Origin of the sequence: Wolbachia endosymbiont (group E) of Neria commutata, assembly GCF_964026735.1 — a bacterium.
Lineage (GTDB): Bacteria > Pseudomonadota > Alphaproteobacteria > Rickettsiales > Anaplasmataceae > Wolbachia.
This window is the reverse complement of sequence record NZ_OZ034692.1, coordinates 863,385-1,094,070: the sequence shown is the minus strand read 5'-3', so window position 1 is coordinate 1,094,070 and position 230,686 is coordinate 863,385. Positions and strand designations below refer to the sequence as shown.

At 34.6% G+C, this 230,686-nt stretch carries 211 protein-coding genes, 9 tRNA genes, 1 rRNA gene, 1 other RNA gene and 36 pseudogenes (2 of these 258 only partly in view); 140 read left to right on the top strand and 118 right to left on the bottom strand.

Features of this window, described 5'->3' with window-relative positions; all coding sequences use genetic code 11:
* A 16S ribosomal RNA gene (locus AAGD89_RS05810) occupies positions 1 to 558 on the bottom strand (it extends 946 nt beyond the left edge of the window).
* A gap of 188 nt (positions 559 to 746) precedes the next feature.
* On the opposite strand from AAGD89_RS05810, the gene AAGD89_RS05805 reads away from it, so the two are divergent.
* The 3 genes from AAGD89_RS05805 to ruvB are packed head-to-tail and all read left to right on the top strand — an operon-like array spanning position 747 to position 2,880.
* Positions 747 to 1,319, top strand: coding sequence for a hypothetical protein (locus AAGD89_RS05805; RefSeq protein ID WP_341808115.1), 573 nt, complete (start codon positions 747 to 749; stop codon positions 1,317 to 1,319).
* A complete protein-coding gene (ruvA, locus tag AAGD89_RS05800; protein ID WP_341808114.1) occupies positions 1,319 to 1,900 on the top strand; it encodes a Holliday junction branch migration protein RuvA in 582 nt (193 codons plus the stop codon). Before AAGD89_RS05805 ends, ruvA begins: the two co-directional genes overlap by 1 nt.
* Complete coding sequence (ruvB, locus tag AAGD89_RS05795; protein WP_341808113.1) at positions 1,897 to 2,880, top strand: Holliday junction branch migration DNA helicase RuvB; 984 nt, start codon at positions 1,897 to 1,899, stop codon at positions 2,878 to 2,880. Before ruvA ends, ruvB begins: the two co-directional genes overlap by 4 nt.
* Before the next feature lie 233 nt (positions 2,881 to 3,113).
* Here ruvB and AAGD89_RS05790 read toward each other — a convergent pair.
* Positions 3,114 to 3,224: pseudogene (locus AAGD89_RS05790) on the bottom strand (IS5/IS1182 family transposase); the annotation flags it as partial.
* A gap of 81 nt (positions 3,225 to 3,305) precedes the next feature.
* Here AAGD89_RS05790 and AAGD89_RS05785 point away from each other — a divergent pair.
* Positions 3,306 to 4,137, top strand: a pseudogene (locus tag AAGD89_RS05785) (transposase family protein).
* Between the two features lie 76 nt (positions 4,138 to 4,213).
* Positions 4,214 to 4,324 (top strand): annotated as a pseudogene (locus tag AAGD89_RS05780) (IS5/IS1182 family transposase); the annotation flags it as partial.
* Between the two features lie 17 nt (positions 4,325 to 4,341).
* Here AAGD89_RS05780 and AAGD89_RS05775 read toward each other — a convergent pair.
* Positions 4,342 to 4,494, bottom strand: coding sequence for a hypothetical protein (locus tag AAGD89_RS05775; protein WP_341808112.1), 153 nt, complete (start codon positions 4,492 to 4,494; stop codon positions 4,342 to 4,344).
* Positions 4,495 to 4,935: 441 nt separating this feature from the next.
* Between AAGD89_RS05775 and AAGD89_RS05770 the strand changes: the two are divergent.
* Together AAGD89_RS05770 and AAGD89_RS05765 are read left to right on the top strand one after the other, a co-directional pair.
* Positions 4,936 to 6,222, top strand: a pseudogene (locus tag AAGD89_RS05770) (IS4 family transposase).
* Positions 6,223 to 6,531: 309 nt separating this feature from the next.
* Positions 6,532 to 7,365: a transposase family protein gene (locus AAGD89_RS05765; RefSeq protein WP_341808111.1), complete on the top strand. Its 834-nt coding sequence runs from the start codon at positions 6,532 to 6,534 to the stop codon at positions 7,363 to 7,365.
* A gap of 214 nt (positions 7,366 to 7,579) precedes the next feature.
* On the opposite strand, the gene AAGD89_RS05760 is transcribed toward AAGD89_RS05765, so the two are convergent.
* Positions 7,580 to 7,744 (bottom strand): hypothetical protein, encoded by a 165-nt coding sequence (locus tag AAGD89_RS05760; protein ID WP_341808110.1) that lies wholly within the window; start codon positions 7,742 to 7,744, stop codon positions 7,580 to 7,582.
* A gap of 987 nt (positions 7,745 to 8,731) precedes the next feature.
* On the opposite strand from AAGD89_RS05760, the gene AAGD89_RS05755 reads away from it, so the two are divergent.
* The 4 genes from AAGD89_RS05755 to AAGD89_RS05740 all read left to right on the top strand — a co-directional run bounded on the left by AAGD89_RS05755 (position 8,732) and on the right by AAGD89_RS05740 (position 14,942).
* A complete protein-coding gene (locus AAGD89_RS05755) occupies positions 8,732 to 10,183 on the top strand; it encodes a cytoplasmic incompatibility factor CifA (protein WP_341808109.1) in 1,452 nt (483 codons plus the stop codon).
* Between the two features lie 61 nt (positions 10,184 to 10,244).
* The gene (locus tag AAGD89_RS05750; protein WP_341808108.1) at positions 10,245 to 10,646 is read left to right on the top strand and encodes a hypothetical protein; all 402 of its coding nucleotides are present in this window, start codon (positions 10,245 to 10,247) and stop codon (positions 10,644 to 10,646) included.
* Positions 10,647 to 10,684: 38 nt separating this feature from the next.
* Positions 10,685 to 13,684, top strand: a complete 3,000-nt coding sequence (locus tag AAGD89_RS05745) for a cytoplasmic incompatibility factor CifB (protein ID WP_341808107.1) — start codon at positions 10,685 to 10,687, stop codon at positions 13,682 to 13,684.
* A 19-nt stretch (positions 13,685 to 13,703) separates the two neighbouring features.
* A complete protein-coding gene (locus AAGD89_RS05740) occupies positions 13,704 to 14,942 on the top strand; it encodes a hypothetical protein (RefSeq protein WP_341808106.1) in 1,239 nt (412 codons plus the stop codon).
* On the opposite strand, the gene AAGD89_RS05735 is transcribed toward AAGD89_RS05740, so the two are convergent.
* Entirely contained in the window at positions 14,841 to 15,761 is a 921-nt protein-coding gene (locus AAGD89_RS05735; protein WP_341808105.1) for an Rpn family recombination-promoting nuclease/putative transposase, read from the bottom strand. The two genes, AAGD89_RS05740 and AAGD89_RS05735, sit on opposite strands and share 102 nt — an antisense overlap.
* A gap of 276 nt (positions 15,762 to 16,037) precedes the next feature.
* Positions 16,038 to 16,328, bottom strand: coding sequence for an XRE family transcriptional regulator (locus tag AAGD89_RS05730; protein WP_341808104.1), 291 nt, complete (start codon positions 16,326 to 16,328; stop codon positions 16,038 to 16,040).
* Between the two features lie 285 nt (positions 16,329 to 16,613).
* On the opposite strand from AAGD89_RS05730, the gene AAGD89_RS05725 reads away from it, so the two are divergent.
* Positions 16,614 to 16,844, top strand: coding sequence for a hypothetical protein (locus AAGD89_RS05725; protein ID WP_341808103.1), 231 nt, complete (start codon positions 16,614 to 16,616; stop codon positions 16,842 to 16,844).
* A 78-nt stretch (positions 16,845 to 16,922) separates the two neighbouring features.
* Here the strand turns inward: AAGD89_RS05725 and AAGD89_RS05720 are convergent, their stop codons facing one another.
* Positions 16,923 to 17,726: an ankyrin repeat domain-containing protein gene (locus tag AAGD89_RS05720; RefSeq protein ID WP_341808102.1), complete on the bottom strand. Its 804-nt coding sequence runs from the start codon at positions 17,724 to 17,726 to the stop codon at positions 16,923 to 16,925.
* 161 nt (positions 17,727 to 17,887) lie between these two features.
* Positions 17,888 to 18,199 carry an HNH endonuclease signature motif containing protein gene (locus AAGD89_RS05715; protein ID WP_341808030.1) on the bottom strand — a complete coding sequence of 104 codons (312 nt, stop codon included), beginning with the start codon at positions 18,197 to 18,199 and terminating at the stop codon, positions 17,888 to 17,890.
* Positions 18,200 to 18,424: 225 nt separating this feature from the next.
* On the opposite strand from AAGD89_RS05715, the gene AAGD89_RS05710 reads away from it, so the two are divergent.
* From AAGD89_RS05710 to AAGD89_RS05680, 7 genes and pseudogenes are all read left to right on the top strand, one after another.
* Positions 18,425 to 18,928, top strand: a complete 504-nt coding sequence (locus AAGD89_RS05710) for a P44/Msp2 family outer membrane protein (RefSeq protein WP_341808101.1) — start codon at positions 18,425 to 18,427, stop codon at positions 18,926 to 18,928.
* A 412-nt stretch (positions 18,929 to 19,340) separates the two neighbouring features.
* Positions 19,341 to 19,604, top strand: coding sequence for a P44/Msp2 family outer membrane protein (locus AAGD89_RS05705; RefSeq protein WP_341808100.1), 264 nt, complete (start codon positions 19,341 to 19,343; stop codon positions 19,602 to 19,604).
* A gap of 133 nt (positions 19,605 to 19,737) precedes the next feature.
* Positions 19,738 to 20,569: pseudogene (locus AAGD89_RS05700) on the top strand (transposase family protein).
* An 80-nt stretch (positions 20,570 to 20,649) separates the two neighbouring features.
* A pseudogene (locus AAGD89_RS05695) lies at positions 20,650 to 20,817 on the top strand (IS5/IS1182 family transposase); the annotation flags it as partial.
* Between the two features lie 224 nt (positions 20,818 to 21,041).
* Positions 21,042 to 21,132 (top strand) — tRNA-Ser (locus tag AAGD89_RS05690).
* Between the two features lie 125 nt (positions 21,133 to 21,257).
* Positions 21,258 to 21,548 (top strand): DUF6444 domain-containing protein, encoded by a 291-nt coding sequence (locus tag AAGD89_RS05685; RefSeq protein WP_341808099.1) that lies wholly within the window; start codon positions 21,258 to 21,260, stop codon positions 21,546 to 21,548.
* 18 nt (positions 21,549 to 21,566) lie between these two features.
* A pseudogene (locus AAGD89_RS05680) lies at positions 21,567 to 22,389 on the top strand (transposase family protein).
* 258 nt (positions 22,390 to 22,647) lie between these two features.
* On the opposite strand, the gene AAGD89_RS05675 reads toward AAGD89_RS05680, so the two are convergent.
* Positions 22,648 to 24,168, bottom strand: a complete 1,521-nt coding sequence (locus AAGD89_RS05675; protein ID WP_341808098.1) for a hypothetical protein — start codon at positions 24,166 to 24,168, stop codon at positions 22,648 to 22,650.
* Positions 24,169 to 24,280: 112 nt separating this feature from the next.
* Between AAGD89_RS05675 and ychF the strand changes: the two genes are divergently transcribed.
* The 4 genes and pseudogenes from ychF to AAGD89_RS07330 form a co-directional block, all read left to right on the top strand.
* Positions 24,281 to 25,375, top strand: coding sequence for a redox-regulated ATPase YchF (gene ychF / locus AAGD89_RS05670; RefSeq protein WP_341808097.1), 1,095 nt, complete (start codon positions 24,281 to 24,283; stop codon positions 25,373 to 25,375).
* A gap of 97 nt (positions 25,376 to 25,472) precedes the next feature.
* Positions 25,473 to 25,754, top strand: coding sequence for a hypothetical protein (locus AAGD89_RS05665; RefSeq protein WP_341808096.1), 282 nt, complete (start codon positions 25,473 to 25,475; stop codon positions 25,752 to 25,754).
* 50 nt (positions 25,755 to 25,804) lie between these two features.
* A pseudogene (locus AAGD89_RS05660) lies at positions 25,805 to 25,921 on the top strand (IS630 family transposase); the annotation flags it as partial.
* A gap of 129 nt (positions 25,922 to 26,050) precedes the next feature.
* A pseudogene (locus tag AAGD89_RS07330) lies at positions 26,051 to 26,281 on the top strand (hypothetical protein); the annotation flags it as partial.
* A gap of 180 nt (positions 26,282 to 26,461) precedes the next feature.
* On the opposite strand, the gene lipA reads toward AAGD89_RS07330, so the two are convergent.
* The 12 genes from lipA to rsmH all read right to left on the bottom strand — a co-directional run bounded on the left by lipA (position 26,462) and on the right by rsmH (position 34,538).
* Complete coding sequence (lipA, locus tag AAGD89_RS05645; RefSeq protein ID WP_341808094.1) at positions 26,462 to 27,325, bottom strand: lipoyl synthase; 864 nt, start codon at positions 27,323 to 27,325, stop codon at positions 26,462 to 26,464.
* 3 nt (positions 27,326 to 27,328) lie between these two features.
* The gene (gene rpmB / locus AAGD89_RS05640; protein WP_341808093.1) at positions 27,329 to 27,631 is read right to left on the bottom strand and encodes a 50S ribosomal protein L28; all 303 of its coding nucleotides are present in this window, start codon (positions 27,629 to 27,631) and stop codon (positions 27,329 to 27,331) included.
* Positions 27,632 to 27,744: 113 nt separating this feature from the next.
* On the bottom strand, positions 27,745 to 27,942 hold the full coding sequence (locus AAGD89_RS05635) for a hypothetical protein (RefSeq protein WP_410541847.1): 198 nt from the start codon (positions 27,940 to 27,942) through the stop codon (positions 27,745 to 27,747).
* A gap of 256 nt (positions 27,943 to 28,198) precedes the next feature.
* Positions 28,199 to 28,795: a TIGR02217 family protein gene (locus AAGD89_RS05630; protein WP_341808092.1), complete on the bottom strand. Its 597-nt coding sequence runs from the start codon at positions 28,793 to 28,795 to the stop codon at positions 28,199 to 28,201.
* Between the two features lie 174 nt (positions 28,796 to 28,969).
* The gene (locus tag AAGD89_RS05625; protein ID WP_341808091.1) at positions 28,970 to 29,260 is read right to left on the bottom strand and encodes a hypothetical protein; all 291 of its coding nucleotides are present in this window, start codon (positions 29,258 to 29,260) and stop codon (positions 28,970 to 28,972) included.
* Between the two features lie 61 nt (positions 29,261 to 29,321).
* The gene (locus tag AAGD89_RS05620) at positions 29,322 to 30,083 is read right to left on the bottom strand and encodes a DsbA family protein (protein WP_341808090.1); all 762 of its coding nucleotides are present in this window, start codon (positions 30,081 to 30,083) and stop codon (positions 29,322 to 29,324) included.
* Positions 30,084 to 30,131: 48 nt separating this feature from the next.
* Positions 30,132 to 31,895, bottom strand: coding sequence for an Hsp70 family protein (locus tag AAGD89_RS05615; protein WP_341808089.1), 1,764 nt, complete (start codon positions 31,893 to 31,895; stop codon positions 30,132 to 30,134).
* Positions 31,873 to 32,331, bottom strand: a complete 459-nt coding sequence (locus tag AAGD89_RS05610) for an iron-sulfur cluster co-chaperone HscB C-terminal domain-containing protein (RefSeq protein ID WP_341808936.1) — start codon at positions 32,329 to 32,331, stop codon at positions 31,873 to 31,875. The genes AAGD89_RS05615 and AAGD89_RS05610 overlap by 23 nt, the downstream gene beginning before the upstream one ends.
* Positions 32,324 to 32,773 (bottom strand): HesB/IscA family protein, encoded by a 450-nt coding sequence (locus tag AAGD89_RS05605; protein ID WP_410541846.1) that lies wholly within the window; start codon positions 32,771 to 32,773, stop codon positions 32,324 to 32,326. Before AAGD89_RS05605 ends, AAGD89_RS05610 begins: the two co-directional genes overlap by 8 nt.
* A 6-nt stretch (positions 32,774 to 32,779) precedes the next feature.
* Positions 32,780 to 33,220 carry a Fe-S cluster assembly scaffold IscU gene (gene iscU / locus AAGD89_RS05600; RefSeq protein WP_341808087.1) on the bottom strand — a complete coding sequence of 147 codons (441 nt, stop codon included), beginning with the start codon at positions 33,218 to 33,220 and terminating at the stop codon, positions 32,780 to 32,782.
* Between the two features lie 89 nt (positions 33,221 to 33,309).
* Positions 33,310 to 33,537 carry a hypothetical protein gene (locus AAGD89_RS05595; protein WP_341808086.1) on the bottom strand — a complete coding sequence of 76 codons (228 nt, stop codon included), beginning with the start codon at positions 33,535 to 33,537 and terminating at the stop codon, positions 33,310 to 33,312.
* Positions 33,538 to 33,596: 59 nt separating this feature from the next.
* Entirely contained in the window at positions 33,597 to 34,538 is a 942-nt protein-coding gene (gene rsmH, locus AAGD89_RS05590) for a 16S rRNA (cytosine(1402)-N(4))-methyltransferase RsmH (protein WP_341808085.1), read from the bottom strand.
* Positions 34,539 to 34,806: 268 nt separating this feature from the next.
* Here rsmH and AAGD89_RS05585 point away from each other — a divergent pair, with 268 nt between their 5' ends.
* Positions 34,807 to 36,090, top strand: a complete 1,284-nt coding sequence (locus tag AAGD89_RS05585; protein ID WP_341808084.1) for an MFS transporter — start codon at positions 34,807 to 34,809, stop codon at positions 36,088 to 36,090.
* Positions 36,091 to 36,144: 54 nt separating this feature from the next.
* Here the strand turns inward: AAGD89_RS05585 and trxB are convergent, their stop codons facing one another.
* From trxB to dapE, 3 genes are all read right to left on the bottom strand, one after another.
* A complete protein-coding gene (gene trxB, locus AAGD89_RS05580) occupies positions 36,145 to 37,092 on the bottom strand; it encodes a thioredoxin-disulfide reductase (protein ID WP_341808083.1) in 948 nt (315 codons plus the stop codon).
* On the bottom strand, positions 37,079 to 37,678 hold the full coding sequence (locus tag AAGD89_RS05575) for a peroxiredoxin (protein WP_341808082.1): 600 nt from the start codon (positions 37,676 to 37,678) through the stop codon (positions 37,079 to 37,081). Before AAGD89_RS05575 ends, trxB begins: the two co-directional genes overlap by 14 nt.
* Positions 37,679 to 37,796: 118 nt before the next feature.
* On the bottom strand, positions 37,797 to 39,002 hold the full coding sequence (dapE, locus tag AAGD89_RS05570) for a succinyl-diaminopimelate desuccinylase (RefSeq protein WP_341808081.1): 1,206 nt from the start codon (positions 39,000 to 39,002) through the stop codon (positions 37,797 to 37,799).
* A gap of 42 nt (positions 39,003 to 39,044) precedes the next feature.
* Between dapE and AAGD89_RS05565 the strand changes: the two genes are divergently transcribed.
* Positions 39,045 to 40,421, top strand: a complete 1,377-nt coding sequence (locus AAGD89_RS05565; protein ID WP_341808080.1) for an iron-containing alcohol dehydrogenase — start codon at positions 39,045 to 39,047, stop codon at positions 40,419 to 40,421.
* Positions 40,422 to 40,434: 13 nt separating this feature from the next.
* On the opposite strand, the gene AAGD89_RS05560 is transcribed toward AAGD89_RS05565, so the two are convergent.
* Together AAGD89_RS05560 and AAGD89_RS05555 are read right to left on the bottom strand one after the other, a co-directional pair.
* Positions 40,435 to 41,358 carry an RluA family pseudouridine synthase gene (locus tag AAGD89_RS05560; protein WP_341808079.1) on the bottom strand — a complete coding sequence of 308 codons (924 nt, stop codon included), beginning with the start codon at positions 41,356 to 41,358 and terminating at the stop codon, positions 40,435 to 40,437.
* Positions 41,359 to 41,516: 158 nt separating this feature from the next.
* Positions 41,517 to 42,043: pseudogene (locus tag AAGD89_RS05555) on the bottom strand (transposase family protein); the annotation flags it as partial.
* 233 nt (positions 42,044 to 42,276) lie between these two features.
* On the opposite strand from AAGD89_RS05555, the gene AAGD89_RS05550 reads away from it, so the two are divergent.
* On the top strand, positions 42,277 to 43,581 hold the full coding sequence (locus AAGD89_RS05550; protein ID WP_341808078.1) for an adenylosuccinate synthase: 1,305 nt from the start codon (positions 42,277 to 42,279) through the stop codon (positions 43,579 to 43,581).
* Positions 43,582 to 43,884: 303 nt separating this feature from the next.
* On the opposite strand, the gene hemH is transcribed toward AAGD89_RS05550, so the two are convergent.
* Both hemH and AAGD89_RS05540 read right to left on the bottom strand, forming a co-directional pair.
* On the bottom strand, positions 43,885 to 44,922 hold the full coding sequence (hemH, locus tag AAGD89_RS05545) for a ferrochelatase (protein ID WP_341808077.1): 1,038 nt from the start codon (positions 44,920 to 44,922) through the stop codon (positions 43,885 to 43,887).
* A complete protein-coding gene (locus AAGD89_RS05540) occupies positions 44,919 to 45,833 on the bottom strand; it encodes a hypothetical protein (protein ID WP_341808076.1) in 915 nt (304 codons plus the stop codon). Before AAGD89_RS05540 ends, hemH begins: the two co-directional genes overlap by 4 nt.
* A gap of 109 nt (positions 45,834 to 45,942) precedes the next feature.
* On the opposite strand from AAGD89_RS05540, the gene ndk reads away from it, so the two are divergent.
* Positions 45,943 to 46,359, top strand: coding sequence for a nucleoside-diphosphate kinase (gene ndk, locus AAGD89_RS05535; RefSeq protein WP_341808935.1), 417 nt, complete (start codon positions 45,943 to 45,945; stop codon positions 46,357 to 46,359).
* A gap of 368 nt (positions 46,360 to 46,727) precedes the next feature.
* A pseudogene (locus AAGD89_RS05530) lies at positions 46,728 to 48,014 on the top strand (IS4 family transposase).
* Between the two features lie 212 nt (positions 48,015 to 48,226).
* On the opposite strand, the gene AAGD89_RS05525 reads toward AAGD89_RS05530, so the two are convergent.
* The 4 genes from AAGD89_RS05525 to AAGD89_RS05510 form a co-directional block, all read right to left on the bottom strand.
* Complete coding sequence (locus AAGD89_RS05525) at positions 48,227 to 49,294, bottom strand: hypothetical protein (protein WP_341808075.1); 1,068 nt, start codon at positions 49,292 to 49,294, stop codon at positions 48,227 to 48,229.
* 138 nt (positions 49,295 to 49,432) lie between these two features.
* A complete protein-coding gene (nuoF, locus tag AAGD89_RS05520; RefSeq protein ID WP_341808934.1) occupies positions 49,433 to 50,695 on the bottom strand; it encodes an NADH-quinone oxidoreductase subunit NuoF in 1,263 nt (420 codons plus the stop codon).
* Positions 50,696 to 50,714: 19 nt separating this feature from the next.
* Positions 50,715 to 50,787 (bottom strand) — tRNA-Lys (locus AAGD89_RS05515).
* 160 nt (positions 50,788 to 50,947) lie between these two features.
* Positions 50,948 to 51,205: a succinate dehydrogenase assembly factor 2 gene (locus AAGD89_RS05510; RefSeq protein WP_341808074.1), complete on the bottom strand. Its 258-nt coding sequence runs from the start codon at positions 51,203 to 51,205 to the stop codon at positions 50,948 to 50,950.
* Between the two features lie 99 nt (positions 51,206 to 51,304).
* On the opposite strand from AAGD89_RS05510, the gene rseP reads away from it, so the two are divergent.
* The 4 genes from rseP to fabZ are packed head-to-tail and all read left to right on the top strand — an operon-like array spanning position 51,305 to position 55,812.
* Entirely contained in the window at positions 51,305 to 52,429 is a 1,125-nt protein-coding gene (gene rseP / locus AAGD89_RS05505; protein ID WP_341808073.1) for an RIP metalloprotease RseP, read from the top strand.
* A gap of 8 nt (positions 52,430 to 52,437) precedes the next feature.
* Positions 52,438 to 54,777 carry an outer membrane protein assembly factor BamA gene (bamA, locus tag AAGD89_RS05500; RefSeq protein WP_341808072.1) on the top strand — a complete coding sequence of 780 codons (2,340 nt, stop codon included), beginning with the start codon at positions 52,438 to 52,440 and terminating at the stop codon, positions 54,775 to 54,777.
* A complete protein-coding gene (locus AAGD89_RS05495; RefSeq protein ID WP_341808071.1) occupies positions 54,778 to 55,356 on the top strand; it encodes an OmpH family outer membrane protein in 579 nt (192 codons plus the stop codon).
* A 12-nt stretch (positions 55,357 to 55,368) separates the two neighbouring features.
* Positions 55,369 to 55,812 carry a 3-hydroxyacyl-ACP dehydratase FabZ gene (gene fabZ / locus AAGD89_RS05490; protein WP_341808070.1) on the top strand — a complete coding sequence of 148 codons (444 nt, stop codon included), beginning with the start codon at positions 55,369 to 55,371 and terminating at the stop codon, positions 55,810 to 55,812.
* A gap of 153 nt (positions 55,813 to 55,965) precedes the next feature.
* Here fabZ and AAGD89_RS05485 read toward each other — a convergent pair whose 3' ends face one another.
* The gene (locus AAGD89_RS05485; RefSeq protein WP_341808069.1) at positions 55,966 to 57,741 is read right to left on the bottom strand and encodes a hypothetical protein; all 1,776 of its coding nucleotides are present in this window, start codon (positions 57,739 to 57,741) and stop codon (positions 55,966 to 55,968) included.
* A gap of 244 nt (positions 57,742 to 57,985) precedes the next feature.
* The gene (locus tag AAGD89_RS05480) at positions 57,986 to 59,308 is read right to left on the bottom strand and encodes a malic enzyme-like NAD(P)-binding protein (RefSeq protein WP_341808068.1); all 1,323 of its coding nucleotides are present in this window, start codon (positions 59,306 to 59,308) and stop codon (positions 57,986 to 57,988) included.
* A 143-nt stretch (positions 59,309 to 59,451) separates the two neighbouring features.
* Here AAGD89_RS05480 and pgsA point away from each other — a divergent pair, with 143 nt between their 5' ends.
* Both pgsA and AAGD89_RS05470 read left to right on the top strand, forming a co-directional pair.
* Positions 59,452 to 59,994: a CDP-diacylglycerol--glycerol-3-phosphate 3-phosphatidyltransferase gene (pgsA, locus tag AAGD89_RS05475; RefSeq protein ID WP_341808067.1), complete on the top strand. Its 543-nt coding sequence runs from the start codon at positions 59,452 to 59,454 to the stop codon at positions 59,992 to 59,994.
* A gap of 104 nt (positions 59,995 to 60,098) precedes the next feature.
* Entirely contained in the window at positions 60,099 to 61,043 is a 945-nt protein-coding gene (locus tag AAGD89_RS05470; protein WP_341808066.1) for a hypothetical protein, read from the top strand.
* Positions 61,044 to 61,162: 119 nt separating this feature from the next.
* Here the strand turns inward: AAGD89_RS05470 and AAGD89_RS05465 are convergent, their stop codons facing one another.
* Complete coding sequence (locus tag AAGD89_RS05465; protein ID WP_341808065.1) at positions 61,163 to 62,881, bottom strand: cation:proton antiporter; 1,719 nt, start codon at positions 62,879 to 62,881, stop codon at positions 61,163 to 61,165.
* A 3-nt stretch (positions 62,882 to 62,884) separates the two neighbouring features.
* The gene (locus tag AAGD89_RS05460) at positions 62,885 to 63,457 is read right to left on the bottom strand and encodes a thioredoxin family protein (protein ID WP_341808064.1); all 573 of its coding nucleotides are present in this window, start codon (positions 63,455 to 63,457) and stop codon (positions 62,885 to 62,887) included.
* Between the two features lie 119 nt (positions 63,458 to 63,576).
* Between AAGD89_RS05460 and tmk the strand changes: the two genes are divergently transcribed.
* Positions 63,577 to 64,206, top strand: coding sequence for a dTMP kinase (gene tmk / locus AAGD89_RS05455; RefSeq protein WP_341808063.1), 630 nt, complete (start codon positions 63,577 to 63,579; stop codon positions 64,204 to 64,206).
* 243 nt (positions 64,207 to 64,449) lie between these two features.
* Here tmk and AAGD89_RS05450 read toward each other — a convergent pair whose 3' ends face one another.
* Together AAGD89_RS05450 and AAGD89_RS05445 are read right to left on the bottom strand one after the other, a co-directional pair.
* Positions 64,450 to 65,394 (bottom strand): hypothetical protein, encoded by a 945-nt coding sequence (locus tag AAGD89_RS05450; protein ID WP_341808062.1) that lies wholly within the window; start codon positions 65,392 to 65,394, stop codon positions 64,450 to 64,452.
* Between the two features lie 115 nt (positions 65,395 to 65,509).
* Positions 65,510 to 67,108, bottom strand: coding sequence for an iron ABC transporter permease (locus tag AAGD89_RS05445; protein ID WP_341808061.1), 1,599 nt, complete (start codon positions 67,106 to 67,108; stop codon positions 65,510 to 65,512).
* A 219-nt stretch (positions 67,109 to 67,327) separates the two neighbouring features.
* Between AAGD89_RS05445 and AAGD89_RS05440 the strand changes: the two genes are divergently transcribed.
* Positions 67,328 to 67,822, top strand: coding sequence for a hypothetical protein (locus AAGD89_RS05440; RefSeq protein WP_341808060.1), 495 nt, complete (start codon positions 67,328 to 67,330; stop codon positions 67,820 to 67,822).
* A 300-nt stretch (positions 67,823 to 68,122) separates the two neighbouring features.
* Here AAGD89_RS05440 and xth read toward each other — a convergent pair whose 3' ends face one another.
* The 9 genes and pseudogenes from xth to AAGD89_RS05395 form a co-directional block, all read right to left on the bottom strand.
* Positions 68,123 to 68,914, bottom strand: a complete 792-nt coding sequence (gene xth / locus AAGD89_RS05435; RefSeq protein ID WP_341808059.1) for an exodeoxyribonuclease III — start codon at positions 68,912 to 68,914, stop codon at positions 68,123 to 68,125.
* Positions 68,914 to 69,621, bottom strand: coding sequence for a uroporphyrinogen-III synthase (locus AAGD89_RS05430; protein ID WP_341808058.1), 708 nt, complete (start codon positions 69,619 to 69,621; stop codon positions 68,914 to 68,916). The genes xth and AAGD89_RS05430 overlap by 1 nt, the downstream gene beginning before the upstream one ends.
* A 402-nt stretch (positions 69,622 to 70,023) precedes the next feature.
* Positions 70,024 to 71,934, bottom strand: a pseudogene (locus AAGD89_RS05425) (type IV secretory system conjugative DNA transfer family protein); the annotation flags it as partial.
* A gap of 28 nt (positions 71,935 to 71,962) precedes the next feature.
* Positions 71,963 to 72,955: a P-type DNA transfer ATPase VirB11 gene (gene virB11 / locus AAGD89_RS05420; protein WP_341808056.1), complete on the bottom strand. Its 993-nt coding sequence runs from the start codon at positions 72,953 to 72,955 to the stop codon at positions 71,963 to 71,965.
* Position 72,956: 1 nt separating this feature from the next.
* The gene (locus tag AAGD89_RS05415; RefSeq protein WP_341808055.1) at positions 72,957 to 74,453 is read right to left on the bottom strand and encodes a TrbI/VirB10 family protein; all 1,497 of its coding nucleotides are present in this window, start codon (positions 74,451 to 74,453) and stop codon (positions 72,957 to 72,959) included.
* A 16-nt stretch (positions 74,454 to 74,469) separates the two neighbouring features.
* Complete coding sequence (gene virB9, locus AAGD89_RS05410; RefSeq protein ID WP_341808054.1) at positions 74,470 to 75,279, bottom strand: P-type conjugative transfer protein VirB9; 810 nt, start codon at positions 75,277 to 75,279, stop codon at positions 74,470 to 74,472.
* Complete coding sequence (locus AAGD89_RS05405) at positions 75,266 to 75,949, bottom strand: type IV secretion system protein (RefSeq protein ID WP_341808053.1); 684 nt, start codon at positions 75,947 to 75,949, stop codon at positions 75,266 to 75,268. The genes virB9 (AAGD89_RS05410) and AAGD89_RS05405 overlap by 14 nt, the downstream gene beginning before the upstream one ends.
* Positions 75,950 to 76,013: 64 nt before the next feature.
* Positions 76,014 to 77,102, bottom strand: a complete 1,089-nt coding sequence (locus tag AAGD89_RS05400; protein ID WP_341808052.1) for a GTP cyclohydrolase II — start codon at positions 77,100 to 77,102, stop codon at positions 76,014 to 76,016.
* 30 nt (positions 77,103 to 77,132) lie between these two features.
* Positions 77,133 to 77,220, bottom strand: a tRNA-Leu gene (locus AAGD89_RS05395).
* Positions 77,221 to 77,393: 173 nt separating this feature from the next.
* Between AAGD89_RS05395 and AAGD89_RS05390 the strand changes: the two genes are divergently transcribed.
* Complete coding sequence (locus tag AAGD89_RS05390; RefSeq protein WP_341808051.1) at positions 77,394 to 78,665, top strand: metallophosphoesterase family protein; 1,272 nt, start codon at positions 77,394 to 77,396, stop codon at positions 78,663 to 78,665.
* Here the strand turns inward: AAGD89_RS05390 and ccmA are convergent.
* Positions 78,662 to 79,279 (bottom strand): heme ABC exporter ATP-binding protein CcmA, encoded by a 618-nt coding sequence (gene ccmA, locus AAGD89_RS05385; protein ID WP_341808050.1) that lies wholly within the window; start codon positions 79,277 to 79,279, stop codon positions 78,662 to 78,664. The genes AAGD89_RS05390 and ccmA overlap by 4 nt on opposite strands.
* 3 nt (positions 79,280 to 79,282) lie before the next feature.
* Positions 79,283 to 79,720 (bottom strand): hypothetical protein, encoded by a 438-nt coding sequence (locus tag AAGD89_RS05380; RefSeq protein WP_341808049.1) that lies wholly within the window; start codon positions 79,718 to 79,720, stop codon positions 79,283 to 79,285.
* Between the two features lie 209 nt (positions 79,721 to 79,929).
* Here AAGD89_RS05380 and aspS point away from each other — a divergent pair, with 209 nt between their 5' ends.
* Positions 79,930 to 81,738, top strand: coding sequence for an aspartate--tRNA ligase (gene aspS / locus AAGD89_RS05375; RefSeq protein ID WP_341808048.1), 1,809 nt, complete (start codon positions 79,930 to 79,932; stop codon positions 81,736 to 81,738).
* Positions 81,739 to 81,768: 30 nt separating this feature from the next.
* Here the strand turns inward: aspS and AAGD89_RS05370 are convergent, their stop codons facing one another.
* The 4 genes from AAGD89_RS05370 to AAGD89_RS05355 form a co-directional block, all read right to left on the bottom strand.
* A complete protein-coding gene (locus AAGD89_RS05370; protein WP_341808047.1) occupies positions 81,769 to 81,972 on the bottom strand; it encodes a hypothetical protein in 204 nt (67 codons plus the stop codon).
* Positions 81,945 to 83,048: a hypothetical protein gene (locus tag AAGD89_RS05365; protein WP_341808046.1), complete on the bottom strand. Its 1,104-nt coding sequence runs from the start codon at positions 83,046 to 83,048 to the stop codon at positions 81,945 to 81,947. The genes AAGD89_RS05370 and AAGD89_RS05365 overlap by 28 nt, the downstream gene beginning before the upstream one ends.
* Before the next feature lie 81 nt (positions 83,049 to 83,129).
* Positions 83,130 to 84,266 (bottom strand): tRNA 2-thiouridine(34) synthase MnmA, encoded by a 1,137-nt coding sequence (gene mnmA / locus AAGD89_RS05360; RefSeq protein WP_341808045.1) that lies wholly within the window; start codon positions 84,264 to 84,266, stop codon positions 83,130 to 83,132.
* A gap of 135 nt (positions 84,267 to 84,401) precedes the next feature.
* Positions 84,402 to 84,776, bottom strand: coding sequence for a hypothetical protein (locus AAGD89_RS05355; RefSeq protein WP_341808044.1), 375 nt, complete (start codon positions 84,774 to 84,776; stop codon positions 84,402 to 84,404).
* A gap of 283 nt (positions 84,777 to 85,059) precedes the next feature.
* Between AAGD89_RS05355 and AAGD89_RS05350 the strand changes: the two are divergent.
* From AAGD89_RS05350 to AAGD89_RS05335, 4 genes and pseudogenes are all read left to right on the top strand, one after another.
* Positions 85,060 to 85,365 (top strand): annotated as a pseudogene (locus AAGD89_RS05350) (glyceraldehyde 3-phosphate dehydrogenase NAD-binding domain-containing protein); the annotation flags it as partial.
* A gap of 451 nt (positions 85,366 to 85,816) precedes the next feature.
* Complete coding sequence (gene typA, locus AAGD89_RS05345; protein ID WP_341808043.1) at positions 85,817 to 87,646, top strand: translational GTPase TypA; 1,830 nt, start codon at positions 85,817 to 85,819, stop codon at positions 87,644 to 87,646.
* Between the two features lie 122 nt (positions 87,647 to 87,768).
* Entirely contained in the window at positions 87,769 to 88,269 is a 501-nt protein-coding gene (locus AAGD89_RS05340) for a DNA-3-methyladenine glycosylase (RefSeq protein WP_341808042.1), read from the top strand.
* Between the two features lie 179 nt (positions 88,270 to 88,448).
* Positions 88,449 to 89,336 carry a hypothetical protein gene (locus AAGD89_RS05335; RefSeq protein ID WP_341808041.1) on the top strand — a complete coding sequence of 296 codons (888 nt, stop codon included), beginning with the start codon at positions 88,449 to 88,451 and terminating at the stop codon, positions 89,334 to 89,336.
* On the opposite strand, the gene AAGD89_RS07325 is transcribed toward AAGD89_RS05335, so the two are convergent.
* Genes AAGD89_RS07325 through AAGD89_RS05325 form a run of 3 tightly spaced genes read right to left on the bottom strand, consistent with a single transcriptional unit; the run spans position 89,311 to position 90,170 of the window.
* Positions 89,311 to 89,529, bottom strand: coding sequence for a transposase (locus AAGD89_RS07325; RefSeq protein ID WP_410541844.1), 219 nt, complete (start codon positions 89,527 to 89,529; stop codon positions 89,311 to 89,313). The two genes, AAGD89_RS05335 and AAGD89_RS07325, sit on opposite strands and share 26 nt — an antisense overlap.
* 48 nt (positions 89,530 to 89,577) lie before the next feature.
* The gene (locus AAGD89_RS05330; RefSeq protein ID WP_341807927.1) at positions 89,578 to 89,766 is read right to left on the bottom strand and encodes a hypothetical protein; all 189 of its coding nucleotides are present in this window, start codon (positions 89,764 to 89,766) and stop codon (positions 89,578 to 89,580) included.
* A 56-nt stretch (positions 89,767 to 89,822) separates the two neighbouring features.
* Positions 89,823 to 90,170, bottom strand: a complete 348-nt coding sequence (locus tag AAGD89_RS05325; protein WP_341807926.1) for an IS630 transposase-related protein — start codon at positions 90,168 to 90,170, stop codon at positions 89,823 to 89,825.
* Positions 90,171 to 90,246: 76 nt separating this feature from the next.
* On the opposite strand from AAGD89_RS05325, the gene AAGD89_RS05320 reads away from it, so the two are divergent.
* From AAGD89_RS05320 to AAGD89_RS05295, 6 genes and pseudogenes are all read left to right on the top strand, one after another.
* Positions 90,247 to 90,522 carry a hypothetical protein gene (locus AAGD89_RS05320; protein ID WP_341808040.1) on the top strand — a complete coding sequence of 92 codons (276 nt, stop codon included), beginning with the start codon at positions 90,247 to 90,249 and terminating at the stop codon, positions 90,520 to 90,522.
* Between the two features lie 238 nt (positions 90,523 to 90,760).
* Positions 90,761 to 90,836, top strand: a tRNA-Val gene (locus tag AAGD89_RS05315).
* A gap of 488 nt (positions 90,837 to 91,324) precedes the next feature.
* Positions 91,325 to 91,831, top strand: a pseudogene (locus tag AAGD89_RS05310) (RDD family protein).
* Positions 91,832 to 92,020: 189 nt separating this feature from the next.
* Positions 92,021 to 92,353 (top strand): hypothetical protein, encoded by a 333-nt coding sequence (locus tag AAGD89_RS05305; protein WP_341808039.1) that lies wholly within the window; start codon positions 92,021 to 92,023, stop codon positions 92,351 to 92,353.
* Positions 92,354 to 92,409: 56 nt separating this feature from the next.
* A pseudogene (locus AAGD89_RS05300) lies at positions 92,410 to 93,243 on the top strand (transposase family protein).
* Positions 93,244 to 93,390: 147 nt separating this feature from the next.
* Positions 93,391 to 94,146, top strand: coding sequence for a GNAT family N-acetyltransferase (locus AAGD89_RS05295; protein WP_341808038.1), 756 nt, complete (start codon positions 93,391 to 93,393; stop codon positions 94,144 to 94,146).
* A gap of 171 nt (positions 94,147 to 94,317) precedes the next feature.
* Here the strand turns inward: AAGD89_RS05295 and AAGD89_RS05290 are convergent, their stop codons facing one another.
* Both AAGD89_RS05290 and AAGD89_RS05285 read right to left on the bottom strand, forming a co-directional pair.
* Positions 94,318 to 94,692, bottom strand: coding sequence for a TrbC/VirB2 family protein (locus AAGD89_RS05290; RefSeq protein ID WP_341808037.1), 375 nt, complete (start codon positions 94,690 to 94,692; stop codon positions 94,318 to 94,320).
* Positions 94,693 to 94,864: 172 nt separating this feature from the next.
* Positions 94,865 to 95,401, bottom strand: a complete 537-nt coding sequence (locus AAGD89_RS05285) for a demethoxyubiquinone hydroxylase family protein (RefSeq protein WP_341808036.1) — start codon at positions 95,399 to 95,401, stop codon at positions 94,865 to 94,867.
* 218 nt (positions 95,402 to 95,619) lie between these two features.
* On the opposite strand from AAGD89_RS05285, the gene carB reads away from it, so the two are divergent.
* The 3 genes from carB to AAGD89_RS05270 all read left to right on the top strand — a co-directional run bounded on the left by carB (position 95,620) and on the right by AAGD89_RS05270 (position 100,351).
* Positions 95,620 to 98,829, top strand: a complete 3,210-nt coding sequence (gene carB, locus AAGD89_RS05280; RefSeq protein ID WP_341808035.1) for a carbamoyl-phosphate synthase large subunit — start codon at positions 95,620 to 95,622, stop codon at positions 98,827 to 98,829.
* Between the two features lie 53 nt (positions 98,830 to 98,882).
* Positions 98,883 to 99,758 carry a hypothetical protein gene (locus AAGD89_RS05275; RefSeq protein WP_341808034.1) on the top strand — a complete coding sequence of 292 codons (876 nt, stop codon included), beginning with the start codon at positions 98,883 to 98,885 and terminating at the stop codon, positions 99,756 to 99,758.
* Between the two features lie 74 nt (positions 99,759 to 99,832).
* Complete coding sequence (locus AAGD89_RS05270) at positions 99,833 to 100,351, top strand: hypothetical protein (RefSeq protein ID WP_341808033.1); 519 nt, start codon at positions 99,833 to 99,835, stop codon at positions 100,349 to 100,351.
* Positions 100,352 to 100,475: 124 nt separating this feature from the next.
* Here the strand turns inward: AAGD89_RS05270 and AAGD89_RS05265 are convergent, their stop codons facing one another.
* Positions 100,476 to 101,255, bottom strand: coding sequence for a hypothetical protein (locus tag AAGD89_RS05265; protein WP_341808032.1), 780 nt, complete (start codon positions 101,253 to 101,255; stop codon positions 100,476 to 100,478).
* Between the two features lie 434 nt (positions 101,256 to 101,689).
* Here AAGD89_RS05265 and AAGD89_RS05260 point away from each other — a divergent pair, with 434 nt between their 5' ends.
* The 4 genes and pseudogenes from AAGD89_RS05260 (at position 101,690) to AAGD89_RS05250 (ending at position 104,365) form a co-directional block, all read left to right on the top strand.
* Positions 101,690 to 102,928, top strand: coding sequence for a reverse transcriptase domain-containing protein (locus tag AAGD89_RS05260; protein ID WP_341808031.1), 1,239 nt, complete (start codon positions 101,690 to 101,692; stop codon positions 102,926 to 102,928).
* A gap of 19 nt (positions 102,929 to 102,947) precedes the next feature.
* Positions 102,948 to 103,780: pseudogene (locus AAGD89_RS05255) on the top strand (transposase).
* A gap of 6 nt (positions 103,781 to 103,786) precedes the next feature.
* Complete coding sequence (locus tag AAGD89_RS07320; protein ID WP_410541845.1) at positions 103,787 to 104,005, top strand: group II intron maturase-specific domain-containing protein; 219 nt, start codon at positions 103,787 to 103,789, stop codon at positions 104,003 to 104,005.
* 48 nt (positions 104,006 to 104,053) lie between these two features.
* Positions 104,054 to 104,365: an HNH endonuclease signature motif containing protein gene (locus tag AAGD89_RS05250; RefSeq protein WP_341808030.1), complete on the top strand. Its 312-nt coding sequence runs from the start codon at positions 104,054 to 104,056 to the stop codon at positions 104,363 to 104,365.
* 71 nt (positions 104,366 to 104,436) lie between these two features.
* Here AAGD89_RS05250 and AAGD89_RS05245 read toward each other — a convergent pair whose 3' ends face one another.
* The 3 genes from AAGD89_RS05245 to AAGD89_RS05235 all read right to left on the bottom strand — a co-directional run bounded on the left by AAGD89_RS05245 (position 104,437) and on the right by AAGD89_RS05235 (position 106,087).
* Positions 104,437 to 104,721, bottom strand: a complete 285-nt coding sequence (locus tag AAGD89_RS05245) for a hypothetical protein (RefSeq protein ID WP_341808029.1) — start codon at positions 104,719 to 104,721, stop codon at positions 104,437 to 104,439.
* Positions 104,722 to 104,802: 81 nt separating this feature from the next.
* Positions 104,803 to 105,159: an Asp-tRNA(Asn)/Glu-tRNA(Gln) amidotransferase subunit GatC gene (locus AAGD89_RS05240; protein ID WP_341808028.1), complete on the bottom strand. Its 357-nt coding sequence runs from the start codon at positions 105,157 to 105,159 to the stop codon at positions 104,803 to 104,805.
* Positions 105,149 to 106,087: a ribose-phosphate diphosphokinase gene (locus AAGD89_RS05235; RefSeq protein WP_341808027.1), complete on the bottom strand. Its 939-nt coding sequence runs from the start codon at positions 106,085 to 106,087 to the stop codon at positions 105,149 to 105,151. Before AAGD89_RS05235 ends, AAGD89_RS05240 begins: the two co-directional genes overlap by 11 nt.
* A 263-nt stretch (positions 106,088 to 106,350) precedes the next feature.
* Here AAGD89_RS05235 and AAGD89_RS05230 point away from each other — a divergent pair, with 263 nt between their 5' ends.
* Together AAGD89_RS05230 and AAGD89_RS05225 are read left to right on the top strand one after the other, a co-directional pair.
* Positions 106,351 to 107,364, top strand: coding sequence for an Mrp/NBP35 family ATP-binding protein (locus AAGD89_RS05230; protein WP_341808933.1), 1,014 nt, complete (start codon positions 106,351 to 106,353; stop codon positions 107,362 to 107,364).
* 63 nt (positions 107,365 to 107,427) lie between these two features.
* Positions 107,428 to 107,503, top strand: a tRNA-His gene (locus AAGD89_RS05225).
* A gap of 216 nt (positions 107,504 to 107,719) precedes the next feature.
* Here the strand turns inward: AAGD89_RS05225 and rpe are convergent.
* Both rpe and AAGD89_RS05215 read right to left on the bottom strand, forming a co-directional pair.
* Positions 107,720 to 108,409 carry a ribulose-phosphate 3-epimerase gene (gene rpe / locus AAGD89_RS05220; RefSeq protein ID WP_341808932.1) on the bottom strand — a complete coding sequence of 230 codons (690 nt, stop codon included), beginning with the start codon at positions 108,407 to 108,409 and terminating at the stop codon, positions 107,720 to 107,722.
* Positions 108,410 to 108,634: 225 nt separating this feature from the next.
* Positions 108,635 to 110,317 carry a UDP-N-acetylmuramoyl-tripeptide--D-alanyl-D-alanine ligase gene (locus AAGD89_RS05215; RefSeq protein WP_341808026.1) on the bottom strand — a complete coding sequence of 561 codons (1,683 nt, stop codon included), beginning with the start codon at positions 110,315 to 110,317 and terminating at the stop codon, positions 108,635 to 108,637.
* 134 nt (positions 110,318 to 110,451) lie between these two features.
* Between AAGD89_RS05215 and dut the strand changes: the two genes are divergently transcribed.
* Complete coding sequence (gene dut, locus AAGD89_RS05210; protein WP_341808025.1) at positions 110,452 to 110,913, top strand: dUTP diphosphatase; 462 nt, start codon at positions 110,452 to 110,454, stop codon at positions 110,911 to 110,913.
* 56 nt (positions 110,914 to 110,969) lie between these two features.
* Here dut and AAGD89_RS05205 read toward each other — a convergent pair whose 3' ends face one another.
* Together AAGD89_RS05205 and AAGD89_RS05200 are read right to left on the bottom strand one after the other, a co-directional pair.
* Positions 110,970 to 111,698, bottom strand: coding sequence for a triosephosphate isomerase (locus AAGD89_RS05205; protein WP_341808024.1), 729 nt, complete (start codon positions 111,696 to 111,698; stop codon positions 110,970 to 110,972).
* Between the two features lie 27 nt (positions 111,699 to 111,725).
* Positions 111,726 to 111,798: transfer RNA gene (locus tag AAGD89_RS05200), tRNA-Thr, on the bottom strand.
* Between the two features lie 77 nt (positions 111,799 to 111,875).
* Between AAGD89_RS05200 and rsmA the strand changes: the two genes are divergently transcribed.
* The 5 genes from rsmA to AAGD89_RS05180 all read left to right on the top strand — a co-directional run bounded on the left by rsmA (position 111,876) and on the right by AAGD89_RS05180 (position 114,227).
* The gene (rsmA, locus tag AAGD89_RS05195) at positions 111,876 to 112,697 is read left to right on the top strand and encodes a 16S rRNA (adenine(1518)-N(6)/adenine(1519)-N(6))-dimethyltransferase RsmA (RefSeq protein WP_341808023.1); all 822 of its coding nucleotides are present in this window, start codon (positions 111,876 to 111,878) and stop codon (positions 112,695 to 112,697) included.
* A 16-nt stretch (positions 112,698 to 112,713) separates the two neighbouring features.
* On the top strand, positions 112,714 to 113,061 hold the full coding sequence (locus AAGD89_RS05190) for an IS630 transposase-related protein (RefSeq protein ID WP_341807926.1): 348 nt from the start codon (positions 112,714 to 112,716) through the stop codon (positions 113,059 to 113,061).
* 56 nt (positions 113,062 to 113,117) lie between these two features.
* Positions 113,118 to 113,306: a hypothetical protein gene (locus tag AAGD89_RS05185; protein ID WP_341807927.1), complete on the top strand. Its 189-nt coding sequence runs from the start codon at positions 113,118 to 113,120 to the stop codon at positions 113,304 to 113,306.
* Between the two features lie 48 nt (positions 113,307 to 113,354).
* Positions 113,355 to 113,573 (top strand): transposase, encoded by a 219-nt coding sequence (locus AAGD89_RS07315; RefSeq protein ID WP_410541844.1) that lies wholly within the window; start codon positions 113,355 to 113,357, stop codon positions 113,571 to 113,573.
* Between the two features lie 180 nt (positions 113,574 to 113,753).
* The gene (locus AAGD89_RS05180) at positions 113,754 to 114,227 is read left to right on the top strand and encodes a hypothetical protein (protein ID WP_341808022.1); all 474 of its coding nucleotides are present in this window, start codon (positions 113,754 to 113,756) and stop codon (positions 114,225 to 114,227) included.
* Between the two features lie 79 nt (positions 114,228 to 114,306).
* Here the strand turns inward: AAGD89_RS05180 and tkt are convergent, their stop codons facing one another.
* Positions 114,307 to 116,259 (bottom strand): transketolase, encoded by a 1,953-nt coding sequence (gene tkt / locus AAGD89_RS05175; protein WP_341808021.1) that lies wholly within the window; start codon positions 116,257 to 116,259, stop codon positions 114,307 to 114,309.
* Between the two features lie 114 nt (positions 116,260 to 116,373).
* On the opposite strand from tkt, the gene rpsD reads away from it, so the two are divergent.
* The 3 genes from rpsD to iscX all read left to right on the top strand — a co-directional run bounded on the left by rpsD (position 116,374) and on the right by iscX (position 117,309).
* Positions 116,374 to 116,988 (top strand): 30S ribosomal protein S4, encoded by a 615-nt coding sequence (gene rpsD / locus AAGD89_RS05170; protein WP_341808020.1) that lies wholly within the window; start codon positions 116,374 to 116,376, stop codon positions 116,986 to 116,988.
* Between the two features lie 9 nt (positions 116,989 to 116,997).
* Positions 116,998 to 117,083 (top strand) — tRNA-Leu (locus AAGD89_RS05165).
* Between the two features lie 31 nt (positions 117,084 to 117,114).
* Positions 117,115 to 117,309, top strand: a complete 195-nt coding sequence (gene iscX / locus AAGD89_RS05160; protein ID WP_341808019.1) for a Fe-S cluster assembly protein IscX — start codon at positions 117,115 to 117,117, stop codon at positions 117,307 to 117,309.
* A gap of 32 nt (positions 117,310 to 117,341) precedes the next feature.
* Here the strand turns inward: iscX and AAGD89_RS05155 are convergent, their stop codons facing one another.
* Both AAGD89_RS05155 and AAGD89_RS05150 read right to left on the bottom strand, forming a co-directional pair.
* Complete coding sequence (locus AAGD89_RS05155; protein WP_341808018.1) at positions 117,342 to 117,821, bottom strand: hypothetical protein; 480 nt, start codon at positions 117,819 to 117,821, stop codon at positions 117,342 to 117,344.
* Between the two features lie 68 nt (positions 117,822 to 117,889).
* The gene (locus AAGD89_RS05150; RefSeq protein WP_341808017.1) at positions 117,890 to 118,099 is read right to left on the bottom strand and encodes a hypothetical protein; all 210 of its coding nucleotides are present in this window, start codon (positions 118,097 to 118,099) and stop codon (positions 117,890 to 117,892) included.
* Positions 118,100 to 118,329: 230 nt separating this feature from the next.
* On the opposite strand from AAGD89_RS05150, the gene AAGD89_RS05145 reads away from it, so the two are divergent.
* The 5 genes from AAGD89_RS05145 to AAGD89_RS05125 all read left to right on the top strand — a co-directional run bounded on the left by AAGD89_RS05145 (position 118,330) and on the right by AAGD89_RS05125 (position 125,274).
* On the top strand, positions 118,330 to 118,896 hold the full coding sequence (locus AAGD89_RS05145) for an IS110 family transposase (RefSeq protein ID WP_341808016.1): 567 nt from the start codon (positions 118,330 to 118,332) through the stop codon (positions 118,894 to 118,896).
* A gap of 534 nt (positions 118,897 to 119,430) precedes the next feature.
* A complete protein-coding gene (ltrA, locus tag AAGD89_RS05140; RefSeq protein WP_341807935.1) occupies positions 119,431 to 120,681 on the top strand; it encodes a group II intron reverse transcriptase/maturase in 1,251 nt (416 codons plus the stop codon).
* A 214-nt stretch (positions 120,682 to 120,895) separates the two neighbouring features.
* Entirely contained in the window at positions 120,896 to 121,921 is a 1,026-nt protein-coding gene (locus AAGD89_RS05135) for a hypothetical protein (protein WP_341808015.1), read from the top strand.
* Positions 121,908 to 122,261, top strand: coding sequence for a hypothetical protein (locus AAGD89_RS05130; RefSeq protein WP_341808014.1), 354 nt, complete (start codon positions 121,908 to 121,910; stop codon positions 122,259 to 122,261). Before AAGD89_RS05135 ends, AAGD89_RS05130 begins: the two co-directional genes overlap by 14 nt.
* Before the next feature lie 73 nt (positions 122,262 to 122,334).
* Complete coding sequence (locus tag AAGD89_RS05125; protein WP_341808013.1) at positions 122,335 to 125,274, top strand: FAD-dependent oxidoreductase; 2,940 nt, start codon at positions 122,335 to 122,337, stop codon at positions 125,272 to 125,274.
* Here AAGD89_RS05125 and fabD read toward each other — a convergent pair.
* Positions 125,258 to 126,187, bottom strand: coding sequence for an ACP S-malonyltransferase (gene fabD, locus AAGD89_RS05120; RefSeq protein WP_341808012.1), 930 nt, complete (start codon positions 126,185 to 126,187; stop codon positions 125,258 to 125,260). The genes AAGD89_RS05125 and fabD overlap by 17 nt on opposite strands.
* A gap of 121 nt (positions 126,188 to 126,308) precedes the next feature.
* Here fabD and rpmE point away from each other — a divergent pair, with 121 nt between their 5' ends.
* Together rpmE and AAGD89_RS05110 are read left to right on the top strand one after the other, a co-directional pair.
* Complete coding sequence (gene rpmE / locus AAGD89_RS05115) at positions 126,309 to 126,521, top strand: 50S ribosomal protein L31 (RefSeq protein WP_341808011.1); 213 nt, start codon at positions 126,309 to 126,311, stop codon at positions 126,519 to 126,521.
* A gap of 34 nt (positions 126,522 to 126,555) precedes the next feature.
* On the top strand, positions 126,556 to 127,347 hold the full coding sequence (locus tag AAGD89_RS05110; RefSeq protein WP_341808010.1) for an NAD kinase: 792 nt from the start codon (positions 126,556 to 126,558) through the stop codon (positions 127,345 to 127,347).
* A 32-nt stretch (positions 127,348 to 127,379) separates the two neighbouring features.
* On the opposite strand, the gene AAGD89_RS05105 is transcribed toward AAGD89_RS05110, so the two are convergent.
* Positions 127,380 to 128,183, bottom strand: coding sequence for a folate-binding protein (locus tag AAGD89_RS05105; protein WP_341808009.1), 804 nt, complete (start codon positions 128,181 to 128,183; stop codon positions 127,380 to 127,382).
* A 143-nt stretch (positions 128,184 to 128,326) separates the two neighbouring features.
* On the opposite strand from AAGD89_RS05105, the gene AAGD89_RS05100 reads away from it, so the two are divergent.
* The 6 genes from AAGD89_RS05100 to AAGD89_RS05075 all read left to right on the top strand — a co-directional run bounded on the left by AAGD89_RS05100 (position 128,327) and on the right by AAGD89_RS05075 (position 135,090).
* Positions 128,327 to 128,617: a co-chaperone GroES gene (locus AAGD89_RS05100; protein WP_341808008.1), complete on the top strand. Its 291-nt coding sequence runs from the start codon at positions 128,327 to 128,329 to the stop codon at positions 128,615 to 128,617.
* 98 nt (positions 128,618 to 128,715) lie between these two features.
* Positions 128,716 to 130,368, top strand: a complete 1,653-nt coding sequence (gene groL, locus AAGD89_RS05095; RefSeq protein ID WP_341808007.1) for a chaperonin GroEL — start codon at positions 128,716 to 128,718, stop codon at positions 130,366 to 130,368.
* 238 nt (positions 130,369 to 130,606) lie between these two features.
* Positions 130,607 to 131,491, top strand: a complete 885-nt coding sequence (gene era, locus AAGD89_RS05090) for a GTPase Era (RefSeq protein ID WP_341808006.1) — start codon at positions 130,607 to 130,609, stop codon at positions 131,489 to 131,491.
* Positions 131,484 to 132,296 (top strand): 3'-5' exonuclease, encoded by an 813-nt coding sequence (locus AAGD89_RS05085; protein ID WP_341808005.1) that lies wholly within the window; start codon positions 131,484 to 131,486, stop codon positions 132,294 to 132,296. The genes era and AAGD89_RS05085 overlap by 8 nt, the downstream gene beginning before the upstream one ends.
* A 141-nt stretch (positions 132,297 to 132,437) precedes the next feature.
* Positions 132,438 to 133,706 (top strand): DnaJ domain-containing protein, encoded by a 1,269-nt coding sequence (locus AAGD89_RS05080; RefSeq protein WP_341808004.1) that lies wholly within the window; start codon positions 132,438 to 132,440, stop codon positions 133,704 to 133,706.
* 103 nt (positions 133,707 to 133,809) lie between these two features.
* Positions 133,810 to 135,090, top strand: coding sequence for an APC family permease (locus tag AAGD89_RS05075; protein ID WP_341808003.1), 1,281 nt, complete (start codon positions 133,810 to 133,812; stop codon positions 135,088 to 135,090).
* A 214-nt stretch (positions 135,091 to 135,304) separates the two neighbouring features.
* Here AAGD89_RS05075 and AAGD89_RS05070 read toward each other — a convergent pair whose 3' ends face one another.
* Both AAGD89_RS05070 and AAGD89_RS05065 read right to left on the bottom strand, forming a co-directional pair.
* Entirely contained in the window at positions 135,305 to 135,628 is a 324-nt protein-coding gene (locus AAGD89_RS05070; RefSeq protein WP_341808002.1) for a DMT family transporter, read from the bottom strand.
* A gap of 14 nt (positions 135,629 to 135,642) precedes the next feature.
* Entirely contained in the window at positions 135,643 to 135,942 is a 300-nt protein-coding gene (locus tag AAGD89_RS05065; RefSeq protein WP_341808001.1) for a DMT family transporter, read from the bottom strand.
* A gap of 164 nt (positions 135,943 to 136,106) precedes the next feature.
* On the opposite strand from AAGD89_RS05065, the gene AAGD89_RS05060 reads away from it, so the two are divergent.
* From AAGD89_RS05060 to AAGD89_RS05040, 5 genes are all read left to right on the top strand, one after another.
* Positions 136,107 to 136,457 carry a hypothetical protein gene (locus AAGD89_RS05060; RefSeq protein ID WP_341808000.1) on the top strand — a complete coding sequence of 117 codons (351 nt, stop codon included), beginning with the start codon at positions 136,107 to 136,109 and terminating at the stop codon, positions 136,455 to 136,457.
* An 80-nt stretch (positions 136,458 to 136,537) separates the two neighbouring features.
* Positions 136,538 to 137,578: an FtsH protease activity modulator HflK gene (hflK, locus tag AAGD89_RS05055; RefSeq protein WP_341807999.1), complete on the top strand. Its 1,041-nt coding sequence runs from the start codon at positions 136,538 to 136,540 to the stop codon at positions 137,576 to 137,578.
* A 2-nt stretch (positions 137,579 to 137,580) separates the two neighbouring features.
* Positions 137,581 to 138,447, top strand: a complete 867-nt coding sequence (locus AAGD89_RS05050; protein ID WP_341807998.1) for a protease modulator HflC — start codon at positions 137,581 to 137,583, stop codon at positions 138,445 to 138,447.
* Position 138,448: 1 nt separating this feature from the next.
* A complete protein-coding gene (locus AAGD89_RS05045; RefSeq protein WP_341807997.1) occupies positions 138,449 to 139,942 on the top strand; it encodes a DegQ family serine endoprotease in 1,494 nt (497 codons plus the stop codon).
* Between the two features lie 420 nt (positions 139,943 to 140,362).
* Positions 140,363 to 142,762, top strand: a complete 2,400-nt coding sequence (locus tag AAGD89_RS05040) for an ankyrin repeat domain-containing protein (protein ID WP_341807996.1) — start codon at positions 140,363 to 140,365, stop codon at positions 142,760 to 142,762.
* Between the two features lie 145 nt (positions 142,763 to 142,907).
* Here AAGD89_RS05040 and AAGD89_RS05035 read toward each other — a convergent pair whose 3' ends face one another.
* Both AAGD89_RS05035 and AAGD89_RS05030 read right to left on the bottom strand, forming a co-directional pair.
* Positions 142,908 to 143,708 (bottom strand): hypothetical protein, encoded by an 801-nt coding sequence (locus AAGD89_RS05035; protein ID WP_341807995.1) that lies wholly within the window; start codon positions 143,706 to 143,708, stop codon positions 142,908 to 142,910.
* A 461-nt stretch (positions 143,709 to 144,169) separates the two neighbouring features.
* Complete coding sequence (locus AAGD89_RS05030; RefSeq protein ID WP_341807994.1) at positions 144,170 to 144,661, bottom strand: OmpA family protein; 492 nt, start codon at positions 144,659 to 144,661, stop codon at positions 144,170 to 144,172.
* A 277-nt stretch (positions 144,662 to 144,938) separates the two neighbouring features.
* Between AAGD89_RS05030 and AAGD89_RS05025 the strand changes: the two genes are divergently transcribed.
* From AAGD89_RS05025 to AAGD89_RS04995, 7 genes and pseudogenes are all read left to right on the top strand, one after another.
* On the top strand, positions 144,939 to 146,375 hold the full coding sequence (locus tag AAGD89_RS05025) for a carboxypeptidase (protein WP_341807993.1): 1,437 nt from the start codon (positions 144,939 to 144,941) through the stop codon (positions 146,373 to 146,375).
* Between the two features lie 12 nt (positions 146,376 to 146,387).
* Positions 146,388 to 147,464 carry a rod shape-determining protein gene (locus tag AAGD89_RS05020; protein ID WP_341807992.1) on the top strand — a complete coding sequence of 359 codons (1,077 nt, stop codon included), beginning with the start codon at positions 146,388 to 146,390 and terminating at the stop codon, positions 147,462 to 147,464.
* A 1,016-nt stretch (positions 147,465 to 148,480) separates the two neighbouring features.
* Positions 148,481 to 149,287: a hypothetical protein gene (locus AAGD89_RS05015; RefSeq protein ID WP_341807991.1), complete on the top strand. Its 807-nt coding sequence runs from the start codon at positions 148,481 to 148,483 to the stop codon at positions 149,285 to 149,287.
* 59 nt (positions 149,288 to 149,346) lie between these two features.
* A complete protein-coding gene (locus AAGD89_RS05010; RefSeq protein ID WP_341807990.1) occupies positions 149,347 to 149,703 on the top strand; it encodes a hypothetical protein in 357 nt (118 codons plus the stop codon).
* A 93-nt stretch (positions 149,704 to 149,796) separates the two neighbouring features.
* The gene (locus AAGD89_RS05005) at positions 149,797 to 150,465 is read left to right on the top strand and encodes a hypothetical protein (protein ID WP_341807989.1); all 669 of its coding nucleotides are present in this window, start codon (positions 149,797 to 149,799) and stop codon (positions 150,463 to 150,465) included.
* Complete coding sequence (locus tag AAGD89_RS05000; RefSeq protein WP_341807988.1) at positions 150,431 to 151,345, top strand: hypothetical protein; 915 nt, start codon at positions 150,431 to 150,433, stop codon at positions 151,343 to 151,345. Before AAGD89_RS05005 ends, AAGD89_RS05000 begins: the two co-directional genes overlap by 35 nt.
* Before the next feature lie 269 nt (positions 151,346 to 151,614).
* Positions 151,615 to 152,448, top strand: a pseudogene (locus tag AAGD89_RS04995) (transposase).
* A gap of 35 nt (positions 152,449 to 152,483) precedes the next feature.
* Here AAGD89_RS04995 and AAGD89_RS04990 read toward each other — a convergent pair.
* Positions 152,484 to 153,125 (bottom strand): ankyrin repeat domain-containing protein, encoded by a 642-nt coding sequence (locus AAGD89_RS04990; RefSeq protein ID WP_341807987.1) that lies wholly within the window; start codon positions 153,123 to 153,125, stop codon positions 152,484 to 152,486.
* 463 nt (positions 153,126 to 153,588) lie between these two features.
* On the opposite strand from AAGD89_RS04990, the gene AAGD89_RS04980 reads away from it, so the two are divergent.
* The 8 genes from AAGD89_RS04980 to AAGD89_RS04945 all read left to right on the top strand — a co-directional run bounded on the left by AAGD89_RS04980 (position 153,589) and on the right by AAGD89_RS04945 (position 158,206).
* On the top strand, positions 153,589 to 153,978 hold the full coding sequence (locus AAGD89_RS04980) for a hypothetical protein (protein WP_341807986.1): 390 nt from the start codon (positions 153,589 to 153,591) through the stop codon (positions 153,976 to 153,978).
* Positions 153,979 to 154,214: 236 nt separating this feature from the next.
* Positions 154,215 to 154,505, top strand: coding sequence for a hypothetical protein (locus AAGD89_RS04975; RefSeq protein WP_341807985.1), 291 nt, complete (start codon positions 154,215 to 154,217; stop codon positions 154,503 to 154,505).
* A 151-nt stretch (positions 154,506 to 154,656) separates the two neighbouring features.
* On the top strand, positions 154,657 to 155,667 hold the full coding sequence (locus AAGD89_RS04970; protein ID WP_341807984.1) for an NB-ARC domain-containing protein: 1,011 nt from the start codon (positions 154,657 to 154,659) through the stop codon (positions 155,665 to 155,667).
* A gap of 31 nt (positions 155,668 to 155,698) precedes the next feature.
* Positions 155,699 to 157,141, top strand: a complete 1,443-nt coding sequence (locus AAGD89_RS04965; RefSeq protein ID WP_341807983.1) for an ankyrin repeat domain-containing protein — start codon at positions 155,699 to 155,701, stop codon at positions 157,139 to 157,141.
* A 118-nt stretch (positions 157,142 to 157,259) separates the two neighbouring features.
* Positions 157,260 to 157,562 carry a 50S ribosomal protein L21 gene (gene rplU / locus AAGD89_RS04960; RefSeq protein WP_341807982.1) on the top strand — a complete coding sequence of 101 codons (303 nt, stop codon included), beginning with the start codon at positions 157,260 to 157,262 and terminating at the stop codon, positions 157,560 to 157,562.
* Between the two features lie 10 nt (positions 157,563 to 157,572).
* Positions 157,573 to 157,845 (top strand): 50S ribosomal protein L27, encoded by a 273-nt coding sequence (gene rpmA / locus AAGD89_RS04955; RefSeq protein ID WP_341807981.1) that lies wholly within the window; start codon positions 157,573 to 157,575, stop codon positions 157,843 to 157,845.
* Between the two features lie 9 nt (positions 157,846 to 157,854).
* Positions 157,855 to 157,928: transfer RNA gene (locus AAGD89_RS04950), tRNA-Ile, on the top strand.
* Positions 157,929 to 158,047: 119 nt separating this feature from the next.
* Complete coding sequence (locus AAGD89_RS04945) at positions 158,048 to 158,206, top strand: hypothetical protein (RefSeq protein ID WP_341808959.1); 159 nt, start codon at positions 158,048 to 158,050, stop codon at positions 158,204 to 158,206.
* Between the two features lie 79 nt (positions 158,207 to 158,285).
* On the opposite strand, the pseudogene AAGD89_RS04940 reads toward AAGD89_RS04945, so the two are convergent.
* From AAGD89_RS04940 to ssrA, 4 genes and pseudogenes are all read right to left on the bottom strand, one after another.
* Positions 158,286 to 158,637: pseudogene (locus AAGD89_RS04940) on the bottom strand (transposase family protein); the annotation flags it as partial.
* 83 nt (positions 158,638 to 158,720) lie between these two features.
* A complete protein-coding gene (locus AAGD89_RS04935) occupies positions 158,721 to 159,011 on the bottom strand; it encodes a DUF6444 domain-containing protein (protein WP_341807980.1) in 291 nt (96 codons plus the stop codon).
* A 149-nt stretch (positions 159,012 to 159,160) separates the two neighbouring features.
* Entirely contained in the window at positions 159,161 to 159,583 is a 423-nt protein-coding gene (locus AAGD89_RS04930) for a ClpXP protease specificity-enhancing factor SspB (RefSeq protein WP_341807979.1), read from the bottom strand.
* Positions 159,584 to 159,602: 19 nt separating this feature from the next.
* Positions 159,603 to 159,938: a transfer-messenger RNA gene (ssrA, locus tag AAGD89_RS04925) on the bottom strand.
* Between the two features lie 190 nt (positions 159,939 to 160,128).
* Here ssrA and AAGD89_RS04920 point away from each other — a divergent pair.
* From AAGD89_RS04920 to AAGD89_RS04880, 9 genes and pseudogenes are all read left to right on the top strand, one after another.
* Entirely contained in the window at positions 160,129 to 160,734 is a 606-nt protein-coding gene (locus tag AAGD89_RS04920) for a cell cycle transcriptional regulator TrcR (RefSeq protein ID WP_341808931.1), read from the top strand.
* A 264-nt stretch (positions 160,735 to 160,998) separates the two neighbouring features.
* Positions 160,999 to 161,403, top strand: coding sequence for a DNA-directed RNA polymerase subunit omega (gene rpoZ, locus AAGD89_RS04915; RefSeq protein ID WP_341807978.1), 405 nt, complete (start codon positions 160,999 to 161,001; stop codon positions 161,401 to 161,403).
* A gap of 44 nt (positions 161,404 to 161,447) precedes the next feature.
* Entirely contained in the window at positions 161,448 to 161,693 is a 246-nt protein-coding gene (locus tag AAGD89_RS04910) for a monovalent cation/H+ antiporter complex subunit F (RefSeq protein WP_341807977.1), read from the top strand.
* A 6-nt stretch (positions 161,694 to 161,699) separates the two neighbouring features.
* Positions 161,700 to 161,987: a monovalent cation/H(+) antiporter subunit G gene (gene mnhG, locus AAGD89_RS04905; RefSeq protein ID WP_341807976.1), complete on the top strand. Its 288-nt coding sequence runs from the start codon at positions 161,700 to 161,702 to the stop codon at positions 161,985 to 161,987.
* 1 nt (position 161,988) lies between these two features.
* On the top strand, positions 161,989 to 162,516 hold the full coding sequence (locus AAGD89_RS04900; protein WP_341807975.1) for a DUF4040 domain-containing protein: 528 nt from the start codon (positions 161,989 to 161,991) through the stop codon (positions 162,514 to 162,516).
* On the top strand, positions 162,509 to 162,925 hold the full coding sequence (locus AAGD89_RS04895) for a Na(+)/H(+) antiporter subunit B (RefSeq protein ID WP_341807974.1): 417 nt from the start codon (positions 162,509 to 162,511) through the stop codon (positions 162,923 to 162,925). The genes AAGD89_RS04900 and AAGD89_RS04895 overlap by 8 nt, the downstream gene beginning before the upstream one ends.
* Positions 162,925 to 163,266, top strand: coding sequence for a cation:proton antiporter subunit C (locus AAGD89_RS04890; protein ID WP_341807973.1), 342 nt, complete (start codon positions 162,925 to 162,927; stop codon positions 163,264 to 163,266). Before AAGD89_RS04895 ends, AAGD89_RS04890 begins: the two co-directional genes overlap by 1 nt.
* Before the next feature lie 114 nt (positions 163,267 to 163,380).
* Entirely contained in the window at positions 163,381 to 165,339 is a 1,959-nt protein-coding gene (gene rpoD, locus AAGD89_RS04885) for an RNA polymerase sigma factor RpoD (RefSeq protein WP_341807972.1), read from the top strand.
* 190 nt (positions 165,340 to 165,529) lie between these two features.
* Positions 165,530 to 165,885, top strand: a pseudogene (locus tag AAGD89_RS04880) (transposase family protein); the annotation flags it as partial.
* 260 nt (positions 165,886 to 166,145) lie between these two features.
* Here the strand turns inward: AAGD89_RS04880 and murJ are convergent.
* Positions 166,146 to 167,630, bottom strand: a complete 1,485-nt coding sequence (gene murJ, locus AAGD89_RS04875; protein ID WP_341807971.1) for a murein biosynthesis integral membrane protein MurJ — start codon at positions 167,628 to 167,630, stop codon at positions 166,146 to 166,148.
* Between the two features lie 61 nt (positions 167,631 to 167,691).
* The gene (locus AAGD89_RS04870) at positions 167,692 to 168,393 is read right to left on the bottom strand and encodes a 16S rRNA (uracil(1498)-N(3))-methyltransferase (protein WP_341807970.1); all 702 of its coding nucleotides are present in this window, start codon (positions 168,391 to 168,393) and stop codon (positions 167,692 to 167,694) included.
* A gap of 269 nt (positions 168,394 to 168,662) precedes the next feature.
* Here AAGD89_RS04870 and AAGD89_RS04865 point away from each other — a divergent pair.
* From AAGD89_RS04865 to AAGD89_RS04840, 6 genes and pseudogenes are all read left to right on the top strand, one after another.
* Positions 168,663 to 169,394: pseudogene (locus tag AAGD89_RS04865) on the top strand (IS5 family transposase).
* 239 nt (positions 169,395 to 169,633) lie between these two features.
* Positions 169,634 to 171,034 (top strand): NAD(P)H-dependent flavin oxidoreductase, encoded by a 1,401-nt coding sequence (locus tag AAGD89_RS04860; RefSeq protein WP_341807969.1) that lies wholly within the window; start codon positions 169,634 to 169,636, stop codon positions 171,032 to 171,034.
* 84 nt (positions 171,035 to 171,118) lie between these two features.
* Positions 171,119 to 171,526 (top strand): GNAT family N-acetyltransferase, encoded by a 408-nt coding sequence (locus AAGD89_RS04855; protein WP_341807968.1) that lies wholly within the window; start codon positions 171,119 to 171,121, stop codon positions 171,524 to 171,526.
* Between the two features lie 127 nt (positions 171,527 to 171,653).
* Complete coding sequence (locus AAGD89_RS04850; RefSeq protein WP_341807967.1) at positions 171,654 to 172,823, top strand: serine hydrolase domain-containing protein; 1,170 nt, start codon at positions 171,654 to 171,656, stop codon at positions 172,821 to 172,823.
* Positions 172,824 to 172,859: 36 nt separating this feature from the next.
* A complete protein-coding gene (locus tag AAGD89_RS04845) occupies positions 172,860 to 172,997 on the top strand; it encodes a hypothetical protein (protein ID WP_341807966.1) in 138 nt (45 codons plus the stop codon).
* A 168-nt stretch (positions 172,998 to 173,165) separates the two neighbouring features.
* A pseudogene (locus AAGD89_RS04840) lies at positions 173,166 to 173,729 on the top strand (transposase family protein); the annotation flags it as partial.
* On the opposite strand, the pseudogene AAGD89_RS04835 reads toward AAGD89_RS04840, so the two are convergent.
* Positions 173,722 to 173,902 (bottom strand): annotated as a pseudogene (locus tag AAGD89_RS04835) (IS481 family transposase); the annotation flags it as partial. The pseudogenes AAGD89_RS04840 and AAGD89_RS04835 overlap by 8 nt on opposite strands.
* Before the next feature lie 223 nt (positions 173,903 to 174,125).
* On the opposite strand from AAGD89_RS04835, the gene AAGD89_RS04830 reads away from it, so the two are divergent.
* A complete protein-coding gene (locus tag AAGD89_RS04830) occupies positions 174,126 to 174,419 on the top strand; it encodes an IS630 transposase-related protein (RefSeq protein WP_341808930.1) in 294 nt (97 codons plus the stop codon).
* Positions 174,404 to 174,832, top strand: a pseudogene (locus AAGD89_RS04825) (IS630 family transposase); the annotation flags it as partial. The gene AAGD89_RS04830 and the pseudogene AAGD89_RS04825, both read left to right, overlap by 16 nt.
* Positions 174,833 to 175,034: 202 nt before the next feature.
* Here AAGD89_RS04825 and lipB read toward each other — a convergent pair.
* Positions 175,035 to 175,652: a lipoyl(octanoyl) transferase LipB gene (lipB, locus tag AAGD89_RS04820; RefSeq protein WP_341808929.1), complete on the bottom strand. Its 618-nt coding sequence runs from the start codon at positions 175,650 to 175,652 to the stop codon at positions 175,035 to 175,037.
* 65 nt (positions 175,653 to 175,717) lie between these two features.
* Positions 175,718 to 176,503, bottom strand: coding sequence for a P-type conjugative transfer protein VirB9 (gene virB9 / locus AAGD89_RS04815; protein WP_341808928.1), 786 nt, complete (start codon positions 176,501 to 176,503; stop codon positions 175,718 to 175,720).
* Between the two features lie 64 nt (positions 176,504 to 176,567).
* Between virB9 (AAGD89_RS04815) and AAGD89_RS04810 the strand changes: the two genes are divergently transcribed.
* Positions 176,568 to 176,972, top strand: a complete 405-nt coding sequence (locus tag AAGD89_RS04810) for a diacylglycerol kinase (RefSeq protein ID WP_341807965.1) — start codon at positions 176,568 to 176,570, stop codon at positions 176,970 to 176,972.
* Between the two features lie 9 nt (positions 176,973 to 176,981).
* Here the strand turns inward: AAGD89_RS04810 and AAGD89_RS04805 are convergent, their stop codons facing one another.
* The 3 genes from AAGD89_RS04805 to AAGD89_RS04795 form a co-directional block, all read right to left on the bottom strand.
* Positions 176,982 to 177,905: an RluA family pseudouridine synthase gene (locus tag AAGD89_RS04805; protein ID WP_341808927.1), complete on the bottom strand. Its 924-nt coding sequence runs from the start codon at positions 177,903 to 177,905 to the stop codon at positions 176,982 to 176,984.
* A gap of 72 nt (positions 177,906 to 177,977) precedes the next feature.
* On the bottom strand, positions 177,978 to 179,762 hold the full coding sequence (locus AAGD89_RS04800) for a hypothetical protein (RefSeq protein ID WP_341807964.1): 1,785 nt from the start codon (positions 179,760 to 179,762) through the stop codon (positions 177,978 to 177,980).
* Positions 179,763 to 179,796: 34 nt separating this feature from the next.
* Positions 179,797 to 181,833 carry a ComEC/Rec2 family competence protein gene (locus tag AAGD89_RS04795; protein ID WP_341807963.1) on the bottom strand — a complete coding sequence of 679 codons (2,037 nt, stop codon included), beginning with the start codon at positions 181,831 to 181,833 and terminating at the stop codon, positions 179,797 to 179,799.
* A 91-nt stretch (positions 181,834 to 181,924) separates the two neighbouring features.
* Here AAGD89_RS04795 and AAGD89_RS04790 point away from each other — a divergent pair.
* Positions 181,925 to 182,001: transfer RNA gene (locus AAGD89_RS04790), tRNA-Met, on the top strand.
* Positions 182,002 to 182,065: 64 nt separating this feature from the next.
* Here the strand turns inward: AAGD89_RS04790 and AAGD89_RS04785 are convergent.
* Both AAGD89_RS04785 and AAGD89_RS04780 read right to left on the bottom strand, forming a co-directional pair.
* The gene (locus AAGD89_RS04785; protein WP_341807962.1) at positions 182,066 to 184,579 is read right to left on the bottom strand and encodes an ankyrin repeat domain-containing protein; all 2,514 of its coding nucleotides are present in this window, start codon (positions 184,577 to 184,579) and stop codon (positions 182,066 to 182,068) included.
* Between the two features lie 53 nt (positions 184,580 to 184,632).
* Positions 184,633 to 185,466: pseudogene (locus AAGD89_RS04780) on the bottom strand (transposase family protein).
* A gap of 77 nt (positions 185,467 to 185,543) precedes the next feature.
* Between AAGD89_RS04780 and AAGD89_RS04775 the strand changes: the two are divergent.
* The 6 genes and pseudogenes from AAGD89_RS04775 to AAGD89_RS04750 all read left to right on the top strand — a co-directional run.
* Positions 185,544 to 185,705, top strand: a pseudogene (locus AAGD89_RS04775) (IS5/IS1182 family transposase); the annotation flags it as partial.
* Between the two features lie 42 nt (positions 185,706 to 185,747).
* A complete protein-coding gene (locus AAGD89_RS04770; protein WP_341807961.1) occupies positions 185,748 to 186,047 on the top strand; it encodes a hypothetical protein in 300 nt (99 codons plus the stop codon).
* A gap of 522 nt (positions 186,048 to 186,569) precedes the next feature.
* Complete coding sequence (locus AAGD89_RS04765; RefSeq protein ID WP_341807960.1) at positions 186,570 to 187,106, top strand: hypothetical protein; 537 nt, start codon at positions 186,570 to 186,572, stop codon at positions 187,104 to 187,106.
* A 389-nt stretch (positions 187,107 to 187,495) separates the two neighbouring features.
* A complete protein-coding gene (locus tag AAGD89_RS04760; RefSeq protein WP_341807959.1) occupies positions 187,496 to 189,487 on the top strand; it encodes an ankyrin repeat domain-containing protein in 1,992 nt (663 codons plus the stop codon).
* A gap of 69 nt (positions 189,488 to 189,556) precedes the next feature.
* The gene (locus AAGD89_RS04755) at positions 189,557 to 191,098 is read left to right on the top strand and encodes a secretion system protein (protein ID WP_341807958.1); all 1,542 of its coding nucleotides are present in this window, start codon (positions 189,557 to 189,559) and stop codon (positions 191,096 to 191,098) included.
* 75 nt (positions 191,099 to 191,173) lie between these two features.
* Positions 191,174 to 192,007, top strand: a complete 834-nt coding sequence (locus AAGD89_RS04750) for a transposase family protein (RefSeq protein WP_341807957.1) — start codon at positions 191,174 to 191,176, stop codon at positions 192,005 to 192,007.
* 68 nt (positions 192,008 to 192,075) lie between these two features.
* Here the strand turns inward: AAGD89_RS04750 and AAGD89_RS04745 are convergent, their stop codons facing one another.
* A complete protein-coding gene (locus AAGD89_RS04745) occupies positions 192,076 to 193,104 on the bottom strand; it encodes a class I SAM-dependent methyltransferase (RefSeq protein WP_341807956.1) in 1,029 nt (342 codons plus the stop codon).
* An 80-nt stretch (positions 193,105 to 193,184) separates the two neighbouring features.
* Here AAGD89_RS04745 and AAGD89_RS04740 point away from each other — a divergent pair, with 80 nt between their 5' ends.
* From AAGD89_RS04740 to AAGD89_RS04730, 3 genes are all read left to right on the top strand, one after another.
* Entirely contained in the window at positions 193,185 to 193,577 is a 393-nt protein-coding gene (locus tag AAGD89_RS04740; RefSeq protein ID WP_341807955.1) for a hypothetical protein, read from the top strand.
* Complete coding sequence (locus AAGD89_RS04735) at positions 193,577 to 193,852, top strand: DUF2610 domain-containing protein (RefSeq protein WP_341807954.1); 276 nt, start codon at positions 193,577 to 193,579, stop codon at positions 193,850 to 193,852. The genes AAGD89_RS04740 and AAGD89_RS04735 overlap by 1 nt, the downstream gene beginning before the upstream one ends.
* Before the next feature lie 820 nt (positions 193,853 to 194,672).
* Complete coding sequence (locus AAGD89_RS04730) at positions 194,673 to 196,418, top strand: type I secretion system permease/ATPase (RefSeq protein WP_341807953.1); 1,746 nt, start codon at positions 194,673 to 194,675, stop codon at positions 196,416 to 196,418.
* A gap of 153 nt (positions 196,419 to 196,571) precedes the next feature.
* On the opposite strand, the gene AAGD89_RS04725 is transcribed toward AAGD89_RS04730, so the two are convergent.
* Positions 196,572 to 197,456: a hypothetical protein gene (locus tag AAGD89_RS04725; protein WP_341807952.1), complete on the bottom strand. Its 885-nt coding sequence runs from the start codon at positions 197,454 to 197,456 to the stop codon at positions 196,572 to 196,574.
* Between the two features lie 266 nt (positions 197,457 to 197,722).
* Here AAGD89_RS04725 and AAGD89_RS04720 point away from each other — a divergent pair, with 266 nt between their 5' ends.
* The gene (locus tag AAGD89_RS04720; protein ID WP_341807951.1) at positions 197,723 to 199,243 is read left to right on the top strand and encodes an HlyD family type I secretion periplasmic adaptor subunit; all 1,521 of its coding nucleotides are present in this window, start codon (positions 197,723 to 197,725) and stop codon (positions 199,241 to 199,243) included.
* Positions 199,244 to 199,276: 33 nt separating this feature from the next.
* Here the strand turns inward: AAGD89_RS04720 and AAGD89_RS04715 are convergent, their stop codons facing one another.
* From AAGD89_RS04715 to AAGD89_RS04705, 3 genes are all read right to left on the bottom strand, one after another.
* The gene (locus tag AAGD89_RS04715; RefSeq protein ID WP_341807950.1) at positions 199,277 to 199,864 is read right to left on the bottom strand and encodes an RlmE family RNA methyltransferase; all 588 of its coding nucleotides are present in this window, start codon (positions 199,862 to 199,864) and stop codon (positions 199,277 to 199,279) included.
* A gap of 72 nt (positions 199,865 to 199,936) precedes the next feature.
* Positions 199,937 to 200,506: a DUF2497 domain-containing protein gene (locus AAGD89_RS04710; RefSeq protein ID WP_341807949.1), complete on the bottom strand. Its 570-nt coding sequence runs from the start codon at positions 200,504 to 200,506 to the stop codon at positions 199,937 to 199,939.
* A gap of 19 nt (positions 200,507 to 200,525) precedes the next feature.
* Positions 200,526 to 201,764 (bottom strand): TolC family protein, encoded by a 1,239-nt coding sequence (locus tag AAGD89_RS04705; RefSeq protein ID WP_341807948.1) that lies wholly within the window; start codon positions 201,762 to 201,764, stop codon positions 200,526 to 200,528.
* 132 nt (positions 201,765 to 201,896) lie between these two features.
* On the opposite strand from AAGD89_RS04705, the gene rplM reads away from it, so the two are divergent.
* The 3 genes from rplM to AAGD89_RS04690 all read left to right on the top strand — a co-directional run bounded on the left by rplM (position 201,897) and on the right by AAGD89_RS04690 (position 203,280).
* On the top strand, positions 201,897 to 202,355 hold the full coding sequence (gene rplM, locus AAGD89_RS04700; RefSeq protein WP_341807947.1) for a 50S ribosomal protein L13: 459 nt from the start codon (positions 201,897 to 201,899) through the stop codon (positions 202,353 to 202,355).
* A 10-nt stretch (positions 202,356 to 202,365) separates the two neighbouring features.
* Complete coding sequence (gene rpsI / locus AAGD89_RS04695) at positions 202,366 to 202,821, top strand: 30S ribosomal protein S9 (protein ID WP_341807946.1); 456 nt, start codon at positions 202,366 to 202,368, stop codon at positions 202,819 to 202,821.
* Positions 202,822 to 202,968: 147 nt separating this feature from the next.
* Positions 202,969 to 203,280, top strand: a complete 312-nt coding sequence (locus tag AAGD89_RS04690; RefSeq protein WP_341807945.1) for an HU family DNA-binding protein — start codon at positions 202,969 to 202,971, stop codon at positions 203,278 to 203,280.
* On the opposite strand, the gene AAGD89_RS04685 is transcribed toward AAGD89_RS04690, so the two are convergent.
* The 3 genes and pseudogenes from AAGD89_RS04685 to AAGD89_RS04675 all read right to left on the bottom strand — a co-directional run bounded on the left by AAGD89_RS04685 (position 203,273) and on the right by AAGD89_RS04675 (position 205,694).
* Positions 203,273 to 203,980, bottom strand: coding sequence for a pyridoxine 5'-phosphate synthase (locus AAGD89_RS04685; protein WP_341807943.1), 708 nt, complete (start codon positions 203,978 to 203,980; stop codon positions 203,273 to 203,275). The two genes, AAGD89_RS04690 and AAGD89_RS04685, sit on opposite strands and share 8 nt — an antisense overlap.
* A 22-nt stretch (positions 203,981 to 204,002) precedes the next feature.
* Positions 204,003 to 204,761, bottom strand: coding sequence for a cell division protein FtsQ/DivIB (locus AAGD89_RS04680; RefSeq protein WP_341807942.1), 759 nt, complete (start codon positions 204,759 to 204,761; stop codon positions 204,003 to 204,005).
* Positions 204,742 to 205,694: pseudogene (locus AAGD89_RS04675) on the bottom strand (D-alanine--D-alanine ligase). Before AAGD89_RS04675 ends, AAGD89_RS04680 begins: the two are co-directional and overlap by 20 nt.
* Positions 205,695 to 205,950: 256 nt before the next feature.
* Here AAGD89_RS04675 and AAGD89_RS04670 point away from each other — a divergent pair.
* Complete coding sequence (locus AAGD89_RS04670) at positions 205,951 to 207,003, top strand: efflux RND transporter periplasmic adaptor subunit (protein WP_341807941.1); 1,053 nt, start codon at positions 205,951 to 205,953, stop codon at positions 207,001 to 207,003.
* A 210-nt stretch (positions 207,004 to 207,213) separates the two neighbouring features.
* Here AAGD89_RS04670 and AAGD89_RS04665 read toward each other — a convergent pair whose 3' ends face one another.
* The 5 genes and pseudogenes from AAGD89_RS04665 to AAGD89_RS04645 form a co-directional block, all read right to left on the bottom strand.
* Positions 207,214 to 207,876 carry a glycoside hydrolase family 25 protein gene (locus AAGD89_RS04665; RefSeq protein WP_341807940.1) on the bottom strand — a complete coding sequence of 221 codons (663 nt, stop codon included), beginning with the start codon at positions 207,874 to 207,876 and terminating at the stop codon, positions 207,214 to 207,216.
* A gap of 159 nt (positions 207,877 to 208,035) precedes the next feature.
* Positions 208,036 to 208,227: pseudogene (locus tag AAGD89_RS04660) on the bottom strand (transposase family protein); the annotation flags it as partial.
* Positions 208,228 to 208,304: 77 nt separating this feature from the next.
* Complete coding sequence (locus tag AAGD89_RS04655) at positions 208,305 to 212,603, bottom strand: tetratricopeptide repeat protein (RefSeq protein ID WP_341807938.1); 4,299 nt, start codon at positions 212,601 to 212,603, stop codon at positions 208,305 to 208,307.
* A 35-nt stretch (positions 212,604 to 212,638) separates the two neighbouring features.
* Positions 212,639 to 213,220, bottom strand: coding sequence for a tetratricopeptide repeat protein (locus AAGD89_RS04650; protein ID WP_341807937.1), 582 nt, complete (start codon positions 213,218 to 213,220; stop codon positions 212,639 to 212,641).
* A gap of 3 nt (positions 213,221 to 213,223) precedes the next feature.
* Entirely contained in the window at positions 213,224 to 213,379 is a 156-nt protein-coding gene (locus tag AAGD89_RS04645) for a hypothetical protein (protein ID WP_341807936.1), read from the bottom strand.
* 826 nt (positions 213,380 to 214,205) lie between these two features.
* On the opposite strand from AAGD89_RS04645, the pseudogene AAGD89_RS07310 reads away from it, so the two are divergent.
* Positions 214,206 to 214,388, top strand: a pseudogene (locus tag AAGD89_RS07310) (transposase); the annotation flags it as partial.
* Here AAGD89_RS07310 and AAGD89_RS04640 read toward each other — a convergent pair.
* A pseudogene (locus tag AAGD89_RS04640) lies at positions 214,388 to 214,609 on the bottom strand (ABC transporter ATP-binding protein); the annotation flags it as partial. The pseudogenes AAGD89_RS07310 and AAGD89_RS04640 sit on opposite strands and share 1 nt — an antisense overlap.
* A gap of 79 nt (positions 214,610 to 214,688) precedes the next feature.
* Between AAGD89_RS04640 and AAGD89_RS04635 the strand changes: the two are divergent.
* A pseudogene (locus AAGD89_RS04635) lies at positions 214,689 to 215,522 on the top strand (transposase).
* 72 nt (positions 215,523 to 215,594) lie between these two features.
* Here AAGD89_RS04635 and AAGD89_RS04630 read toward each other — a convergent pair.
* From AAGD89_RS04630 to AAGD89_RS04615, 4 genes and pseudogenes are all read right to left on the bottom strand, one after another.
* Positions 215,595 to 216,176 (bottom strand): annotated as a pseudogene (locus AAGD89_RS04630) (ABC transporter ATP-binding protein); the annotation flags it as partial.
* A gap of 205 nt (positions 216,177 to 216,381) precedes the next feature.
* Complete coding sequence (ltrA, locus tag AAGD89_RS04625; protein ID WP_341807935.1) at positions 216,382 to 217,632, bottom strand: group II intron reverse transcriptase/maturase; 1,251 nt, start codon at positions 217,630 to 217,632, stop codon at positions 216,382 to 216,384.
* Positions 217,633 to 218,132: 500 nt separating this feature from the next.
* Positions 218,133 to 218,483, bottom strand: a complete 351-nt coding sequence (locus AAGD89_RS04620) for a hypothetical protein (RefSeq protein ID WP_341807933.1) — start codon at positions 218,481 to 218,483, stop codon at positions 218,133 to 218,135.
* A gap of 236 nt (positions 218,484 to 218,719) precedes the next feature.
* Positions 218,720 to 219,370 carry a heme exporter protein CcmB gene (locus AAGD89_RS04615; RefSeq protein ID WP_341807932.1) on the bottom strand — a complete coding sequence of 217 codons (651 nt, stop codon included), beginning with the start codon at positions 219,368 to 219,370 and terminating at the stop codon, positions 218,720 to 218,722.
* 103 nt (positions 219,371 to 219,473) lie between these two features.
* Between AAGD89_RS04615 and AAGD89_RS04610 the strand changes: the two genes are divergently transcribed.
* Positions 219,474 to 219,866, top strand: coding sequence for a TraR/DksA family transcriptional regulator (locus AAGD89_RS04610; RefSeq protein ID WP_341807931.1), 393 nt, complete (start codon positions 219,474 to 219,476; stop codon positions 219,864 to 219,866).
* 257 nt (positions 219,867 to 220,123) lie between these two features.
* Here the strand turns inward: AAGD89_RS04610 and AAGD89_RS07305 are convergent.
* The 3 pseudogenes from AAGD89_RS07305 to AAGD89_RS07300 all read right to left on the bottom strand — a co-directional run.
* Positions 220,124 to 220,241, bottom strand: a pseudogene (locus tag AAGD89_RS07305) (IS630 family transposase); the annotation flags it as partial.
* Positions 220,236 to 220,364, bottom strand: a pseudogene (locus AAGD89_RS04605) (IS5/IS1182 family transposase); the annotation flags it as partial. The pseudogenes AAGD89_RS07305 and AAGD89_RS04605, both read right to left, overlap by 6 nt.
* Positions 220,343 to 220,832 (bottom strand): annotated as a pseudogene (locus AAGD89_RS07300) (IS630 transposase-related protein); the annotation flags it as partial. The pseudogenes AAGD89_RS07300 and AAGD89_RS04605, both read right to left, overlap by 22 nt.
* A 146-nt stretch (positions 220,833 to 220,978) precedes the next feature.
* On the opposite strand from AAGD89_RS07300, the gene AAGD89_RS04595 reads away from it, so the two are divergent.
* Both AAGD89_RS04595 and AAGD89_RS04590 read left to right on the top strand, forming a co-directional pair.
* Positions 220,979 to 221,392, top strand: a complete 414-nt coding sequence (locus tag AAGD89_RS04595) for an ankyrin repeat domain-containing protein (RefSeq protein WP_341807929.1) — start codon at positions 220,979 to 220,981, stop codon at positions 221,390 to 221,392.
* On the top strand, positions 221,347 to 222,375 hold the full coding sequence (locus tag AAGD89_RS04590) for an ankyrin repeat domain-containing protein (protein ID WP_341808926.1): 1,029 nt from the start codon (positions 221,347 to 221,349) through the stop codon (positions 222,373 to 222,375). Before AAGD89_RS04595 ends, AAGD89_RS04590 begins: the two co-directional genes overlap by 46 nt.
* Positions 222,376 to 222,387: 12 nt before the next feature.
* Here the strand turns inward: AAGD89_RS04590 and gyrB are convergent, their stop codons facing one another.
* The 4 genes from gyrB to AAGD89_RS04575 form a co-directional block, all read right to left on the bottom strand.
* Positions 222,388 to 224,769 (bottom strand): DNA topoisomerase (ATP-hydrolyzing) subunit B, encoded by a 2,382-nt coding sequence (gyrB, locus tag AAGD89_RS04585; protein WP_341807928.1) that lies wholly within the window; start codon positions 224,767 to 224,769, stop codon positions 222,388 to 222,390.
* Between the two features lie 178 nt (positions 224,770 to 224,947).
* Entirely contained in the window at positions 224,948 to 225,166 is a 219-nt protein-coding gene (locus tag AAGD89_RS07295) for a transposase (protein ID WP_410541844.1), read from the bottom strand.
* A gap of 48 nt (positions 225,167 to 225,214) precedes the next feature.
* Positions 225,215 to 225,403, bottom strand: coding sequence for a hypothetical protein (locus AAGD89_RS04580; RefSeq protein ID WP_341807927.1), 189 nt, complete (start codon positions 225,401 to 225,403; stop codon positions 225,215 to 225,217).
* A 56-nt stretch (positions 225,404 to 225,459) separates the two neighbouring features.
* On the bottom strand, positions 225,460 to 225,807 hold the full coding sequence (locus AAGD89_RS04575) for an IS630 transposase-related protein (protein WP_341807926.1): 348 nt from the start codon (positions 225,805 to 225,807) through the stop codon (positions 225,460 to 225,462).
* Between the two features lie 81 nt (positions 225,808 to 225,888).
* Between AAGD89_RS04575 and AAGD89_RS04570 the strand changes: the two genes are divergently transcribed.
* Both AAGD89_RS04570 and AAGD89_RS04565 read left to right on the top strand, forming a co-directional pair.
* Positions 225,889 to 226,581: an ankyrin repeat domain-containing protein gene (locus tag AAGD89_RS04570; RefSeq protein WP_341807925.1), complete on the top strand. Its 693-nt coding sequence runs from the start codon at positions 225,889 to 225,891 to the stop codon at positions 226,579 to 226,581.
* 24 nt (positions 226,582 to 226,605) lie between these two features.
* Positions 226,606 to 226,983: a hypothetical protein gene (locus tag AAGD89_RS04565; RefSeq protein WP_341807924.1), complete on the top strand. Its 378-nt coding sequence runs from the start codon at positions 226,606 to 226,608 to the stop codon at positions 226,981 to 226,983.
* A gap of 117 nt (positions 226,984 to 227,100) precedes the next feature.
* Here AAGD89_RS04565 and AAGD89_RS04560 read toward each other — a convergent pair.
* A pseudogene (locus tag AAGD89_RS04560) lies at positions 227,101 to 227,932 on the bottom strand (transposase family protein).
* 101 nt (positions 227,933 to 228,033) lie between these two features.
* On the opposite strand from AAGD89_RS04560, the pseudogene AAGD89_RS04555 reads away from it, so the two are divergent.
* Positions 228,034 to 228,231, top strand: a pseudogene (locus AAGD89_RS04555) (transposase family protein); the annotation flags it as partial.
* Positions 228,232 to 228,378: 147 nt separating this feature from the next.
* On the opposite strand, the gene AAGD89_RS04550 reads toward AAGD89_RS04555, so the two are convergent.
* Both AAGD89_RS04550 and AAGD89_RS04545 read right to left on the bottom strand, forming a co-directional pair.
* Positions 228,379 to 229,650, bottom strand: coding sequence for a protein TolB (locus AAGD89_RS04550; RefSeq protein WP_341807923.1), 1,272 nt, complete (start codon positions 229,648 to 229,650; stop codon positions 228,379 to 228,381).
* A gap of 9 nt (positions 229,651 to 229,659) precedes the next feature.
* Positions 229,660 to 230,686, bottom strand: the 3' portion of a protein-coding gene (locus AAGD89_RS04545) for a ribonuclease J (RefSeq protein ID WP_341807922.1). 608 nt of this gene lie beyond the right edge of the window; the window shows 1,027 of its 1,635 coding nt (coding positions 609-1,635); its start codon lies beyond the right edge, outside the window; its stop codon occupies positions 229,660 to 229,662.

Here is a 230,686-nt window from a genome sequence, read left to right as displayed (position 1 = left end):
CTTACTAACCCGCCTACGCGCCCTTTACGCCCAATGATTCCGAATAACGCTAGCCCTCTCCGTATTACCGCGGCTGCTGGCACGGAGTTAGCCAGGACTTCTTCTGTGAGTACCGTCATTATCTTCCTCACTAAAAGAGCTTTACAACCCGAAGGCCTTCTTCACTCATGCGGCATGGCTGGATCAGGCTTTCGCCCATTGTCCAATATTCCCCACTGCTGCCTCCCGTAGGAGTCTGGACCGTATCTCAGTTCCAGTGTGGCTGATCATCCTCTCAGATCAGCTATAGATCATTGCCTTGGTAGGCCATTACCCCACCAACAAGCTAATCTAATATAGGCTCATCTAATAGCAATAAATTTTTCCCCCGTAGGGTGTATACGGTATTAGTTGTCGTTTCCAACAATTATTCCGTACTACTAGGTAGATTCCTATACATTACTCACCCGTCTGCCACTAAGTTATATCATAGCAAGCTACAATATAACTCCGTTCGACTTGCATGTGTTAGGCCTGCCGCCAGCGTTCATTCTGAGCCAGGATCAAACTCTCAAATTTAGACTTCAACCTATAAAAGGTTGAGGGTACATCGGATAAATCCGACAAAAAAATAATTTAGCTTAATACTGCTGTCTTTATTTCTACTTTAGAAATATTTTAACTTCCAACTATTCAAACAACTTTGAAAACATTATCATGTGATATAATTACTATGTCAATATGTTTTTGCAAAACAAAAAGCATTAATGTATAAATATATAACTATTCAGAATATTACCATGAAGAAATACATTTTTCTACTTGCATTAGTGCCAATATTAGTCGGCGTTACATTATACTTATTGCGCAATATTGATGACACAAAGCAATCTATAACCGCAGGCGACAAATTTTACAAAGTATTATTTTCCAATAAAGAGAATAATCCGCCGCTAGAAGGAATAGATGCAAATTGGGAATATTTAGCAAAATTTGAACATGCATTCAATCATATCTCAGATTCAACTTTAGAAGACACAATATCTACTTATAGTAATGTGGCAGATAATAAAGAAGCTCCCAATATTTTGCGTGAATTGGCACAATATTTAGAAGTAATGAACTCACTTCGTCTGAGCGGTGAAAAAATAGACGATGAAAAATTGGAATCAAGTGCAATATATCCTTATTCAAATAAAGAAGCCATTGCCATAATTAAGATACGCAATAAAGATACCAAAGGTGCGGTGGAAATATTGCGCTCATTATTAAATGATAGAAAATGCCCTATCTTAATAAAGGCCAATGCACAAGAATTACTCCAAATATATGAAAATTAATGATAGGAAATCTAAGCGGAATAGTTGATGAAATTTGCAGCGATCATATAATCCTGAATGTCAATGATGTTGGATATATAGTGTATCTTTCAGCTAAAACTGCTGGCTTTTGCTCAGTTGGAAGTAGAATTAAGCTACTTATCGAGACTTATGCAAATAGTAGAGAAAACATTCCTCAGCTATATGGTTTTATAAGCAAAGAAGAGCAGCAGTGCTTGAGGTTACTTGTTAAAGTGAGTGGCGTCAGTTATAAAACCGCAATGTCAATTTTGAGTAAATTAACTCCAGATCAGTTTTTTTCAGCAGTAGCAAATGAAGACAAAATGTTACTCAAGATTAGCGGACTCGGTCCAAAGCTTATAAATCGGATTATCACTGAATTACAAGGCAAAGTGAGCAAATTGGAACTAAATAACAATAACTCACATCCAATTAACGAGGATGCCATTTCAGCTTTGATCAATCTTGGATATGAAAAAACGAAAGCTTATGACACAATCAAAAAAATACTAGATGAATCACCCAACCTGGAAACCAAGGATATTATTCGCATGGCGCTTAAGGAGCTTTCAACGTTATGAATTCAATATCGTCCAGTAAAGAATATGCTGAGGATGTGCGCAATATCAACATTAGACCTGAGCAACTTGATGATTTTGTTGGGCAGAAAGATCTAATACAAAATTTAAAAGTGTTTATACATGCTGCAGAGATGAGAACTGAAGCCTTAGACCATGTTTTGCTATATGGCCCTCCTGGACTTGGTAAAACAACTTTAGCACAAATCGTTTCCAAGGAATTAAGAGTCAGCTTTCGAGCTACTTCTGGTCCACTGCTGAGTAAAGCTGGAGACCTAGCTGCAGTGCTTACCACTTTAAATGCAAAAGATGTTTTATTTATCGATGAGATTCATAGGTTAAATCGCAGCATTGAAGAGGTTTTATATACTGCAATGGAAGACTTTTGTTTGGATATATTAGTTGGTGAAGGCCCATCAACTCGCACTTTAAGGATAGATTTACCACCATTTACGCTAATTGGAGCAACAACGAGGCTTGGGCTGCTTTCTGCACCACTCAGGGATCGGTTTGGAATTCCTTTGCATCTTGAGTTTTACTCTTTTGAGGAGCTGGTTAATATTATAAAAAGAGGTGCGAGAGTCCTTTCTGCTGAAATTGAAGAAAGTGCTGCACAGGAAATTGCCTGCCGTGCACGTGGCACTCCAAGAATTGCTTTGAGATTATTAAGGCGAATAAGGGATTTTGTTGAAGCAGAAGATGATAAAAAAATTACTTATGAAGTCGCTGATTCTGCATTGCTAAAATTAGGTGTGGACAAAATGGGACTTAATAAACTTGATATGAGTTACTTAAAATTTTTATTCAACACTTCCGGTCCTGTTGGAATTGACACTATATCCATTGCACTCTCCGAAGATGTAGGCAATATTGAAGAAACAGTAGAGCCATATCTGATCAAAATTAGTTTTGTAAAGCGTACATCAAGAGGGCGTGTTCTAACCGATCAGGCAAGAGAGTATTTAAATCTTAAACTTTCATAATACAATCCAAAATACTACAAATATATTGCTCCAAGTCTGTTGGCCTGTTATGTAACGCTTGTATGCTAACTAAACAACCATCGCCTACAAGGCGATGGGTTGCCATTAAGTTAAGGAATAAACGGTTAAAAACTAGATCTCTTTCAAAACTCATATGGGTAACAACAAGTACGATATTGCAAAAAATAATATAGAATTCAAGAGCGTAATTCCTAGGCCCTGTGAACAAAATTTTATGAGAGCCATATAAGTGCCCCAACGAAGTTCAAAAATCCCATAAAAACCTCAGCAGTTTTATCAAAGCGGGAGAAAATCCGTCTGAAATGCTTTGTTTTACAAAAAAAACACTAGACCCCCTGCGAAAAGGTAGAAAACAGGTGAAAAACATTAAAAAGCGTATAAAATGAAAATTTTAGAAGAGTAAAATAGCAATAAGTTATGCAAAAGTTTCAAAGACCCAGTATATTTTCAGGCAATTAACGGGTCTGACAACAGAAGAATTTGAAAAAATTGTGGCAAAAGTGCGTCCAGAGTGGGAAAAAATGGAGGCGAAAAAGAAATGTCATGGAAGAAAATCGCATGTTGAGGCGCTAGAAGACAGGATTTTATGTGTTCTAATTTATTACAGAACGTACATAACGCATCCATTTTTAGGGTTTTTGTTTAATTTGCACAACTCAAATATTTGCCGACTTTTGAAGAAAATGGAGCCATTATTGGCCAAAAAAATTACTATAAAAAAGGATAGAACGCTGACTCCAGAAAGGATTTTAAAGATTTTGGCAGATGTCACGGAGCAACCGATACAGCGGCCAAAAGATGCAAAAAAACGTAAAATCTTATTCCAGAAAGAAAAAAATGACCACGATGAAAACCGAAATTGTGATTGAGGGAAATGGGCAAATTTTGTCAGTTTCAAGATCACATCGAGGTCGAATGCATGACTTTCGCATAAGGAAACAGGAAAAATTGTTGGCCAAAGATAGCATAAAATATGCCGATTCTGGGTATCAAGGTTGGCAAAAACTGCAGAAAAACGTTGTGATTCCGTACAAAAAATACCGTAAAAAGCCACTAACGGAGGAGCAAAAGGAGCATAATCGAAAGCTGGCATCGTTCAGGATGCGTGTGGAAAATAAGATTCGCGAGATCAAAGTTTTTAAGATTATGTCAAATGTTTACCGCAATTTTCAGAAAAAATATAACATGAGATTTAATATTATTGCGGGTATTGTGAATTTGAGGCATGGTTTTTAATAATTTTTGGACTGGGGATTTCTTACCAGATTTTATCAGCAACTTGCTTCACGTTGTTTCGCAGGGGGTCTAGTGTTTTTTTTGTAAAACAAAGCATTTCAGACGCATCTTCTCTCGTTTTGACAAAACTGCTGTAGTTTTTATGGGGTTTTTGAATTTCGTTGGCGCACTTATATGGCTCTCATAAAATTTTGTTCACAGAGCCTAGTTGTTTGTAAAAGTTGGTATTAGAATCTCTGAATACGTGATTCCTGGTTGGCTTTTTGCTACTTGGCAGGAATTTTTCTGCAAAATTTTTTCGGCTACGTTGCAAAAATCATCGATCAGGCAAAATAATTCTGTTATATTTTTATTCATGGGTAACCTCATTTAGTTTTCAAATATTTCCTGAGTTTACACTGTTTCCTTGGCTTTTCTATTGTTTTCTAATTCATAGTTGGGGTTTATGGGGTTTGTACTAACAAAAAAGAGGGCTAATATGAGTAATGTAGTTCGTTCAAACAAAAACTTCAGTGGTGATGATTTTAGTATCATAGGTTTGCAAAGAGCTGTTGATGATATTTTCAATAGACATCTTTCGAAACTAGCGTGAGGCCAAGAGAAGTATATAATAGTGATTTTGAGATGGGGGAAAATGAAATATAGCTAAAGCGGATAAGATTTTACCGATTAATAAACGTGGTATGGTCCAATGCTATAGCACTGCCATTAAGTTAAGAGAAAAGGATGGACTATATTAATAAATCAAGTAAAATTCCTAAACTTAAAGGAAAAATAATATGAGTAAAAAAAACAATAATCGAATTCATAAAAAATAAATTGATAAGTTTAAACTTTATAAATGATCACAAAGTATCACCAAAAGACTTTCTACGAAAAAGAAAATTGCCTTTTATTGATGTATTCATTTTGATTTTCAGAAAAAGTGTGAAATCATTACAAGTGATGCTCAATGAATTTATTCTGTACACGATGAGAGATTATACAGTTACTGCAAGTGCTTTTACCCAAGTAAGACAGAAGCTAAAGTATACTGCATTTTCAGAACTTAATGATGATGTAGTTTCCCTATATTACCAGGATCAGGAGTTTAAAACTCACCATGGTTTCAGGGTACTTGCATTTGATGCTTCTATATTAATTCTACCAAAAAGTGATGAGGTAATAGAGTAGTTTGGCTTAAGAGCAGTATGGAATGGAGTTCAGAGGTTTGAAGATTATACAAGTGCAACCTTTGAAGCTTGTTATGATGTGCTAAATAATATTGCAATAAAATCGGTGTTAAGTAGAGGTGACAGTTATGAAGTTGATTTAGCAACCGATATGCTTGAAAGCCTCAGTTCAGATGACTTACTAATCTGTGATAGAGGGTATGTATCTTATCGATTTATTGCCGAGCTTACGGAAAGGAAAATTAATTATGTAATTCGTTGTCCAAGTTCATCTTTTAGTGAAGTAAACGATATGTTTAAGCCGGGCAGTCCCTCTAGTACAATAGCAGTAGCTACTGCACCTATTAAAGTGGCAAGGCAGCTAAGAAAGCTAGGATTACCTGATGAAATGGAATTTAGGCTAGTTAAAATCATACTTTCCTCTGGTGAAATTGAAGTGCTAATTACATCATTATTAGATGAGCAGCAATTTAAGGTTGAGGAATTTGAAGAGTTATACTACTTACGTTGGGGAATAGAAACATTTTTTTCTAAACTCAAAGGAAGGTTAGGCTTAGAGAATTTTACAGGTAAAAGTGTTGAAACTATTAAGCAGGATTTTTGGTCAACCATTTTTATTAGCAACCTAGAAAGTATTATGACAGAAGATGTAGAAGAGGCATTGAATGCAGACCTAGCTGATAGTAAGCTTGAAAAAAGCATTAATAAATCTGTTTCATTTAATGCAATTAAAAACTTAGCTTTCGATATTTTTTCTACAGAATCGGACATGGATTGCGTTATGGAGCAATTATCTAAGTTATTTTTAACAAACACTTTAGTTGTAAGGAAGGGGAGGAAAGTTGATCTTCATAAGATATCTGATGTTCGTTCACTCAATTACCAAAAAAGGGCTAGAAAACACGTATTTTGAATACTACCCTACTCATTTCTGAAAGACAGTATTCCTGGAGCAACTTTTGTCAAATCTTCTGTAAAATGACTTTTAAATAAGCTATTTCTTAACTAATTTACATCTAAGAGTTTATCTACTTTAAAGTTTGCTCTATTTTGTTTTAGCATTTGCCATAACTCCTTAATCACTACAAACTTTTTTGTTCAATTTTTAGCCATTCCTTCCTTAACTTAATGGCAGTGATGTCAATAGCCCCCCTGCGAAAAGGTAGAAAGTAGGTAAAAACGACTAAAAAGCATGTAAAATGAAAGTTTTAGAAGAGGGAAGATGGCAATAAGTTACGTGAAAATAGCAAGAACACCATATGTTTTTAGACAATTGACAGGACTCACAACATCTGAATTTGAAAAAATTGTGGCAAAAGTGCGTCCAGAGTGGGAAAAAATGGAGGCGAAAAAGAAATGTCATGGAAGAAAATCGCATGTTGAGGCGCTAGAAGACAGGATTTTATGTGTTCTAATTTATTACAGAACGTACATAACGCATCCATTTTTAGGGTTTTTGTTTAATTTGCACAACTCAAATATTTGCCGACTTTTGAAGAAAATGGAGCCATTATTGGCCAAAAAAATGACCATAAAAAAGGATAGAACACTGACGCCAGAAAGGATTTTAAAAATTTTAGCAGATGTCACGGAGCAACCGATACAGCGGCCAAAAGACGCAAAAAAACGTAAAAAATCTTATTCCAGAAAGAAAAAAATGACCACAATAAAAACCGAAATTGTGATTGAGGGAAATGGGCAAATTTTGTCGATTTCAAAGTCACATCGAGGTCGAATGCATGATTTTCGCATAAGGAAACAGGAAAAATTGTTGCCCAAAGATAGCATAAAATATGCCGATTCTGGGTATCAAGGTTGGCAAAAGTTGCAGAAAAACGTTGTGATTCCATACAAAAAATACCGTAAAAAACCACTAACGGAGGTGCAAAAGGAGCATAATCGAAAGCTGGCATCGTTCAGGATGCGTGTGGAAAATAAGATTCGCGAGATAAAAATCTTCAAAATAATGTCAAATGTTTACCGCAATTTTCAGAAGAAATACAACATGAGATTTAATATTATAGCAGGAATTGTGAATTTGAGGCATAGTTTTTAATAATTTTTGGGCTGGGGATTTTTTACCAGATTTTATCAGCAACTTGCTTCACGTTGTTTCGCAGGGGGGCTATTGATGTACATACTGTTATGCAACAGCAACACATACAAAAAGCAAATTAAATAACTTTTAAGAGTGTTACTTATCGTACGGTAGCACTCTCACCTTAGCAGAGAGAATATGAGATTGGCTACCAGAAGAAGCGTTATCATCTCTATAACCTTAGACCCTTATCAATAATATACTTCGCTATATCTAGATGACCATATTCAGCGGCTAAGAGTAGAAGAGTTAGGTTATTATTTTCAATACTACCTTTGCTAATAAATTCTATAACCTTTTTTACAGTGCGGAGCAGTTCATCATCATATAAAACCATAGTTGATACTTATTAGATATACTCAATTTAGTATTTTCAAATTTATTTACAAAGCAACGTTTTTTTGAACTAAATATTTTGTAAAAGAAACATTCCTTTTAGTGCTATCTTAAATTCTTTTATTTACTTGTTTACTTTTATTTTCTCAAAAAAGGGCAAAAAAGCTACAATACGCTGAGAACATTTTCCGCAAAGTATGCATTATGAAAATAGCATTAAAGAATTACGGAAAGAAAATCACCCTATGTGGCTAAAGTATATTGGGGGGAAAGTAGGCCAATGGCGCGGGTTTTAGGGCTATGCTAAATCTGATATAGATACGTTCATGAAATAAAGCTGGGGTGACCTTTCAAATAAAACTCGTTCTCACGGGCGTTATGTAAAATGGCTGAAAGTGGCTATGTTCCTTATATTTTTATTGAATGTAATATTAAATTTAGTCCTTACCTAGCTGAGAATTGAGAATAAAAAAAGTTAAAATTTAAATGTAAAGTGGTCAATATTATACTTTTGCTCAGCACTGGATCCAAGCTAAAAACACAAGTCAAGCAGTTTAAACAAAATACTAAAATGCACATAAAAATATCTTGCACTGCTAACTTCCCTGGTTACTATAATAGCCAAGCTTAGCATAGTGGGTAGTCATATGGTATCTCTATGCTAAAAACACAACATCCAACAGATTATCTAAAAAAAGAAGGAGAATTTGTTAATCCACTAAAGGAACAAGCCTTGCAACAGAGATCCATCTTAAAGCACTTTAAACGTTCGGATAATTATGACCAGTAATATAGTAAGCAAATTTTTGAAAATAAGACAGAAAAAGGCAATTATCAGTATTGGTTGCAACAGTGAGCGTCACCATAATATTAAAAAACTATGAACTAAAATATGGAAAATGTTTTTTATAAAGTTCTTGTTAATTTTAGTGTTGCTATTTGATTCTAATTCTTGCATAATGCAGTAGATTTTTTTACATGGGGTGCAATGCAAATAGAAACAAAGCGTCATGCTGCAGCACTTAAAAAACTACAAGGTGTTATAAAACATACAGATCCAGGTGTCGCTGCTGGAAGGAAGTTAGCTATTAAAAGGTGGTTGGAAACTTATATAGAGCACATAAAATCCTTTAAGGATGATAAGCTGGGGTTTTTGTGTAATGTTTTTCAGGATGAGGGTTGTTGGTCAGGTACAAGATTGAATAATACTACCCTAGGACAAAAGTTGACTGAAGAAAAAATAGGGGAAATCGATAATCCACTTCGCAGATATGAAATAGCTTGTAGTTACTGTGTAGTAGATAAAATTCTTCCATTCTTTCAAAAAAGATTTGAATCTTACAAAAATAGTTTTTCTTCTGGTGAACTTGATAGTAGTGGCAATCTTATAACTGACAAATACATACGAAACTCACTTTTGAGTGGCATTGGGAGGAAAGGCCGTGTGTTCAATTTCTGGATAGATAAAGAGTCTGGAGAATTAAAGCAACCTAATAATGCAATAGAAGGTTTTGATAGTGCTGTAAAGTTTAAGTGGAGTGAAGGGGTAGAATATTTTTATAATCAGCTGGAAGAAAAAGATAAGGAGAAGAAGCTTACAGAAGCTATAATTGCTCTGTCTCGCGTTCAAGCTATCGAGGAAGATGCTCCTATTTTAGATTTTTGTATAAGGAATATAGCTGATAAAGATACTCTGTTACAGAATTTATTACAGAAAGATGATGGAGTATATTCCCTCTTTAATAGGCTGATAGGTTCGTGCTTTTTTGATACAATACATGATTTGGTAAAATGCTGGTGTTATAAAGGACTTTCAGAACAAGGAGATCATTCAGATCAAATATTCTCACAGAAAGAGTATACACTCCTTCTTTCATCACTTTCAAAAGTGATGTTGAAGAATCCTGAATCAAGCATCCAAGTTAGGTCCATTATTATGCAAATTTGGGAATGTAGCCGTTTCAATGAACACAAGAAGTCTGCTGTCGATGCTTCTAGTTTTCACGTTCCTATAGATACTGTACTTGCAGGATTAATAGTTAATTGGAAACGAAGTGGTAGTAACCTTGATGAGAAAAAAGAAATATTAGATATAATGTCATTTGCTAGAGATTCCTTTCCTGAAAAGTTTGAGTTCTTTAAAGAAAGCATAATAGAAGATCTTACGTTATGTGGCAGAGAAGGCATGAAAGAAAGTATAGATTACGGTGATGTGGCGGAAAAATTATTTTCTGAGCTAGGGATACTTCCTGGTCCTGTGGGTGATGGCCCTGGGTATGATCTACGGACACGATCTCAAGCTCATGGTAGTAGGAAAACATCTTTGCCACTCGATGGTTCTGGTGATGTTCCGCAGTCCAAGTTTGAATCTCCTGATGTGAGTGATGCTTCTGGTTCTCATAAGGAAAAAAGCATCTTTACGCTTAGTGGCTTTAAGTAGTCCACTCATGAGCTCTTGGTGTAAGTGGTTTTTTTGGTCTTAGCAAATAGAGAGGTATTTTGTGGCTTTAGTTAGAAGTTTAGTTGATGGAGATCTTGAAGGTTTTAGACAAGAATTTGAATCTTTTTTAGATCGGTGTCCATCTTTCTTGTATCATGTGAGTGTAGGTCGTTTCCTTCCTGTCTTCTTTTTTAGTATGTTTGCTACTGCACATAATGATGGTATCTTAGATGAAAATGAGAGGGTCTATTTTCGTTTTGATAATCATGGTGTTGATCTACGTACGGGTGAAGATCGAAATACAGGGAATCTAAAAGTTGCTGTTCTAACTCGTAATCGTGACGGACAGCGAGTTGTTAGGTGTTACAGCATTTCTGATCGCCCTAACAGTGATGGGTTAAGGTTTAGTGTAAGGGAGAGAGATTCTCTAGTACAAGAGGTTATACAGCAAATCAAGGTTTAAGGGCAGAAGATCTAAGTTTTGAGCAATATAAAGTATTCATGCATGGAAAGGGCAAGAGTCAAGGGGAGGCAATTGCAACAGCATTCGAAGTGATTCGTGAAAAAGATTTTAGAGGTGGAAATAGATTTGCCGAATATTCGGCATCTGAGGTTGATTGTCTTAGACGAGAAATCTTAGAAGATCACACAGTGAGAGTTGATGGTTTAAGAAAAGCAATAAGAAGAGTGATTCACGATGGTAGGTTCACCGAAGACCAAATAGAACAAAGTCTCAATGGTATCATCAATTTTACACAAGTTAGGCTGGATCGACGAGTCTACAACTCTATAGAAGAGCTAGCAAGTAGAAACGTGCAAACTGTGGAAGAGAACGTCAGAGTAATTTTGAGGTACATAACTTACATCTATCGTAATTACAAACAAGTGCTGGAAAATAATATTGAAAATCGCAATCAAAAATTTGAGAGTCACGGATTTTTCTTAGGGTTTTTAGCGAATTTTACTCATCTCTACGCAATAGATATTGACCTTGACTTGTCTTCTAGAAATTCACATGTTGCTTTTCTTGTACGTCGTCAAGCAGAAAGAGAAAACGTTCCTATTGTTATTAATCTTGCTACAGAGGAAACATTGTCCAATACTGCATTAGCCCTTGCCATAGGTCACGCTGAAAGGTTACATGCTTCTTCATTTATATCCATCCATACTGGATCAAGGAATGCTGTTTGTGTTCGATTAAATTTTAATTTAAATCGAATTCCTTTTAGGATTGATACAGTAAGGCTTCAACAGGGTAGATTTCCTTTAGTACAAAGGTTATTTGAGTGTGTAGAGGAAGAAACTAGAGAAAATATTAGAGATTTCTTGCTTCAACATCTTCCTACTGAAATACCAAGAAATGCAGAGAATTATGACACAATATTTGATTGTATAACTGGTTTTGCTTTTGGAAGTAGTGCTTTTACTAGAAATTATTTAGAGCTAGAAGAGGGAGGAGATCAAGTACGTGTAAAAAAGTATATATTTAGATATGATAATGAGGATTTAAGAAAAAATGCTTTAACTATGGTTTTCCATGCTCAAGATTTTCCTATAGTTATACTTGACATTAGAACACCCCATGATATACGATCAATAAAAGCCATCGCTCTACCACCAGGTTATAATGGTGCTGTGAATAGAGTTACATACATACTTAATAATCAATATGTACTAAATGTTGTATTAGATAGATTTAATTCGCCTAATCATTACCTACATAGAAATAGATATGCTTCTTTTGATGGTAATCTTATAGAAGTGCCTAATGCTGAAAATGTACATAATACTTTGAATCAATTTATGAATGATGGCTGGCAAGATAGAGGTCAGCATCAAGAATTATTCAGAGCTATTTCTAGAGTATTAATGCCAGAGAATATGAATGGTAATACGATAATAGATGTAAATGGCGAGTACAGGTTTCGTTCTATACTACATGGTACATTTTATGCTAGTGATAATTCTTATAAAGTGCTTGCTAAGTATAAAGTTGGTCAAACATATAGTTTGAAAAGGGGGAGGGAAGAAGAAGGAGAAAGGGTAATAATCACACAAGTTACAGAACAGGGATTAGATCTTTTATTATTAAGACAACCTACAGAAAGTGATACAGATACTCATCCAATTGGATATATATTAAGATTTGCTAGTAATGCAGAAGAAATAGCACAAGAGGAGAATAAAGCAAAATATCAAATAACAGAACTTATGAACAAGCAAAGAGGATATATACCTATTACTTCTGGAAATGAGGTAGTTTTATCTTATGCTATATTTGATAGAAATGCATGGGTAGCAGAAGACCTTATATCTATTCCACAAGAATTGTATGTACATAGACTTGATCGTCGTGGTCGCGACTTAAGGTCAGGAGGACTAGTGGGACCTGAAAGTGTTATTGATGAAAATTTTCCAGGAAATCTATTATCAGATCAGACTCGCGAAAATTTTAGGCGTTTTTACAGAGAAAAAGAACCAGGACAGAACTTGATTTTTTTGCTTGATATAGGTGACGATCTACATGTTCCGTTTAGTTACTTGCAATGTACTAGAGCAGAGGCAATAGAAATACTAAGATCAAGGATAAGAGAAGCACGTAATGCCACTCCTCCTCCTCCTCCTAAAGCACAAGGAATATTAGAACGAATAAACAATATTCTTAGAGGTCATAATCGTGGTACTATACAAGATGTTGATAATCTGATTACACTAGATTTTGCAACAGACAATGGCTATTATCGTTATTGGCTTCAACAGCATGATATACCTTATGTTGCAGGGGCACAAAGATATAATTTCCCAGTTGAGAGTGAAATGCGGTTTCATATTATGGGTATTGCAAATGGCCAGGTCGACGTTTTAAAAACTCATATTAGACGTTTTAAAAATGAGGGAGGTGTAGAACCTCGAAGGTCAATTTTAATTGTTAATTTAGGTGGTAATCATTGGGTCACATTAGTGATTGATTACCGAAATGGAAATTATATTGGGTACTATGCTGACTCACTTGGTCATGATGCTCAAGATGTTATTAAACGAGTTTTAGGAGAGAGTAATATTATTCTCCATAATGTTTCTGTTCAGCAGCAAACGGATGGTTATAATTGTGGCTTCTGGGCATTGGAAAATGCTAGAGATATTAATGAAGTTTTACAACAAAATAACAATCTTGGAAACCAAGGTAGAGGTGTGTTAGATGAAATGCGTAATTCTCTTACAGTAAATGTTCCAGGCCTGAATAATCCAGTTGATCCAAGCAATCCTAGAGATGAAAATTACTTTCAAGTTCTGAGAGTGGAGGTTTCAAGAGAACTTCAAAACTTGAGTACTAATGCTGGTAGAGCTCGTTACGTTACTACTGATGCTAATGGTCATGCTAATGTTAATGAATCCATGATTTTTACTATAAACAATCAGAATAATTCTGAAATCAGTCGCTTACTATTTAGAGTACTTAAAATTAACATTTCCTCATGTACAGTCATTACACTTCGATGAAGAGCAACAAGCAGCACTTTTGCAGTTTGTATCTAGCAGCTTTCCAAATGCATCTATTGAGTTAGTAAGACAAGGCCTTTATTTGCCTTCTTTTGAAAAGCGAGGAGTTAATGTTAATGGTAAATGTGTAGCAATTACCCGTGGTTTATCTCAAGCTTTATCTTTATACAAAGACAAATCATTTTTGAATACTCTAAAAACTTCAACTGAAATTTATGAGCGTATAGCTCAAGGTAAGCAGATATCTAGAAAGGAAGAAAAAGAGGCTTTTACTTTTAGTAAGCTGCTTAGTAATTTTGAAGAGCAGGTAGATTGTGTTACAAGCACTTTGCCTTCAAGTTTAACTCATAGTAGGAGTTATAAAATGCTTAGTGATTTGTCAAATTATATAGCTGAAATTGATGATGATTTTGCTCTTCACTTAGTAACAAGTAAGCATGTTGTAGCCATTTACAGAATAGGTGATAATTACGCGTATTTTGATAGCAATGCGGCATTTATTTCTGAGCTAAAAAGCGTTGATCAGCTTATGCAAGTTGTGGAGAAAGGAATAGAATTTGCTGGCTATGAAATGGGAGAAAAAAGCTTTCTCATTGAACACTTTAATGTTAATCAAGCTAATGACCTATTAGCTGATAAAGATAAGCAAACCTTAACAAGAGAAATACAAACAGAACGACAACTTCTTGCAAAACAAGATAAAGAGCTTGGTGTGATTAAAATTAACAGTCAAAAAGTATCCAGAGTACAATTATATGACTTCGGAACTAAAATTAATGTAAAAGGTAGCGTACCGTTGCTTATTAATGCTAATATGAAGTTAAATAGCGAAAAATTTCTGGATTGTTTAGATAAAAAAGAAGTAAGCATGACAGCTAGAGAATACCTTGATAACTTAAAAAATAGCAAAAATGTAAAAGAGGTAGTGCAAGCAACTAAAGCAATTCCTTTGAAAGGTTCAAGTCGAGAAGTTAAGGAGGCAGAACAAAAACGTAGCCCAGAGCTTAAGTTTTCTATGAAGCAATTAATAAAATATCTTTTGACTGCTGTAATTAGTAGTAAGCAGAAAAGCCAACTGTCAGAGAATAATAGCAAAGTAGATGATAATCCTAATCATTATTTAAGTAATGTAACAATAAATAATCAATCAAAAGAGTCACAAAGATATCAATCTGTCTTTCTGAAGTTGTGCAATTTCATCTACAGAAAGGCCTGTTGTGTGGGAGATAACATCAATGGAAACATCAGCCTTAAGTAGGTTTTTTGCCACTACTATTTTAGTCTGTTTTTCGCCCCTCTCCTCGCCGATTTGGATGCCCTTTTCAGTAGCATCATCAAGTTTTTGTTCTAAGATAGCTTGTTCATCAAGAAGGCGTTTTGATTCTTGTTCGTAAGTTCTAAGTTCAACATCTGACCAATTGAATCTGTCTAGCTCTGTATACGCTCTTTTAATAATCTCATCACTTCCTATTATTCTTTCTAAATCATGTTCTCTTGTTTCAGCAGCATATCTAAAAAAGTAAGCCCACTTTTCGACTATATTGCTCAGTTGATCTTCTTTAGTCTTTGGAAATTTTGGCAGTTCAATAAATACAAAGCAGAAGTCTTTTAAGTTGTTTTCATAAGTATTCATATCAAGAATGGAGTGATAAGATAAATATCCAGCCTTTCCTGGAAATACCATGTAGTCTGCAATAGCAATAAAGATAATTTCTTTTAAATTGTAATACTGATCACCTTTATCAGCTTGGGTTGCATAGGCCTTAGCAGCATAGTATTGAGCACGTTTTTCGAAACCTTTTGTCTTAGCGACCTGCATCTCAATTATGTATTGGGTTCCATTAATATCCCTACATAAAACATCAACAATACTTTGTTTTTTAGCAGCAATATCGGGATCTTGAATGGTAGTTAGAAATTTTACTTCCTGAATTTGCTTCAGTTCCAGCGGCGCTAATGTATCATTTAGCAAGATGTCGTTAAGAAAATGGATCAGAATGTCCTTATTTTTTTCAGTACCAAAGATACGGCGAAAGGCTATATCATTTCGAACGTCTAGAAACTTAGAAATAGCCATGATCAAGGTACCTAAAAAAGCATCGTTAATTGTACATTATTATTGAGAAATATTCAATACTTTATAATGCAAGTTTGTTTTGGCTATAGTTCTTATTATAGCAGTAAAATCATACCTAAATTAAAGTATAAAGTGTATTCATTTTTAAACGGACTGTTTTATATGCCCTTAGAACGCAACTTTAAGCTTTGCTGGTCAAATTATCTTATCTTTTACTATCTCCTCTATAAATGCATCTAAAATCTCAACACATCAATTTTTCATTTTTGCATGATTTTATGTTAAGGCAGAAGTCACTGTAAGTTCGAAATATTCAATTTGCTTTATAGTTTCTTTAGTATTAATTGAAATTGTTACCTTGTAATCTAATCTCACTAAAAAAGTTAAAAGTCTCGCTAATGAAAAATTTGCAGGTTTTGAATTTCTGATACGGGAAATGTCTGCAAGAGCTGTCTGTAATATATGTGCGACTTCCTTACTACTCCACCGATTATCATCTATTATTTGATTGATCATTTGCACCAATATTTCTTTTGTATGAGCTTTAGTAACATTTATTATTTCCATTCATCTTATTATTATATCAAAATTAACATGAAATTAGCAGAAACTCTACATAAATCCATCATAAATTATTGGAAAAATGCTATAAATGGAGGTATCCTGTGAGCATGTGGAAAAAAAAGCTAAAGAAAATAATAAGAACACTGAAAGGAATTTCTATAGGCAAATTTAGTGATACACTATTTTTTGAGTGCGAGTTATACAAAACTATTTCAAGTAGTACATGCGATTTAGGTAGAGTAAAGTCATTATTAGAAAATGGGGCTGATCCAAACGAATGTAGTAGCAATGGCAACACACCCATTATACAAAGCAATCTTGCTGGAGAATGTACCGGTTGTAAAACTATTACTAAATTACAACGCAAATCTTTTTATAAAGAACAAAAAAGGCAAAACTTCATATGAACTGTCTGAAGAAAAAACGCTGGTAAAGGATCTATTTGAAAATGATAAAGAAGTTAACCGACTAGTTTTAATACAAGAATTACGCCATGCAGTACTTAGTGGTAAGGACTAGGAAAAGCATTTAAAAAGAAATGCTCATAGTTGATTTTTTTTAAATGCTAAACAAATTAAGTTTCTTAACATAGAAAAACTAAGATTTTGACACTATTTGAAACTTCAATGCATAACCTAATAACAACTGAGCAATCTCTTCATTGTGATTTAAGGTTGCTATGTCCAGTGGAGTAACACCTTTGCTGCCCTTAAAATTAATCTCAAGAAGAGGGTTAGCATTTTTCTTTAGTAACATTTCTACCATTCCCTTATTATTATTAATTGTAGCAATATGTAGAGGTGTGCATCCATGTTGGCCTATTGCATTTACACTTGCTTTATGTTGTAACAGAATCTCTACAGTACTTTCACAGTTGCCTGATATTGCGATATGTAAGGGCGTATTGTCATCAAAATTTAGAGAATCAATGTATCCTTGATTTTTAATAAGTATTTTTAAAGTTTCATTATAGCAATTCTTAGCTGCCAAATGCATAGGGGTGTGACCTCCTTTATCTTTACAGTCTATTTTGGCGTTATTTTTTACCAGAGTTTGCACTATCTCCTCAAATCCATTTTGTATAGCAAAGTGTAGAGGTCTATCAAATTTAGTATTGTAAACATTAACATCTGTACCATACTTGATAAGAGTGTTCACAATATCTAAGTAACCATTCTTAGCAGCAAAATGCAAGGCAGTGTTACCATCACCATCATGTGTATTGATATCTACACCATTTTTGATAAGGAAACATACTACCTGATGCAAATTGTACTGAGCAGCAAAATGTAGACATAGAGCACCAAATTTATTACTAAAAATAATATATAAGATAACTTTAAACTTTTGGTATCTATTAAATTTTTTAGATAAAGAACTCAACTTTTTTTCTACATTCATTTAATCCCTCTACTATTAAATGTTCTAATATCCAAGTTTACAGCGGCAAACGTGTTATCTAAGGAGAGAAAGTCACCCTTCTCCCCTTGACTTCAGAACCGGACTTGATAGTTTGCCCATCATCCGGCTCCTCTGTAATTTGGTGTTTGTCATACATACTTTTAATGTAAGCAATCATGGCAGTGTCCATGCATCATGGCTAAATTCTTAATGTTGTTATTGCTTCTATTTTCGTCCCGGTGATGTACTTCTATAACGTCATCAGATCTAAAATATAATTTACAATAATCACATCTACCTTTTTGCATTTTCAGAAGCTTTATTACTCGTGATGGCTTGTCTGATACCTTACTTAAACGTTTACCCCAATATACCCAATCTCCATCATATGGGGATTTGGATCCAATCACTTTGACATGCCGCTTAATAGCATGGTCTGCGTATTTGATAAGATATATTCCATTGCTTGTCATAAACCTCCAATTGTCGTTTTTATACTTTCTAAAGTACATTTTCCTTATCCAGCATCTTCCCTTATTTGGATGTTTACGTACCGCCCATCTCCAAAGCATTCTAAGATATTGATAAGCATTCATTTAAATCTGAGTTTTTAGAGTCATAGTTAAAAAATTAATATTAATATGCTAATGTCAGTATATTAAAAGCATTCATTTTATCAAATGCTAAAGTTATGTCTAATGTTGTTCACACTAACTGCTATAGAAAGTTGCTATGCTTGCTCAACTAAAGATTATAAAAAAAGCTATGTAAAATTGTTTTATAGTGAAGTACTCTTTGCTAAATTAGAAACAGTTACGTTAAATGGAAAGCAGGAGCCAACAATCAGTAAAAAAGACTTTGCGTTTTTTGGTGGATTTGCATTAGGTTATAATCAAAATAATATAAGATCTGAGTTTGAAGTCATTAACTCCAGAGTGAAGTATAATAGCGATATCTTGTATACATATGCAGGGATAGCGAATTTCCAATATGAATACAACATTGAAAATATACCCTTTACACCATATTTGGGAATCGGAATGGGATTTGGCATAATACCAAAAGTTGAAGTAGGTATATTAGAAGACAAATTAAATGATTATTATATTTCCCTGCCAATATTAGCTTATCAATGTAAATGTGGTATAGACTATCAGATCGCTCCTGAAATGAAAGTTTCTATTGATTACCGCTATCTCTAGCAATTTGCAGTCTTTCATCAAATTGTTCAGCATAACATAGGTATTGGAATAAGTTATAATTTTTAATATGAATTTTCTTTTTTTATGTAGGTATTGCGCACTTAGTATGTTAATTATACATGCAACGTGCTTTGCCGCTGAACATTTAAACTTAGAAGATTGTGGAAAAAAACAAGAGAAAAATTTCTACATTAATCTCAGCCATCAACAGGTTCTCTCTGAAAGTGTAAAAACGTCTGAATATCAAAATGAAATAGAAAACATTAGTTACCATTTGAATAGTATCGCTTTGGGCTAAGCTACTTACAACAGTAGGTTTGAATATGAGCTCATTTACTTTAGCGAAAACCTGATCGAAAATGTAAGGGCTTCTGAAGTCCAACATGAACTTCAATTATATCATTACATAGGTATGATAAATTTTTACTACAATATGGATACAAAACCTTTTGTGTTATATAGTGCAATTGGTGGAGGGTTTGGCATGCTTGAAGACAAGGGAGAAGAAGGTTTCCTTCCAATTTTAGCATACCAAGGAAAAATAGGTATTAGCTATACCTTAACTAAAAATACAAAAGCCTTTTTTGGTTATAGCAACTTTAATACAGTTTCACTAATACCAACAATATGCAGAAGTAAGAACAGCATAGAAATTGGAGTGAGTTATCATTTTTAATTTTCTTTAAAACTTTCAAGCACTTGAGAAGTATCTGCAAGCGTTGATTTTCCTTAGCCCCCCCTGCGAAAAGGTAGAAAGTAGGTAAAAACGACTAAAAAGCATGTAAAATGAAAGTTTTAGAAGAGGGAAGATGGCAATAAGTTACGTAAAAATAGCAAAAACACCATATGTTTTTAGACAATTGACAGGGCTCACAACATCTGAATTTGAAAAAATCGTGGAAAAAGTGCGTCCAGAGTGGGAAAAAATGGAGGCTAAAAAGAAATGCCATGGCAGAAAATCGCATGTTGAGGTGCTAGAAGACAGGATTTTATGTGTTCTAATTTATTATAGAACGTACATAACGCATCCATTTTTAGGGTTTTTGTTTAATTTGCACAACTCAAATATTTGCCGACTTTTGAAGAAAATGGAGCCATTATTGGCCAAAAAAATTGCGATAAAAAAGGATAGAACGCTGACTCCAGAAAGGATTTAAAAATTTTAGCAGATGTCACGGAGCAACCGATACAGCGGCCAAAAGACGCAAAAAAACGTAAAAATCTTATTCCAGAAAGAAAAAAATGACCACGATAAAAACCGAAATTGTGATTGAGGGAAATGGGCAAATTTTGTCAGTTTCAAGATCACATCGAGGTCGAATACATGACTTTCGCATAAGGAAACAGGAAAAATTGTTGGCCAAAGATAGCATAAAATATGCCGATTCTGGGTATCAAGGTTGGCAAAAACTGCAGAAAAACGTTGTGATTCCGTACAAAAAACACCGTAAAAAGCCACTAACGGAGGAGCAAAAGGAGCATAATCGGAAGCTGGCATCGTTCAGGATGCGTGTGGAAAATAAGATTCGCGAGATCAATGTTTTTAAGATTATGTCAAATATTTACAGAAATTTTCAGAAGAAATACAACATGAGATTTAATATTATTGCAGGTATTGTGAACTTGCGGCATAGTTTTTAATAATTTTTGGGCTGGGGATTTCTACCAGATTTTATCAGCAACTTGCTTCACATTGTTTCGCAGGGGGTCTAAGGAATTGAAAAGTGCAAAGAGATTATGACAAGCACGTTTATAAAGAGCGGCATTTGATCGAGTGTTTTTTCGGTAAAATCAAAAACTTCAGACGGATTTTCTCCAGATTTGATAAAACTGCTGTAGTTTTTATGGGGTTTTTGAATTTCGTTGGCGCACTTATATGGCTCTCATAAAATTTTGTTCACAGGGCCTAGGAGAGTTTGCTAATGTAGGCTCTTAAGTTGACGCCATTACGTGAACGGTTACACTGCCAACTTACCAAGTAGAAAATTGTTGCAAAATCTATTAAAACATGAATATAAAAGTAATGTTATACATAAGTGTTGATAAAAAGCATTAGACAGGTTACAGAGCTCTTGGTATCATAAAAGTTGTTTGCCTTAAATAATAAAAAGCTGGAAGGGTGGCCGAGCGGCTGAAGGCGGCGGTTTGCTAAACCGTTATACGATTGAAAAGTCGTATCGAGGGTTCGAATCCCTCTCCTTCCGTTTAGTGTATTTGAACCATTTTCGCAACCGTTCGCAGATTTCTAGTAGCTGTTCACACGTATAAAAAGAGATTTACAAAAATAGCATAAGGGTGTAGAGAGAGTAAGCCAAGTAAAGAGGGGTGAATGATAGAGGTGCTACAAGAGAAGATTGTGGTGTTGGAGTCAGAAAGTGCCAATCTCAAAATGGAGATAGAAAATCTTAGGAAGGGAATAATAGAATTGCAAGACAAGCTGGGTTTAAATTCAAAAAACTCATCTCTACCACCATCGCAAGATGTATATTGCAAAAAGGCAAAAAAGAAGAGCGATAAGAACCCAGGGTGCTCAGGACATGAAGGGCACAAGCGAGAGTTAATAAGCCCCCTGCGAAAAGGTAGAAAACAGGTGAAAAACATTAAAAAGCGTATAAAATGAAAATTTTAGAAGAGTAAAATAGCAATAAGTTATGCAAAAGTTTCAAAGACCCAGTATATTTTCAGGCAATTAACGGGTCTGACAACAGAAGAATTTGAAAAAATAGTGGAAAAAGTGCGTCCAGAGTGGGAAAAAATGGAGGCGAAAAAGAAATGTCACGGAAGAAAATCGCATGTTGAGGAGCTAGAAGACAGGATTTTATGTGTTCTAATTTATTACAGAACGTACATAACGCATCCATTTTTAGGGTTTTTGTTTAATTTGCACAACTCAAATATTTGCCGACTTTTGAAAAAAATGGAGCCATTATTGGCCAAAAAAATTACTATAAAAAAGGATAGAACGCTGACGCCAGAAAGGATTTTAAAAATTTTAGCAGACGCCGATACAGCGGCCAAAAGACACAAAAAAACGTAAAAAATCTTATTCCAGAAAGAAAAAAATGACCACAATAAAAACCGAAATTGTGATTGAGGGAAATGGGCAAATTTTGTCGATTTCAAAGTCACATCGAGGTCGAATGCATGATTTTCGCATAAGGAAACAGGAAAAATTGTTGCCCAAAGATAGCATAAAATATGCTGATTCTGGGTATCAAGGTTGGCAAAAACTGCAGAAAAACGTTGTGATTCCGTACAAAAAATACCGTAAAAAACCACTAACGGAGGTGCAAAAGGAGCATAATCGAAAGCTGGCATCGTTCAGGATGCGTGTGGAAAATAAGATTCGCGAGATAAAAATCTTCAAAATAATGTCAAATGTTTACCGCAATTTTCAGAAGAAATACAACATGAGATTTAATATTATAGCAGGAATTGTGAATTTGAGGCATAGTTTTTAATAATTTTTGGGCTGGGGATTTCTTACCAGATTTTATCAGCAACTTGCTTCACGTTGTTTCGCAGGGGGTCTACTGTTGTAATTGATATTTCATCTGCTTTCTCATTAAAAAATTCGTTGAGAGTTTTCGATAAATTAGTTATTTTGCTTATTATAAGTTCTCTTGTTTTGTTTGATAAGTTTAAGAGGACTTATACCCTATTTTTTCCTTCTCTCCGTCAACTTTCCTCTCACTTTTCCTTAACTTGACAAGCATGGTTTATTTAACACTCCCTACTGTTTGTTGTATATGCTGTTGATGAGGAGTTAATCTTACTGCTTGTATACTACAACTTGGCTTTAAATAAGCTTTCATACTCTCACTTGCAAGACGATTAGCACCCCCTCTCTGAACTATCTCTTCTGACAATTTATTTACATAGCATTGGGCATCTTTTTTAAAAGTCTTTTTTATATTTTCCATCATAAAAGCATTTTTCATGAATGAGCTAATCTCTTGCTTTTGAAGCTTTATTGCTAATTGACGATCACTTTCCTCTTGTTGCAATTTTTCTGTAAATTTGCGATCTTCTTGCTCTTGATGTTGTTTTGCTAATTTTGGATCCAATAAAGGTATAGATTTATCTTGCACTACAACTTCAGCTCTAGAATAATGGTTTGCTCCAAGATATATCGTTTCTTGCTTTTTATTACCCCATAATTGCTGATTTCTCTCGTAACCTTTATTTATCATTTCTGGATTTGGTTTAATTATTTCACTACGTGTATTATTTTGGGAAAAAACTTCGATTTCAATATTAGCTAAGGATGCTAACATAGGAATTTCATCGCGAAAAATAAAATAGCCTTGCTGACTTATACTATTTCTATATGCATCATAAAAACCTTTATCATTAAAAAATGTTTCCATTACGCTATCAGTATTGGTAATATATTCGTTTTTATATCTTTCTTTAGTAATGCTTGGATCAAATATAGATGCACAACGTTCTACATCTTCTCCAATATATTCTAGCAACTTATTTTTATTTCTGATAAAAGTGTCTATTTCATAAAACTCTTTTTTATTATTTGGGCTCCTAGCATTACGCTCTTCAATAATATTTTTCATTACTTCATAAAGTTGTTTTTGAAACTCGTTATCTACACTAAATTTTCCAGCAATTGCATTTTTTAAATCTTCAATTTTCTTTCTGCTATCTTCTAAAACCTGACCAACCTTTTTTATTATTTCCTGGCATGATCTTCTTAACTCCGGTCTATTATTTAATTCATCAGGATTATTCAGTAAACTCTGAAAAAAAGTTTTTAGCTGATCTTTTAAAGCTTCTGGCATTCTTGGATCACCTAATGACTCAAACTGACTTAAAAACTTATGCCACTCTTCCCTCATTTCTTGAGCTTTATCAGTTTTATATGCACCAAAATTATTAGTACCAAATATAGAATGAAGAAGGCAATTTCCATCTCCCACAGTGTTATGTTTCTTAACTACTTGATTGCTAGAAGATATATTCTGAGGTTTAACTTGATCATTTTGTTTTACACTGCCAAAAACCTTCCTCCAATTATATCTACCTTCTAACCCGAATTTTCTACTTTCTCTTTCTGCTACATATACTATATCTTCTCTAAAAACATTCTGCCTGCCATCAAACAACCAACTTAAAGCCTTGAAGATTTGCATCAAAGCAGTTTTTAATTCAAAATTTCCTTCATCCCTAATGGTTTTCCTTTCGATTTTTCGTAAGTTTTCTAGATTCATAACATTTACCTTCATACATATATAGGCTATTTATTATTATTTAATAAAAGTGTTAACTAATGGTTAATTAATTAAGTATAGCAAAAACTTTTAAATCGTGCAATAGTTATAGCTTTACATAGCAAATATGAGTTTTAACTGTGGTATAGTGGGATTGCCAAACATTGGAAAGTCAACTTTATTTAACGCGCTTACAGAGTCAAGTGCTGCTGAAGCTGCAAACTACCCTTTCTGCACAATAGAGCCAAATGTGGGCAAAGTGGCAATAAAAGACTCGCGCTTAAAGCAGATTGCAGCAATTGCTGGCTCAGAGAAGTCAATCTACAATCAATTAGAGGTTGTTGATATTGCAGGTCTTGTGAAGGGTGCAAGTAAAGGAGAAGGTCTTGGCAATAAATTCTTAAGCCACATTAGAGAAGTTGACGCTATTGTTCACTTGCTTCGGTGTTTTGCCGATGATGATATCACTCATGTACATAATGAAATAGATCCAATTTCAGATGCTGAAGTGGTGGAAATGGAGTTGATTCTAGCTGATATTGATAGCATAGAAAAAAGGCTGCCGCAGATGGAAAAAAAAGCAAAGCAAGGTGATAAAGAACTGAAGAAGCAACTTGATTTAATGCAAGAGGTGCTTACTGCGCTAAAATCTGGCAAACCTGCAAGAAGCTTAAAAAACCAGGACGCAGAAGAAATGAAATTGCTTCAACTGCTAACAACAAAGCCTGTGATGTACGTCTGCAATGTTGAAGATACGAATGTTATAACTGGCAACGAGCTATCTAAAAAAGTGCAAAAAATGGCAGAGGAAAATCAAAGTAAATTTTATTGTATTTCAGCAAAACTCGAGGCAGATATTGCAAATCTTGAGAGTGAAGAGGAAAAACAGAGCTTTTTATCAGAATTTGGCTTGCAAGAGTCAGGGTTGGATTCAATTGCACGCATCATGTATGAAGTGCTAAATATGATAACTTTTTTTACTGTAGGTCCCAAGGAAGCACGAGCGTGGCCAGTGAAAATAGGGTCAACAGCTGATAAAGCTGCAGGGGTAATTCACACTGACTTTGAAAAAGGCTTTATAAAAGCAGAGACGATAAGTTTTGAAGATTATATAAAATATGGAAATGAATCAGCTTGCAAAGATGCAGGCAAAATGAGATTTGAAGGCAGAGAGTACGTTGTTAAAGATGGAGACATAATGCACTTTAGGTTTAATGTATAGCTAATTAATTAATATTTTAAATAATGTTTAAAAATAAACTTGATTTTTATGCCGAAATATATAATAATTAAACTATATATCTTAAATTAAAGAAATTATGCATGAGGACAAGTTAAAACAAATATTAAAAAAAGTAAATGCTATTCCAGATCTGAATAGTTCTAATGTAATTGACAAAATAAAAGATATATTACAAAAAGAAGATTCAGATGCATATGCTATATGGGAACAGAATTCTTTTCAATTAAATGTGAATTTTGAGTTCTCCAAGCCGTACTTTAAGATCAGCACGATAAAACGTCTTAGTCTATTAGAATTAGTTGTTTCTGCGGACTGTGACAATGTGCTAAAATTTCTAGTGGAGGCATCAAAAAATTAATCTTCAGAATAGAAGGATTTTTGGTTTTTAGGGAATATGAAACAAGTATCGAAAGAATATTCTGCGATGAGTCGAGATTTGCTATACATTCAAAAATTGGACATGGGTAATTCAGAAAAGGTATCCGCACTCAGGTAAAAGTAAAAACCGGCAGGCAGAATTTTTATAGCCACTAACACTGGAATCCATATGATGGATTCCAGTTATGAAAGAAACTAGATCCCCTGCAAAACAAGCAAAAAACAGGTGAAAAAGACTAAAAAATAGACCCCCTGCGAAAAGGTGGAAAGTAGGTGAAAACGACCACAATAAAAACCGAAATTGTGATTGAGGAAAATGGGCAAATTCTGTCGATTTCGAAGTCGCATAGAGCCGAATGCATGATTTTAGGATACGAAAGCAGGAGAGGATGCTGCAAGTAGATAGTATAAAATATGCTGGCTCACACCTACCGCAATTTTCAGAAAAAATACAACTTGAGATTTAATATTATTGCCGGAATTGTGAATTTGCAGTATGGGTTTTAACTTACCTTACTTTTGGGTTATCTCATGTTTTAGCTAGTCCAACACTGCTTCGCAGCGGATCTACCGTTAGTTGATGTTTAGCACTTGACTTGTCGCTTTACGGGATGTTCGTACAGCTGTGAACTTATTCGTGGTATGACGTTGAGAAGTCTTACTTATCTCAGCTATATTACTTAAATATTAACGATAAACTTTAAGTCTTTTAAAGTCTTCTTCGGCATGATATGAGGAGCGAGTTAGTGGACTTGATGCAACCATTAAAAATCCTTTGGAATAAGCAATATATTTATAGTGTTCAAATTCTTCTGGAGTTACATATCTATCTAGTTTTGCGTGCTTTGGAGTTGGTTGTAAATATTGGCCAATTGTAATGAAGTCAACTTCGGCACTACGTAAATCATCCATAACTTGAAATATCTCTTCTTTTGTTTCTCCAAGACCAACCATAAACCCGGACTTCGTAAAAAGTTTAGGATTAATTTGCTTCACCATTTTTAGTAAATATAAAGAATGAAAATAACGAGCCCGTGGCCTTATTTTTGCATATAGTCTTGGCACTGTTTCGATGTTATGGTTATAAACATCCGGCGAAGCAACAGCAACTGCTTCAAACGCTCCTTCCTTATTTAAGAAATCTGGAGTTAAAATCTCTATAGTTGTTTCAGGGCTTGTCTTTCTAATTTCTTCTATGCATTTTATAAATTGATTTGCACCGCCATCTGGCAAATCATCGCGGTCAACAGAGGTAATGACCACATGCTTTAAGTTCAACTTTTTTATAGCTTTCGCAAGATTTTCTGGCTCATGGGGATCTAATTTATCGGGAATTCCAGTTGCAACATTGCAAAATGCGCAAGCACGAGTGCAAACAGAACCGAGAATCATCACGGTAGCATGGCGTTTATTCCAACACTCACCGATATTTGGACACGCAGCTTCCTCACACACTGTATGCAAGTTATGCAGTTTAACAATGTTTAAAGTTTCGTTAAATACTTCACCGGTTGGAGCTTTTGCTCTGAGCCACTGAGGTTTACTGTGCATAACTTATGATGAGACGGCTTGCTGCTTTGCTAAAACTTTTTTTAATCTTTTTTTGATTTTTTGTGCTTCTTCACTTAATTTAATTGTTCTTGTGTTAAGCAGAAAAGCATCCAGATCACCTTTATAATCTATGGTTCTCAAAGTTCTTGTTGCAATGCGAAAACTGAATTTTTCATTCAATATTTCACTCATCAACGTGACCTTATGTAAATTCAGAAGAAAGGTACGTTTTGTTTTACGGTTTGAATGTGATACCTTATTACCAAAAGACTTTTTCCTATTTGTTAATTCGCAAATTCTACTCACTTTGATGTTACCCAAGTTGTTCTATGATTTCAATTTACATTATATCGTAAAAAAGTCAATACTCTCTCTGCCTAATTTTTATACTAGGCCCTGTGGACAAAATTTTAAAGTAACTATATAAGTGCCCCAACAAAATTCAAAAATCCCATAAAAACTTCAGCAGTTTTATCGAGGCGGGAGAAAATCCGTCTAAAATTTTTTATTTTGCCAAAGAAACATTCGATCAAATGCCGCTCTTTATAGATATGCTCATCATAGTATCTTTGCACTTTTCGGTTTCGTTTTGGCGGAATCACAACGTTTTTCTGCAATTTTTGCCAACCTTGATACCCAGAATCAGCATATTTTATACTATCTACTGGTGGTCGGGTCGTTTTCTTTTTTCCTGAGTAACTTTTCTATCGTCTGCTTTAAACTTTTGCAAAATTCTAAAAGATCAACCATATCACCTCACAGCTACTCTATGATTACCTTTTTAGCATATCTTGTCTATTTACTTTTACCGCTCCCTGAACGGATACATTTTATCAGCAACTTGCTTCGCGTTGTTTCGCAGGGGGTCTCTGATTAAAGTTTCACTTCCACTAATGGAATATTGTTCCAACTGTTACTTCCATAGTTATCAATAGAAGAATTTAAGTAATCTGTATCGAAGCGTACAGGCACATCAAATTCAAAACTTGCAGTGATTACCACCCCGTTCACTGGCGGCTTTATAAATGTTATTTCTCCAGTTGAATAATTCACTGAATATTCACTCTCTTCTTTGCCACTTAAGTAGATTTTTACTTTATCTTGCACTGGCTTTTTGATTACACGAACATGTTTGTCTTCGCCACTTATATAAGTTTTAACCAATTGGAAGATTGTCTGTCGATTATCTCCTATTCCAATTTCTTGATCGCTCACTATAAAATCTGACCAATCCTTAAAGCGAAATCCTATAGCTTTCCCTTTTCTTGCGTGAAAAAATGTTATTAATTCTAGTAATTGCTCGTTTGATCTGACTCCATAAGCTATATTATATTTAGCACGTGCATTTGACCAATTAATGTTGCGCTGTTCACGACCATTATGAGTCATTACAATATCAGTAGAAAATTCTGGCCCTCCTGTTGAACCGTAAGATATATCTTCTGAAAATCTAATTTCTGTAAATGACATATAAGCCTCCTTATAAAAATAAAATTGAAATGTGTATATAAAATTTAGTATGGTGAGTTGATAAATATAGTTGTCGTTCCAGCGTGTAACGCTGAAATCCATATATTTTTATTGGATCACAGAGTCAAGCGCTTGGATTATTGTCAAACTATAGAGGTATATAATAATTCTTGTTTAGCCATTAAAAACATGTGACTGATAATAATTATCACAGATACTATGAAGCTTATCATATTTCTGCTGCAATTTTTGATTACCTTCTTTTAATGTTTGATTAGCTTTTTCTAATTCTGTTGCGTATTTAGAGAAATTCTCATAAAGCCTATTACACCGCTGCTGTAATTCATCATGTTTCTGTTGTAATTCTTCATGAAGTCTTTCGCATTCTTTGTAACGTTCTTCACACTTATTAACAACACCATTACAATAATCGGTGTACTGAGATTCTATTTCGTGGTCAATCATTATTGGGTCTCCATAAAAATAAAAACTTTATGGTAAATTAATTGCGAATCTATTAAATAGTCTATTCGTTTTGCTTGTTGCTTAATTCATCTACTTTCCTGCGCAATACACTTAAATCAGTAGCTCCTACGAACAGGCTATCACCAATTATTAAAAAAGGTACGCTACCTACACCCAAGTCTCTCACTAGAAGTTTGCTGCTATTTATCATTTCCCCGATTTTACCCGCATTATTTTTTATAGAATTATTAAAATCATCCTCATTAATTCCTATACTTTGCGCTATGTCCAATATATCACTATCTGAAAATGCTCCTTTATGATTTAAGGCAGCATAATGGAAGTCGAAATATTTTTCTTTATCAATAAAATGAACTGCTAAAGCACTTTTTGCTACTTTTAAAGAATTATCACCGAGCATTGGAGCGTCTCTAAAGATGTATTTAACTTTACCGTCATTAATTAATTGTTTTATATCGTTCTTTATAGTTTTACAATATCCACAAGAATAGTCAAAAAAGCCTACAACCATAACGCTGCCATTTTTATTTCCAGAGTGAGGATAAGTTAAGTCAAATATCTCATTTTTATATTGTGATATCTTACTTTTGGCCACATTATCACGAGCTGTTTGGTTGCTTTTATTTGACTGCTCTTGAAAGGTTTTTACAACTTTATCAAAATTTTTACTTATATAATTATCTAATCTTTCACCTATATAATCATCACTCATCATTTGACTGCGGCTTGAAAGCCAATTGTTTATTATTGGTAAACTTGCTATTACTATGATCAAAATCAATAAAAAAGATATTCTAGACATACAACCTATTTGAAAACTTATAAATAATATATCACGGGTTACTTTCAATTAAACTAAAATTTTCTTTTGTGTATCAGAATGGAGATTGCTGTTGCTTTCAATCAAGTCTTTTAATTTATTTTCTCTGACTTTAGATTCTGCAAAGGAACGAGCTTTTATGTCTTCATCAAAGAGCTCTATTGATTGGTTAACCATATTTTCAATATCAGCTTCGCTTAAGCCAAAACTTGAATTCACTTCAACTATTTGCTCAATTTCCGTGGTTTTTTCTCTGGCACTGACAGTCAGTATTCCATCTACATTCACTGTAAATTCTATCTCAATTCTTGCATAGCCTGCAGGTAGTAGCGGTATGCCTTTAAGCTCAAACTGTGCAAGCGACTTATTGTCACCTATCATCTCACGCTCTCCCTGACAAACGTGAACTTTCATTGCTGTTTGCCCATCAACGTAAGTTGTGAACTCTTTTATTTCTGAAACCGGCAATGGAGTGTTTCGTGGTATGATTTTTTCAACTATGCCTCCCATAGTTTCTATGCCAAGCGATAATGGCAGAACATCAAGAAGAATATTCTTATCTTTTAGATTGGAAGTTAAATAATGAGCCTGCAAAGCTGCACCACTCACAACTGCTTTATCTGGATTGACATCACTCAGTATTTTATTTCCAAAAAGTTTAGTTAATGAATTTTTAACTAATGGTACTCTGGTTGCACCACCAACTAAAATTATTCCTTTTATATCTTCAATCTTAAGATCTATATCGCTTATAGTACGGTTTACTATGTCGATAGTTCTATTAACTAAAGACCGGATTGCCTGTTCAAATTCCTCTCTAGTTATTTCACATTTGAATAACTCACCATTAATATTAAACTCAAAAGTGCCTGAAGCGTTTTCACTCAGGTATTCCTTTACAGTACGTATATTGTAGACTCCAGCGCCATGTACTTCATGTTCTAATTTGTAGGTGGTTTGCGTAGCAGGTGGTGTCATTCGAGTAGCTGACACTGGAATCCAGGAAGAAAACAAATGAGTTTCAGAATCATCCAACGATGAATTATTGCCTACTTTCTCTCTATACTTATTAAGCACTATTGAACTTAGCAAATGATCAAAATCATCACCACCGAGTTTAGTGTCACCGCCCACTGCAAGAACTTGAAATGCCCCGTGGTGTAATTTCAATATCGAAATATCAAACGTTCCTCCACCCAAATCATAAACTGCATATATTCCGCTATTGTTATTCTTTTCAATGGAGTAAGAAAGCGCAGCAGCAGTTGGCTCATTAATAAGACGAAGCACTTCTATGCCAGCAAGCTTTGCCGCATATTTAGTTGCATTACGCGCTGAATCATCAAAATAGGCTGGCACAGTGATAACCGCTTTTTGTACCCTGAGACCTGTGGATTTTTTTACTCTTACGCATAAAGCTTTTAATATCTCAGCAGAAATTTCAACAGGAGTGAGATATTTCTCCTCTGCACATTTTACTCTGATAACTTTTCCACTTTCGTGGTCTATTTCAAAATTGATAGTCTCTTTATTCAATTCCTCAATGCTTTTACCCATTAGTCGTTTTATTGAGTAGATTGCTTTTGTATCTACATCATAGCCGGTTTTTAACGTATTATTTTCATATGAAATAACAGAAGGCAGTAGCTCTCTTCCTTGCTCATCTTTAAATATTTCCAGATTACCGGTTTTGTTCACCATGGCAATTAAAGAGTTGGTAGTCCCAAGATCTATCCCAAAAACTACTTTATCAGGGTTATGTCTGTTTGGCTCAGAAATTTGAATTGGCTGCATTTTTCTTTACCTCCTCAAATGACTTGTATAAATATTTTAATCTTAAAACTTGTTTGGCAGCTTCATTATTTTTTTTTTTAGCGAAAGCATTAGTTAGATTTTTAATACATTCTTTTATTCTTTTGTCGATCATTCTACTTGCAAATTGAAGGTCGTCACAATCCAATAGATATTCCCTTATCTCAATAGATTCATTCAATGTTTCAGAATTTGGGTGGTCATTTTGACTTTTTACATCAAAAAAATCCAGCAAGTGTTCAGCACGTTTTAGTGGTGATTTTAGCACCTGATAAGCTTTGTTAATATTCATTATGTTTTTAGATTGCCCTTCATTTATATCAGTCCTGCTTAGCTCAATGTATTTCTTCTCTAGCTGATCAATGCCGATATTGAAAGCTGGCTCAATTTCAAATAACGCAAAATAGTTGCTAGACATGAAAGCTTTCTCCACAGCCACATTTTCCTTTTTCATTGGGATTTTTAAAAATAAAACCTGATGAAAATTTTTCTTCTACATAATCCATTTCAGAACCAAGCATAAACATTAGAGATTTTGGATCAATTAGTACTTTAACTTTGTGGCCATCACTGCAGCTTCCTTCGATTACCGACTCAAAAGGACGAATATCATATGCATATTCAATGTCGTATTTTAGACCAGAGCATCCTCTTTGTTTAATTAACACCCTAATACCAATTGCCTTTTCATATCCCTCATCATCCCCAGATTCATATCCTTCATCACTTTCTTCAGTATTTTTTTTGGTATTATCTTTCTGATCCAATAAATACCTTACCCTACCAAGGGCCCTATCTGTTATAGTGATAGGATCTTTGTTCTTTTTTGTAACCCCACTTTCTTTCAAGCATTCACTCATTACAACCTAGTTAATTACTGTAGAATTATTTTCCTCATCTTCCGATTCATATCCTTCATCATCACTCTTGTTTTGTTTGCTTTGATAATCATGAATAGCAGCTTTTATAGCATCTTCAGCAAGAACTGAGCAGTGTATCTTGACTGGAGGCAAAGATAACTCTTGTACTATTTGAGTATTCTTTATCTGTGTAACATCACTAATAGTTCTTCCTTTTATCATTTCTGTTAACAAGGAACTTGAAGCAATCGCAGAACCGCAACCAAAAGTTTTAAATTTTGCATCTTCAATAATACCTTTTTCATTGACTTTTATCTGTAGCTTCATAACATCGCCACATGATGGTGCGCCAACTAATCCAGTGCCAACGTTTGGGTCGTTTTTATCCAGAGAGCCAACATTCCTTGGATTTTCGTAATGATCTAAAATTTTCTCATTATAACTCATAAAACTACCTGTAAACCGCTACCTTATATTATAACACATTTAGGCTGAAAGCCAAAGTATAAATTATATTTGAGTTAGCTCTAGCTAATTTAATCTGGAATTTTAAGCTGTGCCAACTCACTGTTAAGGTTTTTTACCTGACTAGTAAGTATCAAAGAGTTACTTTTTAGGTATTTTTCTACAAGGCTTGCAAGTCTTTTTGGATTGTTCAAATAACTCCACTCGGCTTGCAAAACTTTTATATCACTTTGTACTAAATTAATTTCATTTTTTATTTTTATTAGCTCTCTATTTAATGACTGAACGTGTAGTTTCACTTTAAATAGTCCTATAATGCTAAGAAAAAACAGAGCTATTGAAACGATGCAGAAAGTTTTCATGACAACCTTTCTATAGCTCTTAGTTTTGCTGAACGCGAACGTGGATTTGCTTTTACTTCTTCTTCACTTGCTTTTATTACTTTTTTATTTAAAAGCGAAAATTTCTTGCTATCAGCAGACTTTGGCTCACATAAATCTCTAAAAAAAGTTTTGACTATACGATCTTCTAACGAGTGAAAGGTGACAACAATTAATTTACCATTCTTGTTTAAAATTTCAGATGCAGCTTTAATACCCTTTTCCAGTTCACCCAGTTCGTCATTTACCCATATTCTGATTGCCTGAAATGTTCTGGTTGCAGGATCGATTTTGCTTTTTCCACGAAACACCACAGAACGTATAATTTCTGCGAGCTCAAATGTAGTTTTGATAAGTTTTTTCTTTCGTGCCTTTACTATCGCTCTTGCAACTTTGCGAGAATGACGCTCGCCTCCGTAATTATATATAGTACTTGCAATTTCTTCCTCACGCAAAGCATTGACAAACGTTGAAGCATTTATATGAGAAGAATTATCCATGCTCATATCAAGTGGACCATCGTGCAAAAATGAGAATCCCCTATCTCCGTTGTCAAGCTGCATAGATGAAACTCCAATGTCAAAGACCACCCCATCTATACCTTCAGCCACTCTGTTTGATGTCATTCCAGTATCAAGTAATGGTATGCCGGAAGATGGTTCAATACTGCTTAGTATACTTTTAATATTACTAAATTTTTCAATGAAAAGCTTTATTTTGTCCGGATATTTAGTGTTCAGATCGTCATAAAATTGAGTAACAGCTTCATCTCTATCAATTGCATGTACTTTGCAATCTGCTGAAGCCAATATACCATTACTATATCCCCCAGCTCCAAACGTAGCATCAATATATATCTTGCCATTTTGTGGTGATAGTAGTGATAACATCTCTTTTAATAAAACTGGAGTATGGGTCATCCAAGTAGCCCAAAAGGTGTCATCTGAGTAGAGGACACTGGGATGACAGAAAAGAGGATGCTGAATGATAACCGAATTGCCTTTTTATTTGCGTATATAGATCTTCTCACCAAAATACGATATCTTTATGGGGTTATGTGGGCAATAATAAGAAAATACTGAATATAGTCAATAGTATAAAATATTAAGACTTATATTGTTAATATAATATTCATATAAAGTTCACATTTTTTTTTACATATAATATCAAACTGGCTATAGGAAAATTATGCAGCAAGTGACCAAAGTAATACTATCAAGTTTGATTTGTAACACTTTATTGTGGTACGATCACATGCTCTTTGGTCATTTAGTCAACATAATTGGTGGTGTATTTTTTTCATCAGATGACCAATTAACCAGTGTATTAAAGGCTTTTGGAGTATTTGCAGTAGGTTTTTTAATGAGGCCAATTGGAGCTGCTATATTTGGTCACATTGGCGATAAACATGGAAGGAGAGTTGCTTTATTGCTCTCGATTATATTGATGACTCTATCAACCGTGTTAATCGTTTTTGTGCCAGGCTATCAAAATATTGGAATACTTGCATCAATATTGCTAGTTTGTTTAAGGTTACTGCAGGGTATATCTCTTGGTGGTGAAGCAGGAAATGCACCGTTTTTAATAGAACATGCTCCAAAAAATAAAAAAGGATTTTTTGGAAGCATCGAAGTTTTAAGTGCAATTTTGGGGTCAATATTAAGTCTTATAGTGGTATTAATATGCAAGAAAGTATCTGATTTTGAATCTTGGGGATGGAGGCTACCTTTTATTTTCAGTTTAGGAATGGGATTAGTCAGCATATACATGAGATATATACTTGACGAAAGCCCAGAGTATAAGAAACAAAAAAAACCATCCGAACTGCCACTAAAAGAGTTATTAAGCAATTATAAAAAGCCTTTTCTGATATCAGTGGGAGTGGACATAGTTGAAAATTCATCCCTTTATATATATCTAGTATTTTTCAGTGTGCTTACGGAGAAAGTATCAACAATAAGTACTCATTTTAACCACATAGTGGAAATACTCAGCCAAATTGCGCTCGGAGGATTGGCAATATTGTTTGCAATACTTTCTGACAGAATCGGAAGAGAAAAAGTCATGAAATTTGCATTTATAGCTTTTATAATAGTGAGCTATCCTGTCTTTTCAATGTTACGTAGTGGTGATTATTTACAAACCATCATGGCACACATTCTTTTTATAATTCCAATAGCTGCATCGCTTGGTCCTGTCAGCGCGCTGATGTGTGAATTATTTCCAACAAAGGTACGCTATAGTGGATTTGGTTTATCAAGAAATATAGCCGCTGGATTTTTTGGTGGTCTTGCACCGTTTATATGCACAACAATTATTAAGGTTACAGGACAGGGAACTTCAGCTAGTTTTTACATGATTTTCTGTGCATCAATTGGACTTATTGCTATATTGCAAATTCAAGGAAAAGAAGAGCATTCTTCAAATCATCCAAAAAGCAAAATAGCAGAGGATGGAACCCGGAGGAACTGAACTGTAGAATATGATTAAATAAAGTCAAGAGCTAGCGCTGGCTTTTTACACAAATTAAGCTTGTAAAAATTTTTCCGCATCAAGTGCAGCCATGCATCCTGTTCCAGCTGCAACCACCGCCTGACGATACACTTTATCCTGAACATCACCTGCAGCAAATACTCCTGGCCTACTAGTTAAAGTTGTTCCAGGTTCAGTAATTATATAGCTCTGTTCATCCATATCAATAAAACCTTTAAAAATACCTGTATTTGGTGCATGTCCAATTGCAATAAATACTCCGTCTACCTTCATTTCTTGAATACTTTCAGTTTCGGTTGATTTAATTCTTATGCCGGTAACTTTCTTTGGATTTTCTTCTCCGAGTATTTCTTCCACAGCATGATTCCACATAATTTTTATTTTTTCATTCTTGAAGAGTCGGTCTTGCATTATTTTTTCTGCTCTTAGTGTATTGCGTCTATGTATCAATATAACTTGCTTAGCAAAGCGAGTTAAGAATATTGCTTCTTCAACAGCGGTATTTCCGCCACCGACCACAACTACGACTTTATTCTTAAAAAATGCACCATCACAAGTTGCACAGGCTGAAACTCCATAACCTTGAAATTTCTTTTCACTTTCTAAATCAAGCCATTTTGCTTGTGCACCAGCTGCAATTATAACTGAATTAGAATGGTAATTATTAAAAGTGCCAAAAGACTTAAATTGATATTCATTAGAACCTTCAAGCTGCTCAACACTTTTTATTTCATCATTTACTATTTTTGCCCCAACCTTTTCTGCATGCAACCTCATTTGCTCCATTAGTTCTGGGCCTTGTATTGACACAAAACCAGGATAGTTTTCAACTTCTGTAGTGATTGTAAGCTGGCCACCAGGCTGCATTCCCGTTAGTACAATTGGCTCCAAGTTTGCACGCGCTGCATATATAGCAGCAGAATAACCTGCTGCTCCAGAGCCAATGATTAAAACTTTTGTATTCAATTTATAACTCTTCACTGTGAGAGTTAAGATAATCAGCTACTCCTTCATCGCTTGCTTGCATTGCTGGCTTGCCTTTTTTCCATCCTGCTGGGCAGACTTCACCATGTTCTTTGTTATGTTCAATTGCATCAATAGTCCTAATAAGTTCATCAATGCTACGTCCCAGAGGTAAGTCATTTGTTGACTGATGACGTACAATAAATTTTTCATCTATTATAAAAGTAGCTCTAAGTGCAATTGAATCATCATATAAAATCCCATAATCCCTTGATATAGACTTCTTTATGTCAGAAACCAAAGGATAACTAATTTCACCAATACCGCCTTCCTTAATTGGAGTTTTACGCCAATGACTGTGAGAGAATTTTGAATCCACACTTATTCCTATAACCTCAACGTTACGTTTTGCAAATTCGCTTATTTTATTATTCAATGATATAAGTTCAGTTGGACAGACAAAGGTAAAGTCAAGTGGATAGAAAAAAAGAACAGCATATTTATTTTTTACGTGCTTGCTAAGACAGAAGTCATCAACAACTTTCCCGTCAGAAAGGACGGTAGGAGCAATAAAATCGATAGCAGATTTTGTCACAAGATTCATAACTAACCTATTCATTCTAAAATAACTGTGATTTTACACCTCGATGGATTTGTATGCAAGCCTTCTTTAGTTTTAACACTGTAAAAATTTCTTCAACTGGCTTGATACCAATATATAGCTAAGCTAACAATGGACCGCCGGATATATTGTTTATTACATTGATTTGACCAACCACCCTATTAGTGGGATTAAAATAATTTTCTATAAATTCCTTATATATAGCTGTTAATTTGTGTATGTCATTTACTGCTACGCATTCATTTGCCTGATGTGCAGTTTTATTGATCATACCAAATTCAATCACTGGGCAAAAACCTTTGATAAATGCAGCGTCCGATGTACCACCACTTGTGCTGAACATAGCATCAACATTGGTAACTTTGTTTATCGCATCAAACATAATATCAGTATTTCTATCGGGAACAGACAGAAAAACATCTCTGCTGCTATGCATAGAGAGCTTATAATCACTAGTAACGCTGGAGCACATTGTATCAACAAGCTTATATAAGCCACCTAGCGTTTGTTCATTGTTATACCGAATATTGAAACGTGCAGTGATTAAACCAGGTATTAAATTGCCAGTATTATTTCCAACATCTACGGTGGTAATTTCACAATTTGAAGGTTGAAAATATTTGTTACCAAGATCAAAGGTAGTATTTTTTATTTTACTTAATATAGATATAATTTTATATATTGGATTATCAGCTAAATCTGGGTAAGCAACATGCCCCTGTTTTCCGTAGCACATTAATTCAAATGTTGAAGAACCTCTTCTGCCTATTTTTATGGTATCCCCGAGCTTCTCATCACTGGTTGGCTCGGCAACTATGGAATAATCTATCTTTTTTTGCTTGCTTTCCATCCATTCTAAGACTGCTTTTGTTCCATATTCTTCTGTGCTTTCTTCTGCACTGGTAATCAATGTGCTTATTGAACCATTAAATCGAAATTTTTCTGAAATTAAGTTTACCATAGCAGCAATAAACGCAGCTACTCCACTTTTCATATCAGCTGCCCCTCTTCCATATAACATTCCATTTCTAACTTCTGGCTTAAATGGATCTGATGTCCAGTTCTTTAACTCACCTGGCGGCACAACGTCAACATGCCCAGCAAAACATAGATTTGGTATTCCATTTATATATTTTGCATAGAGATTTTTAACTTTAACTACGCTATCACCAAACTCTAAAATCTTGCAATCAAAACCACTTTTCTTGAGGATTTTTGCTATATATTCTATTGCTCCGCCATCTTGTGGTGTTATGCTTTCAAAGGAAATTAATTTCTTAGTTAACTCTACAGGGTCAATTTTCATGTCAACTTTGAAACACTGATATTGCTATATTGTAAACACTCTATGAATTATTTAAAACAAATATTACACCAAACCAAACACACTTTTACAAAGGAAATAATAGTAGACTATTATCTTGCTGATAATATTCATGAAATATGCAAACAGCATGGAAATAAAGTTTTTTTAGTTGCAGATGATAATACAGCAAAACTTTTAAGTAAAAATGCATTAAATAAAATTTCTCATCAAATTTTGTCATCCCAGTGCGTGACACTGGGATCCAGGTATAAACATATTTGCAAATTATACAATGGGCAGCGGATCCTAGGAACATATATCAAAAACAATGTCCATGATGAAAATAAGATGGATCCCAGTCTCCGCTACTCGGATGACAGGAAAAAAAGCGCTGGAATGACACCAGACAGTGGTGTTATTGCTTCTCTTGAGATTGTAAACTTAGTGAGGAGCGAAGCAAAGGATAGTGATTTAATAGTTGCATTCGGCAGTGGTACTATTAATGACATCTGCAAATACGCAAGTTATCTTGAAGGAAAGGATTACATATCATTTCCAACAGCCGCTTCTATGAATGGATATACCTCTGCAAACGCTTCCATATTAGTGAACGGACATAAAAAATCATTTGAAGCACACCTTCCAAAGGCAATATATATTGACATAAATATACTCACCAATGCACCACTACGTCTTACGTTAAGTGGTTTTGCAGATTTTGTTTGTCGTTCAACAGTACAAGCTGACTGGTTGTTATCTAATTTATTACTTGGTACAGAATATAACGAATTACCATTCTCACTTACACACGACTTAGAACAAATTCTGCTTAGAGACTATATAAAATTTATTGAAAAAGATAGAGATACAATTCTGTTATTAATGGAGGCTCTACTGATTTCAGGACTTGGAATGGTGATTGCAAAGGGTAGTTATTCTGCAAGTCAAGGAGAGCATATGATAGCTCATGCAATGGAAATAGTAACTAAAGATCACTTCTCACTACATGGTGAAAAAGTTGCTGTTACAACTTTAACCATGGCTAATTTGCAGGAAAAAATATTATCAATAAAAAACCCGATTATCAAACCAAGAGCTGTAGATGCAAAGCGCGTAATAGAGTGTTTTAGTAATATCGAATTTGTGAAAATTTTAGAGCAGAAGCAAATTATACAGCAAAAAATTGAAGAGATTATTCGCAAAGAATGGAACAACATTTCCAATTTAATTAAGCAAAATTTACTGCCCGCAAAACGGTTGCAGAAAGTATTTGAAGAGCTATCAATTCCACATTTACCAGAGCACCTTGGTTGGAACAAAGAACAGTATTGCAAAGTGGTCAACCTCGCTTTTGCTACAAGGGATAGATTTACCTTTCTTGACTTGGCTAATTGTATAAAAGGGAGTGAAATTTTGTGAAGAGAAGTTTACCTTAACCAAATGCAAGTGTTTTCACAGACTTCTCAACATGCTCAGGAACTGGAGCAGTAATAGTAATTTTTTTATTGTTTGGCAATGTTAAAGATAAAGAATATGAATGAAGGTGAATTTTATTTGCTATTCCATCAACAAAGGCTTTTCTGCCACCATATTTACCATCACCAAGAATAGGGCAATTTATATGAGCTAAATGTACGCGTAATTGATGGGTTCTGCCAGTGATCGGTTGTAGTTTTAAGTAAGCAACATTATGCTCCAGTTTTGCTATAATTGAAAAACGCGTAGTAGCGTTTTGAGGGGAATTTTCATCAACAACAACTTTTTCTTGACCGGAGATATATTTTTTCACTAATGGATGGTCTATTATTCCCCTGCTTTTACTTGGTATACCAACAGTTAATGCTAAATAAGTTTTCTTGATCTTACGTCCTTTAAATTCTTCCATTAAATACCTTGCAACTTCAGCACTACGCGCAAATATTATCACTCCACTTGTATCTCTATCGAGCCTATGGACAATTTTAAATGTCTCGCCCTCCCTTATTTGATCAAGCAAGTCGCTGATACTAATTTTTACCTTTATACCACCTTGAACAATCACCCCTGCAGGCTTGTTGATAGCTAATATATATTCATCTTCATATAATATATTCTCTTTTAATAGCTCTACTAATTTTTCATTATATTTCCGATCAGAATTAGCATTACCGATGTGATCTAAATACTTCAGTGTTATTGTTTGACCAGAATTTACTCTATCACTGGATTTAGCTTTACAATCATCAACTTTGATTAACCCTCTTCTTAAAGACTTTTCAATTACAGATTGCTTTAGATCGGGAAAAATTCTCCTTATATACCTATCCAACCTGATATCATTTTCGTCTACTAATATGGTTTTTACACTCTGCGTCACTTTTGCTGAGATTTTAAAAGATTATATAGTAGATCCTTTTTGAAATTTTGTCATCTTATCATGAGCCTATAAGAACTAATAGACATTAGCCCCCTTGCGAAACAACGTGAAGCAAATTGCTGATAAAATCTGGTAAGAAATCCCCAGCCCGAAAGGTGTTAAAACCCATGTCTCAAATTCACAATTCCAGCAATAATATTGAATCTCAAGTTGTATTTCTTCTGAAAATCTCTGTAAACATTTGACATTATTTTGAATATTTTTATCTCGCGCATTTTATTTTCCATCCGCATTCTGAACAACACCAAATTTCGATTTTGCTCCTTTCACCCCTCCGTTAGCGGTTTTTGACGGTATTTTTTGTACGGAATCACAACGTTTTTCTGCAATTTCTGCCAACCTTGATAGCCAGAATCGGCATATTTTATGCTATCTTTGGGCAACAATTTTTCCTGTTTTCTTATGCGAAAATCATGCATTCGACCTCGATGTGACTTTGAAATCGACAGAATTTGCCCATTTCCCTCAATCACAATTTCGGTTTTTACCGTGGTTGTTTTCTTTTTTCCGGAATAACTTTTCTTACGTTTTTTGCTGTCTTTCGGCCGCTGTATCGGTTGCTCCGTAACGTCTGCTAAAATTTTTAAATCCTCTCTGGAGTCAGCGTTCTATCTTTTGTAATATTGTCAGACCCGTTAATTGCCTGAAAATATACTGGGTTTTTGCAACTTTTGCGTAACTTATTGCTATTTTACTCTTCTAAAATTTTCATTTTATACACTTTTTAGTGTTTTTCATCTGTTTTTTACTTTTCGCAGGGGGGCTAAAGCCATCCAGAATTGGGATTGGTAAATCAGTTCAGTCTTGTTATTTATAATGTATTGCATTAGTATTAAAGTATTGATCTAAAAAATAGTGATGAATAATATTGTAATTGTCGGTCTTCAGTGGGGTGATGAAGGTAAGGGTAAAATAGTAGATTACCTTTCTGAAAGTGCAGATGTAGTTGTTAGGTTTCAAGGCGGAAATAACGCTGGCCACACCATAGTGGTGAATGACGAAGTATATAAATTAAATTTATTGCCCTCTGCTGTTTTAAGGACGGGTAAAATATCTATAATAGGAAATGGCGTTGTTCTTGATTCACATGCCTTGATTTCAGAAATAGAATCATTAAAAACTAAAGATATAGATATAAATCCGAGCAACTTGATGATATCTGAAAGTTGCCCTCTCATACTGAGTGTACATAAAGACAAGGAAAAGCTATTTGAAGATTTAAATGAAAATCACAAAATCGGCACAACGAATAAAGGCATAGGTCCATGTTATGAAGATAAAGTTGGAAGGAGAGCAATACGTCTTTGCGATTTAGAGAACAGAGATGAGCTAGATAAAAGAGTGGATACTCTTCTGAATTATCATAACGCTATCAGGAAAGGCCTTAATTATAAGATAATTGAAAAAGAGGAAATATTAAAAGAAATTCAAGAAATTTCGAAAAAAATTCTTCAATATAAAAAAACCGTATGGAAAGTGCTAAATGACCTTGTGAAAGAAGGTAAGAGGGTAATATTTGAAGGTGCTCAAGGTACATTTTTAGATATCGACCACGGCACATATCCTTTTGTTACTTCAAGTAACACCGTAGCGTCACAAGCAATAACAGGCTCAGGACTGTCTTCTAATACACATGTGATTGGAGTGGCAAAAGCTTATACAACAAGAGTTGGTAATGGACCATTCCCGAGTGAACAGGAAAATGAAGTGGGTGATAGTTTATTTACTATAGGTAAGGAACTTGGAACGGTAAGTAACAGAAGAAGACGCTGTGGATGGTTTGACGCAGTTTTAGTTCGACAGGCTGTACAGCTCTCTGGAGTTTCAAGTGTTGTATTGACAAAATTGGACATTCTTGATTCTTTTAACACAATAAAAATATGTACTGGGTATAAATATGATGGCATATCATATGATTACTTATCTGCTTCAAATTCGATACAAGAAAGGTTAGAGCCAATATATGAAGAGTTGCCAGGTTGGAAAGAAAATACACAAGGTACGCGATCTAGTGAGGGATTACCTGTTAATTTGATAAAATATATAGAAAGGATAGAGGGGTTAATAGGCGTTCCAATTCATTTAGTTTCAACCAGCCCTAAAAGAGAGGATGTTATAGAACTTAAAAGCTTTGAATTCTTTGGGGGTGTTTGGTATAGCTAGCCGGGACCTACGCATGAAATCAGAAAAAATATAACATGAGATTCAATATTGTTGCCGGAACTGTGAACTTGCGGTACGGGTTTTAACTTACCGTACTTTTGGGTTATCTCATGTTTTAGCTAGTCCAATACTGCTTCGCAGCAGGTCTCTGGAAGTATAGTCTTTCTAAACTAAATGTTAAATCTCAATAATACGGCACTTTTTAAGCTAAATGAAGTTGAATCCTTTTCATAAACTCCTAGCTAAAGCTGGCTCAAATCTTGTATGTACCAGCCAAGACAATACGACGTTCCTTCTATTCCTTCAATTTGTTATACAAGAGGACTTTTCTATGCACAAATCAGCCAAACATTTTATAAACAATGGGCTAATGCTAAGAGTGGGAACACGGAAGTAATATCCATCTTTGATGATTTCTTTATATTCTATATCAAGTTCAACAAGTGTTTCAGAATGCTCAGAAACAAAAGCTATAGGTGTTATAACTACTGGTACATTATCAGCTTTTGCACGTGATAGCTCATTTTCGGTACTTGGTTCAAGCCATTTTACAGGGCCGATTTTGCTTTGATAGCATACTAACCAGTCTAAATTATTTATAGCTAACTTTTGTACTATCAACCTTGCGGTTTCCTCAACCTGCGCAGCATAAGGGTCGCCTTTTTTAATTACACTTAAAGGCAAACTATGAGCTGAAAATAAGACTCTTGGCTTACCAATTTTGCTGGCTAGTTGATAATATTTAGCTATCAGTTCAGTGTGAGCTGCAATGAAATCTTCATTATTATGATAATGATCAATTATTTTTGTATTACACTTTAACCCGTGTTTTTTAGCATTTTTTTGCCAATCTTCGGTAGATGATAAAGTTGTAGTAGTTGAATATTGAGGATATAGCGGTAATAAAATTACTTCATCAGGACCAAATTGTTTTACACTTTGTACAACTTCATCAGCAAAGGGATGCCAGTAACGCATACAAATAAATACTTTAGCTAGGTCTGGTGTCATTCCAGTACTTGATACTGGAATCCAGTTTTTTTTTCTAGATCCCAGTGTTGAGCTACTTTGATGAGAAAGAAGAAGATCATTAAGCATTTTTTCTAGCGCTTCTGCCTGCATCTCTGTATTTTCCAAAATTGGTGATTTACCCCCTATTTCTTCGTATATCTTTTGTGCAGTACTTTCTCGCCTAGCAGAGATGAACTTAGCCAATAAAAAGCGAAAAGGATTTGATAGGTTGATTATTCTTTTATCATAGAAAAGGTTAAACAAAAACGGACGAACTGCACTGAGCGAATCTGGCCCGCCAAGATTAAATAAAATTACTGCCGTTTTCACTGTGAAATACAACCGCCACAAGCCTTAGGATTACCTATAAATTCAGCTACAGGCTCGTCAAATCTACTTATAGGAACTACATTTCTTGCGCTAGCATACAATAAATGACCTGACTTTTGTAAACTACTTATCGTATCCTTAAAGCTTCTATCACAAACCATATCAACAAAGAGATTTAGTACTGCTTCAAGTAATTCAACAGCAGCTAGAGAAAATAATATACAACTTTGCAAAACCTTGAGTGGAAAGGTTAAAAGTTTCACTAAGAAAGATGTACTATTCTTCTCGCTTAATAATTGTCCTTGCTCTGGTGAATTATACTGAATATGCTTTCTATCTTTATTAAAAATAGGATAAGCGATATCGTTATCTCTGAATGCTGTGTCGATTTGTTCTTGAGTATATTTATCATATTTGTGTATCAGGTTTTCACGCAGATTAAAACTTCTCACAATAAAACACGTAGCCACCATCAAAGTAGCACATATCAATGCGCATTGAAGAAGACCTATACCTGGTATCATAGTTGGTAGTGCGAAGCATACAAATGGCACTATGGTAATCATCTCAATAAATGGAATAATGTTTCTTTTCATTGCAAAAGCAGCACCTTTCTTTAAAAATCTATATGGGTTATATTTTTTTTCTCTCACTTCTGCTTCAGCAACACTATCTTCATTTAGGCAAGCTTGAACTGTTTTGATTTTTGGCCCGTTGTCTTCTTGATTATTGTTTTTCCTAAGCATGTATTCACACAAGCTATACTCTAAATAACTTAAGCAGGCTAAACTAAAAGTCAAAGATCCTTTTGCTCCACAAAAAATTGATGTTTTAAAGATGTTTACTAATTTTTTAGCAGTCAAATTTTGTTGATTGGTAGTATTATTAGTTTTTTTACAACAACCAGCCACATTAGCCCCTATAATATTTTATATGCAAATATATTGTAGTCAAAAAATCACTTTTGTAGAACAAAAATTTCCAGTAGTATCAACTTATAGACACATTCAAGGAAATAAAATGGCAATTGAGAAGACACTTTCGATATTAAAACCAGACGCAGTTAGACATAATATTACTGGCAAAATAAACTCTTATATTGAAAATTCTGGGCTGAAAATCATAGCGCAAAAGATGATGTTACTCACAAAAAAACAAGCAGAGCGGTTTTATGAAATTCACAAGGATAGGCCTTTTTTTGGAGAGTTAGTCGAATTTATGACTTCTGGTCCTGTAATTATTCAAGTTTTAGAGGGTGGAGATGCTATAAGTAAATACAGGAAAATCATGGGAGCTACTGACCCAAAACAAGCGGATAAGGGTACAATCAGAGGCGATTTTGCTGATGATATCAGCGAAAATAGAGTGCATGGTTCTGATAGTATAGAAAACGCTCATAGGGAGATAGCTTTCTTCTTTGCTGAATGTGAGTTATAACAGGCGATTACCTTGTAACCGCTCACACAATGGCGTTAACTTAAGGGACTTTATTAGCAAACTCTCTTAATAGTTTTTGCCCTAAATAAAACTGAAAGATTTATCAGTAATTTAATCTGGGTTCCAAGGCCCTTGTGATGTAAAGCGGTGCACATAACTAAATTTGCCCGAAATTCTTGTATAGCTCTTCTCTCAACAATCAGAATGATTCATGAGAAGGCAGAATCAACAGCCAGGCGGAAAGATTTAAAGATAGGGATATTTTGCCTTCACTGCCATTAAGTTAAGAGAAAAGGATGGACTATATTAATAAATCAAGTAAAATTCCTAAACTTAAAGGAAAAATAATATGAGTAAAAAAAACAATAATCGAATTCATAAAAAATAAATTGATAAGTTTAAACTTTATAAATGATCACAAAGTATCACCAAAAGACTTTCTACGAAAAAGAAAATTGCCTTTTATTGATGTATTCATTTTGATTTTCAGAAAAAGTGTGAAATCATTACAAGTGATGCTCAATGAATTTATTCTGTACACGATGAGAGATTATACAGTTACTGCAAGTGCTTTTACCCAAGTAAGACAGAAGCTAAAGTATACTGCATTTTCAGAACTTAATGATGATGTAGTTTCCCTATATTACCAGGATCAGGAGTTTAAAACTCACCATGGTTTCAGGGTACTTGCATTTGATGCTTCTATATTAATTCTACCAAAAAGTGATGAGGTAATAGAGTAGTTTGGCTTAAGAGCAGTATGGAATGGAGTTCAGAGGTTTGAAGATTATACAAGTGCAACCTTTGAAGCTTGTTATGATGTGCTAAATAATATTGCAATAAAATCGGTGTTAAGTAGAGGTGACAGTTATGAAGTTGATTTAGCAACCGATATGCTTGAAAGCCTCAGTTCAGATGACTTACTAATCTGTGATAGAGGGTATGTATCTTATCGATTTATTGCCGAGCTTACGGAAAGGAAAATTAATTATGTAATTCGTTGTCCAAGTTCATCTTTTAGTGAAGTAAACGATATGTTTAAGCCGGGCAGTCCCTCTAGTACAATAGCAGTAGCTACTGCACCTATTAAAGTGGCAAGGCAGCTAAGAAAGCTAGGATTACCTGATGAAATGGAATTTAGGCTAGTTAAAATCATACTTTCCTCTGGTGAAATTGAAGTGCTAATTACATCATTATTAGATGAGCAGCAATTTAAGGTTGAGGAATTTGAAGAGTTATACTACTTACGTTGGGGAATAGAAACATTTTTTTCTAAACTCAAAGGAAGGTTAGGCTTAGAGAATTTTACAGGTAAAAGTGTTGAAACTATTAAGCAGGATTTTTGGTCAACCATTTTTATTAGCAACCTAGAAAGTATTATGACAGAAGATGTAGAAGAGGCATTGAATGCAGACCTAGCTGATAGTAAGCTTGAAAAAAGCATTAATAAATCTGTTTCATTTAATGCAATTAAAAACTTAGCTTTCGATATTTTTTCTACAGAATCGGACATGGATTGCGTTATGGAGCAATTATCTAAGTTATTTTTAACAAACACTTTAGTTGTAAGGAAGGGGAGGAAAGTTGATCTTCATAAGATATCTGATGTTCGTTCACTCAATTACCAAAAAAGGGCTAGAAAACACGTATTTTGAATACTACCCTACTCATTTCTGAAAGACAGTATTCCTGGAGCAACTTTTGTCAAATCTTCTGTAAAATGACTTTTAAATAAGCTATTTCTTAACTAATTTACATCTAAGAGTTTATCTACTTTAAAGTTTGCTCTATTTTGTTTTAGCATTTGCCATAACTCCTTAATCACTACAAACTTTTTTGTTCAATTTTTAGCCATTCCTTCCTTAACTTAATGGCAGTGAGGTTTTATTACACCTTCTGTTCGTGATAAATCACTGATTTCTTCATCATCACCTGAGTTTAAACTTTCTATGCTTAATGATAAGCTACTGCTTCTACTTGTTAGTAACTCCACGCTTTCTTCAAGACTATCTTGAGCTTTTTTAGGACTTGATCCAGGAGAATATATGCCACTATCTGCATCGTTGTCAGGTAGGCTTGGCCTTACAGGTGATTGTGATAAGGCTAGTGGTACTGCTTGTGTAACACCATCTATTAAAATTAACTTTAAATCGTCTCTATCTATTGATGATTGTAAATCGTTTCCACCTGGCCAATGCAATTCAGTACCTTTGTGATCGGTTGTCTCCGCAATATCTTGTAGTGTTTCACCGTCTTCATCTGTAGCTTCCAGAGCATTTGGCATAACTGTTTTATCATCTTGTTCTCCGCCTTTATTAATACCAATAGATGGACTTGACTTACTTAACAACTTACTCATCTCTGATCTCTCAACTTTTGTGAGATCGTTTAATGTTCTACTCATACGACGGTTCAAATTTATAACACGTGGTGCTACCGATTGTGGTACAATTTGTTGTTTTTGTGGTAAGTTCGCATCAGCTTTTTGACTTACACTAAAAATCTTCTTTTTTTCACGTGCATTATCTACGACTTCTAGAAATTCTTTATTATCCTTATCCTCAGCTATTTGATAAGCAGTCTTTCCTTTACTGCCAGCTTTAATATCAGCTGCTTCGTTTACTAAGTCTATAATCTCACTATTCTTACCTGAATTGATTTCTTCGTTTATTGTTTCGCGGTTATTTCTTACTAAATATATGACATTATAAGGGAGTTTTTTTTTGATAGCTTTTTTCAATTCTGACTGAATGTCTCCTATAGTCATTGTTTTTGCTGCTATCACTTTTTGAAGCGTACTCGGACTTCCAGTATAGCTACGAAGTGTAACAGAGTTATCTCCTTCTCCACTATCTATTTTACTAGCAACTATATCTCTTATGTCTGGTGTTCTTTTACTCAATTTTCTTTTTATAGTTTTCTTTACAGCTTCCAACGTAGCACTCTCCAATACGAAATTAAATGTATTGATACTATCATAAGGTTAAATTTTTATTAAAGTCAACTTCAATATAAACGATTATTAAGTAAATTTTTATATAAGACTATGCTATAGGTGGATTTTTATACAGAATTAAGCTGTTGCTCTCTCTTCGATCACATGACGAAAATGTCTGATTAGCCCTTGCACTGGCCAGGCTGCGGCATCACCAAATGCACAGATGGTATGCCCTTCTATTTGAGTTGTAAGGTCAAGTAATTTGTCTATTTCACCGGGCTTAGTATTTCCTGCTACCATTCTTTTCATAATTCTCCACATCCACCCGGTGCCCTCACGGCATGGTGTGCATTGCCCACAGGATTCATGCATGTAAAAATGCGATAACCTCTCTATTGCAGCGATTATATCAGTTGATTTATCCATTACGATCACAGCTGCTGTACCAAGCCCTGATTGAACTGCCCTTAGTGAGTCAAAATCCATTTCAATGGTATCGCATATAGATTTTGGAATTAATGGCACTGAAGATCCACCTGGTATCACGGCAAGCAAGTTATCCCAGCCACCACGGACTCCACCTGCATATTTTTCAATTAATTCACGCAGTGGAATTCCAAGCTCTTCTTCAACGTTACACGGATTATTTACATGTCCTGAAATGCAAAATATTTTAGTACCAGTATTGTTTTGTTTCCCAAGGGATGCAAACCATTCACCGCCACGTCTTAAGATATCCGGCACCATTGCTATAGTTTCAACGTTGTTTATCGTAGTTGGACAACCAAAAAGTCCAACACCTGCAGGAAATGGAGGCTTCATGCGAGGAAATCCTTTTTTGCCTTCGATTGATTCAAGTTGGGCTGTTTCCTCTCCGCATATATAAGCACCGGCACCTCTGTGAATAAACACATCAAGATCATAGCCTGATTTGCAGGCATTTTTTCCTATTAGACCTTCTTTATAGGCTTCCTCAAGTGCTTCTTTTAAAATTAAATATTCGTTATAAAACTCACCTCTGATATAAACATAAGCAGCCGATGCATTGATCGCTCTGCCAGCTAGCACAATTCCTTCAAGTAATTTGTGCGGTTCATATCGCAATATATCCCTATCTTTACATGTACCAGGTTCTGATTCATCTGCATTTATTACTAAATATGTCGGTTGTTCTTTTGGGCGATTTTTTGGCATGAAACTCCATTTAAGGCCAGTAGGGAATCCAGCTCCTCCCCTGCCCCTTAAACCAGATTTTTTCACTTCATCAATGATTTTTTCTGATCCTAAATTCAGTAGATCTTTAGTTTTCTGCCAAGTGCCACGCTTTTTTGCGCCTTTTAATAAAGGACTTTCTTTGCCGTTTAAATTAGTGAATATTTTATCCTGTGCTTTTAGCATGTTTTTTAAAATTTGTGAGTGATCCCGACGCGATTCGAACGCGTGACCCACTGATTAAAAGTCAGTTGCTCTACCGGCTGAGCTACGGGATCATTTCATTTTTCAGCTATAATGAGTATTAATACAGCTTTTATCTGTTTTAATCAAACTAAAATTTTTATACGCGGTTAAATAAATCGTATAATATACTGCGCTGGTTATAATTTAGTTAAAAAGTATAGGCTTGGTTGTTTAATCCCATAATTTCTGTGCTCATGCCTTGGTAAAACAAGCAATTAAATTAATCATCTCACTATTTAAATCAGAAGGAAGGCTCTTTTTGCGTGTTATATAACAATATAATTCGTGATCATCAAGATCGACTATCTTTTCATATTCAACTAACTCATTCAGAGAAAATTTATTAAGATGTGCTAATGCGAAATATCCCAAAAGTATATCGGTTTCTTTGCAACCTCTATGCCAACTTCTATACATCAATTTTCTTCTAAGCAGTGAGTTATCAGTCATTACAATTAAATTTTCTTTGATTTAAAGATCAAATTAAACGCTTGTCAAGTGAGGTGTGCTTTAATATACTTAATATTTTGTTAAGATTTAAATATACAGGTGGAGTTAATTTCAAGTTTCATTCATCAGCTTGGCGATGGAATACATTATTTTTTGTCATTTGCCTTGATAATTTCTGTTGTAGTGTTTGTACATGAATATGGACATTATATTGTTGCTAAGGCGTGCAAAGTTAAAGTTGAATCTTTTTCTATAGGCTTTGGTCGTGAAATTTTTGCTTTTAATGATAAGTCTGGTACCAGATGGAAATTGAGTGTTTTTCCGCTTGGTGGCTATGTTAAAATGTTAGGTGATGCTAATGCAGCAAGCGTTCCAGCTGATCAACAAAAATTGACTGAAGAAGAAAGATTACATTCGTTTCATACAAAACCGCGTTATCAAAAGGCAGCAGTGGTTTTTGCAGGACCCTTTGCAAACATAATATTTACTGTTATCGCTTTTACAATATTTTTTAGCACGGCAGGCTATTATCGCACTCCACCGGTTATCGGAAATGTAATCGAAGGCAGTGCAGCTGAACAAGCTGGTTTGCTTCCTGGTGACACTATTACGCAAATTAATGAGAATAAAATAAAGTACTTTGAAGATATTTCACGCATCATAATGTCAAACCCTAAGACAAGAATGGAAATTGATTATATCAGAAATAATGAAGAGCGTAGAACTAGCCTTACCCCAATAACAATTGAGGATAAAGACGTTTTTGGTAATATAATAGAGAGAGAAACTATAGGGATTACTTCAGTTAATATGGCGGGGCTCAAGCAGTCATCTTTTCTCGGAGCTGTAAACTTATCAATAAGTGAAACTTACCACACTATGTGCTCAACAGCCAAAGCTGTTTTTCAAATGATTATTGGTAAGAGAAGTGTAAGCGAGTTACGTGGACCAATAACAATAGCAAAATATTCAGGTCAATCAGCTAGGAAGGGGTTTACTATGGTTTTGTATCTTATGGCAGTTATTTCAGCTAGCTTAGCCGTGTTTAATCTACTTCCAATCCCACTATTGGATGGTGGGCATTTATTTTGCTATGCCATAGAAGCAGTTATACGTAGGGATTTAAGCTTGAAATGTCAAAAATATGCAGCTATTTTTGGTGCTTTAGTATTGTTTTTGCTTATGGCAACTGGAATGTCAAATGATATTAGGGATCTTTTTTGAAATAAAATATGAAAAAGCTATTTTATATACTGGTAGTGGTTTTTATTTCTTTTTCTGCCCTGGTTGTTGCTTTAGAAACTGCGGAAAAAGTGCAGGTGAAAGATGTCAAGTGTATTGGTAATGAGCGTGTAAGCAACCAGACAATAGGGTTCTATATAAAACTAAAATCTGGTGATTATGCAAACGACGATGACATAGACTCAATTATAAAAGATCTATATAAAACAAAGTTGTTTGCTAGCGTTAACGCTTATATTGATGAGGAAAAAAATCTAGTAGTAAAAATTCAAGAAAATCCACTGATTAATAAGATCATATTAAAGGGCAATAAGTTATTTAATAGCAAAGAGCTACTAAATAATGTGATTCAGTCAAAATCACTAACTATTTTCACTGAAACAAAGTTGCAAAGCGATTTAATGAATTTGGTTACCACTTATAGGAATAATGGCAAAGTCGGCGTTAAAGTTGAGTATGAGCTGGAAAAGCTTGATAGTAATAGAATCAATCTAATTTTTAAAATAAAAGAAGGCAAAACATCTAGAGTTAAGAATATAAGATTTATAGGAAATAAAAATTTTTCTGAAGGTGAGCTGGAGCAAGTTATTAAAGTTCATAGTAATGACATATTTAGTAAGTTATTTAGAGCCATTTTTAAAGGTAGAGATCATTATTCACCACAACATTTGTTGATTAACACAGAGTTGCTCGACCGTTTTTATTCATCTAAGGGATATATTCAGAATAGCATTCAGCCAATTGCTGAGGTTGATAATAGCAATCAAATAGAGCTAACTTTTTTGATTGATGAAGGACAGCAATATTTATTTGGAAATAATGAAGTTAATATTGAAGCTGAAATTCAAGATGTAAGCTTAAAAGAAGAAATATTGAAATTTACAACAGAAGAGAGCAATAAAATATTCAATAGAGTTAAAATTAATAATACAGCAGAAAAAATAAGTAAGTATTTAAATGAGAAAGGGTATATATTTGCAAAAGTTAATTCAGAATATGCACAGCGTGACAATGTTGTGGATATAACTTACAAAGTATTGCCAGGTAAAAAGATTTATGTAAACCAAATTACAATTGATGGTAATGATCGTACTTTAGATCAAGTGATTAGAAGTAAATTAACTATAGCAGAGGGTGATGCATATAATATATCAGAGATTCAAAAATCACGCAAAAAGCTGATCAGTACTGATTTTTTTGAAACGGTGAAAATAAACAGTTACCCAATCAATGATAGTGCAGTAAATCTTGACTTGAACGTAAAAGAAAAAAGAACTACTGGTTCAGTATCATTATCAGGTGGGTTATCTTATATTAATGAAAAATTTATTAAAATTCTTAAGGTTGATGTAAAAGAGCATAATTTATTTGGCAGCGGTAAAGAGCTTGCTTTTGCTCTTGAAAAAAATGACTACTCGTTTTCAACTAATATAGAGATTGTTGAAAATAATTTTAATGATTCTGATACATCACTTGGTGCTAGTATATTTTATAACACAGACACCAAACCAAATAGTAGCTTTGACAGTTGTGACATGGGATTTTCAACAAAGTTATCATATAAAGTTATAGAAAATTTAACTAATTCGATTCGTTATTCTTATAAGTATAATCACATACACCTGGATGCAGGTAAAGAAACATCTTCTATAATAAAAGACAAGAACAGTGAAAATATAATTTCATCAGTAGGCTATACATTAGCATATAATAAATTAGATAATTTATATGCTCCAAAAGAAGGATATTTATTGCGCCTCAGTCAAGATACCTCGGGACTCGGAGGAAATACAAATTTTATAAAATCCGAATTCTTATCCTTTTATGCACATCCTATATTCACTAAAATTGACGATGACATAACACTGCGCTTTAAAATGGCTGCAGGTTACATTTTTTCTTACACCGATAAGCCATTAAATATTGGCCAGCACTTTTTTAAAGGTGGTAATGAAATTAGAGGATTTGAAATTTCTGGCATTGGCCCAAGAGAAAAAAATGATGATCCAGAAAAGCCAGGCAGCTCACTGGGAGGGAAATTTTATTTTAATTTAACGCAGCAAGTAGATTTTCCACTACCAAAATTATACGATAGTGCTGGTGTTAAAGGCTCAATATTTGTTGACTATGCAACGCTCTTTGGATTAGACTATAAGGATGATAAGTATCAGGATAGTAAGCTTATAAGAGTATCGCCAGGTTTTGGTTTCTCAATGCCTTCCCCTTTTGGAGGTAGGCTTAGACTGGATTTTGGCTTTCCTTTAGTAAAAGAAGATTATGATATAATACCTTCGCCAAATGTTAGGTTTTCTGTCGAAGTGGGGATTTAAATGAAATGTATAAAATTACTTATATTAGTTGTTGGCTTAGTTACTGCTTTAGCTATTTCCTCGTTTGTATTTTTAGGATATAAAGCTTTAGAAGGTAAACATGGTGGTACGTTTAATATGCACACTGCCATTGTTGATAGTGATGAAGTAATTAATAGGTCTCTTGCTTTGCAAAATGTACAACAGCAAATAAAAGAGAAAAATTCTGCATTACAACAGGAGTTTGAAAAAGAATTAGAAAAACTCAAACCATCAAAAGAAGAATTTGATCTTTTGTCAGAAGCGGCTAAAGAAGAAAAGACAGAGGAATTTAACAAGCTCGCTGTAAAAGCTAGAGATGATTATGCTAAAAAAATGTCAAACTTAGAAGAAAGTTATAGAGGTGCAGTAGATAGCATTTTTAATAAAATAAAAGAAATTACTAAAAAAACGGCAGAAAAAAACAACATAGGTTTGGTACTATTTATTTCAAAGAAAAATCAAGTTTTATATTCTATGGATAAAGTTGATCTATCAGACGTGGTATTAAACAATATAAATAAAGAAATGCCAGGGTTTGCTTTAAAAATTGAGAAATAGGCTTAGCATATTATGCAGCTTAACATCAGTGATGTCATAAAAATATTACCACACTCTTACCCATTCCTCTTGGTAGACAGGGTTATAGAATGCGACTCTGGTAAAAGTATAAAAGCGATTAAAAATGTGACATTCAACGAGCCATTTTTTATTGGTCATTTCCCTGGCCATCCGGTAATGCCTGGGGTCTTGATCATTGAAGCACTAGCTCAAGCATCTGCAATATGTGTTCTGAGTGGAGGGATTCAGGATACAATAGAAAATACAGTTGTTTATTTTATGTCCATTGAGAATGCAAAATTCAGAAAACCTGTTACTCCAGGGGATACATTAATCCTTCAATCTAACATTAAAAATGCACGCCTCGGTGCATGCAAGTTTGAATGCGTTGCATATGTGGGAGAAGAAAAGGTTGCAGAAGCAACAATTTTAGCTATGTTACGAAATGTAAAGTAGTGTGTTTTTGAAAGGTTATAGATTAAGATTGTATCTGTCTATAGTGTGAGATGTTAGAGCTAAAATAGCTGAAGATGCAAATAAGGGTTAAAGGAGATTCAAAGGATGTTACTTGTTAAGTAACATCCTTTTTAGGAAGTTGAATAGCTTTAACTATTGGATGGTAGATCTGGAACTATTTGAGGGAACACCTGGTACTTCAGATGCTGGATGTTGAACCTTAGGAAGGTCCGTTTGACTCTTAGGTGGTACTAATTTTTTCAAAGAGCCTGTTAAACTGTTCCATTTCTCACAAAACTCTTTTTGGTTAACTGGCACTTGCGGTCCAGAGTGATTATTTATGTTCCCCATAGAACTGAACTTTTTTGGCGTAGAAGAACCAGCCGAACTCACTCCACTGTCAGTACTAGGTGATTCACTCCGAATTGTAGGTATTTGACCATCTAATGGCAATTGTGGAGCTTTCGGCATTTCACTTCCCTGAAAAGCACTAAAGGAATCTGTGGATACACTGTCACCCATAGCACTTACAAAGGTATCAGTTGAAGCTAAGCTTACAGAGGAATTACTGCGAATTCTAAGTGGTTCATCATAGTCAGGTCCAGTTGATACAGTCTCTACAAATGGATTGAGTCTTTCTGGATAATTCATAGAGCTATTTAAGTTTCCAGAAGAATTACTGCGAGTCATGAAAGCTCTAGGTGGCTTTGGTGGCGTAACTGGAATAGGAACACGAGCTTGAGAAGGGTTACGATTAGCTCTTGTTGTTGCAGTTTTCACTGGAGATGGCTCAGAGAAAATTTGATATCCAATTTTTGTAGTTTTCTTTTTTGCTGACTTACCTCTTATAGGCCATGAAAACCAACTTGATCGCTTCATCTCCTTGTGCTTTTTAGGATTCAACAATTCTGCTGTACTTCCGTTAGTACTTACAGAATTTAGTGAGTTTGATGAACCACTTTTTGGTAAGCTGCTAGTGGGTTGTGCAGGGGCACTTTTACTTCTACCGCGAGTTTTTGCTGCTGTATTATTATGTCTCACAGAAGCATGAAATTTTTCTTCTCTGATAATATCCTTAATTTCATCATAATTCTCATGGAAAATACTATAGATAAAATAACTATCTTTAGGCAATGACCTTTTTGTGAGCAGTTTTTGTAATTTTCCTGTATTTAAGTCATTAACAAACTTTTTCTGACCTTCTAGTTTCTCTATATTTTTAGTCAACTCTTGTATGCCTTCTTCTGCTGCTTTTGTATCTGTTGGCATGATTTTTTTCATTGATTTTAGTAGATCTTTAGATTCATTTATTTTTGAATCTATTTGCGGTATAATTTTTGATCTAATTTCAGAAAGTATACTTTTAACTAACCCAGAATTATTCTCTTCATCAGCAAAAATTCCTTTCATGTCCTTTTTTACGTCATTGGCTTTCTTGAGTTCCTCTGGAGTAAACTTTTTTATTTCGTCTAAATAGTTAGTTTCACCAGCAAGGCGATACAATTTATCTGCTGTAGCATTTGCTGCACGACTTGCACCGCTTCTTAATGAATCCATTAAGTGTTCGCAACCCTCTACTACTTTGTCTTTTGAATACATAAATCCTTTAACTGCTCCCTTTGCAACATACTTGATGCCATCTTTTGTTTTTTTTCCTGACCATTGAATTCCTTGAAACGTTCTTAAAACTGCATTTACAGTAAAAAACAAAGCAAGACCCACTACTGCACCTGTAATAATAAGTGGTAAAATTGGAAGCGCTGTAAAAAATACTGCACCCACTATGCTTACTGCTGCCATTTGTTTCGTTGTAGACCATTTAGAAAAATCTTTTACTGATTTTTGTAATAATTCAGTAAGATTATTTTGTAGTTTTTGTTGTTGAAATCCAGTATCTCTAACAGGATTTGCTTGTTCACTAGGTGACATTTTTAACCTCACTATTAATTAAATATATTATAATTGTATATTCTCGATTCTTAAGTTAGTGTTAAATCTGTTGTCGATATTAGGCCTCTGTTGAAATTCATGTAGACCTATATGAGTTTCGAAAGAGATCTAGTTTTTAACCGTTTATTCCTTAACTTAATGGCAACCTATCGCCTTATAGGCGATGGTTGTTTAGATGGATAATTTGTTTGACATGAGAGACAGTATCTCTGAAATTGTATATCTACATACGTGAAGCTAGTAAATTTAATACATCAAGAACATTAGAAAGGCGGGATTTTAATTGACTTTCATATTCATTCCAATCTTGTATTGTTTTTCTTGCAACACCAGAGTCAATTGCAGCTTTTGCAACAGCAGGAGATATTGTAGAAATTAATCTAGGGTCAAACGGAGTGGGTATTATATACTCACGTCCATAACTCATCTTACGACCACCATAGGCTGCAGATATTTCATCTGGCACTGGCTCACGTGCAAGTTTAGCTATTGCATTTGCTGCTGCTATCTTCATTTCAGCATTTATTGTTGTTGCACGTACGTCGAGCGCTCCTCTAAATATATATGGAAATCCCATTACATTATTAACTTGATTATTGTAATCTGATCTACCAGTTGCAACTATTGCGTCAGGTCGCGCAGACTTGGCAAACTCAGGCCTTACCTCTGGATCAGGGTTAGCAAGGGCAAAAATAATTGGGTCCTTACTCATGCTCTTTAACATCTCTTCATTTAACACATCTTTCGCAGATAACCCAATAAATACATCAGCACTTTTTATCGCATCAAGTAGAGAACGTTCAGAAGTATGAACTGCATATTTTTCTTTCCATTCATTCATATCCTCTTTTTTGCCTGTGTAGATTACTCCTTGTTTGTCACAAAGTACTATGTTTTTCGCTCCCATAGATTTTAATATTTCAAGGCAAGCTATGCCAGCTGCTCCAGCACCGTTCATGATAATTTTAACATCTTCTATTTTTTTATTTATTATATCAAGGGCATTTATCATACCAGCTGCAACTACTACTGCAGTTCCATGCTGATCATCATGGAAGACTGGAATGTTCATCAATTCATTCAGACGTTTCTCTATTATGAAGCAATCCGGGGACTTTATATCCTCAAGATTTATTCCTCCCCAACTTGGCCCAAGGTATCTTACTGCATTAATGAAATCTTCTATATTTTCTGTATCTACCTCTATATCAATAGCGTCGATATCAGCAAAACGCTTAAACAAAACAGCTTTACCTTCCATTACAGGCTTTGAAGCAAGAGAGCCAATATTGCCAAGTCCAAGCACTGCTGTGCCATTTGAAATGACTGCAACGCAGTTGCTTTTTGCGGTGTAATCATAGACTGCCTCAGGGTTTTTAGCTATTTCAAGGCATGGAGCTGCAACCCCAGGAGAGTAAGCAAGCGACAGATCATACTGTGTAGACAAAGGTTTTGTTGGGAGCACAGAAACTTTACCAGGTTTACCGCCTCTATTGTGGTATTTAAGTGCCTCTTGTTTTGTAGTGCTATCTAAATCATCACTCATTATTACGTCCTTATATTTGAGCTCGCGGCCAATAATTTTTTAAGTATATGGAATTTTTATAAATATTCAATTGTAAACTATTAGCTTGTGGACTCTACTCTGCTCCTGTATAAGTCTATCATACTTAGTTCAAATTATATTGAATGCTTAAGAAAAACTTACCTAATTTGCTTACAATCTCACGTGTACTTGCGATACCAGCAATAATATTAAGTTTTTATATAGAAAGTAAATATGCGAATCTAATAACAATATCAATCTTTATATTTGCGTGCATTACAGATTTTTTTGATGGCTATTTAGCACGTGCATGGAAAGTGCAATCAAAATTCGGTAGATTATTTGACCCAATTGCTGATAAATTAGTAGTAGTTTCAACAATAATTATGTTGGTTTACAAGCAAAAAATAAATGATTTCACAATACTACCTTCAATTATAATTGTCTGTAGAGAGATATTAGTCTCAGGCTTACGGGAATTTCTTATAGCTACAAATGTTAGCTTACCTGTAAGCAAAGCTGGAAAAATAAAAACATTTTTGCAGATGGTTGCTGTGGTAGCATTAATAATCGATAACTATGAAGCAACTCAATATATAGGTGAGATTTGTCTATGGATTGCAGCAGTTATCACTATGTGGTCCGGTTATAACTATGTTATGGTTGGTATAAAACAAATTGATTGAATTTCCTGAAAAATGGTTAATATGAATGATTAATATATTAATAATATTGACTAAGTAGTTACAATCCTGTATAATATGCTAGTTCATAAATTCATTGGATTTGTATGACTAGTACCACAAATAGCTTTAAAAATTGGTTTTCTTCTAAGCCTGAAGTAGAAGATTTTTTTCGAGATTTTTGGCCAACAGTCGATAAAGAAGTCAAAAAAGAAAAATTAGAGCAAGAACTATTGTCGCTAAAAGAACGGGAGCGACGTAGACAATACTTATTGCTTGCTACGATGATACCGTTTGCTCTATTCATGGCTACTGAGCTAGAGGCGGTATGTAGCGATCAAATGCTGCTTGGCGTTATAAGTGGTGTACTAAGCCATACCATACTTCCTTTTACAGTCTTATCTCTTCTTTGTACACTATATTTAATTTACAATAATAGAAAGATAGCACAAAAAGAACAAGAATTGGAGAATTTGGAGAATATTGGGAGCGAAGAAGAAGCAAAAAATGTAAAGTATGACTTTTTTAATGATGCAGGTCAGTGCTTAAACTATATTGAGGTTGCAATTACCACATTAACTATCATAGCTGGAGTAATAGGTGAAGTGTCATCATTTGAAGCAGGAGGGGCAGAAGTAGCGGGAGATGCAATCTTTTTTATTGCCAATTTTGTTGCTTTTTTTATAGCTCTGGCTTCTTATATTAAACAGTATAACAAACATGCAGCTGAAGAAGTGAAAAGTCCTAATCCTGATGAAGAGCATACCAAAAAAACTAACAGCAATATGTTTGTAGCAGGATTAACACTTGCTGGTTCTTCTATATTCTTAGTAAGAAGGATAATGTTAATGCTATCAACGTCATCTGCTATTGATCATGCATTAGGGTTAGCAGGTATTGCGCTTTTTATAATTGTACAGGTATTGGTTATACGTGCTTACAGCAAAGAGCTAACTGATGTGAAAGTTAGTGGAAAAGGCGCTTCATTGGGCTTAGGCGTTAATAGTAATACACGAGCAGGAGCAGGAGGAGGAGCAGCTGTTGGAGCGTAACTATGAGAGCCCCAAAAATTTATTAATTTATTCTCAAATTTATAACAGGTTTAAATACCATTAGATAAAACATTAAAATAACAGTTGGAAAAGCTAATAAGCTCAGAATTATCGACAATTTATTCATCTTTTTCACTGCCAAGGTCTTTTAGCATACTATAATTGCCTTTTCTAAATCTGCTTTTTAAAGATGTAACTCCACTTTCGCTAATTCCACTTAAGCTGAGCGCAGCTCCACCTAACTGTAATCCTATCTCAGACGTTTCAGGAATAATTTTACTAGCCCCTAGATCTTTATAAACTTCTACATCACTTAGATCTGGTAGACGTATTATAATATTCACATGTGGAAAACTTGCTGCAACTAAAGAAACAATTTTTTTTATAGTGACCTCATTTTTTATTGAAATAACAAGGGCTTGCGCTCTTTCTATTCCTATTGATTTTAAAATTTCAGGTCTCGTAGCGTCACCAAGATATATAGGAAAACCGTCACTTTTTCCTTCTTTAACTATTTTTGATTGAATATCCACAATAACGTAACTTAAGTGTTCCGCAGTAAGCATTTTTGTTACCATGTATCCAACTCTACCAAATCCAGCAACGATCACATGATTGTGAAGGTCTTGTGTGTCTGTTACCACCGCTTCATCGTCTAAGATTACTTTTTCACTACTTGATGAATTTGCTATCCAATCTCCGAGTCCTGATAAAAGAGGAGTGAAAGCCATTGTTACTGTAGTTAATATCATAAGTATTTGAGCAACATCCTTGTCTAATACTTCCAGTCCACTGGCTAAACGAAATAAAATAAATGCAAACTCACCACCTTGAGCAAGTAATAACCCCGCTTGTATAGCAGGTGCACCCTTAAATCCAAAAAATCTACATAAAATATATATTATGGATGTTTTTAAAACAATAAGGATAATAGATAATAGAGTAATGAGAGGTAATTGATTGAATAGAAGTTGAATATCCATAGACATGCCAACAGTCATAAAAAATAGCCCAAGAAATAAATCCTTGAATGGTAAAACTGCATGTTCTACCGAAAGTCTATGTTCTGTTTCTGCAACTAATAATCCAGCAACGAATGCTCCGAGTGCCATCGATAAATTAAAGTGTTCAGTAACATAAGCTGCTCCAAGTACTATCAAAAGTGTCGTTGCTACAAATATTTCATTACTTTCCATTTTAGCAATAACTGAAAATAGAGGTCTAAGGAGTAGCCTGCCAGCTATGAATATCAACACTAAAGCGATAGCTGCTTGTCCTAATGACTGTCCTAATGAGCTTATAATTCCACCTTCAGAATTGCCACCTAGTATGTTTATAAACACTATCAGAGGGACTACTGCAAAATCCTGTAATAAAAGTACGGCAATGGATAACCTACCTACTTGTGTTGCCTGATGACCTTTTTCTTGTAGAACCTGCAATACCATAGCTGTTGATGACAATGCAAGGCTACCACCGATAACCAGTGCTGTCTTTGAATCTGCCTCAAAAGCACGAGCAACGCACCATATTGCTATTGTTGTAACTATAACTTGAAGAGAACCAAACCCAAATACATGGATGCGCATGGCAATTAATCGTTCAAATGTTAGTTCAAGGCCTATAATAAACAATAAAAAAACTACACCAAATTCTGCAAGATTCTCCATTATTTCAGCTGAGTGTATTAATTCTGACCCGGGAAGATTAATCAATGTTCCAGCAACAAAATAACCAAGTACCGGACTAATATTCATCTTCCAAAATGCTATGACTATGAATACAGCAGCAGAGAGTACAATTATAATATCAAATAAGTGTTGAGAGGTGCTGTGCATAGATTAACCTGCAGAACTAGACCACTTAATTGAACAGCCAATACTAGACTTTTGCTCAGCTGGACAACTACCGGTTTCTGCAACAAATTTCATGGCTTGAAATAAATCACTACTTCCTACCTCATAACTATGGACTTTTTCTTTCTTTGCGTCATTAAAACGTCCACGGTAACAAAGATTTAAATTAGAATTAAAACCAAAAAAGTCAGGAGTACAGACAGCCCCGTATTCTTTAGCTATTTCCTGCATACTATCAATCAGATATGGAAATGCAAACTTATTTTCCTTAGCAAAATTAATCATATTCTCAAAAGCATCTTCCGGATATTCATTTACATCATTTGGCATTATTGCAACAGCATTTACCTGATAGTTTTTTTTCAATAATTCAACATCTTTTACTAAATTGTCAATAATTGACTGAACGTAAGGACAGTGATTGCATATAAACATTACAATAAGACCATTTTTTCCACGACAGTCACTTAAGGTATGGTATTTATTATCCACTCCCAAAAGATTAAAATCCTTTGCAGTAAAATTAAAATCTACTTTGGGTGTATTAAGAGCAACCATGAGCCTATATAAAGTATTACTACATTATATATAATCTATGGTTTTATTATTTTGGTGTCAAACGGTTTCTATGTATACTATTTGTACATTCCTTTTTTGCCTTAATAATTATAAAGCTTATGTTCATAACTTTTGAAGGGATAGATGGTTCCGGTAAAACGACACAGTCCAAGCTACTTGCAGATCATTTTAAACAAATGCGTGGAGAAGATAACGTAGTGCTAACTCGAGAACCAGGAGGCACTGATTTTGCAGAAAAAATAAGAGAAGTATTACTGACAAATAATATTGATCCTATTTCTGAACTCCTATTGCTTATTTCCATGAGATATGAGCATATGAAAAAATTAATATTGCCCGCTCTCGCAGAAGGAAAAATAGTGATATGCGACCGTTTTATTGACTCAACAATTGCATATCAAGGATATGGACTTGGTGTTGACTTGGAGCTAATAAGAAAATTGCACAAGCTATTGGAAATTAAACGCCCAGATGTTACATTCATTTTAGATATTGATGTTGATATTGCACTAAGTAGAGCACAAAATAAAAACAAATATGAAGAAATGGATGTGAATTTTTATAATAAAGTTAGAAAAGGGTTTCAAGAAATAGCTACAAAGGAATCTGATAGATGCTATTTCCTCACTAAAATTGAAACAAAAAACGATAATCAGGTGCACGTTGGCATTATTAATGAGATCACTCGAAAATTACTACATTATTCCACAGAAAAGCCAAAAAAATAAGGGTGAATTCCAAAAACATCTTGTTTGCTCACTAATGGAACTTGGTATAAGATGTACACTCCCAGAGTATAATATATGAGAAGTTACCATCGAAGGAGGAGTTCTGGTTACATGGATATGCCCAAAAAATCTGCTTTGCTAAGAAAATAATTTTAAGCTGCATACCTATCCATGACCACCAAACTCTTACAATAGACTATCCATAAGATAGGAGTAACTTTGTTGGGGCCTCTTACCACCTCTTCAAGTAGTAATACCTGCATCCGTCTGAGGTCCAGCTATTCCTGTCACACTACTATCTGATAATGATTGTATACTTTCAGGCTCATTTTCTCGAACCTCTTGTTTCTTAGTAGAAGCGGTATCTTGTGGTTGCGAGCTTTGCTGATTCTTGGATTGTTCTTCAAGTTTTGTAACAGTCTTGTCACACTCTTTCTGAAGAGAACTATTAGAAACGTAGCTTGGTATTCCAGTAAACAAGACATATCCGACTATAAGCGCAAAAATAGTTAATAAAGATGCCAAAACGAAAGTCGTTTGCTCCTGCTGATAAGTTGGACTCAATTTATCAACAGTAAAGTAGTGAAAAACTCCCAAAGCAACAGCCATTAGAATATAGCCAGAAGAAACCGTAGATATCAGTTGTTTAAAACCTTCACTCCTATAAACATGTTCAAGCTTTCTCTGTACATGTTTTTGACTTAAAGTATCTACTATGACACCATCACTATGCACATATTCACCATTGCTATCTTTCTCTAATAATTTTGCTTGGATTCTTTTATCTGGAAGATCTTTAAGTAAGTCCTTAAGAATATCGTGTTTTTTGGCAAAAGCTGTTACTGTTATAGCATGCTCTCTATATTGATTGCAAAGCTCAAACAACTTCCTTGTCAACTCACTATAAAAATCATTCTGCGATTTTTGTTTTCGTATATGCTCCAAAATTGATTGAGTATGTTTTTCTCTATTGTATGCAATAGCATAAAACATCATAGTTCCTAACCAAGAATCTCTCCCATGCTCTTTATACCGTGTGTTGTTTAATATTGAACTAAGATTTTTATTTTCACGTATTGCGGCACGTAACTCTTCAATTAATTCTTCCTCTTCCTCCATTAAAAAATTTAATTCTTCTTCCTCATCCCCTATTAAAAAAAAAATTTTCATATTTTTCATATCTTGCATATTTTTACCTTAAAGCTAATTATTAATATTTTAATATAAGATGTATAATTAAATATTTCAATTAATTTTTTAATAAAAATTTAAAAATGAAATTGCTAGGTAACTATTTTAAAGTTTATTTTTTTCTTTCATCATCAAGTTTAAAGAGTACGATTGTGGAAATCAAACCTATTGCGACTATTATTAGCGAAAATGGTGCTGCTTCTCTGTAACGCTCATCACTTACAAGCTCATATATCCTGGTTGATATAGTTTCAAAATTAAATGGCCTTATGATTAATGTTGCTGTAAGTTCCTTTATGGTATCCATAAATACAAGCAAGAATCCTGACAGTATGCTTTTCTTGATGAGAGGGATATGAATATTCAGGCATGTGGAAATAGGACCATGACCCATAGTATATGCAGTCCATTCAATTTCATCTGGAGTTTTTTTGAGTCCAGACTCTACTGCTTTAAATGATATGGCAAAAAAACGGAATAGATATGAATAAATCAAGGCACTAATGGTTCCAACTAGGCTGATTTCTACAATATACTCAGTAACGAAAGAGGATATTTTGCTTAAAAATATTATTATGCTGATTGCAATAATTGCATTTGGAATTGCATAGCCCAGAGAAATTAGGCGTGCTATGTTGCTGATTACCTTATTTTTGCGGGCCGTGTATCCAATTATTATTGCAATGCTAATTGAAATTAATGCAGTGATAAATGATAAACTTACACTATTTGCTATTATATTATAGAACCTTGCGTCGTATATGAAAAATCCCTTTTCTATGCTCCAATATATGAGCGGAATAATTGGCAAGATGAAACCTATTAGTATTGGTAATATACACATAACATAAGTAAGGATTAATGGTATAGTGCCACTTATACTACATTTGCTATAATAGTCTGAATTAGTGTTGATTGATGAATAGGATATTCCTTTTTTTTGCAGTCTTTTCTCAAGAGCTATTAACACCGCAACGAAAATCAATTCCCCAACTGCAAGAATAGTAGTTGAATATTTGTCATGCAGTAAAAACCACGTACGATATATTCCTGTTGTAAAAGTATCAATAGCAAGAAACTGTGGTGTGCCAAAATCCGTGATTACTTCCATGAGAACTAAGGACAATCCGGCTATAATTGACGGGCGTATAGATGGTATTATGATACAAAATAAACTGCGTAATGATGAAAAGCCAAGCGTTGATGCAATGGTAACCGAGTTGCTAACATTCTTAAGATTTGAGCGAACTAATATATAAACGTATGGGTATAAACTAAACCCCATTACTAATATTCCACCACTTAGTGACTTTATTTCTGGAAACCAATAATCGCCTTTACTCCACTGGAAAAACTCTCTTAAGCAACTTTGTACTGGACCTGAAAACTCAAGAGTATTTACGTAAACGAACGATATTATATATCCTGGAATCGAGATAGGAAAAAATAAAGCTATCTCAAAAATTCTGCGACCAGGAAACGAAAAAAATGTGGTGAGCCATGCTGGAATTACTCCAAATATAAACGATATGCCTCCCACTCCTATCATCAAAATTAACGTATTCAGTATATACTCAGGAAAAAGTGTACTAATTACCCAATCAGAATTTGCTGAATCTGTAAATAAAATCGATATTAACGATAATATTGGGCAGATGAATAATATACTTACTAAAAATAAGAATACATTTTTAAATATTCTTAAAAACATTAATTGAACTCTATAGTTAATATCAAAATGTTATATGTAAACACTTAAGATATCCAGAAATTATGCGCTATTGATTAATGCCCACTATCTGATCGGTTTCACGCGCTGCTTTTTAGTTCACACGAAGATTAAAATTTTTAATAAAAGTAATAAATTTACTATTTTTTTATGTTAAAAATACACTATATTGCTAATATATTAATAAATATAGGAATATGTATGACTGAAAGAACATATAAATTTAAAAAGGGAGAGCATCCATTAGGTATTTTTTATAATAAGTCAGGAATCGTCGAGAAGACTTTTGCATTATTAATAATTTCAGACGAAGCTATAATTGGTACTGTCCATCCAGAGTATATACATTATCGAGAATCTATTTATAAAGGTATCTTATGGAAGGAAGATTTAACTGGTGGCAGTAATCCTTCATACACCTATCGTAATCCTCATAATCTTTCAGTAGAATTAGGCGAGGATGGACATTTTGTTATTACTCGCGGCAGCAGGACTGATGGCTTTATTCCTTCAATAATAGGAAGAGATCATATGTTATCAATTACAGAATATGGTGAAAGAGTATTCAGTGAATGTCTTACAAGTACACTGGAGCATTATGCACCAGCTGATGACTTTACTAATCACACTTGTGATCAGACAAGTTGTGAAACAGATAAAGAACCATATTCAGCAATGAATTCGGATATATTGTAGGCTCTGTGAACAAAATGCAGTTATGAATAAGATGAGGAAAAAGTAGGAAAAAGTGGTAGTTTAACCATGAATCAATAAAAAAATGGAGAAATTACCAATTTGCTATGCCCTGCCTCTGTTGTTTTGGTATACCCATACTCCTCCCTTGATGGTAACTTCTCATATATAGCTAACTCAGTACCGACTAATAACACCGTCATCCCGCTGCTTGTTAGCAGGATCTACGCTAAGATACAGCGAATAAATCGCGGTATGATGTCGAGAAATCTTACTTATTCCAGTTATATCATACCATCATACTTATGAAAACGGTTGTTTTATAATATACACAATAGGGGTATGATCAGACGGGTTTTCTAATTTGCGCAACCTATCATCTATGTAGCACATTTCTAATTGATCCACAGCTTGTGGTGATAGAAGCATATGATCTATTCTCATTCCTTGATTATTTCTCAATGAATTACCTTGATAATTCCACCAACTAAATTGTTGTAAATTTGGATGGGACATTCTAAATGCGTCTTTAAAGCCGAGATTCAAGATTGCTCTTAACTTCTCACGTTCTTTAATATGAAAGCACACTTGATTATTCAGTAAACTTGGATCAAAGACGTCAATTTCATCCGGTGCAACGTTGTAATCACCAGCTATAATAGTTAACTCTTCATTTTTTAACAAATCACTCATCCGAGTATAGAGACTATCAAGAAACTTAAGTTTATACTCAAATGCATGAGAGTCTGGGCTTTGACCATTTGGAACGTACACACTTCCTACTCTTATATTCTGGCTGTTATGCTTTATTATGCATTCTATGTAACGTGCTTCGTGATAGCCTTCTACAATGTCAATCTTAAATTTTTCTAGTATTGGGTATCTGGATAATATACAAACACCATTTCTTGCAACTTGTCCATAGATGGCATATTCATATTTTAATTCCTCTATCTCTGCATAAGGAAATTGCTCTTCCGTGCATTTTATCTCTTGCAATAAAATTATGTCTATCTGATTATCAACTATAAAGCTACGAAGCTGGGCGGCTCTTTTGCGTATAGAATTTACGTTCCAAGTTGCAATCTTTAGCATCAAGAATCCTTATGAATTATATCAACTAAACTCTCTTGAGTAGGTAACTTGGATGATATAATTTTTTTCCATTTGATCGATTTTAAACTATCAGTGATGTGCTTACTCATAGTATATGCAATTATGTTGTTCGTTACGTGAGATAGCCCACTTTTTAAGACCAAGGAACAGAATATTCGTGCTGTCTGTGCGGAAAAAAAAGCCACGCTATCAATTTTACCATCAAGCAGCAAATTTTTACATCTGTTAGTTAGGCTTCTTTTTATAATTGTCTTATAGAGTACAACCTCTCTTACATTAAAATTTTCATCAGATAGCCTTTTTTTTAAGTCACATGATACTTCTTGTCCTCTTATATATAGAAACTTAATTTCGTTTGAGTAATGAGCTTTTATAAACGCAATCAAACCATCTACATTACTATCGGCTGATATTATGTTAGAAAAACCTAAATCTTTTGCAATTTGCATAGTTGAGTTACCAACTGTAATAATCGAAAGTCCATCTACTTTGCATATGTGACTGAAAGCCTTTACACTATTCTTACTTGTAGATATCACCACATCAAATTCATACGAAGATAGATCAGGGTGCAGGTACCTTATTGTAAATGCCGGTTCTATAAATACTTTATATCCGCACTTTCTCAGTGCGTCTCTTGTATCCAATGAATCTAATAAAGGCCTTGTTAATAAAATAGACTTCAATTCAATCCACTCAAACTCTGTTCTAAATGATACTGAATATAGACAAATTACTAAATAAAAATTTCATCTTTTAGCAGGTTACAATTTTTCACATCACACCTCTTAGAAATACTTGACTTCAAAAATGTTCTAACTTCCTCTCCACTTTTTCTGGGTTAGGTCAGTGCCTTATTTGGTATTGCTATCTTCATCATCCCCATCTTCAAATCCATCATCGTTTTCCTCGTCATCAATGTCCTCCTCGTCATCGAATCCGTAGTCATGCTCTTCTTCAGACTCATTATCGTTAATACCTTCCTCATCATCGAACCCGTCGTTGTTCTCTCCTTCAGGCTCATTATCGTCAATATCTTCCTCGTCATCGAATCCGTCGTCATTATCGTCATCGTCATCGTCTTCACTTTCTTCTTCAGACTCATCATCGTCAATGTCTTCATCGTCCTCATCTTCAAAAATTTCTTCTTCTGATTCATCATGCGCTGCATCTTCCTGATTTTGAGCTTCAGCAGGATAATCAGCAGAGGTAGGCCCTTCTATAGCCTTATTGTCCTCATTATCAACTTGATCTGCCCTAGCAGCAGTAGAGATAACCTTGTTTGGATCATATGGTTCTTGCACAGGTACAAAAGTTTGTTTCATTAGTCTTTTTGTAAAGGTGCTATCACTATAGTACAAAATTTTCTTTGATTTAATTGGAAAAGTCGATTCTATTAAAATTATCTGATCATCGCGTGGCAGCATGATAATTTCCTGAGGTAATAGTAATGCTCTTTGTACCTCAGAAATGTGTAATGACCTTGATGCAGGATTTAAATCTAAAAATTTAGGTTTATTGAGTGATTCTTGTGTTACAGTTTTGTTTCCTATTAGTTGCGATATTAAATTAGCAGTTTCAATGTTATTTGCCGCGAAAGTTATTCTATACGTTGAGTTTGATAAAAAGGAGTTCATTCCTGACTCTTCATATATACCTTTAAGCTGCTCAGTATCTTGAACAATTAGGAATAACCTAACTCTATAACCACGAAAATACGCAATACCTGTCTGAAATTGTTCCATTTTTCCAAGTGTAGGAAACTCGTCCATCAAAAATAATACACCGTATGGCTCGTCACTTTCTGGTATTTTCCTACATAAAAATTCAGTTGCTTGCTGGTAAAAAACCTGCATTAAAGGCCTGAGTCTAGTCAAGTTATCAGGAGTTAAACCAACATAAACTGTGGCTTTTTTCTTTTTAAAATTTAATATATTAAAGTCACTTGTTGCAGTTGCAGTATCGATCAACGGGTTTGCCCACAATTCAAGTGAAGAGTTCATAGTTGATACAACACCAGACCTTTCTTTGTCGGCTTTTTGCAAAAATGCTGCAATATTCATATATCCCACAGGGTGTATTGTTTTACCCATTGTGTCCAAGACAACAGCAAGATTATAAACCACATCATCACTACGCATTGTACGCACAACTTCACCAAAAGACTTAATTTTCTCTGGCGCAGCAAGTAGATATAGTACCACTCCAACAAATAAGCTTCTTGCTTCATTTTGCCAAAAATCTTGTTCAGGCATGATTAGGTTGGCTATTTTTTGCACATCATCAACCATCTGTCCAGGTTTTTCACTAATCCAATCCAGTGGATTATAGCAGTGGCTTACTCCGTCTGGCTGTGCTGGATTCCACACAAATACTTCCTGCTTTTCCTGCTTTCGCCAGCCACTTGTTAACTCATAGTTTTCTAATTTTATGTCATGTACAATTACTGAATCATTCCAAAATAATAAATTAGGAATTACAAAACCAACACCTTTACCAGAACCTGTAGGTGCAAATAGCAAGGCATGCTGAAATCCATCTGCAATAAAGTAGCCCCTTTTATCCTTACCAAGTAACAACCCCCTTTTACTTCTGAGCCCTGCTTTTCGTATATCTTTTTCTGCTGCCCACTTTGAATCCCCATGAAGTGATTCTTTCTTTTGAAACGGCCGCCACTCAATCACCCTCTCTTTTAAATTCCATAGAATGATTATTAAAATAGATATAGGAATAGCAGAAGATCCAATTAATTTGATTTTGAGCTCAAGACTATATAACTCCGGACGGTGCCAACAATGCTGTATATACTCGAAAATTGTTGGCCAAAGGGCTTGAGGAAAAGGTGTCAAGCTAGGGTTGATTGCCTTGAAATCCACAGCATCTGGACCATCAACCGCTAGAAAAAACAATATACCTGACAAATAAAAGCAAAATTCTAGCACGCTAAAAGCTACCACGCCTCCTATTAGAATATTGCGTAAATGATTACCTTGACTCATAAATTACTTCTTCTTGCCATTTATAAATTTAAGCATTTTCGTTTAAAGATCTAGTAAATAATATTTCAGAAATATTTCTTTTCCCTCCGCTGCTCCTTTTTAGCTGAATAACAATATCAATCACATTTCTAATGTATGGTATTATTTGATCTGGAGGAATGCCAAGATTCGCCTGCATAACCATCAATTTTATTTGTTCAAGAGCCATTGCTGGACTATCCGCATGAAGAGTTGATATTGACCCAGGATGACCTGTATTTATCGCCCTAAGAAAACTAAAAGCTTCCGCTCCACGGAGCTCTCCAACTATTATCCTATCTGGCCTTAAACGAAGGCACGCTTCTATCAAATCTTGAGTCGTTACTTTTGCTCTGCCTTGACCTCCTTTGGAAGCAATTAAATGAACTTTATTAGGATGATCATTTAAAACAATTTCTCTTGCATCTTCAACAGTGATAATCCTTTCATCAGCTGGAATAACACGTAAAGTAGCATTGGTAAAAGTGGTTTTACCAGTTGAAGTTCCACCACTAATTATAATGTTTTTCTTATTTATTACAGCGTATTCTAAGAACTCTTTTATTTTTTTTTGTTTGAGTAGTGAGTTCAGATGATGATCCACAGGATTATCAGTCACTTCTGTAACAGTTTGAGAAAAAGCCCCCATTTTCTCGTAATCATCAAGAGCCAATTGCATGCCAGATGGCTTACGAATTGATATGACTACTTTATCAGATTCACATGCTGGAGGAAACACTATTTGTATACGATAACCATTTGGCAGAGTAGCTGAAAGTAGTGGCGCTTCTTCGCTCAATTTTTGCTCTGTTGCTTGTGCAATCAATCTGCTTAGGGATTTTAAATGATTAAGATCAAATGCTTCTATGTGCTCGCATCTTGTTTCTCCTCGATTTTCAATCCATACTTCCTTCGGTTTATTTATTGATATCTCATTTACGCCTTCTTCTTGAAATATGCCTTGTAATGGCTCTAAATATGTATCAAGTGCAGCATAGTTCATTTTATCGATGTAATATTGCTTGTGGAGGAAATACTATATCTTGGTTAACAAACACTTTCAAGGCAGTACCCTGATGAACGTAAATAGTCGGTTTTTTATCTATACTCCTATCAACTATGTCTCGCATATCTTTAGAAAAATCATTAATTGACTTTTCAATTGCAGTCCCATAGACAGATTTGCTTTTTCTCTGAATTTGTCTCAATAGTTGATTTACATCTTCTAGAGTTATACCGACATTATCACTAGTAACACTGTTCGAAGTTGCTACGCTCAATACTTTTGCTATTTCTTCCTTCATTATTTTTAGCAATTCTTGCTCATTTTTAGCATTTTGAATCCTTCCGATAGCTCCAAGGCCTAGTTTTAATTTGTTGTCTATATTGTCTGGTAAAGGTCCAAACCTTTCTTTTAGAGGAGAAACATCTATTTCAGTTGCAACAATGGATTTGACTGCATCCATAGCAGTTAGTGTGTCAATAAAGTTAGAAGCTTTTTGTCCCACAACAGCCGAGCCAATCGAAACACCTGCAAGTAATATTGAAGAAAACAGTGAACTTGCTATTTTATTATCAACTATTCCAGCGACTCCTGCTCTGCCGAGTTCATCTGTGCCAGGTGATGAAATAGCAATGTCTATTCCATGAGGCAGAATCACTCTATTCCAGTTTATATTCACACGGGCTTTTGCAACATTGGAATCAAACGTATAGCCACCTATTAATTTTGAGCCTTTAGGTATTAAAACTGTGTCACCAGTTTCTGCATAAACATCTCTACTGACTATTGCACGGAGCATTCCTTGTAGATCAGAACTTATTGCAGTTTCAAGAATAACGTCAATAATTTTACCCTGAGTAATCATGAAACCAAGCTTGCCTACTTTAGTAGCTTTGCTGGACTGTGCTGAAGTGTTAGATAAAGTAATATCATCTACTTTATTTTCCTTATCACTACCGCCTGAAAGCGCTAACATTCCTGTACTACGCCTGTCTTTAGGATAACCACTACTTCCTATTGTGGGAAACGAAGTAGGAAAATTACTATTAATATTATAAGAAGGAACGTTCTTCTGCTGCGTAGGTAAAAGAGGTATATTTGATACAGGAGTTTCTATTGGTTTCTCTTCTTCCTTTTTCATTATCTCTTCTTTTTTAACCTGCTTTACTTCTGGTATGATCTGTGGTGTAGGAAGAGGAGGTAAAGGCGGTAAAGGATTAGTTATTATTCTTTCGGGAACTATTATATTATCTGGAACTTGCTCTAATTTTTTTTTCAATTCTTGAACATTTTGCTTTACTTCTTCCTTTTTAACAATTTCCGAATCATCTTTGTTAGGTGGGCGAAAATAAAAATAATATACTCCACCTGCTAGAAGCGCTAAAATAATCACCATTAATGCTCTATGGCCTTGATTAGAGCCAACTGTTACTACTTTGCTCTCTATTTCTGATTCATTTGCTAAATTGTTACGTTCCTCTTTGTTATTTTTGTTCATATTGCATGTACCACAGCTAAAGCGACTTATTTATAATTTCAACTTCATCGTCTTCATAACGCATAAATAACTTCTTATGCACTCCTTTTATTATAATATAATCATCAAATAACAGCCTTTTACAAGGCAACCTAGTCTTATCCTTTTCTTCTACAAGAATCTGAGGTATTTTATTATTATCTTTGAATTTAAAATAGGTTAGATAACCATCATCAAATAACTCAATCGGCACGAGACTTTCATTACCACCATCATCGATATACGTATAATTATACTTCGTATCATTTTCTTGTATCACTTTTTCTGGCTCTTTTACTACATGCTGCATTTGAGTAGATGGGGATATTTCGTCTAAATCAACGTCAAATTCATCTTTCTCTTGAGGATAGTAAAAACGTACTATGTAAGATATATCCTTTTCAGCAGAATAATCATGACTTACTTTTTCAGCACCAGTGTCCGGGTGTTTATCGTAGTTGGGCCTTGAGATTAAATCAAAAATATAGTTCCTTTTTTTAGTTGTTGTAATAATCATGTTAGTGCGGCTACTAACTTCAAATGGCATTATAAGCAACTTATTGTCATAAGGATTAATTTTCCAACTTGATGCATCACCAACGGCGATGTTTTTGACTTTTTCTCCTTCTGCAAATTCAATATAAGAATAATAGCCTTGACTAAAAACCACTGTAAATACTTCATTTGGGCTGTACACAAAGGTTTTTATTCTACTATCCACAGAAATAGGCTTGTTATAATTAGTAAATGCATTTAAATTACTACTTATTAGTAAAGCTAAAACTAACAATATTCTATACATATTCATCATCTACCCTATAAGAAATAACTTGAAACCCTAACGGATTAATATATCTTTGCTGATCATCCATTTCAAGTGATGCATACCTATATGACATAATAACTATCTTATTTTTTCTTGCAGAACTACCATCTTTTCTTGTGAATTCTACAGTAAATCTCACTTGAAGGGCATCGTTATCCAATTTTTGAATTGAGCGAATTTTAAATTCGTTTTTGACAAAATCTGAATATAGATTGAAAAGATCATCCAGATTTTGCAACCTTATATAGTTTCTAAATTCATTATATACGTTCGATGAAGAAAATAATCTCACTTTTGTATAGTAGTTATAATTGTAATGATATGGGTCAAAAACCTCCCTTGCTTTTATATATTCTGTAATAAAGTAATTATTTAACACTTCATTTGCGGAATATTGTTTTACTGTAACAGGATCAACCAATTGCACTATTCCTGATTTCTTTTCAATTTCTATGATGAATGGTTCAATAGTGCTACTAGTGCTAATTTTAAATATAGCTAATATACTGATAGAAATCGCTGCTAATAATATTAATGCAAATAAAAGTAAAACATTTCTTTGAGCCACAACTGTGCTATAGCGGCTCGAATTCCAATTTATATCTTTATCTAATGATTCAGCGCTTTTTTCTCGCTTAAAAAATTTTAGCATTCTTAAAAATCTTAACTTATCTTAACAAAGATAGCAAATTAACAAAGTAGTTACAACAAAAAAGTTAAGAAACCCTTAATTTATGTCCTAATTTATCGAACTTTGTCTCCATATATGAGTTATTATATTTATTACGCTCCACAATCAGGGGTATACACTTTGTAATTTCTATACCACTGCTTTCCAATTCTAATAATTTTCTATTATTATTTGTAAGTAACTGGATTTTTTTTATATTTAGTTTCTTGAGCATTTCAGCTGCAACAACAAAGCTTCTTTCATCATCTTCAAAGCCCAATATTCTGTTTGCATCCACAGTATCAAGGTTATGTTCTCTTTGCATATTATATGCCCTTAATTTGTTAGTTAAACCAATGCCTCTACCATCCTGCATCAAGTACAGTATAACACCATTTCCGGAGTCACTTATCATTTGAATAGCTTGATGTAATTGGCTTCTGCAATCGCATGATAAGCTGTCCAGTAAGTCGCCTGTATAGCATGAAGAGTGAATTCTTATTAATGGCTCATTATCTTTATTCGGATTGCCAATGATGATTGCATAATGCTCTTTGTCGCCACTTTCAGTTCTATAAGCTATAATATTTACTTTTTGAGTTTGCTTTAAAAACAATGACGTTTTGCAGACTTCATATACACTATGGTTCCGCTCAAAATTACTTATGAGTGATGCGTCCAGTGAAATAATATCATTTTCATCACAGCGATTTCGCATTTCGTGTTTATCTTTAAAATGCATGTCAACCACTAACGCGTATGGAAGTAATTCTGAGAGTTTGAGCAAAGAAACAGCATAATCATCGATTGGTTTTGAGCATTGCAATTCCTTTATGTGTATGTGATTTTCTTGCGTGCAGTTTATTAAATTGTGCAATTCAGCAAAACTACTTATCGATAAGCGCTTGCCACCATGTTCTTCATTTTGAGATATGTATTTTACCTTACTTGAAGTTAAAGTAACATATATATTGCCCAATATAAGTTTATACTGATCGAACGAATTTTGTTCTAAAATTTCAGCGGCAGCTACTAATAGGTAATTATCTTCATCATGTATTATAATTGGCATGCCACGCCTAATTTCGCTAATAGCTCTTTCTACTTTATTCTTATATTGACTTTTTATAAACATTTTATCCATATTAAATGGCGATGAGAAAATTGGTGCGGCCGAGAAGACTTGAACTTCCAAGGCCTTATGAGCCACAGCGACCTCAACGCTGCGTGTCTACCAATTCCACCACGGCCGCACTTTTGTTGTATTCTAGTTATTACATAACTATTTCAAATTACTTAACCATTCTAGAATTTCCTGCCTAAAATGTCAACCTGATACTAGGATAATTAGAAAATTGCCTTTATAATATAATTATGAATTTCAGCTATTAAAGATAATTTTACTATAATTTAGGTTTTTATACGAATGAATATAGTTAGTATTTTTATTTTTTTGGCTTTATCTCTTGTAACCAGCTTTTATTCTGCTCACTCAGAAATATTATACACATGGTCTCAAGTTGTTCCGGAAAATAAGTTAAGCATACGTGCAATCATAAACGATGACACATGTCCTATTGCTCACGTTGATGGCAAAGACATAGAAATGCTGGATCGTAGCTCAGTCAATAATGGAAACAATGTTGAGAAAGTTTGTGAACTGTTAGTACAAACAGATGCAAAAGACATTAGCATTAACAATCTACAAGTTCCTACATTCCCAACAAAGATCAATAAAATTGCTTTTATCGGTGATACAGGCTGTAGAATAAATATGTTATTCCAACAAGAATGTAATTCAGTAGATAGTTGGCCTTTAAAAAAAAATTTGAATTCAATTGCTCTTCACAAACCAGATTTAATTATCCATGTTGGCGATTATCATTATAGAAAAACAAAGTGTAGAAATACAAAAAAGTGTGGAGAAATTTACGGATATAATAAAGAAGCTTGGTATACTGATTGGTTTGAACCAGCAAAGGATATCTCTCTACAATCTCCTTTTCTTTTTGTTCGCGGAAATCACGAAAGTTGTGATAGGGCTTATGAAGGGTGGTTCAGATATTTAGATTCATACCCCTTTTCGTCTAAAAAATGTGAAAATTTCGTTTCTAGTTGGTCTTTAGATGCTGGACCAATGAGATTTTTTATATTCGACTCCTCGTCCGGTGAAGATATTTTCACCACTCAAAGTGAAATTGATGCCTTCGAAAAACAATTTAATAAATTAACGCAAAATAGTTCTAGTAAACCTATATGGTTTTTAACTCACAGGCCTTTGTGGAGATCTCCGAAAAAGAGAATTTTTACATTTACAAGCCATGGAAACCTTGCACAAATTGAAGCTTTTGGAGATAAATTTCCAAATAATGTTGCTGCTATAGTTTCTGGCCACATTCATATAGCTCAGATTTTATTAATGAATCAGGTTCCAGACCAAATTATAGTTGGAAATGGTGGTGCATTATTACATGCTCAAGATCAAGAATCTGTTTATAAAAATGTAGAATTTGACTATTCAAATGGTAAAAACTACTTAGCACACGAGGTAAAAAATTTTTTTGGCTTTGGTTTTGCAATGCTAAATTTAGATGATCATGAATTTACTTTCTATAATCAGGATAATAAGGAAATGTACTCTACGAAGCTAACGAAAGATTTTAAAATTAAAACAGGATTTGTTGAAAAAGAAGCCTAGCGATTTTGAAAATCACGTATATCAATCGCTCTAAAATCAGATAATTGCTCTGTAGCACTATGCCCTGTAATAATTACTATACCGCTTTGCTCAGAACGTATTAAAATAAGATTGAGTACAAGTTCACAAGTTGTGCTGTCAAGATTGCAAAATGGTTCATCTATAAGCCAAATACTTGCATTAGAAATTAAGAGACGTGTAAGTGCGACCCTTCTTTTCCAACCTGCAGAAAGTTCGCTATATCTGATATTCAATACAGGTTGTAACTGCAAGCAACAAACAGCTGCCATAACCAACTCTTTCGTATTTCGTATTCCTGCCCAGAATTCTATGTTTTCAATAACAGTCAAGCTATCCTTGCAAGCATTTTTATGTCCCACATAAACCATAGAAGGTAAATAGGATTTTGGGTCATCATATATGTCTTTTCCACAATGTTTTATATTGCCTGACACCGGTGGTAAAAGTCCAGATAAACTTCTAATTAAGCTAGTTTTACCACTACCATTTGGACCGGTAATTAAGATTTTTGATTTCGGCTCAGCTTTAAAACTAAGGTTTGTGAATAATATCTTACTATTACGGGTACAAGATAAACTTTCGCACTTAAGCATAAATTATCTGCCCTTTCCCTTATATTTACCCTGAGTTGAGGCCTGCGCTTTCACAAACAGCTCCCAATATCCCTTCTGACCACCTTCTCTGTTTATCAATTGCGCTAAACGCTTCATTAAACCTCCACCAAGCATAACCATTTGCGTCCATTTACCCACTGGTTTTGCGATATCGACTATTTCTAGATCTTCTTGATAAACCCGTATATCATCACTTTTCTGATTTTCACGCAGTGTCTCTTGGCGTTTTATGAGCTCTTTTTGCTTTTTTTCTTTATACAGCTCATTATCTTTTTTATTTTCTTCCCATTCTTCTTTGAGAACTTTTCTTGGAAATACAATCTTTCTGATGCGCTTTTTGTATATTCTCCTAAAAAAGAGAAATACTATAACAACAATAAATAATGTTATGCCATATACAATGATCTGTTCGAAAGACATTTTTCGTACTGAGCTTAATTACTAAAGTGCCACGCACCATTATACCATAACTATAGAAATTTTGCAATTTTTTGTGTAAAAAAGATAGTGTGAAAACAATATTGGAGCCTCTTCTTTATGCATAAATTGCACAGATATCTGAATGAATAGGCTTGTATGTAATGAGGTTTATTTCTATACTTTTTAAAGGATTTAGAATTAAAATAAATATGAACTGCTATAAAACCCACACGTGCAATGAAGTACGAAAAAACGATGTAGGAAAGGAAGTTACTCTCTCCGGTTGGCTTTATCGTAAACGTGACCATGGTAACCTAATTTTTGTAGATCTTCGAGATTTTCACGGTATCACTCAATTGGTATTTAATAACGATAAAGATTTTTTTGATGAAATCTCAAACTTAAAATCAGAAAGCGTGATTACTGTTAAAGGCACAGTAACAGCCAGAGCTGAAGATACAGCAAATAGCTCTATCATCACTGGAGAAATTGAAGTAGTGGTAAATAGTCTATATGTTGAATCAGAAGTTGAATTTCATTGTGATGAAGAAATAGCAAAAGAAGAGAGAAGTATATTAGCAAGCATTGCCGGCGAACAAGAGTACCCAGAAAATATGAGATTTAGATATAGATTTCTTGATTTAAGACGTGAAAAAGCCCGCAATAACATTATTTTGCGTTCACAAATTATTGCAGAACTTCGCAAGCTCATGATAGCACAAGGGTTTTTGGAAATTCAAACTCCAATACTCACTGCTTCATCACCCGAAGGAGCACGTGATTACTTGGTGCCAAGTAGATTAAATCCTGGTAAATTTTATGCATTGCCACAAGCTCCACAAATTTTCAAACAGTTACTTATGGTTTCTGGGTTTGATAAATATTTTCAAATTGCACCTTGCTTTCGCGATGAAGATGCAAGAGCTGACCGTTCCCCGGGGGAATTCTATCAACTAGACTTGGAAATGTCATTTATCACTCAAGAAGATATATTTCAAACCATTGAACCTATTTTATATAACGTATTTGTCAAATTTTCCAAAAAATCTATCGACAAAGATTTTCCACGCATTACTTATAAAGAGGCAATGCTAAAATATGGTTCTGATAAACCAGATTTGCGAAGTCCACTACTTATCAGTGACGTTACAGAAATTTTTCGTGATTCAGAGTTCAATATTTTCAAAAGCAATATTGAGCGCGATATGGTAGTGAGAGCAATTCCTGCTCCTAAAACAGCACAGGAACCACGCAGCTTTTTTGATAAAAAAATAGAACACGCACAAAAAGAATTCGGTGCTAAAGGACTTGGATATATCACTTTTGACGAGAATGGAGCTGCAAAAGGGCCTATTGCAAAATTCCTTGATGAAAATAGATTAAATCAGATTATAGAAATAACAAACACAAAACCTGGAGATAGTGTATTTTTTGTTTCTGATAAAGAGAATGAAGCAGCAACAATAGCGGGAAAAGTACGCACTCTTTTAGGTTCAGAGCTTGGGCTTATAGATGACAATATCTTCAAATTTTGCTGGATTATTGATTTTCCATATTTCTTTTATGATGATAAAAGTAAAAAAATTGACTTTTTTCACAATCCATTCTCCATGCCACATGGTGGCCTCAAAGATTTAGAGGAAAAAAATCCGCTAGATGTTATTGCATATCAATATGATCTGGTCTGCAATGGAATAGAATTGTCAAGTGGGGCAATTCGTAATAATAAACTGGATATTATGTATAAAGCTTTTGCTATTGCCGGCTATAGTAAAGAAGCAGTTGACACAAAATTTGGAGCACTTGTACGTGCATTCAGATTTGGGGTGCCACCTCATGGTGGTATAGCACCTGGAGTTGACAGAATAGTTATGTTGCTTGCTGATGAGCCAAACATTCGTGAAGTAATCTGTTTTCCAATGAATCAACAAGGAGAGGACGTTCTAATGGGTTCTCCATCTAAAGTGGATAATAGTCATTTGCGTGAATTATCTTTGCAAGTTATTAAACAAGATTAAATGTGATCAAATAACCATAAATATGTTACTTTACGCATGTTTGGCGTTTGCCATCTTTCCATTAGCCACACCATCTATCCCATTGACCGTGGAAAGAGGTGGATCTTGTTGTGGCTTGAACAATTGAAACATAGCATATACTATTATGATAGTAAGCACTGCAGCAATTGCTAGTTTAGCAAAATTGTCTTGTGGCAAAACACTTTTTATTGGCTCAAGTAGTTTTTGTTCCATAAAAAAATAATCAACAATACAAACCGCAAGAGATAATACAAATCACCTAAAATAACCCAGCAAACTGCATTTTTATTTTTTGTATTTTTTTCTTCTTTTTTTATGCTGAAATTTTGCACATATCCATTCTCTTGTTGTGGATCTGAGCAATATATATTCTTAGGATTTGTTACTCTCTTTTCAAACTCATCACTGTTTTGGTTTTTCAGTAACTTTTTCATAGTGCTTTCTATATTTTTTGGAGATAAAATTTCCCCTTTCTGTTGATTAAATGATCTTTTTTTACCTTGTAAAAATTCATAATTAAGTATATATTTTGCTGGTTTATGTCTATTCTCATTTCTATCTCGCGGATTAATACTTTGTAATAAGCCGACTAAGTTTAATGTATAAGTGAGAATCTTTACATTACCTATTATTGGTACTTTTTCTTTTTTGATTAATTCTTTATTATACTCCGAGAGTTTGTAATAGTTACCACATATAGAAAACGCTAATACTACATCCTTGTCTACTTTTACACCTTGATGAATGGAATAATAGTAGTCAATAACACATTTATTTAAGACAAATTCTCTATCGCATTTATTCAATGTAGTATTGGCGTTTTCTTCATTCAATAATTTTTTAATGTCAGTCAGTACTTTATTTTCAAAATCTTCTTCTGTTTTAAAGATTAATTGTCTTTTTGGATTTGCTAGAAGATTGAGAAATTTTAATTTTTTTTGGTCTTCCTTTAGTTGTCCCTGGTTTATTATTTCACATTTTATCAAATCATGATAATTATATATTTCATTGATTACTCCTTGAGTGCTTAAATGATTATCCTTTTCGAGGGCGTTGTAAGCTTGACCATAAATTAAAAATAGCCCTTGTAAACTAAACATTAAGTTGAAACACTCATCCAATTGCTCTTCTTCTTTCTCAATAAATGCAGATAAACCGTTAAAATTTCTCTCGACACCTCCATTCCACTCTAAATTAAAATGTTGAAAAGCACCCAAAAAGACAAACGAAGCCTCTAATAAATTACCCTCACCAATAATTTTTATCAGCTCTTCAACTTCTTTTACCATTGCTTACTGCTACTAATACCCTAGCTTATAGTATAAGTGATATTAAGCAAAATTACAAGAAAATATCATGCTAGATTTAGACTATGCGTCAAAATAAGCTGCTGGTTGAGCGCATATCCACCCGCCACCAATTACTTGTTCATCTTTATATGCAACACAAGCCTGACCAGGGCTAATTCCAAAGTAGTCATCATTTAAGACAACACAAGCTTTATCTTTTTCTTCAGTTTGATATATTGTTGCTAAACTCCCTACATGTGATGATCTGAGCTTTACAGTGACTTCCATACCATCTTTTGGTTGTTCTAGCCAATTTAGTTCTTTGATGAATATTTTCTTTTGCATTAGCGAACTAATCGGCCCAACAACTACTTCATTATTTTGTGCATTGATTTTTACCACATAAAGAGGCTCACTGTGCGCAATAGCTAAGCCTTTTCTTTGCCCAATTGTGAAATTTACTATGCCATTATGTTCCCCTAGCACTTTCCCATCTATATTTACTATTTTACCTTTTTGTACTGACTGAGGAGCGAGCTTTGCTATTGTCTTACTATAGCTGTCGGACACAAAACATATATCCTGACTGTCTGGCTTGTCAGAAATTTGTAAGCCAAAATATTTTGCTAATTTTCTTATATCATTTTTGTAGAATCTGCCGAGTGGAAACCTAAGAAGTTTCAGTTGCTCCTCTGTTGTTGAAAACAGAAAATAACTTTGGTCTTTGCTTTTATCGATGCTTGTGCATAACTTTATCTCACCATTTTTTTCTAACCTTCTCACATAGTGTCCTGTGACTAACACATCTGCTTCCATATTTTTCGTAACTTGCAATAAATCACGGAATTTTACTGTTTGGTTACACTTTACGCAGGGTATAGGAGTTTCTCCACGCATATAAGTATCCGCAAAATCTTCTATTACCTCTTTTTTAAATATTTCTTCATAATTTAGAATATAGTGGGGAAATCCAACACTTTCAGCCACGCGTTTAGCATCATAAATATCTTGCCCAGCACAGCACGCACCTTTTTTTGCACTAGTGCTACCATTGCTGCCATACAGCTGAAGGGTTACGCCGATCACTTGGTACCCTAAATTATGCAATAGTGCTGCAGCAACAGAACTATCAACTCCACCGGACATTGCAACAATAGCTTTGGTTTGAGCAGGAGCTTTATCTTTTAACAAAGGTTCAATTTCAAATTCTTTCAGCACGGTTATCTTAGTTTGTAAATAAATATTGTACAGAATAATATGAAAATTGAAAGAGTTAGAGCGTTGTCTGTACTCAGATACCGCGAATGAATCGCGGTATGGCTTATACATAGCAGGGTAGGGGGCTTTAACTTCTTATATTGGGGTATTGATTGATTGTCTGTGAGATTGTTCAATAGTAGGATTCTCTAGATTTGCAGATGGCCTTAAAAGGTAACGACTATTCTCCAATTCCGTATGGTCAATATTACGCCCAGACTGTATGCCAAGTGGTTCAATAGTAGGATTTTCTAGGTTTACACTTGGATTATCTGAATTCTGTTTTACTCTAGTGCGCTGTTGAAAAGGATGATAACCATGTGAACTATGTATTATTGGTATTATTGGAGTAGAGTTAATATAAGCTTCATTTAATAGAGAGTAATGACTATTCTCCAACCCCCTAGGATCAATGTTATGCGGCTCATCCATATGCAAGACTAGAGGATTAAAGTTATTCCCTCTCTCCACAGGCAAGCTTGGACTTCCTCATAACTCTTCTGATGTTTTTTTCTTAGCATCTGGTAACTTTTTTAATTCTTCAGTATCCATAATTAACTCCAATATAATTATTATTTATATTAAATTATAGAATATTATAATTATTTTATCAAGAAAGATAATTAATATATTAAATATTATATAAAGCATATTAACAAAAGAGCTTGAAAATAAAATGAAACAAGATACCGCGAGTAAATCGCGGTATGATGCTTTGCTTATTTTTGCTATAATTAAATTTTTGAATGAAAAAATGACAATTCGTGTAGGCATCAATGGACTGGGTAGGATAGGCAGAAGTGTGTTGCGTGCTATTTTTGAGGTAGAAAAATACAGCAAGCAAATAGAGGTTGTAGCTGTAAATGGATCACTAAGCGCTGAGCAGCATGCGCATTTGATTAAATATGACTCTGTTCATGGTAAATTTAATGGTGAAATCTACTTTAGCGAGTCTGAAAATTGGTTATCCATAAACGGCAGAAAATTTTCTTTATTTAGAGAGCGGAGTCCCGAAAATATCCCTTGGAATGTTGATGTGGTGCTGGAATGTACTGGTGCATAGGCTGCTCTGTAACATCAGCTAAAATTTTTAAATCCTTTCTGGCGTCAACGTTCTATCTTTTGTAATGTTGTCATACCGGTTAATTGCCTAAAAATACACTGGGTTTTTGCAACTTTTGTGTAACTTATTGCCATTTTACTCTTCTAAAATTTTCATTTTACATGCTTTTTAGTCGTTTTCACCTACTTTCTACCTTTTCGCAGGGGGTCTACTTATGACTGTACACCTAACACCAGTCCTATCACTTTATAGGATGCTTGTATAGCTGTGCATCACACGCTGGAATTCAGAAATTTTCTTTAAACTGTATCCTATGATATAGGAAACAGAAAAATAGTAAACCTTATCTATTTTAGCTATATATTACCTGACACTTAACTAATCAGTTATTTACTCTGAGTATATTATATGTATACTTATTACTAAATTAATTTTGAAATAATAAAAAATGACCGAATTTAAATCAATCCGTAATATTGCAATAATTGCACATGTTGACCATGGCAAAACTACTTTGCTTGATAACATGTTAAAACAAAGTGGTACATTTCGTGAAAATCAGGAAGTTCAAGAACGAGTTATGGACAGCGGAGATCAGGAGCGCGAACGCGGAATTACAATACTTGCAAAATGCACATCAATAATGTGGGGTGACGAAAAAATCAATATTATTGATACACCAGGGCACGCAGACTTTGGTGGAGAAGTGGAAAGGGTGCTCTGCATGGCAGATGGTGTGTTATTGCTGGTTGATGCTGCAGAAGGTCCAATGCCGCAAACAAAATTTGTGCTTGCAAAAGCGCTAAAGGCGAATTTAAAGCCAATTGTGATAATTAACAAGGTTGATAGGCCAGATAGCAGGATTGATGAGGTATTAAATGAAATATATGAATTATTTTTCAACTTAGATGCAACTAATGAACAGCTAGATTTTCCAGTATTATATGCTTCAGGTAGAAATGGTTGGTGTGCTAAGGAGCTTACAGATGAAAGAAAGGATTTGAGCCCATTATTTTCAACAGTTATAGATTATATAAAGCCAGCTGTTTATGATCAGAATGCACCTTTTGCTATGCTTGTCACTTTACTTGAATCTGATAAATTTCTTGGAAGAATATTAACAGGAAAGGTTTATCAAGGTGTTGCAAAAGTCAACTCAGATCTTAAGGTGCTTGATCTTGATGGTAAAATAATCGAACGAGGAAGATTAACTAAATTGCTCTCTTTTTCTGGTTTGAAACGTATTGCAGTAGAAGAGGCAGTAGCTGGAGATATAATTGCAATTGCAGGGCTTGAAAAAGCTTCGGTTTCAGATACCATTTGCGTGCCAGAAATGACAACTGCTATAAGTTCAACTCCTGTTGATCCGCCAACAATGGCGATCACTTTGAGTGTGAATGATTCACCTTTTGCTGGACAAGAAGGTACGAAGCTCACTTCAACTGTTATAAAAGATCGCTTATATGCAGAGGCAGAAACAAATGTTGCAATTACTGTGACTCCTGCCACAAGTGGTGACGCATTTGAAGTTGGTGGACGTGGTGAGTTGCAGCTTGGAGTGTTAATTGAAAATATGAGAAGGGAGGGATTTGAGCTTTCGGTATCACGTCCTCGAGTGTTATTTAAAGAAGAAGGTGGTAAAAAACTTGAACCTATAGAGGAAGTAGTCATTGATGTGGATGAAGAATATAGTGGCATCATCATGGAAAAACTCAGCTTCCGTAAAGGTGAAGTCACGGACATGAGACCTTCTGGTAACGGCAGGACAAGATTAACTTTTTTGGTGCCATCAAGAGGATTAATTGGTTATCAAGGGGAATTTTTGACTGATTCTCGAGGTACAGGCATAATCAACCGTTTATTTCATAGTTATGCTCCACATAAGGGCCCAATTTCTGGAAGACGCAATGGTGTATTAATTTCCACTGATAAAGGTGAAGCTGTAGCATATGCAATTTTCAATTTGCAAGACAGAGGAATCATGTTCATTAAACCTCAAGACAAGGTATATGGCGGAATGATTGTAGGTCAGCATAGTCGTGATAATGACCTGGAAATCAACGTGCTAAAAGGTAAACAATTAACAAATGTAAGAGCATCAGGTAGTGATGAGGCTATAAAACTCACACCACCGAAAATAATGACTTTGGAGGATATGATAGCATATATAGATGATGATGAGTTGGTGGAAGTAACTCCAAAATCTATACGTTTACGCAAGAAATTTCTCGATCCGAATGAACGTAAACGTGCAGGAAGGGCAAAAAATAAAGAATAGATTCTTAATTAGTAGCCCACAAGAACAACCTATTTTATATCTTGGTTTCAATGTAAGATAGAAGTTTTTTTAATGGTTAGAAAAGTTAGCAAGGATAACCTCTTTATGGATAACATGGTAGTATGATATTGCCAAGAGATTTTTATAAACGTCCTACCTTAACTGTAGCTGGAGAGTTATTAGGAAAAATTCTCAAATTTTCTAACTTTAGTGGAATAATAACTGAAGTTGAAGCTTATATAGGAATAGATGATCCAGCATGCCATGCAGCAAAAGGCTATACTAATCGAACCTCAGTAATGTTTGGTATGCCAGGGCTTTCATATGTATATTTTATATATGGAATGTATTACTGTTTAAATATTGTAACGGAAGAAGAAGGATATCCAGCAGCTGTGTTAATACGAGGATTGAGGCTTGTTGAACCGCTTGAAACAAAATTAGATGGACCAGGGATATTATGCAAAAGATTAAATATTACAACAGAACATAATAAGCAAGATTTAACGATAAATAATGAATTTTGCGTTTATAAATCTGACTTCAAACCGGATTATATTTGCACTCCAAGGATAGGAATTAACAAGGGTCAAGAGAAATTTTGGCGATTCTTGGTGGTGTAAAGAAATTTTCAGAAAAACGGCCGGAAAAAACAAATGAACATTATAGCAGAGGAATGTAAACTTCTGATCAATAACAGTTGTGTGTTTTGTTACTAAATTAAGTTTAATAAAAAATCAACCATCATGCTTTAAGGTTATACCATAAATAGCTTAATTGATTTTTACAGTGAGGTGTAATTATGGGTATAATAAGTAAATTTTTAATTAGCTCTGCCAAAAATAACGATATTAAAAGTGTAACACTCGCCCTAGCTTTTGATAAAACATTAAAGTCTTTTAAGAATTTCTTTTTAGCAATTAATCCTTTTAGCAATGCAAGATCCTTTGATATAAACAATAACCAATCTTTGGATCATGCTCTAAAATATGCTGCAAAGAACCTTAATTGTGAAATGACGAGTGTGCTTATTAATTCTGGCGCTAATATTCACTCAGTTGATGAAAATGGAAAGAACATTATAACGCATGCAGTGGAAAACTTGGCAACCTCAAAAGATTTAAAACTAGAAACTGCAAAAAACCTACCAGGAAAAATAGTGCTCCATCCAATAATACAATTGTTATTGAGCGAAGGTGCAGAATATTATTCAACAGATGACCTAAATATTGAACTAAATATAACACAAAGTATAAGAGACTCTTCACAGCCACCTAAAAAGCCTCCTAGAACTTTTGAATATAAATCAAGTGAGTATGAATCACACAATACTGAAGAACCTATTTACTCTGAAATAGAAGATTTTGTGGCTCATGGTTCACTAGACGACAGTGGTTATTTGAGTACATCACAAGAATCTCTGTATGCTACTATAGATGATCTTTCAGAGCAAGAAAAGCCTGTTGTCTTACAGCAGCAGAAAGAACCAAAAGAAACTATTGAACCTATTTATGCCAAAGTAAATTTTGCAGCAAAAAGAGAAGCAAGAGAGAAAAAAGCAAATGGAACAGAAAATTGCAGAAAGAGTCATAAGTCAATGGAAAAATTAACAAAACACGCTGTTGCTGGCATTTATCTTAAAGAAGGGCTGATTATAGTACTTTCTAATACAAGTGATAAACTTCCATAATCGCCTTACCAACCAAAAGGTGTAGATTATCCTGCTGATGCATGCGAGTCCTGAGCCAGCTTTTAATCGTATGCCAGCAATGCTCAATTGGATTCAGATCTGGTGAGTACGTAGGAAGATAGAGCAAATAGCAACCTATAGATTCTATTAATTCCCTTGTTTTAGCGGTTTTATGAAAAGCAGCATTATCCATAATTATAGTTGTACCAACAGGCAACTTTGGTAGCAATATTTGCTCCAGCTACGCATTGAATACATCCTTATCGCACCCTCCAGTGAAGGTCATGGGCGCAATAAAATTTTTCTTAATCCACCCACCTGTCATACTGATTCTCTCGCGTTTTTTGCCCGTAATGTCTGCATAAATTTTCTCCCCCTCGTGGAGCTCTTCCATATTCTGGGTATAGCCTATTATCGACTCCTGCTTCATCTATATACACAATGCTTTCATGGTCTATTTTGGCAACTTTTTCGACAAATTTTTGCCTATCTTCGTGGTTCCGCTCTCGGTAAAGCGTGGTCTTTTTTTTCTTGTGATTTTAACTGCTTCAGCCTATACCAGATCGAATTTATCCCAAATCCTAGGTTTTGTTTCATCTCCATTAGCGTCTGATCTGGGTGTTTTTTAACATACTCTTTCAGCATTTTTGGATCTATTTTTCTTATAAAACCACTCATTTTTGCTGGTTTTAAGCTCTCACCTGCAGCCTTCTTTTTTAGCCATCTGTATAACGTTGCTATTCCTATCTCCAAAAGTTCTGCAACCTCTTCCTTTGGCTTTCCTTTTTTAACCAAAGATACTGCTTTCTCTCTTAAATCAACACTGTATACCACCACTTTTCCTACATGCCTAAATGGTCATTATACAGTTATCATTTGCTTTGGAAAGTACTATAAAGAAAGAGTAAGCATGTATGAGCAGTCAATTAAAGAGGGACAAAACTCTACAGTAGATCAACAGCAAACTAATACGAGAAAAATTAAGTCTGAGACTAGCTTAAGTGTAAAACAAATAAAACAGAAATATGAAATAGGTTATGATTCTGGGTGTGAATCTGGTTATGAATCTGATACAAAAATGGAAATATTAAGAAGAAAGCATGATTCGCCTAAAATACCTGCTTCTAAAGTAAATTCAGTTCGTATTGAATGCGGCATAGCAGAAGGCCATCGATATAGAATATAGCATTTTAAGTTCTCCACTTTATAAGCTAAGGTTGTAGCAGAAAGCATGGCCATTATTAACTTTACCGTTACTTTCGTGTAGATGTACCACTGCCTACTCACATGATAAAAGTATATTATACACTTATTATTTGCTCTGAAAAGTACTACATTATTGGGGGAAAGCTTATTTTATTAGCTATATATTTTCTATTTTTTATTTACAATTATAATATTCAACGATAGGATTACATTGTTATGGGCGATTAGCTCAGCTGGTAGAGCATCTCGTTTACACCGAGGAGGTCGGCAGTTCAAGTCTGTCATCGCCCACCAAGGTATATTTATAAACTTATTTATATACTAAATCTAGCATGACACAAAACCAACTAAAATAGCCAGATTTAAGCTTGAATAAACAGGGTATTTTATTTCAAATTCCTTTCTATAAAAGCACTAATTATTACATAATCTGTTAATAAAGCTCTCTGTTTCTCTGCAATATAGGGGGTTTTTGCCCTTTTTTGAGAAAATCAAAGAGTAAAGAGAAGTAAACAATTAAATTTTGTGTGATGCTGGAGAGAGATATGTTTTCTACATGAATGTAGATAAATGTGAGAAAAATGGATTTTAGCCAACTACCCTTATCTACTCTGAGCAGTCATTATGCTCCCACCAAGCAGTGCTATTCGTATCATTTCAACTTAAAATATATGAAGATTTACTATACGTCCATAATTTTCCTTTTGTGGTTAATTCAAACAGCAAACCAATTTTACTATTATTTAATTGCTAACACGATACATTACATAATCATGTGAGGTATGAAAATGGATATTAAAGTAAATTATGCAGGAATAACTAGGCGTGTTATAGCATATTTTGTTGATGCAGTGATATCTCTGCTCTTTTATGCATTATTTTATTTATTAATTTTGTTCATATTATCAGGAGAATCTCTTGCTGACTTTTTTAGTGGTGCCTTTTCTGGTACTGATTCAGTTTTTATGTCAGTGCCATGTTAATCATTAGAAACATTACTGTTCGTAGTATTGGAAACATTGATGATAACAAAATTTGGTTGGACTCCAGGAAAATTGCTATGTGGTATACGCGTAAAAGATGCAAATACACTTGAAAATGTTTCTTTAATGCAAGCAACCATTAGATGTGTTATTAGAAAAGTTGGATTACTCATCATATACCTCTCAACATGGTGGTCGGGAGCTTTAATAATTTTGATAATACTTGCAGTATTTGACAAACGAAAGCAGTTTTTTCATGATAAGATTGTAAACACAATAGTAATAGACTGTAAACCTGCAAGCTAGTTGTTTACTTGACCTCTCCCTTTCATTGAATTTTTAATTCATATCAAATTCACCTAAAAAGATTGTTGACACTAAAAACACATGTGTTAAAAACAAGACCATATTTTGGTGTGTGAGTAAATTTTTATAACCATTTAGCTTCATAGTGACGATAATTTATTAATTACATTTGAGGAGGGTGAAATAGGTGTGAATCAGGAGCAGTTAAGTAGTGCTGCAACTATGGAAGATGATGTTGTTCAGTTGTTACGGAACGATGTTTTAAAGCAAAGAAATATTAGTGATAAAGCTAGTATAGAAATTGGTGGGTTAATAATCAGTATAAGTAAAAATGATATAGTTAAACCTCATCGCTCAAAGCGAGTGGTACAATATGCCAAAAGCATGTTAGATGTATTTCGCGTGTTAGGTGTCAGGGGTACATTAGCAGGTTTGGCTGAAGGTTATGGTATTGTTGAATTTGGTAAATATGCCGTTAGTGAGTTTGGTGGGTACATCCTTAGACCCCCTGCGAAAAGGTAGAAAGTAGGTAAAAACGACTAAAAAGCATGTAAAATGAAAGTTTTAGGAGAGGGAAGATGGCAATAAGTTACGTAAAAATAGCAAGAACACCATATATTTTTAGACAATTGACAGGGCTCACAACAGAAGAATTTGAAAAAATTGTGGCAAAAATGCGTCCAGAGTGGGAAAAAATGGAGGCGAAAAAGAAATGTCACGGAAGAAAATCGCATGTTGAGGAGCTAGAAGACAGGATTTTATGTGTTCTAATTTATTACAGAACGTACATAACGCATCCATTTTTAGGGTTTTTGTTTAATTTGCACAACTCAAATATTTGCCGACTTTTTAAGAAAATGTAGCCATTATTGGCCAAAAAAATTACTATAAAAAAGGATAGAACGCTGACGCCAGAAAGGATTTTAAAAATTTTAGCAGACGTTACGGAGCAACCGATACAGCGGCCGAAAGACAGCAAAAAACGTAAAAAATCTTATTCCAGAAAGAAAAAAATGACCACAATAAAAACCGAAATTGTGATTGAGGGAAATGGGCAAATTCTGTCTGTTTCAAGATCACATCGAGGCCGAATTCACGATTTTCGCATAAGAAAATAGGAAAAATTGTTGGCCAAAGATAGCATAAAATATGCTGATTCTGGGTATCAAGGTTGGCAAAAACTGCAGAAAAACGTTGTGATTCCGTACAAAAAATACCGTAAAAAGCCACTAACGGAGGGGCAAAAGGAGCATAATCGAAAATTGGCATCGTTCAGGATGCGGGTGGAAAATAAGATACGCGAGATAAAAATCTTCAAAATAATGTCAAATATTTACCGCAATTTTCAGAAGAAATACAATATGAGATTCAATATTATAGCAGGAATTGTGAATTTGAGGCATAGTTTTTAATAATTTTTGGGCTGGGGATTTCTACCAGATTTTATCAGCAACTTGCTTCACGTTGTTTCGCAGGGGGTCTCATGGAATGTGCAAAAAATTATGGGATGCACAAGTTGGTGGGTTTTTGCCGGATAAAAAGGAAGGTAGTGAAGATTTATGATAGAAAAAATTGAACAGAATATCTTTGGTCACTTTAAGTATCTTCCTGAAGCTGCAAAATTCAGTGTAAAAACAGATCAGGATCTTACAATCATTAACTGTGGTTTAGGATCTTCAATGTTCAATATTGTCTGTGGCATCCCTATAGAGCAAGATAATTTTAATCGAACAATTCAAAATGTAATAAATGAATTTAAAGGCCAACCTTTTGCCTGGTCGATTAGCCCATCTGCTTTATCAGAAGTATTGAGTAAAAAATTGCTGGAATGCGGTTTTATAATTGAGGCCACAGAACACGCCATGTTGTGCGACTTAACTAATTATGAGGATAATAAATATGATACTAATCAGCTTAGAATAGCACAGGTATTAAACTCACGTCAGCTTACACATTTTATTCAAGTGATTGAACTTTATGATGTAACAGCGTGTGATTTTTATGAAAAATTTGAAGAGCCAATGTTAAATAAACAAGAAAAACTGTTTGTTGGGTATGAGAATGATGTTCCTGTTATAATTTCTATTTTATTTAGTCACAATGACACAGCTGGAATCTTTAGTCTGATAACGCAAGAGAATAAAAGATGCCTTGGGTATGGAACACAGATGATGATTTATCTCATGAATACTGCTAAAAGAAATGGTGCAAGATATGTAACTCTCTCTGCTTCAAGTGATTCGGGATATCGAATCTACGAACGTTTAGGATTTCAGACATTTGGCCAATTTGAATGTTTTGAATGGAAGGGCTAAATATAAAAATCTACAACTTCTGGTCGGAAAGGTGATTATGGAGGTTTATCATTTGTATTGGGAGGTACTATATATGAGCAATTCAAGCAAAGAAAATTTCAACGAAGGTTTATTATGTAATGAGAAAAAGGTGCGCCTAAAGAGAAGCGCACTTTTCTCATACCAGTATTCTTATGCACAAGTTCCATTCGATTGACGTGTTTGACCGACACCACATTTGTCCTTACACACGGTACCTACCATTTCTTGATTAGAACTACAGTGCAGACAAGCTCCAGCTACACCTGGCGCTATTGTTGAAACAATTTTAGGTGCACCGAAAAACACAGCAGTAAATGCACCAAGTGCAAAAAGTGCTGGCCATGGCATTCTGCCAAATATCGCAAGCATTGCTGCACCAATTATCACTATTGTGATCATCGGGCCACCTATACTATGGGTATAGTCTACTATTTTACATATCACTCCTGCCGTTTCATCAGCATTTGCATCAAATGCAAAGGAGAAAATCAAGGTTACAATTAGAACGTTTAAAAATTTTATCATTATGCCTCCGATAATTTCTGTTTCACAGATGATTATCTTTCACTTTGATTAAATTTAAGTAAATAATAGGAGCTTTAATTTGTTGCTTCTGCCATTCAAGTAGCGAACGCTGACAATTTATTACTAGTAATTTCAAGGTCCTGCTTTAAATGTACAGTTCAGAGTATGTTAGTTAAATCAACTTAGATAGGTAAATAGCAGCTTTGCAACCTGTTTTTATAAATGAAGACAAGGCGTTATAACAAAAAGCATTTTCAGCGTTATGTTCAATTGCAATATCTCGGTGCTCCAATTCCTCATCGCGAAATTTACTTACTGTCTCTTTTAACTCCCCATCTTCCAGATGTGAAACTTGCTCTTTATAATGCTCTCCTATCACTTCCTCAACTGCAGCGGTACAAGCCATAGCAGCTTTTTCACCCATAACTGCAGTTGCAATACCAAGTGACACTCCTAAAACATGCCAAATTGGCAACAAAGCAGTGGGACGAATTTTTTGTTCTTTGATTTTCTCATTAAAATAATGAAAATGTTTTTTTTCCTGCTCTTCCATTTCAATTATCTCATTAATTATAGAAGATTTTTTGAGAATAAATTTTTGACCGGAATAAATACAAATAGCCCCATACTCTCCAGCATGATTGACTCTTATTGCTTGTTCTAAAAAATTTCCTTTTAATTTATTAATGTTGCAGTTTTCTTTTTCCAATATTCCCTCTACTTATTGTGTTTACTATGTATCAGTATTACTATAAATAAACATATTATAGAATAAATAAAATTCCATCTAGCTATAGGAAAGAGATCTAATATTGTGTTGGCTTTCTAAGCCATAGTTGAAGTTTATATTAAGAGGCCTGGTCAATAAGAATTCACATACATACGAAAGACTGATAACATTATTTAAATAGAAATGTTATTGTAATTATGCCAAAACGCACAGATATAGAATCTATATTAGTAATAGGAGCAGGACCAATAGTTATAGGTCAAGGATGCGAGTTTGATTATTCAGGAACTCAAAGCTGTAAAGTATTAAAAAGTGAAGGTTATAAAGTTATTTTAGTGAATTCAAATCCCGCAACTATAATGACAGACCCTGAGTTTTCCGATGTCACTTATATTGAGCCAGTGCTGCCTGAAATCATAGAAAAAATTATCATTAAGGAAAGGCCAGATGCAATATTGCCAACGATGGGTGGACAAACTGCACTCAATTGTGCAATGAAACTTGCAGATGATGGAGTGTTAGATACATATGGTGTAAAACTAATCGGTGTAAATAGAGAGGCAATTAAAAAAGCGGAAGATAGAGAGTTATTTCGCCAATCCATGGATAAAATAGGGCTGAAATACCCCAAAAGCATCATTATAAAAAATCAAGAACAAATAAAAGAAGCATTGGATTACGTTGGATTACCTGCAATCATCCGCTCATCATTCACCCTTGGCGGTGCAGGTAGTGGTATAGCGTACAATAAAGAGGAATTTTTTAATATTGCAGAAAGTGCTCTCAAAATTTCACCAATAAATGAAATTCAGATAGATGAGTCAATTATCGGCTGGAAAGAATACGAAATGGAAGTCATACGTGACTGTAAAGATAATTGCATAATAGTGTGTTCAATAGAAAACGTTGATCCAATGGGAGTTCACACAGGGGATAGCATTACAGTTGCACCTGCTTTGACTTTGCGCGATGCGGAATACCAGCAAATGAGAAATGCGTCTATAGCAGTGCTGAGGGAAATTGGTGTTAGTGCCGGTGGTGCAAATGTGCAATTTGCAGTGAATCCTAAAGAAGATGGAAGCCTTGTTGTAATTGAAATGAATCCAAGGGTCTCCCGCTCTTCTGCACTTGCTTCGAAAGCCACAGGCTATCCTATTGCAAAAATTGCAACTAAGCTTGCTATCGGCTATTCACTTGATGAAATACGCAATGATTGTGCTCCAATAATACCAGCAGCATTCGAACCTGTGATCGATTACATCGTCACTAAAATTCCTCGATTTGAGTTTGAAAAATTTAAGGGAACAAACTGTGAATTATCAACTTCCATGAAGTCAGTGGGGGAAGTTATGTCGATAGGCCGCACTTTTAATGAATCACTGCAGAAAGCTTTCCGCTCACTTGAAACAGGGCTCACTGGACTTGATGAAGTGTTTCCTGAAAACACTGATATTGATCACATAAAATCTCAATTGGCAAAATTGCTGCCAAATAGGTTGTTAATTGCTGCTGATGCAATGCGTCACGGAATTAGCATAGAAGAAATAAATTCAATTACAGGTTATGACTTGTGGTTTTTGCAAAATATACAGCAAATTATCTTAGCTGAGCAAAAGATCAAGGAGAATGGTCTTCCTGAGACTGCATATAAAATGTTAGAGCTAAAAAAGATGGGATTTTCGGATGCAAGGCTTGCAAAATTGAGTAATAAAAAAGCCGAACAAGTCGAGAATGTTAGGAAAAAATTTGGCATCAAACAAGTTTATAAGCGTGTGGACACCTGTGCAGCTGAATTTGAATCTAGCACTGCTTATATGTATGGATGCTATGAAGGTGAAGAATGCGAAGCAAATGTTACAGGCAGAAAAAAAGTTGTAATTTTAGGTAGTGGTCCAAACAGAATTGGGCAAGGAATAGAGTTTGACTATGCATGTGTGCATGCAGTTTCTGCTGCCAAGGAAATGGGATATGAAACAATAATGATTAACTGTAATCCTGAAACTGTTTCAACTGATTATGATACCGCTGATCGCTTGTATTTTGCGCCGCTAGTTGTAGAGGATGTTCTGGAGATACTAAATAAAGAGCAAGAAAATGGTACGCTGGTTGGGGTGATTGTTCAAATTGGTGGTCAAACGCCTTTGAAATTAGCAAAAGTGCTGAATGAACGAGGTTTTAATATTTTGGGTACCTCTTTTGATTCTATAGATCTTGCAGAAGATCGTATGAAGTTTAAAAATCTTGCTTTGGAGTTGAATTTAAAACAACCTGAAAACTCTATCTGTCATTCAGTAGAAGAAGCATTAGTCAATGCAGAAAAAGTGGGATTTCCATTGGTGGTCAGGCCATCCTATGTCCTTGGTGGTCAGTCTATGTCAATTCGGCATGATATTGATAGCTTCAAAGAGTACGTACTTGATCAAACTAAAATCTTTGAGCATGGTTCGCTGCTTCTTGATAAGTTTTTAGTCAATGCAGTTGAGGTTGATGTTGATGCTATATGCGACGGAGAAAAAGTATTCATCGCAGCAGTTATGGAGCATATTGAAGAGGCAGGAATTCACTCTGGTGATTCAACATGTTCAATACCGACAAATACATTAAGTAGTGAAATTATAGAAGAGATCAAGCTACAAACTGAAAAAATAGCTCTTGCATTAAAAGTAGTCGGCTTAATAAACATTCAGTTTGCTGTTCAAGAGAACGATGTGTACATACTTGAAGTAAATTTACGAGCTAGCCGAACCATTCCTTTTATTTCCAAAGTAATTAACATTCCGATTGCAAAACTTGCCACTCAAGTTATTTTGGGTAAGAAATTAAACCAGGAAAATAAACCTTTCGGTCACTTTGCAGTTAAAGCTGCTGTTTTTCCATTCACCCGCTTTGCAGGAGTTGATACTTTACTTGGGCCTGAAATGAAATCAACAGGAGAAGTGATGGGTATTGACTCATCATTTGAAGCTGCACTTGCAAAAGCACACATGGCTGCAGGATATAAATTACCAACCGAAGGAGCAGCTCTGATTTCAGTAAAAGGTGATGATAAGGAGTACATATTACCAGTTGCAGAAATGTTAAAAGAGCTGAGTTTTGAAATATATGCGACAAAAGGCACTACTTTATATTTAAACAATAATGGTATTCCTGCAAAAGCGGTAAATAAAGTGAGAGAAGGAAGGCCGCACATAGTTGACATGATAAAAGATGGGAAAATAAATTTAGTAATTAACACTTCAAAGGGTGTAAAATCAGTATCAGATAGCAAAGACATCAGGAGAGCTGCTATTTTGCAAAATATAGCTTACAGTACCACAGCTTCTGGAAGTAAAGCATTAGTTCTTGCAATTGAGTACATAAAAATCAATAAGCTGGAAGTTAAGTCATTACAGGAATATTTCAGATAGAAAACATAATTTATTGCCACTGTTAATATAAAGACTTGCCATCTTTAACTTTTATGCCTAAAATAGCCTGTATTGATAGATCATTAGGTGAGGCCTATGAATCCAAGGTTAAAAAAATTCTAATTGTTTGTGGGTATATTTTACTGTTTTTTGCAGCTCTTTACGCTTTGTTTTACTTATATTACTTTTATGGACTGCTTTATAATGTAATATACAATTTTGTACTTGCAAAAACTGCTAGTGTAATATTAGTATTCATTGCTGCTGAAGTTGTTACTCCTCTTATAGTAATTATTACTTCTCTTTTAATTATTGGGATACATCTTATATGCTCCTATTTTGCAGCAAAAATTTCTTGTAATTATCAATCATTTAAAAGTGAAAGTAATGATTTCAATTTTTCTGAAGTATATAAAGATCCAACAATAGGATTAAAAGATAAAATTTTATTTTTTTTAATACATTCAATATACTGCATTCAATTCCCATTTTTATATCTTGCGTCACAGGTATCAAATAGTATGACTTCAGAATATGCACAAGATGGGAGAATAATAATATCTCTTATGGTAGTACACTCTATATTAATAATTCCAGTAGCAATTCTTGAGCTGATAAAATACCCACTAATAAAACTCTTTTCACCTTTGGGCTTGAATGTTAAACAACTTAGTTTTTTATTCAACGTGAGCGATGTAGGAACTGGCGGTCAAAGTGTTCATACGAGTAGTTTTGAACACAGTATTGTCCAATGTGCTCAAGATCTAAAGCAAAAATTTGGTGCTCAGCCAAATGTACTGAATAAAGAGTTTGAAAATCACATAAATGATTCAAGTGAGCTTACAGCTGCGCAGAAAGAGTTGTTAAACTTTATCTTAACTTTAACGGCTCTAATAAAGCAGCTTATAGTGAATCAAAAACTAAATTAACACTCACACAAGCTGCAAACTTAGTTTTAGCTGCAGCTAAGAATCAAAAATTAGATGTAGACTTACTAAAGTGTATGTTGCTAATGCGTTTACAAGAGGGAAATGGTGCATGTCATCTAGGAATGTTTAATCGTATAATTTACTCGCTTAGTTGTTTAGAAGCAAAAAACAACTTTACAGTTGAAGTGAATTCTCAAGTATACGAAAGAATGCCAAGCATTACAGAAGAATTCCTAAGGAACTATAAAGGTAAAAAGCTGAAGGTTTTAAAGGACAATTTTAATAATTTCTATTCTGAAGGTGATATAGACCCTGAAGTAAAGGATAGCATCGATGAATCAATGAAAGAAGCAAAGCAATTTGTCTTTAACAAGCTGTATGTAGATTACTATAATAGGTATGGGCAAGAGGTTGGAAGAGGGTCTATAAAGCAGAAATTAAAAGAATTAATTACAGATGGTGATATAAAAGAAGCAATAAGCGCTGTGATAGATGATGTAGAAATTCCTGCAGAACCTTCTACTTACTTTGAAAAAGTAAAAGCAATGTTTGGAGGTTGTGCAAAATTTTCTACTGGTTGTAGTGCTCCTTAAGTAAGTTGAATGTTGTGACGAGTGTAGGTTTTACGCCATTCCTATGCTATAACAAACCATCATCTTGCTGCTTGTTAGCGGCTGAGATACCGCGGGTAAACCGCGGCCCAAGTATGTACAGATATTAAAAAAATATGAACTCACTGTGTAGCTCAATATCATCTTCAGATGTAGGAGAGTGTTGATCATTCATTAACTTTGTATCTTCAGGATCAATTTGCTTCAATTCTTCTATACCCTTTATTATTTTATCTAAATTATCTCCTTCCCTTATATCTTTCTCCAATTTACTTGCTATATTTGTTAATTCATCGCTGAATTCATTAAGTCTTTCGACCATTTTTACAAATACTTTTTTAGTGGCTTCGAGAGCAAGATCGTGCATAAATGGGGAAACCTTGTCTAACGACTTTATTCCTTCGAATAGTCCTTTTACATCTCCTTTCTGTATAGCTTTTTCAATATCTTCCCCTTGTCCTGCTGTTCGAGAACTGCGATTAAGAGCTTCTATTAACGTTTTAAATTCTCCTTTAGAAGAATTAATAACATCCTTTACTACAATTTCTCCATGAGTATTTTCTAATCTTTTTGCACCCTCTAACATTTCCCCCAAATCATTCTTTAGTAATCCTTCGTCAATTTTTTCTGCTCCAGCTTTTGCTTTTTCAGCTGATCTGATTGCTAAGTCTATAAGCTCTTCACTAGTCGTTTCTAATACTGATTTCTTTTCCTCGGACGATTTCCCAGAAAATCTGCTAGTCAGTTCATCTACTCCTGTTACTAATCCAGGAGCACCTGCCTCGCCTATTCCTGTTAATACTTTTTTGGTGCGGTTCCGATGTCGTGAAATCGTGATGGTTAAATTCCATCCACCATAACATCTGGTTGAAATCGTTACCCACATTTTAAGGAATTGGCAACCCCTTAGGATGCAAGCATGGGTAAAAAGGGAGTAATATCTAATCTTGTGATAAATCCCTCCCAAGAAGAGTTAGATATGGTTACGAGAGAAACTTATGTCTGAATTGTCGTAATGTTTATATGCGAAATAAGGTTGATACGTATAGACCAATAAGGTACGGAAAAATGGATGATTAGAGTTAATTAGTCTAATCAAGATGTTTCCGATTTCCCGGCAAATAGTAAGGACCTAAGTCTAACGCGAAACGGTTTTATGGAACGGAGTAACCACATGGAAGCTCTTACTTATTCTTTATAAGGATAATTAAGTAGGTAGCCAACCGCAAGCTTCTGTGTGGAGGGATTGTCTAAGAAGCTAATGCCTAAGGTAATGCTTAGGATACGCAGACGTAGACACTGTATTTGGAGGGTAAAGTTGTGAATAGTAGTGAATATGTTATGGGCCAACTAAATGTTAGGTATGAATGGGACACAATTCCTTGGCGTAAGCTAGAGAAATATGTGTTCAAGCTACAAAAACGAATTTACCGAGCTTCTAAAAGTAATGATATCAAAAAGGTGCACAACCTTCAGAGACTATTACTCAGATCAACAAGTGCTAAATTGCTATCTGTTAGAAGAGTAACTCGGGATAACAGGGGTAAGAAGACTGCAGGAATTGATGGAAAAGCTAACCTTAAGGAAAAAGAAAGACTGCAATTAGCATATTCTTTAGATATAAAGGAAAAAGCCAAACCATCAAGACGTGTTTGGATTTTGAAGCCTGGAAAAGCTGAGAAAAGGCCGTTAGGCATACCCACTATTTCAGAGCGGGCGAAACAGACACTTGTTACTAAGGCACTAGAACCAGAATGGGAAGCTAAATTTGAGCCAAACACGTATGGTTTTAGACCAGGTCGATCTTGTCATGATGCAATTGAAGCCATATTTCAAATATTCAGAAGAAAGACAGCATTTGTTTTAGATGCCGATATATCTGGATTCTATGATAATATTAACCATAATGCGTTGCTGAAAAAACTCAATACCACACCAAATCTAAGGAAAATCATAAAAGGATGGTTGAGAGCAGGTGTTATGGAAAATGAAATATTTAAACCAACTGAAAGCGGTACAATCCAAGGAGGAACAATTTCTCCTTTACTGGCTTGTATTGCTTTATATGGTTTAGAAGAACATTTGAAGGATTCAATTGCAAGAGATATACAAAGTACATTCAAGAAAAATAGACAGGGTAAGACTTACAGAGAAGTAATTAAAAGATCTATTAGCGTAATAACTTACGCCGATGATTTTGTGGTATTACATAAAGATGAGGAAGTTATCCGTAAGGCAGAAATTCTAATTAAAGAATGGTTAAAAACTATCGGATTAGAATTAAAGCCATCAAAAACGCAAATTTCCCACTTGTTAAACCCTCTTAAGAACAAAAAACCAGGTTTCGACTTTCTTGGATTTACAATACGACAATATCCCAAAAAACAATATAAGAGAGGATATACGTTGCTAACTAAACCAAGCCGTAACTCAATTAAGAAGCATACACTGGTTATTAAAAATGAGATCAGAAGGATGCGTGGAGCACCTCAAGAAGCAGTAGACCCCATGCGAAAAGGTAAAAAACAGATGAAAAACATTAAAAAGCATGTAAAATGAAAGTTTTAGAAGAGGGAAGATGGCAATAAGTTACGCAAAAGTTTCAAAGACCCAGTATATTTTCAGGCAATTAACGGGTCTGACAACAGAAGAATTTGAAAAAATTGTGGCAAAAGTGCGTCCAGAGTGGGAAAAAATGGAGGCGAAAAAGAAATGTCACGGAAGAAAATCGCATGTTGAGGAGCTAGAAGACAGGATTTTATGTGTTCTAATTTATTACAGAACGTACATAACGCATCCATTTTTAGGGTTTTTGTTTAATTTGCACAACTCAAATATTTGCCGACTTTTTAAGAAAATGTAGCCATTATTGGCCAAAAAATTACTATAAAAAAGGATAGAACGCTGACGCCAGAAAGGATTTTAAAAATTTTAGCAGACGTCACGGAGCAACCGATACAGCGGCCGAAAGACAGCAAAAAACGTAAGAAAAGTTATTCCGGAAAAAAGAAAGCAACCACAATAAAAACCGAAATTGTGATCGAGGGAAATGGGCAAATTCTGTCGATTTCGAAGTCGCATAGAGGTCGAATGCATGATTTTCGCATAAGGAAACAGGAAAAATTGTTGGCCAAAGATAGCATAAAATATGCCGATTCTGGGTATCAAGGTTGGCAAAAACTGCAGAAAAACGTTGTGATTCCGTACAAAAAACACCGTAAAAAGCCACTAACGGAGGAGCAAAAGGAGCATAATCGGAAGCTGGCATCGTTCAGGATGCGTGTGGAAAATAAGATTCGCGAGATAAAAATCTTCAAAATAATGTCAAATGTTTACCGCAATTTTCAGAAGAAATACAACATGAGATTTAATATTATAGCAGGAATTGTGAATTTGAGGCATAGTTTTTAATAATTTTTGGGCTGGGGATTTCTTACCAGATTTTATCAGCAACTTGCTTCACGTTGTTTCGCAGGGGGGCTAGTAATAAAAACCCTTAGCCCTATTATTAGAGGATGGTGTAATTATTACTCTTCAGGAGTATCAAGCAAAACTTTTGGTTTATTGGATAGTATCATGTTTAGAATGCTTTGGAGATGGGCGGTACGTAAACATCCAAATAAGGGAAGATGCTAGATAAGGAAAATGTACTTTAGAAAGTATAAAAACGACAATTGGAGGTTTATGACAAGCAATGGAATATATCTTATCAAATACGCAGACCATGCTATTAAGCGGCATGTCAAGGTGATTGGATCCAAATCCCCATATGATGGAGATTGGGTATATTGGGGTAAACGTTTAAGTAAGGTATCAGACAAGCCATCACGAGTAATAAAGCTTCTGAAAATGCAAAAAGGTAGATGTGATTATTGTAAATTATATTTTAGATCTGATGACGTTATAGAAGTACATCACCGGGACGAAAATAGAAGCAATAACAACATTAAGAATTTAGCCATGATGCATGGACACTGCCATGATTGCTTACATTAAAAGTATGTATGACAAACACCAAATTACAGAGGAGCCGGATGATGGGCAAACTATCAAGTCCGGTTCTGAAGTCAAGGGGAGAAGGGTGACTTTCTCTCCTTAGATAACAAATTTCCTTCTGCTATTCCCTCTCCGAATTTTGCGAATCCATCTATAAATGTCTTCCCAGCGTTTGTAAAAAAGTCACCTACATCATCAAAAAATCCATATGCAACAGGACTATAAAATGCTGAAGATTGATTAAAAGGTAAGGCTTGAGTTTCATTCGATATATTATTTTCTTCTGTTAAAAATGTTAATGTTTTTTTTACATGACCGTTATGTACAGAGTGAGTTTTTATTATTTTTGTAACCATAATATATACCAAATTAACAACTATTAACAGTCTAACATGAAATTGTTAACAATATATCAATTTTAATATAAATATTACAACTTAGTCGCTTATAGCCTTTGGTACTACAAAATATCCATGCTCAGGCTTTGTATTGGATAATATCTCCTCTTTAATGTTCTGAGAACCAACCACGTCATCACGACGTATGTGAACATCCTCATCAATGCTGCCGTAACGTATAGGAAAAACGCCTTCAGTGTTAACTTTTAGCAAAATATCGTGTATCCAATCAAGCATTGTCAGCTCTTTAGAGTAGTATTCAATCTCATCATTTGATAGCTTAATTCTTACAAGCTGCGCGATTTTAAGCATTTCTTCTTTGGTAATTGTGATTTTTCTCTTATTTACAAATTCTATTAGCGAAGTAATTATATCTTCTGTCGATTTAGTGGGCATCTTGACCTCCTTGGGTTTCTAACATAAAGTTAGCTAAAACATTTGCAACTGAAACAACTTCTATTTTATTAGTTTTTCCAAATTTTGGAAGTATAGTGTCTGTAATGATCAATTTATCCAGAGCAGAAGAAGAGATTTTGTCAACTGCACTGCCTGAAAGCACTCCATGTGTAATGCAAGCAATTACAGACTTTGCTCCATTATTTTTAAGTGCAAGTGCTGCGTTGCATAGAGTTCCTCCAGAGTCAACTATATCATCAACAATTATGCAGTTTTTATTTGCAACTTCTCCTATTATGCTCATCACTTGAGATGTGCCTGCTTTCTCTCTATATTTATCCACTACAACGATCTTATCACTTAATTCTATGTTGTACTTTTCTTCCAAAGTCTTTGCAAAAGCACGCGCTCTGCCAATTGCTCCAACGTCTGGTGCGATGATTGCTAAGCTTTCTTCATGTATTATAGATTTAACAAATACTTCAAAACAGCTCAAATTAGCTACTGGCACATTAAAAAAGCCCTCAATTTGATTTGAATGTAAGTCAACAACTGCAACACTATTCGCACCTGCAGTTTGAATAAGATTTGCAACAAGTTTAGCACTCAAAGCAGATTGCATACTATCACTTTTAATAATCCTATCTTGACGGCTGTATCCATAGTAGGGAATAATTGCTGTTATCCTCTTGGCTCCCGCTTTTTTTGCTGCATCAATTATAAGGAGAAGCTCTATAAGGCTATCATTCACAGGAAAAGAAATAGATTGCACTATATATATTTCTTTATTATAGAGATCATTTGCCACTTCAACATTTATCTCACCATCTGCAAACTTTGATACCCGAGATGGAAATGGTTGAATGCTCAGCTCATTAACTATCAATTCCCCTAATTCTTTACTAGCATTGCCTATTATTACCTTCATAATGTATTAATTGAGTTTTTAGATTATACATAAATTATCAGATGATTAAAGTGTAAGTTGATAGACCTATTTACCTTGTCATCCCAGTGCGTGACACTGGGATCCAGTAAATTTATTCATTATATTGGAAAGATCTATATGATGAAATTATTAAATAAGAAAACTGGATTCCAGTGTCGTAGCACTGGAATGACAGGGGAAGGGCTACTGGAGTGACAGGAGGGGGCTATGACAACAGTAAGGATAGTTTGGAGAAGCATCTAATGATTAATGAGGAGATAGTAAAAGAGCATTTAAAAAAAGTTATAGAGCAAAAAAGCGGTAAGGATGTTATTGCACTTGGCATAATATCTTCAATTATTATTAAAGCAGGGTACGTTAGTTTTGCACTTGAAATTGACGGTAACACAAAAGAAAACGAAGAATTAAGAAAAAATTGTGAGCAAGCTGTTAAAGCCATATCAGGGGTAACAAAAGTAACCGTAGTTGCCACCAGCAAAAAACAAGCCGTACAACAAAAAACTAAATTACATATTGAAGGAGTTAAAAATATAATTGTTGTTGCTTCTGGAAAAGGGGGGGTGGGCAAATCCACGGTTGCGCTAAATCTTGCTCTTTCACTTACAAGATTAAAGCATAAAGTTGCACTGCTGGACGCAGATATATATGGTCCTTCAATTCCTAAAATGCTTGGTGCTGAAGAATTGAAGCCAGAGATACTAGGTGGTAAAGTCATACCTATAGAAAAGTATGGACTTCACACTATTTCAATTGGCTATTTCATCGATAAAGATCGCGCAGCAATATGGCGTGGACCTATGATTACAAAAGCACTTTACAATTTGCTGACGGGAACAAAGTGGTCTGATATAGAATATTTGATAGTTGACACACCGCCTGGAACCGGGGATGTGCATCTAAGTCTGATGGAAAACTTTAACTTAACTGGAGCAATAATAGTTTCAACTCCGCAGGAACTTGCTTTGATTGATGCGCGTAAAATCTACGATATGTTTACAAAGCTCAGTGTGCCAGTTATTGGTATCGTAGAAAATATGAGTTATTTTATTCAGAACAACTCAAAAATATATATTTTTGGAAAAGACGGTGCAAAAAGAATGTCTGAGGAGCTAAGCACCAAATTTTTAGGTAGTATCCCTATAGATCCACAAATATGCTATGCTTCTGATGTTGGAGATCCTTCAATTTTAAGTCAGGATTTAGCAGAGATTTACGATGATGTTGCTAAAGGTGTTAGATGTACAGCGTCAAAGTAGAGGGAGTTTGCTTAAATAATCAGTTGACTATTTGCATTGGTATGTTAAAAATTTTTACAAGTGGCGGGCGTAGCTCAGTTGGTAGAGCGTCAGTTTGTGGTACTGAATGTCGCCAGTTCGATCCTGGTCGTTCGCCCCATTTTCTTACAAAAACGTATTAAATATGAACAAACTGATATTTCGTGCTTTACTCACATGATAAAAGTATATTATACCCTTATCATTTACTTTGGAAAGTACTATAGTCCCGAAAGAAGTCTAATCCCACATATTGTACTTTTTTATTTACGGACAAGCTCTGAGGGGAAAACTCAATATTAGTTTGCAAATGGTTATTCTTCCCTTTTCTGCATTGCTATTGAGAAGATTTTAAACAGGTTCTAAGACTATTGACGGCTTTTTTCATATTTTCAGCTTTGAATATCGCTGATCCAGCGACTAAGATGTCTGCACCTGCTTTTATTATATCAGGTGCATTGGTAAGACTAATCCCACCATCTACTGAAATTTGCGTTTTAAGATTGCGCTCCTGTATCATTTTTTTTACAGCAGATATCTTATTCAATTGCGAATAAATAAACTCCTGTCCCCCGAAACCAGGATTGACTGTCATAATTAGCACAATATCCAGCTCATGTATTATATATTCAAGCACACTTGGGTGAGTTGAAGGAACAATTGAAACTCCAACCTGAATCATTTTTTCTACATTGTTTATATTTTTATATGACTTTATTTTTTTTACCATCCTTTCAAGATGTATTTCTGCCTCCGCATGTATAGTGATTGTATCGGCACCTGCATTTATAAAACTTTCAACATGATCACCAGGAGAATTGATCATCAAATGTACATCAAAAGGAAGATTGCTGTATTTGCGTATTGCAGAGATAACGTTTGGGCCAATTGTAATATTTGGAACAAAACTTCCATCCATAACGTCTATATGGATATAATCTGCATTTAAGTCATTAACTCTTTTGATTTCCTCTCCTAATTTTGCAAAATCTGCTGAAAGTATAGAAGGTGCAATTTTAATACCCATAGAACGTATTTTTTTACCAAAATAACCTATTTTTGAAACTATTTCATCCCTGTAACGGACTTCTTGCAACCCCAATTCTGGATGCATAGCACCTCATGGGTATGCAACAAAACCATCCAGAATTGGGGTTTCTAGCTCTTTTTTACTGTTTCATACTTCATTTTTCTCACCTTAAAACTCTTAATTATAGGCCTTTTTTGGTTTTATGCTAGTTTCGAAAGAGGCCTACTCTATGCAGTCAAAAAACCCTGTATTTCCAATCTCTACTTTGTTGATTAATCCGCCACTGGGGTTTATGAGGTTTGGTATAAGCTCCATTTTCATTCCGCGTGAACCTTTGACTAGAATTACATCATCATTCTGAATAATTTTAGTTAAATCATCTTTCAGTTGATTAGAATCATCAAAATGTATGCCCTTTATGTTGCTAGGTAAGAGTTTATGAAGTTCTAACATAAACTTACCTACTGTATAAACTTTATTTATATTGTGCCGTAGGATAACCTCAAGCAATTCTATATGAAATTTTATACTTTCATCACCCAATTCTAACATATCACCAAGTAATGCTACCCTTCTTTTACCAATGTATGTACCTAAAACTTTTATTGCAGCTTTCATTGAAGCGGGACTAGCATTATAGGAATCATCAATTAAATATATCTGTTTCCCATCATATTTGGTACTATAAGCATTACCCCTGCCTTTTGTTACATTGAAGTTTTCGAGCGCAAGTGGTAATTTTGATAAATCAAGCCCTAAGCTCTGCACAACTGCAGCAACAGCCAGTACAGAGTAAGCAAAATGCTCTCCTTGAACATTTAAATTACAATTTACAGTTTGATTGCTACTCAATCTAATTTTTAAACTTAATCCATTACTTCGCCTTAGGTCCAATAAACAAACTGCAGCGTCCTGATGTCTACCGAAAGTTACTATATTTTTCAACTTATCAGTGGTAGACAGGTCTATTACATCACCCTCTGTCATCCCAGTGCTTGACACTGGGATCCATCTTTCTTTTTTTTTAGATTCCAGCTTCACCCGCTGGAATGACACAGAAAGTAGGTCTGTTTCATCACTCTCTGTCATCCAAGTAGCTTGACTACTCGGATCCATATTTCTTCTTTGCTGGATTCCAGTGTCACGCACTGGAATGACACCAAGGTTACTTACTGGTTTTTCACTCAAATAATGATTCTGCAACAAGAAGTTTAATAAATAATCATAATATTCACTATCTTTATTCAATATCAAAGTGCCATTGCTTTTCAGGCCATGCAGAACCTCCAATTTTGCTTGCGCAATATCAAATAGCGATGAAAAATTTTCAGTGTGTGCAGGCTCTACATTAGTAATAACCGCAATATCTGGATTGCAAAGCTTTGACAATTCTTTTATTTCTCCAGCTCTATTCATTCCCATTTCAAGAATTAGGTATCGACAATTTTCTGGGGCTTTTAGCACAGTTAAAGGCAATCCTATATTGTTATTTAAGTTACCATCATTTGCATGAGCTAAGCCATATTGGGATAAAACAGTGTGCAGCATATCCTTCGTAGTGGTTTTGCCGACACTTCCTGTGATTGCAATCACTTTAGCAGATCTAAGAACGTTTCTAATGTAATATGATGCCATATCGTGCAAAGCTTTTAATGTATCTTTCACAGCAATAAGAGGGAGATCTTTGCATTTATCCTCACTTACTATTGATGCAGAGGCCCCTTTTGAAAAAGCTTCATACAGAAAATTATGGCCATCAAAATTCTTTCCCTTAAGTGCAATAAATAAGTCACCTTTTTTTATATTCCTAGTATCTGTTGAGACACCTGAGCATATCCAATTACAATGGCCTATTTTTTTACCGTTAGTGGCGAGAATAATATTGTTCGCATTCCATTTAAACATACAATCGCTGATGAGGTTAGGTAGTCATTGTATACTTTTTTGGGGGATAAGGTCATCTAATTCCTTACCTTAATTACCGCTTTTGAGAATGTAAATTCATGCTATAATCAAGTCTTTACAGCTGGTAAATTGTAGTGCAAAGAAGTAAAATAAGAGTAGAAATAAAAAAATTGTCACACGGAGAAGACCTGCCTTTACCGTCTTACGCGACTATGCAGAGCGCTGGTATGGATCTTTATGCTGCACTGAGTACCCCTGTTGTTTTAAATTCATTTGAAAAGCTACTTATTCCAACTGGAATTGTGATTGCAATACCAAATGGTTTTGAGGGGCAAATCCGCCCTCGTTCTGGTCTTGCTGCAAAAAATGGAATCACTGTCTTAAATGCTCCAGGCACCATAGACGCTGATTATCGGGGAGAGGTGAAGGTTTGTCTAATTAACCTGAGTAAACAGCCCTACGAGATAAAAAGAGGAGATAGAATTGCACAAATTCTTATTACTCCAATACCTCAGGTGCTCTGGAATGAAATAGAAGAGTTCTGCACAGAAGAAACTGATCGCAATGAAGGTGGCTTTGGTTCAAGTGGTAGGTGAAGTTTCATGCTTGCCAATTATTAAATGAAATCGGCAATTTATTGCTTTAGAATTTTTTAATTATTGCTTTTGGAATTGATAAGAGAAAAATTTCTCTCAACTTTTTGTACAATTTTATGAAAATGATCAAAATTTAAGCTTGCACTACCGATTAAAACTCCAGATAAATTTGAGATACTTAACAAATTTTCTATATTTTCTGAATTTACTGAGCCACCGTATATAACATGCTGTTTACCAGTACAAAATTTTATTACTTCTATTACTTCAGCAATTGAATCGTTACTTGGTACATAGCCTGTGCCTATTGCCCATATTGGTTCATATGCTACAGTGTATTTACCATGTGTCGGCAAACGGCTTTTACATTGATGTTCTATTATTTCCTTTGTTCTTCCATTCTTATAGTCTTCTAAACTTTCACCTACGCAAATAATTGGATGTAAGCCAGACTCTATTGCTGTTTCTGCCTTAAGCTTTACTTCATTGTTTGTTTCGTTAATTCTTTCAGAATGCCCAAGTATCACATAAGTACACCCTAATTCTTTTAGCATCTCTACACTAATTTCACCGGTATAAGAACCAGATTTTTTATGATGACAATTCTGTGCTCCTATACTGATGTTGTTGTGCAGCTCTACATCGCCGGGAAGTGACGTAAAAGGTGGGCACACTACCAACTGAGAGGTGACTTCACTGCTCCTACTATTAATTTTTTCTATAAAATCAATAAATGAGGTCCTCGTTCCATTCATCTTCCAATTTGCTACTATTAAAAAGGACATTAACTTTATTTATATATAGATTGAGAGTGCCGGCTGTCGGACTTGAACTGACAACCTACTGATTACAAGTCAGTTGCTCTACCAATTGAGCTAAGCCGGCGTTAAACATGTTAATAATATACAATCATCGATGAATTGTAGTCAATTAGTTTTTAAAAATACTGTATAATTAAAAACATGAAAAAAATTTTATTGAAGCCAAAAAAGAGTCTAGGACAAAATTTTATTTTATCAAGTGAGATAACAAAAAGAATAGTTGATTCGGCTGGCGATTTAGAAAATTTTAATGTTATTGAAATTGGTCCTGGATATGGTGCATTAACAAGTGAAATATTGGCCCGTAATCCAAAGTTTTTACTAGCTATAGAAAAGGATAGCAATTTAGTGAGACATCATGATCAATTCCTAAATGAGCATCAAGAAAAGTATAGAATTATAGAGGCAGATGCACTGCACATTATAGAAGAAGAGTTAATAGAGCCTCCGGTAAAAGTTATTGCTAATTTACCTTATAATATCTCGGTAGCGTTATTTCTAAAGTGGTTAAATAACATAAAATTTTTTACGAGTTTGACACTAATGTTTCAAAAAGAGGTGGCAGATCGCATTATAGCAAAGCCCAATCCTAAAGATTATGGGTCGCTATCAGTACTAAGTCAGCTATTATGTGACATAAAAAAAGAATTTGACCTTGAACCTAAAGATTTTTTTCCAAGACCAAAAGTGCACTCTTCAGTGATTACGGTAAATCCTTTATCTATTCAGAGGTTTCCAGTAAATTTAGAGGCTTTAACCAGATTAACACGCACTGTTTTTGCTCAGAGAAGAAAAATGCTAAGAAATAGCTTGAAGAGCATCGTCAATAATACTGAAACCGTCCTTGAAAAGGCTGAGTTAACTGGAAATGAACGTCCAGAAAACTTAACTATTGAGCAATTTTGCTTGCTGGCGAGTATAGTACTTTCCAAAGCAAATGATAACTGTATAATGACCATTTAGGCATGTAGGAAAAGTGATGGTATACAGTGTTGATTTAAGAGAGAAAGCAGTATCTTTGGTTAAAAAAGGAAAGCCAAAGGAAGAGGTTGCAGAACTTTTGGAGATAGGAATAGCAACGTTATACAGATGGCTAAAAAAGAAGGCTGCAGGTGAGAGCTTAAAACCAGCAAAAATGAGTGGTTTTATAAGAAAAATAGATCCAAAAATGCTGAAAGAGTATGTTAAAAAACACCCAGATCAGACGCTAATGGAGATGAAACAAAACCTAGGATTTGGGATAAATTCGATCTGGTATAGGCTGAAGCAGTTAAAATCACAAGAAAAAAAAGACCACGCTTTACCGAGAGCGGAACCACGAAGATAGGCAAAAATTTGTCGAAAAAGTTGCCAAAATAGACCATGAAAGCATTGTGTATATAGATGAAGCAGGAGTCGATAATAGGCTATACCCAGAATATGGAAGAGCTCCACGAGGGGGAGAAAATTTATGCAGACATTACGGGCAAAAAACGCGAGAGAATCAGTATGACAGGTGGGTGGATTAAGAAAAATTTTATTGCGCCCATGACCTTCACTGGAGGGTGCGATAAGGATGTATTCAATGCGTAGCTGGAGCAAATATTGCTACCAAAGTTGCCTGTTGGTACAACTATAATTATGGATAATGCTGCTTTTCATAAAACCGCTAAAACAAGGGAATTAATAGAATCTATAGGTTGCTATTTGCTCTATCTTCCTACGTACTCACCAGATCTGAATCCAATTGAGCATTGCTGGCATACGATTAAAAGCTGGCTCAGGACTCGCATGCATCAGCAGGATAATCTACACCTTTTGGTTGGTAAGGCGATTATGGAAGTTTATCACTTGTATTAGAAAGTACTATAGTTGTATTTTATATCCCTCCAAATAAAACTTTATGCACTACTTGTTAACCGAATCTGTATTAATGTACTGTGAACAACGGATTTAATTAGTCATATAATAATATTTTCTTGACCTGTATTAAAAAATTAGTTTATATATTATTAATGTAATAAAAATGGTATTAATATTATGATAGATTTTATGGATTTTATAAATGACAATAATGATTTTCTTGAGAATAACTCTAGCTATGAAGTATGTAGCACTATAGAAACTGGTGGTTATGCTAATGATTGTAGAACATGCAAAATGAAATATGAAGGAAGTGAACCTGTGTTTAAGTATTTTGGCTATTGTTATGGCTCTAAGGAAGGTGCTATATCTGGGCTCGATCCTGGATATCCTTGCTCAGGGATTATCACAAAGCTGCATCCAAACTCTCTAACAATAGAAAGGATTAGTTATGCAGGAAGCTTCAAGAGCACAAAGATATACAAAATAGATGAAGAAAAAAGCTATTTTTCTCAGGAAAACAATGAATTAGCCATTTATACAACTCTAATGAATGGTGATATAATTGATCCATCAGAAAAACTTTCTCTTAATATTAAAAAGCAGACTTCATGGTTCGATTCATTTCTTAAATGGTTGGGAATAAAATAAACCTTCAAAGAGGAGATTCATCTTTATGTTCCTGCTTTCTTAGCGGGGCTCCGAAGCTGGTTAGAGCTATAATTAATATTTAAGTAATGATATTGGATACACACTCTATTATATGGTCAGCATTGATATTAAAATGCTCATACAGCGTTTTGTAAGGCGCAGATTCCCCAAAACTTTTCATGCCAATAAATATACCATTTGAGCCTATATATTTATGCCAACCCATTTCACTTCCCGCTTCAATTGCAACTTTAATGCTGTTATTGTCTAATATTGATGCTTTATAATCATCACTCTGCTCATCAAAAAGCCTCCAGCATGGCATTGAAATAACCCTCACGCCTATTCCTTTTTCCTGCAATTTTTTTCCTGTCTCAACTGCAATTTCAACTTCGGATCCTGTAGCAAATATTGTCACTTCCAATTTTCCTGAATATTCACATAAAATATATGCACCAAATTTTGATAAATTAGCAAATTGATCAACATCAGAATGGAATTTACGTAAATAATTTAAGTTCTGTCTTGAAAGCGCAAATAATGCTGGGGATTCTTTTTTTTCCAATGTGATACTGATGCATTCTAAAGTCTCAATAGCATCGGCTGGTCTAAAGACATACAAATTTGGTATAGCACGCAAGGAAGCTAAATGTTCTACCGGCTGATGAGTTGGCCCATCTTCACCAACACCAATTGAGTCGTGAGTCATAACATAGATAACTTGTTGTTTCATCAGAGCTGAGAGGCGTATAGCAGGACGACAATAATCGGAAAATACCAAAAAAGTTCCACCATAGGGCAATACACCACCATGGAGAGCCATTCCGTTCATACACGCTGCCATTGCGTGTTCTCTTACACCATAGTGAACATAAGAGCCATTATAATTATGACTATCTATTACCTGCATGTGTTTATATTTAGTGCAGTTTGAACCAGTAAGGTCAGCTGATCCACCAATTAGCTCTGGCATAGACTCAGTTAAAAGTTCCATTACTCTGCCAAAAGAAGATCGTGTGCCTTCGTTTGGCGTTAACTCATGTATTTGCTTCTTTAGGTTGAATAAAGCGTTGTTGATGTTATCTGGTAAGCACTTATCGAGCCTTCTTTGAAGTTCCTCTGTCATCCGAGTAGCGGACACTGGGATCTTTTTGACTGTTCCCATCCACGCATTTCTTATATCTTCTGGTACATGAAATGGTTCATAATTCCAATTTAATTCTTTTCTCATTTTGGCTATGTCTTCATCTGCAAAAGCGCCACTGTGAGCAGAAGATGTGCCAGCACGGCTTGAAAATTTCCCGATAATAGTTTTGCAGCAGATAAGCGATGGTTTTTCCGATTTTTGTGCTTCTTCTATTGCAAGTGATATAGCATTAAAATCGTGCCCATCAATTTTATTAACATTCCATCCATATGCAAAAAAGCGTTCTTTCACATTCTCGGAGCAGGAAAGGTTAGTAGCACCATCTATAGAGATGTCATTATCATCAAAAAGAGCTATGAGCTTGTTCAATTTAAGATGCCCAGCAAGTGATGCTGCTTCATGACTTATTCCTTCCATAAAGCATCCATCACCTAGCATTACGTAAGTGTAATGATCTATTAAATTATCTCCAAACTGCTTTTTAAGTATCGACTCAGCAAGCGCCATACCAACAGCAGCGGCAAATCCCTGTCCGAGCGGACCAGTTGTTGCTTCCACTCCTGGGGTAAGCCCAAATTCTGGATGACCTGGAGTTTTGGAACCAAGTTGCCTAAAGTTTTTCAGCTCTTCTACGCTGATATAGCCTGTAAGATATAATATTGAGTATAGGAGCATTGAACCATGACCGTTTGACAGAACAAAGCGATCTCTATTGAACCATTTAGAACCATCAGGGTTATGATTTAGATATTTAGCAAATAAAACAGTTGCAACATCTGCCATTCCAAGCGGCATACCTGGGTGCCCAGAGTTCGCTTTTTGTACTGCATCAATTGACAAAAAACGGATGGCATTCGCCATAGATTCTAAAGGTGAATGATTCATGTGTTAATAGAGAAACCTAAAAAATGAAGTATAAGGCATTACACCAGCAAAAACAAGTTGACACTGAGTGTTAAAATACTTAATAATCTAGAGTTCAACCGTGAGAATTTTTATATGACTACTATTATTACCAGGAAGTATAGAATCAGCCGTAGGCTTGGTATAAATTTATGGGGTAGAGCTAAAGACCCAGTAAATAAAAGAAAATACCCTCCAGGTCAACATGGCGCTCTTGGGTTCAAGAAACTATCTGACTTTGGTAAACAGTTTGCTGCACATAAGAAATTTAAGTTTTACTACGCGATTTCAAGTAAACAGCTGAGACGTACGTTTTTAGACGCTTATAACAGAAAAGGTTACACAGCTGATAATTTTATTGGTATTTTAGAATCAAGACTCAGTTCTGTTTTATACCACTCTGGCCTTGTGCCAACAATCTATTCAGCAAAGCAGCTTATATCTCATAAGCACGTTACAGTTAATGATAAAGTAGTTAACATATCAAGTTACCGAGTGAAGCCAGGCGAAACAGTGAAATTAAGAGGAAATGCGGCAAAAATTCCTATAATAGTTGAGGCTCTACAGAAACAAGAACGTAAAGCTCCAGATTACTTAGAAACAAATAGTGGTGAGCTTTCAGTGAAATATTTGAGATCTCCTCAATACTCTGAAGTTCCTTACTCAGCAGATATGGAAGTTAATTTAGTAGTAGAATTTTACTCTAGGTAAATGAAAAGAGCCCGTGTGGCGGAATGGTAGACGCAGCGGACTTAAAATCCGTGGGTTTTGCGACCTTGGGAGTTCAAGTCTCCCCATGGGCACCAATTTAATTTTATAATAAACACATAAAAAAGTATGAAATGGCTTGATGTAGAAGACATTGCTGAAGCACTGGAAGAAAAATTTCCTGACGAAGATATAATGAGTATCAGATTTACTGACCTTAAAAAAAAGGTTTTGAGTTTAGAGAATTTTAACGATGATGAGAAACGCTGTAATGAAAAAATACTTGAGGCTATACAAGCTGCTTGGATTAACGAGAGATTGTAAAAGGTAGCCACCGCATTGCGGTGGCTTTTGTTTTAGAAGTGAGTAGAATGTGTGTATGCTGCTGCTCTTTCTTCTCTTTCTTTTTTATTACCTACAATCTTTGCCCAATTTGTACATAAACCACCTAGATGGAACCGGCTTCTTTGTGTAGTGGTTGGTGCTGTAGGAGTTTGGCCACTAGATGAACCGGTATGCATTGATTCGTTTACACTTCCGGCATTATGATCAGATGTTACAGATTCAGAGCTCTCTGTAGCTCTTGTGCTGAAAAGATTTGTGACAAATGTCTTAAACCTCTTGACAGACCCAGATTTTTCTCTTTCGCTTAGCTCTGGCTTTGCTATACTCAAAGTATCTTCTTCTTTTACATCTAATTCTTCTGTGAAAGAAGCACCCTCTTTAAATTTGTTTTCATTTGGCTCAGCACTGTCTGTTTCTCCATGGACAAGCGTACCTTCAATAATTTCATTGGATTGTACCAGATTCTTTTTTACTCTTACTAAACCATCCACTGAGCATACCTGTGAATGACCATGAATTGCTCTCTCTTTCAGCTTGCTCAGCAGGCTCTTTTTTACTCTTAACTAAACAATCCTTTCAATCTATCCATTAATGAGAATTCATTCTCACTTTTAGCTTGTTTAGCCGCTTCTGCACTATCACCTACTTCCAATGGGTTTAAACCGAGACCATCAGCATCAGTCTTTATGTAACTGAACTTAGCATCAAAATTCTTGTATACTGCCTCAAGACGTTCCATCTCACCTGAAGTATCTCTACGCCCAGGCATCACAACTGATTATATGTTAAAAACAAGTCTTTATAAATATTACGAAATGGTGATATTAAAGACACATAGAGAAGAGGAACCGTCGATATTCTTGGTCAATAAGGACCGTACCGAAGCAAGGTTCTCTTCTCTGATTTATTATACTGAAAGTTCCGAACAACTGATTGAGCGTTGAGGCTCGTATATAAGGGTGGAAAATGCAGTATTACATATTATTCTATGGAGGAATTATGAATTCATCAAATATCATTGCTGGCATCGATGTTAGCAAAAACAAATTAGACATCCACATTCATCCACTTGGACATCATAAAGTATTTGAAAATAACATACAAGCTATTGATCAAATACTTGACTTTTTGCGTTTACATAACGTAACCAAAGTTGGACTTGAAGCAACTGGTGGATACGAAAAATTATGTGCTTATACTTTACTAAGCCATAGTTTCGAAGTATATGTCATTCAACCAAGATGGGTGAGAGACTATGCAAAAAGCCTTGGTATTGCTACTAAAACTGATAAAATAGACTGTAGCATCATCTCACGTTACGTTAGTAATACAGATATGCGTGTTACTCCTTTAAAAGTTAGTAACAATAATATTGATTGTTTGAAGCAAAAGTTATCTCGCAGAAATCAACTAGTAGAAATAGCAAAAATACAAAAAACCCAAGCTCATCAGGTAACTGATATATCCATAATCAAACAAATGGAAGAGCTACTCGTTGTTTTGCAAAATCAAATCCAATCCTTAGAAGATGAGATGATAGAATTGGTTGATCAAAGTGTGCCATAGAGACACAAAGAATGTTCTGAAAAGAGCAAACTAAGTGCAAAAGCTACGCAATAGATGAGGGTGGGCCCCTCGAAGCCGGTTTACAAGAGCAGGCTTCAAACAACCATAAGCTGCTTTGGTAAAGAGCCAAGGTAGTGAGCATTATGGAAAAGGCGTAATTATGCGTCATGTATGGAATAGAAAGATGAACGAAAGTGAACCACTGATGAAGTGTCGAAAACAATTAGGTGGCGTCAAAACCAGGGGGTCTTGATTAACCTGGGATAAGTCTATCAGGAACTTGTTTACTGGGTAGATGGCGTCCGGCATAGAGGTGGCATGAATCTATTTCAGGCTATTGTGTGGAACTACGGGAACCTGTCGTTTCGATGATAAGGGAGAAATCCAAGGAGCTAAACTCCAAGGGTGAGAGTACCGATACGGAAAACAGGGGCGGATCAGCTCGTAGTAGTGAAGAAGTTTCTGTAATGGGAATGGAGCGAAGGGGCTGAGTTATTCAGTTTTAGTTATTTGTCAACCGAAAGGGAGGAGTAAATGAATAAAACAAAGTCTTTTGATATACCGAAGCAACTTATTAGGAGAGCTTATAAACAAGTGTCCAAAAACAAGGGTGCTGCTGGTGTAGATGAGGTTTCGATAACAAAGTTTGAGGAAGATCTAAAAGATAATCTCTATAAACTATGGAATCGGATGTCATCTGGAAGTTATTTTCCAGAGCCTGTAAAAGCTGTAGCAATACCAAAAGGTACGGGAGGGGGACAAAGAATTTTATGTGTTCCTTCAGTATCGGACAGGATAGCGCAGACAGCAGCTACAATGTATCTAGAACCGTTAGTAGAACCGAAGTTTCATGAAGATTCATATGGTTATAGACCAAACAAATCTGCACTGGATGCGGTAGGAACTGCGAGGAAAAGATGCTGGTGGTACGATTGGACGATAGATCTTGATATAGCAGGATTTTTCGACAATTTGGACCACGAGTTGGCATTGCAAGCTATCAAAAGGCACACAGACTGCAAATGGGTCATACTGTATGTTGAAAGATGGATAAAAGCTCCAATTCAGCAAGCAGATGGCGGTAAGGTAGTTAGGGAAAAAGGAGTTCCGCAAGGAGGTTCAACAAGCCCGCTGATCTCAAACATATTTATGCATCATGTATTTGATGAGTGGATGAGACGAAAGTGCCCAACAATAGCATTTGAGAGGTATGTAGATGATGCGATAGTGCACTGCAAGAGTAGTAGGCAGGCAGAATTTATGAGGGTAGCAATAGAAGAAAGATTGGCTGAGTATAAGCTAAAATTACATCCTGAAAAGACACAAATTGTGTACTGCAAGGATGACAATAGGAAAAGTGAATTTCCTAAACAAAGTTTTGATTTTCTGGGTTATACATTTAGACCCAGGTTAGCAAGAAATAAAATAGGAAAGCATTTTGTTTCATTTCTTCCTGCGATTAGCAACAAGGCCAAGAAAAATATTACTACAACCATAAGGTCATGGAAAATACTACGAAATACACACAAAACATCAGAGGAAATATCAAAGATAGTAAATCCAATAGTCAGAGGCTGGTATCAGTACTATGGCAGGTTTTACAGGAAAGAGATATACAAACCTCTGAGAAACATAGAGCGGCACCTAGAAAAGTGGGTCAGAAGAAAGTATAAGAAGCTTCGAAATCATGGAAGACTAGCAAGGCAACTTCTAGGAAAAATGAGGAAAGAAGAGCCAAATACTTTTTACCACTGGACACTTGGTTTAGGGCAAAAGACTGAATAATGGGAGCTGTGTGAGTCGCGAGGTTCATGCACAGTTCTGCGAGAGACTGGTGGGGAAGTTCCACCGGTCTACTCTCCCGATGTAAACGGTTACTTACTACTTACTTCTTCCCACTCTGCTAAGCAGATAAGAAATTATATATTTCATATTAATTATAATATAATTAACAATTATTATATATAATTAAGCATATTTACAATGAATGGAGTTGAAGATGGTACAAGGTGGCGCAGGAAGTACTGGTGCAACAAAGACAGGCAATAATGAAAGATTTGCTAGGGAAAGATTTGCTACAGCTATAGTGAATCTTGCTAAAAGGAATAAAGGTGTAGGTTTGGATCGAGTAGTCTCAGATCTGCTTTTACAAAGCCCAGATTTGCAAAAGCTCAATAGTCACAATCAGACTACAGGAAAAGTGAAATTTTCTAAAAAACAGACAATTGAATTGTTGAGACAAAATCCAGAATTTCTAAAAGCTACAGACGAATATTTACAAGCAAATCCAAACGAACAAAAACAACTCATTGAAGAACTTAGTAAAGATCCAACTGTGATACAAAAAGTTAATAGCCTTGGTAAAACACTTGCTATAGGTGCTGGACTGGCGGTTGCAGCACCATTTATTGGTATAGGCATAGGAGTGTTAGCAGCAATAGCTCTTATTTGTTTTGCTGTATATAAAAGAGAGGCGATATCAAAAGGTATAGGAAATGCAACTAAATATGCAGGAAAAAAAGTAACGCATTTACTTAAAAACCTCATTGATAAGTTACCTTTCAGATCATCAAATGCGGTAAGTTATTTAGCAGAGCTTGAACATGATTACGTTCAAGCAGGATACGATAAAGCAACGGATAATCTACTTCCAGATGATGCGGTTTTTATAAAGAAATATTTTTTGAATGAGGATGGGTTTAAGGCCTTAGAAGAACAAATAAAAAACAGTGATGGCAAGAGAATTACCGTAAAAGGTGAAGAAAATGAAGAAGTTGCATTAACATTAAAGGATTTAAAAGTACTGAAGGAAAAAGGAGATAGTACACTCGCTAAGGCTGATGATGATAAATTTAAAGAAAAATTAGGCAAATTTAAATTAATAATGAGCGAAGCTAATAAAGAGATTAGAGCGCAAGTTGAGACAAGAGTTGATGAGGCAGAACAAGATAAAGCCCATAGAGAACAAAAATTACAAACACCTGCAACAAGTTCAGCATTATGCTCATTCGATGGCAAATACTAAACTCTTGTCACAAATTCCTGGAGATAAACAAGAAAGTGTGAAAGATTTATTAAAAAAAGTTGCTGAACTTAAAGATACTGGAAAAAACGAAGGATTTAGACAAGACTTCCATAAATTCGCAAAAGACTCTTATAATTTAGACACTTCGAAATTGGAGGGTAAGAATAGTGCTGAATTACAACCTCTAGCTAAGCAATTAAAGAATCTAACTCCTGGCCAAATCAAAGCACTTAGCGCTAAAGTCGATGAATTGAAGAAAGATCAAGATAGAGGGCCAAAAACACAAAAGAATGAAGTTAAGACTTCTAAACCAGAAATAGGTGCAATGCTTGATTTATAGTTTTCATAAAACACCAAAACTTTGCTGCTACTAAAATAATGGTCCTGCAGACGATCTATTGTATAATGCTCTAATGCAGCTAAATTTTAACATCGCATTTTTAGATCTATATGCCCGTGACGGGTTAATAAAATTAGACGAAATATTTTTGAACTATATTAAATCATGTGATGAAAATTTATTCCATTCATTAGTTGCAGCAAGGGCAGCTCCCTTTTCGGTGTCATCCCAGTGCTTGACACTGGGATCTCAGTTAATAATAGATCTCTCATATTTACTTGATGGATTCGTTGCAAAACTTTTCAACATCGAAGAAGAAGTAGAAGAATTAAAGAAAAGACATAGTGACTTTGCTGCAGTATATAAATGCAAAAGATTATTTGTTCAGCGCTATGCATTGAAGAAATATGCTGATGTGGCAAGCATAAATATTGATTACATTACCGAGAGACTAAATCATTTTTTCACTTTACCGGTAACAGAGCAAAAATTTGCTGAACAGGTTATGCATTGGTTTGAGGACAAAGAAAATCACAAAGAAGAAGTAGAACTTGCAGCGCAATATGCAGCGTGGAGAGTTAAAAATGAAAATTCCTCTGTCATCCCAGTGCTTGACACTGGGATCCAGAAACAAAATAGCTGGATTCCAGCGTCACGCGCTGGAATGACATCAATACTGTTTAGTACACACAAAAAAATTGACCACGAAAACTTAATACCGCTTTCCAGAAAAGAAATTGGTGAAGTTGAAGTATTGTGCTCAAATGAAATAAAAAGACGATATGGCTTTGACCTAACAAGTGAAAAACCTAGTTTGGAAAAAGCACTAGATAACGTTCACTACTGCATATTCTGTCATAAACAAAACAAAGATAGCTGTTCAAAAGGATTGTTAGATACGTCGGTGTCATTCCAGCACGTAACGCTGGAATCTGGAAAAGAAAGAAGTGTGGATCTGAGTAGTCAAGCTACTCAGATGACAGAGGGATGTGTAGAAAGTCCATTGAACAATGACAAAACTTTTAAAAAATCCCCACTTAAAGTTGAACTGCACGGGTGCCCACTGGAGCAAAAAATATCAGAAATGAATATGGTGAAAAGTGAAGGGTACAGCATAGCAAGCCTTGCAATTGTGATGATAGATAACCCGTTATGTGCAGCTACGGGACATAGGATATGCAATGATTGCATGAATTCGTGCATATATCAAAAACAAGAACCTGTGAATGTGCCAATGATTGAAACTAGAACTTTGGATGACGTGCTCAGTTTACCATATGGATTTGAAATATATTCTCTTCTCAGCCGGTGGAACCCTCTAAATTTTCAGTGCCCATTGCCAAAAGAAAATACTGGAAAGAATGTGCTAGTTGTGGGACAAGGCCCTGCAGGTTTTAATTTGGTCCATCACTTATTAAATGATGGACATAATGTTATTGCGATTGATGGACTGAAAATTGAGCCTTTGATTGATGATTTTCAGCCAATTAAAAGCTTTCAGTATGAAAAGTTAAGTGAACGAACGGCTGGTGGATTTGGTGGAGTAGCAGAATATGGAATTACCTCCAGATGGGATAAGAATTACTTAAAAATTATCAGACTATTGCTAGAAAGACGTGAAAATTTTACAATTTATGGCGGCATTCGTTTTGGTGGTACAATTACCGTAAAAGATAGCTTCAATTTGGGTTTCAATCATATCGCCTTGGCGCTTGGCTCTGGTAAACCTAAAATGATAAAAATAAAGAATATGCTAGCTCGTGGAGTGCGAATGGCATCTGATTTTTTGATGTCTCTGCAGCTGACAGGTGCTCTTAAATTTGATTCCATAGTAAACCTGCAAGTGCGTATGCCGATAGTTGTAATAGGAGCAGGACTCACTGCAATTGACACTGCTACTGAAGCTTTAGCGTATTATCCAATTCAAGTAGAAAAATTTCTCCATAGGTATGAAATGCTGGTCGACAAACATGGGAAAAACTATGTTGAAAAAGATTGGACGGAGGAAGAACATGAAATTGCAAATGAGTTTATATTACATGCTAAATTAATTAGAGAAGAGTCCAAGATTGCAAAAGAAAGTGGGGAAGAATCGAAAATATTAGAGTTAATGCAAAACTGGGGAGGAGTGAAAGTTATATATAGAAAAAAGTTAAAAGATTCACCAAGTTATCGATTAAATAGTGAAGAGGTACAAAATGGGTTATCAGAAGGAATTCACTTTATCGAAAATTTAGAGCCAGTTGAAATTTTGACAGATCAATATAATCATACCGAATCATTGAAGCTAGTTGACAGTAAATCTGGTGAAATAAAATGTATAAAAGCGCGTTCTATTTTCATAGCAGTAGGTACCGAGCCAAATACTGTTATTGCGACTGAAGATAAAGAGTACTTTAAATTACAGAATGGATATTTTACTCAAATTAATTCATTAGGAAAAGAGGTAGATCAAATCTTCTCTCCTAAAATGGAGAATAAAGATAGAATATTAGTATATAAGCAAGGCAATAAAGCAATCAGCTTTTTTGGCGACTTACATCCTTCATATAGTGGCAGTGTTGTGAAAGCTATGGCGAGTGCAAAAAACGGCTATCCTATTATTTCTCAACTTTTAAAATACTCTCCCATCCAAGTAGATGAACCAACACGAGCCAACGAAGAGTTTTTTAGCAAAATAGAAGAGCAATTCACTGCAAAAGTTATAAAAGTGCAATTTTTAACCGATAAAGTGGTAGAAATAGTGATTAAAGCGCCACTTGCAGCAAAAAATTTTAAGCCTGGGCAATTCTTTCGATTGCAAAATTTCGAAGTTAACAGCAGAAAAATTAATAATACAAAATTTGCTATGGAAGGTATAGCCGTAACAGGCACTGAAGTGGATAAAGAAAAAGGAATAATCTCCACTATTGTGCTCGAAACTGGTGGTTCCACTAATTTATGTAGATACCTAAAAGAAGATGAGCAAATAATCCTTATGGGTCCAACTGGTAGTCCTACGAGTACCAATTAATAACAAAGTTATCTATATTTTTCACGCTGATAGATTGATCAATTCTTTTGACTAAATTGGATAAAACTTTATTAGGACCTATTTCAATAAACTTGTTGATGCCATGGCTTGCCATATGTAAAACCATCTCTCTCCATCTCACTCTACTTACAATTTGTTTAGCAAGCAAAGATTTTATGATTTTTGGATCGCTTTCTTCTTTAGCTGTAACATTTGACAACAAGGGAAGGGTAGGGCGCATCATTTCAACGCCCTCTAAAAATTCCAAAACTTTTTCGTCAGCAGGTCTCATAAGGAAAGAATGAAAAGGTCCACTAACCTGTAATTTTATTAGTTTCTTGATACTCGAGTCCTTAAGCAAATCAGGTAACATTTCAAGAGCCTCTATAGTTCCGCTTAAAACTACTTGTCCGCCACCATTATCATTTGCAATCTCACAAATTCCGTCAATCTGAACTGATTTTAATATGTCTTCTACTTCGTTTAACTCTGCTCCGAGCAATGCAACCATACCACCTTTGCACCTTAGTGAGGCTTCGTGCATTGCTTCGCTACGAACTTTTAGTAGCTTTACTGTGGATTCAAGTGTTAAAGCTCCTGCGGCACATAGCGCTGTATATTCACCAACTGAATGCCCACAAACATATTTAATATTATGACCCAAGAAAAGGGATTTACCAAACTGATGCTCCATAACGCGTAGCGTCGCGATTGACACCGCCATTATAGCTGGTTGGGCATTTTCTGTGATCGTTAATTCTTCAATAGGGCCGTTGAAGATTAAACTAGATAATTTTCTATTTAGTATGCTATCTACTTCATCAAATACTTGTTTAGCAACAGAAAATTCACTATATAAATTTTTCCCCATTCCGACAAACTGAGAGCCCTGACCAGGGAAGGCGAAAATCATGATTTATTTATTTTTTATTAAATATATTACTTTGTTTATTTGCTGTCAACATTCTGTAATAATGCTTGACTAAATGGACAAAATTAAGTACAATAAAAAATTAACAATTTACACGTTAGCAATGTTAGGAGTTAATTATCATAGAATTATCATAGTTCAGACAAATGGTGAACGGTTTGAAACTGGTTCAACCTGGGGAGAGGAAGGTGCCGAAGTGAAATCTGAAAGAGATCTTCATAATCACCCTGCATGGACTGGGAGTTTGACAAGTGGTTCAACAAGTAAAACCAGCAGAATGGCTAGGTTTAACGATAAGTATGGGGACATTTTTTAATTTTTCCTTCACTTTGTAAAGAGCTTGCTGAAGCATGAATTACAGAAATATAGGCTATATTGCTTCTGAATCACCAAAATCACAGAAAGTATCTAAGATACTACGAGAGCTTAACTTTATCGATATAGCAGAGGAAAATAAATCTGAAATTGATCTACTAATAGTTGTCGGTGGCGATGGCTTTATGCTGCGTACTTTACATAATTACGTTATGGAGAATAAAAACATGCATGTGTATGGCATAAACACAGGTAATGTTGGATTTTTAATGAATAAGTGTTTTAGCTGCAGTGAAGATTTAATTGATCATATAGAGCATACAATTTCAACTCAGTTAACCTTATTAAAAATGGAAGCCATAGACACAAGTGGCAATAAATATCACTATACAGCGGTAAATGAGGTATACGTTTTTAGGAAAACGAATCAAATAGTGGAAATGAATGTCACTATTAATAACAAGCTAAAAGTAGAAAAATTTAGGGGAGATGGGATAATACTTTCCACACCCACGGGCAGCACTGCATATAATTTCTCCGCTGGTGGTCCAATATTACCACTCAATTCAAATTTACTTTCACTCACATCTATCAATAGTTATTACCCTAGACACTGGAATGGGGCGCTAATTTCAAATGATACGGTAGTGCAAATTGACATTAACGACGTAAAAAACCGTCCAGTAATTGTCGTTTCAGATTACAAAGAGTTTCATGATATATCGCAGATAAAAATACAAAAGGACCAAGAAAACACAATCACGCTGCTTTTTGATAAGGATTATTCTCTTGATGAAAGAATTTTTGACAAGCAATTCTTGTGTTAAGTTTCTTTGCTTGAAAATATGGCTGCGTGTTTTCAAGTGCTACCTACAGCTATCCTAACCTTATCGACACATAAATTTACGTGGTCTTTTGCGGTACTAAGGAGAGCAAGTCCAATATTATTTACACTGGAGCGTAGCTCTCCTATTTCTTCATTATCATTATTCACTATCTTAGTGCCAATATCTGGAAGCACATCATTTCCACTAACAAGATAAAGTTTTCTTCTAAATACTTCCTGTCTCCTCATTCGATTGACAACTTCCTGACCTACATAACACCCCTTGTTAAAACTTATACCATTTGCTCTGTCGATTAAATATTGCAGTGGAAATGACGAATTTTGCACCATATCTTTTGCTCCATCTGGAATAAGATTTTGAATTCTTATTGTTTCATATTCAGCAAAATTCCCAATTGGTTCTTTTATTTCGTCTTTATGTATTATTCTCACTCCTAATGCTGCATGCCTTGGATCTGAAAAGATGATCTGTGATTCATTGCTACATTCATCTAAATTTGAATTAAGTAAAACCCCAACCTTGTATAATGAACTAATATCTTTGATCTTTACTTTCATATAAGTTTTAAGTAAATCCAGTTTTTCAATTATTTGTTGCAAGTGCATCATTTCACACTCTAAGAAAATGTATTTACCATGTTCAACAAGAAAAAAATCGTATAAATATTTCCCCTGAGGGTTAAGTAATAAAGAGTAAAGAGTCTTTTGATTGCTCAATTTATTAATATCATTTGTTATAATAGCCTGCAAAAAGACCTTTGTGTCTGGCCCATATAGCACTATCACACCACGACTCAGTAACGGTATGTATCTCATAAATTTTTTATAAATAAATTTAAATATAACATTAGGCACTTTTTAAAGCTACTTTTCGTCTTCCAGCATTTTGCAGCCCTTGAAATCTAGTTTACAAGTATATATATAAAATAATAAGTTAATTTGTTGACGAGGAAAAACAAATGTCAAATGTAAATTTAAATGTGCTTGATGATAGCGTGCTGATCAGGCCTATTAGTGAAGAGAAAAAAGGTGGAATTATGATTCCATCAAGTGCAGAAAAAAAGCCTACTCAAGGTGAGGTAATTGCTATTGGTGAAGGTTCACGCAATTCAAACGGTGAGCGTGTAGCTTTGACTGTAAAAATTGGTGATAAAGTATTTTATCGTCAGTGGGCTGGAACAGAAGTAGAACACAATGATGAAAAACTCATTATAATGAAAGAATCTGATATACTTGCTATCATAAAGTAAGGGATTTTATTTTTGCGAAACTAAAACAAAGCACAACAAGTGCATTGTAGACAGTTTTATTATAATTTTATTAATTTTTTATTAAAAGAGGTATATAGATGACTACTAATATGGTGATATCAGGTAAACAATTCGACAATGCTGTTATTGAAAATGCAGGGCAGTTTTCTTTTATAGCAGGAATAACTTTAGGAGCAAAAGGTAAAAATGTAGGAGTTGCTCAGTCTTTTGGTCCATTAAAGATTACAAAAGATGGTAACAATGTGTTAAAAAATCTAAATCCGGAAAATCCGACATCTGCTGCTATTATGAGTATATTTATTAAAAGTACCTCTGAGTGTAATGACAAAGTTGGTGATGGTACAACAACATGCTCTATATTAGCTGGTAAAATGGTAGAAGAGGCTTATAGGCCTATTTCTGCTGGTGTTAACAGAATTGCTATTAAAAATGGCATATTGAAGGCAAAAGAAGAAGTATTGAAACAAATAAAATCTATGTCACGTACAGTGTCTTTAGATAAGTTAGATGAGTTGGGGCAAATTGCTACAATTTCTGCTAATGGTGATAAAGATATAGGTAATAGTATTGCTGAGGCTGTCAAAAAAGTTGGAAAAGAAGGTGTGATTACTGTTGAAGAGAGTAAAGGCTCAAAAGAGTTAGAAGTTGAGCTTACTACTGGTATGCAGTTTGATCGTGGTTATCTTTCTCCGTACTTTATTACAAATAATGAAAAAATGATAGTGGAACTCGACAGTCCATATCTCTTAATCACAGAGAAAAAACTAAATATAATACAACCATTACTTCCTATCCTTGAGGCGGTTGTCAAGTCTGGTAGACCTCTACTCATTATTGCAGAGGATATCGAAGGCGAAGCGTTAAGCACTTTGGTTATTAACAAATTGCGTGGTGGTCTAAAAATTGCTGCTGTAAAAGCGCCAGGTTTTGGTGACAGAAGAAAAGAAATGCTCGAAGATATAGCAACTTTGACTGGCGCTAAGTACGTCATAAAAGATGAACTTGGAATCAAGATGGAAGATTTGACGCTCGAAGATCTTGGTACTGCTAAAAACGTTAAAATCACTAAAGATAACACTACAGTTGTCAGTGAAAATAGTGATTCTAAAAACGTGAAAGCTAGAATCGAGCAAATCAAATCTCAAATTGAGATTTCAACCTCTGATTATGACAAAGAGAAACTAAGAGAGCGTTTAGCAAAATTATCAGGCGGCGTTGCAGTGCTCAAAGTTGGCGGGGCAACTGAAGTGGAAGTTAAAGAACGCAGAGACAGAGTAGAGGATGCACTGCATGCAACTAGAGCTGCAATTGAAGAAGGTATAGTTCCAGGTGGTGGAGTTGCGCTTCTTTATGCTTCATCTGTTCTTGAAAAATTAAAGGGTGGAAGTGATGAAGAACAAATAGGGATAAACATTGTCAAGAAAGTTCTAAGTGCTCCAATTAGAAAAATAGTTGAGAACGCAGGATTAGAATCTGCTGTTGTAGTTGATCATTTATTAAAACAAAATGATCAAGAGCTGATTTATAACGTTGAAGCTATGAACTATGCCAATGCATTTGCATCTGGTGTAATCGATCCAGCAAAAGTAGCACGTGTTGCTTTTGAAACAGCGTTATCTATTGCAATTATGCTTATTACCACTGAAGCCATTATAGTTAATCTTCCAAACAAAGATGACAATGCTTCTCCTATGGGAGGAGGCGGAATGGGCGGAATGGGTGGATTCTAAATAGATGAAATTTTGGAGCAAGTGAGTTTCTTGCTCCTGCCTACACATTATCCCAATTCTGGATTAGAAAACAATAGAAAAGCCAGAAAAGTAGGGTAAACTCCAAAGATATATCATTTGAAAATATGGCGATATTTAAGAAAATGGGCGCTGTAAATATACTGCAAAAAAACTAGGCTCTGTTCTTGTTATATAAGCAGCTTGACACTGGCATTCAGTTTTATTTATAATTTCATTTGTGAAAGAACAAAAATGCTTATTCGTTACTATTGCTGGTTTACCAAATGCTGGCAAGTCGACATTAATTAACAGTATCGTAGGCAAAAAGATTGCAATTGTAACTCCCAAAGTGCAAACAACAAGAACGCAGATGAGAGGCATTGCAATACTGGACAATGCGCAGATTGTCTTTACTGACTCCCCGGGAATTTTTTCAGCAAAAACTGAACTTGAAAAAGCTTTAGTAAAATCTGCATGGTCAGCAATCAAGGGTGATGATGTTGCTTTATTGCTTATCGATGCAAGCAATTATTTGAAAGACATAGAGAGAATCAAAACAATATTTGCACGACTGCAGCGCACAAAAGCACGATGTATTTTGGTTATAAACAAGATTGATTTGGTGAAAAAACCTGAATTAAAGATGGCATATGAACATCTAAATTTACTATATAAATTTGAAAAGATTTTTATAATATCAGCACTAAAAAGTGATGGACTTTCTGATTTGATGAATTACCTCTCTGAAATTGCACCTGCAAGCCCTTGGTTTTATGAAAAAGATCAGATAACAGACTCATCGACAAATTTTTTATCAGCGGAGATTACAAGAGAAAAATTATTCTTGAATTTGCGTGAAGAATTGCCATATTCTACAGCTGTTATAACTGAGCAATTTGAGGAAAAAAAAGATAAGAGTTTAGTTATAAAACAGATAGTATTTGTATTAAAAGATAGTCATAAAAAAATAGTGCTAGGAAAAGATGGCAGTAATATTAAAAAAATTAACATTGAAGCGCGTGCTGAGCTAGAAAAAATGTTTGAGTGCAAAGTTCATCTTTTTTTGTTTGTAAAAGTGCGGCCTTGGGTTGACCGCCCTGAGGAATATATAAGTGATGCTTAACTCCCTATTAGTATTTGATATTGAAACTATACCTGATGTAAGCTCCTGCAAGAATTTGCTGGATATTGATGAAAACAGCAGTTTAGAGGAAAAAAGGGACGCATTAACAAAGTATCACCTTGAAATAACGAATGGGCAAAATTCTTTTTTACGCCAGCCCTTCCACCAAATTGTAGCAATCAGTTTTTTACTCTGCAATATAAGGCATCAGAGTGGATATGAAGTATTTACCCTACAAGAAATTAGATCTGGAGGAGCACTAAATTCCAGTGAAAAAGAGCTAGTGAAAGGGTTTTTTAATTATATGTCGGAAAAAAAACCAAGGTTAGTTTCCTTCAATGGACGCACTTTTGATATACCGGTGCTGAAGTATCGTGCTATGGTCCATGGCATTCAGGCGGAATATTTTCATAAAGCTGGTGATAAGTGGAACAGCTATAATCAAAGATATAGTAGTGATTGGCATTGTGATTTACTCGAGACTCTCTCTGATTTTGGAGCTTCTACAAGAGTAAAAATGAATGAGGTTTGTGCTGCATTTAACTTGCCTGGTAAAATCGGGGTTGATGGATCGCAAGTGACGAGCTTATACGATAGTGGAAAGTTACAAGAAATTAGGGATTATTGCGAAACAGATGTGATTAACACTTATTTGATTTATTTGAAATTTATGCATCATCAGGGAAGAATTACTACAGAAAGCTATAACAAAAGTGTGGAAGAATTGCTTTTAGAATGTGAAAAAAAAGCACACTTAAAAAAGTTGAAAGAAGAGCTTTGTAGCAGAGATTTTTATATTCAATAAACTTCTATTAATATTCTTATATATCTTATAAAGATTTTTAGCTATACACCCTGGAGTTGTACAAGCAGTCCTATTTTTTCTTGCAAGGATTCGGTAATTAATGTATCATTAATGTAGTGAAGCTGGCTAAAGAGGTAAAACATGACCAAACAATTTACTCTTACTGAAAAAGAGTTTAAAAAAGCAGAAGGTTTGTTTAAAACGCTGGAAATAGAGGCTGATCAAGTTGTAGGTACAAATTACAAATGGCTCATTGAGTTTTTAAGAAAACGGTATCGTAATTTAATCCTTACATATCATCCTGATAAGGGAAGAAAACCAAATTCGGAAAAACTACAAAGAATTCATGAAGCATATCCTATATTACGAGGTTATATCAAATCTTTAGAGTGTGGTAAGTCTGATATTACAGTTGATATTGAACATGGTGATAAACGTGTTACAGCGAGGGAATTTCATTACGGAAGAAAGTTTTTTGAAGAATCAAAAATGTATGAGAAGGATGTAGTAGGAAAGAGTTATAAAGAACTATTATTTAAGTTCAACTCGTCTATGACAAGGGATGTACTAGAGAGACTTAAAGAAGTCTGTAAAGGAACTGGACATAAGTTTAGCTGTCCAGTATCTAACTCTCACAGGAAATTATATAAGTATCTATTTCCTCATGACATATTTTTTGCTTTAGAGAAAAGCACAGATATAATTCGTGAAGATAAAGTTAAATTAGTATCAAAAATTATAGAGGCAAGAGATTTTTGGCTGCACGGTATAGCCCAAAATCCAATGATGAAGCATGCATTTTCAGTAGCTACATACTCTGTGCTTGCAGTAGCTAGTTACTTATCATCGTGGGTATTGCCATGTTATATAATAAATGTTGCTATTCTTTATGGGGTAAGGAGATATTATGATGCACAGTATAAAAATCAAAAAATCTTGGTTGAGGAGTATATAAGTAAGGTAAAGCATATTTATTTTTATAATGAATTTGTTAAATATTCTTTATTCGCTCTGTCCGTTTGTTTGCTAACAATGGATTTTATTTCTTTCGGATCAACTCCAGAAAATCTCTATTACAGTATTTTCTTAGGAATAGGAATATCGATTGAAATTTTTCTTAGTAGTTTTGGAAAGGGTTGTGAAATATATGCTGAGAAGTATGTAAAAGATTTAATGGAAGAAAATCCAAAAGATAAAGTTCAAAAAGCAACTGACCTGTTAGAGTGGTATGATCTACGTTTGCCATTAATACTAATTTTTATGCCTCTTGTTAGAATGTGTTTTAAAGATATAGCTAAAGAGATGGCTGAAAGGAATTTGGATGAAGTAAATACTGACCTGTCTGATGTGAGCAATAAGCTACCAGAACAACCTAAAGCAATACAATATGAACTACAAGGTACTGCATAGCTTGTCTAAGTTGGTCTATGAATGAGAGCATGCTTTTAAAGTTTGTTGAAGTTTTTGAGTTTATGGATTATTGTTAACCAATTGAATAAAATTGAAAAGAATTGTGTCAAATAAAATAGGTTTTTTGGCTATTTTTGCTTTAGTAATTAGTAGCCAAATTGGCTCTGGGATTTTTGTGCTTCCGATTAGCCTTGCTCCATATGGTGTATATAGCCTGATCAGTTGGGTTATGTCAGGTTGCGGTGCCATATCTCTTGCTTTAGTGTTTGCTTTGCTTTGCGCAAAATTTCCAGAAACTGGAGGCCCTCATGTTTATGTGAAACATGCTTTTGGGTCCACTGCAGCTTTTTTCGTTGGTTGGACATATTGGGTAATTTCATGGGTTAGCACAACAGCAGTAATTGTTGCAAGCATTGGCTATCTCACTCCACTTTTTCATGGTGATATACAAAATATACGTTTATTCCTAGAAATTTTGTTATTTACAGCTATTACACTGATAAATTTAAGAGGAGTTACGACGGCTGGGTGCGTTGAGCTTATATTGATGATTATTAAAATTACTGCCCTGCTTGCTATACCAATAACAGCATTATTTTTCTTTGATAGAAGTAATTTTGCCCTAAGTGAAGAAATATCAAGCCTAACGATATCTCAGATTCTTGCTCGTTCTACATTGCTCACTTTGTGGTGTTTTATTGGACTTGAATCAGCAACAGCACCTGCAGGATCAGTTAATAATCCAGCAAAAACAATACCAAGAGCCATAGTGCTTGGCACAATCTGTGTGGCTGTTATATATTTCATTAATAGTCTTGCAATTATGGGGTTAATAAATGGTAATGTTTTAGCTAATTCAAAAGCTCCGTACGTTGATGCAATAAAAATTATGTTTCCTGGCAATTGGCACTTAATCATTTCTGTGATTGCATCCATTGTTTGTGTTGGAAGTTTAAATGCTTGGGTTTTAGCCAGTGGACAAGTTGCACTTGGCCTTGCAAAGGACAAACTCATGCCACAATTTTTTACTAAAACGAACAAACACGACTCTCCTTTTTGGGGCATAATAATTAGTTCACTTGGAACTGCAATTCTACTTATTTTGACATCAAGCGACAATTTTGCTGAGCAGATAACCTCAATTATTGATTTCTCTGTAGTTTCTTTCTTGTTTGTTTACCTTGCATGCAGCCTTGCTTTTCTAAAAGTTATGCTGCAAGAGAAAAGTTATTATAAGCTTTTAATCGGAAGTGTAGCCACGGTTTTTTGCTGTTGGATAATATTTGAAACCGCTATAAACACCTTACTAATTGCAAGTTTATTTACTGCAAGTGGTATACCTATCTACTTACTTTGGTACCGCAAAATAAGTAAGATTTGCTGATCCGTCATTCCGCTGCCTATTGGCAGCTGAGAAACCGCAATTAGACTTCTTTCGAAACTAGCATAAAGCCAAAAAAGGTCTATAATGAGGGTTTTTAGGTGAGGAAAAATAGACCCCCTGCGAAAAAGTAAATAAACTAGATGAAAAACACTGAAAACCGTATAATTAGAAAGAAGGCAGCTTCAAGAAGATCAGCATACTCAAGAAATAAAATCTAACCCTTACTATTAAATAATTTCAACCCTATAACTCCAAATGTAATTAAAATAAGGCATATTACTCCAAATAAATTAGTTGATTCACTAAATAGAAAAATTCCAAGCACTGAAGCGCCTATTGTGCCCACTCCAGTCCAAATTGCATAACATATTCCAATAGGAATAGAACGTGTAGCAAGAGAAACCAGATATGTACTAAGCGTCATGGTAAGTATATTAATTATTGATGGTATGAGATTAGTGAATCCATGACTATGCTTAAGTGTTACAATCCAAAATATTTCAATGATTGATGATAAGAATAGATATAGCCAATTCATGCATAAACTTAGATTTAAATAGAGAACTTCAATCCTATGGTTCCTATTATTATTAAAATGATACATAAGACCTGATATAAATTAATATGCTCTTTAAAAGCTATCACGCCAATTATAGTTGTACCAATTGTACATACTCCGGAAGAAACTGCATAGCAGACCCCAATAGGAAGAAAACATGCTGCAAGAGATAAAAAATAAATGCTAACGATCATAATCATCAACGTTGCAACCGAAGGCACAATTTTAGTAAAACCATTGCTAAACTTTAGCGTTACAGCCCACAGTGTTTCCATGATACTAGATAATAACAAAAATAACCAGCACATTTTGTAATATTTTAAACTTATATTGTACCAAAAATTGTTGGCAAAAGCTATGCCAAATTTACAATAAAGTCTTTATAACTGTTCACGATTTCCTATTAAGCAAGAATATTTATAAAGTTGGCATAAAAGTATAATTAACGAAGACTTGTTTGATACAGTGCAAAAACAATTGGCTGAAAATAGAAAAAGAGCCAGAATACAATGCTGTCGCACCGCTTTTAAAATTACAATGTTTTTGCAATTATGGGCTTTTTAGGCATAAGATTCGACTTAAAAGAGATTTAGTGCGTATGAAATACAAAAAAAGAGTACTTATCTTATTAGCTGCTATAGCGCTAGTGGTTCTATTATTAAATAATTACAATGGTTTTCATGAAGATGTAGTGCATTTAAAACGCGATAGTAAGGAATTTAAAAAAAAGCCAGAAAATTCCATAGAATCGACTATATTGCATAGAGAAAAAGAAGTATATGATAATCTATTTCATTTTAATAATTAACTTGTAAATAAAATAGTAATTTACATTTGCATTTTCTTATTGAATAAGTAATATTAACGCATTAGTTACAGAAAATAATTATGTTTGATGAGCATAACCCTTGGAATCTTGGTAAGAAGTCGGGGGGAAATAAAACTCCTAACAATAATGAAGATATTATAAGTAAAGTGATATCTGATATGAAGCACTTTTTTTGCTGCTTAACTAAGAACAGGGGCAAGAAACCTTATTTCATTATCCTGATTATTTTCCTACTTTATGCTTGTACAGGCTTTTATATTGTTCACCCTAGTGAAGAAGCCATAGAGCTTACCTTTGGTAAATACTCTAACACAGAGACATCTGGTTTGCGTTATCATTTTCCTTATCCTATTGGCAAGGTTTATAAAGTTAATGTTAAGGAAGTCAATCGTGAAGAAATAGGGGTAAGCGGTTCTTATAGTCGAGATGCAGACCGTGGTGAAGGCGTAATGCTTACTGGAGATGAAAACATAGTCAATGTTAATTTTGAGGTACAATGGCTTGTTAGAGATGCTAAGGATTATTTATTCAAAGTGCGTGATTATAAACCTGGTTTAAGCGTTAAAAATGCTGCTGAAAGTGCTATGAGGGAGATAATCGGTAAAAATAGGATCTCTTTTGCACTTGAAGGCCAAGGCAGAGCTGAGATTTCAAGAGATACTAGAACCTTATTACAGCAGATTCTTGATGGGTACCAGATGGGAATAGAAGTTTTATCTGTTCAGATGAAAAAAATTGACCCACCAGAAAAAGTAATTAGCTCATTTAGGGATGTTCAAAGTGCTCGTGCAGATAAAGAGCGGGCTATAAATGAAGCATACTCTTACAGTAATGATATCATACCTCGAGCAAAGGGTGAAGCGATAAAAATAAAGTTGGATGCAGAAGCCTATGAGAATGAGATAGCAAATGAGGCAAAAGGGAATGCAAATCGTTTTTTATCTCTTTATGAAGAATATAGGCAAAACCCTTCTCTTGTTAAAAATCGCATTTACCTTGAAACTATGGAAAATATTTTTAGTCAGGTAGATAAAGTTGTTGTGACTGACGAGCTGAAAGGTATGTTTTCTTATTTACCTCTTACAAATTCAGGAAAGTAGTTATGAGTAATAATATTAAAATTGTTTTTATTTCCATATTTGTTGCTTTGTTGATTGTTTCATCTAACTCAGTGTTTATTGTACAAGAAACAAATCAAGCAATAGTGATTCAACTTGGTAAAGTTGTAAGAGATATTAGAGAAAGTGGCCTATATTTCAAATTACCATTCATAAATAGTGTGGAGTTTCTTGACAAAAGAGTTTTAGATTTAAGTCCTGATAAAACTCCAAGAGAAGTGATTACCGCAGATCAAAAGCGTATTATAGTGGATGCATACGCAAAATATAAAATAACAAATCCTATTGTTTTTTATCAAGCTGTGAAAAATGAATCGGGGCTAATTAGAAGATTGTATCCGGTTATAGAAGCGCATATAAGGGAAAATATAGGAAGATTTTCATTGATTAGCTTGTTAAACGAGAAAAGATCAGAGGTTATGCAGCTAATTCAACGTGGAGTTTACTCTGAAGCTGAAAAATTTGGCATAGAAATAATAGACGTAAGAATTAAGAGAGCAGACTTACCAGAAGAAAATAGCTCTGCAATATTTCGCCGTATGCAAACTGAAAGGGAAAAAGAAGCAAAAGAAATTAGAGCAGAAGGAGAGCAAGCTGGGCAGGAAATTAGATCAAAAGCAGATAAACTAAAAAGAGAAATTATCTCTAGCGCAGTAAAAGAATCGCACGAAATAAGAGGTCGTGGTTATGCTGAAGCAACCAGAATTTATAATGAGGCATTTAAAGTTGATGAAGAGTTTTTTAACTTTTATCGTTCTATGAGTGCTTATAGTAAATCATTCCCTGGCAGTAATACTAAATTTATACTTTCACCAAATAATCATTTTTTAGATATTTTAAATAAAGGATGACATGAGAAATAAAGCATTTATTTTATCTGTATTTGTATCTTTTTTAGTTTCGTTTTCTTTATATGCTGATGCTTTTGATTGGAATACAAAAAAAGTTGCAGCTCCTAAGACTGCTGAGTGCAATTGTAATCACGGATTTGCTGATTTAGTAGAAAAACTTATTCCTGCAGTTGTGAATATTTCAAGTGAGCAAATTATTAAACAAGAAAATGACATTAGGACTAGGGTTCCATCTGCTCCAAGAAATAACTTTTTTGATGAGTTTAGAGACTTACTTGAGAACTTTGATCAATTCTTCATGGATAGAACTCCGCATACTAACAAGGAAGTAGTGTCACTTGGTTCTGGGTTTATCATAGGCAAAGATGGCGTTATAGTTACCAATTATCATGTTATTAGAAATGCTAAAGATATCACTGTGACAATGAACGACAACACCTATTTCAAAGCAGAAGTTTTAGGTTATGATGCGAGAACTGATCTTGCTGTACTTAAAATAAATGCGGGTAGAGAACTTTCTTCTGTTGCATTTGGTGATTCTGATAAAGCAAGAGTTGGCGATACGGTTATGGCAATCGGTAATCCATTTGGTTTGGGTGGATCTGTTAGCACAGGGATTATATCTGCAAGATCCAGAGATATTAGTATTGGTACTATGAACGAATTTATTCAAACTGATGCTGCAATTAATAAAGGTAACTCTGGAGGACCACTATTTGATTTAAATGGGAAGGTCATAGGTATTAATACCGCTATCTATTCCCCATCTGAGTCTGGCGGCAATGTTGGTATAGGTTTCGCTATACCGTCTAATTTAGCTATGTCAATTATTGATACGTTGAAAAGTGGTAAAAAAATAAAACATGGTTGGCTTGGTGTGCAAGTGCAGCCTATAACAAAAGAATTTGCTGAGTCCTTAGGTTTAAAAGATACAAAGGGTGCATTGGTTGCAAGTATAGTTAAGGATAGCCCAGCAGAAAAAGGTGGGATTAAGGTTGGTGATATATTATTAGAATTCGATGGTAAAAAAATTGATAGAATGGCGCAATTACCTCAAATGGTTTCAAGAGCTGGACCTGAGAAAAAAGTGCAAGTCAAGTTACTTAGAAAGGGCAAAGAGATTACCATTAAGGTTGTGGTCGGTGAGTCTGCTGAAGATAGCAAAGATAATAACCAGGAAGAAAACAAATCAACGCCTGATTATGTCACTGGTTTAACTGTGTCGAATTTGCCAAATGAGCTAAAAGAAAGTAAAAGTGATGTACCTACAAAAGGTGTCATGGTAACAAACGTGGATAGCAGTAGTAATGCCACACTACGCGGTATTAAAAAAGGAGACATTATCCTTCAATTGAATGGAACTGATATAGAGAATACTAGTGACTTTCAAAAACAAGTTGATTTTGCAGTAAAGAAAAATGGCAAAGATTCAATAATGCTACTTATTTACCGGAATGGAAACCAGTTTTTTACTTCAATAAGGTTAAAGAAGTAATATTTTGCAGTCCAGCATGCTGAGTCTGCAAGGTTTCCTCCCATAAGTGTTGAAGGTTGTAACGGTAGTTTGGTTTGGATGCAAGTTTAACGACTTTGAATACATCCATTTTCTCCTGTATCAACTGTATCCGTCAATTTTCTTGCTTTAATATTTATCGTTTTTTAAGACTAAGTGATTAAAATACTATACGACTATTAAAGTGAGGTTTAATTGTGACGGTAAATTTTCTAATAGAAACCAATATTTTACCATTCTACCTATATTTCGACTACATGTATAACGTCTAATCTAATTTGAAAATTGAACTTTGAATGCAGTTTTTAGTTGCTAATTTTCAATTTTAAATAGAAAAAAATGTTGACATATGCAACCATAAGGATATATAGATGATTAGCTTTTAATATTGAGGTTTTTAATATGACTACGTACGAAGAACAAAGGCAAATTGAAAAAGATACACAATTGTACAATATAGTAAAAGCTAAGGTAACAAAAAAAAGACATAATTTTATAACTTTCAGAGATGCAACACTCAAAAAGTGTAAAAACTTGTTAAAGAATGGTGCTGACCCCAGTAAGCTAAAACTACCTGAAGAAGATTTACAAAAATTATCTAAAGAACAAAAAAAGTATTATCGTGAATTCTCAAAAAAATTAAATACATTAGTTGCAAGAATCGAAGCTTTGCAAGTTACTCAACTGCAAAATAAGAATGCTCATAGAGCAAGTTACGATAGTGGAATCGAAAGCTGTGGTAGTGGTGATGATAATAGCGTAAGTGACGACGAACACTCAGATGATATCACACCTTTAATATCTAAGCCATATCCAGAACAATCTTCACAAGAAGTGCCTAAAAGTGAAGCAAAAATTTTAAATATTAGGAAAAAATTTAAAAATACTAAGAAAAAAATATTGAAAGAATATAAGAAAGGTACAAGAAGATTGGGAAAGCTAATAGTAGGAAAGAAAAATAGAATGCTATTATCAAATACCAACCCTCACTATGATCCTGCTAACACGAAAATAGTTAATGATTTTACTTATATAAACTCAGATACAGAAACAGAAATAAAAGATGACAGTAACTGTTTATTGGAAGCGATTCAAGAGAAAGACCAAAAGCAGTTTAAAAATCACTTAGAAAGTGGTGCTGATATAACTATTCGTGATAAAAAAGGCAATAATATTTTGCATCTTATTGCTTCACTAGAGAAGGAACAAAAGCATGAATTTTTAGATGAATTAAATAATAAAATTCAAAAAGAGGATTTAGCACAACTTATTAACAAGCAAAATGATAAAAAAGCCCCCCTTCAAGTAGCGCTGATTGCCAAAATAAACAAAGGAAAACATAAGTCTAATAAAACCAGAGGTGGTGATAATACACTTAAGTTTATTATAAAGCTACTAGAACTTGGAGCTAACCATAATCAGTTAGAGCTATCTGAAGAAAGCTTAAAAAAATTATCTGAAGAACAAAAAGAATATTATCGCTGTTTCTTGGGAAAATTAGCTGAGTTAGTGAAAAAATCCGAATTAAATCTAAATCAAGAAATAAAAAATCAAGTAATAATCAAAATTGCACAGATTGTTGAGGGTGGATACCCACTACATTCAGCGGTTCGTGATGAAGATAAAAATAAGTTCAATGAGCTCTTACAAAGTGGTTACAATATTACGACTCAAGATGCAGATGGAAACACAGTTCTACATTACGCTATAAAGTTAGAGAAAACGGTAAGATATGATTTTACTACGCTTATAGTAGAAAACAATAAAGAATTATTTAATACTAAAAATAATGATGGGCTGACACCTATTTATATACTATTAGAACGTATACGAAAGAAAAGTGAAGATCGATCTTGTACAGATAAGAAGTTTGAAGAGACTGGCAGATATCAAATTTTAAAGCTATTGCTAGAAAATGGCACTGATATTACTACTCAAGACAAAAAAGGCAATAATATTCTACATCGTATTGCTGTACTAAAAGGAGAACAAAAAGTTACATGTTTAAGTCTCATACTAGATTTAGTAAAAAAAGAAGTAATATCTGAAGATAAGTTGAGAGAGGCTGTAAAGGCTAGGAATAGTGATAAATATACTCCTATACAGGTGGCATTAATTAATAAAACAAAAAAAGAAAAACATAATCATATAAATCCCAAGAGTCGTGATAATACAATCAGGTTCTGTGTAAAGTTATTAAACAGCGCTGTTGATTCAGAGCAGTTAGTGTTGCCTGAAAAATCATGGAACAGAGAATATTATCTCACTATAAAAGGAGTAGAGAAATTAATGGGTAAATCACTTATTTCAGATGAAACGAGAACTGAACTGAAGTGTAATTTTGGCAAAAAGCTTAAAGCACGCGATATCATGAAGTATTTTAATAACGCTCTGTGTAAAATAGTGACAACGCTTGTATTTGTCGCTTTAGCCTATACGGTAATATCCAGTGCTTCTCAAGGAAGTATTACAGATGCAACTGCTGCATCTATTATAGCAGTTATCGGGGTTTGTTATCTCATTTACTTGAATGTAGAAAATATCTACGAAGGATTTGGAAAAATAAAAGCAAAATTTACTGCAAAAGAACAAGTTGTACCTCAAGATAATACGCCAACAGATAATATAGATTTAATGCAACACTCTAATGAAAATTTAGAAAATATGCCTAAAAATCAAGCAGCTCAAGAACTATCGGATCAATCAGAATGTGTTGAAGCACCAAACACTAAAATGAGTAATATATCGATAATGCGTCAATTCGTGAATAGTATTATTAGGTGTTTAGGGCTTTCAACCTAGGCAATGTTCAACAAATCATATGTGACAAGTTTAAGATATATAGCTCCAAAAAGAGATCTCTTGAATGAAAAACCTGGATTCTATTTTGAATCATGAGAAAAGAAAGAGGTAGAGCCAGCTCTACCTCTAGTTGTTGTTAAGATTATTATCTCTTAATTCCAACAACTTGATTTATCATATGATCAACTAACTTTGCTCTTACACCGTTATTTAGTTCTTCATTTTTCCTTAGTGTGTCAAGGTTTTCCTTACTAACTGAAACTTTTAATGGCTTTTTACCATCCCAGTTGCCAAATTTTGCTTTCATATCAGCCACCTGATCTTTATCGCCTACTTTAACTAATTGTACTGTATGGTCAGTAGCTTTGCTTTTAGTAGCATCAGTAGTTTTGCCTTCAGTATTTTCACCGTTAGCAGCTTCAGCAGGAGCAACATGTTTTAATGTAAGTGGAACTTCTTCTTTACCGTTTAATATTGCGTATACAGTTACCTCAGCATCAGCTTGTTTGTCACCTACTAATGCCTTATAGGCTTCAGTTGTGAACGTGAGGTGTAAACTCTTCTTACCATTATCGTCTTTTTCAATAATTTTGGCATCTTTCAGAAAAGGATCGGCAACAGTAGATAAGTCTATGAATCTATTTTTAGAACAATTTTTGCTAACACAATCTATATTAGCTTCCAAGTCTTTATTTTCTTGCAGTTGCTGAAATGAAGTAAAAGCACTGAGAGCAAAATATGCAGTCAAACCAAGTAAAATTGTAATTCCCAAAGGAGTGGCAAGAGCTCCAAGAAATCCTAAAGATGCAGGTAAATAAGATATTGCAATTGTTTTAGTAGCAATTCCTATAGCTATGACAGCGGATGCTAAAAATGCAGTTGTAGCTGCGCTATCCATACCGATTTTTGCTAAATGTGCAGCGTTTTTTGTATTAACTATACTCATAATAAACTCTCCTTATGTAAGGTTGATAAAAATTAATTATATATTAACAGTGCATGTAAGTCAATAATTTTTTTACATTATTATTTAATAAACATATAATATATTTTGCGTTATACTTTAATAAGTATAGATTTTTGAGATAAAATTATAGCTTAAATAAGCAAGATTTCCAGAAGCCATATACTAAAAATCTCCATTTACTTCGGTAATTTCTCTCTAGGGTTTTATCTTCTGTGTTTCGTCTCATACCTCACTCCCTCAAAAATGTTTCTTTTATCTTAACATTTTTGTCATCGAATTATGTGATCTTTACAGAGATGACAAGAGGAGGGCTACTGGAATGACAGAGAAAGAGAATCATTTGTGCACCTTTTAGTGAGTAGTCTATTGCTTGAATGACAAAATGACGAATTTGCCCACTTTTGTGATGCAAGTAGCGTGACTACTTGCATCCAGAAAAACTATTTTTTTATTCCAGAAAATGAAATTTCTACTCTACGGTTTTTAGCGTGCTCTTTTTCATACTTAGAATTTCTAGTATCATCTTTTATGTGAACTGAAGGCTCAGTTTCACCTTTAGAAGCAGTTCTTATTCTTTTTTCCAAATAAGGTGTGCAGTTAACTATGAATTTTTTAGCTGCATCTGCTCTTCTAGCTCCCAAAGCAAGGTTATATTCATGAGAACCACGAATGTCAGTATGACCTGTCAAAATAACTTTTGCATCAGGATTGTTTTGTAAAATTTCAACTACATCGAGCAATATATCAGCACTTGCTTCAGTGATCTTAGATTCATCATAACCAAAGAAAACTTTTTTATCACTTACTTTGTCACCCACTTGCTTAACAACAGGATTCATTTTATTTATTACATTTACTCCTTTCTTTGGGCAAGAACTTACCCCAGTAAGTAGCAAACAAAAACAGCACATAACAATCAGCTTACTCCACATTACTAGACCTCCATAATTTTAAATAGTACGTGACTTTAATTTCAGTAGCTAATAATCTCTCCATATTGAAATACAGTCAAGAAAAATTAAACACTAATTACCTTTTCTATAGCTTTATAATTAATTTTCCGATAAGACGCTCGACTTTCAGTAGAAAAAAACAATTAAAAGCATAATTTTTTATTGTACTTCAAGTAAATATACTTTTAATTTTATTGTTAATCTATTACGATATTAAATAGATGTTTTTTAAAGTAATAAGTAAAAATGAACAAATATGAAATCTTATAATTTTTTAGAGGAAGTGTTATATAGGGTAAAGAGTATTGATGGTACGTTAAAGGTGCTAAGTCAAAGCCAATTAAGTGTAGAGGACAAAATTGAACAAGTGAGTCTTATTGAAGAAATTAAACATGAAATCATCTCTCATGATTTAATAAAAGAATCATTAGCAGATGCTTTGAGTAAGAAAAACAATACACATAGTTGGCAGTTGAAATTAATAGAGAAGATGCATAAAAGCACCAGCGCTATTCCTGTTGATTTGGTAAAATCTTTGTCAAAAGCTAAAATTGAATGTCAAAATTTATGGAAGCTGTCTCGTTCTGAAGCTAGTAACTTAGTGAAGCTAAAAGAACGCTTTTCTGATCTAATTAAACTTGTTCGTGAAGCAGCTTCTGCTAAATCGAAACAATTAAAATGTTCAAAATACGATTCACTTCTTGCTGATTATGACTCAGATATAACAGAAAAAGAAATAAAGGAGATCTTTCCTCAAGTGGGCAAATTCTTTAGTGAAAGTGTAGGAAAAATAATTGAAAAGCAGAAGAAGGATAAAGCCACTAATATACAAAAAATTGCTGCTCAAAAGCAGGTTGAACTTGGTTCAGTATGTTTACAACAAATAGGTATTGAGTTAAATGAGGTTCGCATCCCTTATGATTATGTTAGTTCGCCTATAGATTACAATGAATCTGACTTTTGTTACGGTTTATTCTCGCTTTTGCGGTATAGTGGCTATGGTATTTTTCAAAAATATTTAGCACAAAACCATATAAGTAACCAAATAACAGGGTGCGTTATGTATGAAACTCAAGGACTGTTTATGGAAAGGATGATTGGGTCATCCAGAGAATTTACTGAGTTTATTCAGCCGCACATAAAGGAGAAATTTGCTATAAAAGGCAAAATTGGTGCGAAAGCCATCAGTGCTGAGAATTTGTATTTGATTTTCAATAAAGTAAATCTTTCCTCCTCTTTAAAGAATGCAGATGAATTCACTTTGTTGGCGCATATTATGCTGAGAACTAAGCTAGAGCAAGATATAATAAATGGTAAATTAGAAGTTAAGGATCTACATGAGGCATGGCTAGAAGGGACAAAGCACTATAAAATTCCAGTTAAAGCTGAAAATGAGTTAGATACTTATTTTCAAGATGAATATTGGGTAAGTGGTGTTATAGGTTATTTTCCACTTAAAATTATAGCTTTAATTGCTGTTGTGCAGATTTTTTCTTTCATTAAAAAGAATCATTATGAATCTTTAAGTGCTATAATAAAAGGAGATTTTAGTTTACTTATCAGCTGGTTATCTCAAAATGTATACAGTGCAAAGTGTAGCATTTTAGATTTGTTGAAAAATGTGACAGGCAAGAGCTTAGATGTTGAGTGCTATACTGATTACATGTCTGAAAAGTATGGTTTATCTGAGTAGCTTGAGTTGTATATGAATTTTGTTCGAAAATTGACCGGAAAGTTTTGCAATCTTTTTGTGTTCAAAGGTTTATTTGCTAGTGATATTGCTATAGACCTTGGCACCGCAAACACTTTAGTTTATCAAAAAAATAATGGAATAGTACTGGATGAGCCTTCAGTTGTGGCAAAAGTAAAAGAAAAAGGAAGTTATGTTCCATATGCTTTTGGTAAAAAAGCTAAGATGATGCTCGGAAAAACTCCTGGGGAAATAGAAGCGATAAGACCTTTAAAAGATGGTGTCATTGCTGATTTTAAAAGTGCGGAAGAAATGCTAAAACATTTCATACGCAGTGCAAACACGAAGTTTACTATTAATAAGCCTAATATTATTATATGTGTTCCATCTGGTTCCACTCCAGTGGAAAGACGTGCTATACAAGATGCAGCAGAAAGTGCTGGTGCAAATGAAGTATTTTTAATTGAAGAGCCGATGGCTGCAGCAATTGGGGCTGGTCTTCCAGTTACCGAACCTGAGGGTTCTATGATCGTTGATATAGGCGGCGGTACAACTGAAGTTGCAATCATTTCTTTGGGCGGGATTGTTTATTCACGTTCTGCCAGAGTGGGTGGTGATATTATGGATGAAGCAATAAAATCATATATTCGTGAAAATCATAAATTGCTAATTGGTGAAACAACAGCTGAAAAAATTAAGAAAAGCATAGGTTCAGCTAGTCTGCCAAGTGAAAATAATAAAGAGGGAATGATGATCAAAGGCAGAGATTTGGTTAGCGGTATGCCGAAAGAGATGCTTTTATCAGAATATCAAGTTGCAGAGAGCTTAATAGAACCTGTGCATCAGATAATTTCTGCTATTAAGACGGCACTGGAGAGCACTCCACCTGAACTTTCTTCTGATATAGTTGACAGAGGAATAGTTTTATCTGGTGGTGGCGGGTTATTGCGTAATTTAGGCAAGGTTATCAGTGAAACAACAAAGCTACCAGTCCGAGTTGCAGATGACCCGCTTTGTTGCGTTGCCCTGGGTAGCGGAAAAGTGCTTGAAAATATGGATTATTTTAGCCACGTTTTATTTAAACAGGATTAAAGAAGAAATTTTTTGCGAAATTTTCTCATCTTATGGCATACACATAAGATCTTAGGGATTTTTTAGGGAATAATTGAATACAGAACACCCTATGCATAATAGGTTAAAGTTAGCTACTGTAGCGGATTTTGGAATATTCTAGAATTACCATATAGAAAAGTTCATGGACATCGGGTATGGAGGTTAGTATACGAAAAGAACTTGCTCTCTGTTGCATTATGTAAAATAATCAAAATTGCCCACATTCCTATATATTAGCTATGGTATAAATTTTAATGAGGCCATATGTGATTGAGAGAGAGAACAAAAAATTTGACAAATTTACAACAAAACTGAAATTAAGCAGTAAACATAATAATTTTGATTGATACTGATTTCTAACTTAAAAATATTGCATAAAAAACTTGCATTGCCGATTTTATCAACTAAGATCGTATGACAAATTTGATGCTAGATTTAACACGAAATAAAGAGGGTTTTTATGCTAAAGGTAAAATATTCAACAGACTATTTAAAAAAAGAAGTAGTTAATCAATAAATTACTGAGCCATTAGAGAAAGATCATGATATAGAACAAGTAGTCAAACAGCAAGGAGCTATGCGCTTTAAACGTTCTGATGATACTCTAGGTGTATAGTCCCTAATACATGAGAAAATTACCATCAAAGGAGGAGTTATAGGTGCGCTAAAACAACAGAGGGCGGTGCGTAGAGCAATAGAAAATAGTCAAGAGGTATCAGCAAAGCTTTCTGAGCACTATACCAAAAACTATCGTAAAATTATGCAAAACAGCTTAAAACTCTCAAGAGTCTGACACCATACGAATTTATATGTAACCGGTGCTCCAGATACTTAATCCATGCCATCACACTCTGGGGCTATACATCTTAGCTGTCAATAAAAATATTATTATACTTTTACAAAGCATCAATACATAGGCCAAAAATAATATTCACATATAATTAACTCAATTTTTATATTATGCGGTCTGGAATTAATATTTTTTAGGGTTATATATGTCTTACAATGAAGAGGGTTTGATAAGGGTGAAGAGGGGCGTTAGCGCAAGCAAGAAACATCCAGATGATAAGGAAGAAAAAGTAGAGCTGAAACCTACTCCGCTATCAACAACTATAACCCCTCCTTTGCCACCAGCACAAGTTATAGAAGAGAGACCAAGTAGTATCATTTTGGAAGAAACTCCTTTAGTATTTCCATGTTATACAACAGGTTTTGCAGATCTTGAGAGAGAGCTTGCGAGAGAAGAACAGTCACAGTTGTTTGGCAAAATTCGTAATTTAATTGCTTGTTCTGTTGCACATTATGGTAGTCTGTGTTTACCAGAAATCGACCGTCAAGTTGAGAACTCGGTAGTAGATATTACAGAGCGCTTATACTATGCGTTGAGTGCTATAAAGGATAATAACTGGAATGAATATGAAACTAATGCACATGAATTAAATAATTTATATAAAGATCTTAACTATTATCTACAAAAAGTCCACAGAGAATACAATGAGAAGATGGATAGACTGTTCATAACAGACGAGCGATTTAACTCTGATGAGAGAAAAAATAAAATACTAGAAATGGCAAAAAAATACCAAAAGCCAGCCGGAGAGGAAAATGAAAAAAAGCTGGAATTTGTGCTTTTTGCCAATAGAGCTATTAGAAGTCTTGCAGTTGAACATGTAATGGAGGAGTTTATAAATGATATTATGCCACACGCAAGAATTGTGCTTAATGAAAATGGTCTTATAGAGTCGAAGGTGCAATTGCACGACGAAGCAGAGAAGAGTCAGATGCATTATGCGCACAGTTAGAAGAGCATGATGAACAATTAATTGGTGCTGAAGGTTTAAGAGCTGAAATTAATATCATATTGAATGGGTATGAAATCGATGTTGTAAGTCCTATTGTATCAGGATTCGGATTAAACTCTAAACAACATAAAAATGCAATCAGAGAAAGAACCGCTTTGGAGCAAATTGTACGTGATTTAAATTCACAAGATAAAGTAATAGTTCAACAAGCTATTAACAATGCACAACACAACAAAACTGTTCAACAAATGCTAGCCGATAAAAAGCTTATTCTCATTACTCCAACTTGCAAACCATTTAAAGATTCTCACGATAAGAAAGATGATCACGATGATTCCAATGGAGGACATGGTGGCAATGATCCAAAGCCTGGTCCATCTGGTGAAGTAAGATCAATTGAGAGTGCAGAAGCATGATCGATTGTAGATATACCAGAAGCGGGTAGTGGTTTTGTTAAAGCTGTTGATGATTTAACAGGTCTAATAGCAGAGACAGCGGAAGCAGAAAGGGTGTATCGAGTTTTAAATGGAGATTGTAGAGAATCTAAAGAAATTAGCTTTAAAGGTTTTTGGAAATGGGCAAAGGGGTCTTGTAAACATAGCCACAAAGATTATGAAAGTTATAATCTATTGTCAACTCAGAGAAATGAAAAAATGGAAAAGTTTCTTGAGGGAATAGAATATGCAGTAAATTTCATAGATCATCTAGAAAAAGAAAGCCCTTCGAGTGAAGTTGGTGTGTCATCAAGAAAAATTAGAGTGCTACAAGAAGCAAAAAAACTATTTGAAGTAATGAATTATGCAAAAGATACAAACGGCAGAGGTGAGGCTATATATGCTTATCAAGCAGATGATATAAGCAAAAGCTATACAAAAGGAAAAATAGAAAAATTGGAAGATCTACTCAATAAAATGGATTCAGTAATTGACAGGGAAGTTGATAATTATTCCCATCTGCATAACAGCATCATTCAAAAAATATCTCATGCAGCTGCTGATATAGTTACAAACACTAAAAAATATCATATAGCAGAAGCTGATGCAGCAATGAAAGCTGGTAATTTAGGGGATGCAAGAAAACATGCAGAGCGTGCAAAAGAATCTATAAAATATGACTTCAGCCCAAAAGGAGTGCAAAGCTATAATGAAGGAGATTGGAAAAATATCACTCTTGCTTGAATTTGTGCAGCAATATGCTAGAGAGAAGCTTGATATTGCAAAAGCATCTTCTGAGGAATTAGAATTCTTTATGCGGGTATATGAAAAAATTATTGATAAATATACGCAAACCCTGAGAGAAGAAGATGCTTCATGTAAAGACCTCGTTCTAAAAATAGCCACTAAATCCAAACTTATAGATATAAAAACTGACTTAGATACCGCGCTAGAAGAACTGAATGGAATCAAAACAGAAAAAAGCAATTCTCAAGAAATTCATGATCTACTAACTAAAACCCTACAAGAAGAGCATTATCTGATAAGTAGAGTGTCAGATTATTCATTTGGTAAGATATTGCCAACACTAGATGCTTATAGTGTAATATTTGGAACAGAGAAAAATTTACTTGATTCAGTCAATTTAAGTAAATTACCAAGTTTATCAAAGCATTTTTCCATCGATCCTGAACAATTAAGAGCTGATATTGATAAAACATTTGCTGACATGAAAAAAGTTGCAGGAATAGATACACAAGTCGATGCTCTAAAATGCGGCTGTATAGCAATGAATAATGCTCTTACAGGTGATGGCCAGAATGCAGCCCAATATCTTGGAGACAGTCTAAAAAGTCACGTAGATAGATGCGTAAGCGGAGCGGATAAATTCCTAAGTGCAGGCTTTGAGCCTTTATTAAAAGATATGCACGATAAGAATTTTTACAGAGATAAAGCACCTGATTTTTTATCATTTAATAAACTCATGTGTTCTATTCACAATGACAATTTGCATAATGAGCCACATATCTCAGCACCACAAACAGTTTCTTTACCGGATCCAATACCAGCTCCTCCGATACCTAATCCTACTGATGGCCTCCCTCCTATTCATGTTGAGCTTTAAGAAAGGAGGTTACCGTTCAATTAAAACTCGTTCTCATAGCCGTTATGTAAAATGGATCAATTACAACCAGCTGAAGCTGGTGGTTTGAGTAAACGCTTGTAAAGCAGATTATAAGTTTTATAGTACTTTCCAAAGCAAATGATAACTGTATAATGACCATTTAGGCATGTAGGAAAAGTGATGGTATACAGTAGACCCCCTGCGAAAAGGTAGAAAGTAGGTAAAAACGACTAAAAAGCATGTAAAATGAAAGTTTTAGGAGAGGGAAGATGGCAATAAGTTACGTAAAAATAGCAAGAACACCATATATTTTTAGACAATTGACAGGGCTCACAACATCTGAATTTGAAAAAATTGTGGCAAAAGTGCGTCCAGAGTGGGAAAAAATGGAGGCGAAAAAGAAATGTCACGGAAGAAAATCGCATGTTGAGGAGCTAGAAGACAGGATTTTATGTGTTCTAATTTATTACAGAACGTACATAACGCATCCATTTTTAGGGTTTTTGTTTAATTTGCACAACTCAAATATTTGCCGACTTTTTAAGAAAATGTAGCCATTATTGGCCAAAAAAATTACTATAAAAAAGGATAGAACGCTGACGCCAGAAAGGATTTTAAAAATTTTAGCAGACGTCACGGAGCAACCGATACAGCGGCCGAAAGACAGCAAAAAACGTAAGAAAAGTTATTCCGGAAAAAAGAAAGCAACCACAATAAAAACCGAAATTGTGATCGGGGGAAATGGGCAAATTCTGTCGATTTCGAAGTCGCATAGAGGTCGAATGCATGATTTTCGCATAAGGAAACAGGAAAAATTGTTGCCCAAAGATAGCATAAAATATGCCGATTCTGGGTATCAAGGTTGGCAAAAACTGCAGAAAAACGTTGTGATTCCGTACAAAAAACACCGTAAAAAACCACTAACGGAGGTGCAAAAGGAGCATAATCGAAAGCTGGCATCGTTCAGGATGCGTGTGGAAAATAAGATTCGCGAGATAAAAATCTTCAAAATAATGTCAAATGTTTACCGCAATTTTCAGAAGAAATACAACATGAGATTTAATATTATAGCAGGAATTGTGAATTTGAGGCATTATTTTTAATAATTTTTGGGCTGGGGATTTCTTACCAGATTTTATCAGCAACTTGCTTCACGTTGTTTCGCAGGGGGGCTAGTCTCGTTAACATCTAGCCCTTTTCCTATAAAGAATTCCATCATTTCTAGATTGCAGTTACTAGCAGCCAGATGTAACATACTTACCATGTTACTATCTTTAGATGCTGTAAATCTAATATTCGCTCCCCTTCCAACAAGCGATTGCACAACTGCTAAATTGTTATTTTCAACAGCTTCGGACAATGGTGAAGTGAATTTTTCATCCCTGTTAATGAGATTAACATCTGCTCCTGCATCTATTGATAATTCGGCTAACTTAAGAAAACCTTTCTGTATAGCTAAGTCTAGCAACTCTTGTGGCTCATGTTTTTTTAATAAACAGTCTAAAGGCGTTTCTTTCTTGTTATTCTGAATTGTATGATCTGCACCACTGCTTAATAGGTATTCTGCAATTTCTAAATGTCCATTTCTGGTAGCGTAATGCAGTGCTGTGTCACCCTCACTGTTCTGTATACCAACAAGACCTTTAAATTCATCATCTACAGAGTTTAGTGTACGCTGATGCTCTAAGAATAGTCGTACAATCTCAAAGTCTCCGTTCCAACAAGCAAAATGGAGGGAGTTGTTTCCTGCAATAGTAAGTTTTTGTAAACCTCTTGGCATAATTCAACCCTCACAATTTAACCAACCCATCAAAATTATATATACTAATAAGTTAATTTGCAATGAATGTTAATATCGCGCATAAGTTTAAGAGATTGTAAAAGTATAATTTGATGATATCGCGCAAAACTTTAGGTCTTGTTTTGCTAAAGAATGATGCACCTATCAGGCTTTTTTATTCTTAAATGTACAGTCCCAGAGTGTGATGGCATGATATATGAGAAGTTACCATTAAAGGAGGAGTTGCGGTTACATGGGTGCGCCAGAACGACAGAGGGAGTATGTTGAGCAATACAAAGCGGCTTAAGGGTCTTACCCCCATATGAATTTATATGCAACCAGTGCACACAATTTCCTGAGTTATTTATACTTAATCCATGCCATCATACTCCGGGACTGTACAACGTTTATTGATTTTTTACCATTTATTTGTATCTATTTTTAAAATCATACTAGATTGGGGATGTCTGAATTTTATTCTACTGGAAGGACAAGAAATTTTTGCCAAGGTATTGACTATCAAAAATTGTGGCTAATGCTGTTTTTAAAGAGTGCAGTAGAGAAAAAGTACTCTTTCCTCTTAGCCACAGAAATGAGTGCAGTTGCAGGTTTTGATGATATTGTTTTTCGGTACAAACAAAATGGAACAACAGTATACATGCTTATACAAGTTAAACATAAGGAAGATAACAGTAAAAAAATTTGTGTAGATGACCTCTTGACACGAAGTGGTAATCTCGACTTAGCAAAGCACTTTGCTGCCTTTTTAGAAATTCAATATAATAAAGAACTCAAGGATAAAATAAAAGACTTTTTTTTGTTACAAATGCTGATCTTGGTCATGAAAGTCTAGCAAGGGAGAACATTGCAGTCGAAACAATAGAAACACAGAACAATTTCCTCAATATAGGTGATGGTGCAAGATACAAACTTATAGATTCAGGTGGTAAGATTGCCGAGTACTTAAAACAGAATATAGGCTCTATAAAGGCCGAGTTAAATAAAAAAACAAAACGTAATGAGAAGAAGAGAAAGGAAATAAGCAATGAAGAAATATGTGAGGGAATAAAGAGCTTTTTAAATGAACTGGTGTTTGCAGTTAATTTCCCTAATGATGATAAATTAGAACAGTTAATCAAGAATGAGATAAGTAATGAATTGGCCGCAAGATTCAGATACTACGATGAAAACAATATTGTTTTCAATGATCTTTTCGTAAAGATGTCAAGTTGGATGAAAAATAAAAAAGGGCATTTTCTCACACCAGAAAAAGGCAAAGAGTTTTTTCAAGAAGTTGAAAAATTGCCAAGTACTTTATGTAGGATAGAAAAAAAAGTAGAGAAAGGGAATAAAGGAATAGATAAAATATCAGAACAATAACATAAAAATAGTAAAACACTGCGACAAATACAAGCGGCTGTAACAACACCGAGTAACAAGAAGATAGAAAAGCCTATTAAGTTTAACATGAAATATCCAGTCAAAACGTTTACTGGAAGAGAAAACGAATTGAAAAAAAATACATGAAGAATTGCAAAAGAATACACAAGCAGAGGTATTACAAATAGTTGCCATTAGCGGACTTGGAGGAATAGGTAAGAGTGAATTAGCTAGGAAATACGCTTGTAAAAATAAAGAATTTTATGGTGGGAACATTATTTGGATAAATGCTGAAGACTCTAAAACTATGGAAAATTCTTTTCTGAGGTTAGCCAGCAGACTAGGTGTTTCTACGAAAGATAAAAGTGGAGACAACAAAGCAATCGAAACTATTATTGAAGAAATATATGCTTTTTTTGAAGATGTAAAGAGCCTTTTTATTTTTGATAACGCTGAGGAATATGAAGCCATTAGTAAGTTTTTGCCATTCTCTTTGGACCATAAGCCTTATATTTTAATTACTTCTCGTGATCGGAAATGGGAGGCAAGAGAAGAAGGAGATATAGAAGTAATACCCTTGGATGAGTTTGATGAAATAGAAGCTTTGGAGTTTGTAAAAAAAGCTTTGAACATACAAGATAACTTACAGGATAAGGAAGTAGAAGAGCTGATAAGAGAATTACAACATTTCCCATTAGCTTTGGGTCAAGCAGTTGCATGTATTTACAACAAAAACGAGGAATCATGGAACGTTGAGAAATTTAGAATAAGTGATTACTTGAAAGAATATAGACAAGAAGCAGAGAAGTTGTTTAAGGAAACAGAAGAATTGCTTGCAGGAGAAAAAAACGGCGAAAGTAGAGTGCGTTATGCTCAAACAGTGTTAACAACGTGGAACATTACACGTAACAGAATAGCAGACAATAAAAAATACGGCAAACAAGCTATAGATGTTTTAAATATTATGGCATACCTTGCTCCTGATGATATTTGTATAAGAGAAATTTTCTTAAGATTAATGGCAGATGATGAAGAAAAGCTTAAGAATGCTGTTAAACTGCTTGATAGATACTCAATGATTAATCTAAGGGGAAAAATAGTAAATATTCACAGACTAGTACAGAAAGTAACAAGATTAAAATTACGAGAGGAAGGACAATGAAGAGGAAGCTCTAAGAAAAGCTCTAGAGCTAATGAATAATAATATAGCAAAAGAGGATATTAGTCATATTGTTTCTGTTTGGGAGTATGCAAGTAAATATGGTAAACTGATTGATGATTTTTATTTTAATTCATTTTATACCCATAAGGAATCGTTTTTTATAGAGAAAAGTACGCCTTTACACTTGCTTGCTAAAAATGGCAGTTATGAGGTAATTAAGACTATATTAACGCATGTAGAAAAACATCACTCAGATAGGCTAACAGAAGTTATTAATATTCAGGAAGAAGATTGTGCTCTAACTCCATTACATATTGCTGCTGGAGGAGGAAGATTGAGCGTGGTAAGATGTTTAGTAAATAAAGGTGCTAATATTTATGTCGGAAAAGGTGGATATACTCCTTTACATCTTGCTGCTCGCCTTGGAGAATTAAACGTTGTTAGGTACTTTAATCGTCAAGGTGCTGACATTAACTCTAAAAATATATTTGGTGGTACTGCATTACATGTAGCTGCTTACCGTGGAAAACTAAATGTGGTAAGATACCTAGTTAGCAAAGGTGCTGATATTAATACTAATTCCGTAGAGCCATTTTTTAATGGAACTCCATTACATTGTGCTGTACACAGTAAAAGGCCGAGTATAGTGAAATACCTGCTTGATAGAGGTGCTGATGTTAGTATTGAAGATGAGGAAGGCAAGACTCCATTATATCGTGCTGCTGGAGGTGAGAATTTAAATATAGTAAAGTTCCTAGTAGAAAGTGGAGCCGATATTTGTGCTAAAAGTCAGAAAGGAATGATTCCACTATACGCAGCTGCTAAGTGTGGGAGTGTAAGTATAATGAGGTATTTTATTGGCAGGGGTATTAATATTAACTTCAGGGATGAATATGGTAATACTATGCTACACCTTGCCGCTGGAAATCATAATTTAAACGCAGTGGAATATCTCATTAGAAAGGGTGCTCACATTAACGCCAGAAACAAAAATTATTCAACGCCACTTCACTTTGCTGCAGTACACGATGAGGTGGTGGAGTATCTAATTTATGAAGGTGCCTACATTAATGCTAAGGATAAGGACGGCAATATCCCATTACATATCGCTGCTATGAAGGAAAATGCTTCTGCCGCTCAAGTACTATTAGAATACAGTGCAGAATTGATTTTTCCCCAAAAGGCTAAAGATGATTATGGATGGCAATATTCCGCTGATGGTAAAGAGTTATGTATTGTGCAACGTTTTATTAGAAAAAGTACCAGTGTTAATTTTAGGAATAAAGATGGCAATACTCCATTACACCTTGCTGCTATGAAAGGAAAAGTTGCTGTAGCAAATGTACTATTAAAATACAACGCAGACATTAACACAAAAAACAATGAGGGAATGACCGCATTACATTATGCCACTGATGGTAATCATCAAGAGCTTGTAGAATTACTTTTAGCTCATAATGCAAATCCTTTTTGAATCTACTTGAAAGTATTTAAGTCCAGAAAAGGTACATTAATCGATGTTTTTTATTTGTCTTGACAATATATATGACATCATTTACGATAAAAATTAATAACAATAATTTACATCTATAATGTTTGCAGTAATTGAGACCGGTGGGAAGCAATATTTAGTAAAAAAAGGCAGTATAATAAAAGTGGAGAAATTAGAAGCCGAGGAAGGAAAGGAAGTAGAAATCAGTAAAGTGGTTTGTGTTTCAAATAGTGGTTTATCTTATTCATCTAATGTTACTGTTAAAGCTGAAGTATTAGAGCAGTGCAGAGGTGAAAAAATTATAATTTTTAAAAAGAAGAGAAGAAAAAATTACTGCAGAAAGACTGGTCACAGACAGCATATAACTGTTCTTCGTATCAATGAAATTAATCTTCAAAAGTAAGAGGTAAGATATGGCAACTAAAAAGTCAGGTGGTAGTTCCTGTAATGGTAGAGATTCCGCAGGTCGCAGGTTAGGGATAAAGAAGAATGGTAAAGTTATTCCTGGTAACATAATTGTACGCCAAAGAGGTACAAAATTTCATCCTGGAAAGAATGTTGGTATAGGCAAGGATCATACAATTTTTGCTAAAACTGAAGGTTGGGTTAGCTTTAGAAAATCAGCAAATAAGAAGACTTTTATTGATGTTATCACAATTGTTGATGGTATTCAAGCTTCGGCTTAAATAAATCAGGGGTCTGTAGCTCAGGTGGTTAGAGCGCACGCCTGATAAGCGTGAGGTCGGAGGTTCAACTCTTCCCAGACCCATTACTCCCTATATTAGCCTACTTTTCACCTCCATACGTATGACAGTATCCGTTCAGCGGAGCGGTAAAATAAGTAGTAGACAAGAAATGCTAAAAATATAGGTGGTATGTGTGGTAAGTATGTCTGATCTACTAGCAAGTCTTCTCAAAAAAAACTTAAAAACAGAAATAGAGCAGCTAAAAGCAGAAATAAAGGGATTGGAGATAGAAAACGAAAATTTGAGGGCTGAGAATAAGGCACTAAGGATCGAAAATAGACCTGCTGCGAAGCAGTGTTGAACTAACTAAAACATGAGATAACCCAAAAGTAAGGTAAGTTAAAACCCGTGCCGCAAATTCACAATTCCGGTTGCTCCTACGATAGTGGCTTTTTACGGTATTTTTTGTATGGAATCACAACGTTTTTCTGCAGTTTTTGCCAACCTTGATACCCAGAATCAGCATATTTTATGCTATCTTTGGGCAACAATTTTTCCTGTTTTTTTATGCGAAAATCATGCATTCGACCTCGATGTGACTTTGAAATCGACAAAATCTGCCTATTTCCCTCGATCACAATTTCGGTTTTTATTGTGGTTGTTTTCTTTTTTCCTGAGTAACTTTTCTTACGTTTTTTTGTTGTCTTTCGGCCGCTGTATCGGTTGCTCCGTGACGTCTGCTAAAATTTTTAAAATCTTCTCTGGAGTCAGCGTTCTATCTTTTGTAATGTTGTCAGACCCGCTAATTGCCTAAAAATATACTGGGTTTTTGCAACTTTTGCGTAACTTATTGCCACTTTACTCTTCTAAAATTTTCATTTTATACGCTTTTTTGTGTTTTTCATCTGTTTTTTACCTTTTCGCAGGGGGCTTATTAACTCTCGCTTGTGGCCTTGATGTCCTGAGCCCCCTGGGTTCTTATCGCTCTTCTTTTTTGTCTTTTTGCAATATACATCTTGCGATGGTGGTAGAGATGAGTTTTTTGAATTTAAACCCAGCTTGTCTTGCAATTCTATTATTCCCTTCCTAAGATTTTCTATCTCCATTTTGAGATTGGCATTTTCTGACTCCAATACCACAATCTTCTCTTGTAGCACCTCTATCATTCACCCCTCTTTACTTGGTTTACTCTCTCTACACCCTTATGCTATTTTTGTAAATCTCTTTTTATATGTGTGAACAGCTACTAGAAATCTGTGAACGGTTGCGAAAATGCGCTCTTCAGTCTTTTTATAAACTATAAATCCGAAATGGACTATTCATCACGAAGCTGATTTATGGATATAATGCTACCATTTGATGACCTTTCAGCACATTTTTCATTACTGACTTTATCAAATATTAGAATATCTCCTGAAATTTTATCGCGAAATTCGCTGATAGCAAAAAATGGTATAGTAATTTGCTCTTGCTTTCCATTAAAACTTAAACTTACGCTGAAATTATCCTCAAAAGCCTTTAAGCCATAAAATTGATTCTGTAATATAATAAGCATTTGCGTAGGGTATGAGTTTTTCAAATAATCTGGTATTACTACACTATTGAAGCCTGTGAAAAATAATATTTCTAAGTGAGGAGTAAAATCATTACCTGATATATAATCTAAAATCTTTTTGATGACTTGAAATTTGCTAGAGTTGAGAGAACTTTTATAATCTATTGTCCCACTAGTGGCCATAACCTTCACCTTACATAATTTTCGGGAAACTTCTGTTACCCGGTGTTTCCCAAACCGTGCTTATAGTAATAAAGTTACTGTGCTAAATTAAGCAGCAGCGGCCTCTACACGATCAGCAGCAAAGTTATCGTTTGCATCTAAATTATGAACTCTTAGCGGTGGTGTCTAACCGAGCAAAGGTACCATCTTTACTATGCATGTCGATCCTTAATCGCCCCCGTATAATTAAAAAACATGGTGGAGGCGCCGAGTACTGCCCTCGGGTCCAATACACCTATTACAAGGTAAGTTTATTGCTATAGTGCACAAAACGCACACAATTATTGTATAGCAATATTGAACAAATGTCAAGTATTTAATTTTTAACGAGGTAAAGCAAAAGCTTGATTTGGTCTTTAAATCATATGTTACGAGCTATATTGCTTAATTAACCTTAAAGGTAAAAATTTAAAATAAAAAAACTATTTGCAGTAATAAAATTAATGCTTTTTTAATTTTAATGACCTATATTCTAAACTCTATATACCAACAAAGGATATTTTATGATAGGGGACTCTTCTTTGACGTCAACAGAGTTTTTTAAAGGTAGTAATGATAAAAACAAGCAGCTTCTTATTCAAATTGCTGCTTGGTTAGTAGATAATACTGGCCTGACTTTTGAACAAATAGCGCAGTGTTGCAAATTAACCCTTGAGGAGGTGCAAGATATAGCTGATGATGAAATAGATGTTGAAAAATATAACCCTGTTATTTTTGGAGTAATTACTCAAAAAGAGATTGATGATTGTGAAAAAAATTCAAATCGAGTGCCAAGCTTGATTGTGAAAAACATAAAGAAAAGAAGCAAAACGATCTGTAATACTCTTGGTTTTGCCTCAGCAGCAAGGCGTAGAGATAAACCTGATGCGATTTATTATTTAGTAAAAAAATTCCCTATCTTGGATAACAGCGTTATCGCCAAATTAATTAGCACTACAAATCATACGGTGGAGCAGGTAAGAAACGGATCTCATCATAATATGCAAAACATAAAATCTCAAGATCCTATACTTTTGGGTTTATGTAGCCAAGAAAATTTAGAAGCAGAAGTAGAAAAAGCAAAAATGGCAGAAGAAAAACAGGAGAGGTTAAAAAATATAAAAGATAATTAGGAGGTTTAATTCGATTGCTGGAATTTATAATTGGAACTTGATGAAGTGAGCTTCGAAAGAAATCTAGTATTGCCTTAAATTTTCTTGAAAACTTTCTTTGACTCCTCTTATCACCACCTCTCCGTTCAAAGTGGCTATTTTACCGTTTTTTCTCTTTGGTGTTCCACTTTTACTTTTTCATGAGGTGGCCCTGAGTCCGAATAGATGCTAGGTTGACATCTTGTTTTTTATTATATAGTATAAAACTTATTAAGATGTTATTTTATGGCCAGGTCTATTGTAGAAAAGTGTATCGAACGGGTTAGTAATCGTTTTAAATTAGTTCTATTAGCAAGTCAAAGGACACATGATTTAAATACAGGTGCAAGTAACCCAACTCAAGTGGCTAGATTTAAAGATCATAAAAACACCATAGTTTCCTTATACGAAATAGCAGAAAAACAAGTTGATGTTCATGAGTTATTTAACCTTTTGGTGGGTAGATGCAAAGAATATATGAAAGGGAATACTAGTAACGTTCATAGCAGTGATGCGAATAAGTTAGAAAAATTATTAAACTTTTCTAATGATCGATTTAATGCAGACCTTGCTCAAGAAGATGTTGATGCTCAAGGGATAGAGGATGAAATGGATAGTGAAGTAGACGACGAAGATGGTGATGAAGAATAAATCATATTGCTTTATTTGTTTGAAAAGTTGCTGAAGTTACGTAAATGATTCACATCGCCATCTACATTCTATTGTTTTGTATAAGTGTAATGCTCTACCGTATAGTTTCTAATTCAAGTGATATATGCAATAAAGTTGTGCCATTCAACAGTTTTTCAACACAAGTGGTTCTACTCATAACGGCAATCTCAATAATTCTGGGCAATTTCTTTTTAATTGATATAGCACTATTATACGCTAGTATTAGCTTTATATCAACTGTAGCACTAATGAGATTAATGTTGTCTTGACAATTTATGATAGGATCTATTTTCATATTTTTAGGCATTTGTTTAATAATTATTTCAAATATAGGAGTAATTAGATTTCCTGATTTCTATACTAGGTTACATGCGGCAGGCATTACAGACTCCAGCGGTGCAACTCTGTTGTTAATCGGTTTTGCTTTGCAGAATGAATTTTCAATGACTACTCTAAAAATAATGCTATTAATTCTTATAATATGGGTTGCTAATTCAACTAATAGTTATGCTTTGGCACGCACTTATTATAAACACAAGGAAAAAGCTGATAAAAAAGGTTAAGATGTTGGAAATATTAAATGTAGCGTTACTTTTGTTGTTACTAATAACGACGTTTTTTATAGTCTTTTCAAATCACTTGGTCGTAAGTGCTGTTCTGATGTGTGCATTTAGTTCGCTTATTGCACTTATATATTTAATTATGAATGCACCTGATGTTGCGATTACAGAAGCTTCTGTTGGTGCAGGGCTCAGCACAGTTTTCACGTTTGCAGCACTATCTTCGATAAAAAACCATAAGATTAATTTATCTCACAACTATATAACGCTTTTTTTTATGTTGTTTCTAGTTGTATGTTTGTCTCATTTTATGATTCAGCTGCCAGATTTTGGTGATCAAAATGCCCCAATCCACCTGCACGTTGCTCTTTATTATGTGGAAAATACTGAAAAAGTTACTGATGTCCCGAACATAGTAACAGCTGTTTTAGCAAGCTTTCGTGGTTATGATACATTTGGAGAAACTGTAGTGGTATTTACTGCTGCACTTTGCATAACATTAATATTAAAAGAAGAAAAAGAAAATGATTAAGGATCCAGTCTTAAGTGTAATATCATTTTTAATGGTACCTTTTATCGTTTTATTTGGTTTATATATACAATTTCATGGTGACTACACTCCAGGTGGAGGTTTTCAGGCGGGAATAATTATTGCTTCTGGAATAATATTATATTCAATGCTATTTGGTGTATCTCAGACTCTAAAAGCAATACCTTATTCTGTAATTAAGGTTACTAACGTGCTTGGTATTTTTATTTATGGTGGAACGGGTCTTATAACAATCTTACTTGGCCAAAATTTTTTATCTTATGATATATTGTCAGCTAGTAATAGTGCTGGTCAAAAATTAGGTATCTTTTTAGTAGAGTTGGGTGTAGCATTTACTGTCTGCTCCTCTATGTTGATTATATATATAGATTTTGCTCGTAAAAAAAGATAATGACTTTATTTAATTATGTAACTATTATTATATTAATGGTGCTAGGTTTATATATTACCATAAATGATAAAAATTTAATTAAGAAAATGATAGGGGTAACTATTTTTCAAGCATCTGTTTTATTGTTTTACATATCTTTAGGGTATATAAAAAATTCCTTGCCTCCTATATTAGCTCCGAACTTTTATTTATATAGCAACCCTATACCACATGTTTTAATGCTAACTGCAATAGTAGTTGGAATTGCAACATTTTCAGTTGGGCTATCTATGGCAGTAAAGATAGAAGAAAAATATGGTGCAATTGATGAAATCTCTGATCACCAAGACAAGTGTATGTGAGTTAACAGTATATTAAATTATATGAAGTAACAAATAGACACAAGAAATTATACACTTGCTTATTGTCAGTTTATTTGTTAATAAGAAATAAAATTCTAAACTATAAAGGTAATGATGTCAACTGTTAACGAAACACAAGATGAAAAAAAAATCATTAAAGATCTTGTTGAGAAAAAAATTGTTAAAGATCTTATGATGAAAGGTATACAAAAAGGTGATAAGATCACCTTTGATGAGATAAATGATGCACTAAATGATACGCTAACAGATGAAGATTTTTCATCTGACTTTATAGACAATACAATATCTTTATTACAAGATTCTGGAATTAATATACTTGAAAATAGTGACGAAGATGAGGAAGATGGTACTGTTAACAGCGATGATGATAAACTGGATGACGACGACACATCGTCAAGCGCCATTACAACTTTAGTACAAAATGATGACCCGGTAAGAGTCTATTTACGGGATATGAGCTCTGTAAAGCTCTTGTCAAGGGCAGACGAAATCAAGATAGCAAAAAAAATTGAATCTGAAAAGCACAATATGTTGCGTGCAATAATTGAAACGTCAGTAACATTAAAGATGATAAAAACATGGCGCGACGATTTGAGTAATGGAACCCTTCTGCTCAGAGAAATTATAGACTTAGAATCCATCTATAATTCTGATTTTAATGTAAATGTAGAAGATGTACCTGAAGAAAGTAACAATGATGATGAAGGCTATTCTAGCGATGAAGATGCTAGTGACGATGAGAGCAGCGAAGAAGATAATGCCACTAGTGACGGCTCAGCAAATTTAAACGTTTCTATTCTTGAAATGGAAAGTGACTTATTGCCAAAAGTTATAGTTGCGCTAGATGAAATAATCACTTTAACAAATGAAGCATTGACACTCAGGCAAAATTCTAGAAATTGCCCTCAGAAGGAAGGATATGAGGATTTATATAATCAAATATGGTCCATAGCGCTACAAATTAAGTTAAGTGACACTGCTATTGCTAAGATCACGCAAGAGCTTTACAGCACAAATAGATCTATCATGCTTGAAGAAGTTAATCTTATTTCTGAGGCTAAAAAATATGATATCAATAGAGAGGATTTTTACGAAGTTTATGATGATGTGCTTTTAAAGCATGAGCTAAAAGAGATAAGCCTTTTAAAGGCTAGTGAAAGTCGATCTTCTTTTACGGGTAAATTAAAAAATAAATTTATAAAATTTATAGATGATAATTTTAAGCATATCTCTAGTATTTTAAATAATGTCAAGCAATATGCGCAGGAAGATGATGTACAAGAATTCAAGGCACTAATTAAAAGAATACAGAAACACGAGCGAGAGGTTTCCGAAGCAAAGCAAGAGATGATTAAAGCTAATTTGAGGTTAGTAGTTTCCATTGCTAAAAAATATTCAAATAGGGGCCTAGCATTGCTTGATTTGATACAAGAAGGGAACATTGGTCTTATGAAAGCCGTAGACAAATTTGATTACAAACGTGGATATAAATTTTCAACTTATGGAACTTGGTGGGTGAGGCAATCAATCACTAGAGCAATACCCGAACAATCTAAAGTAGTAAGAATACCAGTTCATATGGTAGAGATTATCAGCAAAATTAACAGAGCATTAAGAAAAATGACTCATGAGATGGGAAGGGAGCCCTCATTAGAAGAATTGAGTACCGAACTTTTGATGCCGCTGGAAAGAATACGTAAAGTTATGAAAATAGCAAGAGATCCGGTAAGCCTTGAAGCCCCGACAGGAAAAGATGATAGTAGCACTTTTGGTGATTGTATAGAGGATAAAAGAGTTTCCAAGCCAGAAGATGCTGCAATACTTGCTGACTTACGTGGTATTACAACCAACGTTCTTGCAACTTTAACACCAAAAGAAGAAAGAATCTTGAGAATGCGTTTTGGTCTGGGTAAAGATGGGAAGGAGCACACGTTAGAAGAAGTAGGAAAAGTTTTTAATGTGACACGGGAAAGAATTAGACAAATAGAGGCAAAAGCACTGCGTAAATTAAGACATCCAAGCCGTGCTAGAAAACTTAGAGGATTCTTTTAGACCGCAATAGAAATCACTAAAAAAGAAGAGAAAACAGGATAGTATCCGTAGATCCCCTGCGAAAAGGTAAAAAACAGATGAAAAACACTAAAAAGCGTATAAAATGAAAATTTTAGAAGAGTAAAATGGCAATAAGTTACGCAAAAGTTGCAAAAACCCAGTATATTTTTAGGCAATTAACGGGTATGACAACATTACAAAAGATAGAACGCTGACTCCAGGGAGGATTTTTAAAATTTTAGCAGACGTCACGGAGCAACCGATACAGCGGCCAAAAAACGTAAAAAATCTTATTCCAGAAAGAAAAAAATAACCACAATAAAAACCGAAATTGTGATTGAGGGAAATGGGCAAATTCTGTCTGTTTCAAGATCACATCGAGGCCGAATTCACGATTTTCGCATAAGAAAACAGGAAAAATTGTTGGCCAAAGATAGCATAAAATATGCTGATTCTGGCTATCAAGGTTGGCAAAAATTGCAGAAAAACGTTGTGATTCCGTATAAAAAATACCGTAAAAAGCTACTATCGTGGGAGAAACCGGAATTGTGAATTTGCGGCATGGTTTTTAATAATTTTTGGGCTGGGGATTTCTTACCAGATTTTATCAGCAACTTGCTTCACGTTGTTTCGCAGGGGTCTATACTAATCTTAGGAAAATGTGGGCTCAGACTTTTTAAATGAATTTGGCATGAATTAAAAATTCAACCGAAGAGGGAGATGAAAGCAAAAATATAAGGAGTTGTCAAAGAAGTAGTAGTTGATGAATCCAATAATTTTGCTGTTCCTTTAGAAAAAGATCTAGTTTATGCATATTTCAAATTTCCTCTAAATATTAAATAGAGAGTGCCAAAATACACAATAATACTCAAAATTATTAAAGTTGCTAAATAAACAACACGGGCCAGCATTTTATCAAAAAACACCCCAGATAAGGAGTTAAAAACATAAAGAGTTAATGACATTATTATTGTGGCTATTAATATTTTTATAACATTTGAGAATAGCAGCTTACTGACTTTATACATTCTGTTTGTTTTTAAATAGTAAACTAACAAAATAGAATTTATCCAAGTGGAAGCAGAAGTGGCAATAGCAATTCCTGTGTGCTGATATTTACTCATTAACAAAAAATTCAGTACAACATTAATTCCAAGACACATTAGTGAGAATATAGTTGGAATTTTTAAATTTCCTTTAGCAAAAAATGTGGGCAACAATACTTTATTTATAATGAACGCTGGTAAAGAGAGAGAAAACGCTATTAATGTAGGAGCAGTTTGTTGCACTGCATGGTGGTCAAATTGACCATAAGAAAAAAGTGTATACAAAATTACATCAGGAATAATAATAAATGCAGCAGTTATTGGCATGATTAACATTAATCCAATATTGAGAGCCTTATTTTGTATTTTGATTATATTTTCAGTGTCATTCATTTGTTTTGAAATTAGGGGAAGAAGCACTGTACCAATTGCAGTGCCAATCACTCCCTGTGGTAGTTGATTTAATCTGTCAGCATAATATATATAAGACACTGCATTTGGCATAAAACTTGCCATAATTGTGTCAATCCATACGCTTATTTGCGTTACGCAATTGTTGATAGTTGCTGGTATTACACGCTTAAAAAACAATTTCACTTTGTCACTCAATTTTAAACTAAAAGAAAAAACTGCTTTTAATTTATATGCGCTAAATATTATCAGAAGTAACTGTAAAACTCCTCCTGTGAGTACAGCTATAGAAAGATTGTGTGCCGGAGTTTCTACGTAAGGCAAGAATAAACTGATAATTAAACAGAGATTCAAAATAATTGGTGCAATCGCTGTTGAAGCAAAGTGCTGCTTTACTTGAAGCATTCCTCCAATAAGTGATGCAATTGAGCTAAAAATTATGTAAGGCAGCATAATTCTTGATAAAGTAACAGAAAGAGCAAACTTGCTTTGATCAAATCCAGGAGTAAATATTTGAATCATATAAGGCAAGGAAATTTGCATAATGAGACAAAAAGCCACCAGAATAATAAATGTGATAGATATAACGCTACTTGCAAAGTTAAATGCCTTTTTATCATCACGTGATTCTGTTGAATATAACGGTATAAAGGACGTAGTAAATGCTCCCTCTGCAAAAAATGCGCGAAATAGATTGGCAAACCGAAATGAAGAAAAAAATATATCCGCAAGAGAAGTTGCACCAATGACTGTAGCAATTAATACATCTCTTATTAACCCAGAAATCCTTGAAATAGCTGTAAAAAAACTAAATGTGAAAATACTTTTAAACATTTTTACTATTATATTGCTTATTACTAATGATACTGGGATTTCACGGTAAAACTACTTTAGTTTACTGATACTCATTGGCGTAAGCTAATGCAACAACAACAGCAGTGTCTACTCTTAAAATTCTTTTTCCTAGACTTAATTTTTGACAAAACTTATCAGCAAAATTAAGCTCATCGGGTGAAAAACCACCCTCGGGGCCAACAATAAGTGCAATATTTTTCTTGCCTGCCAGGGCTTGATTAGGGGATTGTCCTTTACCCGTCTCATCACATAAAACAAAATTTTTATTCTGAGAATCAGGTAAATCATAGAAACTAATAGGAGGTAAAATTTCTGGTATACTTATCCTACCAGATTGCTCTACTGCCTCAATTGCTTGTAACTTTGCCCTATCAAGATTAATATTTTTTACTACTGTATGTTCCGTCAAAATAAATTGAATGCAGGTTACCCCCATTTCAGTTGCCTGCCTTATTACACTGCTCAAAGCAGCACTTTTTATTATAGCACAATATAAGTATAAATTTTTTTCATATTGCTGTTGCCGAATATACTCTTTTAGTCTCACTTGTACTGATTTACGTGATACCTTGAATATCTCTCCCAGCCACTCTCCATCCTTTCCGTTAAAGAGCACAATATTGTCACGTTCCTTAAGCCGCATTACGTTGCAAACGTAGTGACTTTGCCTCAGGTTGAGTCCTAAATTAACATTCGGTGATAAAGTTTCCTCAACGTAAAGCCTAGTTTTTCCATTCAACACAAATTCCTATTAAAGACCAACTTACCCAATAAACTCGCTCTTCTGCAAATTTTTAGTTTTCGATCCTCTCTCAGCATAAATACTCCGTAGCATCACCAAAAATAAATAACATAATGGTCTTGCTAATCGAAAATTGCAAGTCTTCATGTTGAGGTCTGAGGTGATTTTTTGATTAGATCGCTTTCGAAGCTAAGCCCTGTGGACAAAATTTAAAAAGAGAAGGAAAAAGCGGTAATTTACTGAATTAGCACAAACAAAAATTACCATGGATAAAAGAAAACAATAGGAAGCAAATTTTAGAATTCTTTAAAAGCGAAAAAGGCATACATAGCAAAAACGAAAAGAAATTAAGAGTACTCATGGAAGCAATATAGTATATGGTCCGAAGTGGCGGCTTTTACCGAAAATCCATGGTAACTACAGAAGCGTCTAGAAAAAGTTTAAAAGATGGTGCACGAAAGAAATTTGGGCAAAATTGCTCGAATATACGAAGCAAGATCCGGATTTAGAAATGTCCATAATCGATGATACGATCATTCGAGCTCATGCTTGTTCAGCTGGATATAAGAAAAGGATTCCTGGGCTCAAGAAGCACTGGAACGGAGCAAAGGTGGCTTTACAACGAAAATTCATGCTCTCGTTGATGCGCTTGGAAATCCACTCAAATTTATTTTGACACCTGGTCAAAGAATGAGATCACGCAAGCTGAAGTATTGACTGAAAACACTGCTAACACCACTATATTAGCTGATAAAGGCTACGATAGCAATGTATTTATTGCAAGTCTTGAAAGCAAAGGGTGCACGATTGTGATTCCGCCAAAACGAAACCGAAAAGTGCAAAGATACCATGATGAGCATATCTATAAAGAGTGGCATTTGATCGAATGTTTCTTTGGCAAAATAAAAAATTTCAGACGGATTTTCTCCCGCCTCGATAAAACTGCTGAAGTTTTTATGGGATTTTTGAATTTCGTTGGGGCACTTACATGGTTACTTTAAAATTTTGTCCACAGGGTCTAGAATCCGCTGTCCACTATACAATTTGTAAATATTTTTATGATCCCTGTATCAAGCACTGGGATGACACAAGAAGAACTACTGGATGACAGGAAAGAGTGGCTACCCGGATAACAGAAACTTTACACCTTAATTGCTATAGCTATAACATATTGTAAAAATAAACAGCTACTATTTTTTTACTAATTGAGTAAAATAGGTTGAAAGATTACGAGGAAGCGTTGAAAAATAAAATAAAAAGAATAATGATTTCAGGGAAGGAAGTGTGGCCAATTATTGAGGGGGGTAAGGGTATTGCAGTTAGTGATGGAAAATCAAGCGGTGCATTTGCTGCAGCGGAAGCTGTTGGTACATTTTCTGGTGCAAATGCTAAGCTTATCAATGATAACGGTAAATTAGTACCGTTGATTTACAAAGGCAAAACAAGAAATGAAAAACACAATGAATTGATTGAGTATAGTATTGAAGCTGGAATTAGCCAAGCAAGAATAGCAAGTGAAATATCAAAAGGACGTGGAAGAATACACATGAATGTGCTATGGGAGATGGGGGCAGCAGAACGTGTGCTTCATGGCATATTAGAAGGAGCAAAAGGTTTGATTCATGGTATTACCTGCGGTGCTGGTATGCCCTATAAGCTTGGAGAAATTGCAGCCAAGTATCAGGTTTATTATTACCCTATTATTTCATCAGTACGTGCTTTTAAAGCGCTATGGAAGCGTGCGTATCAAAAAGCATCTTCTTATCTTGGTGGAGTGGTTTATGAGGATCCATGGCTTGCTGGTGGTCATAATGGACTGAGTAATAGTGAAGACCCAGAGTTACCGCAAGCTCCTCTTGAAAGAGTCATTGATCTTAGATCTTTTATGAATGAAATTGGTCTTGCAGAAACGCCAATAGTTATGGCAGGGGGGGTATGGCATTTAAAAGATTGGGAAAACTGGCTTGATAATCCACAAATCGGTTCAATAGCTTTTCAGTTCGGTACTCGTCCACTTTTGACACAGGAAAGCTCAATTTCTGTAGAATGGAAAAAGAAGCTATTAACTTTGGAAGAAGGTGATGTATTTTTAAACAAATTTAGTCCAACTGGATTTTATTCATCTGCAGTGAAAAATAATTTCATACGTGAATTGCAAGAGAGAAACTCACGTCAAATAAAATTTTCAGAAAATGTGAGCGGAGAGTTTGATAGTGAATTTGCAATCGGTAGCAGAGGTAGAAAAATTTACCTTACCTCAAAAGATAAAGAGATGGCAAATAAATGGACTGAAACGGGGTACAAAGAAGCAATGAAAACTCCAGATTCAACTGTTATTTTTGTGACGCCGGAGAAATTTGAAGAAATAAGACAAGATCAAATAAATTGTATGGGGTGTTTGAGTCATTGTTTATTTAGCAATTGGAAAGACCATGATGATCATTCAACAGGAAGAAAACCAGATCCACGTAGTTTTTGCATACAAAAAACGCTACAAAATATTGTACATGATGGTGATGTTGAAAATGAACTCATGTTTTCCGGGCATAATGCGTATAAATTCAGGCAAGATCCATTTTATGAGCATGGCTACATACCAACAGTAAAAGAGCTGGTGGAAAGAATATTAATCGGGCGTTGAATCAAGGCTAAGTTAATAAGAGAGTATCCATCTATAGTAATAGAAAGGTGTTTTCTTATGATTATTAAATAAAAGATAGGATGTATGAAAGTCGAGCATACTGTATTTCCAAGCAATAAAGACATCGAATTTTTATCCAGAAAAATCAACGAAGAAACCATCGATGAAGGCACATCTTCCCAATTTGCTTTCTTCATGCGCGATCAGAATGAACAAATTATTGCAGGCTGCAGTGGTTCCGTTATTTATGGCTCAATTTATACTGATCTGCTTTGGGTGCATCCTGATTATAGGAGAAAAGGTCTTGGAAGCCAGCTGATGGAAAAAGTTCATGGTTACGGCCATAAGTTGCATTGCAAAATAGCAACTGTTACAACTATGAATTTCCAAAGAGCAGGAGGATTTTATGAAAGCCTTGGGTATGAATGTGATTTTGAACGTGCTGGTTATGTTGATGGAGCAACATGTATGTTTTTAAAGAAAACATTGTAGATATTTTTCATAAAGTTATTGCCTTGCTCATACGGATTAGGTGTTTTGAGCCAGTAAAAGTAGATTGGTGGCTGTGAGTGCTGCTAGCCAGCAGTGTTGAGGTTAAGTTATAGAATAGAAGGATTCAATGGACATTAAAAATTTACTACAAGAATTCATAGAAGACAACGGTTCTGTCGGTGCTTCTGTTGCAATTATCGAGAACGGCAAAACCTCATTCTACACGTATCGAAAAAAAGCAGTGAATGGAAATGATTTGGTTTCCAAAGACACTCTCTTTGAAATTGGATCGATCACCAAGGTTTTCACTATTCTTCTGCTGGCTGAAATGGAAACTCAGGGAAGAGTGAAATTGGATGAGCCGGTTGAAAAATATCTACCAGGAGTCAAAATTCCTGAGCAGAACGGGAAAAAAATCACATTCCGCCACTTAGCTACCCATACTTCAGGACTTCCTCGTATGCCGGATAATTTTGCTCCGAAAGATTCGTCTAATCCTTATCAAGATTATACAGTTGAGCTTCTTTTTGAATTCCTAAGATACTATACTCTGACAAGGGACCCAGGAGAATCTTTCGAGTATTCTAACCTCGGCATGGGGCTGCTTGGCTATGTCTTAAGCCTCCAATACGGGAAAAGCTATGAAGAGATGGTGAAAGATTTGATTACAAATAAATTAAATATGCTAAGCACATCCGTTTCCCTAAGCGGCAAGATGGCTGAAAATTTTGCATCCGGGCATAGCTTAGGTAAAGAGGATAAAAGTTGGGATTTTACACCATCGATTGTAGGAGCAGGTGGTATTCGCTCAAACATTAAAGACATGGCTAATTTTTTAGCTATGAGTATGGGTAACAGCAAATCTTCTATTTATAAATCACTCAGCCGATGCCTCGAGCAGGAATATTCTGAAAATCCTAATTTTGCAATTGGGCTTGGCTGGATACTCAGCACTTCAGATGAAGCAAGGCTTGTCTTTCATCAAGGGCAAACAGGAGGATTCAAAAGTTACCTAGGATTCAATCCGAAGTTAAAAAAAGGTGTTGTCATTCTGTCTAATTCAACAGAGTCATGGATTGATGAATTCGGATATCTTATTCTTGATCCTGATTATAAACAACAACCTGTCATAGATAAATCGCTTGTTAATGACCATGAATATCTAAATAAATTCGTCGGCCATTATATAGTAACAATTCCTGGCAGTCCTGAGTGGGAATTAACAATTTTGATGCACGGGAAGAATTTGGAATGCTGTGTGTTTGAAGCAAGTCTGGAGACGTCTTATCCTATGTGAACTCTTTATCCTGAGTCATATGGTATTTTTGGAATTATGGGAGGATTAGATGCATCTGGTGAAAGAATGAAAATATTCTTCAGTTTTAATAAAGCAGAAAGCATAGAAAAAGTGGAAGTACGAGCCACAAATGGAACTGTTTTATGGGAAGCTATTCCTAAGAATCTGTCTTAAAAATCAAAAAAGGGATAGAATAGTAGGGTCTTAAGCATGGGGTTAAGATGTATCCAAGCGATTTAAGAGTTTTTAATTTTATCTAAATCACTAGCCCCCCTGCGAAAAGGTAGAAAGTAGGTAAAAACGACTAAAAAGCATGTAAAATGAAAATTTTAGAAGAGTAAAATGGCAATAAGTTACGTGAAAATAGCAAAAACACCATATGTTTTTAGACAATTGACAGGGCTTACAACATCTGAATTTGAAAAAATCGTGGAAAAAGTCCGTCCAGAATGGGAAAAACTTGAGAAAAAAAAGAAATGTCATGGAAGAAAATCGCATGTTGAGGAGCTAGAAGACAGGATTTTATGTGTTCTAATTTATTACAGAACGTACATAACGGATCCATTTTTGGGCTTTTTGTTTAATTTGCATAACTCAAATATTTGTCGACTTTTGAAGAAAATGGAGCCATTATTAGCTAAAAAAATTACTATAAAAAAGGATAGAACGCTGACTCCAGAGAGGATTTTAAAAATTTTAGCAGACGTCACAGAGCAACCGATACAGCGTCCGAAAGACAGCAAAAAACGTAAGAAAAGTTATTCCGGAAAAAAGAAAACAACCACGATAAAAACCGAAATTGTGATTGAGGGAAATGGGCAAATTTTGTCGATTTCGAAGTCGCATAGAGGTCGAATGCATGATTTTAGGATACGAAAGCAGGAGAGAATGCTGCCAGAAGAAGCGTATGTTTACGAAAAGCAACGATTATAGCTTCCTTCTCATTGGTTAAAACCGTTGATCTTGGCTGCTTTGGGCCCATTGTGACATCTTTAGTGAATAAGCGTTTTTTCCATTTTATAATGGTCTTTGGTATAGTGCTCAGCAAGCTTTGCTATGCTCTCTTGACTATTTTGCATTGCTCTTGCTACTTCCTCTGTTGTTCTGGCGCACCCATGTAACCACAACTCCTCCTTTAATGGTAACTTCTAATATATAGTACTTTTCAAAACGAATGATAAAGGTATAATGACCATTTAGGTATAAGAGGAAAGAGATGGTATATAGTGTGGATTTAAGGGAAAAAGCAGTAGCTCTGGTTGAAAAAGGGAAGCCAAAACTGAGGTTGCAGAACTTTGAGAAATAGGAATAGCAACGTTATACAGATGGCTAAGAAAGAAGGCTGATGGCGAAAGCCTAAAACCAGCAAAAAACAGCAGTTTCATACGAAAAATAGACCCGGAAATGCTTGCAGAGTATGTTAAAAAACACCCAGATCATACTCTAATGGAGATGAAACATGACCTTGGTTTTGGAATTAGCTCGATTTGGTATAGGCTAAAACAGCTAAAGATTACTTTAAAAAAAAGACCACGCTTTACCGAGAACGGAACCATGAAGATAGAAAACAATTTGCTGACAAGATTGCCAAAATAGACCATTTGAGTATCGTATATATAGATGAAGCTGGAGTCGACAACAGGCCGTATAGAGAACATGCAAGAGCTCCACGAGGAGAGAAAATTTATGCGGATATTCCTAGCAAAAAACGCGAGAGAATCAGTATGATAGGTGGGTGGATTAAGAAAAATTTTATTGCGCCCATGACCTTCACTGGAGGTTGTGACAAAGAAGTATTCAATGCATGGTTGGAGGGAGTGTTGCTGCCACAATTGGGTCGTGGTACCACAGTGATTATGGGCAATGCTACTTTCCATAAAACTCCTGAAACGAAGGAATTAATAGAAAGCGCTGGTTGCCATTTGCTCTACCTGCCTACGTATTCGCCAGATCTGAATCCAATTGAGCATTGTTGGCATACAATAAAAGTTGGCTCAGACCTCGAATGAACAACCAAGAAAATCTACACCTTTTGGTTGGTAAGGCGATTATGGAAGTTTATCACTTGTATTAGAAAGTACTATAGTTACAACTTGAGAAGAAAAGCAATAGCCCCCCTGCGAAAAGTAAAAAACAGATGAAAAACACTAAAAAGTGTATAAAATGAAAGTTTTAGAAGAGTAAAATGGCAATAAGTTACGCAAAAGTCTATTAAAATATCTTGTAAAACTCTTGCCTCAGTATATCATTTAGCTTAAGTGGCGAGATTTTAACGCCTAGTTCTTCCATTGATGTGACAGCACAATCTTGCAATCCGCAGGGAATTATACCTTTATAGTGAGAAAGATTCGGAGAAATATTAAGTGCTATACCATGATAAGTCACCCATTTTCTTAAGCGTATGCCAAAAGCTGCGATTTTTTTTTCTTCTTCGCCATTGTTAACCCAAACACCTATTCTATCTTCCTTAAATTCTCCAAGTATATTAAAACGTTTCAAAACATTTATGATCCACTCGCTTAAATTTTTAATATATAGCTTTATATTGCATTTATTCCTTTTTTTAAGGTTTAACATTAAATATATAACACGCTGCCCAGGACCGTGATACGTATGTTTACCACCTCTACCCGTTTTATATATAGGAAAAAGTTTCTCAACAACATCGTTATCGGTTGCACTGATTCCTGCAGTGTATAGTGGAGGGTGCTCAAGCAGCCACACTATTTCATCTGCTGAACCACTCTGAATCTGCTCAATTTTCTCTTCCATGAATTTTATAGCGTAGTTGTAGTCAACAAGCTGGTCAGATATTAGCCACTCTACTATATTCAATTTCTTTTCTCTTTAATATATATAGAATAAACTTAACATTGGCTAAAACAGTTGACTAATCACTTACCCTTTTTGAAAGGCATTTTTTCATTAAATAAGCAGATTGTACTTGATCCATTCCTTAAGGTAAAGACTGAGCCTACTCTTTCAATTATAAGATAATCATCAACCGTGCGGAAGTTTGTCAAAGACTCATACCCTGAAGAGTCAACCATAAAGACTGCCGGAAAATCAGAATTTATCTTATTAAATTGTAGGTAGGTAAATTTCCCATCATCAAAAACCTTAATTGGTATTATTGACTGGCTGCCCTTAACGTGTGAGATGGAATAATTAAAATTTAGCCCCTTCTTCACAACCTCAATATCGTTTATGTCTGGAATAATGGTATGACTAGCTTGCTCAAAGATATCGCCATTATTGGTCGTGTAAATTTCATCACTGTTAAATAGTGGATAAAGAAACCTTACTTCATATGCCAACCTCGGATCATCCAGCCCTGTTGCTTCTTCAGCATGAAATTCAAAATAATAAACTCTTTTATTGGTAATTATAGTTGCATTAGTATCAGCAAGATCATCTGTTGGCTTAATAAATAACCTGTTACCCTGAGGGAGAAGTTGCCAACCAGTTGAATCACCCATTGAAAAATTTTGTATTACTTCCCCTTGTTCGAACAATATACTAGATTGATAACCATAAAAACCAGTATACTTATGTATAGCCTGCGGGTTATAATTGATTACTTTTATATGGTTGTCTCCAGCTATTGAACGTGGCTCCTGTTTTGCAGATGCATCACCACCACAAAAAAACAATAGGACAGCAAACAATAAAGGAATCATAATATTAAACATACACTAATTCTTAATATTTTATCATTATTCAATATAAGCTGCAAGTGTTAAGGTGCTTTCATTTATTTTTGGTATACTGCATAAAAACAAGTTGAAGAATTTTATGATGAAAAAAAGAATTATTCGGCTAGTAAAGGCAGCCAGACACTCTTTTGATGGGTTAAGATCAGCTTTTGCATCAGAAGCTGCGTTTAGGCAAGAATTATTACTTTTCATAGTATGTGTTCCGATTGCATTTGTACTTGATGTAAGTAACTTAAAGCGTATTCTGATGATAGGCAGTTTATTTTTGGTATTGACCGTGGAAATTATCAATACTGCTTTTGAGACAACGATTGACCGTATTTCCAGCAAGCAACACGCTCTTTCAAAAAAAGTCAAAGATTTAGGTAGCGCAGCAGTCTTTCTTTCATTAATTAACGCCCTTATAATATGGGTAATAATCTTAGCAAATTAACAGACCTACCTATTTTCTGATAGTAATTTTTTCGTTTAAGTGTGAAAATATACTTTCACACTCACTAGTTAAAATTTCCATATCTTGCGGTAAATCAGAATTGAATTCCATGTATTCTTTACTTTTTGGGTGATATAATCCTAATTTATAAGCGTGCAGCGCTTGTCTGTCAAAATTACGAATGAAATCAGAATTTTTAGCATATTTTGCACTTTTGCTACTATTTTTTCCATAAACTTGATCACCAACTATAGAATGCCCTATGTGGCTCATGTGTACCCGAATTTGATGTGTTCTGCCTGTTTCTAAAATGCATTTAACTACGCTTACTGGTCCTATAATTTTTTGCACTGAATAATGAGTAATCGCCGATTTACCTAAGGTTTTTGTTACACACATCATTTCTTTATTACCACGCTTTGGAGCAATGTTAGTTTTTATAGTTCCCTGCTGAGTAGCTAATATTCCCCAAACTACTGCTAAATATTCCCGCTTTATTTCACGATTTGCGAGTGATGTGGATAAAAAACTATGGGCTTCCTCATTTTTTGCGATTACCATCAACCCGCTGGTATTTTTGTCAAGTCTATGAACAATTCCAGGTCTTGCGTGACTATATGGAATTTTTCCAAGATGCGCAATAACTGCATTTAAAAGTGTATTATTATTTGTTCCGCTACCTGGATGAACTGTTAATCTGCTTTGTTTATTTAGCACTATAATATCTTCATCTTCATGAATAATATCAAGTTTTATGTCGTGATTAGGCTCAATTGATATAGGATTGTTAGGTAAAACAAGATGTACAGTATATTCCTCACTCGGTTTTACTATGTGATTGTTGTTAATTATGGGCTCATCAAGTAATTTCACCTGCTCATTTTGTATCAATCTTTGAGCTTTACTGCGTGATATATTACACTTTTCAGCTATATAACTAGCTAATCTTAATTTTTCTTCACCATTGCTTACACTTAAGATTGTTACTGAATGATCTATAGCGATTTACCCACGTGCCTTCTCAAATGCTGCTTGAAACTTTGGGTCTAGAAAATTTATTACTGAACCAGGTGGAATTTGATAGCTTCCTTTACCTTTAATAGGACAAATTTCCTGCTCGGCATTCCTATAGACAGGTTTCATTTCACTATCAAATTCTCGTAATGTTTTCTCAGTTTTTTTTCCGTCAGGATGTATTATTTCTAGCTTTATATCTTCTAATAGAGAATTGAAAAGCTCGCTTGATGGGCCATTAAGCGTTTTTTCCCACTTCTCTTTTTCTTTTTGTTGAGCAAGCCCTTTGTTCAATTTTGCATTTCCTGTTTGTAGCTCTTCCGTCCTTTTTTTTGATTTCAAGAATTTATTTTCTTCTCTTGCTTTTTTTTCTTCATCTAGCTGTGCATTAAGAGCCTTATTAGGAATATTTTCAGAACCACAACTTGTGCCACAATTACTGTTACGTTTTGTTGTTTGTGTTTTTGCCTCTTTAAGAGATTTTTTCAGTTCTTTATTTACTGTTTTCAGCTCCTCTACTTCTTTCCTAACTTCTTCCATCTCGTTAAGGGGTTCACTAGGCTGTGTATTCTGTGTAAAATAGCCTATCAATCGGTTTGGCTGAAATTGCTCAATTTTATCTTTAGCAATTTTAACAGCACTTTGCAACTCAGAAAAAGTACCTTCAATATCTAGTGAGTTAGCTTTTCGTAAAAATTTTTCAGCTTCACCCAAAACAATTGATATTTCTCCATGCAACACATTCAATTTGGTTACGATGCTTTCTTTTATATGGTTAAACGTTCCTTCAGCATTTTCTTCCACATTATCAAGCGTCTTTTCAATATTAGCATCTACAGAGTTAAAAAAATTATCAATTAATGTTTCAGTTTCATCTAAGAATGCATCAAATGAGTTACAAGCCATATCAAGTCTACTAGCAAATAAGTTAATAAATTCATCTTTAAATTCTCTCGCAAACTCAATGAGTTGGGACTGTAGATTATTCTGACCTGTTGCCCTTTCCTGCATTACAGATGCAACACCAACTTTTTTCCAAGGAAACAGAATATCCCGATTATCAAACTTTTTGACAAAGTCATGTGTTTCATTCTTTTCATTATTCCTTAATTTATAAAATGCTATACATATGCCAACAACAGTAATTGTACTAACAAGTGCAATATAAACCCATTCTTGCCAACCTACAACATTAGCAAAACTAAATCTATTTTGAATCAGTGCACCAAGTATAACTGCGGCACTAATTACATAAGGTATAGTCAGTAAAATAACCCTATTCCTATTTTCCTCTATTTGGCCATCTAATATATTTTCCTGCGTTTTAGAAATTGGTATAATAATTGAAAACTCCTTCTTAGAACCCAATTTTATTATAATTTCAATTTTTTCAGCTTCTTTGGCAATTTTACTGATTTTACCAGGTTTTCCACCTCTGATTTTTTCATCTATTAAACTCTCTTTTATTTCTTCTCTGTTCATATACTTTAGAGCAAGAGAGGTTAAGAAAACCGCTCCAAGAATAACAGAAACAAGAGCATAAGCTGACATTAATGTTGGATTAAAAATAGCCGTGATAAAACTTAAATCATTACTGGTTATTATTATTGCAGCGACATAACCTAGAGAAAACTGAAACCAAGTACTCACAGCTGCTATAGGTAGAGCATTATTTAAAGAATGTTTTTTTATAAAAACAAAAACTCTACTAGGCTGATTAGTGAGTTTTTTTAGTCCCAAGAAATCAAGATCTTTAAAATAATCAGCTGTATGCATAAATTTCCTTACTTAAACTTACATTAATTATATATTAATAAGACCTTAAAGTCAAACTTTTTAACTTATGCCAAGGCCTATTGGAACGAACTCTTTTAATCTCTATATCACTATTTGCCAACCAAATTGAGTGTGTACCATGCATTTCTAAATCAGCATATTTGATGATTTCAGCGCCACAAACTGAATAATCAAATTCACTTAATTGAATTATTAGGTCAACATTATTACAATTTTGCGAGATATCTTCTTCTTTATAAGCAAGCAACACCGACTTGTTATTTCCTTTATTATATATACAGCGATAATCACCACACTTTAGTCTTTTATCTGGATTACTGTATTTTGCATAATTCAAAATTTCATTCTGCCCATTCTGCTTTGCCCATGTTTTTACAACAAAGTTCCTATTTTTCCTTGTAGTAGAATACAGTAAATTGTCATTATCCTTTACAGCACTATTGTCGCTACTTACTAAAATATCAGGAGTTTTATATGAAGCACTAAAACAAATACCCAGCACGATAAAGAAAATTCCGAAGAAACGCCAATTTCTTTCCCACAAGCACAGCCATAACAATCCCAAGGTTATTATAATAATTGATGAAGCAGGGAATGTTTGTATGGGGATAATTAAATATTTAAGGTCAGCTATCAAGTTTGTTATATGCAAAACACCATCAATTGGACGCTCTATAATAGGCACTATAATCCACTCAATATTGAGTGGAATGAAAAAAATATAAATTATTCCAAGTGGAATAATAATCAACGTTACTACCGGTATAGCAATTAAATTTGTGATGATTCCGCTGATTGAAAAATAGTTGAAGTTGTATATGGTATACGGCACAGTTGCTAAACTTGCTATGAATGAGCTGATTATTATCGATACAAAATATTTGATTATTTTTATATTAAACAATTTATTAGCGTTAATCTGATAACTGGAAATTAGTGCCAAGACGGCAGAAAATGACATTTGAAAACCAGGCTTTAAAATTGCTTCTGGCTCTACTGCGAGTATCACTGAAGCAGCAAATGCAATTGCAATTAAACCTCGATATTTCCTCTCTATCATTGTTGCAACGAGTACCAAAATTACCATGATATAGGCGCGCTGAGCGGAAATTTGCATCCCTGTAATGAATAAATAAAATGTAGTTGGCAAAATAGTGAGAAATGCTGATATTTTTTTAGTATTATACTTAAGAGTTAAAGTTTCAGAAATTGCAAAGAGATTACGAAACACTAGAAAAAATAGACCAGCAATAAATGATAAATGTAAACCAGATATCGCAAACAAATGTGCAATACCTGAATCTCGTATTGCATCCATAGTTTTTTGATCTATTCCATCTTTTTTGCCAATGAGTAAAGCCGAGATTATATCCGCGTGTGGTTTTTTACTATTTTGCTGCAGATTTTCATAAATATACTGACGAAAAGATTCTATATATTCCTGAAATTTTCTGCTTTCAGCTTTTTTATGTAAAACAATTTTACTTGTTGCAAAACCTGTAGCACTTATTTTTTGATAATACTCTATTCTTGCAAAATCATATGCGTATTCAGAAGGTGCAATTTTTGGTGAGAAAAGTTTTGCTGATAATTTTACTTGATCACCTATTTTAATATCTTTTTCTACTTCAGTCCTCACAGATATTCTAATGTTATCCAGTTTTACACTTGTGTTTTGTATTTCATAAAGCAAAAATTGTTTATACAGACCTTTATCATTTATATCCTTTGCCGTAGCAATAATATCTTTCACGTATCTTTCTTTATAAAGGATTTTAGTATCAACTAAGGCTGTTCTTAATTTGCTAGCTGTGAATCCTATTAGCAAGGCGATTAAGACGATACATAGTATTGCATACTTTCTATATAGTACTGAAATCAATATTAATAGAGGCAGAAATAAGAGAAAAATTGATATGGTAATAATGAAACTCGGTTCAAAACTTAAAGAAAAGTAGATTAAAATTCGTACGCACTGAAAAACAGGAAACCATAGTATCAAATTATATTTTTCATTTTGTATATTATTTCGTACATAATTAATTATCATGCTAAAAAAAGCCAATAAATATGTACACATATTGATATTTTATACTTGTACTTTAACATAATTATAAATATAATAGCTTAATAAACAACGACGCGGGGTGGAGCAGCTCGGTAGCTCGTCAGGCTCATAACCTGAAGGTCGTAGGTTCAAATCCTACCCCCGCAACCATTTTGTCTCTAATGGAATAAGATTTATGTCTCTGGTAATATTCTGCCGGTTATGGTGTTCCCCATTAAATTAACTCATTACTTTTATAGAACATCTCATTGAAATCATTTAGAGTTCCGAAGTCTTGGTTTTTAATAAATAGATGACCATTTGCAATGTAAGACTCGGCAAGAGTGATAGGCTCTTCATAATGCTGTGAAACTGGTACAATAACATTATTGTATAAAACCATAACTTGCTCATAGTTATATTCTTTACTGGTATGGTACTTATTCTTTATAGTGTCATAAAAATTTGTTGCATCATCATATGTAACTTGCAGCTCCACCTTATACTTTCCCATTTCAAGTGGCCCACCAGCCTTTATTTTTGGTGGGTGCTGTGCAGATGCAACTTCATTAAAATTTTCTGTTTGACCGTCAGAACTATCGTTCATGCTTCCTATTACGCTAGCTATAACACTTTCTTCCTGATCCTCATCCTCATCACTTGCTGCTGATCTTTTACCTCGTTTTTGATGGTCTGAAGATGATTCACTTGCGCTGCTATCTGCTTGCATTTGTTCTACACCTACACTTTTTTGATGGTCTGAAGATGATTCGCTGCTTATCTGATCTGCAACCCATCCTTTAAACTCTTGACCATAACCCCTCAATGTAATTAAAAAATCTTCAACTAGTTTATTAGCTTGAGGTCTATCACTATATCCATAGCTAGCGAGACTTTTTAATAGATTATCAATCAAATCTGGATGTTTATGTTCGAGAAACTTTACTACTTGCTTGGCTTCTGAGTAATAATGTGCTCCTTGGTAATTATTGCGCAGTATCTCATCTGGTTTAAGAGACTTACTTTGTATTGCAGAAAGAGCTTTAATATCCTCATGATCATTTACGTGTTCACCATTTTCTAAACCAGCAGTATAGTTAGCAATGGCTTCATGCATTGCTTTTGGCAAAATATAACTTAAACCAAGATTTGCACAGTGCATTGCATGCCCTATTTCGTGTTCTAATACATGCTGATTCAAATTTCCTCTACTATCGAGGTAAACATAAACATCAGCAGCATTTCCCTTGCTTAGGTCAATCATCTTTGTATAACCATTAACACCATTACCAGCATCAAATCCAACTTTTTTCAAGTATTCCTTAAAATCATTTTGAGTATTGAATATATAAGCGTTGATCTTTATATTGTGGTCTGAAGTATTAAAAACACTTTTAAAGTCTTGCATGGCATTCTTAATACTTTTTTCTATCATATCTAGTTTGTTACTAGCCAAGTCATACTTTATATTTATGTCTGCTTCACTAAAAGATATAGTTTTATTATGTGAAAGATTTGACATCACACTATCCATGTAATTTACTATCTCTGTTTGTCCTTGCTGTTTAGCATATGCAAGAGGCGTACCATCGCATGCTCTCTCAATATAGAGGTCAGCACTATTATCCATCAAACATTTAACCATATCTAAATTTCCACGCGTAATGGCCAGATGTATTGGAGTATAGTTATGAGTAAGATTTACGTCTGTACCCTCTTTTATTAAATAACTTACTACTTCTAGGTGACCTTTATTGGCTTTTACATTAGCAGCAACGTGAAGGGGAGTGTCATTCCATTTATCTAAAACATCAAGCTTAGCACCTTTCTCTACTAAAAACTTAACTATATCTAAATTTCCATTTTCGGCAGCTTTATGTAGAAGAGTTCTACCGATACCGTCTTGTTGATCTACATCTGCACCTTTTTCTATCAAATATTCTGCTAGCTCTGTATACTTACGTGCAATGGCCATACTAAGTGGATTATTATACTTGCCTAAGCTAACACTAGCATTACCTGTCTCTACCAAAAATCTTACCATTGTCCAGTCGTTATTCATCACAGCATAAGAAAGTGGGGTAATCTCATGTTTATCTTGCACGTCTACCTTTGCACCTTGCTCTACTAAAGATTTTACCTCATCAAAACGCTTACTAAAAACAGCCTTGTGTAGAGCAGTATAACCATGAGAATCCTTAGCATCCAAATCCGGACCCACTATTTTATGTTCTTCTACGTCCTCCTCCCTAAGTTCTCTTTTACTTATTCTATGTTCACTTTTGGGTTTTTCTACTGTAACTTCTTCTTCAGGTTGTTCAACATGGGAACTTTGTGTTTCCACAACCACTTCATTACTTCCCTCTAGAACCTTAGACAATTTTTCAGATACTTGGCTGTCACTCAAATAATGATTCTTAGCATTTAGGTAGCTTGCATAAGAATCATCTGGTATTGAATAGAATCCATTTGCAAGATCAGGATAGGAGCTCTTATTCAGCACAAAAAATAAGTCATCATGTCCGAGCAGCATATCATAGTCAGAGTTAGTACAATGCAAGAATTCGCTACCTTCATATTCTGCTATGTAGAAACTACCAGGATCTAATGTGATCTCCTTATCATCAAGCTTTAAAACAGCAGCTGAACGCTGACTATCAATATCATGACCTTTTATCACTTTAAATAAGTTAATTTCACCTTTTTCTATGAGTTCTCTTAGATCTTCATTAGACCCCCTGCGAAACAACGTGAAGCAAGTTGCTGATAAAATCTGGTAAGAAATCCCCAGCCTAAAAATTATTAAAAACTATGCCTCAAATTCACAATTCCTGCTATAATATTAAATCTCATGTTGTATTTCTTCTGAAAATTGCGGTAAACATTTGACATTATTTTGAAGATTTTTATCTCGCGAATCTTATTTTCCACACGCATCCTGAACGATGCCAGCTTTCGATTATGCTCCTTTTGCACCTCCGTTAGTGGTTTTTTACGGTGTTTTTTGTACGGAATCACAACGTTTTTCTGCAGTTTTTGCCAACCTTGATACCCAGAATCGGCATATTTTATGCTATCTTTGGCCAACAATTTTTCCTGTTTCCTTATGCGAAAATCATGCATTTGACCTCTATGCGACTTCGAAATCGACAGAATTTGCCCATTTCCCTCGATCACAATTTCGGTTTTTATTGTGGTTGCTTTCTTTTTTCCGGAATAACTTTTCTTACGTTTTTTGCTGTCTTTCGGCCGCTGTATCGGTTGCTCCGTGACGTCTGCTAAAATTTTTAAAATCCTTTCTGGCGTCAGCGTTCTATCCTTTTTTATAGTAATTTTTTTGGCCAATAATGGCTACATTTTCTTAAAAAGTCGGCAAATATTTGAGTTGTGCAAATTAAACAAAAACCCTAAAAATGGATGCGTTATGTACGTTCTGTAATAAATTAGAACACATAAAATCCTGTCTTCTAGCTCCTCAACATGCGATTTTCTTCCGTGACATTTCTTTTTCGCCTCCATTTTTTCCCACTCTGGACGCACTTTTGCCACAATTTTTTCAAATTCTTCTGTTGTCAGACCCGTTAATTGCCTGAAAATATACTGGGTCTTTGAAACTTTTGCGTAACTTATTGCCATCTTCCCTCTTCTAAAACTTTCATTTTACATGCTTTTTAATGTTTTTCATCTGTTTTTTACCTTTTCGCATGGGGTCTCATAATCGAAAGCTGGCATCGTTCAGGATGCGTGTGGAAAATAAGATTAGAGAGATCAAAATTTTTAAGATTATGTCAAATATTTACCGCAATTTTCAGAAAAAATATAACATGAGATTTAATATTATAGCAGCAATTGTGAATTTGAGGCACGGGTTTTAATAATTTTTGGGCTGGGGATTTCTACCAGATTTTATCAGCAACTTGCTTCACGTTGTTTCGCAGGGGGCTAATGATATTCGCTATAAAATAGTGCGTATTCACGAAGAAGTTGAAGGTCTCCAGACAGGAAAAGTGGAGTTAATAGAGGATGCTATAGTACAATTGGGACAAGGCGGTTCTAGGTTTTTGCCATTTGAAATAAGGTTAACCAAAGCAAAAAACCAAAATAGTGGAGAAGTTTTCACATTTTTGGCCAATATTTATCAAATGTCTGCGGGAGAGATTTGTGATCTTTATAAAAAACGCTGGTCAATAGGGGTGTTTTTCAAATTTATCAAGTAGGAGCTTAATGTAAAGCACTTTTTAGGATACAATCAAAACACAATCATGGTAAACATTATATCTTGTTCTTATTGCCTCCACTTTGTTGCTGGAATACAGAAAATGCAGAGCATAAGAAATATCACAAATGCTATGAATAGCGAAATACAAGCTCAGTTATCTACGACTACTGTAAGTCCTGAAGCTATTACGCATAGGCACAGGCATCATCATGGACACAGAAACGCTACAGCGTAGCAACGTAATCGTCGTGCTATTGATAAAAACAAGAAAGAAAAAAACATACCAAGCAGTGCAAGCAAGCCAAAATCATGGATAAATGCTGCTGTAGATTCTTTTACTAATACTATTGTAGGTGCTGCTCAGCTTATACCTTCGCTTTTTAAGCTTGCTTTACCTTCGGGTCCTGCGCAGAAGGAGGATTTTCAAAGTAGCGATAAAAAAAGAGATCCAAATAGCGAATTTCGTGGACAATTTTCTGTTGAAGTTTGTGCACAAAATAACATAATTGCACTCAATGTCTTGTTACAGAATTTTCTAGATAGAAGATACCCCCTTCCTCAAGCACATGAGACCACTTCTGAGGAAGCACAAGCTTATGCAATAAAGATTACTGCAGAACTTGAGCAAATATTGAAACGGACAGCTGTCAGGTGTGGGATATCAGTACAAAATTTAGATTTCAATAACTGGGAAATTCAATCAACTATACGCGTACAAGTACTGAATAATGAGAAGAATGAAGAAGTATTAAAAACTTTATGTTCAGCTGTGGAAAAAGCTTGTCCGAGCTTGACGCAAAGAGAAACGTTTTTAACTGAGGTTAAGAATCAATTAGTACGTAATCTTGCTCCAATGAGTATAGCAGATGATAGGCCTTCTGATCATAGTAACTCCGAGAAAATAAAAAGTGCTATATCCCAAGACACACGTAGTTCCGAAGAAATAGGTAAAATCAGCAATGGTAGAGACATCTCTAACCATGCTTCCACTAATTTTTATGGAGCTAAAGACTTGCCACCGAAAGATGCTTGCACTAGTCACCTGGAAGCTCCCTAAGTAGTATAACAATGACAGACTTTTTAAACAGCTTAGCTTGCCGATAAAGCTATATAACGGTAATTATATATGATATATTTATAAATGTCAATACAATATTTGTGAAATATTTAATACAAAGAGAAAACTGTAAATCTCTCTGTTATCTGAGTAGTTCACTACTGGAATGACAATAAGAGAACGCTTGGATGACGAATGTGAGTTCTGAGGTAACAAATTTAAAGCTTGAATGACATCGTTGTATACATTTTATCACTAAATTAGACATTCGTACAGCTTTGTGTCAGCTACTTGTATGACACCGTGAGTTGTTCAGGTGCTTTCGTCTATTTACCATATTATTTTAGGTATTATTAAATAATTCGATGTAAAAAGGTCATTTATGCATTATGAAAAATGTTGTGGCAAAAATGAACAATATTGATAGCTTGCAAGATTTACTCCGAAATAAGAGTAAGGAAGAAATTCTCAAAATCATTCGACAAAGAAAAATCAATGATGTTCAAGATGAACATGGTAATAGCTTATTACATCATGCGGCACAAAAAGGTTGCATTTTAGAAATTGAGTTACTTTTAGAATTAGGTATTTATACTGGTTTTAAGAACGTAAGTGGAGATGTTGCACTGGAAATTCTATTACAGAATATTCAAAAGATTAACAGCAAAACCATAGAAATAATTCAAGTATTGTTAAAATGTGCAAAGATAGATTTAGAAGAAAATTGTGCTATAAAGGGTATAGATAACAAATTAATATGTGGTAAAGCTTTTCTAGAGTATGCAGTAGAGACTAATGATGTAAGATTTGCTAAGTTACTAGTCGAATGTGGAGCACAAACAGGCATTAACACAAAAAACGAACAAGGAAAGAACTTATTAATTCAGTTAATAAAGGCTGAAGGCATAGAGAAAGAAAGAATTAAACGTGATTCTAAATCTTTAAGTGAATCGCTCTTCTCTACATTTGATTGTTCATTTATTAAGTTACTGGTCGAAAGGGGAATAGACATAAATGATCGCGATGGGTGTAAATTGACTGCATTACATCAAGCTGTTAGCTATGGCTTTGATACAAAGACTATAAAACTGCTTTTAGAGCTTGGTGCAAATATTAATGCTAAGGACGAAGACGGCGTTACCCCACTGCACATAGCTGCTTCACTTGGAGGGGATAATAAAGAGCTAATAAATTTGCTTATAGATTGTGGTGCAGATATTAACGCAAAAACTATTACGCTTGCCCATGATGCAATTCATGTAGCAACAAAGTGCAATAATATAGAAAACATCAGAGCTTTGCTGAAAAGAGGAGCGAATATAGAATCTAAAGATAAAAACCAACTATTACTGACAGCTATTAATTCTTACCTAAATTTTTATAAAGGCGAAGCAGCAGGTGGCATCAATGTTATCAAATACCTGCTCAGCGAAAATGCTGATATTTCTGCTGAAGATATAAATGGTCAAACCATTTTATTTTATCTTGCCAGAGCAAATGATTTACTAGTAACAGAATTAATTTTTGATAAATATAAAGGAAATATAAAAAAATTTATCAATAAGGAAAATAAAGCGGGATTCGACGCTGTTGATGTTGCCCTTGAGCATGATCACAGAGAAATTATCTCACTCTTAATTTCTTTGGGTGCAGATATTAATAAAATTGGCTCGAATGGACACACTAAGCTTCATAGAGCGATAATTGATGACAACGTTCGTGAAACGAGATTACTGTTATCGCTTAAAGCAAAGGTAGGTGCAGATGACAATGGAAACACTCTATTACATTTAGCGATACAGAGAGCAAGCAGCTCAAAAATAGTGAATATACTGCTGGAAAAAGGAGCTAATATAAATATTTGCAATCACAAAGGAATAGGTCCTATAGGTGAATTGCATTATAAAATGAGAGAGCCAAACAGTAAACAAAATGAACGTAAAAACAAGCTTAATGAAAGCTTTATAAGACACATAAAAGATCAACGCAATAAAGATTACTGGTACTACTTTCAACTCAGTAGTGCAATATGCTCAGCAGGCATAGCTTATATGCTTCTTCTCGCTAACACTTTACCACTAGCTATCACAGCAATAGTGTTATTTGCTGGAGTGGTGATGCTGTCATTGTGTTTTAAACAATGGAAAAACTTAGAATCACACTACCGAAAAACAGAACATAAATTGAAAGAAGTTACAAGTGAGAAAGTTATAGCTACAACAACAAACTGTGAAGAAAGCAAAAAAGGAAAGATTGATTGTAATCAAAATCTTGAGCATATACCTGATCAAAATTTAAATCATGTACCCAGCCAAAAACTAAAAGAGATAGCAATAGAGAATGTAGGTCAAGTTAATATAGGGCAAGTAGTCGCTGGATGAAAACAAAATTAAATACATTTTTAATATTTTTATAGAAATCTATGAGCATAGACTTTGTGTGCTGCTCTAATGGCTACCTTTAAATGTTTAATGCTCTTTTCTGTTATTTTTATTATTTCTTGTACACATCTTACTACTAAGCAACATAATAATGGTCATACTAACATAGATAACGAAGATCATCACCACGATAAAAGCGAACATGAGACTTTGTTTGGACAATATAAAAATAACGTGCCTCTTTTGGAGGACAATGAACCTGCAGTCCCAGAAGTTATACCTTTACCAATAGAGTTTCCAGATCTTACAACTAGCAGTCAGCTTATTTCTATTAATGTTAGTGAAGAAGTATCTGTAAAGGACCTATTGATTGAAATAGGAAAGCTTTCTGATATTAACTTGGATATAGATCCAAAGATATCAGGCAATATTATTTTAAAACTTAAAGATAAGAATATAAACGAAGTAATTAAAAATATAGCTCAAAGCGCTAAACTACGCTATTCAATAGAAAATGATGTAATTAGAATTGAACAGGATCTGCCATACGCACAGAATTATTATGTGGACTTTATTAATATTCAACATTCTGCACAAAGTAATTTTGTTATTAGTAACAAAATTAACAATAGTGAAGGAAATAGAGATGATCAAGGCTCTAATAATGTTATGAGATCCGAATATAGTAGTGATTTATGGTATTCACTAGAAAAAGGCTTGAATACAATAATGGATGTTAACGGAGTAGATGATGGCGAATTTCTTTCATCCAACAAAGAAACTGGTGTTATCATTTTAAACGCTAGGAAGGGTATTCATAAAGCTGTTGAAGAATATATTAACAAGGTTAAAAGATTAGCGTCTTCTCAAGTAATGATAGAAGCAAAGATAGTGGAAGTTGTGCTGGATGACAAATATCTTTCCGGTATTAACCTCAATGATTTAAAGGGTGGAAGCAAATCTATGATGAATCAAGATAATTCTATTATTAATCTAGCAATGAACTTTGGTGATAATAATTTAGGGAGTTTGGTAAAAATTTTAGACAAGTTTGGCACTTCAACTGTAATCTCAAGCCCTAGATTGCATGCTATAAATAATCAGCAAGCAATGATTTCATTTACTAAAAATCATGTTTATTTTGTTTCCGATATGCAAAAAAGCACTAATCAGGTTTTAACTACTAAAATGAACAGCGTGCCAATAGGTGTTGTACTAATAATCCATCCAAGCATTAATATTGATACTGGAGAAATATTTATGGATATACACCCAACTTTATCAAGAATTAACGGCTATACTAAAGATTCAGGTATAGAATATGTTGCGCAACAGAGTAAAACGAAATTAAATAGCGATGTTCCAATTGTTGAAACCAGAGAAATGAACTCAACGCTCAAAATTAAGAGTGGTGAAATTATGGTAATTGGTGGACTCATAGAACATAGAGAAGATAAGCAAAGTTTTAAAGCTACATTCCGTCAAAAATCAAGAAGACTAGCAAATCACATTAGCACAGTGGAAACTGTCATCTTTTTAAAGGCAACAATTGTTCCAACATTTGGTTTGTTAGATACAAAAGATAAAAATTTGTATGCATTAAATCACTAGACCCCCTGCAAAACAAGCAAAAAACAGATGAAAAACATTAAAAAGCGTATAAAATGAAAATTTTAGAAGAGTAAAATGGCAATAAGTTACGTGAAAATAGCAAGAACACCATATGTTTTTAGACAATTGACAGGGCTCACAACATCTGAATTTGAAAAAATTGTGGCAAAAGTGCGTCCAGAGTGGGAAAAAATGGAGGCGAAAAAGAAATGTCACGGAAGAAAATCGCATGTTGAGACTCTAGAAGACAGGATTTTATGTGTTCTAATTTATTACAGAACGTACATAACGCATCCATTTTTAGGGTTTTTGTTTAATTTGCACAACTCAAATATTTGCCGACTTTTGAAGAAAATGGAGCCATTATTGGCCAAAAAAATTACGATAAAAAAGGATAGAACGCTGACTCCAGAAAGGATTTTAAAAATTTTAGCAGACGTCACAGAGCAACCGATACAGCGGCCGAAAGACAGCAAAAAACGTAAGAAAAGTTACTCAGGAAAAAAGAAAACAACCACGATGAAAACCGAAATTGTGATTGAGGAAAGTGGACAAATTTTGTCGGTTTCAAAGTCACATCGAGGCCGAATGCATGATTTTTGCATAAGAAAACAGGAAAAATTGTTGCCCAAAGATAGCATAAAATATGCTGATTCTGGCTATCAAGGTTGGCAAAAACTGCAGAAAAACGTTGTGATTCCGTACAAAAAACACCGTAAAAAGCCACTAACGGAGGAGCAAAAGGAGCATAATCGGAAGCTGCCATCGTTCAGGATGCGTGTGGAAAATAAGATTCGCGAGATCAAAGTTTTTAAGATTATGTCAAATATTTACAGAAATTTTCAGAAGAAATACAACATGAGATTTAATATTATTGCGGGTATTGTGAACTTGCGGCATAGTTTTTAATAATTTTTGGGCTGGGGATTTCTACCAGATTTTATCAGCAACTTGCTTCACGTTGTTTCGCAGGGGGTCTACTGATTTAAATGATAAATCAGCATTATCTTAAAAAGAGTGCCGATGTTTTCAGTCAATCTTAAAAATTCACTAAAAATCCTATTTTTTTGCGCTTCGTTTGCACTTTTCATCAAAGCCCGTGTTCTTTCCTTGATGCCAAAGGAGTATAGAAATTCTCTTTGAGTTAAAATTTCACAATCCGCATACTGTAATGAATCTTTCAGTGCTTGAAAATTTACGAGTGCAGTAATATCACTGCTCCCAATGTTCTCGAGAAAGTTAGCATATTTATGCTGTTTTATTGATTGCAGAGTGCTCCTATAGGAAGGATAAATATAACCATAATCTATGATTAAAGCGGCTCCTTTATCTTGATGCACTTTTTTCTCAATCTTTTTTAACATTTCAATTCCATACGAACATATTTCCACTATTGCACCATCGAAAAATTCTCCATTGAGGTCTTGCTTGGATTCTAGTGTTACGCACTGGAATGACATTGAAAAGCCGCTATCATCTTGCTTTGCTATTCTATTTTCATGCCACTGCCCATCACGGTAAACAAACTGATTAATTGGAAGAGCATCAAAAAACTCATTTGCTAAAAAAATGGTGGGGTGCTCTGGTAGATTATCAATGTCTTCGTTCCAACTGACTTCTATATCCCCTAAAGTTTGTTTTTGTATGTCTTGTAAAACAGGACTTATTTCAACTAAATGAATCGACATTGAATCAAAAAAGCCTTTATATTTCCTAGTGACTCGTACTACATCACGAATGAGTGTTCCTTTACCTGGCCCAAACTCAACTAGAGAAAATTTTGACGGCTTGCCTAATTTTTCCCATGTGTGCATGATCCAAACTGCAATTATTTCACCAAACAATTGACTGATTTCAGGGGCGGTAATAAAATCACCATCTCTACCAAGTGGGATTTTGCTCATGTAATAGCCATATTTTTCATGATATAAAGCAGCATTCATGAAATCACTTATGGATATTGACCCTTGATTTTTGTCAATTAATTCGCGAATATAAGTAAGCATGTTATTAATAAATGTTTAACTATAGCGTGTCATAATATAAAATAGTAGAGTATTCATACATATGGTATAAACTTAAGTCTATGAATAATAGTGCTCCAATTATGGACGATCAAGATATCGATTACGTTACCCTTGCGCCCAAGGATGATGATGTTGAACACAAGTTTGAAGAAGTCGTCAATTTTATAGAAAATAAGGTTATAGGTGCTGATGGGCTCACTTTAGCAGAAGTATTTCAAGTACTAGTTCAAATGCTAAACGGTGACTTAGAGTTGGTAAAAAAAGTATTGGCACATGCTAAAATTATGGCAAAGTATGGAATGAAAGTAGCAAAAGAGTCGCAATTGAGCAGGGCTGAAGTCCGAAGGGCTTTAAAAGGTCAAGAAAGTATCATAAATAAACAAGATTTCATGAAAGTACCACCTATTCCGTCTGCTGTAAAATTACCACAAAAGAAAGGTAGAGGTCTTTGATGGCTGAATCTATAAAAAAATTTACTGTGCAATGTGACTTCAAAGGACAAAGCTCACCTTTTGCGATATATATAGGAAATCCAAAAAGCGATACTCATCCGATCCATCATCAAGATTCTTGGCTTGCGAAAGAGCGTGGAGGGAATATTCCTGATAAAGTAAAAGAAAGTTTGCAAAGATTGTATAAATTATCTCAAGAAAATGGAATCTCTTTCTCAGAGTTGTGTGCATATGCGATTACTGTGGTGAGTAATAGTAATAAGGATGATAATTGAGTCTACAGCTTAAAGGCTTGCTTTTTTTACAGGCCTATGTATATAGGCCAGCTAGAGCCCGTGCGCATTCTTTGCATAAATAATTGCCACATCCACCTCCAATTAACTCTAACTAGATTGACATCTTGCTTTTTTAATATATATTTTATTAAGGTTAATAGGTAATTAGGGTGGTTAGAGCTAGTTTAGAAGTGGGAGAAGCTCCGTTTTGGGAGTCTCGGACAATAGGTGGAAATAATTCTCGTCAAACTGGTAGTGGGCCAGAAGTACAGCCTTTTGTTATTGTAGACCAGCCTAGGCATAATAGCGTTCCAGCTACAAGAATTCCACCAGCTCGGCGTCCCCGCTCTTCAGGACAAAGAACTCCTTCTTGTAATTGTAAGAAGCCTCTTACTTACTTAGGATTAGGTTTGCTTACTAGTGGGTTAGCAGCTGGATCAATGTATTTATGTATTAAGTCACTTAATTATGCTAATAATGATCGAAATAACGAAGATTAGAAAGAAGCTTTCCAATACTTGGGAGTAGGATTAGGAGTGTTAGGGTCACTATATTTAGTAACTACAGCGATAGAATGGTGGAGGTGCTCACAGCCAAAAGAACCAGGTACCGCTATTGAAGAAATAGCAGTGGCAGCCTGTGGACCTCTTATTCTTTGCCTGTATGGCTTTGGTAGGCTTTTAGGCGACTAAAAAAGACAGTAGAGGACTTCTTTTAAGAATAGAAAAATGTATAAATGAATACTAGATCTTAGCTACCATTGATATTTTTGTAATAAAGATCGTATACGGTGCATTGAGTAGAATTAAAGAGGAAGATTGTGGAAATTACACCATCAGCAAAAAAAGAATTGAAACAAAGTACACTTAAGGTATGTATAGACAAGTGTACAAGTGCATTTTGGTTTATTTTTTGGTTTAGTTCAGGGATCAATTTATTAATGTTATTCCTGCCACTTTATACTTCTCAGGTGCTTGATCGTGTGATATCAAGCGAAAGTGTATCGACATTAACCATGCTTACGCTTATTACTTTATCCGCATTTGGATGTTCTGCAATGCTTGAGACCTGTCGATACTTAGCCATGGCAAAAATTGGCGACTGGATTGATAAAACTGCAACACCAGATTTGATAGTAAGATCAATAAGACTCACATCAGTACAGAGTTCAACTTCAAGTGGTGAAGCAATACGGGATCTTGGAGTAATAAAAAATTTCATTACAGGAAATGGTATATTTTCATTGTTTGATGCTCCGTGGTCGTTTATCTACCTGGTTATAATTTTCATGATACATACTTCTACAGGATTTATTGCCATTAGTGGAATTATTATATTACTTGCTATGGCTTTTTGGAATGAGCTTGCTACCAAAAGAATATTACAAGAAACCAATGAAGAAACTATACGTAATATCAACGCTATAGACGTTGCAACGAGAAATGCAGAGGTGGTTGAAGCTATGGGCATGTCCGAGTATATAGTTTCTGATTGGTGTAAACGAAATGATCAGAACCGTGCAATGCAAATTAAAGCACAAAATCGCTCTAATGTGATCACCGGGATAACTAAGTTTTTGCGTTCAACTCTGCAAATATCAGTAATTGGAACAGGTGCATTACTTGCAATTACAGCTCATAAAACTGCTGGTAGCATCATTGCTGCTTCAATTTTAATGGGTAGAGTATTAGCACCATTTGATGCAGCAGTTCATACCTGGAAGTTTTTAAATCAGGCTAGAATGTCATATGGAAGGCTGCAAAGACTTATATTAACTTCACCAAAAAGAGAGCAAACTATGGCTTTACCAGAGCCAGAAGGGAAATTAGAGTTTGATAGAGTGTTTTTCACTCCTTATGGAAGTAATAAACCAACAGTAAAGGGCGTATCGTTTGTTATAGAGCCAGGTGACGTAGTTGGTGTAATTGGTGCTAGTGCTTCTGGTAAATCGACCATTGCAAAGCTAACCGTTGGTGTATGGAAGCCAATATCTGGTGTGGTGAGACTGGATGGCGCTGATGTATATACTTGGAATCGAGAAAATTTTGGTAGTTACGTTGGTTATTTACCTCAAGATATTGAGTTATTTAACACTAGTGTCAAAGCTAATATTGCTCGCATGAAGCCAGATCCAAATCCTGAGGAAATAATAAAAGCAGCGAAAATTGCTGGTATACATGATTTAATATTAAGTCTGCCAAATGGATATGATACAACGGTAGGAGGACCTGGCGGGGTTATACTTTCTGGCGGACAAAAGCAATTGCTAGGACTGGCTAGAGCTTTTTATGGTAATACTAAGCTTTTAGTACTCGATGAACCAAACGCTAACTTAGATAGCAGAGGAGAGGCATGCCTAATTAACGCAATTGATATTGCAAGGAAACAAAATACTACTACAGTTATCATAACTCATAAGTTGCCTCTATTATCCGTGGTTGATAAAGTAATTTTAATGTCCGATGGTGTTGTGTATGCTATGGGACCAAGAGATGAAATTTTAAGCAAGCTAGTTGCTCCATCTCCGAATACCACAGAAGACAAGCGCTCTTCAATGAGTGGTTAGTTTTGCAGACTGACCTTACCCAGAAAAAGTAGAGAAGAAGTTAGATGTACAGCCCCACTATGTATATGTAATGGTATGATAATATGCACTTTTCTGCAAGGTATAATTCATAGCTCAAGCATGTTACTTCTAACACATTCTGTGACACTTACTCTATAATAAAAGACAACTCGCGAATAGACACCTCTCTGAATCTGACATTTCTAAGCATCCAGTATCACTATCACTAAAGCTCGTGTCAGGTTCGAGTATTTTTAGGATAGTGCTTGAGTTCATTTCTAGCTCTTTATCAGAATTAGTATCTTTTAAGTGTTGTTCAGCTCCTAGCTTCTTTTGGACTTGCTCAACAGATTGAAGCATACTTTTAATACAATATATAATACCACTTGCAATAATTCCTACGCATAAAAAACCCAAAGTTGCATATAAAGAAAATTTTATTATAGGTTGATTGAAAAGTTTTGAGTAGGTTGACATTGAGTCAGAAGAAGAGAGTGACACGAAGCTTACTGTTACTATGCAAGCCAAGAATACCATTAATGATATTTGCATTATTGTACAATTTACAGATTTTATTTTATTTATTTTTTGTTTTTGATGTAGAGTAGAAAAAATAGCTTTGTTGCTATATAGACACTTATTAGTTTCTTCATCCTTCCTAGATAATTCTTCCGCAATCTTATCATTCAAATGCACTTTTAAAAGATCCTTAAAAATATTTTTTTCTTCTACAAATGCTATTATTCTATAAGCATCTCCTCTGTACTTATTGTTTTTAAAATAGGTACTACAAACTCGAAGGAAGTCGCTTGTTAAATTCTTGTTGTTGATATAATCGAAAATAGATTCAGCAGATCGCATTCTTCCATTTGTGATAGAATAAAGTAATAGATTTATATAATCATGTGTACGAACAGCGCGTTTGTTTTGTAACCTTTCACTAATACTTTCGTTCTTGTCTATTGCAGTTTTTAATTTTTTAAGATGACTTTCTTCTTTATCACTAGAAGCTTCACATATTAGTATTTTAGAACACATAACATTCACCTCAAGATAATTATTGATATTTTAACTATAATATATAAATTATCAATATGTCAAATGATTTTTATCTAAAGTTATAGAATTTAGTGGCTTAGACCTTTCGTTATTCTCATCATCCGTGAACGATTACACTTAATTTATGAGGTTTAATATTACCAAATAGTTTACTCTGATGTTCTACAGCCCCAATAAAATGTTTAAGTTATAGATTATTTGTTTTTATGTGCTATTTTGCGTTAACTCAACTTCTTAAGTAGTATATGACAAGTAAGTTAAAAAAGCTTAGAACTGGATTTTCTTTGACAACTCTACTTGGCCACAGTGATAATATAAATATGCAAGGAAAGAAAGACAAAAAGAAAAAATATCCGAAGTTTTTAGATAGAACATTTGCATTTATCGATTCAGTAGTAAGTTTTATCCTAAGGCGCGAAAGTAATAACGTAAATGAAGTTCTTAGTGTAACATGGGGGCCGCTATTTTTCGGTCTGATAGTGCTACTCATCTTTTTTGGAATAGGCGGCATTTGGTCTGTTGTAGCTCCAATTGACGGAGCAGTGCATGCAAGTGGAGAAGTTGTTGTATCTTCAAATAGAAAAATAGTTCAACACTTGGGTGGAGGTATAATAAGTAAAATTTTAGTAAAAGAGAGTCAAGCCGTTAAGAAAGATGAGCCTTTAGTGTTATTAAGTGACGTTAATGAAAAAGCAAATTTAAGTATTATTAAAGAGAAGCTCTTATCGTTTTTAGCAACTGAAGCAAGACTTATTGCAATCAGAGGTGATTTGGAAATTGTTGAGTTTTCTGATGATATGAAAAAGTTATTCGATGATGAAGTTGTAAATAAAGTTATAAAAAATCAAATAAAACTATTTAACTCTCAGAGAAAGAGTACACTCGGAAAAACGGATATACTACAACAACGTATAAAACAGTTACATGATGAATTAGCAGGATTAAACTCTCAGCTGGATGCAGCTCACAAGCAATATGACCTAATAAACGAAGAACTGGAAACAAAAAGACAGTTGCTTGATAGTGGTCATATAGGTAAGCCACACATTTTAGCTTTGGAAAAGCAGTTTGCTGAAATTGAAGGTAGAGTTGGACATTACCGTGCTGCAATATCTCAAGTGCAGCAAAAAATCGGAGAGAATGAATTAGAAATTATAAACATAAAAAATGATTATCAAGAAAGGGCAAACGCTGAACTGAAAGAAGTGAGCACATCTATTGGGGATTTAAAAGAAAGGTCAATGGTTGCTCAGGATTCATTAGCACGCACAATAATTAAATCACCGCAAGATGGGATAGTTACAGATATAAAATATCATACTGAAGGCGGTGTTATACAGTCTGGGGTTCCAATTATGAGTGTAGTGCCATCTGATGATGACCTAATAATAGATGCTAAAATTCAAACTAGAAATATAGAAGAAATATTATCAGCACAAAAAAAAGATAGTAACATAGTCTCTATTGATGGACTGGAAGGATTAAAAGTTAAAGTTCGGTTAAGTGCTTACAGTGCCCGCCGTTTAAGCTTAATTAATGGCATAGTAAGCTATATTTCCCCTGATGCTCTTGACGATCCAAGGTTAGGACGCTATTATTCAGTACGTGTAGTGATACCAAAGCCGGAGCTTGCTCAGTTTAAAAATGTATATCTATATCCTGGTATGCCAGCAGAAGTGTATATAGTGACTCAGTCTCGCACTCTTTTATCGTTCTTATTTACTCCTATAATGGCAACAATCGATAGATCTTTCATAGAAAGATAGCTACTTGCCCAGCATCACACACAATCCAATTATTTACTCTGGGAGTGTATATCTCCCTTCTAATCCTACCAAATACATCTCTGCAGATTCAGATCTACTTGATTTGGGTTTAAAGTACTTTACTGTTTTGAATATTTTTTTTAGCTCATTATAAAAATCTTTATCGGATTCTCCTTGGAAAATCTTTACTACAAATTTACCACCGTGATTTAAAAAATGCTTTACAAAATTAAGTGCTGCCTCGCACAAAAGCATAATTCTTATATGATCCAACGACTTTAAGCCGCAAGATCCTGGAGCCATATCAGATAAAATTACATCAAATTTTTGATCTTTGAATCTTTCCTTCAAAATTTCAAATTCGTTGATAATATCAGATTGTATAAATTCTACACCTTGAATTGCATCCATTGGTTTTATATCAATGGCAAACACATTTGCGCCTTTCTGAGAGGCAACTTGTGACCATCCACCGGGAGAAGCACCAAGATCAACAACTTTTTGTCCCTCTTGAAACAATTCAAATTTATTATCTATTTCTATCAACTTATATGCCGAGCGTGATCTATATCCATCTTTATTAGTTTTTTGCACATACTGGTCATTTAAATGACGATGCAACCACCTTGTTGAAGATAATTTTCTACCTTTTGCTGTTTTAACTCTGGTTTTTATTGTGAGTACCTATAAAAATCACTTATTACTATTGATTATATCTTTAAGCTCTTTTTCAACCACTTCTTTTACCAGTTTAGATAGATTTTGATTTAGCCAATCCGACAGTTGAGGTTTTAAAAGAGAAGTAACTAATTCTTCAACAGTAAGATTTGGCTTTTTTTTTTGTTGTTGGTGCTGTAATTCGCTTTGCATTTTTCCAAGCAACGCTTTGATCTCTTCCATATTTTCTTTTAAAATCAGATGATCATTATTTTGCGCTTGTAGATCGCTGCTGCTTACCGCGCTGTTATTCATTTTGATATTATTATGTGAAAAGACTTCTTTTTTCTCTTCTAAATTAGTGTATCTATGACTATTAAATTGTTGATCATCATTAAACACTGTTTCCTCATCGTGTCGATAATTTTCATCATCCTCTTCTTCACCGCTGTCTTCTCCCGTATCTTCTAAATACTCCTCATCAAGGTATAATAAATCTTCAGTTTCATCCTCTACTTTCGCATCGCTCGCATTTTTGCCTGATATGGCTTTTTTTATATCTTCGAGAATGTCTTTTACGGACTGATTTCCTTGTTCATCACTCATAGCTGTAATACCATTAAATTTAAAGATTTATACTATTTATAATAAAAAGCAAATTATAAACACTGGTCACATAATTGCTTTTTGCTTCAACCAAACCTGAACGTGCTTTGAATAGTTCGTCCTCAGTGTCCAAAAGATCACTTGTGCTTTTCAAATTTAAGCTTACTTCTTGTTCCACTCCTTCTAATGCCAAAGCTGCTGCTTTTTCCGCTTCGTGACTTGCTTTAATAACAGCTTTTGCTGTTAAAACATTATTCCAAGCATTTATAACCTTTTTCTCTATATCCTTTACTGCTTCATAATAATCGTAAATAGACCTCTTTACCTCCATTTTAGCTTTACCAATACCAAAAAAATTCACCCCTTTTTTAAAAATTGGCACATCAAGAGTAAGAGTAACACTCATCCCTTCTGAAAGTTCTTTCGTGATACTTCCGTTTTCTAATCTTTTACTTGCAGTGAGATTCAAAGAGGGCAGCCACTTGGAATACTCAGCAAGAACTTCCATTCCAGCCGCCTTTTTTTGGTAAACTGCTGCCTTCAAATTAAGATTATTAGTTTTTGCTAATTGTAAACATTCGTTTAATTCTGGAACAGAAGGCAAGGTACCACTAGCTTCAGAAAGATCATAAGGATCCTCGCCAATCAAGTGATAGTAGGCAATATTCGCCAATTTTAATTTACCTTCAGCATCTACTCTTCCAGACACAGAAGATGAAAATTTTGCTTTTGCAAGCGACACTTCAGTTCCTGTCACCTCACCAAGAGAAAAACGCTTTTTCATTGCTGACAGATGCTCCAAAGAAACACGTTCTTTATGCTCCATTAATTTTAATATTTCTGTTCTTTGTAGAACGTCGACATATGCTTTTACAGCATTCAGAGCAACGTCTTGTTTGGATTGGCGAAATTTGACTTTTTCTGCTTTGAGAAGATATTGCAACCTATTTAATGTGGCGAAATTGCCACCGCCGTCTATTAATTTCTGATTCAATGTCAAGAGTTTTCCAGGTGGGTTAGTTTGACTTTTAGGATAAAGATTAAAATTACTATCAAAGTTATACTGTAAACTGATATCAGGTAAAAAACCAGCAATCCCAGCAGATTGATAGTGTTTCTCTGCGCTTTTATACTGGTAAAATCGAGATTTTATATTTGAACTATTTTTAACTGCTTTACTGATAGCTTCTTCTAAGTCAATTGCATAGCAATTTGTAGTGCTAAAAATGGCAGCAAGTATAATAATCAACCGAAACATTCTATTCCTTCTGTATATTGGTTGTGCAGTTAAATTATTAGCACAAATTGTTCTAATAATCAATACCTAATGTTGTTGACACTATTGAGGTATTAAATGTATAGTAGCTTACTATTGTTTAGTTAAATTATAATGAAGACATTTTTCTTAAAAGAAAAACAAATCGATAAAAAGTGGTTTGTCATAGATGCAGAAGGGTTGGTCCTCGGAAGACTCGCAGCTTTTGTAGCAGCACGTTTGCGTGGAAAGCATAAACCTGAATATACACCTCATATGGATTGTGGTGATAATATAATTATTGTCAATGCAGAGAAAGTGCATCTTACTGGAAGGAAACTTAAAGATAAGATTTACTATAAGCATACAGGTTATCCTGGAGGTTTAAAGCAAACCACGCCAGCTAACATTTTAAATGGTAAATTTCCTGAACGTGTGGTGGAAATGGCAGTAAAAAGAATGCTTGATGATGGTCCTATGGCACGTAGAAGGTTTGAAAATTTATATGTGTACTCTGGTCCTGAGCATAAACATCATGGGCAGCAGCCTCAAGTGCTAGATTTTGCCTCTTTAAATCGTAAAAATAAAAAGTAACGGAGTAAAAATGAAAAGTTCTACAATAAATAACGATGATCAATCAGGAAAGACAATTAAGTCAGCGGTTGATTCGCTTGGTCGTTCATACGCCACAGGCCGAAGAAAAGAATCTGTAGCAAGAGTATGGATAAAGCCAGGGAGTGGAAAATTTAGTATTAATAAAAAAGACAAGCTGCTGGATTACCTTAAGAGGGAATCAGTATGCCAAATAGTAAAAATGCCATTTGTTGCAACTTCCACATTAGATAAGTACGATGTATTTGCAACTGTAAAGGGAGGAGGGTTATCTGGTCAAGCAGGCGCTTTAGCCCATGGAATAAGTAAAGCTTTAAGTAGTATAAGCCAACATCTGCATTCTATATTGCGTAATGGTGGGTTCTTAACACGCGACTCACGCGTAGTTGAGCGTAAGAAATATGGTCAACATAAAGCTCGGAAAAAATGTCAATTTTCTAAGAGATAATCATTTTGTTGTGGTATTTTTTTGCAAATATTATACAAATGTTTGCAAGTGTATGTAATGTTTTCTATTTCCACAATGGATTTAGTTGACTATCGGCATTAACATAATATGCTATCTGTGTAATTTTTTTTAAATATAAGGTAATTTATGAGTAAAGAAGATATAATAAAGGAACTAAAAGATTATTGTTTAAATGAAAAGATTGAGATCACAAAATCTGATTTGAGCAAGATCTATGATAAGTTTATAAAAATAATAAAGGATGAGCTAGATGAGACAGGTGATATACGTCTCCATGGGCTAGGAACATTCTCTGCTGTTATAAGAGAGGAGAAACAGTGTCGTAATCCTCAAAGTGGTGAAATGATTACTGTTCCCAGGAAGAAAAGAATGAAATTCAAAGCAAGTAAAACTCTTTTAGATCAGTTAAATGAGAAAGAAGAAGCGGGAGCTAAGTAGATATCGTTGCTTTCATTGTTTTTATTGCACTATGCAAGCCATAAAACACAGCTTCACTAATTAAATAATGTCCTACGTTAAGTGCTGAGATTTGAGCTATTTTTATCATCTTTTTAGCATATTCGCGAGTGATGCCATGCCCTGCATGGCATTCTATTCCTAGCTTGTTGATATACTCTGCAGCGTTAGCGATTAACTGTAACTTCTTCTCTGATGGACTCTTGCAGTAATCCCCTGTATGAATTTCTATTATATCAGGCTTTACCTTTAGCTTCTCAAGAAATTTTAATTGATCAATGTTTGGATCAATAAACAATGAAACTTTTATGCCAGAGTTATGCATCACCTCTATTATGGTAGAAAGTTTGCTGTGCATGCTAATAATATCCAAACCACCTTCGGTTGTTAATTCTTCTCTTTTTTCTGGCACTATACAAATTGAGTAGGGCTTTACCTTTCTTGCTATTTCAAGCATTTCTTCAGTGGCTGCAATTTCAAGATTTAGATCAGTATTAATGTGTTTTCTTAGGGTATACACATCTTCATCCGTAATATGCCTTCTATCCTCTCGTAAGTGCACAGTAATACAATCCGCTCCTGCATCAATAGCTATTTCTGCTGCTTTGAGTGGATCTGGATAGGAAGTTCCGCGTGTGTTACGAAGAGTTGCGATATGATCAATGTTTACGCCTAGTTTCATATTTTTACCTCGAAAGCTATTTTTATCTTTTTACAAAGATTTTATCAGCAATACGCATATCAATTATACTCCAATCGCTAAATGTAAAATCAGTTGTATTTTGCAGGTGGTTTAAATAATCCCATGCACCATAAGGATTATCTTCAGGAAGTTTCACTGTGAGTCCATTATCAAGGACAATATTCCACCTTCTATTTCCTATACAAACAAAAGAAGAAATTTGGCTACTCAGTTGTGTTTTATTCTCTAATATATCTCTAACAAATTTCAGATTTGATAACGAGTTTTGTCCTGTAATGACAACAAGATTATCTACTAAATAATCGTCTATGATCACCTTACCTTCAGAGTCAATAACTGATGTTTTATTATTATCTTTCCAGATAGCAAACGGCTCATATTCCTCTATATTAATCTGCACAGTATTTGGTAAAATCCTATGAATACTCACATTTTTTATCCATCTGCTTACAGATTGTACACTATTTGCAAGTTTTGAGAGTGATACATATATAATTGGCTCGGCGCTACTCACAAAATTTAAAATGTCTTTCTCATTTGTAAATTTGTTGCCGCTCACAACTACTTTATCAATTGTAAAGCCATTACTAAGTAATAAGTTGGATACACATTCTTCACACCAAATAAAATAATAATTAAACCGGTTAGTTATTTTATCCAGTGAGCTATAGAGCACTAACGTAAGAAAAAGTGTTATTATAATAAACAAAGCACATTTACGCAAAAAACGTCTTTGACTTCTAGTAACATTGCTCAACATTTACCTGATCTCTAATCTCCTCTCCTTATGCTGAAAACTATCTTCAACAAGAATCTTAACTAATTCGTTAAAATCAATCCCTTTTGCCAATCTTGCAATTTCTGGTACTAGCGATAGTTCAGTAAAGCCAGGGTGTGTATTAATTTCAAGCATTTTTAAAGTATTGTTTTCAGGATTATAACGAAAATCTGAGCGGGAAATAGTTTTACATCCTAAAAATTGATGCACTTTAAGTGCGTGTTCTAGAGTCATTCTATATACTTCATCAGGGATTTCGGCAGGAAATATATGTTCTGCAAATCCATTTGTATACTTTGCTTCATAGTCATAAAATTTATTTTTTGGCCGTATTTCGATAGTCCCAATTGCTTCACTCAGTAACACAGCGGTGTGTAATTCTACACCTGGAATGTATTCTTCTACGATCATGTCCTTCATGATGGTCGCATTGTCATCCTTTAGTTTTAAGTAATCCTCATGCGAGGAAACAATGTGCACTCCGATGCTTGAGCCTTCATTAATTGGTTTTAAGACGTATGGGTAGTCAACCTTAATATTATTTTTCAGCACATCTTCTTTGCTAATTACGTAACCTTTTGGAGTATCAATGCCGAGAGACTGAAATATATGCTTTGACATCACTTTATTCATAGCAACAGCAGAAGCCATTACTTCAGAGTGTGTATATTTTATACCTAAAACCTCCAACAAACCTTGAATGCAACCATCCTCTCCGTAAGATCCATGAAGAGCAATAAAAGCAAGATCAGGATTAATTATTTTAAGCTTTTCAGCAACATTCCTATCAACATCTACTTCTATTGCGTTATATGAAAGGTTACCAAGAGCTTTTTTTATGGCCTTGCCGCTCATAAGAGATATTTCTCTTTCACGAGAGAGTCCACCACTTAACACTGCTATAGTTAGAGTCATTTCTATCCTTACTATAAGTCCTTATATTATAGCTCATTATTCTTTCGCTGAAAATTCTTAATTACTACTATAATAAGGTCATACTAGTATTGACACGTTGTATTGTTTGCCGTATCACTATTTCAATATAAAATCGAGGAGGGTTTTTATGGGTCAAAGTAGCGAAACTTTAATAGTGAATCAACAGGTTATTCAATCAATACCTGAGAAGCAAGATAAGTTTTGTACTAAAAAAGTATCGCCGAAAACTTAACTTATGCAATCGTTTCTAAAGAAAAAGAATAAAGTAATGCTAATTTTTAGTATTGCTTTTGTTCTGCTGTTTTTTATCAACAGCGTGTTTATAAAGAAAAAGCAAGTGAGTCATAATGATGACACTGCTAGAAGCTTCTCAGTAAAAATTCAGGAGTGTGAGCCACAAAATCGTACTATATATTTAAATTTTTCTGGCACGGTAAATCCCCTGCATAGGACAAGCCTTACTTCAAAAATAAGTGGTACAATTGCTGCTATTTATTTCTCTGATGGAGAAAAGGTAAAAAAAGATGACATAGTACTGAAAATAGAGGATTATGATAGGGTTGAGCAAGTTGAGAAAGCCAAAGCTTTGTTGAATCAGCGTGAAATTGAGTATGATTCCTCTAAAAAGCTTAATAAAAAAGGCTATGGCACGCAAATAAAGGTAGACGGAGCTTTTACTGCGCTCAAAAGTGCAAAAGCTGACCTAAAAAAGCTAGAGCTAGATTTAGAAAATGCTGAAATTAAATCTCCTATAGATGGTTACATTGACAAAATCAATGCAAGTGAAGGGGACTTTGTTAATGCTGGTCAAAAAATAGCTGACGTAGTTAATTTTGACCAAATCCTAGTTGTGTTATATGTTTCAGAAAGTGAAATAGATAAAATAGTGCTAGGCAGAAAAGCTAAAATTAATTTGCTGGACGAAAAAGAATTGGAAGGTGAAGTCAGCTTTATTAGTAAAATCGCTGAGCCTAAAACTGGATCTTATAGGGTAGATGTAAGAGTAACTGATAATGAAATGATATCCTTGCAAGGACTAACTGCCAGCGTAAAAATGCCTTCGGGTGAAATATCTGCCTATAAAGTACCCTCTTCAGCTTTAAGCTTAAGTGATGAGGGAACCCTAGGAATCAAAATAGTTGGCGATAATAATTATGTAATATTTGTGCCAATAGAAATTGTTGACCATGAAAATGATGGAGTTTGGATAGTAGCAAATAACAAAGAAAAATCCATAAAGCTAATTGTCTTGGGACACTTATTTGTCAAGTCTGGTGATAAGGTTTAGGTGTACAGCCCCAGAGTATAATGCTTACTTTTACCCATAACTTTGAGAAGTTATTATGTGAAGCATAACCATGCTCCCTCTAAGGTTTTCATCCCCTCGTTTATATATACTAAATTTCCTTGATGAAGAGTTTTATTTTAGCTTGACCAATTCTCACACAACCAGCAACTAGCTCTATAGAGGATACATGTTGGTTGTGCGAGCTGCTAATTATATTCTCGTTCTAGCCATAGGAACACCTTCTTTACTATGTGGCTCTATTGTTATTCCATCTACTTTACCATTTGCAGTATAAGTCCAATAATCATAGCTCTTTCCTGCATCTTTCCAATCTTTTGGTATTTGAAGTTCTTTCACTTCCCAATGAGCAATCCATAAAGGATATTTAGAAAAATCTGATCCTTCATGTGTAAAATATTCATCCCAAGGATTAGGTGAACAATATATAACAATATCCTTACATCCTTTTTCTTTTAATATTGTTATTAAAGAGTTTAAATTCTTGATTCTTTCTTGATTAGTATGATCTGCAGGCTTATCACATTTTTTTGTTTGTCCTTTCGAACAAATATCAGTTGTAGTGCTAATAACTAGTTTATCTTTTTTATAATCAAAAGAAGCAGAAGATAGAACGTTAATAAAATTTTCAGCCTGATTCTCAGGTGTAGAAGTCATTCTAAACACGTGATACGGTATAGCCTTAATATTATTATCCTTAAGTTCTTTTAAATTGCACTGAAGCTCACTATCTTGAAAAGTTGCTCCCTTCGTTGCTTTTATAGCTGAATATTTTATATTTTGTGGATCTTTGGAAACTTTTTGACCATCAATTTTCCCTTGATAGTGAGATATTTCAATTCCTGTTTTTACCATATATGCCTTTATAACTTTAGTAAAAGGCTAATTATATAATAATATTACAAGTTACACAATGAATAATTTGCGTTACACTAGTATCACAGTCACAGCCATTCTATAAAATCAGTGAATTTTTGGTCCAGACTCATGAAGCATTATATCGGGTTAGATGCCTCACTCAAAGAAACTTTTATTAGTATTGTTGATGAGAAAGGAAAGATTAGACCTGCTGCGAAACAACTTGAAGCAATTTGACATTATTTTGAAGATTTTTATCTCGCGAATTTTATTTTCCACCCGCATTCTGAACAATGCCAACTTTCGATTATGCTCCTTTTGCTCCTCCGTTAGTGGCTTTTTACCGCTGCCCTGAACGGATACATATAGAAAATATATTAATATCCTTTTTCCATAAATAAACCTCACTATTGCTGTTAAATGGATCACGTAGACCTACCTACCAGTTTAGTGCCTGGATTATCTATAGCTACGTTACTCAAATAGCTTTGTGGTCTAGCTTCATAGAGCAGAGTAGTTAGAAGACCTTCAGCTTTTTCCTGCCCTATTATAGGTGTTGCATACGAAAGCAGTATATTTCTCACTTTGCTACCACTCCCACTCACTACTACTTTAAATACTTTTGACTGCATTTCGGCAAGGTCTATTAGCTTATCTGCTGGTATATCCGCTTCACTAACTATTGCTTTACTAAATTCTTCTTTAATGTTTAACGCGTAAGCTTGTGCTTCTGGTAAGGGTATAGGTTGATTTTCTGAAGAAACAAACTCTTGACCTGTGGCTTTTCGGATAAGTACATCAAGCAACATTATTGTACCATTGACATCAACACACGCTCCTGTGCTGAATTGGCTTGCACTCCCTTTACTCTCTTGTTCCTTATGGCTTATAGGTGAGCTTATTGCTTGCTGAGAAGAAGAGGAAAATAGGCCACCATATAATTTTGCTATAAGGTTGTTCATCGGTCCATTCTCTTGCTTCCTTTCTTTCAGTCCGATATTGGCATGGGCATAAAAAAGTTCTTTTCTTTCGCTCGCCTCTTCACTAAACCATTTGCCTTTCACCCAACTGACTAAATCACCAATCCAAGAAGTTGGCCTACTACCTGAATTTGTTACTTTCTCTTCCTTTAAGCCAGTATTGAAATTATTTCGGGCATAAAAAAACTCCTGGTTTTCATAACTTTTAACCTCTCTATGCTTTCTTTGATGTAGATCAGTTATGTTAGATATAGTATTGCCATGGTCAAAAACAGTATTATAAGTATCATTTTTATATTGAGCTAGCTGTTCAGTAAGAATGGATGCGTTATTTATTCTATCCATCTCATCTTTTAACAATATCTCTTTATCAGTAAATTTAATAGATAACGTCTCCATTTTTGGTTCTTGGTAGAAATTATTGAGACAAATTGTACAGAATTCATTATTTGTTAAGTTACGATCAAAAGCACTAGTGATTATTAAATCATCTCCTGAACGAGCAAAAGAATAATCTCCTGCTTTTCTAGATATCACTAATTTATTTTCTTTCTCTATATCTTCGGATTTTATAACGATAATCTCTTTATCTTCAGCAAAAACTAAAGGTAGTGGCTTTAAATCAAATCCTTCTATTTTCATAGTTGCATTATCTAAAAGCACGTGTAATCTCTCATACCAATTGGTTATCAATGTGCCTTTTAATCTTATGCATATTACATCATATCTTATTGTACGTGACAGTATTTCTGATATCTGATTTATTTCATCATAATATATTAGAAGTAACAAGTCCTTGCCTTCTATTTTAGTTTTTACTTTCACTTCTTTACCCAAATCCTTCATTATTTGCTGTTTTACTTGACGTAAGTCTAAAGTATCTATCTTATTCTCTTCATCAACATCATAAATCACCACTTCAGGTATAGGCAACTTGCTTTCATCTAATGTTTTATAACCAGAAGTAATTACAAATATATTTTCACCGCCATTACCAACTAAATGACTTCTGCAATAAGGGTTATTGTGAAGTACATCATGATTTCCATGTCCTATAGCAGCGGTTTCATTATTAATCAGTAATTGTACAAAAATATACATCTTTAGCTGGTTTGCTATAGCTGGATAATCATTAATAATTTCATTAATGGCTTTATTACTTTTTTGTAATGCATATAAATTATTTTTTTCACCTATTCTTATCTCAGTTCCATCACTTAATCTATATGAGATATTGTCTGTAGCGTTATATGTAATAGTTATATTCAACTTTCCATTTGGCAACTTTGGTAAAAAGTTAAATGTTATAGCATCAGCATTAAAGGAAGAATTACTAATATCAAAAAGTGTATAATTAAATGTAAATCTATGCTGACTCTGTGAATTAATAGGTAGATTAACAGATGCTTCCCCTCCTTGCAGTGGTACAATATAACTAAAATTTCCCTCTAATGCTTGGTTATAAATAATAGTAGTATGAGGCCTTACTACTAGCTGCATTTCATAAGAACAGTCAAGTGAAGGTATAGTTATCATATCTTTTCTGTAACTATTTTTTCCGCCTCTGCCATCTACATACTCTGTACTACAAGCACAAATTATCTCATCTCTTTTTCCTTTTCTTGCTAACACTCTATTGATATTCTCTATTTTAATAGAATGGTTAAGGTATCTTATGTATTTTCTACTTAAATCAACTAAGATAGCTTTTTCTCTTAGAGCAAATTCACCAATATCTATTGTATTAGAACCACTTCCTCCATTAATATAGCCTGTAGTAGAGTTACCATGGAAAATAAAGATGTCGTCTTTCCCCCCATCAATCTTTTTTGGCCCATTACCAATTAAGAAAATATTCTGACTAAAAGACCCTTCTGCATAATCATCACCATCACCTAAATCAATAAGAGTATATTTACCTGAATTATTAGTAGCTATACCAATAGCATTGTGACAAAAATAGCCTGCTTGACTCATACGTTCATACCCTTCTGGTACAAGGCTATCAAGTGATAGCTTATTATCATCCGAGCCAAAAAATTCACCTGCTATCACTGATTCTCTAAATTTTAATAAATTAACCGGCTTTGCTGGTGAGCATAATATCTTTCCTTCGTTTGGATTAGCTATCTTTGCTTTACTAAAGAAATCATAAGTTTTTTCTTTACCAAGTAGTATTGTATTGTTCAGATCTACCTGAAATTTAGTTGTGCACTTTTCAGTATAGTATGTAACTGGCATATCAATGAGGCATGAGACACTAGTAATGCATTTAATTGTTTTGTGTTGTATATTGTGACAGGAATCTACAACTAATTTACCTATAGGAAAAACATATTTTTGAATATCGCTATGTTGTTTTAAATACTCAAATCCTTGTTTAACCAGCTGATCATTAATTTGCTTTTCTTCCATGAGTTCTTCTATATATGTTTCAGGTTTCATAACTATGAATGCACGTAATCCCTCGATAAACTTTTCCTTTTTAGTTAAGTTAATAATTTCACCAATCTTATTAACTTCCTCTACTGCACGATAAACACCAGTGCCAACAACCAATACAGCTACCATTGCTTCTCCAATAGGCCCAGTGATAGATGAGACTCCTTCTAATAATCCCAATACTTCAGCAACTTCTACTCCAATTTCAAAAGATCTACCTAACATTAGCTTACCATCTGCAATTAATCCTGCTCCTTTAATAGATGCTGCTTCTGCAACTTTGGCAAACCCTCTACCACCTGCAACAAATCCTATATCAATTGCTACACCTCCGTAATCATCATTTAAAAAATCAGCTAAAATATTTTTAGCCATCATTCCATCCATAGTTATACTAGAAGCTCTCTGTATTCTACTTAAGTGATTCACTACTTTTTGGTTACTTATTAGACTATTAACTAGGCCTTGAAATTTACCTGTAACTTTAACCTGATCTGCTATCTGAATCAGTTGAGTGCGTTTACTTTCATCTATATCTCTTATATATGGGATAAATTTTTCACTATCGATTTCAATTTTATTTGGATTCCTTGATTCATCCTCTCCATTAAATTGATCAATGTCTTCCCATGAAAATTGGCAGTTATTTATATCTCTTCTCCTTCTACTTCTTGTTAGGCAATTTGCTAAAAGTGAATGTATTTTTTTATCTAGTGAAGCTATATTATTTTTTGTTAGTAAAGTATCAGGGTGATCTGGACCTAAAACGACTTTTTCAATATCAAAAACCTCTTTATACGTCTGCAAAGCCTCATTGTATTTACCTTGTTTATCAAGTACTGCTGCTATATTGTTCTTCGTGAGTAGAGTGTCAGGATGATCTGGCCCTAGTACTTCTCTCTGTTCCTGATAAACTTCCTCATAAATCTTTAAGGCCTCTTGGTATTTACCTAAGTTTTTCAGTTCTGAGCCCACGCTAATCTGTTTTTTCAGAGTTGAAACAATACCCTTCTTTACCAATAAAGTAAGCGGATAATCCATTTCAAATAGCTCCTGCACCTTTTCACAAACTTCTTTGTAAATTTTTAAAGCTTCTTGATATCTATATTGATCTTCTAGCACTGAGGCTATATTGCTCATCGTTATTAAAGTATTTGGATGATATTGCCCAAGCACTTCTTTTCTTTTTTCATAAACCTCATTAAGAACCCCTAAAGCTTCTTGATGTTCACCTTGACTATTTAGTATTAGACCCACATTGCTCATCGTTACTAAAACATCAGGATGGTTTAGCCCTAACATTTCTGTCTGCTTTTGCAAAACCTCTTGTGAAATTTCTAAAGCTTCTTGATATTTTTTAGACTGCTTAGTTCCATGGCTTCGTGATTTCTTGTTCTTAAGGTGTCTGGGTGAGATCGTCCTAATATTTCCTTTCTTTTTTGATAGACTTCTCCGAAAATTTCTGAAGCTTCTTGGTGTTTACCTTGGTGGCTCAGTACTAAAGCTTTACTACTTAAAATAATTAGAGCATCTGAATCCAATATTTCTTCTCGTTTCTGGTAAACCTCTTCTAAAATTTCCAAAGCTTCTTGATATTTACCTTGATGATCTAAGGCTAATGCTATACGGTTCCTTGTTGCTAATGTATTTGAATTATACTGCCCTAAGATCTCTTTTCTTTTTTCATACACTTCTTTAAAAATCTCTAAAGCTTCTTGATGTTTACCTTGATGGTCCAATACTATAGCCATATTACTCTTGGTTGATAGAGTAAAAGAATTCTCTAGTAGCAAGGTTCCTTTCTGTTTTCGATAAACCTCCTCCAAAATTTTTAAAGCCTCTTTGTATCTACCCTGGTGATCTAGCACTAAGGCCATATTATTTCTAATCATCAAAGCGTTTGGATGATCTTCTCTCAACTCTTACCTATACTTCTGGTCAATCTCTTCATAAATCTTTAAAGCTTCTTGATATTTACCTTGATTGTCCAATGAATTAGCCTTGTTACTCTTTACAAATAATTCTTCATCTGAACGTTTAAAGCGCTGTAAACTAGTTTGTTGGAAGGTTTGGTACATAAAATTCCTCAATGACATGATTTTCGTTAGTGCTAAAGCCGCACCAGTTTAGCTAATAACTATCTGAAATATTTTTTCATGCAACAGGATTTTGTACTGCTATAGTGCTAATAGAAAAGCTTATATTTACTCTTTAATTTTGAATTACAATTTGCGAAAAATTTAACCATTTTTATTCTCCGTTCTCAATTGGGTAGGGATTTTTATGGAAAGTTTTCTCAACCTAGTGTGGCCTTTTTGCCCATTTTTGAGAAAAGTAAAGGGTAAAGAAGTAAACAATTGAATTGTGTGATGCTAAAGAGAGATGTGTTTTTGCTAAAAATATTTTTTCAAAGAAGATGTTGCTTTATAAAGATTGTGGTGTATTTGAGAAGTTTTACAATAGGAATTTTATATGCGCATACACTTAAAGTATGGTTTCTATTAAGTGTTTAAATAAGCTCTTATTTTGTGCTGTAAAATAAGGTAATCTTGATAAAGCAAAAAAACTTGTCGTAGGAGGAACTGATTTTAAAGCTGTTGATAATTCAGACTTAACTTTTCTGCTCAAGAAGATAAGTTGGATATAGTCAAACATTTTATAGACAAATAGCCAAATTAATAGCTGACTACTATAATATAGCAAGACAAGCAACCAATTTTACTATTATTTAATTGCTAGTATGGTACGTTACATAATCATGTGAGGTATGAAGATGGATGTTGAAGTAAATTATGTGGGAATAACCTTACTATTACCCATAAATCTATAAATAGTGAAAAAGCTGCTATTTTACTAATTCAACTTTCCAGTATAAATAGACTTATGGCCTAAAAATGGAAATATATGACCAAAGGAAATTTAAGTACCTCAACTAATGAATGGGCAGAAAATGAATTTGGAATAGTTGATTTTGGTGATAAAGGATTAAGTAAAAGGCTTTTAAAAATAGTTAATAGTCTTGCTGAATCGCCTGAATGTTCAATAAATCAAGCTTGTGAAGATTGGCATCAAAGTAAAGCAGCCTATTATAATTCCTCCCCACCTTCCTTTTTATCCGGCAAAAACCCACCAACTTGTGCATCCCATAATGTTTCATACATTCCATTTTTATCAAGGAGTTTTTGATGAGTACCATCCTCCACAATTTTACCTTGATCAAACACTAAAATGCGGTCCATATGTAAAAGTGTAGATAGGCGATGGGCAATTACTATTGTAGTTTTGTTTTGCATCAATTCCCATAAAGATTAGACCCCCTGCGAAAAGGTAAAAAACAGATGAAAAACATTAAAAAGCATGTAAAATGAAAGTTTTAGAAGAGGGAAGATGGCAATAAGTTACGTAAAAATAGCAAGAACACCATATATTTTTAGACAATTGACAGGGCTCACAACATCTGAATTTGAAAAAATTGTGGCAAAAGTGCGTCCAGAGTGGGAAAAAATGGAGGCGAAAAAGAAATGTCACGGAAGAAAATCGCATGTTGAGGAGCTAGAAGACAGGATTTTATGTGTTCTAATTTATTACAGAACGTACATAACGCATCCATTTTTAGGGTTTTTGTTTAATTTGCACAACTCAAATATTTGCCGACTTTTTAAGAAAATGTAGCCATTATTGGCCAAAAAAATTACTATAAAAAAGGATAGAACGCTGACGCCAGAAAGGATTTTAAAAATTTTAGCAGACGTCACGGAGCAACCGATACAGCGGCCGAAAGACAGCAAAAAACGTAAGAAAAGTTATTCCGGAAAAAAGAAAGCAACCACAATAAAAACCGAAATTGTGATCGAGGGAAATGGGCAAATTCTGTCGATTTCGAAGTCGCATAGAGGTCGAATGCATGATTTTCGCATAAGGAAACAGGAAAAATTGTTGGCCAAAGATAGCATAAAATATGCCGATTCTGGGTATCAAGGTTGGCAAAAACTGCAGAAAAACGTTGTGATTCCGTACAAAAAACACCGTAAAAAGCCACTAACGGAGGAGCAAAAGGAGCATAATCGGAAGCTGGCATCGTTCAGGATGCGTGTGGAAAATAAGATTCGCGAGATAAAAATCTTCAAAATAATGTCAAATGTTTACCGCAATTTTCAGAAGAAATACAACATGAGATTTAATATTATAGCAGGAATTGTGAATTTGAGGCATAGTTTTTAATAATTTTTAGGCTGGGGATTTCTTACCAGATTTTATCAGCAACTTGCTTCACGTTGTTTCGCAGGGGGTCTATTCTTGAATATTACTTTCTGTTATAGAGTCAAGTTGTGATGTTGCTTCATCCAGAATCAAGATAGGTGCATTTTTTAAAATAGCTCTTGCAATTGCAATCCGTTGACGTTGTCCACCTGAAAGTTTCACACCACGTTCACCAACAAGTGAATCATAGCCTTGTGGTAATTTTGAAATAAATTCATGAGCATGTGCACGTTTAGCAGCCTCTATCACTTCATCATCGCTCGCATCTATTTTTCCATAGGGAATATTTTCCATCAGAGTTCTGTGAAAAAGTGATGGATCTTGTGGAATCATACCAATATTTTCGCGCAAGTGATCTTGTTTTACATCTCGAATATCCTGACCATCAATTAAAATTTTTCCAGATGTCACATCATAAAGCCGAAGAATTAAATTAACAAATGTTGATTTACCGCCACCTGAATATCCAACAAGTCCAACTTTCTGACCAGGTTTAATTGTTATGGATTTGTTTTGGAATATAGACTCAGTGCCTTTGTATTGAAAATAAACTTTATCAAATTTGATTTCACCTTTTTGCATAATCAAAGGTTGAGCGCCCAATTTATCTTGGATTTCAGGAATTACTAAAATTGCTTGTAAACCTTCAGTAATTTTTCCCCACAATCTGATAAATCTTGCGAGATTTCTTGTCAGAACCCAAAGAAAGCCGACTATGCTAGTATTAATTCCCATTACAAGAGGGAGAGTAGACCGGTGGAACTTCCCCACCAGTCTCTCGCAGAACTGTGCATGAACCTCGCGACTCACACAGCTCCCATTATTCAGTCTTTTGCCCTAAACCAAGTGTCCAGTGGTAAAAAGTATTTGGCTCTTCTTTCCTCATTTTTCCTAGAAGTTGCCTTGCTAGTCTTCCATGATTTCGAAGCTTCTTATACTTTCTTCTGACCCACTTTTCTAGGTGCCGCTCTATGTTTCTCAGAGGTTTGTATATCTCTTTCCTGTAAAACCTGCCATAGTACTGATACCAGCCTCTGACTATTGGATTTACTATCTTTGATATTTCCTCTGATGTTTTGTGTGTATTTCGTAGTATTTTCCATGACCTTATGGTTGTAGTAATATTTTTCTTGGCCTTGTTGCTAATCGCAGGAAGAAATGAAACAAAATGCTTTCCTATTTTATTTCTTGCTAACCTGGGTCTAAATGTATAACCCAGAAAATCAAAACTTTGTTTAGGAAATTCACTTTTCCTATTGTCATCCTTGCAGTACACAATTTGTGTCTTTTCAGGATGTAATTTTAGCTTATACTCAGCCAATCTTTCTTCTATTGCTACCCTCATAAATTCTGCCTGTCTACTACTCTTGCAGTGCACTATCGCATCATCTACATACCTCTCAAATGCTATTGTTGGGCACTTTCGTCTCATCCACTCATCAAATACATGATGCATAAATATGTTTGAGATCAGCGGGCTTGTTGAACCTCCTTGCGGAACTCCTTTTTCCCTAACTACCTTACCGCCATCTGCTTGCTGAATTGGAGCTTTTATCCATCTTTCAACATACAGTATGACCCATTTGCAGTCTGTGTGCCTTTTGATAGCTTGCAATGCCAACTCGTGGTCCAAATTGTCGAAAAATCCTGCTATATCAAGATCTATCGTCCAATCGTACCACCAGCATCTTTTCCTCGCAGTTCCTACCGCATCCAGTGCAGATTTGTTTGGTCTATAACCATATGAATCTTCATGAAACTTCGGTTCTACTAACGGTTCTAGATACATTGTAGCTGCTGTCTGCGCTATCCTGTCCGATACTGAAGGAACACATAAAATTCTTTGTCCCCCTCCCGTACCTTTTGGTATTGCTACAGCTTTTACAGGCTCTGGAAAATAACTTCCAGATGACATCCGATTCCATAGTTTATAGAGATTATCTTTTAGATCTTCCTCAAACTTTGTTATCGAAACCTCATCTACACCAGCAGCACCCTTGTTTTTGGACACTTGTTTATAAGCTCTCCTAATAAGTTGCTTCGGTATATCAAAAGACTTTGTTTTATTCATTTACTCCTCCCTTTCGGTTGACAAATAACTAAAACTGAATAACTCAGCCCCTTCGCTCCATTCCCATTACAGAAACTTCTTCACTACTACGAGCTGATCCGCCCCTGTTTTCCGTATCGGTACTCTCACCCTTGGAGTTTAGCTCCTTGGATTTCTCCCTTATCATCGAAACGACAGGTTCCCGTAGTTCCACACAATAGCCTGAAATAGATTCATGCCACCTCTATGCCGGACGCCATCTACCCAGTAAACAAGTTCCTGATAGACTTATCCCAGGTTAATCAAGACCCCCTGGTTTTGACGCCACCTAATTGTTTTCGACACTTCATCAGTGGTTCACTTTCGTTCATCTTTCTATTCCATACATGACGCATAATTACGCCTTTTCCATAATGCTCACTACCTTGGCTCTTTACCAAAGCAGCTTATGGTTGTTTGAAGCCTGCTCTTGTAAGCCGGCTTCGAGGGGCCCACCCTCATCTATTGCGTAGCTTTTGCACTTAGTTTGCTCTTTTCAGAACATTCTTTGTGTCTCTATGGCACACCTTGATCAACAACTTAAGCAAGTCCTGATTAACACTATTTAACCTATTAACTTGCTCTTGATCAAAAAATATGTCTTCAATATCTCCAATGCTTACACCTGCAGCAGTTAAATTATCTAATAATCTTTTGTTAGCATTAGTGAAATATGGCTTAGAAAATAAACGCATAACATCTGGGTAAGTATAGGAAGGATAACCCCTACCAAATTGTCTTATATCATTCTTCTGAAGCATGCTGTTACAGAATTCACTATCATAATTGTCCCAGATTCTCTTAATGGTGAAAGGATTAAAGAAAGATAACATTCTTGCCTCACTTTAAATTACTAATTTAGTATATCATTTTCATTGCACAAAAATCAAATTTTTTATTTTATACGTTCTTTAATTAATAGTTAAAGTTAGAGACTTATTTGTATAGCTAACAAAGATAAGGTTTTCCCGATTTATGAAAAATAAAATCGATAGCAGCGTTAGAATGTGGAGGTGAAAACATCAATTTACAGCCCGAATTTTCAATCAAATTTCTTGTTTTGAGAGTCTTAATCTTGCTCTACAGCGAACTTTAATGCCATATGAGTAGCTATAGCGCTATTGGCTATCAGAATGATAAAAATCAAAGCAGTGATTAACAGTATGTTAATATTCAAGGGTAAACCTTCAGACTGAGTGAGTAACTTAAAATATATAAAGGTTGGCATTATTATTGGCAAAACAAGAATTTGTGATATTCCTGAAACTAAGTTGCTTCTACCAATTATTAATGCATTTCCAGTAGCTGAAATATTAATTATAATTAATGTATTAAACAACAAAGACAATCCCACTGTTGCTGAATATTCAATATTATTGCCTAGGCCTATAAAATTGAATATGAAAGAAATCACTGAAATTGGCAATCCAAATAACAGCCAATGAGCGAAGATTTTATAAATAATTATAAGTTTAAAGGAAAATGGCTGTATAAAGATTTGCTCTAGTATTCCGTCATGGTAATCAGACGCAAATAAATTGCTTGTGGAGATCTGCAGAACAAATGCAGTGCATACCCATGTTAATGTTAACATAATTTCTTGCTTATTGTTATTGTTTTCAAGTGTAAATGAAGATAAACTTAACATTATAATAAAAAGACATATCGTATAGATAAAGTTCTTATCGTCTATTACTAATTTTCTCACTGAGTCAATCATACTAGGCTTTTAAATGTTTATTATAAATTATAGTGTTTACTGTGAGGTAATATAATTTTTTGTTTGATTATATAGGTTTTATTGTTTAGTTGATAATCTAATTATGGAAAAGTTACCAAAAATAAAATTACCAGAAAATTACACTCCTTCAGAAGATGAAGAATATATGGGTATAAAACAGTTGGAATACTTTGGCTTAAAGTTACACTCAATGCTTGCTGAATTAGAGACACAGGAACTGGAAGACAATAGTATCGGTATATACTATTCTGACGAAGATAGTGGAAACGAAAAATTAATTAAGCGCCGAAAAGATAGAAAGGAAAAAATCAAGGAGGCATTAGAAAAAATAAAATTAGGCAATTATGGTTATTGCGATGGAACAGGAGAAGAAATAGGAGTCGAAAGACTTAAAGCTAATCCGCTTGCTGCATATTGTATCGAGGAGCAAGAAAGGGTAGAAAAAGAAAAGAACTTGTACCTCATTGATGATTGATCTGCATATTAAACGTCCTGGGGAGTGTTAAATAAACCATACGTGTCAAGTTTAGAAGCAAGGGTTAGAAAATTTAATGAACTTAAGGTTAGTCTTTCTATACCTGTCTTTCACAAGACCCCCTGCGAAACAACGTGAAGCAAGTTGCTGATAAAATCTGGTAAGAAATCCCCAGCTCAAAAATTATTAAAAACTATGCCGCAAATTCACAATTCCGGCAATAATATTATACCCCTTCTCCCAATAATCAAAATGATTCATGAGAAGGTAGAATCAACAGCCAGGCGGAAAGATTTAAAGAACGGGATATTTTTCCTTGCTCTATTTTAATAGGAAACCACTGGTGCTCAATTTATTAAAATCAGGAGAATACGTCCGAGATTCCCGCAAGTATTCCAGTGCAATAAGCAGCATACTCTCCCCGCTCAGTTTATTTTTTCTACCGCCTTTAGCCTTCTTTTCCTTATTTGCCTTCCATAAAATCTCTCTCCTTTTTTGCAATATCCATACTCATAATCCTCCGTATTATCTATTCCAGATTCATCAATATATACCAGATTATCAGGAGCTTACGTTGCTATAACTTTCAAGAATTCTGCTCGTTTTTCTTTGCTTCTTTCTTTGTATCCATAGGTCTTTTTTTCGTGTAAATCCAATATTTTTGAGGGCAGGGTGGATCGTTTGGCGGCTGATATTGCCCCAAAGTTCAGCCATCTCTGATTGAGTTTTACCTCCATGTTTTTTTGCAAATTCAGTGAACGCATTCCTGTCGGTAATTTTATGATTATAGCCTACACTTCCCGGCTTTTTCGATGCAAAACTCCCGTTTCTTTGCGCCTTACTTGTCATTCGTACAAAGTTGTTTCTCCTATTTTAAATCTTTTTGCCACAACTGCCCTGCTTGCTCCTTGCGTCCAGAGCTTCCATTGCTTTTTTCCTTAAATCATAACTATATGCTGCTGACATTCAATACTCCTCATATCCTAAATCCTTAGCTTACACTATTTGGATTATTGGGAGAAGGAGTATAATTTGGCAAATACTATAGTTGATTCAAAATTAATTAAGTAGCAGTACTATTTATACATAAGTAATTTGACTGGAGGGTGCGAATGACTGGCCATAGCTTAGGTGATACAGCACACGAAGATGAAATAAACCAATTAGTGGAAAGTGGGTTTGACATCAATTCAAAAGACGCAAACGAGACCACTCTTTTACATAAATTCACAAAGAAAGGCAATGTTATTGGGGTAAAGTCGTTATTAGAGCACGAGGCAGATTTTAACGTAACAGATAACGAAAATCGTAATCCATTGCACTATGCTATTATACATGGACATAAGAAAATTGCTAAACTTCTTATTAATCAACTGACAATTAATTCCAGAGATAAAAATGGATTTACTCCATTGCATCTTGCCGCACTACGGGATGACACAGAGCTAATAGACTTTTTGATAGCGAATATGGGGCAAAAATTAATGAAAAAGATGCTCAAGAGGGCTATACTCCGCTTCATATAGCTTCACTTTATGGCTCTAAAAAAAGTGTACAAATCTTGATTGATAATGGAGCAAATCTTGAATCTGAGGATAATAATTTACACACACCTTTGTTTTCAACTCTTTGTCAATGTACTGCACATTATGAAAGTAGGGCAGAGATTATAAAATACCTGATAAAAAAAGGTGCAAATGTAGAAACAAAAGATGCAGAGAACAATACCACGCTTTTCTTAGCAGCATATCATAACAAAATGCAAATAGTTAAACTAATTGCTAGAAAGCAAATAGCCAAAAACAAAGCTAAGTTTAAAGAATTTATCTGCATAAAAAATAACCAAGGTTTTGATTCGCTCGATTGTGCAATTGAACATAATAATAAGAAAATAATAACGTTCCTTGTCTCAAAAGGTATAGATCCAAATGATCAAGATTTTAAAGGTAATTCTCGGTTGCATAAGGCTAGTCATAATGGTGATATTAATGCGGTCAAGCTTTTATTGAAGTTCAAAGTAGATGCTAATGCTGCTACTAAATGCAACAGAACACCTTTGCTTCTAGCAGTTAAAAAAGGCTATGTAAAAATTGTGAAAACGTTATTGGAAGCTAGGGCCAACACGAATATTCACGAAAAACAAGGATTTACTTCTCTACACCTGGCTGTTCAAAAGGATTATTTTGATATAGCTCAGATGTTAATAGAAAAAGGAGCAGACCTTAACATTAAATGTAATGACGGTGATACTGCAATAGATATGTTTATTAGAAAAGCTTGTAGCAAGGAAAGTCTTCAAGAAAATCATAAAAAGTTTTGTAGATTTTTGGTCCTTTACCTAAAAGAACGATGCAGTAAAGACAAAGTCTTTTACACATTTTTCACTTTGGCTTTAAGCTTAACAATCCTGGGTTTGCCATTTATTTTTCGGCCTGTGAAAAAATATATAGAAAAAAGTAAAGCTTACGAAAAAACAAAGGCTATGCTGGAAAGCTTGTTCTACATCTAAGTGTAACCAAAATTAAATATCAACATCGTGCACATTGAGTGCATTATTATTGATAAAATCGCGACGTGGTTCAACTATATCACCCATTAATACTGAGAATATAGAGTCGGCCTCTTCACAATCTTTTATTTCAACCTTAAGCAAAGTTCTAGCTTCAGGATTTAATGTAGTGTCCCACAGTTGGTCAGCATTCATTTCACCAAGACCCTTAAACCTCTGCAAAGTTAAGCCTTTTTTACCATAGTCCATGATTAATTTTGCAAGTGCACTCGGAGATGTAATTTTTATTTCAGTTTCTTGTGATTTTAAAAACGAATCACCATTAAATAAGTCAATTATTCCATCAAGAGTACTAAGTATATTTTGTACTTCTTTACTTTCAAGCATGCTAGTAGCAAATATATATTTGTCCGCCAATCCTTGAAATAACTTAGAGACGTGAATTTCTTCATCTTTTATTTCTACTTCCCAAGTGTATTCGCCGTACATTAATTTTAAATATTTTAATATCTCATCAGCAGATGATAGGGCATTTTTTCTGCTTAAAATTAGCAACGACTCTAACAAATTTTGTGGTACTTCTCTGTCGTAATTTTTACTAATATTTGAAATATCAAGGCATTTATTCAAAATGAATCGCAAATCATTGGATTCCGTGGCTGCACCACTTAATGTTAATCTTTTAACTGCTGAGTTCACTATGTAATCGTTAAAACTTTCATCATCTTTTATGTAAGTATCTTTAGCATTTTTTGTAACTTTATAGAGAGGTGGCTGCGCTATGTATAAATATCCCTTATCAATTATTTCACGCATATATCTAAAAAAGAAAGTTAAAATCAAAGTTCTGATATGTGAGCCATCAACATCCGCATCTGTCATGATAATAATCTTGTGATATCTAACTTTCTCAACATCAAAATGTTCGCTCCCTATTCCAGCACCAATTGCAGTAATTAGAGAACCAATTTCTGCAGATGAAAAAATACGATCTAGACCTGCACGCTCTACATTGAGAATTTTCCCTTTCAAAGCAAGCACAGCTTGTGTTTTACGATCACGACCTTGTTTTGCAGAACCACCTGCAGAATTACCTTCTACTATAAATAACTCTGACAACGCGGAAGATTTCTCCTGGCAATCAGCCAATTTTCCAGGAAGAGTTGCAATATCAATACTATTTTTACTTTTTACTAATTCACGTGCCTTTCGTGCAGCTTCTCTGCCTTTTGCTGACCTAATTGCTCTTTCTACAATACTACTTGCCAATTTTGGATCAGTTTCAAGTATTGTGCTTAATTTGTCAGAAACTATACTTTCCACAACAGTACGCGCTTCTGAACTCACTAATTTATCTTTTGTTTGTGAAGAAAATTTAGGATCAGGCATTTTGATGGATAAAACACAAGTTAGCCCTTCTCTAACATCTTCCCCTGTTAAACTTACTTTTGCTTTTTTCAAAAAGCCTTCATTAGCTGCATAGTTATTAATACACCGAGTTAAAGCAGATCTAAACCCTGCAAGATGAGTGCCACCATCGCGTTGCCGTATATTATTTGTAAAGCACAGCATGTTTTCATAGTAGGAATCATTCCATTCCATTGAGATTTCTAAACTTATACCAAGATCTTCTTCATCACCTTTTATGCTTGCAATCTTAGTTACAGGTGTCTTATTTTTATCCAAATACTGCACAAAATTTGCCGTACCAAAATTTCCCCCTGACTGATCAGTCTGATTGAAATGAGACTCTGTTGGTGGGTTATTACGTAAATCACGTAAATTAATACTAATGCTTGAATTTAAAAACGCTAATTCTCTTATGTGGCTTTCAAGAGTTGAGAAACTAAAATTAATACCATTAAAAGTCTCTGTTGATGGCATAAAAGTGACTTTAGTTCCTCTTTTATTTGTGTTTTCATTTACTATTTTTAAAGGCTGAGTAGAATCACCATTTTCAAAACGAATGAAATGTTCTTTTTTATTGCGCCAAATAGTGAGCTCTAACCAGCTTGATAGTGCATTTACAACTGAAATTCCAACTCCATGCAAACCACCAGAAACTTTATATGTATTGTTATCAAATTTACCGCCAGCATGGAGTTGAGTCATTATTACTTCTGCTGCTGATATTCCCTCTTCTTCATGAATATCAGTTGGAATGCCACGACCATTATCAGTTACGGATACTGAACCATCTTCATTAATGCTAATTTCGATTTTATCACAATATCCGGCTAAAGATTCATCTATTGCGTTATCAACAACCTCATACACCATATGATGTAAGCCAGATCCATCATCAGTATCACCGATGTACATACCTGGACGTTTTCTTACGGCATCAAGGCCCCTAAGGATTTTTATTGAATCAGCGTTATAACTATTTTCCATTAAATTGTTTTGTTTATGATGTTAACTAAATATTACATTCAGATATACTGATTAGCAACCTTTTTAACCTATAACCTGACAAAGAGAAATTCTACTACTGCTAAGCTATGATGGTTAGACCTAAAATAGTTGACTTCCTCACCAGAATACATAACAACTGAACTGTGTATAGTACTTTCTAATACAAGTGATAAACTTCCATAATCGCCTTACCAACCAAAAGGTGTAGATTATCCTGCTGATGCATGCGAGTCCTGAGCCAGCTTTTAATCGTATGCCAGCAATGCTCAATTGGATTCAGATCTGGTGAGTACGTAGGAAGATAGAGCAAATAGCAACCTATAGATTCTATTAATTCCCTTGTTTTAGCGGTTTTATGAAAAGCAGCATTATCCATAATTATAGTTGTACCAACAGGCAACTTTGGTAGCAATATTTGCTCCAGCTACGCATTGAATACATCCTTATCGCACCCTCCAGTGAAGGTCATGGGCGCAATAAAATTTTTCTTAATCCACCCACCTGTCATACTGATTCTCTCGCGTTTTTTGCCCGTAATGTCTGCATAAATTTTCTCCCCCTCGTGGAGCTCTTCCATATTCTGGGTATAGCCTATTATCGACTCCTGCTTCATCTATATACACAATGCTTTCATGGTCTATTTTGGCAACTTTTTCGACAAATTTTTGCCTATCTTCGTGGTTCCGCTCTCGGTAAAGCGTGGTCTTTTTTTTCTTGTGATTTTAACTGCTTCAGCCTATACCAGATCGAATTTATCCCAAATCCTAGGTTTTGTTTCATCTCCATTAGCGTCTGATCTGGGTGTTTTTTAACATACTCTTTCAGCATTTTTGGATCTATTTTTCTTATAAAACCACTCATTTTTGCTGGTTTTAAGCTCTCACCTGCAGCCTTCTTTTTTAGCCATCTGTATAACGTTGCTATTCCTATCTCCAAAAGTTCTGCAACCTCTTCCTTTGGCTTTCCTTTTTTAACCAAAGATACTGCTTTCTCTCTTAAATCAACACTGTATACCATCACTTTTCCTACATGCCTAAATGGTCATTATACAGTTATCATTTGCTTTGGAAAGTACTATAGTCTAGGTTGGAGGAAATTGTGAGTCAAGAACAACTAGATGATCAGCTTATTGATGCTGCTCTTGAAGGTAACTTAGATAAGGTTTGTAACTTGCTAGCAGCGGGAGCAAATCCTAATACTTTAACTACAACATTTACTGCCCCTCTATTCATTGCTGCTGATATAGGCGATGCAGAAATGATAAGGGTTATGGTAAAAGCTGGTGCAAAAGTTAATATGCGAATTGATAGTTATCGAGACGTTCATACTTTTCAATTTGGTAGCTGCTCTGTTCTTACTAGAAATCAGGCTCCTTTGCATGTTGCTATTTGCAAAGGCCGTACAGATGCAGTAAATGCTCTGTTAAAGTTGGGTGCAAATGTTTTTACAACGTGTGGTTCCAATAAAAACAAACTGGCTCTTTATTTGGCTGTTGAAGTTTTTCAACTGAATGTTGCTATTCGCGAGGGCCGTACAGATGAAGTAAATGCTCTGTCAAAGTTGGGTGCAAATGAAGCTGTTCAATGTCAAAAAAAGCGAGAAGATACTGCAAGAGATATAGCAGAAGTTATGATAAGGCAGGCTTTAAGTACATTCTACCATGAAACAAAAATTACACTCGAAGATGGACAATCCGTAAGATTCAACTCGCAAATAACACCAAGTTGGACAAAGGATTCTGAACTATTCAAGTATTGGGGTAACTGTAGGGATAAGATTCGTGAAATGTAGAATGAGAAGATTGGCAACAGCAGTGTGTCATTTTACCAATTCTTATTTGCAACTGATCCAAGTGAGTTGGCAGATTATTTATCGAATGCAAACATACGAAAAGCATTGAAAAGAGGTGAAAATATAGAGAGATGGAAAAACGCCTACCCTCTATATGCTAATGAGATAGAAAGCATTATACAAAGCCAATATAAGAAAGGAATGGAGACAAGAGAGTTGTTGAGTAGAAGTGTAGGGGTTGTTAAATGTTATCTTGCTAAAGAAGGTGCTAAGAAAGAAGATGTTGAACTAGAAAGAGTTTGTCCCAGACGCCTAGAAGAAATGTTAGCTGAAACAGCAAGAAGTATTCTAACAGATGCGTATGTGAAAAGGTTGATGAAATCGAAAACCAATATATTTTAAAATAGATTTCAGCTCATGGAACTCCTACGCTATCAAAATAATCAATAGACCCCCTGCGAAACAACGTGAAGCAAGTTGCTGATAAAATCTGGTAAGAAATCCCCAGCCCAAAAATTATTAAAAACCATGCCGCAAATTCACAATACCCGCAATAATATTAAATCTCAAGTTGTATTTCTTCTGAAAATTGCGGTAAATATTTGACATAATCTTAAAAATTTTGATCTCTCTAATCTTATTTTCCACACGCATCCTGAACGATGCCAACTTTCGATTATGCTCCTTTTGCACCTCCGTTAGTGGCTTTTTACGGTATTTTTTGTACGGAATCACAACATTTTTCTGCAGTTTTTGCCAACCTTGATAGCCAGAATCAGCATATTTTATGCTATCTTTGGCCAACAATTTTTCCTGTTTCCTTATGCGAAAATCGTGAATTCGACCTCGATGTGACTTTGAAACCGACAAAATCTGCCCATTTCCCTCAATCACAATTTCGGTTTTTATTGTGGTCATTTTTTTCTTTCTGGAATAAGATTTTTTACGTTTTTTTGCGTCTTTTGGCCGCTGTATCGGTTGCTCCGTGACATCTGCTAAAATTTTTAAATCCTTTCTGGAGTCAGCGTTCTATCCTTTTTTATAGTAATTTTTTGGCCAATAATGGCTCCATTTTCTTCAAAAGTCGGCAAATATTTGAGTTGTGCAAATTAAACAAAAACCCTAAAAATGGATGCGTTATGTACGTTCTGTAATAAATTAGAACACATAAAATCCTGTCTTCTAGCTCCTCAACATGCGATTTTCTTCCGTGACATTTCTTTTTCGCCTCCATTTTTTCCCACTCTGGACGCACTTTTGCCACAATTTTTTCAAATTCAGATGTTGTGAGCCCTGTCAATTGTCTAAAAATATATGGTGTTTTTGCTATTTTTACGTAACTTATTGCCATCTTCCCTCTTCTAAACTTTCATTTTACATGCTTTTTAGTCGTTTTTACCTACTTTCTGCCTTTTCGCAGGGGGTCTAATAGAAATGGTATCCGTTCAGGGAAGCGGTAAAAAGCCATTAACGGAGGTGCAAAAGGAGCATAATCGAAAGTTGGCATCGTTCAGGATGCGTGTGGAAAATAAAATTCGCGAGATAAAAATCTTCAAAATAATGTCAAATGTTTACCGCAATTTTCAGAAGAAATACAACTTGAGATTTAATATTATTGCGGATATTGTGAATTTGCGGCATGGGTTTTAATCTTACTTCTTAATGTTTTTATCTAATCTAATATTCTAAATTTTCATCCCTTGATTCGCAGCAGGTCTATTGAATTTGTTACTTCGTGCTAAAATAATGGAGTATGTCTCCCCATTACTCAATAGCAATTACAGTATGTCCAATGTTTTACAAGTAGGACCAATCTGCTAGAGAAGCACTTGTTGGAGTAGAAACTATTTTTTGGCTTTTCTTTACTAAATCTACTAAATATAATTTGGAATTATTAAATGATTCTGTTTTTGTAAAAATAATTTCTCTATTATTTGGTAACCACGCCGGAGATTCAATCTTGTGTCCTTCTGAAAGCAAACGTTCTTCTTTGCCATTTGGCTTCATGACCCCTATATAGAATTTTCCTGATTGAGTTTTGGTAAAAGCGATTAAATCACCTTTTGGTGACCAAACAGGTGTTGCATATCTCCCTTTTCCAAAACTAATTCTTTTAGGTTTTTTATCTTTTTTAGTAAAATCTATAATGTACAGTTGCTGGCTTCCACTTATATCAGAACTGAAAACCATATATTTTTGATCTGGAGAAAATGAAGGAGAGGTGCTGATAGCTGAGTTTTTAGTGATTTTTTTTGTGTACTTACTGTTTAAATCTAAAGATAATATATTAGTTTCACCATCGGATGAGTGGGAGATTAAAAGAGATTTACCATCAGGAGAAAATCTTGGAGCAGAAATGACACCTTCAAATGCGCTAATAACTGATTCAGTGTTGTCTTTTAAATTTCTTAGTATTATATAGCTTTTACCATTTGAATATGAAATATAAACGATGCTTTTTCCATTTGGTGAAAATCTCGGCGTTGATACAAATTTATCGCCGTTTGTTAAATATTTTATATTACTTCCATCTTGATTCATAACAGCAACTTTACGTACAGATTTGTCATTACTATCTTTTTCTTCAGCGATATACGTAATTTTTGTGTTGAAATGCCCTTTCTCGCCAATTAATCTATCATGTATTGTATCTGAAATAAGATGACCAATTTTTCTCCAGTCTTTTGCTGAAAAGATAATTGAATCAGTAAGAAGCTCTCTTTTCGTAAAGGTATCAAGCAATCGAAACGACACCTCTAATGCACTACCTGATATTTCACTTAAATCTACTGTAAGTAGTATATCACTTTTCCAAGATTTGGATGATCTGACCTCAGTTTCTACACCACTCTTTACATTAAATAAGCCACAATTAGACAAATTTGTTTCAATGATTTTTGTGATACTTTTGCTTAATTCACTTTCCAGATCCGTTTCACATGTACACTGAGATACAACAAGACTAATGTTATCAACACTGTTTTTTTTTATATCAACATATAAAGCAGCTTTTGCAAAATAAGGAATAAATAACGAAATAAGTAATACTAGCTGAACGAATATCTTCATTCTTTCATTTCATACCTGTTCTATTTGAACCTCGACTATAGGTCTCTTTAGTAAATATTCCTTTAATATGCCAAATATTGAGCTCTCAATCTTGCTTTTAATTTTTTTTGTCTGCTGTAAACTAAACGCTGACTCAACTTTCTTGATTATTTCTTTTACAATGGCTGTATCTTCTAGTATTTCAAAAACACCAGGTGCAAATACTTTAGGTCTCGCTAATAATTTATTTTTTCTGTCCACAATTGCTGTAACTACAATTACTCCAGCATCTCTCATTCTTGCGCGCATTTTTATAACACTGCTTTCTGGATGACGTAACAACAGTCCATCAATACCGAAGTACTCTACGTCAACTGAATCAACTATTTCTCCGTTCTCCAAATTAACAGCATCACCTGGTGCAATCATTATTGCTTTTGGGACACCACACTCTTTAGCAAACTTTACGTGCGCCTGCGTATGAATATACTCACCATGTACAGGAATGGACATTCTCGGTTTTATTAAAGAGTACATTTCCTTTAGTTCGTCTCTTGTTGGATGCCCAGAAGCGTGGACATGCTCTGTTTTTTCAGTAACAACTTCTACTCCCATCTCAATAAAAGAATTGAGCATATTATGTGCACGGGTTTCATTTCCAGGAATGATTTTTGATGAAAAGATCATTGTGTCACCTTGCTGCATTTTAAAAGCTTGATGACTCTTATTAGCAAGTCTTGCAGTTGCTGCAAGTGGCTCTCCTTGACAACCAGTGCAAAGCAGCACAAGTTTGTCTCTTGGATAATTCTCTGCTTCTTTTGCCTCTAGAAATTCAGGACAATCTCCTAAATAACTACTATTTTGTGCAACTTTTACTATTCTCCATAAAGATCTACCAAGCAAAACTACTTTTCTATTTAGTGCTTGTGCAGCTTTAGCAATAGTCTCAATACGTGCTACATTTGAAGCAAATAGTGACACAGCAACTAATTTTTTAGATCGCTTGATTACATTATAAATATTATTATAAACTCCACCTTCTGACTCAGGATGGTGT

What these genes read in the sequence shown, in the direction of transcription:
- AAGD89_RS05400 (WP_341808052.1), bottom strand. Translation starts at nt 77,102, where the DNA reads ATGTTTATAAAAAGTCAATATAAGAATAAAGTAGAAAGAGCTATTAGC.
- AAGD89_RS04800 (WP_341807964.1), bottom strand. Translation starts at nt 179,762, where the DNA reads ATGCATACAGCTGATTATTTTAAAGATCTTGATTTCTTGGGACTAAAA.
- AAGD89_RS04930 (WP_341807979.1), bottom strand. Translation starts at nt 159,583, where the DNA reads ATGGCCACTAGTGGGACAATAGATTATAAAAGTTCTCTCAACTCTAGC.
- AAGD89_RS04595 (WP_341807929.1), top strand. Translation starts at nt 220,979, where the DNA reads ATGACTGGCCATAGCTTAGGTGATACAGCACACGAAGATGAAATAAAC.
- mnhG (WP_341807976.1), top strand. Translation starts at nt 161,700, where the DNA reads ATGATAGGATCTATTTTCATATTTTTAGGCATTTGTTTAATAATTATT.
- pgsA (WP_341808067.1), top strand. Translation starts at nt 59,452, where the DNA reads ATGCTTAAGAAAAACTTACCTAATTTGCTTACAATCTCACGTGTACTT.
- AAGD89_RS05705 (WP_341808100.1), top strand. Translation starts at nt 19,341, where the DNA reads ATGATAAATTTTTACTACAATATGGATACAAAACCTTTTGTGTTATAT.
- ndk (WP_341808935.1), top strand. Translation starts at nt 45,943, where the DNA reads ATGGCAATTGAGAAGACACTTTCGATATTAAAACCAGACGCAGTTAGA.
- AAGD89_RS05180 (WP_341808022.1), top strand. Translation starts at nt 113,754, where the DNA reads ATGATAGATTTTATGGATTTTATAAATGACAATAATGATTTTCTTGAG.
- AAGD89_RS04580 (WP_341807927.1), bottom strand. Translation starts at nt 225,403, where the DNA reads ATGAAGCAGGAGTCGATAATAGGCTATACCCAGAATATGGAAGAGCTC.
- AAGD89_RS05715 (WP_341808030.1), bottom strand. Translation starts at nt 18,199, where the DNA reads ATGACAAGCAATGGAATATATCTTATCAAATACGCAGACCATGCTATT.
- iscX (WP_341808019.1), top strand. Translation starts at nt 117,115, where the DNA reads ATGAAATGGCTTGATGTAGAAGACATTGCTGAAGCACTGGAAGAAAAA.
- AAGD89_RS05340 (WP_341808042.1), top strand. Translation starts at nt 87,769, where the DNA reads ATGATATTGCCAAGAGATTTTTATAAACGTCCTACCTTAACTGTAGCT.
- tkt (WP_341808021.1), bottom strand. Translation starts at nt 116,259, where the DNA reads ATGAATCATTCACCTTTAGAATCTATGGCGAATGCCATCCGTTTTTTG.
- AAGD89_RS04945 (WP_341808959.1), top strand. Translation starts at nt 158,048, where the DNA reads ATGTCTGATCTACTAGCAAGTCTTCTCAAAAAAAACTTAAAAACAGAA.
- typA (WP_341808043.1), top strand. Translation starts at nt 85,817, where the DNA reads ATGACCGAATTTAAATCAATCCGTAATATTGCAATAATTGCACATGTT.
- AAGD89_RS05730 (WP_341808104.1), bottom strand. Translation starts at nt 16,328, where the DNA reads ATGGAAATAATAAATGTTACTAAAGCTCATACAAAAGAAATATTGGTG.
- AAGD89_RS05245 (WP_341808029.1), bottom strand. Translation starts at nt 104,721, where the DNA reads ATGGTTACAAAAATAATAAAAACTCACTCTGTACATAACGGTCATGTA.
- virB9 (WP_341808054.1), bottom strand. Translation starts at nt 75,279, where the DNA reads ATGAATATGTATAGAATATTGTTAGTTTTAGCTTTACTAATAAGTAGT.
- bamA (WP_341808072.1), top strand. Translation starts at nt 52,438, where the DNA reads ATGAAAAAGCTATTTTATATACTGGTAGTGGTTTTTATTTCTTTTTCT.
- AAGD89_RS05465 (WP_341808065.1), bottom strand. Translation starts at nt 62,881, where the DNA reads ATGCACAGCACCTCTCAACACTTATTTGATATTATAATTGTACTCTCT.
- AAGD89_RS05370 (WP_341808047.1), bottom strand. Translation starts at nt 81,972, where the DNA reads ATGGAACAAAAACTACTTGAGCCAATAAAAAGTGTTTTGCCACAAGAC.
- AAGD89_RS04690 (WP_341807945.1), top strand. Translation starts at nt 202,969, where the DNA reads ATGAGTAAAGAAGATATAATAAAGGAACTAAAAGATTATTGTTTAAAT.
- AAGD89_RS05615 (WP_341808089.1), bottom strand. Translation starts at nt 31,895, where the DNA reads ATGCAGCCAATTCAAATTTCTGAGCCAAACAGACATAACCCTGATAAA.
- AAGD89_RS04745 (WP_341807956.1), bottom strand. Translation starts at nt 193,104, where the DNA reads ATGCTTACTTATATTCGCGAATTAATTGACAAAAATCAAGGGTCAATA.
- AAGD89_RS05720 (WP_341808102.1), bottom strand. Translation starts at nt 17,726, where the DNA reads ATGAATGTAGAAAAAAAGTTGAGTTCTTTATCTAAAAAATTTAATAGA.
- AAGD89_RS04795 (WP_341807963.1), bottom strand. Translation starts at nt 181,833, where the DNA reads ATGATAATTAATTATGTACGAAATAATATACAAAATGAAAAATATAAT.
- AAGD89_RS05630 (WP_341808092.1), bottom strand. Translation starts at nt 28,795, where the DNA reads ATGTCATTTACAGAAATTAGATTTTCAGAAGATATATCTTACGGTTCA.
- AAGD89_RS05575 (WP_341808082.1), bottom strand. Translation starts at nt 37,678, where the DNA reads ATGAATCTTGTGACAAAATCTGCTATCGATTTTATTGCTCCTACCGTC.
- AAGD89_RS05265 (WP_341808032.1), bottom strand. Translation starts at nt 101,255, where the DNA reads ATGTGGGTAACGATTTCAACCAGATGTTATGGTGGATGGAATTTAACC.
- AAGD89_RS04845 (WP_341807966.1), top strand. Translation starts at nt 172,860, where the DNA reads ATGGGAGGATTAGATGCATCTGGTGAAAGAATGAAAATATTCTTCAGT.
- AAGD89_RS05040 (WP_341807996.1), top strand. Translation starts at nt 140,363, where the DNA reads ATGACTACGTACGAAGAACAAAGGCAAATTGAAAAAGATACACAATTG.
- AAGD89_RS05445 (WP_341808061.1), bottom strand. Translation starts at nt 67,108, where the DNA reads ATGTTTTTAAGAATATTTAAAAATGTATTCTTATTTTTAGTAAGTATA.
- AAGD89_RS05710 (WP_341808101.1), top strand. Translation starts at nt 18,425, where the DNA reads ATGTTGTTCACACTAACTGCTATAGAAAGTTGCTATGCTTGCTCAACT.
- AAGD89_RS04900 (WP_341807975.1), top strand. Translation starts at nt 161,989, where the DNA reads ATGTTGGAAATATTAAATGTAGCGTTACTTTTGTTGTTACTAATAACG.
- rsmA (WP_341808023.1), top strand. Translation starts at nt 111,876, where the DNA reads ATGAAAAAAATTTTATTGAAGCCAAAAAAGAGTCTAGGACAAAATTTT.
- AAGD89_RS05775 (WP_341808112.1), bottom strand. Translation starts at nt 4,494, where the DNA reads ATGAATAAAAATATAACAGAATTATTTTGCCTGATCGATGATTTTTGC.
- AAGD89_RS04735 (WP_341807954.1), top strand. Translation starts at nt 193,577, where the DNA reads ATGGCTGAATCTATAAAAAAATTTACTGTGCAATGTGACTTCAAAGGA.
- AAGD89_RS05805 (WP_341808115.1), top strand. Translation starts at nt 747, where the DNA reads ATGTATAAATATATAACTATTCAGAATATTACCATGAAGAAATACATT.
- AAGD89_RS04550 (WP_341807923.1), bottom strand. Translation starts at nt 229,650, where the DNA reads ATGAAGATATTCGTTCAGCTAGTATTACTTATTTCGTTATTTATTCCT.
- AAGD89_RS05145 (WP_341808016.1), top strand. Translation starts at nt 118,330, where the DNA reads ATGAATTCATCAAATATCATTGCTGGCATCGATGTTAGCAAAAACAAA.
- AAGD89_RS04910 (WP_341807977.1), top strand. Translation starts at nt 161,448, where the DNA reads ATGATTCACATCGCCATCTACATTCTATTGTTTTGTATAAGTGTAATG.
- AAGD89_RS05030 (WP_341807994.1), bottom strand. Translation starts at nt 144,661, where the DNA reads ATGTGGAGTAAGCTGATTGTTATGTGCTGTTTTTGTTTGCTACTTACT.
- AAGD89_RS05735 (WP_341808105.1), bottom strand. Translation starts at nt 15,761, where the DNA reads ATGGCTATTTCTAAGTTTCTAGACGTTCGAAATGATATAGCCTTTCGC.
- AAGD89_RS05510 (WP_341808074.1), bottom strand. Translation starts at nt 51,205, where the DNA reads ATGACTGATAACTCACTGCTTAGAAGAAAATTGATGTATAGAAGTTGG.
- ltrA (WP_341807935.1), top strand. Translation starts at nt 119,431, where the DNA reads ATGAATAAAACAAAGTCTTTTGATATACCGAAGCAACTTATTAGGAGA.
- AAGD89_RS05130 (WP_341808014.1), top strand. Translation starts at nt 121,908, where the DNA reads ATGGCAAATACTAAACTCTTGTCACAAATTCCTGGAGATAAACAAGAA.
- AAGD89_RS05190 (WP_341807926.1), top strand. Translation starts at nt 112,714, where the DNA reads ATGGTATACAGTGTTGATTTAAGAGAGAAAGCAGTATCTTTGGTTAAA.
- AAGD89_RS05745 (WP_341808107.1), top strand. Translation starts at nt 10,685, where the DNA reads ATGCATGGAAAGGGCAAGAGTCAAGGGGAGGCAATTGCAACAGCATTC.
- AAGD89_RS05290 (WP_341808037.1), bottom strand. Translation starts at nt 94,692, where the DNA reads ATGATAAAATTTTTAAACGTTCTAATTGTAACCTTGATTTTCTCCTTT.
- AAGD89_RS05110 (WP_341808010.1), top strand. Translation starts at nt 126,556, where the DNA reads ATGAATTACAGAAATATAGGCTATATTGCTTCTGAATCACCAAAATCA.
- rpmA (WP_341807981.1), top strand. Translation starts at nt 157,573, where the DNA reads ATGGCAACTAAAAAGTCAGGTGGTAGTTCCTGTAATGGTAGAGATTCC.
- AAGD89_RS04685 (WP_341807943.1), bottom strand. Translation starts at nt 203,980, where the DNA reads ATGAAACTAGGCGTAAACATTGATCATATCGCAACTCTTCGTAACACA.
- AAGD89_RS05320 (WP_341808040.1), top strand. Translation starts at nt 90,247, where the DNA reads ATGTATGAGCAGTCAATTAAAGAGGGACAAAACTCTACAGTAGATCAA.
- AAGD89_RS05015 (WP_341807991.1), top strand. Translation starts at nt 148,481, where the DNA reads ATGTCTTACAATGAAGAGGGTTTGATAAGGGTGAAGAGGGGCGTTAGC.
- AAGD89_RS05470 (WP_341808066.1), top strand. Translation starts at nt 60,099, where the DNA reads ATGACTAGTACCACAAATAGCTTTAAAAATTGGTTTTCTTCTAAGCCT.
- AAGD89_RS05135 (WP_341808015.1), top strand. Translation starts at nt 120,896, where the DNA reads ATGGTACAAGGTGGCGCAGGAAGTACTGGTGCAACAAAGACAGGCAAT.
- AAGD89_RS05380 (WP_341808049.1), bottom strand. Translation starts at nt 79,720, where the DNA reads ATGTCTTTCGAACAGATCATTGTATATGGCATAACATTATTTATTGTT.
- AAGD89_RS04850 (WP_341807967.1), top strand. Translation starts at nt 171,654, where the DNA reads ATGGACATTAAAAATTTACTACAAGAATTCATAGAAGACAACGGTTCT.
- AAGD89_RS07315 (WP_410541844.1), top strand. Translation starts at nt 113,355, where the DNA reads ATGGATAATGCTGCTTTTCATAAAACCGCTAAAACAAGGGAATTAATA.
- AAGD89_RS04655 (WP_341807938.1), bottom strand. Translation starts at nt 212,603, where the DNA reads ATGTTAGGGCTAAACCATCCTGATGTTTTAGTAACGATGAGCAATGTG.
- ychF (WP_341808097.1), top strand. Translation starts at nt 24,281, where the DNA reads ATGAGTTTTAACTGTGGTATAGTGGGATTGCCAAACATTGGAAAGTCA.
- AAGD89_RS05250 (WP_341808030.1), top strand. Translation starts at nt 104,054, where the DNA reads ATGACAAGCAATGGAATATATCTTATCAAATACGCAGACCATGCTATT.
- AAGD89_RS04665 (WP_341807940.1), bottom strand. Translation starts at nt 207,876, where the DNA reads ATGGTAAAAACAGGAATTGAAATATCTCACTATCAAGGGAAAATTGAT.
- AAGD89_RS05335 (WP_341808041.1), top strand. Translation starts at nt 88,449, where the DNA reads ATGGGTATAATAAGTAAATTTTTAATTAGCTCTGCCAAAAATAACGAT.
- AAGD89_RS05390 (WP_341808051.1), top strand. Translation starts at nt 77,394, where the DNA reads ATGAATATAGTTAGTATTTTTATTTTTTTGGCTTTATCTCTTGTAACC.
- AAGD89_RS05440 (WP_341808060.1), top strand. Translation starts at nt 67,328, where the DNA reads ATGACTGAAAGAACATATAAATTTAAAAAGGGAGAGCATCCATTAGGT.
- AAGD89_RS05415 (WP_341808055.1), bottom strand. Translation starts at nt 74,453, where the DNA reads ATGAACAAAAATAACAAAGAGGAACGTAACAATTTAGCAAATGAATCA.
- AAGD89_RS05605 (WP_410541846.1), bottom strand. Translation starts at nt 32,773, where the DNA reads ATGAGTGAATGCTTGAAAGAAAGTGGGGTTACAAAAAAGAACAAAGAT.
- AAGD89_RS05045 (WP_341807997.1), top strand. Translation starts at nt 138,449, where the DNA reads ATGAGAAATAAAGCATTTATTTTATCTGTATTTGTATCTTTTTTAGTT.
- AAGD89_RS05275 (WP_341808034.1), top strand. Translation starts at nt 98,883, where the DNA reads ATGCCTAAAATAGCCTGTATTGATAGATCATTAGGTGAGGCCTATGAA.
- AAGD89_RS05405 (WP_341808053.1), bottom strand. Translation starts at nt 75,949, where the DNA reads ATGCTAAAATTTTTTAAGCGAGAAAAAAGCGCTGAATCATTAGATAAA.
- AAGD89_RS07325 (WP_410541844.1), bottom strand. Translation starts at nt 89,529, where the DNA reads ATGGATAATGCTGCTTTTCATAAAACCGCTAAAACAAGGGAATTAATA.
- ruvA (WP_341808114.1), top strand. Translation starts at nt 1,319, where the DNA reads ATGATAGGAAATCTAAGCGGAATAGTTGATGAAATTTGCAGCGATCAT.
- rpoD (WP_341807972.1), top strand. Translation starts at nt 163,381, where the DNA reads ATGTCAACTGTTAACGAAACACAAGATGAAAAAAAAATCATTAAAGAT.
- AAGD89_RS04965 (WP_341807983.1), top strand. Translation starts at nt 155,699, where the DNA reads ATGAATAATAATATAGCAAAAGAGGATATTAGTCATATTGTTTCTGTT.
- AAGD89_RS04935 (WP_341807980.1), bottom strand. Translation starts at nt 159,011, where the DNA reads ATGATAGAGGTGCTACAAGAGAAGATTGTGGTATTGGAGTCAGAAAAT.
- AAGD89_RS05760 (WP_341808110.1), bottom strand. Translation starts at nt 7,744, where the DNA reads ATGGTTTTATATGATGATGAACTGCTCCGCACTGTAAAAAAGGTTATA.
- AAGD89_RS04615 (WP_341807932.1), bottom strand. Translation starts at nt 219,370, where the DNA reads ATGATTGACTCAGTGAGAAAATTAGTAATAGACGATAAGAACTTTATC.
- AAGD89_RS05675 (WP_341808098.1), bottom strand. Translation starts at nt 24,168, where the DNA reads ATGAAGGTAAATGTTATGAATCTAGAAAACTTACGAAAAATCGAAAGG.
- AAGD89_RS05105 (WP_341808009.1), bottom strand. Translation starts at nt 128,183, where the DNA reads ATGAGATACATACCGTTACTGAGTCGTGGTGTGATAGTGCTATATGGG.
- AAGD89_RS05460 (WP_341808064.1), bottom strand. Translation starts at nt 63,457, where the DNA reads ATGGTTGCTCTTAATACACCCAAAGTAGATTTTAATTTTACTGCAAAG.
- AAGD89_RS05020 (WP_341807992.1), top strand. Translation starts at nt 146,388, where the DNA reads ATGAATTTTGTTCGAAAATTGACCGGAAAGTTTTGCAATCTTTTTGTG.
- AAGD89_RS05205 (WP_341808024.1), bottom strand. Translation starts at nt 111,698, where the DNA reads ATGTCCTTTTTAATAGTAGCAAATTGGAAGATGAATGGAACGAGGACC.
- AAGD89_RS05450 (WP_341808062.1), bottom strand. Translation starts at nt 65,394, where the DNA reads ATGCAAGATATGAAAAATATGAAAATTTTTTTTTTAATAGGGGATGAG.
- AAGD89_RS05050 (WP_341807998.1), top strand. Translation starts at nt 137,581, where the DNA reads ATGAGTAATAATATTAAAATTGTTTTTATTTCCATATTTGTTGCTTTG.
- rpe (WP_341808932.1), bottom strand. Translation starts at nt 108,409, where the DNA reads ATGGGTATTAAAATTGCACCTTCTATACTTTCAGCAGATTTTGCAAAA.
- AAGD89_RS04710 (WP_341807949.1), bottom strand. Translation starts at nt 200,506, where the DNA reads ATGAGTGATGAACAAGGAAATCAGTCCGTAAAAGACATTCTCGAAGAT.
- groL (WP_341808007.1), top strand. Translation starts at nt 128,716, where the DNA reads ATGACTACTAATATGGTGATATCAGGTAAACAATTCGACAATGCTGTT.
- AAGD89_RS05125 (WP_341808013.1), top strand. Translation starts at nt 122,335, where the DNA reads ATGCAGCTAAATTTTAACATCGCATTTTTAGATCTATATGCCCGTGAC.
- AAGD89_RS04755 (WP_341807958.1), top strand. Translation starts at nt 189,557, where the DNA reads ATGGCTACCTTTAAATGTTTAATGCTCTTTTCTGTTATTTTTATTATT.
- AAGD89_RS04720 (WP_341807951.1), top strand. Translation starts at nt 197,723, where the DNA reads ATGACAAGTAAGTTAAAAAAGCTTAGAACTGGATTTTCTTTGACAACT.
- AAGD89_RS05565 (WP_341808080.1), top strand. Translation starts at nt 39,045, where the DNA reads ATGAATTATTTAAAACAAATATTACACCAAACCAAACACACTTTTACA.
- AAGD89_RS05000 (WP_341807988.1), top strand. Translation starts at nt 150,431, where the DNA reads ATGAAGGAGATTGGAAAAATATCACTCTTGCTTGAATTTGTGCAGCAA.
- AAGD89_RS05080 (WP_341808004.1), top strand. Translation starts at nt 132,438, where the DNA reads ATGACCAAACAATTTACTCTTACTGAAAAAGAGTTTAAAAAAGCAGAA.
- aspS (WP_341808048.1), top strand. Translation starts at nt 79,930, where the DNA reads ATGAACTGCTATAAAACCCACACGTGCAATGAAGTACGAAAAAACGAT.
- AAGD89_RS04645 (WP_341807936.1), bottom strand. Translation starts at nt 213,379, where the DNA reads ATGTACCAAACCTTCCAACAAACTAGTTTACAGCGCTTTAAACGTTCA.
- murJ (WP_341807971.1), bottom strand. Translation starts at nt 167,630, where the DNA reads ATGTTTAAAAGTATTTTCACATTTAGTTTTTTTACAGCTATTTCAAGG.
- carB (WP_341808035.1), top strand. Translation starts at nt 95,620, where the DNA reads ATGCCAAAACGCACAGATATAGAATCTATATTAGTAATAGGAGCAGGA.
- AAGD89_RS04990 (WP_341807987.1), bottom strand. Translation starts at nt 153,125, where the DNA reads ATGCCAAGAGGTTTACAAAAACTTACTATTGCAGGAAACAACTCCCTC.
- AAGD89_RS05240 (WP_341808028.1), bottom strand. Translation starts at nt 105,159, where the DNA reads ATGCCCACTAAATCGACAGAAGATATAATTACTTCGCTAATAGAATTT.
- ruvB (WP_341808113.1), top strand. Translation starts at nt 1,897, where the DNA reads ATGAATTCAATATCGTCCAGTAAAGAATATGCTGAGGATGTGCGCAAT.
- AAGD89_RS05665 (WP_341808096.1), top strand. Translation starts at nt 25,473, where the DNA reads ATGCATGAGGACAAGTTAAAACAAATATTAAAAAAAGTAAATGCTATT.
- AAGD89_RS05755 (WP_341808109.1), top strand. Translation starts at nt 8,732, where the DNA reads ATGCAAATAGAAACAAAGCGTCATGCTGCAGCACTTAAAAAACTACAA.
- AAGD89_RS07295 (WP_410541844.1), bottom strand. Translation starts at nt 225,166, where the DNA reads ATGGATAATGCTGCTTTTCATAAAACCGCTAAAACAAGGGAATTAATA.
- AAGD89_RS04980 (WP_341807986.1), top strand. Translation starts at nt 153,589, where the DNA reads ATGTCTGAATTTTATTCTACTGGAAGGACAAGAAATTTTTGCCAAGGT.
- AAGD89_RS05625 (WP_341808091.1), bottom strand. Translation starts at nt 29,260, where the DNA reads ATGATTGACCACGAAATAGAATCTCAGTACACCGATTATTGTAATGGT.
- rpsI (WP_341807946.1), top strand. Translation starts at nt 202,366, where the DNA reads ATGAAAAGTTCTACAATAAATAACGATGATCAATCAGGAAAGACAATT.
- fabD (WP_341808012.1), bottom strand. Translation starts at nt 126,187, where the DNA reads ATGATTTTCGCCTTCCCTGGTCAGGGCTCTCAGTTTGTCGGAATGGGG.
- AAGD89_RS04670 (WP_341807941.1), top strand. Translation starts at nt 205,951, where the DNA reads ATGCAATCGTTTCTAAAGAAAAAGAATAAAGTAATGCTAATTTTTAGT.
- iscU (WP_341808087.1), bottom strand. Translation starts at nt 33,220, where the DNA reads ATGAGTTATAATGAGAAAATTTTAGATCATTACGAAAATCCAAGGAAT.
- AAGD89_RS04705 (WP_341807948.1), bottom strand. Translation starts at nt 201,764, where the DNA reads ATGTTTCGGTTGATTATTATACTTGCTGCCATTTTTAGCACTACAAAT.
- AAGD89_RS05485 (WP_341808069.1), bottom strand. Translation starts at nt 57,741, where the DNA reads ATGTCACCTAGTGAACAAGCAAATCCTGTTAGAGATACTGGATTTCAA.
- rplU (WP_341807982.1), top strand. Translation starts at nt 157,260, where the DNA reads ATGTTTGCAGTAATTGAGACCGGTGGGAAGCAATATTTAGTAAAAAAA.
- AAGD89_RS05235 (WP_341808027.1), bottom strand. Translation starts at nt 106,087, where the DNA reads ATGAAGGTAATAATAGGCAATGCTAGTAAAGAATTAGGGGAATTGATA.
- xth (WP_341808059.1), bottom strand. Translation starts at nt 68,914, where the DNA reads ATGCTAAAGATTGCAACTTGGAACGTAAATTCTATACGCAAAAGAGCC.
- AAGD89_RS05765 (WP_341808111.1), top strand. Translation starts at nt 6,532, where the DNA reads ATGGCAATAAGTTACGTGAAAATAGCAAGAACACCATATGTTTTTAGA.
- AAGD89_RS04680 (WP_341807942.1), bottom strand. Translation starts at nt 204,761, where the DNA reads ATGTTGAGCAATGTTACTAGAAGTCAAAGACGTTTTTTGCGTAAATGT.
- rsmH (WP_341808085.1), bottom strand. Translation starts at nt 34,538, where the DNA reads ATGACCCATACTCCAGTTTTATTAAAAGAGATGTTATCACTACTATCA.
- virB9 (WP_341808928.1), bottom strand. Translation starts at nt 176,503, where the DNA reads ATGATTCCTTTATTGTTTGCTGTCCTATTGTTTTTTTGTGGTGGTGAT.
- rpsD (WP_341808020.1), top strand. Translation starts at nt 116,374, where the DNA reads ATGACTACTATTATTACCAGGAAGTATAGAATCAGCCGTAGGCTTGGT.
- AAGD89_RS05070 (WP_341808002.1), bottom strand. Translation starts at nt 135,628, where the DNA reads ATGAATTGGCTATATCTATTCTTATCATCAATCATTGAAATATTTTGG.
- AAGD89_RS05025 (WP_341807993.1), top strand. Translation starts at nt 144,939, where the DNA reads ATGAAATCTTATAATTTTTTAGAGGAAGTGTTATATAGGGTAAAGAGT.
- AAGD89_RS05495 (WP_341808071.1), top strand. Translation starts at nt 54,778, where the DNA reads ATGAAATGTATAAAATTACTTATATTAGTTGTTGGCTTAGTTACTGCT.
- AAGD89_RS04855 (WP_341807968.1), top strand. Translation starts at nt 171,119, where the DNA reads ATGAAAGTCGAGCATACTGTATTTCCAAGCAATAAAGACATCGAATTT.
- AAGD89_RS05230 (WP_341808933.1), top strand. Translation starts at nt 106,351, where the DNA reads ATGATTAATGAGGAGATAGTAAAAGAGCATTTAAAAAAAGTTATAGAG.
- AAGD89_RS05330 (WP_341807927.1), bottom strand. Translation starts at nt 89,766, where the DNA reads ATGAAGCAGGAGTCGATAATAGGCTATACCCAGAATATGGAAGAGCTC.
- AAGD89_RS05100 (WP_341808008.1), top strand. Translation starts at nt 128,327, where the DNA reads ATGTCAAATGTAAATTTAAATGTGCTTGATGATAGCGTGCTGATCAGG.
- rpmE (WP_341808011.1), top strand. Translation starts at nt 126,309, where the DNA reads ATGTTAGGAGTTAATTATCATAGAATTATCATAGTTCAGACAAATGGT.
- AAGD89_RS04575 (WP_341807926.1), bottom strand. Translation starts at nt 225,807, where the DNA reads ATGGTATACAGTGTTGATTTAAGAGAGAAAGCAGTATCTTTGGTTAAA.
- AAGD89_RS05215 (WP_341808026.1), bottom strand. Translation starts at nt 110,317, where the DNA reads ATGTTTAAATGGAATGCGAACAATATTATTCTCGCCACTAACGGTAAA.
- AAGD89_RS04760 (WP_341807959.1), top strand. Translation starts at nt 187,496, where the DNA reads ATGAAAAATGTTGTGGCAAAAATGAACAATATTGATAGCTTGCAAGAT.
- hflK (WP_341807999.1), top strand. Translation starts at nt 136,538, where the DNA reads ATGTTTGATGAGCATAACCCTTGGAATCTTGGTAAGAAGTCGGGGGGA.
- AAGD89_RS05185 (WP_341807927.1), top strand. Translation starts at nt 113,118, where the DNA reads ATGAAGCAGGAGTCGATAATAGGCTATACCCAGAATATGGAAGAGCTC.
- rpoZ (WP_341807978.1), top strand. Translation starts at nt 160,999, where the DNA reads ATGGCCAGGTCTATTGTAGAAAAGTGTATCGAACGGGTTAGTAATCGT.
- AAGD89_RS04895 (WP_341807974.1), top strand. Translation starts at nt 162,509, where the DNA reads ATGATTAAGGATCCAGTCTTAAGTGTAATATCATTTTTAATGGTACCT.
- AAGD89_RS05585 (WP_341808084.1), top strand. Translation starts at nt 34,807, where the DNA reads ATGCAGCAAGTGACCAAAGTAATACTATCAAGTTTGATTTGTAACACT.
- AAGD89_RS04610 (WP_341807931.1), top strand. Translation starts at nt 219,474, where the DNA reads ATGGAAAAGTTACCAAAAATAAAATTACCAGAAAATTACACTCCTTCA.
- tmk (WP_341808063.1), top strand. Translation starts at nt 63,577, where the DNA reads ATGTTCATAACTTTTGAAGGGATAGATGGTTCCGGTAAAACGACACAG.
- AAGD89_RS05610 (WP_341808936.1), bottom strand. Translation starts at nt 32,331, where the DNA reads ATGTCTAGCAACTATTTTGCGTTATTTGAAATTGAGCCAGCTTTCAAT.
- AAGD89_RS05085 (WP_341808005.1), top strand. Translation starts at nt 131,484, where the DNA reads ATGCTTAACTCCCTATTAGTATTTGATATTGAAACTATACCTGATGTA.
- AAGD89_RS05550 (WP_341808078.1), top strand. Translation starts at nt 42,277, where the DNA reads ATGAATAATATTGTAATTGTCGGTCTTCAGTGGGGTGATGAAGGTAAG.
- AAGD89_RS05725 (WP_341808103.1), top strand. Translation starts at nt 16,614, where the DNA reads ATGGCAACACACCCATTATACAAAGCAATCTTGCTGGAGAATGTACCG.
- AAGD89_RS04620 (WP_341807933.1), bottom strand. Translation starts at nt 218,483, where the DNA reads ATGTTATCTTTCTTTAATCCTTTCACCATTAAGAGAATCTGGGACAAT.
- lipA (WP_341808094.1), bottom strand. Translation starts at nt 27,325, where the DNA reads ATGCACAGTAAACCTCAGTGGCTCAGAGCAAAAGCTCCAACCGGTGAA.
- AAGD89_RS05150 (WP_341808017.1), bottom strand. Translation starts at nt 118,099, where the DNA reads ATGCCTGGGCGTAGAGATACTTCAGGTGAGATGGAACGTCTTGAGGCA.
- AAGD89_RS05035 (WP_341807995.1), bottom strand. Translation starts at nt 143,708, where the DNA reads ATGAGTATAGTTAATACAAAAAACGCTGCACATTTAGCAAAAATCGGT.
- ccmA (WP_341808050.1), bottom strand. Translation starts at nt 79,279, where the DNA reads ATGCTTAAGTGCGAAAGTTTATCTTGTACCCGTAATAGTAAGATATTA.
- AAGD89_RS05685 (WP_341808099.1), top strand. Translation starts at nt 21,258, where the DNA reads ATGATAGAGGTGCTACAAGAGAAGATTGTGGTGTTGGAGTCAGAAAGT.
- AAGD89_RS05620 (WP_341808090.1), bottom strand. Translation starts at nt 30,083, where the DNA reads ATGTCTAGAATATCTTTTTTATTGATTTTGATCATAGTAATAGCAAGT.
- gyrB (WP_341807928.1), bottom strand. Translation starts at nt 224,769, where the DNA reads ATGGAAAATAGTTATAACGCTGATTCAATAAAAATCCTTAGGGGCCTT.
- AAGD89_RS05365 (WP_341808046.1), bottom strand. Translation starts at nt 83,048, where the DNA reads ATGGTAAAAGAAGTTGAAGAGCTGATAAAAATTATTGGTGAGGGTAAT.
- AAGD89_RS04740 (WP_341807955.1), top strand. Translation starts at nt 193,185, where the DNA reads ATGAATAATAGTGCTCCAATTATGGACGATCAAGATATCGATTACGTT.
- dapE (WP_341808081.1), bottom strand. Translation starts at nt 39,002, where the DNA reads ATGAAAATTGACCCTGTAGAGTTAACTAAGAAATTAATTTCCTTTGAA.
- virB11 (WP_341808056.1), bottom strand. Translation starts at nt 72,955, where the DNA reads ATGAACTATGCTGCACTTGATACATATTTAGAGCCATTACAAGGCATA.
- AAGD89_RS04890 (WP_341807973.1), top strand. Translation starts at nt 162,925, where the DNA reads ATGACTTTATTTAATTATGTAACTATTATTATATTAATGGTGCTAGGT.
- nuoF (WP_341808934.1), bottom strand. Translation starts at nt 50,695, where the DNA reads ATGCTAAAAGCACAGGATAAAATATTCACTAATTTAAACGGCAAAGAA.
- AAGD89_RS05480 (WP_341808068.1), bottom strand. Translation starts at nt 59,308, where the DNA reads ATGAGTGATGATTTAGATAGCACTACAAAACAAGAGGCACTTAAATAC.
- ltrA (WP_341807935.1), bottom strand. Translation starts at nt 217,632, where the DNA reads ATGAATAAAACAAAGTCTTTTGATATACCGAAGCAACTTATTAGGAGA.
- AAGD89_RS04725 (WP_341807952.1), bottom strand. Translation starts at nt 197,456, where the DNA reads ATGTGTTCTAAAATACTAATATGTGAAGCTTCTAGTGATAAAGAAGAA.
- AAGD89_RS04750 (WP_341807957.1), top strand. Translation starts at nt 191,174, where the DNA reads ATGGCAATAAGTTACGTGAAAATAGCAAGAACACCATATGTTTTTAGA.
- AAGD89_RS05270 (WP_341808033.1), top strand. Translation starts at nt 99,833, where the DNA reads ATGTTGCTAATGCGTTTACAAGAGGGAAATGGTGCATGTCATCTAGGA.
- rplM (WP_341807947.1), top strand. Translation starts at nt 201,897, where the DNA reads ATGAAGACATTTTTCTTAAAAGAAAAACAAATCGATAAAAAGTGGTTT.
- fabZ (WP_341808070.1), top strand. Translation starts at nt 55,369, where the DNA reads ATGCAGCTTAACATCAGTGATGTCATAAAAATATTACCACACTCTTAC.
- AAGD89_RS05295 (WP_341808038.1), top strand. Translation starts at nt 93,391, where the DNA reads ATGATAGAAAAAATTGAACAGAATATCTTTGGTCACTTTAAGTATCTT.